A 230686-nucleotide genomic window follows, 5' to 3' on the forward strand; every position below is an offset into this window, starting at 1 on the left:
TTTCCGCAAACGTTTTAATTCGAAGTCCGATTTGGTCACGAACCTGTTGGAAGACAGCCCATTTCTCCTCATCCGTACCTGTTGCTTTGGCAGGATCATCGAACCCCCAGTGCTCCCGTTTAACTTGTGGAGGTGTTATTGGACATTTATCTGCTGCATCACCACACAATGTAACTACCAGATCTGCATTGTTTAGCCGTTCGGAATCAATGATATCGGATGTCTGACTGGAGATATCCATGCCTAATTCCTTCATAGCTTCAACCGCTTTGGGATTCAAACCGTGAGCTTCGATTCCTGCGCTATAAATGTTCCAATCCTCACTCAGGTATTTCTTGGCCCAGCCTTCGGCCATTTGGCTTCGGCAGGAATTGCCTGTACATAGAAAATAAAGTGTTTTTTTGCTCATGCCATCGTCTCCTCGCTATTTTGAATTACAGAATGCTTAACCACAAATACAAGCCTATTAATGTAATTAGCAACGTTGGAACCGTAATAATAATACCTATTCTGAAATAAGTGCCCCAAGAAATCCTGACGCCTTTGGTGCTGAGAACGTGAAGCCAAAGTAATGTTGCCAAGGAACCGATCGGTGTGATTTTGGGACCCAGATCCGAGCCAATGATATTGGCATAAATGAGCGCTTCCCGTATGCTTCCTGTAGCTGTCGTTGCTTCAATGGCAAGCGAATTGATCAAGACGGTAGGCATATTGTTCATCAGTGATGAAATGAACGCAGCAATAAAGCCCATGCCAATGGTTGCAACCAACAACCCTTGATCGGCCAAAGCCTGAATGGCGGCAGCCAGCAGATCCGTCAATCCCGCGTTTCGCAGACCATACACCACCACATACATGCCGATGGAGAAAAATACGATGGCCCAAGGAGCCTCCTTAAGAATCGATTTCGTCGGCACAGCAGAGCTGCGGGAAGCCATAACCAAGAAGAAAATAGCGGCCACACCTGCTACAAGGGAGACAGGAACGCCTATAAATTCACTACAGAAGTAACCGGTGAGCAGGATTCCGAGAACAATCCATGACAACCCAAACATCTTCTTATCCTTAATGGCTGTAGCTGGAGGTTTCAATTGACGGCTATCAAACCGTTTGGGAATGCTCTTTCTGAAAAAGAGATATAGAACTCCTATGCTTGCAGCTAATGAGAACAGATTTGGTATGAACATTCTTCCTGCATACTGCATAAACGTAATACCGAAGAAATCGGCTGACACGATGTTGACCAGGTTGCTTACAACGAGTGGCAATGACGTCGTATCGGCGATAAATCCGCTAGCTATAATGAAGGGAAATACTTTTTTCTCATCAAAGTTTAGTGCACGTACCATAGCCAGTACTATCGGTGTCAGTATTAGGGCGCCTCCGTCATTGGCAAAGAAAGCGGAAACTATTGCTCCTAGGATCGAGACGTAAACAAACATCCGAACCCCTCTGCCATAAGCCGCCTTGGCCATATGTAAGGCAGCCCATTCAAAAAAGCCAATGCGGTCCAAAATAAGTGAAATTAGGATGATAGCCACAAAGGCAAGCGTTGCATTCCATACAATCTGGGTAACATCCCATACATCCTGAAGATGAACAACACCTAAAAGTAAAGCCAGAATGGCTCCCCCGCATGCTGACCATCCAATAGAAAGGTTTTTGGGCTGCCAGATAACGAGGATCAGTGTGATCAAAAAAATGATGCTTGCCAACGCTGCCGTGAACAAACATTTCACCTCCTTTCCGTTAATACTCTGTCTTTAACATAGTTATATAATGATATACTTATATGTAAATCAAAAAAAAGTTAATTACACTTGGACGATACCCTTTCCTTGTTTAACGACTTCAGGATAGCCGCTGTATCCGGCATGCATTCCAATGCAAGTTTAATATACGGCGTATCTTCGACATTCAAAGAATAATACACCCACTGTCCGCGTTTGCTCTCTTTAACCAAACCCTGATCCTTTAATTTTCGCAAATGTTGGCTGATGCCAGGCTGCGACATATCCAGAATATCTACAAATTCACAAACGCACCATTCTCTATCCTTCAGGAGCGAGAGCATGGTCAGGCGTGTTTTGTCACCCAGTAATTTCAACTTATCCGCAGCGTCTTGAATGAAATCCATAACCCTTCCTCCCTCCTGTATGTAACTTATATAAGAACATGCTTATATTATAATGCGATAACAATAAAGTCAATACAAAAGACATCCACCATGACAAGGCGGATGTCCATTGTTTTGAAAAATGAAGTCTACTCGATCTGAGTTCCTGGCAACAGATTGTCATCATCGGAAGGTACATTTGTAACAGGCGCTTCGGCAGCAGATACAAACAACCGTCCTGGCGCTTCCACTTCTACTTTGTTACCAGCCGTATCCTGGGCGCGGATCACAATAACCCCACCCTCAAGCACAAGTGATGCAGGTGTGGTATACGTACCCGTATAATGACCAGGTTCCGTTTCCACCAATGGAATCTCTCCCCCAGCCTGTGGAGTCAGATTGGATGGCAGTTCAATTCGGAAAGAAGCCTGAAGTTTGGGCTTACTGTCGAACGAAACCGTTACGGTTTCTCCTGCCACAATCCGTACATCCTCAGCCGGAGAGATATTGGTCAGTTCAGGCAAAGACGTATCCACATTAACCGTTCGGGTCACGGTTGTTTTATTACCTGCAATATCTGTCGCTATTATTGTAATGGTGTTCTTACCCTCATTCACTAGTACGCGGTGATTAAAGCTTCTGTCCTGCTCCAATTTCACCTTTTGTCCGTTAATCGTCACCTTGTCAAGGAATTGATCCTGCACGTTGCCGGTCACATGAACCACTTCTGTGTTGGTTCGACTTCCTTCCTCAGGTGTGAGAACCGTTAATACCGGTGTGGTCTGATCTAAGATGATCACAACTGGAAGAGAACGGTCTGTCGTTTTTCCATTAACAACCGCCTCGGCAGTAAAGGCATTAACGCCTGATTGAAGCTGTGCATTATAAGTGAATTTACCGTTCTGAACCGTTGTTGAACCCACCAATTTTTTTCCGTTATAAATTTTAAGCTCTGCGCCATTCGCAGGAGAAGTTCCCGCAACGGTGAAGGCTGACTTATTGGTATACGTGTTAGCTGGTGTAGTGAGTACAGGTGCATTCACCGGATACTTAACCACTGCACGAATCATATAGTTTCCCTCTTCTGCTGGTGCAGTACTCCATACTCCGCCTACACGCTGCCAGCTCCGCCCTGCATTCACACCATTTTCATCGGTTGCAAGTCCCGGCGCGCTCGTTCCGACTGCAGTCTGTACATACACGATATAGAAATCGCCTTGTACCACTACAGGCTCAGGAAATTCCACGGTCGTCCACTGATCATTACGCAATGCTGTACCGTCGAATGGCCCCGCCAACAATCGGCCTGGCGCTCCACCTGATCCGGAGGCGTCATAGACGGCATATTTAAATGCTGTTCCGCCGGGTACTGGCCACTCTGTATTCCAGAATCGAAGTGATGCACCTGTGAGCTGTGCTGTCTCCAATTCTGGCGTCATGCGCACAGCCCATGCGTTATCTGCGGCGACAAAAGCTCTTGCATTTTCAGCAGTTCCATCGTCATAAGCGATTTCACCAGGAAATCCGATAAATGGTTTTAAGGCAACTTTCGCTTCGACTGTACCATTTCCTGGTACCGTTACACTTACAGTTTTACTATAATAGTCTGTCGCGATGATCGACAGCGTGTAGGTTCCTTCCAGAACATCCAGAATGAACTTGCCGTCTGTGCCTGTACGAACTGCCCCTACTTGAGCATCTTCCAACACAAGAACGGATGCGCCAGCTAGAGGTTTTCCTGTCCGTTCATCACTTACAGTACCTTCAATCTTTCCTTGGGGAATGGTTTCCAGATTGAAGTTGGCTGTCGCTCCACTGCCGTCCGTGATGGTTACCGTTTTCGTCTGAGGATAATATCCATAAGCCTCAGCCTTCAACGTGTAATCACCCGCCACGTGAGTAAAACTGTATTTGCCTGTTGTCGAGTCTGTCTTGACTGAACGCCCTGTTTCCAGAACGGTGACCGTTGCACTTGCAGGTAAGCTTTGCGGGGTTACAGAGCCTGTTCCAGGTTTCTGCACTTCCGGCTGCTCCTGTTTCGTTTTATTGAATTCAGCCTTGTCTGTACTTGAAACTTTATACCAAGGATTATCATATTCAGGTTTAGGCTTATCACTGCTCAGAACAACCGCGGTATCTTTCGTAACCGTCTCAGCGGCGATACCCAGAATGCGGAAGTCATCGATATACCAGCCTTGCTTGACGACACTGCTGTCCGACGTCAATCTGAACCGGAATTGAACTTCATTTCCCTTCAATGCGGCCAGATCGTAGAATACCGGAGTCCATTGTTTCCCATTCGAAGAATGAGAAAATTTACCGAGCTCCGACCATGTGTTGCCACCGTCCTTTGTAGCTTCGACATAACCATAATCATATCCACTTTCAATCTCATACCAATGATTGAACGTCAGTGTAGCTTGATCCACTTGAGTCAAATCCACGACTGGCGATACCAGAGAATAGTTTGAACCGTTCTCATAGGTGCTGTCCAGATCGGTCGCCCAAACATTCGGCGGAGAAACCGCACTGGCAGGACCAACGACAGGTACTCCACGTTCCCACTCGTCCTTGGTGCCCGAATGAGACCATCCATTGTCGCTATTGCCATCAAAGTGATCAATGAAGATATCTTCAGGGACCTCCACGGTCACGGATACCTCATTCGACTTGTCACTTTCATTGCCACTATAATCAAGCGCAGCTACCGTGTAATAATAAGTTGAATCGGTTACGGTCGCTGTATCCGAAAATGTCGTTGCAGATGTATTTCCAATAACCTCATAACCTGAGCCGGGATTCGTCGAACGATACACGTTGTAGGATTCCAGATCCTCATCGTCCGATCCCGTCCAGGACAGGTTTACGTTCCCCAGAATGTCAGCTGTAGCGGACAATCCGCTTGGCGCTCCCGGAGCAATATCATCTGGAGCTTGTACTGAAAAGTCATCGATATACCAACCAGCCTTTTGAACGGAATTGTCGCTGGTCAGATTAAACTTGATAAATACCTGTTGACCGGCGTAGTCACGCAAGTCAATATATTGCGTTTTCCAGCCTCCACCGGCACCTGTAAAGCTCAATGCCTCTTCAAATGCATAGTCACTATCCTCTGTTGCAATGTACACCTTGCCAAAATCGATGTTGCTCTCCAAATCATACCAGTGCTTGAAGGATAACAATGCTCCTTCAGGGCTCTGGGTAAGATCAATTGGTGGTGCGAGCAAATAGGCATTGCTGTTGGCTGCATAAGTCCCAGTCAGATTGGTTGCAATCAGCTTATCACCGGAATAGGCGCTTCCCGGTCCACTTGTCGGTGCTCCCCATGTCCAGGCGTTGCCAACTCCGCCCGAGCTGAAGCCCAGATTATCTTCCTCAAAATCCTGCAAATACCCAGGCTGCACTCCATTGGATACCGCAACCTTGTAAACTTCACTTTCGAATCCGTTATTACCATAATCATTGACCCGGATATAGTATTCCAAGCCCTGTGACTCGATGAGGAATGCCGGAATCGTCGCTGTGTAGGTTCCATCTTTGGCATCTCCAGCTATTCGATTCATCGGCAGATATACATACTGGCTCGTGCCCGTTGTTTTGGCGAATGCCTCCACTGTTGTTACACCGACATTATCGGTAACACGCGCAGTCAGTGGAATATCAAGCCCCGTAAACGCAGAGTTTACAGGTGTATGTTCCAGAACGGGTGCTTCCAAATCATCACCTGCTGTGACAACCCTCCCGGATACCGTGCCTATGCCTTCAAGCACGGAACCTACTGCATCCAGCGCATTAATGATACCGTGACCGTAGCCGTTATTTGGCGAGGTTGGATACCGGCTGTCTGTTCTCGGTGTCGCTGTATCCATAATAATTTGCTCCAACTGATCAACCGTAAGGGAATGATTGGCTTGAAGCAGGAGTGCAGCCAAGGCAGTGGTATGCGGGCCTGCCATGGACGTACCGTTCCAGCCACCCTCATATACGCCGCCCGGAACGGAGGAACGAATGTTAACACCTGGAGCCGAAACTTCCGGCTTAATTTCCTCATAAGGGGAAGGACCAAGTAGGGAAAAAGAAGCCAGATTCCCGTTGATATCCGTTGCTCCGGTCGCGAAGCTCTCTGGATAGTTGGCAGGGTTCGCAACCGAACCTGGGCCTCCGGGATTCGTCAATGTTACATTGCCGGCTGAGAATTCCGGAAAGATCTGTGCATCACGCCAGGCCTGAACCATCGGACGGAACCACTCGTCCAATCCTGGACCACCACCCCAGGAATTGTTAACCACATCCGGGGCAAGCTCAGGGTGCAGGTTTCCTTCGGCATCCACTGGAGCAATCAGCCATTGCCCGCCATCCAGTATAATGGCATCCGTCGTACTCGGATTGAAAATCCGGACGGAAATCCATTTTGCTCCGGGAGCAACCCCGATCTTATTGGTGCCATTGGCTTCGGAGCCTACCATGGTACCCATCGTATGTGTACCATGACCGTCTCCATCCGCAGGAAGAGAGGCATTACTATGGGGATCATACCAGCTTAGCTCGGGATCGACGATATTTCCCGAAGCATCGAGTCCTCTCCATTTACTGCGGAGCGCCGGATGGGTGTAATCGACCCCGCTGTCCAGGTTGGCAACAACGATTCCTGTACCGTCGATTCCTTTGTCCCAGACTGCAGGCGCGTTAATCGAATCGATGTTCCATTCAACGTTCTCTGTCTGCAGGCTCTTCTCATTAGCTGCTGCGCTTTCCTTCGTATCCGCTTCTTTGGCTGGTGTCTTGGCAGGCTCCGTTGCTGGGGCTGCTGTTGCCTTTTCGCTACCAACCTCAGTTTTTTGCATATAACGCTGCTCGTTAGGCAGTAATTTTTCCACCTCGGGAAGAAGTGCAATCTGTTCCATAACTTCTTTCGTACTTGTTACTGCGAGTGCATTAACGATGAAATAACTTTTATATTCTTTGACCTTGCCAAGGTCAAGTTCCTTCTCAAGAAAACTTTCCAGGGTGTATTGGGAGCGCGAGGCCGTTTCTCGCAGAGAACTGACAACCGTGCTGCGCACAGACAGTTTCGTTGCCGAAGCCGTTTGCTTTTCGATTGTTGCCTTTTGCATAGCTTGTTTGGAGACAGAGGCTGTATCTACCTGTTCTTTCATTTTCACCAGATAAGTTACATAATCATTGCTCTCAAATTCCTTGCTCAGCTTGGCGTTCACTTTGGAGGTGGTGATTTTGTCCGAACTGGATTTCATGTCGATCTTCTGCGATGCGGCGTTATCAGCTGAAACCGGATGAATGATAGATAATGCAAGGAGAAGTGACAGGCCCATGGAGAGCGGCTTGCGTAAACGATTCATCTTTATCAAACTTTTCCACTCCTTTTACCCGGTTTTTGTAATACAGCGATTTACTGTATCCATTCCTTTAAACGAAACGATGAAACGGCCTCAATATGGACAGACGTATTGCGTTCATTTACATCAAGCCTCACCTCCTTTACAGGACAGGTTATTAAATTACATCGGATGTGAAATATTATAGATAGCCATTTTCAGCATATATGGAAGAGGTAGATTTGGATTCCAGCTCAATTCATCTTGTGAGCGGAAATGATTCGCATTCATTAAGGAGGGTAATCACCAGCGTTAGCAAGAACGCATACTTTTCAAGGGAGTATTATGGATATGGGTGGCTCGGGAGATTTCTTTAAATATGTACCAACACTCTTAAAATTACATATAATATAAAATTTAGAATCCAATTGTATTTTTATGGTATATTATAGAGTCAAAAAATGAGATATACAAGCACTTTTCTTGAAAATTATAGAAAATAAGCCTTTTTAATGCTTTTATAAGTCTAATGTCTCTCCTCCCCTCACACATTTTACGCAAATGCGAATACCAGGGCTGCTCGGTTGATTCGAACGGTTCTTTATAACTATGACCTAGTCTTTCTGACATCAAAAAGAACGACGCGAAATCCTCTCGCGCCGTTCTTTTTGATGTCCGGGATATCGATTAAGGGCAGGAATGGATCGTCCCTAATGAATCTACTCATGTACGCTGATTTAGACGATTCAACACCAGATAGACAACGATGGCATCATCCAGATAACCAATCGGAAAGAGATAGTCGGGAATCAGATCGGCAGATGAAATAAAGTATAACAATGCACTGCCGATCAGGGACCGATCATTCTCAGTTGTAATCTCATCACAGTATTGAAGATGCATTTCCTTCAAATGTTCAATGAACGGTCCTGCACCGTTTGTCTGGTTGATTTTCACTTCAAACTCTTTACAGATGATTCGATGCCCTTCATCCGTACGCGCATATTGTTCGTACTTGATCATTTCCTGCTCAATTCGCTCTGTTGTCACTGCAGGGTCAAATAACTGGGTATGTTGCAGGACTGACTTTATCGATTCAAGCGAATCTAGGATACCCTGCTCGGCCTCTTTTTTTCCGTGATGGATTGGATAGCCGGCAGCTTCAAGCAGAATATCCAGAGAAACATCCAGATGTTCGGAAAAGACCTGCAGATGCGTAAGCTTTGGTTGCTGCTTCCCATTCAATATCCGGGAAATGGTAGCGGTGTCCATTCCGCAAAGTGTGCTGAATTTGCGCATCGAGAGCGCACGTCTGGCTAGCAGAGGCTTGATCAAATCTCCGATATGACCATCCTTTATTTGATCATTTGCTCTCACCGGCATCCCTCCAGAGATATGATCGATAGTCTAGTATATGGGACAATGTCTGAAAGTTTACCTTATTCTTTCCTCAACGGAAGCGTTTTGTTACCTTTTTCTCAAGGACGGGCACAGGATTCTCAACACCACATACATTAGGAGCAGACTACAGATCATGAGGTGATTTTATGGCATGGATGCTTATCTTAGCTTTGGCTGTCTCTTCGAGTCTTGACAACCTGGGTGTCGGACTATCGTATGGGATCAGAAAAATCAAAATTAGCCTATTTTCTAATTTTTTGATTGCCGTTGTTTGTTTACTGTTCAGTTATTCTGGCATTTTGTTCGGGAAATGGATTTCTGTCGTGCTTCCTGGCGTCTTCCCCATACTACTGGGCACATTTATCCTGCTTGTCATCGGTTTTCGTATCATCTTGTTATCGGTTCCCCGCAAGAAGCAAGAGCATGAAGAGACCGATTCCCAGGCTCTCGGGATCGGGACCATTTTGCAAAATCCTGAACGGGTAGACCTGGATAAATCAAACCATATCGGAGTGCTGGAAGCATTGATTCTGGGCGTTGCTCTATCGACCAATGCACTGACGAATGGCCTAAGCGCCGGCCTGATGGGCTTGTCCCCTTGTACATTTCCCTGACAGCAGCTATCGGCAGTTTTATTACTGTATGGTTTGGCGTGTGGATGGGAACCAAAGCGGCAAATGTCCGTATTGGTTCGTTCACACTGGGTCAGTTCGGAACGCTGGTCAGCGGAATTCTCTTGCTGTTGATTGCAGCCAACAATTTGTTCTGATGCATTATAGAAAACTCCAAAAAGGAGACATCGGATCCGATGTCTCCTTTTTGAGCATTTTAGAAACTCTAGTTAATAGATCCTTGCCATAATCGTGGACCATTCACCCGTCTATCCTATTTCAGTGCCGTAACCACTTCTTCACTGGACCGAATCCGACCGATTCTGGGAAAATAGTTTTACAAACGTAGTCATGCTCTTCCTTGGTAGCAGCTGTCATAGCATCTTCTGCAAAAATCTGATGATAACCATGCTGATAAGCTTCTCTCGCTGTAGTATCCACTCCAATGGAGGTAGAAACGCCACACAATACGATTGTATCAATGCCCCGACGACGCAACTGGAGGTCAAGATCAGTACCGAAGAAAGCCCCCATTGACGCTTGGTAATCGTATGATAAGGGGTATGGGCTGCAATTTCAGGCACGAATTGATCCCAATCAGCGGTAAATTGAGCCGCTCCACGTTCCATATCCGTCTGGGGCTTCAACATATCTTTTCCATCGACGGTCGAGACTTTTACAAGCACTACAAAAGCTCCCTTTTCGGTAAAAGCCTGCGCTAACTTGGCCGCATTCTGCACTACTGACTCACCTGTATGTGGAGCCTGTTGCCGGCTATTTACAATCCCCTTCTGCAAATCAATAACCACCAACGCTGTTTTTTCTGCTGCGAGCTGTTCAGCTTCGGCTTTTTTCAAGTTTTCCATGCTCTTCTCTCCCGTTCATTTCAAGTTTTTGGTATACCTTAAAATACACCCAGCCAGCGTTGATCCATATCAAAGCACTGGTAATCAGAAACACATATCGTATTCCCATCCAGGCGGCCACCTGTCCGCCTAAAACGGCACCGCCGAATACACCCAGATATCCGGCTGACATGTTAAAACCGAAGACTCTGCCTGTCAGAGAAGCCGGTGTAATTTTTTTAATTAACGTATTTACGGACGGAATTAGTCCGGCTGCCGCCAATCCCAATAAAAAACGCAGACCCATCAGCTGCCATGAACTCGTTACAAAAGCCTGGGCTATGAAAAGAATTCCGGCAGCTATAAGAGCAACCAATATTACTTTCTGTGCGCCTACTTGATCGGATAGCCTGCCCAGTCTTGGTGCGGCAATCAGATTGGCCAGCCCTGATGCGGAGAATACGATTCCGGCAATCAAAGCAACATGGGAAGTGTTACCGGAAAGCTGCGTAATATATACAGTGAGGATCGGCTCCACCGAATATAAGGCCACAGTTAGTACAAAAAAAGTAACAAACAAGTGAATCGTCAGACTTTTCTCAGGAACCTTTCGCCATACTTCCCTGAGGCCAAGCACCGCTTTGTTCTCTCGCGTGAACGACTCCTTCACGAATAAAGCAGTCGTAATAAACGCAATCATCATCAGACCACCTGTGATAAAAAAGGAATTCTGAAGCCCCCAGTGCCCTCCAATGAAACCTCCAATCGTCGGTCCAATCAGAGAACCTGCAATGTTGGCCGTTGAAAGTGTGCCCAACGCATAGCCCGCATGCTTGGAATCGGTCTGGGTAGCAATCAGTGTCGTACAGGCGGTGCTGTATCCGGTGATAACACCTTGTAACAGTCGAAGTCCGATGAGCATGTACACGTTGGATGCGAACCCCATACAACCTATGACTACAGCCATTCCCAAACTGGCTCGAAGGAGCATCGGTTTTCGTCCCCATCGGTCGGCAGCGGCTCCCCAAATCGGCGAAAAAAGGGCGGAAAGTACAAATGTTATGCCAAAGGCAATTCCGGAAAATTGGGCAATCGCCGCCGAATCATTCACACCAAGCTGCTTGATATAAAGCGGCAAAATCGGTGCAATCTGACTCATGCCAACCCCTGTCACAAACATCCCAAACCAGCATACAATTAGATTTCTTTTCCACAGCGGCATGTCAACAGCCTTCCTCCCACTTCACAATCATATCCTCATCTTAGCGGCCAGAAAGGCTATACACCATGCACTATGTTAAACTCCATGGACATTTTTGCTGTAAAATTCCGAAGGACTCATACCTTCCGTTTGTTTAAATAACCTGCTGAAATAGAACTCGTCTGTGTAACCAAGGAACTGAGCCACTTCTTTGACCTTACTGTCGCCTTCCAAAAGAAGCTCTTTCGCTTTGTCCATTTTCAGCTTATTGAAGAATTCAATGATAGAATATCCTGTAATTTCTTTGAATGTTCTCGATAAATAGGGAGGCGACAACTGCACCAATTCCGATAGTTCAGTCAAAGTGACTTTACCATGCAGATGGTGATGCATATAATTGATGATCTTTTCCACTTTCACGGATGTTGCATAATTACGATGCCGCTTTTTAATATTTTGCGCAATTGCAATAATTAATTGCTGTAGTAACGTCTTGGCGATAAACTCATAACCGGGCAGTTTCGTGTTCCAGGTATCCGCCATTTGTTTAAATACCTCGTCCACTTGATAATAGTCCTTTAACTGCTGGACAGCGGGCAAAGGGAACATCTTCACATCCTTGTCATTCTGCTCGATTTGCACATAGCTGAAGTGTACGGACACAAAACTTATGGGATCATCAGAATCAATCACGATGAAGTGTGGAACATCAGGCTGAAGGTAAATGAGTATCCCTTCCTGAACGGTATGTTTTTTATTATTAACGGAAATCTCCGCTTTCCCGCCTGTAATAAGAATAAGCTCATGATGCTGAAGTGTCCGCACCCCTTTATTTGAAAATTTTCGCGGTTCATTCCTTTTCCTTGAATTGCAATACAAAATATGAAAATAAAGTTGCTCAATATTCATGATTCCCTCCACGCACCTATCTTTTTGACCCTCTGCCCATCATCTCTTCGGGTTCCCCGTTTAGGATTTCCAAAGAGTGGCACATTTAGTTGCAGGCAGCTGTGTTTGACGTTTTCTCAAGTGTTTGATTTAATCCTGTTTCTGACGAAGATAGACCTAAAAGAACAAAAAAACAAGCTGTCTCCAAAAAAATCATGGAGCGCAGCTTGTTTCCTGACCTCTTTATAATTAGTACCCATCTCCCTATAAAGTATCGGGCATAGAATTAGTTTAATTTGGTGAACAACCACTTTTGGGCATCTGTTCCGTTATCATTCCATTGCTGGACCGCGGCCCCATCCGCTGTTGAGGAGCTCGCAACATCTACCGCCAACCCATTCACCTTGGAAATAATTTTATAGTAACCGTTACCCGCATCCTGGATGCTCCACCTTTGGGCGTTAGAGCCATTATCATCCCATTGCTGGAGTTGTACGCCAGCTGATGCTGTTGAGTTGGGCACATCCAGAACTTTTCCACTATGAACAGCCGTGAGTTTATAGAAACCATCTCCTGTGCTATCGACTCTGAACGTCTGGTTGCTCGCACTGTAGTTGGTCCATTGTTGTACTTTTGCCCCGCTTGCTGTGGATACATCCACAATATCCAACACTTTACCGCTTGCCTTGGCACCGATTGTATAGAGGCCCCCGCTGACAATATTCGGTGTACTTGCTGCTGCTTGATATACACGCACATAATCCACAAGCATTTGTGATGGGAACGGTGTCGCATTATTAGGGCTGCCAGGCCAATTTCCACCTACAGCCATATTCAACAGGAGGAAAAACGGACGCTGGAACTCTTCCGTGTTTCCTGTTCCATTTTCGATGTAAAACTCATTAAATTGTTTACCGTCCACAAACCATCTAATATATTTGGAGTCCCATTCGATGCTGTACACATGAAATTGGGAAAAATCAAGATTTTCCGATATCTTTCCATAATCGGCATGCCCGTTGGCATCCCAATGCACGGTACCGTTTACAAAAGCATTGTTGTTGACCCGTTCCATAATGTCGATCTCTCCGCTCTTGGGCCAACCGACGGAATTAATGTTGCTTCCCAGCATCCAAAAAGCAGGCCAAAGTCCCTGACCCGACGGCAGCTTGATACGCGCTTCAACTTTACCGTAAGTAAAGTCTTTCAACCCCTGGGTTTTGATTCGTGCCGAAGTATAATTGCTGCCATTGTAATTTTCTTTGCGCGCGGTAATGACGAGATTTCCACCATTAACTTGCAGGTTCTCGGTACGATTCGTATAATACTGCAATTCATTATTTCCCCATCCGCCGCTGCCCGTACCAATCTCTGCAGACCAATTCGACGTATTCAGAGAGCTTCCATTGAATTCATCACTCCACACCAGATTCCAATTGGTCGCTGCATTTGTCGTCGTGCCAGGCAGTAAAGCGATCAGGAAACTGAACAGCACCAGCAGACTTACGATTTTTCTTTTCTTTAACAAACTTTTCCCTCCCCATATTAACGGACTGATACTGAACAGAGATACCCCGTTTTTCTCAATCCGTAACAACGTTTACATTAAATGTATTCTGTCTGCGACTCAATTATTTCTATCCAAGAACAGGATATACACTGGACAAGACAGTATTTTGAAGTATTCTAACAGGTCTGTGCGAATGAACGGTCCATACCTTATGGGCTTTAATATATTGGGGACATGGCAACTGATTCGCTCTCAATGTGAGGAAGGAGATAAGTGGCATGAGCAGGCAAGTGATTATTAATGCGGATGATTTTGGACTGTCGCCCGGCGTTAATCAGGGAATTATTCAAGCATATCAGGCTGGTGGAATTACGAGTACTTCGATGATGGTGAATATGCCGGGCCTCGAGGATGCATTGAGCTTAGCCCGCTCGTTGCCAGAACTCGGAGTCGGTTTACATTTCAACCTGACTTACGGGAGACCCGTGTCCGACCCAGCCATCGTGCCTTCTTTGGTGAAGCCTGACGGTTCTTTTCATCAAAGCCCAATTGGATTGAAGCGAGACATCGCTGATATCGCAAAAGAACTCGATGCTCAATGGAACGTTTTTGTTCAAGCATCTCGTTATCCTACACATCTCGATTCCCATCAGCTGCTGCATCAGAACGATCCGATAATGTTCCAAATCATGGCGGAGAAAGCTGTCCGGGAAAACATCCCCCTTCGGAGATCACAAATCCAGCATTCACCCCCTGCTATGCCAGTCCCCCGGATGACAGATACGATTCTGCTGGATACTTACGGAGATCAGGAGGGTTTGCAGCGACTGCTTTTACATTTATCTAGGCTCCCAGATGGTATCACCGAGATTGTATGTCATCCGGGATATGTAGACGATGCTCTTCGAGAGATTTCCAGCTGGCTGGACATCCGGGAGCATGAACTTGCAGTGTTTGTCGATCAGGCAATCCCCCGAACGCTACAGGCGCTGGGCATTGTACCGATAAACTATAAAGCGCTGAAGGACATACCTGATGAACGCTGCATACTACCACCAATACAAATTGAATCACCTCCCAAATCTTTAGAAAAAAAGGGCCTAGCCCTTTGCGGCAGCGGATATTGAAGCGGAAGCGTATGGCTAAGATACATCGCTTGTCCCAAAAACGAAGAAAGCTCCGTCGCAGTTCTTCAACCCGAAAACGAGTATAATCCATTGCAGAATCGCACAAAAAACAGGGAAATAACCAATACATATACCTATTGGTTATTTCCCTTAAATATTTCCTATTCCAGTTCTAATTTAAATACGACGGGTGAGCCGCTATGCACGTTCCTTGTCGTTATCGTCAAAGACTCTTCCGTCCTGCTCCATTCTGGTTCTTCGTCGAAGCCCAGCACCTGAATATTCCTGATCAGTCCATGAAAATGATGGGAATTCTCCTTTAGCGACCGGATATGAACAGTCCCGTTCTCCGGGTAGACCAGAACCGTCGCATAGAGAAAGCTTTCTTTTACGGTAAAGCGAATATCCTCACTTGTAAAAATCTTGGTCTCACCATCAGTAAACTGTCCTTCTTTCACCTCGGTCGGCCCTTCCCCATACGTCCGCCAGAACGTCGTGTCATAGATCGCCTCACCATTCACTTCCAGCCATTGACCTATGGCAAGCAGAATGTTCTTATCTTCATCGGGAACGGTGCCATCCGCTTTGGGTCCAATGTTTAATAGAAGACTGCCGTTTTTGCTTACAATATCGACGAGATCCCGGATAATCTCGACCGCAGACTTATAATCATTATTTTCTGTATAACACCATGAATTTTTGGCGACTGCTGTATCCGTTTGCCAGAAATACGGCTTGAGGTCAGCGAATTGTCCTCGTTCCACATCCGGTACGGCACAACCGAGCATAAATGCATCATGTTTATAGTTAATCGCCACCGGGATACCCCACTCTTCACCTTTGTTATAGTAGTAGGCGCTGAACTTTTTCAAGTAAGGTTTGAACGCAGCCGTCTGGATCCACCAGTCAAAATAAAAAACGCTTGGTTGGTATTCATCCACGAGTTCACAGCAACGAATCAACCAATCTTCCAGATATTCATCCGTTGGAGGTGAGCCATATAAGTCATGATGATCCGGCTCGGGCATAGCAGGCCAGTAGAAATCACCACGCCGGAGCGGTTCCTTGATATCCGAGTCAAACGCTTTGCCATGAGACATGAAGAACCAGTGCTCCGCCCGATGAGATGACACGCAAAGAACCAACCCCTGCTTCTCATATGCGGCCTTCATCTCCCCCAAAAGATCCCGTTTGGGTCCCATTTCAACTGTGTTATAGTGAGATATGGCGCTTTTGTACATTTGGAATCCGTCATGGTGCTCTGCGACTGGCATAACGTATCTGGCTCCTGCCTTTTTAAAAAGCGCAGCCCATTCGTCTGCATCAAAATTCTCTGCCCGAAACATCGGAATAAAATCTTTATATCCAAAATCCTTCGGAGGCCCGTAAACAGCAAGGTGATGTTCATGAGCTTTGGAGCCTTCCATATACATATTTCGCGAATACCATTCATTATCAAATGCAGGAACGGAATATAGTCCCCAGTGAATAAAAATACCAAATTTCGCGTTACGATACCACTCGGGAACCTGGATTGCACTCAGTGAATTCCAGTTGTCTTTAAATTTGCCTTCGTCAATGGTAGCTTCAATATGTTGCAAATATTCATTTTTGTCCATTATGCAATATCACCCTTCCGTTATCCTATTCACCTGTATTGTAGTGACTTGAGCCATAGATAGACATGAAGAGCATTAACTTTTAGATGGACAATATTAACCTTTGTAAGGAGATGAAGATTGTGAATGACAGGACATTGCTCACGAACCACTTATCGAATCTGCAGGTTGAATTGTTCATGGTCAACTATAATCGGTGCGAAACGGACTGGAAAGATCTCGATTACACACCTGATTACAGTAAGTTCTATTTTATCTGCGAAGGGGAAGGCTGGCTCAAGATTGGAAATCAGGAATATTACCCAACACCTGGCCAACTGTTTTTGATGCCCGAAGGAATAAGACAGTCTTACTCTGCCATCAGTGATCGTCCTTTTCTCAAATACTGGTGTCATTTCAGCGCCAAAGTCGGAGGCCTCAACCTGTTTCAAATTCTACGGCTCCCGCACTTTTGTGCGCCAGCTGATCCGAGACTGGTTCAGGAAACCTTTAATAGCATCCTTACTTATGCCAGATCGGGCGAGGTCTATGCTCACATGATGGCCAAAAGCAAGCTAATGGAGTTACTTTCCTATTATGTAATGAATCTGGATCTCAATCAGATTTCTTATGTAAATGCGCCTGTCATGGAGAAAATGTCTGCGATCCTGGCTTATATCGAATCCAACGTCGAACAGAATATTACGGTTCAGGATCTGGCTCAGATCGCTTATATGCACCCCAATTATTTTATTCGTTTCTTCAAGCAGCAGCTCGGGGTTCCACCCATCCACTATATAACTAGCAGAAAAATTGATAAAGCTAAGGAGCTCCTGACCTCTACATCAAACACGGTGACTGCCATAGCTGAATACCTCGGGTTTAGTGACTTGTATTATTTCTCGAGACAATTCAAAAAGCATACAGGGCTTAACCCGACAGAGTATCGCAGACAAACAACGATTATAACCTCTTGAGGAATTATGTAAGTTTTCACCTGTAAAGGTTCCGTAAAGGGAACTCCATTGTCATAACTCGCTACGTTCCCACCTCCTTGTAGTAGCAATGTTTTATATCAAACCATTTCAGCTGGAATCAGTATGTGCTGTTTATTGATGAGAGCAGCGGAACACCAAATTTAGCGATCCAAAGAGTATAGGCTCACTGGACGCAATATAAAAAGGCGATACAGAGAGATTTTTTCTCCGTATCGCCTTTTCTTTCCATGCCATCCACTATCTAAACAGCCTGTTAGAACTACTTCCCGCCGAGCTGGGGAACACTGCATTACTCTACTCTTGGTTGATCAAAATGGACAAAGCACTCTTGGACTCCAGTTGGAAACTTAACAGATCCTCTTCTTTTAGCTGAACCTGTACATTTCCTGTCTCTTCTCCGTCATTGAAAAGCACAACGGCAATCGAACCATCTGTATTTTTGAAGGCTACAGAACGAATGGATGCCTCATTGTAGGAAGAGTCAATACGTACCGCTTTGGGACGAATCAAGGCACTGAAATGAGCCAGAGCATAATAATCGAGAGTATACGTAAGCTCTTTAGTTTGCTGGTTGACCTTCACAATGCCACGACATGTACTTTTCCCGAAGCCAGGAACGGTAGGGCCGTTGTTCTCATCAAGTGCCATATTCCAGAGTACAAAAGATTTGCTGTAATTGCGAAGAATCTCAATACCTGTTCTGATTACATTGGAGAAGGCCTGTTCGAATGGAGGAATCCACTCCCCACCTGATCCTTCGGTGAAGTGTACCTCTTTACCGGCAAAGGCTTCATACACCTTCGTTTGAGCCGAGGCATCGCCCCCATACCAATGCCAAGCCACTCCATCTACCTCTTCTCCCGCCTCTTCAAGCACGGTTAGCGGGTAATCTGGACGATCCCAGTTGTGATCATAACAGAGGATTTTCGACTGAATATCATTTCTGACCAAAGCAGGCTTCAGATGATTCTTGATAAAGTCTGCTTGTGCTTCTGCTGGCATCAACATGCCGGGATAATGACCCGGTTCATAAAGTGCTTCATTCTGTGGTGTCACGGCATGGATAGGTAATCCATGCGAAGCATAGGCTTGGATATACTTCACAAAATACTCCGCATATGCCGGATACCACTCATTCTTTAATTGACCTGTAATCATGGAGCCGCTTGTTTTCATCCAGCCCGGGGCGCTCCATGGTGAAGCAAACAGCTTCAGGTCCGGATTCAACTCCAACGCCTTTTGGGTCAAAGGAATAACATCCGCTTCATCATGTGCAATGCTGAACCCGGAACATTCCGGGTCCGTTTGGTTTGCTGGCAGATCATTATAGCTGTACACCGTTCTCGCATAGTCTGAAGCTCCCATCGGATTACGAATGACCGACAATCCAATGCCTTCCTCGGGATGGAACAACCGGGTCATGACTTCAGCTCTCTGCTCTTCGCTTAAGATCTGGTTGATCAGATAGGCAGATGAATCGGTAAAAGAAGCCCCGAAACCATCCATCTCCTGATATGTTTGCTGATCATCCAGAAGGATTGTCGTTGTCTCCGAACCGGAGTCATGCGGTTGTAATTGATCTGGGGATACGGATACAAACAATGCATCTTCTCCCGTAGATTTGTACATTTTGAATTTCGTCATATGCTTTCCCTCCACAATCCTCTTATTGGATACCCAATTTCTCTTTATTCAGTTTCATCTTCTCACTACGTACCTTCACGATGTCATCCCAACGGTTATCACCCAAGAATGACTTGTAAGCGGCAAGTGCATTGTCAAACGAGGCATCATCCTTGGCACGTACCATGCTTACCAGTGTGGAGTTCCACTTGGCGTTGATCGCGGACAACGCACGTGCTTCAGGTGTTCCTTGATTCGGACTAATATTCTCGAGAATGAAGTGTGGTTTCAGCTTTCCTTTGCCCCACTCTTGCATTTGTTTAATAGCTTCCGGGAAAGCATCCGCACTCAGCGCTTTGTGACGGTCATGACCAAAGAACATGAATTCACCCATCCGGTATTCCTTCTTGAATTTGTCCGCATTGTGCAGCTGCAGGTCTTTCACAGCTGGCAGCAGCTCAACCGTACCATCTGCATTCTTTTGATACGTCTCGCCTTCAATACCATAGTTCATCAGAAGCTGACCTTCTTCACTAAGGAGATACGTATAAATTTGAATCGCTTTGGCCGGATCTTTGGCATCCTTGGAGATGAAGTTGATCATCCAGCCTGTAATACCGGATTGATTAAGTGTCGGTGCATTGCCCTTGGTGCTTTGTGGTCCATCAATGGCAACATACTCTTTGCCTTCATTGGCACTCAGATAAATTTGCAGATTTCCTCCCTGTTGAGGAGTTCCATCCAGCAGCATCGTTGCATATTTCCCGGATTTTACTTTTTCCTCAAAGGCCGTACCATCATCAGCAAAGCTGTCATCACTAATGTTTCCGTCTCTGTATACCTTATTTAACGTCTTCAGCCATGTAAGATAATCTTCATCCTGATTGCGATCGTAGAATTCTCCATTTGCAGTTTCAAGCGGCACGCCAATGAAATCCTGCAATACATCTCCGAGTGAACCTGTGCCTTCACCGATGGAGTTAAAACCAAATGGAATCAGCGTTGGGAACTTTTCCTTGATCTGTTTCATCACACTTTCGAATTCCTCTGGCGTTCCCATGACAGGACTTCCGATAGCTTCGTATACATCCTTACGGATGATAAATGCTGTTTTGGCCGGAATGTTACCGCTATCATAATCGGCTTGCGTATTGGAATAGTTTGGATAGCCATACGTCTTGCCATCAGCTAACTGGAACCAGTTCAGCGTGTCGGCAGCAGCTACCTTGTTAAAGTATGGATCATATTTCTCCGCAAGATCATTCAGCGGCATAGCCCAGGTTGCAGCTTTTTGCACCACCGGGGAGTTGGAGTCAAACACGGTCAGCAGGTCAGGCATGTCACCACCGGCAAAGAACGTGTTTAATTTCGTATCATCACCTGTAATGAATTTGATGTTGATGTTTAAGTCTTCTTTGATCTTCTTGGTCACAATGTCTTTGCCAAAATCCGTGTTCCACCAGTCCGCATTAACGTACCAGGTCAGGTCTGTAACCTCTTCCTTTTTATCCAGCTGCCAGGCTGGTTTTTCCGGATCGACGGTATAGCGATCTTCAATGGAAACCCAGTTCCCTTCGCTCGAACCCCCTGAACCACTACTACAGCCTGTAATCATAATCACTGCTGTCAGCAATGCCGCGCACAGTTTAACTCCTTTTTTGCCTGCTGCCTTATTCATTTTGAACATATTGTTTCCTCCTTAAAGTTAGGTGAGAAATATGGAATAGAGCGAATTTTTTAATGTACCTTGATGCACCTTGATGCACCTTGATGCACCTTACTCCTTGACCGCTCCCAGCATCATACCCGATATAAAGTACCTTTGAAGGACGGGATAGATCAGTATGATCGGCAGTGTGGTAATAACAATCGTGGCTAGTTGTACCCCTTTAGTCGTTGTTTCAATGACTGCCGAGCCGCCGATATTTTGCATCGATTGCGTCTGGGACTGAACGATAATTTCGTACAGCATCATTTGCAGCGGATACAGAGACTGATCGGTAATGTACAACTTGGTTGTCATAAAGTCATTCCACTGTCCCACCCCATTGAACAGTGCGATGGTCGCCATGGCTGGCATGGACAGCGGGATAAAGATTTTCAGGAAAATATGCCAATCCCCTGCACCATCAATTTTGGCTGACTCCTCCAGAGAGTCCGGGACATTCCGGAAGAAATTCATCAGAATGACGACATCATAAAAGCTGAACAATGCCGGAATAATGTACACCCAGAAGCTGTTGAGCAGGCCGAGTGATTTGATCAATAAATACGTTGGAATCATTCCGCCTGAGAAGAACATGGTGATAACACCCATGGCAACGTACAGTTTACGACCACGTATGTACTTTTTGCTCAGACCGTAGCCGACCATGGCACAGAAGAACACGTGTGTAACAACGCCGATGGTTGTTTTGGAAACCGAGATGAAGAACGCTTGCCAGATGTTCGAATCGTTGAACACGGCTCTGTAATTCTCCAGCGAGAACTCCGGTGACCAGAAGATGAACCCGCCTTCCGCCAAAGCTTTGCCTGAGCTAAAAGAAGAGATGATGACATTCCAGAGCGGGACTATAATAACAACAGTACAAATAACGAGCAAAATAATATTTAAGGTATCAAAGATCCGACTATCAAGATCTTCTTTAGCCGCCTTTCCATTCACACGGGATGCCCCCTTCTACAGCACAGATTGATTATCGTTTAATTTGCTTGTAATTTTGTTCGCGGTGACCAGTAGAATAACGGACACGATCGAGACGCCTAGACCAACCGCGGTAGCATACGAAAAGTCACCCTGTGACATCCCCATACGATATACATACGAATTGATAACTTCGGCCTTGTCACGGTTCTGCGAGTTCATCAGAACCAGCGTCTGGTCCAGATTGGAACCGAGTAAACCGCTTACAGTAAGAATCAGGTTAAGGCTAATAATGGACTTCATGTTGGGCAACGTAATATTCCAGATTTGTCTGAGACGGCTTGCACCATCAATTTTGGCTGCCTCATAATACGTAGGATCAATCTTCGACATAATCGCCAAATACAGAATCGTTCCCCAACCGGCCTCTTTCCAAATATCGGATAAGACTGCAATCCACCAATACTTCCCTGCATCCAGCAAAATGTTTTGCGGCTGCGAGATGACTCCCAAGCTGAGCAGTAGCTGATTAAATAATCCCGTTGTTGAGAACCAGGTGATTAACATACCGCCCAATACGATCCAGGACAGAAAATGAGGCAGATATGAAATCGTTTGCACAAACTTTTTGAAGCGTCCGCTGTTTAATTCATAGATCATGATTGCCAGAATAATCGGAATAACGAATCCAATACCCAATTTCAAAAAGCTAATCCCCAGCGTATTAACTACAGCATCCCAAAAGTATTTGTCTGACATAATAATTCTGAAATTTTCCAACCCGACCCAAGGTGCGCTTGACAGTGTATCAATGACGGTGTAATTTTTGAAGGCAATCGTCAATCCATAGATCGGAATGTAACAAAAAATAATCATAAAAATGATGCCGGGTATAATCATCGATTGAATTTCCCATTGTCTTCGGTAATCGATGACGAACTCTTTCATTCTTTGTCCGATCGGTTTCCTTCCTCCCGGCCTTACAGGCTTTTTACCGGTTGACGTCTCTACGGCTAATTTACTCACGCTCTTTTGCTCCCCTCCAACTTAAGCATTTCTTCATAAAAACGTTTTTATTTTTCGGCAAAAAAACCCCCTGATCTCAATTCTATCATTTAAAAAAGACCGGAAATGATTGAATACGTTAGGTTAAATAATCACTCCGGTCGATCTTCACATGACTTGAACCCCGTATAATAAGTTCACCCGCCAATTTTTGTGAAACTCCATGTTCCTTCTTCTTGATCATGCGAACCAGGTGGTTGATCGCCAGTATACCCTGCCTCGCAATCTGATTTCTTACGGTACTCAATGGCGGGGAAAAATATTGGGCAATATCAATATCATCGAAGCCTACTACACTTACATCCTGAGGAACCTCAAAGCCGTGCGACTTCAATGCATGGATGCAGCCAATTGCACTCACATCATTTCCTGCAAGAAAAGCATCAGGCAGCTTGGCAGGATGCAGATGAAGAAAAGATTTTACAGCACTGTAGGTGCCCTCTTCCTCAAAATACCCTTGTAGGATGTAATCATCATCCAGCGGAAGCTGGTATTCACGCAAAGCGGCCAGATATCCATCTCTACGCTGATTACTATCAAACATAGTGTCCACGCCGGAAATATAGGCGATTTTCTTGTGACCCAGTCCAATTAAATACTTGGTCGCTTCGTAACCCGCCACATAGGAGTCAAAAATGACGCTTCCCATCGTATCGCTCTGATAGACCCGATCCAAAAATACGGCCTTGATCTTGTCTTTCTCCATAGCGATAATATCCTGCTCATCAATTCGCAGCTCTTCGTAGATGATAACACCATCCACACGCCGTCCCAGAATATTACTCATAATGACCTGCTTATCCTTGGTCACAAATACATTCAGCCCGTAACCCAGACGATCGCATTCGCGAGACATGGATTCAACCAGCTTATAAAAATACGGACCCGACACACTTGTGGTGAAAAAGCCCAGCATTTTGGTTTGTCCGGACTTCAGCAGCTTGCCGTTCAGGTTGGGAACGTAGTTTAAACGCTCTGCTACCTTCAGGACATGCGATTTCGTCTCCGGGTTCAAGACATCCACGCCGTTCAAGGCGTTGGAAACCGTAGAAATGGATACACCGGCTTCCCTTGCAACATCTTTAATTGTAATCTTTCCCATAATATTTGTTCCTTTGCTATAAAAACGTTTTTATATATTTTAAATTAGCATAAAACCGTTTTCAATACAACACTTTTATGAATACATCCGATAAATCTGTTGCAACTGCTCTTCCAATCGATCAAAGCGTACAAAACGATCTGCTCGAATATATTCTTTTTGCTCTACAAACATGATCATTGTCGGGACTGTAAAAATTAAAAACCTCGACGCCACCTCTTCCACATGGTTCGCGTCGACGTGTCCCAGGTATACCATAGGGTACGCCTCAAGCAGTTCCCTGATTTTAGGAAGTAAGGCGTGACATACACTGCACTCCGGTCGAGATACGTACAAAAAAACCAATTCATTTTGTTGAAGAAACTCGTCTACCATTTCTATGGATGTTAACTCACTGTGTTTTTTCATAGTGGACTCCCTTCCGCTGTTGGCGGTTTTAGCTAAGCTATAGTTTATCATGCATGTTTATCCGGTACAAAATGTGTACGTATCTAAATTTAAACATTTTCTTTCAAATACAGCCTGCCTGAATTACAATAAAATGGAAGATCACCCCAAATGAAAAGAGGTTATTCAATGAAAAAATCAGTTCTATTTCTGTTCACTGCCCTGATTGTCGTGTCCTCCTTCTCCGCTTATGCACCGTGTCGGATGCCGCTGGCGATATTGGAGTCAGCCTGCAATCCGATCGGCAACAAGGCACGGTAAAATAAACAATACACACTTTTCCAAAAACACTCTTTCAAAAAAAGATGTTGCACAGAAACAGCAGGCGACCAGTTCGGATAACTTCCGGAGTTGGTCGCCTGCTGTTATTGTTCTTTTCATCGATTCTTACGTCCAGTCTCTCTTGCGAAGATAGGATTCGAATACAAATGTTCCAAAAGGCAACAAGCCGGCTACCAATCCCATGAACCAGCGTGAAGCTTTCCATTTCTTCACAACAGCCAAATGCACAAGTGCAATCAGATATAGCGGAAAAAGAATGCCGTGAATCATGCCCATAATGGTTACCGGGGAAGATATATCGGCAAAATATTTTAGCGGCATGGCTATAAAAATCAACAGCAGCAACGATACCCCTTCCCATATGCCTGCAATTCTGAATCGACCTGTCACTGTCTTCACCTGTTCTATCTCACCTTTCCAGCGGTTAGTTTGTGAAATATGTAACTTGTTACAAGATACTTCAAGTTGAAGCTGCATCGTATGTAATGATGCAGCTTCTTGAAACTTCTTGTTCAGTATACCGCATGGTTCCGGTTCAAAAATGCTTCAATTTTGAATAATTGATGACTGAACTACCCGTGAGTGAGATATTGACTTTTAAATTCAAAAATCGCATCAACAGCGCAATGATAACCGCCTGATTTTTGAAAGGACTCCCTGATATTTGCAGCAGCTGTCTTGAAAGCAGAGACGTTTAACACTTGATCTACCGCTTCACGCAGCTGACGGGCAGTCAACGTTTGCATAGATAAACGGATGCCGGCTCCCCTACTGGCCACCTGCTCAGCAATGATCGGCTGATCCGCGCTTTGAGGAAGTATAATTAGGGGAACCCCGAAATATAGTGCTTCATTCGTACTGTTCATCCCGCCGTGTGTAATGAATAATTTTTCAGACTGCAACACATCCATTTGTGGAACATAACGTTTAACGATGAAATTTCCCGGGATTGCTCCCAAATCAGCCATTGGTGTTTTCTCCCTACAGACATGACAATGGTATCATTGGTATTCCCAAAGACTTCAAAACAAAGCTTATAGAAATCAAGGGCTTGGTTAAAAATTGTACCCAGTGAGATGTAAATCGGTCTTTTCCCTTTAATTGCTGCCAGGTCGAATTCTTCATGCGTTAATCGCGAAAAGATGGATGGTCCTACAAATTGATACGTGTGGTCAAATGCTTCTCCATCAGGCTGGAATTCCCTTGTTGTATATACGATGGTAAGCGGTGCGGGATTGCAAAACACTTCGTAGGGAGAAGGAAGCTCCACTTCATATTTTTCCTGTAACCTGATCGTCAAGCTATGGAATTTATCATTTATAGGTTGGACGATTTCCGGAGGAACGTTGAAGTGAAATTGTTGCATCAAATGATTGAATGATTCTTCGGTCTGTGCAAATGAAGTACATGAATTAATTGCAGGAAGCTTCAAAATTTGCGCAAGCAAGCGTCCGCAGCCAAACATGGAATCATGGATAATGTAGTCAAAATGTTCACCCTTGATCTGTTCAAGCACGCTCGGAATGACGATATCTGCCGTAAGCAAAAGACCGTTAACCCGTTCAAGCAAATAATCTCTGCCACCTGAAATAAAGGCTTTAATGAATTTTTGATCGTCAAAGGTTCGGACTATAGCACCCGTCTTCTCCATACGTTCCCGATACGCTTCTATCGTAAAGTACACAACCTCTTCTCCGTATGAAACCAGCTCTTGCACTACCCCGATCGTTGGATTGACATGTCCCTCTGATCCACCATTAATGAATAATACCCGCGCCATTTCGACCACTCCTTCGGTATACTGCTGTTCTCCTGAACATTGTAAAAATTTGCAAACGAGTACGTCCTTTCCCCCGCATTTAGGTAGTTGAACGCTCAATCAGCTGAAATTCCAGCTGCTGAGCCTGTAACTCCTGCTTGCCAAGGACGGCCCATAATCGATGAAAGGCCTGCGTAGCCTGTTCTGCAATCGGATTATGTATAGTTGTTATCCCAAGAACCCGGGACAGCTCAATGTCATCGAAACCAACAATGGCAAGTTGTTCGGGAACCCGTATATTCTTTTTGCGTGCCTCAGACCAAATTCCAATCGCTGCATAATCATTCGAACATAACACGGCTTGAGGAAGTTCTGGCCGACTCGCCATTCTTCGCATCGCTTCTTCTCCATCAGATGAGCTAAACACTGAATATTGATAGGCTTCACGCCATACAGGCAGACCCTTATCTGCCATAAATGATTCATAGGCTAACCGCCGGCTCTGGGTATTCAGGCTTTCTGCTCTGCCAAAGGCATTCGCAATACGTGTATACCCTTTGGAAACCAAATGCTCAAGTGCCAGCCTGTAGCCATGCGCCTGATCCATGGCCACTGACGGAATTTCGTCATTTCCCATCCGCTGCCAGGATACAATCGGACCATATTCGCAATAGGCTTTCAGCTTGTCGGGATGATTGACACAGGTCATAATTACGAGTCCATCCACCCGTTTACTCCGCAGATCCTCGAACGCCTGCAATTCAATTTCCTTATCTCCACGCGAAGTATAAATCAAGGTCTGAAATCCATAATCCATCGCGGTATCAATGAATTGATTCATGAACGTAAGAATAATCTCGTTGGTTGCGGATGTGACAATCCCAATTTGTTTCGTCTGTCCGGTGGATAACGAAACGGCATTTCGATTCGGTATATAGTTGAGCTGTTTCATGATTTCCGTTATTTTCTGCCGGGCCTCGTCACTCACATGCGGTGAATGATTAATCACTCTGGACACCGTAGCCTTCGAGTAGCCAGACTGCTTCATAATTTCATCGAACTTGGACACATGAAGTCTCCTTTCTTGCTGACTTTCTATGATGAATTACAGTTTGCCTCAAAATATATAAAAAGTAAAACTTGACGTGTAACCCGTTCCAACGTTTAAGCTTTTTTATGCAGTGCTGCTGTATGTAACATCCACAATGAATTCATAACGATAGGAGCGATATGTATGAGTCATTCTCTACATCCATCATTCAATTTCCCCAAAAACTTCCTGTGGGGTGGTGCCATTGCGGCCAACCAGGCAGAAGGCGCATATAATCAAGGTGGCAAAGGATTGTCCACCCAGGATGTCGCACCTAAAGGTATCATGGGTCCGATTACTGAAGAACCTACTGAAGATAACATGAAACTGATCGGAATTGACTTATATCATCGTTACAAAGAAGATGTGAAGCTGTTCGCCGAGATGGGTTTCAAGGTATTCCGTACTTCCATCGCCTGGTCCCGCATCTTCCCTAAGGGCGATGAGTTGGAACCTAATGAAGAAGGTCTTCAATTCTATGATGATCTCTTTGACGAATGTCTTCAATACGGAATTGAACCACTGGTCACACTTTCTCATTATGAGACACCCCTGCATCTTTCCAAGGAATATGACGGCTGGGTCAATCGGAAGATGATTGGTTTCTACGAGCGCTATGTGACTACCGTATTCAAACGTTATCAAAATAAAGTAAAATACTGGCTCACATTCAACGAAATCAATTCCATTCTGGAAGCACCATTCATGAGTGGTGGCATCTATACACCGAAAGAGAAGCTCAGCAAGCAGGATCTTTATCAGGCAATACACCATGAGTTTGTAGCCAGTGCTTCTGCTGTGAAGCTCTGTCATGAGATCATTCCAGGTGCGCAGATTGGCTGTATGATGCTCAGTATGCCGACTTATCCGCTCACACCGAATCCGGATGACATGATTAAAGTAATGGAATTCGAACATAGCAATTATTTCTTCGGAGATGTGCATGTAAGAGGCCGTTATCCAGGATACATGAAACGTTATTTCCGGGAAAATGGAATCCAGATTCAAATGGAAGATGGCGACGAAGACATGCTGCTGCATACCGTTGACTTTATTTCCTTCAGCTATTACATGAGTATCTGTCAAACGGCTGATCCGGACAAACAAGTTGCGGGTGAAGGTAATCTGCTTGGCGGTATACCTAACCCTTACTTGCCTGCAAGTGAGTGGGGATGGCAGATCGATCCGCAAGGACTTCGCTATGTTCTGAACATGTTCTATGACCGTTATCAGAAACCACTCTTTATTGTGGAAAATGGTTTGGGAGCTGTGGACGAACTTATTACCGGATCTAATGGTGAGAAGACAGTGGAAGATGACTACCGTATTCAGTATCTGAATGATCATCTTGTTCAGGTCGGGGAAGCCATTGAAGACGGCGTTGAAGTTATGGGATATACATCCTGGGGATGTATTGATGTGGTCAGTGCATCTTCTGCACAATTGAAAAAACGCTATGGTTACATCTATGTTGACCGCCATGACGATGGTTCAGGAACACTCGAACGGTATCGCAAAAAGTCGTTCCACTGGTACAAAGATATCATCAGCAGTAATGGTAAGAGCCTAAAACGTTAAAAAATTACTATCATTGCAAGCAGGTGCATTCCTGCTCGCCCCAGCAGAACATACGGACAAGCATTGGGTACACCATGTTTTGTATTGTTTTCTGCTGGGGGATTTTTATTCATTCATACCATAGATTCAATTGAATTGGACCAGGGTCGGTTCCAGTGATTTCAACGTTAACCACCGCATTCCTGCTTCAAAATCTGCCTGGAAAGAATCGATCAGAATAATGTCAGGATAAGATGGCATTGATAGCTCAGTTTGATACATTTCCCATGCTTGAACAATCGCTTCTTCTTCAACTATCTTCTGGTATATCACAATTTTATCTGGTGCAAGAATCGCATTGACCGTTTGAATCATTTTGCATACCGTTTCAATAAACGTTTCCTTTGCCACTGAGGAATACCAATCCATTCCCATTGGGAGGTACTTTACTTCCCCCGCCATGCCAAGTTTTCCTTTGATCACTTTGCCATCCAGATAAATGCCCATGCCCGGAGGATATTTGGTTGGAAAATAGATCCCAATGACACAGTGATCTTCGTCTAGCTCCTGTTTGGCGCAATATCCGCTGATTGCAGCATTCACATCATTTTCCACCATCACTGGTAATCCGAACTGCGCTTCAAGATCTTCAATCATGCGTATACCTTCTAGCTGTTGGTGACTGCTCACCATAATTTTCCCATTCACGGTTTGCCCCGGAATACCGATACCGATCACTTTAATGGAAGCATGCTGAGCCAGCACGTTTTCAATAATTTCATAGAAGTGTTTCTGATCAAAGGTTGGCATCGTATATTCTTCTCTGAACACCATACGATCCTCTAGGTTAATGACAGTGGCCGTGATCAGATCCTGCCCCTGCTTATCGTTGATGTACATGACCAAAGCCAAGCTGAAATCATAATTATATCGGTAGGTTAGTGCCGGTCTTCCCCATTGGATGGAACTGTCTCATCCTCAAACAGCTCACCCAGATCACATAACTCTTTTACCAGTGAATTGACGGTTACTACACTGAGCTTGGTCAAGGAGGCCAGTTGAGGTTTGGTGGCTGTTTCCACCCGTTTCATGACCTGGCGTACATGGTTTATATTAATTTCTTTCATCAAATACGCATTCGCTATTTTCACAAGCACCCTCCTCCAAAGTTTCTTATTCGATGTAGTAACTATACAATATCTCCATAGGGTTTAAAAACACCCGATGAAAAACATCGGGCATCCTGAAGGTTGATATACACTTGGTGATTAACCTCTGCTGTACTTCATTTTGTCTGCTTCCGTTATTTTGCGAATAACTCTGCACGGATTACCCGCAGCGATTACATCAGAAGGAATGTCTTTCGTGACTACACTGCCTGCCCCAATAATTGTGTTATCTCCAATAGTCACACCCGCAAGAACAGTCACGCCGCCCCCGATCCATACATTGTTGCCCACTGTGATGGGACCTACAATCTCTAGACCTTCGTTACGCTGTTCTACATCATAAGGGTGACCGGCAGTATAGAATCCAGAATTCGGAGCAACAAAAACGTTGTCACCAAAACTGATTTTGGCTCCATCCAGCATAACGATATTATGATTACTGTAGAAATTCTCACCAATTTCAATGTTATAGCCGTAGTCACATACAAACGGCTGCTCGATCAGGAAACGATCCGTCGTTTTACCAAGCAATGTTTTGAGCAACGCTTCTCTCTCGGTGGTCTTGCCTGGGTGAAGCTGATTATACTCGTAACAAAGCCCCTTCGCGTACAAACGCTCATCGATCAATTCTTTGTCGTAATTCGCATTATACAGCAGTCCCAGTTGTGATTTCTCTTTTTCTGTCATGAATTCCTGTGCCTCCAGCTAGCTCTTCTGCCACTCGTTTTCCGTACTCTGCACCTGTTATCCGCTTAAATGAATTCAAGGACAAGAAGTACGATATAATAAATTAAGATACTTTATAAAGCTATAATGATTATATGAAATAACGTAAATAAATCAAGTTCTTTCACAAAATCCACTGGAGAGATTGGCTTTATCCAGCCGCCTGAACCGTTTGCTCCTTACGACTAATTGCATAAACGGCTGACACAAGACCCATCAGGATCAAAACAGATCCTACCCATCCGGTATACATAATGGACGAATGCTCGATAACCACCCCACCAATATAGGTTCCCAGAGCAATGCCAGCATGTGCAATCCCCGAATTGGTGCTAATTAACGTTTCAGCCGTTGCCGGTGATGTTTTGATAATCAGACTATTCTGTACCGGGGTAACCGTCCAGCTTAACGCACTCCAGATACTTAGCAAGATCAAGAAAGCAATCAAAGGCAGTCCGGTACTAAATGGAATAACCGCCATGCTCACGATAAAGGGTATCAGCACGATAACAATGGCTTTGGCCGGGTGCAGACGATCTGATAATATACCGCCGATTCCTCCCCCTGCCACAGCTGCAATACCAACATCATATATATAAAGGTGACCATTGTTGAGCTGGCTCCCAGCGATTCCTGGAGAAATGGTGTGAAATACGCATATAACGTCAAATGCCCTGCGAGCACAAGTAATGTTGTAACATGGATCGCCAGCATTTTTGGATTCCATAGAGCAGCTAGCTGCTTCTTCAATGATACGGCTGGAATCGGCTGCACACGTTCCATGGCAATGCCGATGGCAACCATAACTACTGCAGTCAGAATTGCAATCAACATAAACACTTCACGCCATCCGGCGAGGTTACCCACAAAGATTCCGATAGGTACACCCAAAATCAGTGAAGCACTTCCTCCCATCGTAATTATTCCCACGGCACGCCCTTTATACTGAGGCTCCACAATGCGAGCTGCAAGCGTCAGAGACAGGACAAAAATTAGTGAGCCCGTTGCGGCTCCCAGTGCTCTTCCAGCCATGAGGATATAGAAGTTGGCACTGAATGCAGAGATCAGATTGCTAATCAAAAAAACGAATAAAGTACACATGTATACTTTTTTACGCTCAAATCTGGCCGTCATATTTAGCAAAATAGGCGCAGATATCGCATAGACAAGCGAAAAGATGGAGATTAAATACCCGGCTTTTGCCAGGGTTAGATGAAGATCTGTCGCAATCAAGTCCAGAATCCCGCCTAAAATGAGTTCAACGGTGCCAACCACAAAAGCCGCGATTGCAAGGACATATACTTTTTTGTTCATTTTTGAATCCTCCTCGAAAGTTACAACTACGATAGTAACCCAACGAAGAAAAGATTTCAATACAAAAAAGCCATTCTCCGAAAGAATAGCTTTTCCATACATGGTTCAATAAATTAAACGCGCCAGCAGACGTGCAATTTCTTCGTCCTGAAGCAGCTGGTCACCATATTTTTTGGTAATTTGAGTAAGAGCGACGTCATGATAGAAATAATCCGTCATTGCTTTAACAATTGGTTTGGATGTCGTCTTGATGGCCTTCCATGAGTCATGCTCAATACCAGCAAACAAAAGATAGGCATAATCCACAATGATCAATTGCGAAGGTTCAAGTTTACTGTCCTCAAGCATGGGAATTAACGAATATTTATGCGTTAGAGAGGATTGTAATCCTCCCACAGCCAGAACCTCTACATGTACCCCTTCTACCTCTTTCTGCTCCAAAAGCTCCCGGTATTGGTCCATTTGCTCGTTCCAGGCCAGAAAAAGAATGGATGAGTCGGCTTCTTCAATAAGCTGTTCAATATTTGATGCAATGGATGATGCGTCCTTCAATGTCCAGATATGCTCATCCGTGAATGTACGTTTGATTTTATAAGTCTTCAACTCCTCAATATCCTTCTCAAAGTCGGCCCTTATTTTGAGGATAATGGACTGAAGATCAACCGCCATATACAATTTCTTCTTCCCATGCATCGTTGTTAGGACTGTTCCCTTATCAATAAGCCGATTAAGCACTTCGTATATTTTGGCCTTGGGCACATTGGAGGAATTGACGATGGATGTAGCATCCAGTGGTTGGTCCTGCGCAAATATAGCCTCGTATACCTGACTTTCATATTGTGTAAAACCAAATTTCTGCAACATGGTCCGATCGGCCCGTCCCTTCTTGTTTGTATCTTTCTATACAGTGTAGACGCCTTACCTTTGCATGTCCAGTTTATCCCGCAGACCTCTGTCATGGCTAATTTTGTGAAATGAAGTCGAGATTGAGCTTCCAAAATATAATGATCTCTCCGTGGTTATATTAAGATCCAGGCTGCACATTTTAATTTTAAAGGAGGTATCCTCAAACATGGAAAGCACCCATGATTTTGTGAAGAAGGTAAACGAAAATGCCGAGAAAGCGCGTCATAACAAAAACAATGGCAAGGGAACACCAACAGATAAATTGCCAGCGAAGCAGCACAGCACAAATAAGTAGGGCCTACATGAACTGCTGGGATGAAAGAGTGGATATACTATGCTCCTCTTTGTTCCGGCACAACAAACAGGATCTCTGGGAAGAGATCCTGTTTCAACAATCTGTGATTCAGCGGCGGCCCAAAGTTATCAAACGATCTAGGCCCATGATCCCCCACTTTTAGCGAGTTGCTGTCATCCGATATTTTAACCCCTTCGTTGGAAGACATCTCTGTTCCGTTATTATCCCGAAGAAAGGCATTTAATGTAATATCGCATGGGATTTTCCTTATTGGCAACTTGATCATTGCCCCATTTCTCAAACATAGCGTCTTTTGTCTAGCACCTTCCTCATCTACTTTTCATTTACTATAAAGAAATTTAATAGAAAAGAGATGATGAGGATGGCTGCTGTAAAAGCTGTTCCACAACCGGATTTGGTATTAATCTATTGGTCCAGAAATCCACTCGTTCCCGGTTCACCGCGCAGAATCAAAAGTGTGCGTGTGATCGGAAACACTTCCCCTTGTACCTTCACACTGGTACCTGGTGCATTGCTGATCAATGCCTTAAACTGTTTGCTGGACAATGATATCGGCTTTAAAGTGGTATATCGTAAAAAAACATCAAATATCAGTGGCGTATTATTGTTAAAACGCAGAGCATAAACAAATAAACAGGTGCGTTCCTTCAACTCGGAAGCGCACCTGTTTGTTATTTAAGAAATGAACGGCTGATTCGAGCCTATTTGACGTTCATATAACGCTCGAAGGCATTGTTACGGATGGTCAGTAACTGTTCAAGTCCCATATCATTCAGCTTTTTGATATAAGCATCCCAGCCCTGTTCGATACCGCCCTTCGTTACCCACTGGGCACGCATCGTTGCCACGTAACCATCAATATCCGTTGTTAGCGTTGGCAGCTCTTGGAACTCTTCTGCATTGTACATGACCTTCGGATAAGGTGTCGTTACATCGGCACTGCCCAGCTGATCGATTTGCAGTTTGAGTCCGTCGCCTGCCTGCGGATTAAGTTTAATTTTCTCTTCAAAGGAAGGGCTTACATATTTGGGACCAAAGTCACGCAGGGATTGATCCCAGTACCATGCATCGGCGCTGGTGCCTGCCGGCGGGTCCATGAGCGTGTATGTGCCATCATCGTTTTTCTTGATTACCGTTCCGATCGCACCCCAGAAATTCTGGATGCTGGCTTCATTGGAATAGAACTGGTCAGCCCAGCGTGCAGCTACTTCAGGAACAGTACATGAAGTCGTAATAAGCAGTTCGTTCCGGGCCAGGTTCATGCCGCCGGGGTCACCCGGCTGATAGCGTTTGCCGTCAGGTCCGGCAATGGGAGCAATGGCTTCATATTGGTCACTCCATTTGCCAAATACCGCATCAGGTGTCCACTGATTGCTGAAACCGACGATTGGGATGTCTGCATTTTGCCATTTGGCTGATGTCATGGTGTTGTCCTGTGTAAACAGTTCCTGGTCAATCAGTCCCTCAGAATAGAGCTTATTGGTATAAATAAGGGCTTGTTTATAGGCGTCGGTTGTTGGATAGAACACGGGCTTTCCATCCTGGACAATCATGCTGCTGGCATTAATGTCCGTAATCCCGAACGGATTCAGAAAATCCACATTCAGTCCCGTTTCCGTGTAAGGAATTTCGTCCTTTTTGCCATTACCATTCGGATCCTTTTCCCTAAACGCTTTTAATACCTGATACAGTTCCTCTGTTGTTGTTGGTGCCTTCAGGCCCAGCTTATCGAGCCATGCCTTGTTGATTACAGGCTGGTTCCGGCTTTTTGGACGGGAAGGAAGTCTGGTTGGCATGGAGTAGATTTTGCCATCTGGAAATGTACTGATTTTCTTCATGTCTGGCGTCTCTTCCATAGCTGCCTTCAAGTTGGGCATATACGAGTCAATATATTCATCCAGTGGGCGGAAATAGCTCAGGTTGTTTACAATGTCCGAATCACTAAACACCTGGTCGCCCAGAATAATGTCCGGGAGTGTGCCACTGGCAAGCATAATGGATTTCTGTTCACCCCAGTCATTAGAAGACATCACCTGCCACTCAATCTTCACATTGGAATCTTTCTCCAAATCCTTGAGCCATTGGTTCTGAGTAAAGGTGTCGCCCATATTTCCCCAGCGAACCGTCAGTACCTTGAGTGTGACCGGTTTATTGACAATCGGCAGACCTTCCTGATTGAAGTCACTTGATATTGTAGGCTCTGCAGGTTCACTACCCTTTCCACTACTACAGCCAACAACGCTGACCAACATGACCGACGCGAGAAGCACGCTGCTCATTTTGGTAAATAATTTCTTGCCTATCTTTTTCCCCATTTGGGAACCCCCTTGATTCGTAATGAATTTCAACCTGCCCTATTCCTTCACGGCGCCGATCATCACCCCCTGATTGAAGTACTTCTGGATGAACGGATACACACACATGATCGGAATTGTAGCGATAATAATAACGGAATACCTCATCAAATTGGCAAGGCGCAGGGCAACTTGTGCGGCTTCTCCTGTACCCATGCCGGACTGCATCTGATTCGTGATGAGGATATTGCGCAGAATCAATTGAAGCGGATACAGATTCGGATCTTTCAAATAAATCAGGGCGTTAAAATATGAATTCCAATATCCTACGGCAATCCATAGTCCGAGGACTGCAATGATTGCTTTGGACAGCGGTAATACGATCAGTACAAAATACCGCAGGTTCCCACAGCCATCGATCTGGGCAGCTTCCCATAGATCCCCGGAATGCTGGTCTGGAAAAATGTCCGGGCAACGATCATGTCGAAAACCACCACAGAGAACGGAAGCACCATCACCAGGAACGTGTTGTAGAGATGGAAGTCGCGAATCGTCAGGAAGGTTGGAATCAATCCTCCGCTGAAGAACATCGTAAAGATAAAAAACAGTGAGAAAAACTTTCGTCCGACCAGGTCTTTTCTGGATAAAGCATAAGCCGCCGAAATATTAACCACAAGTCCAAAAAGTGTTCCCACCACCGTATACAGAATGGTATTGCGATATCCAATCCAGATATTCTCGTGTCGCAGCAGCTCCTTATACCCTTCCAGCGTAAAGCCTTTTGGAAACAGCCACACCTGTCCGTTAGCCACGGATGAAGGATCACTGAAGGAAGCGATGACAATAAAATAGATCGGGTAAATGATAGCAATCAGAAAAAGAACAGCAAAGGCATACAGCACGACTTCTGCAACCGAAAAAGGTGTACGACGTTTGGTACGGGGAGTTCTGGTCATTGCTGCCGGTTCCATAACGCTCATCTTGTTTTTCTCCCCTCTACCATAGACTGTTTTCACTGTATTTCTTGGACAACTGGTTGACCAGAATAAGCAAAATGAAATTAATAACCGTGTTAAACAGGTTGATCGCCGAGGAGAAGCTGTATTGGCTGCTCAGCAGACCGATTTTGTAAACATACGTGGACAGAATCTCACTGGAGAGAATGTTCAAGTCGTTCTGCATCAGATAGACTTTCTCAAATCCAACCCCGAGTAATCCGCCCATCCGTAAAATAAGCAGCGTGATGATCGTTGGCAGCAGCATCGGAATATCGATATATCGAACCTTGTGCCATCGACTTGCTCCGTCAACCGTTGCCGCTTCGTAAAGACTTGGGTCTACGGCAGACAATGCAGCAATATAGATAATGCTGTCCCAGCCAACATGCTGCCACACATCAGACCAGACATATACACTGCTGAATAAAGCGGATGAACCCATCAGATCCGGTGCTTCCGCTCCAAAAAGCTGATACATGTTACCTACGAGCCCGGTACTTGGTGAGAACAGGATCAGCATTAACCCCACCATAACTACGGTTGAAATAAAATGGGGCATATACGAAATGGTCTGGAAAAACCTTTTGAATCTCCCCGATCTCATCTGGTTCACGAGTAGTGCAAGCATAACCGGAATCGGAAAGGTAGCCAGACTGTACAAGCTAATCACGAGTGTATTGCGAATCGTATTGGTGAATTGATAGGAATGAAAAAACTTCTCAAAGTATTTGAATCCAGCCCAAGGGCTGTCTCCGATCCCCATGGCCGGACTGTAGTCCTTAAACGCAATTAATACGCCGTACATTGGCTTGTAGGCAAATAATAGAGTCAACAGAACTGCTGGAAAAAGCAGAACGTAAAGGCCCCAGTTTCGCCTGATTCTCTCTAGCCTTTTTCCGATATATAATGGATTGGTCCTCATGGTTCTTCCTTCCCTCCTGTAATCTATACTGATGCTGCTTTCCCCCTGGACCTGTCATCTCTGGAATAGCTTCAGTATAAACCCCATCACATTCGGTTTATCGGACCGCTACGGACGTTATTCGGACTTCTGTGGTTCCATTGTTCAATTTCACGAGTAACCGAAACACTTGGGAGCAAAAATCATATCGTTATCCAGACTTTCGTGTGTGTATTTCGGACTTATGAATCAAAAAACGCAAATCTTTATGCTTTTTTCAAACAAAGGTTTTATACTATTCCTGAGATATTAAAGCGCATTCATAACCAAGGAATCAAGAAAGTGGTGCATTGCTTATGGCAAACCTGAACGTCATTAAACCCTATCCCATTCGGCATTATATCCGCATGATGTTCGTCATTTCATTTGTCGTGTTCATTCTGGATCTGGTCATCAGCATTGCTTCCATCTCCATGGTGAAGCAGCAATCCACCCAATACTTGCAGGATGCGGCCGATCTGTACATCAATCGCATTAATCACGATTTTGCGTACATTAATCATTTCATGGGATGGACACTGGCCAATGACGAGAATCTCGACAACATGAATACATATGGTGTAAACAGTATTCCGTTCCTGAAGGCCAACGAAAAACTACATATGCTCTTCGCCGAACTACAGCGAAACTACGGGCAATCGTACAATTTCTTTTATTATTTGGAGAATAGTGAATATTTCCTCAACTGCGCGCCAATAAGCATCTCCTATTCGGATTATTCAGAAGTGAAAAAACAGATCATTACGCTGACCCACGATAAAGCTGTATATGAGAAGTTCTATTCCCATTGGACACCCATCCACGTGAACGGCACTTCTTATCTTATCAATATTGTGCCGTACTACAACCGTTATCTGATTGCCTTGATATCCGCGGATGATCTGATCTCCCCTCTCCGGCAGATTAATCTGGGTGCCAACGGATACGCCTCTCTCGTTGACGAGAATGGTGTGCAACTTTCCGGGCCTGCCGGCGGGGATCACATACCGGAAGAGAGACATTCATTTCTTGATCTGTTCCAGTCTCACAATGTCGTGAGCAGCGACTTCTCCAATGCGGCATTCAGCGCACATATGGTTATCAAGTTTGGCGCATTCGAGAAAATTATGGTGGCCCAGCTGCTCATTATGCTGCTTTTTCTGATCGTAACGTCCTCGTTAAGCGCAATTATGTTGTTTTTCAGAAAAAATCTGCTGGTTCCCATTCAGCGATTTTCCAAAAATCTGGCGCGTATTAACGAAGGTGACGAAGCTACAGACTTTAAGAGCAGCCGAATTATGGAACTGGAGCAGGTCAATGCACAGTTCAAGGAACTGGTGGGCCAGATTAAACGATTCAAGATTGATCGCTACGAGCAGGAATTGGAGAAACAAAAAATACGTTTGGATTATATGAAGTTACAGATTAAGCCCCACTTCTTCCTGAATTGTCTGACGAGCATGTACAGTATGGCACAGATGCAGATGTACGAAGAAATTGAGAGCATGGCTCTGGCTACATCCCGATATTTCCGCTATATCTTTCAAAGTGGGGAGAATTTCGTTCTTCTGGAGAACGAGATTGAGCATGTGAGAACGTTCCTGGACATCCAGAAATCACGTTATAGAGATGCTTTTTCCTATCGAATTGAACAGCCAGAGGTTATTACGGGCATCGCTGTGCCACCGCTTGTTATTCAGACATTCATTGAAAATGCCGTCAAGTACGGGGTCTCCCGGGACCGGGAATTATGTATTACTTTATCTGTGACGGAAGAACGTCAGGAACATGGCGATCATGTGCTCATCCAAATTTCGGATACAGGTCCAGGCTTCAGCCTGGATGTTCTTGACGCACTCATGCGTGGAGAAGCGCTCGAACAAACTGGCGGCAACCGAATTGGCATTATGAATACTATCCAACGTTTGGAGTTGCTGTATGGAGAGGAAGCGAATATTACATTTGCAAACGACGCAAGTGGCGCTCAGATCACGCTTTCCTTACCCAAAATGATACTGAATTCAGATACTACGGGAGAGGTGACAAACCATGAATGCATTGCTGGTTGATGATGATTACTTTGTCGTCATGGCTTTGGAAAAGAAAATTGACTGGAAAAGCCTTGGCATCGACACCATATTCACAGCCTATAACATTGCGCAGGCCAAGGAGATTTTACAGAGCCATCCTGTTCAGATCCTCATTTGCGATATTGAAATGCCCCAGGGAAGCGGACTTGAACTGCTGGCATGGGTCCGGGAGGAATCACATAGTGTACAAACAATTTTTCTCACTAACTATGCCGATTTCAACTATGCCCAGAAAGCAATCGAACTGCAGAGTTTTGATTATTTCCTGAAGCCTATTGAGTTTGACAAGTTGACTCTTATTATTCAAAAAGCGGTTGCCAAAGCCCGAGATCAGCAGTTCATTGCCAAAGCCATTCATGAGGGTGAACTGTGGCAAAAAAATCGTAGCAAGCTCATTGAGGACAGCTGGCGCAGGCTGATCTCTGGTAAAGCCTTTCCTTCCGGCCCTGCCGACGTCTCTGCCTTTTTGACAGAACAAAATCTTCCATATGAACCAACGGATCTATTTCTTCCTATTCTGGTTAACCTGTTTCCGTATGATGGCACCCTGGGCAAGACCGACAAGAACCTGTTCGATTACGCTTGTTTGAATGTAATGGTTGAACGGTTTCAGGACGCTCTCTTCTCCATTGAAGCCATTATCGAGATCAAGGAGCATAACTGGATGATTATTCTAAAATGGAACAGAGCACCTGATGCACCACTGATCGAATCCATGTGCGGTTCGTTCATCCCGGAGGTTAATAATTACCTGAAGTCGGATGCCTGCTGTAGTATCGGCTTTTCTCTGCCACTGGGTCAGATTCGTCACACGATCAACGAGCTGTTGCTAATGAATGAAGAACGAATCAAACACCGCAACCAGACCTTTTTTCTGAAGAACTACAGCACGCCTGAATTGAATTACACACCGCCTGATCTGGCATTGCTGGAGCAATTGCTGAATGAGAACCGCTTTCAGGCCTTTCTGGATGAAACCGTTCGTTATATGCACCAACTTGTTCGTGAAGGGGTGGTCGGTACTGCCGTGCTCAGCCTGTTGCGTCTCGATCTGGTACAGCTTGTCTATGCCCAATTGAAGAGCAAAGGGATTGAGGTCCACAAACTGTATATGGGCAAAACGAATGATCAATTATTCATGCAATCTCTGTATTCTATTGAAGATATGCAATCCTACATAGCCTATCTGGTTAATACTGCTGCGGAATACCTGAATGTTGCCGAGCAGCCGAAATCGGTTGTACACGAGATTACCCATTATATACGCACTCATTACGGGGAAGATCTAACGAGGAATAACCTGGGGAAATGGTCTATCTGAATCCGGACTATCTCGCACGTCTGTTCAAGAAAGAGATGGGAATCTCACTTGGAAATTATGTCATACATACCCGTCTTGTAGCCGCTCGCCAGCTGTTGGAAACGACTACACAATCGGTCCATGCCATTGCCGGACATGTGGGTTATACCAACTACTCACACTTTACCAAGCTGTTTAAGCAAGAGATGGGCTGCAGTCCCAATGAATATCGCAAGAGGCACCGGGATGGCGCTCATGAAACAGGATGATCTGCAGACCTGAAGCGGAATAACGTAGGGTTATAACTTGGTTTGTGAATCTGATTCTTCTGATCCATATGTTCCTGTCCTCCACCATAAAAATGCCACCCTGCGTATCGTACGCAGAGTGGCATTTGCTGTGCATCAACTTTTCGTTACTTATTCACATGAATGACTTCATTCACTTCCTGAGTGATTTGGTCACCACCAAGTTTTTTCCAATTGGCAACAAAGCTATCGAACTCATCAATAGACAGGTTGCCGTAGATGATTTTCAGAAACGTCTCCGCGCGCAGCTTATCCAGGGTTGCCTGTTTCGTGTTCATGGTTCTCGTTGGTGCGTAGATAAATTCATTCATGACAATCAGGTCGTTATCCCGATAATATTTAATAACGCCCTGCGAGCTCTCCGGTCCAAAAATACGTTCCATATGCCACTTATCCAGATTACCATTGCGGTAATCCATAATATCATCGTAGAACAGCTTCGCTTCAAGCTCTAATCCCGAAGTATCTCCCGTTTTGAGCGCCTGCTCCACTTCATCCTGTGCTTTTACGTTTTTGTTGGCAGGCAGATTGGATACGGTCGCATTATGAAAACCAAGTCCGGTCAACCCGTTCAAATACGCAGCGCGCTCTTCCTTGGCAGATTCACCGAACATTTTTTCTGCCTGGAAGTTCAGCAGCTTGATCAATGCTTCCGGGTGCTCATAGCCTTTACGTACGGCGAATATGCCGCCCAAGCTAAGGTGGTTCTGTGTTTTGGCTGGCTGATCGTCGATTGATTGTACCGGATAAGGCAACCAGTCCACGTTTTTATCCTTCTTGATCATGCTGCTAACCTGAAATGGCGCCCATTGTGGCAGAAAGAACATGCCTGACTTGCCTGCATTCACATCTTCCATCATCTTCGTAAAGTCCTTAACGCCAAACTCGGGATCGAGTACACCCTTCTGATACAGATTTTGCAGCTCACGCAATCCTTCCTTCACTTCAGGTTGAATGGTACCATTCACAACCTTGCCTGAAGCATCCTTGATCCAGGTTTCCAAATAACCATGATAACCAAGCAGGAACGCATTAATGGGCAAATCCTTATTAAGTGCAATGCCGTACGTATCATCTTTACCATTTCCGTCCGGATCTTCAAAGGTGAAAGCTTCTGCAATCTGGATGACGTCCTGCATGGATTTTGGCGCTTCAAGCCCGACCTTTTTCAACCAATCCTGGCGAATCCAGATCATATCCGATGAATCCAGCGAGCCTGGAAAGCTTACCATCGCGTATATCTTGCCGTCCTTGGTTACTGGCTTCAAACCTGCTCCATCCTCAGCGGACATAAACTCCTTGACCAGATCCGATGCATACTTATCATAAACCTCAGTGAGATCTTCCAGCATTCCCGCCTCATGCAGCTGCTCGAATTGCACAGCACTCACTTTGAGTACATCTGGCAAATCGCCGCTAGCCAGGGTGACGTTCATTTTGTCGTTATAATTGGCATCCGGAACAATCCAGTCGTAGGTGACATCGATACCCAGCTCGTCCTTGTATCCCCGGGTCCAAATGTTATTGGCATGTGTATCACCTTCAGCAAGCGATTCTTTTCCGGTTTCATTCATGGTTGATGTTAATTTGATGGGTGGATCATATTTCGTAAGCGGACCTCCGGCATCCTGCTCTGTGTTGTTCGGCTGGGCTTCATTCTCCGCGCTACCCGTACCGGATGAACAGGCTGCAAGCGTAGTTGCCAGAACCATGGTTAACGTTAACAATGAGAATTTCTTTAATGACATGTTCATGCGAATCCCCCTTTTATTCCTCCCGTGAGGTATATAAGATGAACTAATGAATATTAAACGTTGCACTCCGATAGCAGAACAACCTTTTGATCGCTGTTATCCCCAGATTTCCTTTATCCCTTTTAGAAGGGAGAAATCCGGTGATAAAGGCGAACGCTCCGCTTCTACAGGTCTCTTCTGCTCTCTCCGTTATGGTTTAATCTTGCTTCATCTTATATATAATTTATTGTAATAAGTAAGCGCTATCACTTCGAGTGTACCCCGTTGACATCTGGTATCTTTGATTTACCATTTCATACTTGATCTAACTTTTTTGATCCCGATATTCCTGAGGCGTGCAGCCGGTAGATTTTTTGAAGAATCGATAAAAATAATGCTGATCACTAAATCCAACCTTGGCAGATATTTCATGCATTTTGCAGGCCGAGCCGAGAAGTAATTCCTTGCTGCGCTCAATGCGCCGGTCATGGATATAGTCGGATATGCCTTTGCCTGTTATGCGCTTGTACCAACGGGACAGATATGACGGATTGAGAGAAACCTCCTGTGCAATTCGGGTTAACGAAAGGTCATCCTCCAGATGGTGCTTGATATAATGATGAATAGTAATAAGAATCTGCGACTGATCATGAATGCGTGTAACACTCCGTTTGGAGATGATCCATTCATATGCCGATTGATAGAAAACCACCAGATCAGACCAAGCCGTATGGATGTCAAAATGAAGCATTCGAGACAATGCTATTTCCTCCATCGCCGATTCGTACAAGCCCAGTTCATGAAGAAGATCGATCAGCCCGCTGCCTGCTCCTGTATAGATTTTCATTCGAAAGAATGGATCCTGAAGCCCTTCTTTTGAAGCCTCTGTCCATTTGTGAAACGACTCCATCCACTCCCTATCACCTGCTGTAACGCGCTGCTTGATCTGATCCAGATGAAGGGCTGCAACACTCTGTTGATTCAAAATATTGGGGGTGTATGGCAAATCATGCTGCACATTGACACGAAGCAGCTTCTCCATCCCGAGTCCAGGGCCCTCATGAATAGACAGGCGCAATTGCGCGATGGCCTGATTCAGCCCCATCCACTGCACTGCCTGCTCGCTCACCATAATAGAGACGGACAGATTCAGGCAGTCCGCACAGGATTGCTGCACAGACTCCAGCGTTCCATAGACAAAACGCAGTGTCTGTTCCCACTTCTCCTGTCGGCATCCATGGAAGCTGTTCACAGACTCAACCATTGGTTGAACAAAGCAGGCAATGACTTGATAATCCAGATCGATTGCTTTGACCTTGGCCTTGTCCTGAAGCAGTTCCTCCGCAACATTGGCAACGGCATATCGAATTAAACTCCGGTCTGCCTGGGATTGATAGTTGTTCCACTCCTCGACCCGAATGATGACCGGGATTACAGACTCAGCGGATATGAAGGGGAGCTGGACAGCATCCAATTCTTCCTGAAGCGAGGCGATATCATGCCGTTCCGTTCGCTTTAGGAGATCCAGCAGCAACTGTCTTTGTAGCTGAGGCAGCGCTCTGGGCAGCTTGCTGCGAAACCAGGCGTGCTGGTACCGGAAATCATTCTCCTCCGAAATTTGTGTTAACGCCCGCTCTACCGCAGCGCGGATATGACTCATGCCCTCTGTCTTTAACAGGTAATCCACAACACAAGGGTTGCGTATCGCTTGATGCGCATAATCAAATTCGTTATGACCTGTCAGCAAAAGAACTTTGCATCGTGGCCACCGATCCATAATCTTCTCGATCAGCTCCATGCCATCCATGCCAGGCATACAGATGTCGCTAAGCACGATATCAATTTTGACGGAGTTCAACCACTCGATTGCTTCAAAGGCCGAGTACGCCTTGATGATCTCCATATCCTGCAAATCCGCCTTTTGAAAGAAAGCATAGAGTCCATCCAAAATAACCGGTTCATCATCTACAATTAACATTCGCTGCATACGACTACTCCCGTCTCCATGGAATATTTATAATCATGCATAGCCCGCCCAACGCACTGCGCTGCGCGCTAAGACCATAGCCTGTCCCAAACTTGATTCGTAAACGTTGATTCACATTCATCAGCCCTGTAATCTCTTCATTCCCTGATCTCTGATTCGCAGATTCTTGAAAGGACGCTTGCAGATTGCTCAAGATTGCATCCGTTAACTGATCCCCATCATCCTCAATTCGAATGGACAGTTTGTCTTGATCCACTTGATAGGATAATTTCAGAGTCCCCCCTGACTGCGTTTGGCAAGGGCATGCTCGAAGACATTCTCCACAATCGGCTGAATGATGACCCGGGGAATGGAAATACCTCGATAATCCCTGCTTAGTTCCTCCAGTTGCAGCTGGACTCTTGACCCAAACCGGATTTTTTGAATTGAAGCATAGACCAAGGCGTGGTCCATCTCTTCACCGAGCGATACCTCGGAATGAGAATCCCTGGACATATACCTGAAATATTGTCCCAAATAATCGGTAAACTCCTGAATTAATTCAACATTCTCTACCTCGGCCATTTGCTTGATGCTGAACAGGCTGTTATATAAAAAGTGAGGCTGAATCTGAGACTGCAAATGTTTAAGTTCTGCCTCGCTGGTTCGAATCCGGGCAACATAATTTTCATCAATCAGAATGTGTAAGCGCTCTATCATGTGATTGAAACGAGAGTACAAATAACCAAATTCGTCCCGTCTGGATTGAGGAATATGAATGCTTGTCTGCCCCTGCTCCGCCATTCTGAACCCGCGGATGAGCACAGATAACGGCTTGTGAATGGACCTGTAGATCGAAAAGGAGAAGATCATAATAATAACGATTGAAATAAGCGTCAGCATCCACAACCACAGGTTGTATTGTTCCAGAGGAGCTTTGAGCACATCATTAGGAATGCTGGCCGTCAGCGTGAATGAGTGATCGGGATCATAAAGCGAATAGTACAGAAATGGATCGGATTGAAACCTCGTAACCTGCATGGATACCGGAGATTCTGGAGATACCTGCTGCAATTGTGCCGACGATGCAGGTTCATCAGAAGAAGAAATGACCACATTGTGATGCTCTCCGAAGCTCAGCGTAATATCACTGCCCCCTGTTTCCGCGAGCTGCTGCAATCTGTGCTTCAATTCTTCAGCAGACAAACGTATGCCTAATATGAAATTGGGCGGTTCCTCATGATTCATGTTGTACGGGTTGCTTTTGAGAAAATAAAGATTGTTATCCGAATAAGACAGCTCACCATTCAGATTTCCCATGGTTGCCAGCAGATCCTTCCATTCGCCATCCTCCACATTGCGAATTCCGTCCACTGCGCTGACCCGTTTATGCAGAGCCGGTACGTAATACACAACATCACTGATATAGGGACTCGTTACCATGATCTGACCCAGCTTGTTGTGGATATTATTGAGACTGGAAGTCACCTCATACCTGCTCATGATCGCTGCTCGTGTACTTAGCGTGGACATCGTATCATCGAACGAAAATTCGGTCACAAGCCCACTCATTCGCTCCAGTTCGAATTGCAGATGATTGTGGTAAAAATACAGCTTTGATTCATGCGCCTTCTCCACTTCTGTCTGCATTTGCTTGGAGCTGGTATGTGTGATCATAATGCTGATTCCATACAGGGGCAGAATGACAAGCACAAAGGCTATCATCAGCTTGACGACAATGGATGCATTTTTCCAGGTGCCCACCGCAAATCTCATTTCCCTCCACTCCTTTCCTCAACGGCAAAAAGGAGCCGGAAATCGGCTCCTCCCATTGGCTTTCCTCCATCGATCTTATCCCTTTACACTGCCTACAACAAGTCCATGGACGAAATACCTTTGCAGGAATGGATACACGAGCAGAATGGGTATAACGGACAAAAAGATTTGGGATGCCTGAGTCGTTCTGTCCGACACCTGGCTTAACAGCGTTGCGTCCTCCAGGGTCATCATCTCACTTTGAAGCATCGTCACTTGCTGGAGCATCGATTGCAAATACGTTGCTAGCGGATAACCTTCCGGACTCTTCATGTAGATCATGCCATCAAACCAGGCGTTCCAGTGTCCTACCATGGCAAATAGTGTGATGGTTGCAATACTTGGCAATGAAATGGGAAGGTAAATGCTCCATAGTGTGCGAAAATGGCCTGCGCCATCCATCCATGCTGCTTCTTCCAGTTCCTTCGGCAAGCCTCGAAAGAAATTCAGCATAAGCAATACATTAAAGATGGGAACAGCACCCGGCAAAATCAGGGCCCAGATTGAATCCAACAAACCTGCTTCCTTAACGATAAGATAACCGGGGATCAATCCCCCACTGAACAGCATGGTGAAGACAAAAATCCACGCATAGAACGTTCTGGAACGGAACTTCGCTGCCTCTTTGGAGAGCGGATAGGCTACAAGAATCGTGAAGACCAGATTGGTCGCAACCCCGAGTACAACGCGGAGAAGACTTGTGCTGAACGAATTTAGAAACTGCTGATTCTCCAGAATGTATTTATAGGAGGACAGGGTGAAGTCCACCGGCCAGAATGTCACACTCCCCGCCTTGACTGCATCACTTGAACTAAACGAAATCGCCAGAATATTCACAATAGGAAACAGACACAGCAAGGCAAGAAGGGTCAGGATGACGTAATTCAATCCCAGAAACCATCGATAGGCTCTCGAAGCGTGATGCATGTTCTTGCCTCCTTTCTAGAAAATCCGATAATTGGCTAATCGATAGGCCAGGAAATATCCAAGCCCGATAAAGATGAACGAAACGGCTGATTTAATGAGGCCCAATGCGGTGGATACGGAGTACTGGGCATCCTGCAAACCAATCCGATAGATCATTGTATCGAGAATATCTCCCGATTCGTAGACGAGCGGATTATATAGATTGAACACTTGGTCAAAGCCGCCATTCAGTACGTTACCAAGGCTTAGCGTAACCATCAGTATTACGATTGGACGAATGCCGGGGAGCGTAATATGCCATGTCTGCTTCCATCTTCCCGCACCATCCATTACGGATGCTTCATACAAGGATTTATCAATGTTTGTCAATGCGGCCAAGTATATAATGGTGCCAAATCCGAATTCTTTCCATTGGTCCGTAATGACGAGTATGTAAGGAAACCATTCGTTGCTGGCCAGGAACTGAACAGGTTCAACCCCTATCGCCTTAAGCAGCATATTTACGATTCCTGTGCTAGGGGAGAGCACATCCACAATGATCCCGGCCAATATGACCCATGAAAAGAAATGCGGCATATAGATGACCGTCTGTATTGTTCGTTTAAACCCTGTTTTGCGTACCTCGTTCAGCAATAAGGCCACAAGCACCGGAATGACCAAACCGGACACAATTTTCATGGCGGAAATAAATACGGTATTCCATACGACCTGCCCGAATCCAGGCAGATCGAACAAGTACCTGAAATTGTCCAAACCGACCCAATTCATATTTTTGAATCCGGCAATGGGAGAAAAATTCTGAAAGGCAATGGAGAGTCCCGCCATCGGAATGTAACCGAATACAATAATGATGATCAGTCCAGGCAATATCATAAGATGAAGCGGAACGTTTCGTATAAATTGTTTGTAGTTGGAACGCATGAGCTGTCTCCTCCTTCAAATTCATTATAGAATCCGTCAGGAATCAGCCATAGTGTAGGCTATTTACTTTAGGTATCTTTTGTTGACCATTGTCTACAGACCAACAATACAACTAAAAAGGAACGCATCGGTTGCAATTCTATTCTTAAGCAATTAAAATAAACTCTTTTGAGATATGTATAGATATATCGTGTATTTGGTAATTCCACCCTGGTTTGATACTGAACATATGAAACCTTACAATCCTATGTACGTAATATTTACCTATTAAGATTTAGAGGTGACAATTATTTATTTTGATAACAAATGAGGGATAACATGAAAAAACAGTTTATCGTACTTGGTCTTGGACGATTCGGTTCAAGCCTGACACGGACGCTCATTAACAATGGACATGAAGTGCTCGCAGTAGACAAGAATGAAAATCTGGTTCAGGAAATTTCAACAATAGCCACCCATGTTGTACAGGCGGATTGTACGGACAAATCAGTCCTCAAAGAGCTGGGAGCAAGCAACTTCTCTCACGCCATTGTCGCAATCGGCGAAGATCTGCAAGCCAGTATATTGACCACTCTGTTATTGAAGGAACTCAATGTACCCAAAGTAACAGCCAAGGCCAAAAATGATAACCATGGCAGTGTGCTTAGCAAGATTGGTGCCGATCAGATCGTTTACCCGGAACGTGACATGGCCACAAGGCTGGGGAATCAGCTTAGCTCAGACAACATTATTGATTCCATCGAATTGTCTCCAGACTACAATCTGGTCGAGATCAAAGCTCCTGAAAGTATGAATCAGAAAACGCTGCAAGAACTCAACATCCGGGCAGGATATGGATGTACTGTTATCGCCATCAAAACGGGGAGTAACCTGAATATCTCTCCAAGGGCAGAAGACACCGTTCGTACGGGAGACAAGCTCTTGCTAATCGGCAGTAACGAAGACATTCGGATTCTGGAGAGTGATTATGAGCAAAAGAAATAAACGCGTACCGAGAACTTCAGCTCTATCCATCGTTGAATCGATTGTAAACAAACTGAAAAATAATATGAGCCCTCCTCAACTTATCATGATGATCTTCTTCGCTCTCATCTGGATCGGGGCCATATTACTTGTATTGCCGGTATCTTCGAGTACCGGAACATCTATCGGTTTACTTGATGCCTTGTTTACAGCAACCTCTGCCATATGTGTAAATGGGTTAATTGTTTTGGATACAGGGAGTGTCTTTTCTACATTTGGACAAGTCATCATCATGATTCTGATTCAGGTTGGCGGATTAGGGTTCATGACACTAGGTGTAATGGTCGCCATTATTCTGGGGAAACGGATTGGATTGAAACAGAGGCTCCTTATTCAACAAGCCACCAATACATCTTCTGCTCAAGGTCTGGTTAAGCTTTCGATGTATATTGTGCTCATAGCCTTCGCTTTTGAAGCTTTGGCTACATTGATTCTTACTTTGCGATGGCATAGTGAACTCGGATGGGGACAAGCTCTTTATTACGCGATATTCCACTCTGTGTCTGCTTTCAACAATGCGGGTTTCTCCTTATGGCCTAATAGCCTTTCCCCCTTTGTTGGCGATCCGGTAGTCAATCTTACGGTCATTTCGCTCTTTATCATTGGCGGATTAGGTTACATTGTGGTTGTGGATGTTTTTCGCAAACGATCATGGAGAAAGCTATCTCTGCATTCGAAGATTGTATTAATCGGCAGTTTTTCTCTATATTTGTTTGGATTCATCACCATCCTTTTACTTGAAAGTTGGAATCCTTCCACGTTTGCTGATTTATCTTATGGCGAACGCATATGGGCTGCTCTATTTCAGGGTACTGCCCCTCGAAGCTCCGGTTTCAATACAATTGATATTGGTAGCATGCTTGCAACATCCCAATTTTTTATTATTATCCTGATGTTTATTGGAGCCGCTTCCGGCGGGACGGGTGGAGGAATTAAAGTTAACACCTTTGTCGTGCTTGTTCTAGTGACCATTCAAACATTTCGGGGCGGCGGGCAAACACATGCTTTTGAGCGTAAAATAGCAGAAGAAACCGTTATGCGCGCACTCGCTGTTGTCATGAGTTCACTGGCGTTTGTGCTAGGAATCTCCATACTTCTGTCCATCTCCGAAGGAATTCTTGAGAATCATTTTCTGGATGTTCTGTTTGAAGCGACTTCTGCTTTTAGCACTACAGGACTATCGATGGGCCTTACAAGTGAGCTGAGTGCTACTGGAAAAATTCTAGTCATCTTCACCATGTTTGCAGGTCGGTTGGGACCTTTAACACTCGCTTTTGCATTGGCCCAGAAGAAACGTACGTCCAAAATTGGTTATGCCGAGGATCATGTTCTTATTGGCTAACCTATAGGCTCCTGTTAACTCTATTCAAAATGCCCCCTTATCTAAGACGACCTAACGTCTGGATAAAGGGGCATTTTTGTTAATTATTTATACAGACGCTCCATGATCAGGACATTCACCGAATGCGCAGACAGATGAACCACAACCGAATCCTCCTGTAGATGAATCACTTGTTCTTGTGGAACGATCTTCTCATCGTTCTTCTGATTCACGTTGGGAACATGTAGCAATTCTTCATCGCCGCTAAGTGTTATCATTCTAGCAACAGAGGCAACGTTCAGATCCTGAAGGTGAATTTGAGTTGCTTTATCCACCCCATCTGCGTTCACCAGCTTCACATACACATGCTGTGCATCTCTCGTAACGGAATGGAATACGTCCCGGTTGTATGCTTCGAGCTTGTAATCCAGAATTCGGCTGGTAGTGTGACCATCGGTATAAGAGCAGATCAGATTTTTCCCTGTTTCACCACCATAATTCACCGTAATCGTATAATTCGTGTCGTTCTCCAGTGATTCATAGTTGGCTGCCCGGAGATTTCCCGCTGCAGAACTGGAAGAATAATCACCCAGGGTGTAGCCTTCTATACCTTGTTTGTATACTTTGACTCCCGTTGCATTGCCGCCATATCCAATCGCGTATTCAATGACATCCTTTTTCTCAGGGGATATATCCGTCAATCCCACACCGATGGTGAAGCCATCCTCGCCCGCTGTGCGCTGAATCTCAACTTCAACTTTATAACTCGTCCATTCATCGTTCAGAAGATATACCCCATTCAGACCACTTGCCTGCGCTTTTAAAATCAGCCCTTTTCCCGTCTCCAGCGTGTATCCTGCCGATCCCGGAATCCGATTCCACTCCACATTCAGAGCTGTCTGCTCCCTGAAATCTTCTGTAAACAGCACCCTGCCATCCTGGTTCGATGTGACCGTAATACGTTTCACCACAATGTCAGCATGACCTGTCGCAATCTCGATCCCGCCGCGCGGAATGAGCTCTATCGGTTGACCCTTGCTGTATGTTGAAAATGAAGTGCTCAGCACCTGATCGCCCACGTACTTGGCAAAAAGCTGCTGTACATAGTAATTCGGTGTGTACCACACCGTCTCATCATCAAACCAGATGCAGTCCGGCGTCCAGCGGTAGGTGCCGTCTGTTAGTACCTTGTTAAATAGTGGCGCATAGGCAGCCAGGCGAACAACGTCCGCATTATTTTCAAACCCGGTCATGATCGCCGCTTCGGCAACCGCACCTGCCAAGGTATTTTTATCCGTTGACGCATATTCTCCCACAAATACCTTAGATGTCTCTTTCCAATCCATACTGCCATCTTCGTGATACGCCCGCTCGTAATAGTTGTACCGATCCACGTTGTTTAGCAGATAGTCATTGGAACGATAGTAATGTTCATCGGCAATGGTATCCATATAGTTGTCCTGGTTCTCATACCAAGTGACCGTCTCCTCAATCACCTCTTTGCCATCTGCAAAAGCGACTTGAGCTGATCCGGTCAGATTGCCACTCAGGAATTTCCATCCCTGCTGGTACGCATCATCGTCTGCCTGAGCGCCGACTGTCGAAATGATGTGCAGCTCATGATCAGGATAGTTACGCTTCATATAGTCATCAATTGACGTCTTGAATACTTCAAAGTTCGCAAAAAATTCGGTTCCCCAGTTCTCATTACCTACGCCAAGATAACGCAGATCGAACGGCTCAGGATGTCCCATGCTGCTCCGTATGGCCGCCCATTCATTATGTTCAATATCCGTGCTGAGCGCAAAATCGATCAGGTCTGTAAAGTTACGGATATAATACTCCCTCAAAGCGCCACCTGCCGGGTGTGCATAATCCGAACGCGCCTGGCACAGAACGCCACAGGCCATGACCGGAACCGGAACAGCATTCAAATCTTCAGCCAGTTGGAAATACTCCATGTATCCGAGGCCCATCGTCATCATGTAACCCCAGACATTATAGTTCTCCTTGCGAAGTTCAACCGGTCCCACCGAATCCTTCCAGTCATACACATTGTCCCAAATAAATGAACCTTCCGAAATGCATCCCCCGGGAAACGCAGAAACTTTGGATGCAGATCGACGAGCGCTTGAACCAGGTCTTTCCGGAGTCGATAGTTTGGATTACCCGTGTAGTTGGCATGCGCTGACGCGGATATTCCCTGCTCTTTCGGATTGGCTCCCCATACATCTTGCGGAATCAACGATACCATATCGATGGAAATGTCCCCTTCGAAGGTGAGAGCCAATTGCCCCAACGCAGTTTCCGTTCCAGTCAGGGTCACGTTCGAATTCGGGATTCCGTACTTCCTCCATGTGTTACCACCTTCCACTTGCAGCGCAACTGAATCACTGATGGCATCGCCGTTCCCATCCTGCAATTGAATCGTAATCGTTCCTGCGGATACTGCCTTGGCCCAGACAGTAAAATCATACGCCTTACCCTTCTTAATGGACATGGCACAATGTTGGTTGGAATCCGAGAAGCCGCGATTACGAATCGTCGCACCAGCCTGAACCGTTACATAATAAGCATTCACTTCCGGGTCTTCCACGTTAAAATGAGTGTTTAATCCATCGGTCTGCTGCACGATCATTTTGTCGGTATCTCCGGACCAAGCATACAACGGATCACGGTTCCGACCTGTCGAACAACCACATTCCCCTGAGTCATGCGAGTATGTATCGAATGCAAAGGATTCAAACGAGCGGTTCTGAACAAGCTCTGCATAGATTCCCCGTCTGCCGCATTGTTAATGTCCTCGTAGAAGAGGCCGTACATTACTTCGCTAATATCCGCTACACGTTGATCCCCGTGAATCGTAACGGTATAAGGCGGGAGGTGCTCTGGAACAACAGAGACATCAAAACTTTTGTTTGACGTACTTCCACCCTTGGTCAAAAGTGCATTCAAACGAACTCCCTGTGCAGAGCTCAGAGATTGAATTACTCCATTCGCTGACAGAACTTCAGGCTGACTTGAACTCCATTGAACGTTCACCTTTCCCCCTAGCAAATCTATAGGCAGTGACACATCTTTGGTAATAATCCGGGCTGGAGCAGACAAATATTTATCTCCGGCAAGCTGCACAATCTCTTCATCGGTCAGGGACTCGCACATCACCTCAATGACTTCATCCATGGATAGAGCCGCCTGATATATCCGAAAATCAGATAGTGATCCCGCAAAGTCCACATCTGCCGGGTACTGAGAACGTCCAATATAATTACGGCTATAGTTCACAGGGTCCACGAACGAATCAAACCATCTGCGCAGCTTGGCATAATTGCCGCTGGACGTCTGGCTGATGGAGCCATCCGCCACCATCTCCCCATTCACATATACAACCGGACCTGCGCTGCTGCGTGTGCCGCCTTGACTGCCTGCCACCGACAAGGCAATATGCATCCATTCCCCACTGGCAAATCCGCGTCCCGGGTCTACAACCAAATCATCTCCTGCATATAACGTACCTCTCATCTGACGAGTCAGAAATAAATAGGGGCCCTTCTCGCCATTGCCGAAGTCGAAAATTCGCTCCCACACATTCGAACCTTTGCCCAAATGGACCCATGCCGAAACAGTCACACCGGTGTTATCGCTTACATCTTGCAGCAAATTCGAAGGCAGCTCCAAATAGGATGTTCCGTTCGATCCTCCGGTAAAAGTCACCGCCCATCTGCCATTTACTTCGGAAATGCTGGGTAGTTTTTCTCCTGAGGCTGTTCCATTGTGTCCGTTCCCTGAGCTATCCTTGCCGATCTCGGCTGCATCTTCAAACTTGTAGTGTGCGATGAGTTGATTGTGAAATGTAGTCATGTTCATTCCTCCTATGTAACGTAAATTATCGTAGATGTCTTTCTTTAATTCGTATAAATGTAAATTGATTAATAATTATATAAACAACTGATCTAATCGTATAGTATCTTATTCCGAGTCATGATTTCAATCCCAAAATTACAGAAAGTCCAACGTAGTACAGGAATTCATACGAATCAATCCATCTTTTTGCTTATCTCCCTCTCAATCATAAAGACACTCTAACGATAATATTTATGGTTTACAAATATATAAACTGATTGATAATATAACAAATGAAAGCGCTTGATATTTAATATTATCGAAAAGGAGGACTGTCCGGCCATATAACGTTTGCGGCAGTGAATAGGTTGATTTTTCATTTCAGGTATTGGGAAAGGGGAAACGTATGAAACGTTATTGGGTAAGCGTACTTAACATTTCTTTACTGAGCACTGCATTACTTACGGCAACAGCTTTGGCACCCGTGTCCGTATTGGCGGACAGTCCAGGGGCAGACAGTTCCAAATCGCAAGTTTCCACATCCATTGAGAATACGGCTCCATCATTCAGAAATGTTTCCGTTCATGACCCTTCCGTTATTAAGGTCGGTGATACCTTTTATATTTTCGGCTCACATCTCCAGGTAGCCAAATCCAAGGATTTGATGAAATGGGATTCGGTCGCCTCCGGGGTTACGGATGATAATCCTGTTGTGCCCAATGTAACCAAGGAATTCGCAGAAGCCCTAGTATGGGCGCAGACCGATACGTTATGGGCAGCAGACGTCATTCAGCTGGAGGACGGCAAATTTTATATGTATTACAATGCGTGCAAAGGAGACTCTCCCGCTCTGCATTAGGCGTTGCTGTCGCAGACAACATTGAAGGGCCTTATAAGGATCAGGGCATTCTGCTGAAATCCGGCATGTGGGATCAGATCAGTGAGGATGGCACCATATACGATGCAACGATCCATCCGAATGTGGTCGACCCTGATGTGTTTTTCGATAAAAACGGAAAATTATGGATGGTTTACGGTTCCTATTCCGGGGGGATTTTCATTCTGGAAATGGACAAAACGTCGGGAAAACCACTCCCTAATCAGGGGTATGGCAAAAAACTGACCGGAGGCAATCACAGCCGAATTGAAGCTCCTTATATGCTCTATAATCCCGAAACCGACTATTATTATCTGTATCTTTCTTATGGCGGATTGGGTGCTGACGGGGGATATAACATTCGTGTAGCTCGATCCAAAACGCCGGATGGCCCTTTCCTTGATGCCGAAGGAAACGATATGATCAACGTCAAGGCGGACAAGGACAAACCCTTGTTTGATGACCGCTCGATCGAGCCTTTTGGCGTGAAATTACTAGGGAACTTCCTCTTTCAAAGACAGATCGGTGATCCCGGCACTGGTCAGGGTATCGGCTATGTATCACCAGGTCATAACTCCGCCTATTATGACGCAGAAACCGGAAAACAATTTCTGATTTTCCATTCCCGCTTTCCGGGTCGCGGCGAAGAGCATGAAGTCCGCGTACATGAGATGCATATGAATTCGGAAGAATGGCCTGTCGTTTCTCCCTATCGCTATGCAGCTTTAGAAGAGGATACTGACCATCTGACAACCCAGGATATTGCTGGACAGTACCGATGGGTGAATCACGGGAAGGAAATCACGGCTGAGATCAAATCATCGCAATCCGTCCAGTTCACAGCAGATGGGCAGATTAATGGTGCCGTAACGGGAACATGGACTCTTGAAGCAGACAATCAGGTGCAAATCACATCAAATAACGTCGTATATAATGGCGTTTTCACGCATGAATGGGAGCCGGATTCCCAGAAGACGGTTCTGACCTTTAGCGCGCTCTCCTCCTCTGGTGTGGCCATCTGGGGAGTCAGATGACTGCAATGAAGGATCAGGATATTGTTAATGCGGTCAAAAAGGACCTGAACATCGGCGACACGGGGAACATATTCTTTAACCTGTCCCTCCCCACCAAGGGAACACGCGATTCAGAGATTACTTGGAAGTCCTCCAACGCCTCTGCCCTCTCTGCTACAGGGGTAGTGAATCGCCCTCGTATTGGCAAGGGAGATGCCAAGGTGGCATTGACGGCAACGATCCGCAAAGGAAGCGCGGTGAGCTCCAAAACGTTTAATGTTACCATTCCACAACAAGCGGTGAGTCCACTGCTTGGAGAATATACGTTTGATCAAATGAAACTTGCAAAAATCGCACAGGATTCCAGCAAAAATGAATATCACGGCCAACCCTTTAATGTGACGACTTCTGCGGTTAACAGCAAAAATCAGGCTGCCGCCTTCAATGGAACAGACAGCTATATCCAGCTGCCCGGAATCATCACAGATACGACGGATTTCACCTTTAGTGCATGGGTCAACTGGAGTGGTGGCGGAGCCTGGCAGCGAATTTTCGATTTTGGAAATGGCCTGACCAGACATATGTTCCTTACCCCCGCACAGCATACAGGAGCTCTGCAATTCACCATCCATGACCAGAGACGGGATCAGAGCCTCATTGCTGCTGAACCGCTGCCCTCCAATCAATGGGTACATGTCGCTGTCACCCTTCAGGGAGATACAGGTACTCTGTATGTGAACGGAAAAGCTGTGGCAAGCAGCACCGAAATTACGTTTAACCCGAAGGATCTTCAAGTGACGGAAGCTTATTTGGGCAAAAGCCGTTATACAGCCGATCCCTTCTATAAAGGCTCGATGGATAACGTAAAAGTATATGATAAAGCGTTAACCTCCACGGAAATTCAGCGCCAGGCAAAAGAAAAGCCTTAATCAGCAGCAACCTTGCCGCTGGAGTTAAATCTATAACAGAACGCCCAATACAGTAGCCGAGTTTACAGACTGCTTATTGGCGTTCTGTTTCATTTCATTTTGAATAATGGATGACCATGCTTAACTTGTTCGCAGAGGCACCCGAATTCTTATAGGCATGAGGCTTGTCCGCGCGAAAACGGATCGACTCCCCTTGTTTTACCGTATAATCCTCCTCCCCAACCCGAATTGTAACTTCCCCTTCAAAAACCGTAATAAATTCCTCTGCCCCATCGATATGCGGTTCAGCATTCAAAGAAGACTCCGCATCCATCTCCATAACGTACATTTCAAAACGGCGCCCTTCTTCAAAAGTAAAATGCGGATAAATCCGAATCTTGCCCTCATTCTCCATCAATGCTTGAATATCACTGCCCGTTACGACTGTGGTGTCCGACTTCGGCTCGTGGATCAAGGCGGTAAATGATATTTTCAGACCGTTCGCAATCTTCCATACAGTAGCAATTGTAGGGTTCGATTCCCCCGTTCAATTTGACCAAGCATCGTCTTGCTAATTCCAGACAACTCGGCAACCTTGTCCAGACTAAGCTTTCTTTGCTCCCTGAGCTGTTTCAAATTTTGCGCAAGAACAACATTAATGTTTTTCAATATAAAGTCACCTCTGTTTTTAAAAGATTAAATTGTGCTTTATAGAGCACATAATGTACAATTATAAAGATCGTACGTTATAACGTACATTTCAACTAAATATAACATACACCGAGAATCAATTGTGGAGGACTTATGAATATTATACCGTTACTCACGTACGCAATCGTGGCTTCATTCACACCGGGTCCCAACAACATCATTGCCATGACCCACGCAAGAAACGAAGGATTCAGAAAAACCCTTCCGTTTATTGGTGGCGTTGCAGCCGGCTGCCTGCTTATTATGGTTCTGTCCAGTTATTTCAACCTTATTCTGCATCAATACATCCCAAGGATCAAACCAGCCCTGAACGTGTTGGGATGTGTATACATGATCTATTTGGCAATTAAAATTATGCGAAGTAAACCTACGAGTGCCAAAGATCCCAAGGTGAATCGTTTTTCATTTCTCTTTGGCTTTACCCTGCAATTCATCAATCCCAAAGTCATTCTGTATGGTCTTACGGCTATCTCCGTATTTGTCATGCCTCTTGGGCAGTCACATGTCCATATTATCGTTTTTTCGTTGCTTCTCACCATCATAGGTGTTAGTGCGAATATGACGTGGGGGTTATGTGGTGTGTTATTCCAAAGTTTTTTATTGAAATATGAACGTCCTTTTAATATGGTGATGGGCGTTTTGCTCATCTGCAGCGCCCTATCGATTCTATTATAAATACAAAAAAAAAAGCGTCCTCTCATCCGATGAGGGAACGCTTTTTCTACCAACCTCAGTTCGATCTCCACCACGGTTGGCTCGGGTAAGTCTCCGAATGCAGCACAACCTTCTCACCGATTTTGGGTGTTGCAATGTCGACATTCAATGCATGTGCAGCCTTGGTAATCCGTTCAACCGGCTCGTTCCATGCATGATAGGCCAATGTAAAAGCGGCCCAATGAATAGGGATGAGCAGTCCTCCCTTGACATCCAAGTGAGCCTGCACCGTTTCTTCCGGCATCATATGAATGTTGGACCAACGCTCGTCATATTGGCCGCATTCCATCAGAGTCAGGTCAAAGGGTCCATACTTACTACCGATTTCCTTGAAATGAGGACCGTAGCCGCTATCACCGCTAAAGAAAACCTTCGTTTCCTGTCCGGCAATGACCCACGAACACCATAATGTAGAATTGCGATCCAGCAATCCTCTACCCGAGAAATGCCGTGCAGGCGTACAGGCAAATGTCAAACCCTTGAAGGACAGCTTATCCCACCAGTTATGTTCAGTAATCTGTTCCGAAGGCACACCCAGTTGAATTAGTCGTCGACGCACGCCAAGCGGGACAATAAACCGCTCTGTTTTATTCTTTAATCTGCGGATGGAAGAGTAGTCCAGATGATCATAATGGTCATGCGATATAATGATCGCATCCAAGACTGGAAAATCCTCAGGTTGAATCGGCAGGTTAGTGTTGTATCGTTTCGTACCCGCCCAGGATACAGGAGATGGACGGTTGCCGAGCATTGGATCAAAGAGCAATCGGTGTCCTTCAATCTCAAGCAGAAAAGCCGAGTGTCCGAACCATGTCACCTGTGGGTTATCGGATATGTTTAATGATTCCGCTGGTTCATATTTCTCCACGGGAATGCTGCTCGCTGGTCTCCGCTCTATATTTCTCCGCATGGAATCCCTTAACATGCTTACAAGGGAGCTGAAGCTCATACCTGCGGCTGTTGGAATCTGATTTTCGTATTTTGTCATTATTCATACCTTCTGTTCTCTAAAATCAATCATTCAATCCATCATTCAATCTTGAGTATAACAGGAGTAATATTGCTTTATATTAAATCATTGTTCGTTTATAATCAATTTCGCCTTCGGTTATCTGAATTTGAACTTCAATTAACCCTAATCAGGTCGAAGATTTTACAGCCCAGCGACGAACATCTCACAGGACTATAGCACTAACCCATGTTGATTCATCTCCTGGTTAAACATAATTAAGGTGGAATTAAGACTCTGTTTTCTCTCCAATAAGACTGGGCATATATAATAGAGAAAATACAGCAGAGAGTATGTGAGAGATGATGAAAAAATGGCGCAGAAGATTATTTAAAACGTTTATATTCGGAGTTGTTGCGATTCTCCTCCTTTTGGGGACAGGCGTAATCTACCAACAAGTGAGTGCACGGCAGGATGCAAAAACATTCATTCCTCCTGGCAAGCTGTACAGCGTGCATGGTGACAATATGCATTTATATACGGGTGGTCAGGGAGATACAACGGTCGTCCTTGCATCCGGATGGGGTACTGCTGATCCTTATGTAGACTATTATCCGCTTTATGAAAAGCTTGCACCTTACACGAAATTCGCGGTTTACGATCGCTTTGGCTATGGTTATAGCGATAGGACCGATAAGAAACGCGATGTCGATACTGTGGCAGATGAATTGCACGAGTTATTAGAGGTATCTGGGCAAAAGCCACCATACGTCCTGGTAGGTCACTCCCTTGGATCGCTTGAAACACTCCGGTTTGCTCAAAAGTATCCGGATGAAGTACAAGGTATTGTCATGTTGGATGGGGGAAGTCCGGAATATTACGCCAATGACACTGACGATATGGCAAGTGTGATTGGTGGCTTCATGAACCAATTCCGGATTCATACGGGGCTGCTCCGCTTGTCCTTACAATCTGACGCAGTCGTGGAAGCCTCCAATGCCAATCGAAACGGTCTGAAGTTTGTGCCTGATGAACTGAAGAAGATCGATACAACGGCCCTGCTGCTTAACTATGGGAATGCCAACACCGTGGATGAGTTACGTGAAATGACAGCCAATGCCAAGGTTGTTGTCGACAACAAAAAGCCCTTCCCGTTTCCACTTACCATACTGACAGCAGATTACTTCGGAGCCAGTGAGCCTATATGGGATAAAACTCAAGCTGAATTTACGTCCTGGTCGGAACACTCCAAGCATGTAACCGTTAAGGATACCGAGCATTATATCCATCAATATCACCCGGACCTTGTCGCCAATGAAATATTGGAACTGGTTAAGAAGTAGATTCCCTGAATAAACGCTGAACTACCAAACCAACCAATTCATGCCAAATAAAACCCTAACGATTCTGGTAATCGTCAGGGTTTTATTGTGTTAGAGGTCTCACTGTGCTTTTGCCATCCTCGGTGTTTGTGATCTAAAATGCGCCAATGCCTCCTGAACCTCCGTGCTCGTAAGACCGTGTCGATCAAAATAATGCATGAGCTCTTCCAGCTCAGTTCCATCACCGCCGTATATCCGCTCCATTTTTCGAATGATCTCTCAAGATTTATTTGATTTACCTTAGCAGGTCTATTTTCAATCTAATGGATGGAACCCGTTTCATGTCAAGGTACAAAAAACGATGCCCCCCTTTTGAAGGGAGAGCATCGTTCGTTACTTTTATATGCCGTTCAATTAATGCATAGGACCTTGTTGTTCCTGCTGAGAACCCACCTTAACTCGCTTCAGGAACAGTGAGATGATCAGTCCAATTACAGCGAGAATCAGTGCGAAAACAAATGCATTTTGTACACCGGATGTGAAACCTGCCAACTGATTCTCTGGGCTCTCAGGATTCGTCACACCGCTCAAGAAGCGGGTCGTTCCTGCGCTCAGTATACTCACCGCAACAGCTGTACCAATAGCTCCCGATACCTGCTGTAATGTATTCATAATCGCGGTCCCGTGAGGGTAGAAATCAGGTGGCAATTGATTCAAACCGTTGGTTTGTGCAGGCATCATGATCATTGAAATTCCGATCATCATGAACACGTGCATCGTAATAATCTTGCTCAGTGTTGTAGTCGGAGTGATTCCCGTGTACATGAAGAGTACAATCGCAGTGATCGCCAGACCAATAATCACAAGCCACTTCGGACCGAACTTGTCGAACAGACGCCCCATAACCGGGGACAAAAATCCATTCAGCAAGCTGCCCGGCAGCAGAACCAGACCGGCAGTCAATGGCGTAACCGCCATACCTTGTTGCAGATACATCGGCAGAATCAGCATGGATGACAACAGCATCATCATACAAAGGAAGATCAGAATCAAGCCAATCGTAAACATTGGATACTTGAACGTTCGCAGATCCATCATCGGCTGTTTCATTCTCAATTGACGGATGCTGAACAGCAGCAAAGATAACACGCCAATAATCAGTGTGGCTACAACGATAGGACTGGTCCAGCCACCGCCACTTTCCCCATGTCCTCCAGCACTACTGAATCCGTACACGATTCCACCAAAGCCCAGTGTCGAAAGTACAATGGAAAGAACATCAATTTTGGGCTTGGTCAATTTCGATATATTCGGTAAGAACAGCAAGCCACATACCAATGAGATAATGAAGAACGGCAAGGAGATCCAGAAAATCCAATGCCAGCTCAGATTTGCCAGAATCAGACCCGAGATACTCGGACCACTTGCTGGCGCAAACATGATAACCAAACCGATCAAGCCCATGGCAGCGCCACGCTTTTCAATCGGGAAGATAACCAATATGGTGTTGAACATTAGTGGCAGTAACAGAGCTGTACCTACAGCTTGTAATACCCGTGCCACCAACAAAATTTCAAAGCTCGGTGCAATAGCAGCAACAAGCGTTCCTGCAATCGAAAAAATCAGAGAAGTTGTGAACAACTGTCTCGTCGAAAACCATTGCAACAGCATACCGGAAACCGGCACCAAAATACCCAAAACGAGCAGATAACCTGTCGTTAACCATTGGATCGTAGTAGGCCCAACTTCGAGCAAGCCCATAAGCGGTGTCAATGCCACATTCAGAGCTGTTTCACCAAACAGTCCAATAAAGCCGCTGAGCAGCATGGCGAATAAAATCGGAAATACTTTATATTGTTTTGTTTCTTGTTGATCCTGTACAGAACCAGCTTTCATGGAAGCCTCCACAATCCCATCCTCCTCAAACATTCTGACGATTTCTATTTCTCTTTACGAAGCTTATTGCTTCTCTCTTGCATTCTTTGCCACAACAGACAAATAATCAGCAGCCGTCAGCAAAGGCTTTTTGTCCTGGTTGGTCAGGCTGATAATCAATGCTCCCTCCATTAAGGAAATGACCAGAAGTCCCATCTCTTGTGCTTTCTCTTCACCTATGCCATCCAAAATCAGATGTTTCGTAATCATTTGCTGCCAACCTGCAAACACATCCTGACAGGCAATTCGCAATTGCTGACTGATACAGGAGGTCTCCACGGCTGCCCAGAAACTAAATGGAAGAAAGCCCGTAAAACCTGCCGCCTCTGTTTCAACCGCTAAGTCATGGATAAATTGCTGAATGGCATCCCCCGTATTGTCATGGGCTGCAAATGTTTCTTCAAACTTCTGCAGAATGTTTTCATTGGCTTTTTGAATGCACTCATGAGCGAGCTCTTCTTTGCCATGTGGGAAATAATGATATAACGAGCCTTTTGGCGTACTGCTCTCCTTAATAATCTGATTTAGACCGGTCGCATGATATCCTTGTGAAAAAAACAGTCTGGCTGCAGTGCTGACGATGAGTTCTCTAGCACTAGACTTTTCACTCAATAAAGCCACATCCTTCAATGAATTATAACAATCGGTCTATATAATTAAAACCGTTTCGAAAAATACTGTCAACCTAATATTTGAGCCCATTCTGATGAAAGCGCTATAGATTAGCAAAATAAAAAAGCGAGAATTGCTCCCGCTTTTTTTATTCATTATATGGAATATTGTATCCCTTACTCGAAGAAATCATCGAACGACCGCACAGGTTTTACATCCATAGGCTGCTTGGACGCAGCCAGACATGCATACGCCCCCACATATACGATCAAGCATAACAATATTAATGATAGCATGATAAGCACTCCCTTTTTTTATCTATCCATTCAGAATCCTCTTTCTCAAAATACGATTCACTTGCTCTGAGCTGGCCAGCATCAAGATAAGGAATACAAGTACAACCAGCGGGAAAAAGCCGATATTGGTTTTTGCAGCAAGGACGCCAAAAAGCGGAGGAAGCAATGTGGTTCCTGTGTATGCCAGTGCCATCTGGTATCCCATTAATCGGGCAGAATTCGCTTTGCCGAATCGGGCTGGAGTTTCATGTAGAAGTCCGGGATAGATGGGTGCAAGTCCCAAACCAATCAGCATAAATCCAGCCAGTGCAAACGAAATCGATAATGGAAGTAATAAAATGATTCCACCCACAATGGCGGTCACTTGACCCGCCAGAATTAACACCCGATTTTTAATTTTCAACGTGATAAAGCCTGTAATCAGCCTGCCAATCGTAATGCCACCGTAGTATAAGGAGATCCATCCCGCAGCCGTTTCTGCCGTGATGTTTCTTGCGCCTACCAGATAGCTGGCTCCCCATAACCCCACCGTTGTTTCCACGCCACAATAAAACAGAAATGCGATCAGTGAGTTTTTGACTCCCTTAATCTTCAATACATTCCGTTCAGGTTTGTTCTCACTTTGTAGAAATGTGTTTTCCGTTTGCACATGATCTGATTCGTTTATCGGCCTCGCACGTTCACGACTAGCAGCAACACGCTTCCACAAAGGCAACGTCGCAAACAAAATAATGACGAGACAAAACTGGACGATGGCTACAGCTGTATATCCGTTTCTCCAGGAATGTTGATCTGCAATATAATACGACATAATGATAGGCCCCGTCGTCGCGCCCACACCCCAGAAACAATGCAGCCAGTTCATATGGTGTGCTTTGTAGTGCTCTGCGACATAATGATTCAACGCAGCATCAACGGCTCCGGCCCAAGACCCAGAGGAATGGCAAGAATGACGAGCCATACCAATGAAGGGGCAAAGGAAAATCCAAGGAGTGCTCCGGCTGTCAGACAACAGCTAATTAGTGTAACCTTGCCTGTTCCCCATTTTTGAATAACCGTTCCGCTTGCCAAGCTTGAAACGATCGTTCCCCCTGCAACAACCATGGATAGAATTCCTGCCGACCCAAACGAAGCCCCAAGTTCAGGCCACATCACTGGCCAGGCTGAACCTAGCAAGGAGTCAGGAATCCCCAAACTGATAAACGCCAGGTAGATGATGATAAGAAACCAAGTTGCCATAATAAATCCCTTCCCTGCATATAAAATGAAAAACAATTCTGATATTACTGTATAAAATATTTCATTCGTACACTTTATAAAGTATGTTTATTTATATGTTTATATTGCATTAAAGAAAATTCTTTGTCAATAGATCGTATCATCCCAAATTAAAACAGCCACCAATCTGGATTTTCATCCAGATTGGTGGCTGTTTTTTGGATAGGTATCAGTATTGAATGATAAATTGATTAATAGGTGACGTAACCCTCATAGGTAACCGTCCACGTATAGCCTGTCTGACCATCGACTGATTTTAATGTAAGTGTCCCCCGGTACGGATCAACATTATAACTAGCCGTCATAGGAATATCACCAAGCGTTGGAAATTGAGATTTGGGTAAAATGGTTTGCCAGGTTATATACTTTTGTGCGTAAGGAACTACTTGTGTACTGTCTGGTAAACTACTAGTTGAAGTTGAAGGTACACTAGCTGCAAAAGATGTAGAGCCTAGCGTGAAACATGCAACGACAGTTAAAAGACCGACTATAAGTTTCTTTTTCATCTTCATCTTCCTTTCGTTTTGGAGTACAGCTCTATCATATAAGAAAGGCTTCTATTAAAATGTAATATTTGTCATATAGTGAAAATATTTGTTTACGCCAATACCGGTCGGAACCACTCCACTCGACAACAGAGAAGATCTGTTAAACACAAAAAGGGAATTGCCTCTGCAATCCCCTTTTGAATTTGAATTATTTAGTTAAATTCTTATGCAAAGTCATGGAGATGAAACTCTATATCGTTATCCTATGGGTTTAAATGTTTACCACGCTCATCCCAAGCTTCCATATTCAGCTCACTGTTGATCGTTACAGCGGTTAATGCACCTAGGGACGCCGCAGTAATGGCCTGGTACATCTCTGACGCTGCATCTCCGGCGCTGAATACACCTGGTACAGTCGTTTTGCCGTAATCATCCACAACGACCGTACCGGCCTCGTTAACCTCACATCCTAATGTCCGCGGCAGTTCAGATCCAGCAGTCAGTTTCGGTCCAAAGAAAATTCCCGTGCAAGAGATTTCGGTGCCATCCTCCAGTACAACCTGCTGCACCATCCCATCGCTGGATTCGATAGATCGAATTGGAGAGTCCCATACCGGAACACCATGCTGCTTCAATTCCTCCCGCTGCTCATCTGTTAATTCATCTGGTCCATTCGTGCAAATGGTAAACCGACTTGTCCAGCCGGAAATGGTCTTTGCCATGTGAAATGCCTTGGCACCATTAACAATAATAACGAGAGCTTGATCTCTTAATTCCCAACCATCGCAATAAGGACATACAAAAGCACTCTTGCCATATACCTCTGTCAACCCGTTAATATCCAGCGGAAGGTCTTTTTTTCCTACTGCAAACAAAACTTTCTTCGTGCGATAGACTGCTCCCTGTGCCGTCGCAACTTGAAAATCACCATCGGTTCCTGTCACTGAGGTCGCTGTGTCTCCTACAAAATGAACGGACGGATATGCGCTAATCTGTTCTTTCGCAACCTTCCGAAATTCACGTGGACTTGCGCCATCTCTCGTCAGAAAACCGTGTGTTTCACGCGTGACCCAATTACGCGGGCGTTCATCATCTATGACCACAACCTGTTTACGGGCTCTGCCTAGTACAAGTGCTGCATTAAGACCCGCAGGTCCTCCTCCAATAATTAATACATCCGTCTGTTGTTCCATATTTAACACCCTTTCCAGATATTCAATATCCTTTATTGTTTCAAAAAAAGTCTAACCCAGCTGCTTCTTGCCGCTTGCAGTTGGTTCTATTGACAGTAATGTAAGAGGGATCAATTGAATACTATTAAAGACCTCTTATATCTACAATATACAAAACCGATTCAATATGCAAGAAAAATATTCTTTTATTGTTACTGCTGCTTGGTTTCAATGACCTGTATCACATAAAATCATTTTTAACAATTAAAATAAACCTTGTTTTTAAATTGTTCACAATCAAATGACATTATTTTAAATACTAAATCGTTAATTAATTCACATAGTGTATTGAATGCTATAATGAAACCACGAGATATATAAGTATAGATATAGGAAGTGAGTTCTTGAAAACATTGAATAAAGGGTCACGGCCCGAAATCAGTCTGGAGTATACTAGCTCGATTCCGAAAGTTTTCTTTGATACCATCAAAATCGGAATCATCAAGTCCAATCTGATCGCCATGTTTGCCGGTTTAAGTTTGGCTTTGTATGTTTTTGATGCATCCATTTTAGCTAATATTGTACCCATTATTCTCTCTGTCATCGGGTCTTCCCTGATTATCGGAGCGGCCGGGGTGTTTAACAATTTGTATGATCGGGATATTGATGCGATCATGGAACGCACCAAAACACGTCCTACCGTAACAGGTCGTGTAGATACCAAAACAGGTTTGATCCTCGGTATTGCCATTACAATTATCGGGGGCATCATGTTGTATATCGCTTCCCCTTCGGCTGCCGTATTCGGTATATTGGGACTGCTGCTGTACGTGTTCCCGTATACGATGTGGACCAAGCGGACAACGGTTTACAATACGGAAGTAGGAAGCCTTTCGGTGCTGTTCCTCCCCTTATCGGTTGGGCAGCCATTTCACCAGAGCTGGGTCATTATGAAATTTGGGCTTTGGTCGTTACCATGCTGTTGTGGCAGATGCCTCACTTCTATGGCATTGCCATCCGGAGATTTGATGAATACAAAGCCGCTGGTGTTCCTATGCTTCCTGTCGTCAAAGGAATCAGACGGACATACATCCAGACGAATGTTTATCTGGTATTGTTGTTATTCTCCAGCTTCTTGTTCTGGCCAATGAGTCCTTTCATTGCCATTGTTGCGTTTCTGGTAAGTTTGGCCTGGCTTATTCTTAGTGTGGCAACTTTCGATAAGAAAGAAACCAAGAAATGGTCACATAAAATGTTTATTTTCTCCATTAACCACATCACGATCATCTTCCTGGTCATCATTGCGTATTCATTGATTGCACAGCTGATCAAATAAAGATTGACCTATTGTGCCATAATAAAAGCCGTACAGATCTTAACTCTTTCGACAAGAGTTGTCTGTACGGCTTTTTTCATTTGTTACATATACTATATCTTACACTACCCCACTTTAACCGGTGATTGCTCACCTTGCCACAGCAGCTGCATCTCTTCATTTGTAGCAAGCAATTCGGATAGGCTTCCCTCGGCCTCAATTCGTCCATCCTTCATGACGATAATATGATCTGCCTTGGCAAGTGCTGCTCTGCGATGAGACACTGCAATACATGTGACATCTGGCTCCTGGAACAAGCCTTCCCATACCTGTTGTTCGGTTTTCACATCCAGGGCACTGGACAGATCATCGAAGATGAACAGGTCAGCTTCCGTCATCAACATGCGTCCGGTTGCCGCGCGCTGAATCTGACCACCCGACAGCATGACACCTCTCGGACCTACGGACGTTTCGAGTCCTTGATCCAGGTTTTGAATATCCTCATCCATAACAGCCAGGCGAATAGCTTTTGCAAGAGCAATCTCCGTATGACCCTGTTTGCCCTGAACCATATTCTCTTTCAGCGTATCACTGAACAGTCGGGGTACTTGCGGCGTATACGCTGCTCTGGGCGGCATCAGGAAAGTAGCGGGATCAACATCTTCTCCATTCCAGCGAATCGTGCCTTCCTGTTTGGGCAGCAGTCCCAAGAGTGTGCGTACTAGAGTCGATTTGCCAGAACCGATCCGTCCCGTAATGACCAGAAATTGACCCCGCTTTACACGGAAGCTGATATCCTGTATTCCATTAGCAGAATGAGGATATTGGTACGCCAGATTACTGATCTCCAGCTCTCTTAGCTTTTCCTTAGGATCTCTCTTTTCAGTAGGAAGCTCAGGCGGATCTTCATTCAGATATGTCTCTCTGAAATCCATGATCCGGTCTTCCTCACCCGGACGAAATAGAGTTCGCATCCGGTCAAAAGATACTTTGAGCCGTTTATGCTGAAACACCATATATCCAAACAAAGAAATACTAAAGCCAATATTGGCAAGATAACTGGTGAACAAGGCAAAATTACCTACGGTGAAACTGCCTGATTTCATCTCGGCTGCACACATCAGGAGTATGAGACCTGTACAGATACTGAGCACCTGCTGATTAAGGGATCTCATCCACTGTTTGAACAGATTATCCCGGAGCGCAGCTTGACGACGTTCTTCATTCAGTTTGTTAAAACGAGCAGAGACATGCTCTTCTGCCTGCCCAAGTTTCAATGCCTGAACAGCACCAAAGGTCTCCGCAATGAAACTGGTAATTCGTCCAGTCGACTCACGATTGACCTGGGCATATCGACGGGCCCGATTACCAGACAAGTTGTTCAACAACGTTACAACCACCAGCGGCAAAACAGCCACCAGAGTGATTTTCCAGTTGATGTTTGCCATAATGATGATGGATACGATAGCGAACACGAGCCTTCCCCAGAAATCGACCCAGGATTCCACGTACTCAACCACTTCATCCACATCATCCCGAAAGCGACTCATCGCCTCTCCCGGTGAAGCTGGCAGATTGCGTCCTGGCCAGCGCATAATACCGGCGAGCATGTTGGTACGCAAAATGGCCTGAATATGGTAGATATACGTAATCCATGCATAGAACGCGGCAAAAAACGTCCCTACTCTTGCCGCTCTAATCAAAGCAATGAAGATCAGCGGAGCTGCCAGCCACATATAATCACGGGAACCCGCCGTTGCCCGGTCAAAGAACCACTGCATACCAACTCCGATTGCCAGCGGTAAAGAATGAAATATGCACCATGACAATCCGTTGATCAAAAATAGAAAAGGCCTGAATCGAAACAAACGGCCTATAAATCCGGTTACATTCACGCCAATTCCTCCTCTCGCCCCGTAATCAGCAATCTTGCATAATGTGACGCCGGATCGCTGGCGAGTTCTTCTCTGGCTCCGAATTCCAGTACCTTGCCATCACCCAGTACCATAATCTGATCGACCTTCTCCAACGTAGCCAGGCGGTGTGCAATAATAATTCCGGTACATTCCTTCATCAGCTGGTCAATGGCAGACTGAAGCATGCTCTCTGTAGCGGCATCCAGCCGTGAAGAAGGTTCATCGAGAATAACCAGGCTTGGTTCGGTCAGAAATACACGCGTCAGGGCAAATAGTTGAGCTTCCCCTGCGGACAAGGAAGAACCACCCGCCTTCAGATGTGTATCCAACCCTGCGGGCTGTGATTCGATCCAGTGACTTAATCCCAGTCGATCCGTGGTCTCCTTAATGATCTGATCCGAGACGTCCTGGTTGAACAGTGTTAAATTGTCTCGCAGCGTCCCGTCGAACAGCTGTACATCCTGCGTAACCATACCGACCCTGCGGTAGAGTGCAGGCAAAGTGAGTTCTGAAATATCTTTGCCACCGACACGAATCGTTCCGCTATCCAGATTATACAGGCGCAGAAGCACCCGACTGAGACTTGACTTGCCGCTCCCTGTACGACCAATAATGCCAAGCCGTTCGCCGGGTTTAATGGCAAAGTTAATATTCTTCAATACAGGTTTATCCTCGTTATAACTGAAGTTCACCTGTTTGAATTCCAGACCAAGCGGCCCTTCTGGCAGCTGATCCTCTTCTCCGTCCTTGATCTCACTACGCAAAGACAACAGTTCTCTCGAACGGAGCATACCGGATTTTGCCTTCTGAAACTCTTGAACCTGATCGCCCAACATCTCAATAGGATCATTGAGCATCTGTGTGTATTGATAAATCAGAAACAGGGTTCCGATGCTGATCATGCCTTGCATGTAATAATGAACACCAAGCAGAAGTACCGCCGTGACAGCAAGGGCGAACAGAATGACCGTCGTATTCCATGGAATAACCCGAAGCAGCCAGGCTTTCCTGCCCTTTTGAAATACAACTCGCATCGTACGATAAAAGCGATTCATCACATAGGGGACATGCCCATTGGCTTGAACATCTTCTATTCCCGCGATACGCTCTTCAATTAATCCGAACAAAGACGCGCTCGCTTCACGCTCATTTTTGGAAGAGTTTACTCCGAGATTGCGAATGAACACCATAAACAGAATCGATAACAATGTAAACACCGTCATGACGATCGCAATCGGTACGTTTACGCTGAACATAAACCCGAGGATTCCAGCTAGTAATACAAAGCTTCCAACCACCTGTACAATGAACATCGCGAAGAAGTTGGAGATACTCGTTACATCACCATCCACCCGTTCAATCATTTCTCCAGGTGTCTTCACATTATGAAACCGCATATCCAGACGCAGGCAATGCTTCAGGAGATCCCCCCGCAATCGGTTTGTTGCCCGCCAGGCCACATCGTTACCCAGATAACTAACGGCTACTGTAATCAATTGATTTACAACAGCAACAATCAGAAACAATCCGGCGAGCTGGATCAGGTTAGCGAGAACTTCCCCACTTGCTGCCGTATCAATAAAGCGTTTAATAATCTGTGGATTCAGGAGCTGCAGCCCCGTTGACGTTAGCAACATCACCATAAGTAAGGCCAATCGGCCTTTAACGGGTTTTAGATATTGCAGCAGCCAGGACATGGAGCGTTTCTCTGTTTTGGGCATAGCCCCTCACCCCTTCGTAACATTTCTATTTTATTTTGTGATTTAAAGCATTGTGGTCCCTCACTAAGATGAATCATGCATAATAACAATAAATGCAGCATTTCCAACCCGTGGATGAATCTTTTCAAGTGTGTTTACCATTTTACATTCTCCCAATCCCTCTGGCATTCTTCCCGAAATCTTTGTACCCATTGTTCAGAAATCTCGTCTGCAATCGGGTCAAAGAACGGAGGTGATACGGTTACACCGTCAGATTGAACATCCAAAAACTTTAACACATTCATGACGGTTCCCTCGTAATCTTCTATAAAATCCTCATACACAATCGTCAGCGGCACAATGCCTGACTCAGACAGAAAATCTTCAATTGCTGCTTCGCACATGTTGCTCTCTACAAGCAGATGCTTAATGGCATCAAAGTTATATTGATCTGCAATATCCTGCTGCTGAGGGCTGTCTCCGTGCTTGCGATGCCATTCACCCGAGACAATGGCTCTCCACCAGGACACAGCCAATCTGACTTTGTTGCGACGTGTCATATAGATATGCTTGGTGCAATTAGGGAAACCCGTACTCCATACCTCAGCCCGCGATAACGCTGTTGGCAGACTATAGAGACTGCGGAATGCGTCAATCCATCGTTGTTCAAAATTAATTTTGATTCCGAATACTCCGTTCGACGTTGTTCCCTGATCCCAAATCTGTTCCAGATCTTCACGCTTTAATGTGTCCGGGCTTTTATGCTGATAATGCAGCCACTCCCTCGGATATCCTGCGACACCCGTAGAACTTAAGGCTTCCCCTAGCAGAGTACTGCCCGTTCGTTGAGAAAACCAAATGGTATAACTTTGAGTAGGTCGTTTCATACCACTACCTCTCTTTCTCCTCTTAGGGATAGTTTCATGCTAAAAAGCACTGCAAATCTCCCTTCCATGTGCAACAAATTGGGTGGAATGCATGCAAAAAAGCCATAGATGAACTAATGTTCATCTACAGCTTGTAACAATAAGAGAACCATATGAAATAAGAAGCGTTTCCGGATTTCTCCTCTGCACGCAATTATGATGAGCGTCCACGACAGGGGTGCACAAACATGACTGTCTAGACGCCAATATACAATCCATTGGTTAAGTCACTATGCTCATGCGTATTCAGTTATCGATTCAGAATGCGCCCTGTCTGGAACATGTTCATCTTAACCACCCGTCACACATATTTGTTGTTTATTGTATTCGCTGCACCGTAATCCGTCAAGATAATATTAACTCAATTGTTATTTCCTTCATGCCACTGAACATCATATGCTGCAATTTCAACGATCATAACCCCAGATAGGGAATTTCTCTGAGATTAAACATTAACTGATTCACTTTCCATACACCATTACTGTACACAAGTTCAATATTTCGATCATTAACATAATGAGAATCACCCGTTAATGTATTTCCGATTACGAACGATTGGGATAACGTCGCTGTTGTACTGCTTGTATAATGAACGGAAGTCTCTGGAGCATCATACACCATCCAATCACTGACTAGATCCTGCCTCTTGAGAATAAATTGGATTAAATCTTCTGTAAAATAAGGCTTGAAATACGCACTGACCTGCTTAATCTGAGACAAGCTTGAAATTTCATTCAATTTCTCTGACAAAACATTTAACCGCACCTGGGTTATTTTCCCAGTATCAGGTATTTGGATCGTCTCCTCTTTCATACTTACTATCATGTCTTGATTATTCAGGTGGATGGTTGCTTGTTTAGTTTGTGGGTTCCACTCCAGCTTGGCTCCTAACGTTTGGCTGACAAATCGCAAGGGGACATATGCTGTATTCTCAATTAATTCAACAGGAGAATCCATTCCCATGATCTGTTCATTCACTCTCGCATTTTTGAAGTTAGCTACAAGCCAAATTTCTTTTTCATCCTTTTTAATTCGAATGCTCTTCCCGTCCTTATACCACGTTACGTCTGCCCCCAAATTGCTGGACACGACCCTCAAAGGAATTAAAATTCGGTTATTGGATAATACTCCAGTCCCAATCTCTAGCGTGGTACCCTCAGCTAAACACGGCGTTGAAAACACGGCAAACATAATACACGCAAGCAATGTTGAAGTGAACTTTTTAACTATCATTTGGAACCCCCATGAGGAAATGTTTAACTAATTAAACACGGATTACTCAATGAAAGTTACACTCTCAATAAAAGTTAAAACAGCTAACACTTATTTGCATTACAACTCGCACCGCTTAAGCTATGCACTCACTTCTATTGGTGTAGATTCCCTCTCCCTGACGACAAGGCGCCGATGCGCTACGATCAGAAATGGCAGTCCGAATGCAGTGGTCAGTGCCAGCGGTACAAAAACGAACAGGCCATTCCCCATCCCAAATTGAGTTAATAGGAGCCCTCCCAAAATCGGTGCCATGACGCTACCCAAGTTATTGAATCCAATCGTGCCAAAGTAGGTCCCTTTCCATTCGGGTTTGGCAATACGGTCAATCAGCACATCCATCATCGTGAACATGAGCACTTCCCCAATCGTGAACAGAACGACACTGATCATCAGCAGCATAACGCCTTCAGCGATACCAAACAGCAACAGACTTGTGGCAACCAGCAGATTTCCAAGAATGAGGGGCACCACCGGCGGGAATTTGCTGGCCACCCGCACAATCGGGAACTGGACCACAAGCACCGTCAACGCATTAAGTGAAAGCATATAGGAAAACACTTGGCTCCCATGTTCGAAGAGAGGATTCTGGGCAACATACTGAGCCAGGGTAGAGCTAAAATGCCCATACCCGAGTACACAAAACGTAGTCCCGATAAGTACTGGCAAAAATACACGGTCACGTCCGGTGGTAGCGAGTGCATCTCGTAGGCGGGGGCACTGACCTGGACATGTTCTGGCAGAGTTGCACGCTGCAATTGAAATTGCAGGAACAAAACCAGGCCGTAAACGATATATACCAACCCGGAGATCATAAACGGAAACGTGGACTCTGCTGATCCCAGCTGAAGACCGATAATGGGTCCGAACACAACTCCCAGATTGATAGCGGCATATCGGAGATTGAACACAAGCAGTTTATTCTGCGGCGGAGTAATATCCGATAGAAGTGCACGGGACGTGGGCTCAAACACGGCGCGGCATAATCCGTTTAATGTATTGGCGACAAAGAACACCCACAGATGCTCTGCTGCTGAAAAGATAAAGAAAACACAGGCCCAGCCAAATACGGAGACCATCATGACTTTTTTGCGACCGATTCGATCTGAAATATAACCTCCATAAAAGCTGACCATAACCCCCGCCAGAGAACTGACCGCGACGGTTACGCCAGTCTGTGTTGGTGTAGCTCCCAAAACCTGAGTCAGATAAATGGATAGAAACGGAATGCTCATGGACGTAACGAGACGTCCAAACATCGTTCCCACAATAATGGTCCAAGCTAAAGGGTGAATCTGCCGTAAATGTTGCTTCATTGCGTATGGTTCTCCTGTTCTTGTTGCTTTGTCTTAGTGGGCTGTCTTTCCCTGTCTCTTAATGTATAATTGTATCGATCAAAGGGGGAAATAAAAGTGTAAGATTGCGATAACACTTTTCACCTTTTATAAAGGAGCATCCCAACATGGATACCACAACAACCCATTATGTTCGTCTTGCAACAGCAAAAGAACTTTCTCTTACACTTGATGAACCAGTTCCAGTAACCATCGACAGTCTTTCCGATGCCTTATGCTGTACTCCACGCAACGTGAAGTTTATTCTTCGCAAGCTGGAGGAACAAGGTTTTATTCATTGGCAGCCTGGGCGTGGACGGGGACATTATTCGGAGATGACGCTGCTGCGCAGTGTGAATGAAACGCTGGAGAATCACCTGCGGGAACTGATTGGGAGAGGTAAAATTAAAGAAGCAATCGAGCTGATCAGCACTATTGACATCCATAAAACACTTCAGGAACAATTGCTGCGATCACTTAACAAGCATATGGGATTTCACAGTCATGCCGAAACGGCATCCGGTCAGGATGTGCTGCGCATGATGAGATCACGCAGACAAGGCAATCTGGACCCTGCTTTTGTTTATACAGCTTTTGAAACCTACCTGCTCGGTCAGGTCGGCAATACATTAGTCACTTACGATGCCAAATCCAATTCGTTCCAGCCCGATTTGGCGCATATGTGGGAATGCAGCGAAGATCATACCGTATGGATCTTCTATCTCCGTAAAGGGGTGCGTTTCCACCATGGACGTGTCATGACATCCAAGGACGTACAAGCCACATTACAGCGATTGCATGATGTGCACAGCCCGTCCATCTGGTTATATCGGGATATTGAACGTGCCGAAATCACTGGCGATTACTGTATCCGATTTGAACTAAGTCGGCCGAACCGCTTCTTTTTGCATCTGTTTAGCTGTATACGAATGACCATTCTGCCCTACGATATGGGTGTCTCCGAACGGCTGATTGGCACCGGACCTTTTCAGATTACGAAGATGAATGAAGATGTGCTGGAGCTTGGCGCATTCGAAGCTTATTACGGTATTCGTCCCCATCTCGACCAAGTCCATATTTGGTTTGTTCCCGATTTGGGCCCGAATGATCGGTACTATGAACTTCCTGGAACATCTCGGCTGAAGCTCCCATCAACCGATTTCAATACAAACAGCATCAATTATCCTGCGCTCGGGTGCCAGTATATGCTCTTCAATTTTCGTAAGGAAGGCATCCACCATCATCCGAAATTTCGCCAAGCGCTGAGGATGGTATATGACTCTGTGGCACTTGTGAAGGATCTCGGCGGTAATCGAATTACACCCGCAGGCAGCTTCTTGCCATGGAAAAGTGAAATACTAGACTGGACAGAATCCTCGCTTGAACACACATGCGAGTTGCTACACAGCAGTGGATACCAAGGTGAGACCATTGCATTATCGTATACTTTGAACAAAGATTCAAAAGCTGCGGAGTGGCTTCAGCGGCGTGCACAAGTCATTGGCCTGCGCCTTGCCATGTGTCCCTGCGAAGATAATATTCATTTTGGAGAAACAATGAATGCCGAATTGATCATGGCTGAAGAGATTCTGGAGGGAGATTGGCAATATGGCATGATTCACTTTTTCAAAAACCTGTCCAATCATTTTCATATGTGCATGACTCCTGATCTGCAATCTATACTGGATCAAAAACTGGATCAGTTCGCCCAGCTGCCCAGCATAGAACGTGCAGAGCTACTAGATGAAGCTGAGGAAATGCTGCGAGAAAACAACTGGATTTTGCACGGTTGTCACATGAACAAGCGCGCTCAACTCGATCAGAGCATCTTCGGCATGCAAACCGCCGAATTTGGTTATATGGATATCTCTCAATTATGGATCAAAATCAGCAGTGAGGTTTGTTTTGCATCAAAAGAATCCCCCTAAAGAATGATTAGGGGGATTCTCCTTATTTCAATGCATGGTTATAGCCTCGGTTTAAATGCATCCCGATACTCTTCCAGAAATGCATCGAGCGAGCGAGGCTCTCTACCGAGCAAGCGTCGAACGGTATCCGTCGGCTTCTCTGACACAATGGTAGACATCGTCTGGATTTCCACAACGTGGTCTGCGAGCCAAGAAGGCATCTGTCCATGTTCCATCAGATCAGTTCGCAACGCCTCAGGTTTGAGGTTAAAGAATTTGATCGGTCGATTGAGCAGGATGGACAATTTATCTGCAATCTGTGAATAGGTGAACGTTTCGGAACCCGTCAACGTATAAATGCTGTTAACCGACTTGAACTGTGTCATTACTTCCGCGGCAACATCTGCGATATCCCGGCAATCGATGAAGTTGCACGGTGAATCTCCAATACAGCCGAAGAACATATCCTGGGTTGTTATGGTTGGTGCGAGACGCAGCAAATTTTGCATGAACGCATAAGGTCGCAATATTGTATACGTAATTCCTGATGTCACCAGAGCTTGCTCGATATCGGCATGCCATTTTGCTACTGCTACAGGTGAACGTTCCTCATAAGCTGGACTGGATATTTTGACGATATGCTTCACTCCCTCTTGCGCAGCTATCTGAATAATGGATGTCTCTAATTCCACTTGTCTGGGGTTGTTAGATAACGCAAGGAATAGTTGGCTGGCACCAGCCAAAGCTCTGCGCATCGATTCAGGATCATTCGCATCGGCAATACAAAGTTCAACACCGGACAATGCCAAGTCCACGATTTGTTGACGAAGCTTATCCGGCTCTCTGCTTATTGCCCGAACGGGAACGCCGCCCTCCATCAAACGTCTCAGAAGTGCATTTCCAATCATACCTGTTGCTCCAATAATTGTAATCATGTTTTCATATCTCCTTCTCAAGTGAATTCATTTATTTTGTAAAGGAAGCTCTCCAACGCCAGGTCATGATCGTGCAGGCTAATGCACCGGACAGCGGAAAATCGAACCCGATATGATCCAGCCAAGTCCATGAAAGACTCGGGTTTACGATATACAGCACGTTGGAAATCCCCCACGAGGCCATAAGGCCAAGCATTGCCCCTGCAAGTGCAAAGCAACCCACGACGATCACACGAGGCGTTTTCACCACCCAGCGTGTACGGCTCCCGCGCTTACGCAGCCAGAGTCCAATCCATAGAGCGATCAGCAGGGACGCCCCTCCTATCGTTGTTAGGGCTCGTAACTGCAGCACTTTATCAGCGGTAACGATTCCCCGATGCTTGCCATAATGGCAGGCGATAAGTAAGCTGGGATTAATTCTCGCCATAACACAAACGGTTTTTGGCGAGGCTGTGCGGATCGAGCAGCATAACTTTCCTCTGATCGAATGGGGTCTTTTTGGTTAAACATATCACTACTCCTTTTATTTGAAATTAAACCCTAGTGTTTCACTATATAATTAGGAGCCTAACTATATGGCGATGAAAATGGGCTAGCTGATCTAGCCCGTTTCACCTTTCTTGCTATGCTCCTAGGATTTGGGTTCAGAGAAGTCGATTGACTCCTCTGTAAGTGCCGAGATGCCTTGGGTTACACGCCCCAGCAGATCGAGAAACACACTCCGTTCCTCAATGGTAAGCAAGCCGACCATCGCTTCCAATCTGGCAAAATGCTCCGAAGCCATATCCGTCAGCTTTTTGGCGCCCTTGGCTGTCAAGATGACTGACTTCTGACGGCCATCGACGGAACTCGTCCGACGAGCGACCAGTCCATCACGTTCAAGAATCTCAATTAGACCAGTTACGGTTGCACGAGTAACGCCCAGATTTTCCGCGAGTTGCGAGGGCAGCTCTTCGCCATCGTTATCCTCTAGATCTGCTAACAGACGATAACGACCTGTTGATAAACCAAATCTGGAGAAGTGAATTTCCGCAGCATGCCCAAGCTTGGCTCCCGCTACCATCAGCCTGGATGCGACAAGCACGGCTTGTGCATCAACATCTAATTGATAGCGATCAACTTGTCGCTTCGTTTGTACTAACGAGGGGATGAGATACATGTCATTTGTTTCTTTATTATGGTTGGTCATAGATGTAGTATGGTGCCTAACTATATATTTGTCAACTTTTATTCAGCACTTTCTATCACTCCGATTTCTGTCTAACGTTAAACAGCCGTTGACTTATCACAAGGATAAATCAACGGCTCTTTTGCCAAACAATGGGTAATCCGTTCATACACCTAAGGAAATCTTAAACCATGGCCATGTCTGTAATGGTACATACTATATATTCTCCATGGTCATGTTCGTTTGCAAATCATAAACGATTCTTTTGTTTCTTTGTTTTGTAAAACTCCTCCATCACTTGCATAATGGATTCACTTTTAATTGGTTTGCTCACATACGCATCCATTCCAGCCTTCAGACACTTGTCCATATCTCCTCTAACCGCGTTCGCAGTAACTGCTACAATATATGGGCATGTGTCTGGTGTCAGAGCTTCCTTAATCGCTTTGGTCGCTTCAAATCCGTTCAGTCGAGGCATGTGCACATCCATAAAAATAATATCGTACACACTTCGTTTGACCGCCTCCACTGCCTCTATCCCGTTCACCACATAATCCACAAAATGCCCTTTCTTCTCAATCATCCGGCGCAGAACAAGCTGGTTCACCTCATTGTCCTCCGCAATCAGAATTCGCAATTGATCTGTTTTAATCTTTTGCTGTTCTAGATCATATCTGTTGAACTCCTCCATGTTGCTGACTTTAAACGAAGCTGTAAAAATAAATGTAGTTCCCGGATCATCGGACTCTTCAATCCAGATATCTCCCTGCATAAGCTCTACAAGCTTCTTGCTGATCGCCAGTCCAAGTCCAGTACCTTGAGGCTTGCGCGTCATGAAATTCTCCAATTGGTAGAAGGCCTCGAATAAATGCTCTCTTTTCTCGACTGGAATTCCAATCCCTGTATCCTTCACTTTAAACTGAAATTGAACGTTATTATATTCTTGTCCGATAACCTTTACCTCGATTTCAACACTGCCTTCCGGGGTGAACTTCACGGCATTGCCGATGATGTTGGTTAGGACTTGTTTTAGACGGTAAGCATCCCCATACACGGGAAGAGGAATGGCGTCATCGAGGCTTAGATGAAGATGCAACTGCTTCTCCCGAATCATTGGCGTTACGATATTAACTGTCTCCGTCACAATTTCCTTAAGATCGAAGGGTTCATCCACCAGATCGGTTTTACCCGACTCTATTTTGGAGAAGTCGAGAATATCATTGATAATCGCAAGCAGTGAATCCCCACTCTTTTGGATGATTTCGATGTATTCCTTTTGCTCTCCGCTAAGTCCAGGTGTATCCAGAAGCAAATCCGTCATCCCAATCACTCCATTCATGGGGGTACGGATCTCATGGCTCATCATTGCCAAAAATTCACTTTTTGCCTTATTCATTCGTTCGGCAGTCTCTTTGGCTACAAGAAGCTTCTTCTGTTCCGTAATATCCTTCGCAATCAGATAGAAGCCCACGTTTTTTTCATTAATAATGATGGGCGCAAGCGTTGCTAATACTTCTGTCTCAGAACCATCTAAGTGCTGAATGGCATTGATTTCTTTCTCAGCCATCTCATACTGGCTATTGAGAATAAGTCCGAGATGATACATTCCGATAAACCTGCATATGCTTGTTCCGATCATTTCCACAACCGGGCATCCAGTCATCTTCATAGCTACCGGGTTGGCATTTATGATATTGCCGTTCATGTCAAAAGAAATGATGGCATCATGATTATATTTTTTGAGTGATGTATAACGTTCCACCGATTCCTGTAGTTTGAATTCGACAAGCTTACGCTCCGTAATATCCTGCAAAGTACCGTTCAACTGTACTGGTTGTTGATTCTCATCAAAGGTAATTAACCCTCGCAGATGAAGATACTTTTCTTTACCATCTGAACCCAGATGCCGATATTCAAAATCAAGCGGTTTGCCCGTTTTCACCGATTCGATACATGCCTTCAACCGCTGCTCCTCTGTCGGCTCCATGAGTGCAAAGATATCGCTGGCTTTATACCGTTTCTTATGATCTATTTCAAAAATCTCAAATATCTGGTTGGACATGGAAACAAGGTCATTAATCATGTTCCACTCCCAACTGCCGATCATGGCGATCCGTTCTGCTTCTGCGCTAATTTCCTCATGTTTCTTTCTCTCCGATATATCCCGACCAATGGCAAGAATTTGTTGCTCCTGCCCAGGGTCCCCAATTATCTTATATGTGGTTTCAAACCAAACACAATGCCCATCTTTATGGCGAGCCTGCAAATTCAACATATGACCTGTGCTCAAATCGATCTGCGAGGTACCTCCTAGATCCTGAGGATGGAAAACTGCTGTATTGTTATTGCCAATCACTTCTTCTGGCGAATACCCAAGCAAATTATAAATGGAAGGAGAACAATAGCGACAAACACCATCAAAGGTGGCGATATAGATGATTTCCTGTGCATTATCGGAAATAAGTTTGAACATTTCTTCCGTTTGAAGCAGCTTTTGTTCGGTTGTTTTATGATCCGTAATATCTACAACGTGGCAAATAAAATACAGCGGTTCACCGCTAACCTCGTTCCGAGCCAAAGATATATGCAATGATATCCATATAATTTCTCCATTTTTCTGAATATAACGCTTTTCGTATCTGTACTCTTTCAATTCACCTTTACAGAGTTCACGCACGTATATCAGATCCTGTGCAACATCATCGGGATGGGTGATCTCCTGGTAATCAAGTAGGATTAACTCTTGAGCAGTATAACCCAGCATTCTGCATAAAGCAGGATTCACTTTCATCCACTGTCCTGTTGGAGCAACAAGTGCAATCCCAATAGGTGCTTGATTATAAATCTGCTCAAACAATTCGTGATGATCGACCTTTTGAACCTGCATCTTAAGCTCTCCTTTTGTTGTATATACGCAATATTTGCTTAGTACCCGGTTTTTTCATTGTTGAAACATCTCATTTTCTAATTGTTTGTGTCGGGAACGCAAAACAAGACCTGGATTCAATCCGTAAGGAATCCAGGCATCTTTGTTTTAACTTATATAATCCATGCTGAGTGCAGGATGGATCAGGAAAGATCTCACCGCTCCCGGCCAATAATGTAATCCAACAGATGCCTCAGAAAAGAAATCGGTTTTGGCATTTCGTTCAGTGCATCGGTTGCCAGACAGTAGTGCTCCCACATCTCTTTCTTCGCGCCATCTTCACCCAAAATAGATACAAAGGTGGAGCTGTTGTTGCGCACATCCTGACCTGCCGGCTTACCGAGTACCCGGTGATCTCCTTCCAAATCCAACAGGTCATCCTTAATTTGAAAGGCGATACCCGCATGATAGGCAAACTTCTTCAAGGATGCAAGCTCCACTTCCTTTACCTGAGCCAGAATGGCTGGCATCACAAGTGCAGCCTCGAAAGCAATGCCTGTTTTGTAGAAACAGATCATGTTCAATTGTTCCAGTGTCAGCGCTTTTCCTTTGGCGTTCAGATCCATCGCCTGTCCCATACACATATCTTCTGCTTTTTGAGCCGAATATTGAATCAGGGTAAGCACGGTAGCGGCGTCAAACTGTTTGAGGGAGGATTGCTCGCCAATGGCTTTTTGAATGAGAAACAACCCTGTCAATTCGGCTGTTGCGCTGTTGTGCACCTGATGTAAAGTAGAGCGGCCTCGCCGCGTTGAAGCATTATCCTGTGTCGGCAGATCATCAAAGATCAGTGAAGCGGTATGCATGTATTCCAGTGATCTAAGAAGAGGGAGGATAGACGCTTCATGTAGTCCATATTCACGCACTCCCATCACCCAGGTCAGGATCGGCCTTAGCCGCTTCCCATCCCCCTGCAGACTGTAATTTGCTGCATCAATCAGTGTCTCTTTCATCTCTGGAAGTCCGCTCGGCTTGGAAATCTGCAATTCAATATTGATCTGTTCACGAACTGTGCGAATCGTATCCAGAAAATCCTGTTTTTCCTGCTTGTCATTCTGCAATTGCATGATGACCTGATCCCGCAGCAATTTATCCAGGAAATCCACGTCATCGGCTTTTCGCACCATTTGCTGAATTAGGTGATTAAATTCCGGTTGTCCTGAGGCAAAGATCTTCATCACTTCGTTATATTGATCTTGACCCAACCGTTCTTTACAACGCTTAAGACCATTAATCGCACGATCCAGTATGACCTCACGTGTCTTCGCATCCGAATGGTACACCTCATGAATCAGATAAGAGATAACCGCCCAGTAAAGTTCGTATGGATTAATCAGATCGGGTCGCATATCACGGTACTTCAGATAGTAGGTATATGGGGTTACTGCCCCCTCCTCCATATCAGCAAACATATCAGCAAAATCGTCTGCAAGCTGATTATATATGCCATAGTAGAACGTCCGCAAATCAAAACCTTCATCAGCCGATGCACTGAGCACGGAGCGAACAATAAGTCTGGAGGATGAGGATTTAATAATAATCGGGATATAAAGTTCTTCATTGGAATAATTTGCGTTCGACAGTTTTTTGGCCCGGTCTACTTCCTGGGACTGAAAGAATACATAGGATTGCTCGAAGAACGTATGCTGTGTTTCAGCGCGCTGGTAGTTTTTAATATACTCGAACGCCTCCCTCAGCTCGGCATGAACATATTGAATGACTTTGAGGTTGGCTCCCTTCCATTCGCCAATATCCGGCACGATCCCGGTGAGAAGCGCATTTCGAATCAGAGAGAATACTGCTCCTTCTCTTGTTCAGTTAACGCCTGCGAATCTAGCAGGTCATCAATAAACGGATAGGTCAGTCCGTAAGAATAACCAAGCCGAATTGCAGCGTCCAGCCTCTGGGAACGTTCTGCCCGGGGAGTCTCATCATGCATATCATCGTTCACATGCAGAACCACGCCCAGGATAATCTTAAGCAGCTTGCGCTGTGCCTGTTCAGCGTCCAGTTCTTTGGGAATATTGGAAGCGACATGCTTTAATTTGCTGATTACCCAGATGACGGCTGTTTCCACGTTCTCCTTCTGAGCCCAGCGATACAAGGCGGCCAGACTGATATAATCCGGGCTTTCCTTGCGATGAATTGTATTTGAACGCATAAAGTATGCTTTGGTATCCTGAGCCACGCGCTTAATACGCTCTTGGGTATCGGGGGAATCCAGTGCTTTGCCCAGATCTCGCATATAAATGTAAGAAATACTGCGATCCAGGTAATCATCCAGTTTGCCTGTAACATTCAGCCAATGGATATATCTATGAGCATCCTGGGAATCCGGCTTCTTTTGACTCGGTAATAAAAAAGATAACCAGGAAAATGGTTGAACATGCTTTTTTTGCCACACGTAAATATCTTGCGTAAGCGCAGTAGTACAGGTGTTATTCAAAAGTTGTTCATGAAGAGAATTAAAATACTGAGCTGCCTTCTGTTCGGCCAGCCGATATCCTGCATCAGCCTGTTCTGTAAGTACGTTATTCATAGGATGGATACCTCAACTTCTAATAATGTTAAACATGTATCCATGAAAGGAGTTTGAGGGTGCTCCATGGACGAAAACTGATGTGAATTCATGCTGCAACAAATTCGCCAGCTCATGTTCATAACCTTTATACGGCATTCCATCCGTTTGGTTACGAAATCGTCATGGACGCTTAATCCTATGTCGTTTTACAAAATGGAAGACCACACCTTCACTGCTGTAATGGCGATAAGAATCATCAGTCCATACCGAAGCAGTCTCACATCAATCATCGAACTGACTTTGGAACCGAGTGAAGCCCCAAGCAGACTCCCGATTACCGTATAAATGATGGGCTCCAGCGGGATGTCTCCACCCAAAACTTTTCCCAGCACTCCACCGATCGCAGAGATGAACACGATGGCCAACGAAGAAGCTATGGTCGTCCGGGTAGGGATCTTAAGTACAGTAAGCATAATGGGAATTAATATAAAAGCTCCGCCTGCACCGACAATTCCTGAGACGATCCCAACAGCAAGAGCCGATCCTGCCGCAACATACGTGTTAAACACTAATGATCCACCCGAGTCCTCTGTTCCCTTACCAGGAATCAGCATGAGCACAATGGCAATAATGGCCAGAATGCCGTAGATCAGATTAATAACTTCTCCATTCAGATGACCGGATATGAATCCGCCGATCAGACTCCCGACAAGAATACTGGAGCCCATATAAGCCACCAGACCTTTATGAATGAGAGCGTCGCTCTTTTCCCACTCCCTGTTCTCCTGATGTAGGCGATCACACCAGCAAGTGAGGCAAAAAACACCTGAAACATGCTGATTGAGGATACCTCGTGTGCCGAGAACGGCTCCAGCCCCACAAGAGAAGGTACGTACAATAACAACGGGTAATTAATTATGGCTCCACCAATACCCAACAAACCGGAGAAGAAGGAACCGACCAGACCCAGTATAAACATGATGACAAAAAGCAGAGTATCCATCGGTTTTTCTTCCTTTCTTGCGGTGAAAAAATGATGCAAAAAAACAGTATACGCGGATAAAATATTCGGCTATAATAAAAACCAAGTAAATTAATCCGAAATGAGTGATTAAGCATGTTTAACGTGTTGAAGACTCTTTTTGAAAATAAATGCCCGCTATGCAACGAAAAATTACAAGTTCACAGTGATGCGTTATGCGCTACAAAAATATGCTCCCAATGTCACTACAAAGAAGAGAGCTATGGCTCTCTCGGTGTGCGTATTGTCTATGACACCACAAAATGATAAAAGCACACGCCTGCTTATTGTATCATGATCTCTGAACTACCGGGATGACTATATAGAATTATTTTCATAATATACATTCGTCATATATGGGATATAAAAAACGGTGCAGAACGATTTATTCGTTGCTGCACCGTTTTTCTTATATTTTTCGGATACGGACTGCCTTTATACCGCACATCTTATTTTGTTTTGAAACTGAGGAACCCATCATCTACCGCAATCGTTGTACCATTCACTGCACTGGCAGCGTCACTGAACAGGAAGGCAACAACACTTGCAACTTTCTCAGGTTGAATAAGCTCTCCGCGCATATGTTGGGTGGCAAGCGCATCCTTCATCGCTCTGTCATCTCCCAAAATTGGGGTCTCAATGAACCCTGGTGCAACACCGACCACACGAATGCCATGCTCGGCCAGTTCCAGGGCACCGGATTTGGACATCATCACGACAGCTGCCTTGGCTGCATTGTAGTTAAAGCTTCCCACAGCAGCAATGCTGCCATAGATCGATGCTGTATTTACAATGGTCCCTTGTACATTCAGTTCAACCATTTTCTTCGCACCATAATACATGCCGTAATACACACTGTGTTGGTCAACATCAATTACTCTGTGATAGGATTCCGGTCCATCTCCAGAAATGGCTTCACAAGTCCAATGCCTGCATTGTTGAAAATGCCGTTCAATGTTCCGTATTTCTCTACCGTCCAGTCGATCAGGGCCTTGATCTCGTCCCCTTTGGACACGTCCACTTTGTATGCACCGGCTGTGCCACCAGCTGCTTCAATCTCGGCAGCAAGCTTCTTCGCACCCTCTTCATTATAATCCGCCACAACAATCGTCGCGCCTTGTGCCGAAAGTTGAAGAGCTGTTTCTTTACCAATCCCACTCGCTCCGCCCGTAATAATGATTACCTTTCCATCTTGTTCAGACATAACGCAGGTCTCCTTTGATAAGAACATTATTTTGGTGCAGTTAACAGAACTAAAGTAAGTAACTATATTTTATTCATATAAATTCATCATACGCCGATGTCACACCGTTGTCAAACAAGGGAGCGACTTCACATCATTATGTGCAAAAAATTCATATCCATCCTGTAAATGCATTACCTAGTCTTGCTACTTTTCACCTTATTTATAAAAAAAACGAAAAAGGACGATATTCCCGAGAGGTAAAAACACTTCGGTATAACGTCCTTATTTATTAAGATCATGTAATTTATTAGGATAATCCAGCTATCGCTTACAAATGAATATAACTACACCTGTAACTGCTGGTTCAATTCTTCAATTATTTCCAAGCCCGCTTAACGGATCTTTAAAATCATTGATATTGGAGATCAGTTCAGGAATTCCTGTCTTCTCCCAGTTTTCGGCTGTAAAACCGTGCTGTGCAATCGTATTCTCGAATTGACCCACAACTTCGGTTAATTGATTATTATAACTAACCAGATTCTCATGAATGCTTTCACCTATGGCTGGTGCTGTGAGCTGAGAGAATTCACTTGCTTCCGCCTGAATCTGATCGATTTTCTCCTGAACCTGAGTGGTCACTTCCGGATTGTTCACTGCCCCTGAAGCGAGTTGCTGCAATTCTGTACCAGCGCTTGATACTTGCTCTATATAATCAGTAGCCCCACTAACGTAATTCAAACTCTGATTCGCTTGTTCCACAACGGAACAGGCCGAGATCACTAGAATACTTGACGCAATGAGGCCTGTCATGATCCAAGCTTGCTTTCTTTTCCATTTAATCACAATCATCCCCCTACTCAAAATTGGAGTACTCCTCCAAAATCCATCATAACTGTTCGGTGTACTTCATTGCAAATGGGTCTGCATTCAGCTTTATTAACATGTATAATAAAGGAATCACACGGTAAAGGGATGTCATGAATATGCTTCAGGCCTTAAATGTACGCTTGAACCGCATCATGCCACTGATTACCCCAATCAGCATTATTATTGGCGTTCTTTGCGGGAGTCTTCTTCTTCTTATACCTTTTTGTCACCATGGCTTTTTGCTTTCATGACGTTTGCCGGAAGCATCAGCCTCGGGATACGGGATTTTGTGAACGTGCTGAAGAAGCCTTTTCCACTGTTTGTTTGCCTGTTTATTTTGCATTTGGCGATGCCTTTGATTGCTCTGGGCATGGGTCACCTGGTATTCCCAACGGATGCCTACACGATAACGGGCCTTGTTCTCGCCGCAGTTATTCCGACTGGTGTGAGCAGCTTTATCTGGGTCAGTATCTATCGGGGCAATATCGCTCTGACGCTTTCAATTATCCTGATTGACACGATGCTTGCCCCTTTCGTTGTACCTGGGATATTGTCTCTCCTGATCGGAACCAGTGTCACACTCGATATGGCAGCGATGATGAGCAGTCTGTTCTGGATGATCGTTGTCCCCTCCTTGCTCGGTATGCTGCTGAATGAGTGGACCAAGGGTGGAATTGTCCCGGTCTGGGGACCAAGGCTGAATCCGTTCTCCAAATTGTTCATGGCAGCAGTTGTCGCGATCAATGGCTCTGTTGTTGCTCCCTATTTGGCTGACTTTAATTGGCGATTGGCGGGACTCGCAGCCATCATTATTTTTCTCGCGTCGTTTGGCTATGCACTGAGTTACTTCATTGCCCGATTGCTCGGTTGGAATGAAGCCGATCAGGTCGCGCTTGTGTTCAACGGAGGCATGCGCAATATTCGTGCGGGAGCGGTGCTTGCCGTGTCCTATTTCCCTCCGCCGGTTGCCGTCCCGGTTGTACTCGGCATGGTATTTCAGCAGATGCTGGCCTCGCTTGCAGGATACCTGCTTGGCCGCCGCTCGCAGACTCTTCACAATGCTGATAAGACCTCTGCAGCCTAGTACAAAATAAGCAAATCAAAAAACGCCGACATTATTGTCGGCGCTTTTTTTGTGGGTATGACTATACACTATTTGCTAATTCTTCTTTGAACCTAATAATTCAAATCGGAAAACGCTGCTGAAACACCCAGAACAACGAGAAGTATCCATATCACAATCCCGATTGCTGCCCACAGCAATGCTGCTTTGGCATAATTGGCTTTCGATGGATTTGAATCTCCAAATGCCCAAACAAACAACATAATAATGTTTACAAGCGGAATCATCATTAGGAACAACGTGAGCATCCAACTACCGAAACTTACTGGCTGTGGTCCTGGTTTATGTACTCTTTGACTAGCAACTTCTGACATCGTATTTCTTCCTCCTTTCTTCTCCATTTCAATTGCTACCTGCTAAGACAATCTACTTCTAATTTAAGAAGAAACGTTTGCCGTTAATAAAAATACCGGAAATCTCATGAATTTACAATGTAATATTTACCATATTAGTTTTTTGACATATATTTTTTATAGCTTATCTCGAATCTCCAAGATGTTATCCAAATTCCGAAGCAAAGCGGCTTGTATAAGCATAAAGATACCCCTCTGTTCAACAAAAATAAAATTCATCTTCACAGATGTCTCATTACTCTCGTCTACTAAAAGGGGTAGCCTGTCAGTGATATTTTATTACTTCTATTCCTATTTCCACAATTCCAGTTTATTTCGGCTGAATATATCCTTCAGCTTTGAGCAATTCAGCGATCAGAACTGCACCGCCTGCTGCTCCACGCAACGTGTTATGAGACAGTCCTACAAACTTGTAATCATACAGGGAGTCTTCGCGCAGTCTGCCTGTTGATACGCCCATACCGCGCTCGATGTCACGGTCCAGTTTCGTTTGTGGTCTGTTCTCTTCTTCAAAATACGTAATGAACTGTTTCGGAGCGCTTGGCAGACCTAGCTCTTGCGGACGACCTTTGAATTGCAGCCAACGATCCAGAATTTCTTCTTTGGATGGTTTTTTCTCAAAGGATACAAATACGGTCGCCAGGTGACCATCGGTTACCGGAACACGAATACATTGTGTTGTAATTAATGGTGAGGACGCTTTTACAATCTCATTATTTTGAATGCTTCCCCAGATACGCAGCGGCTCCTGTTCACTCTTCTCTTCCTCGCCACCGATGTATGGAATTACGTTATCCAGCATTTCCGGCCAGTCCGTAAAGTTTTTACCTGCGCCAGAGATCGCTTGGTATGTGGAAGCTACCACTTGAGTTGGATTGAACTCACGCAAGGCGTGAAGTGCAGGCACATAGCTTTGAATCGAGCAGTTCGGTTTAACCGCGATGAATCCGGTTTTGGTTCCGAGACGTTTACGTTGAGCTTCAATTACGTCCAGATGTCCCGGGTTAATTTCAGGAATGACCATTGGCACATCAGCCGTCCAGCGGTGAGCCGAGTTGTTGGAAACAACCGGAGTTCCCGTTTTGGCATAAGCCTCTTCGAGCGCTTGAATTTCGTTCTTTTTCATATCTACAGCACAGAATATAAAATCAACCTGGCTCGCAAAAGCTTCCACTTGGGAAGCATCCTGCACAACGATGTTTTTCACTGCTTCCGGAATCGGAACAGCGAGCTTCCATCTGCCTTGTACGGATTCTTCATAGGTTTTGCCTGCCGAGTTGGCACTAGCTGAGATTGCAGTTACTTCAAACCATGGGTGTCCATTAAGCAGATCTACAAAGCGCTGACCTACCATCCCCGTTCCTCCGACGATACCGACTTTCAATTTTGCTGACATAAAATCATCATTTCCTTTCGGTGTTAGTTTCTCCTTAGTAAACACTATTCAGGCATTTCCAAAGCGTGTAGCCAACACCCCGGAAAAACCAAAAAATCCCATCCCCAAGACAAAAGTCTCAGGGACGAGATTGTTACACTCGTGGTACCACCCAGATTCGCCAATATGTCGCCATACCAGCCTCTTCGAGTTAAGGATTACTGCATTCATTCATGCGCATCCGTTTATACTCTTGCTCTGTAACAGGAGCTCCTGTCACACCATCCCTCAATTCTTAAAGTTCCGATGTGCTGCTCTGAGTCTTTATTCAACAAAAAATTCTTTACTCCTTTTCAGCTGCCGGAGCTCTCTGTGAAAGAATGCTTTTTATCTACTCATCTCTTCATCGCATTTGATATTGCGATTATAATATCAAAGTTACCATCGTGAAGTAAACACATTTTTTTTGGATAATGGAATTTATACGTTTTCAGTGGAGCTGAACAATTCAATTATCGCAAGAAAAACTTCAGCTAAACACGGTCTGTCTTCTGTGAAAGTACGTCGATAGACGTTTTTTTATAAATTGCTGCAATTGGGCATTTCTTTACTGCTTTTTGGCGACAATCGCATACGTTCCCAATGGACTTCCAGGCCCCGCAGCATGATGTGACCTAAGTAATTTCAATTCGGAAAGCAGGAGTGTTCTTACCTTATCAGGGATCGGAAGCATTTTCAGCTCTATAGGCGCTTCTGCCAATGTCATTTCGGTTTCCCATTGACCGTCCTGCAGTTCGGGAGAATGGATCGAAACCTCTTCCTTAATCGTCCAGCCTGCCGAAGAGACAAGCTCTCGGATATCCTCCGGTGTAAACAGCGTGCGCACATTGGAGAAGCTGTTCTCCTTGTAGCATTCGACCTGGGACTGAATCAGAACGGATAACCAGTGCGAGAGCTGGCTCACATCTGTAACGCGTGCATCCCATTCTGCGAAACATAACTGATGTCCCCACGACCTTACCTTGCTAAGAATCTGGGCGAGCTCGTCATAAGATTTCAAGTACCACGAACAATGAGAAAGTACAATTACATCAAACTCATTCTCGGCAAATTGAGCCTGTTCACTTAGAATGTCAAAATCATAATCCATTCGAATTCGGTTGCCTAGCGGAGATTTCCGCAGATTGGCTGCCGCTTCACCCACAGTTAGCGGTGCACCATAACTCTCTGGTGCAATGTCTACCCCATGAACGTATCCGTGCTCCCCCACCAGATGCGCTAGCACGGCCGTTGTATCTCCCTGACCACAACCGATTTCCAGAACGCGGCAGCCTTCCTGGATTCCCCAAAAGAGTCCCAGTTGCATCCGGTGCTCAGTCTGAATGTATTGAATAGCAGCGTTGTCCTCCACATCCATATACTTAATCAGATCCCTGATGATCGTCTCACTCATGATTCCACACTCCTTAAAGAGCAGCTTGAACTTCCTGCTCATTGTAGCGTTACAGGAACCATTGTACAATACTGGAAATTGTTAATCTTGCCTTAATCTTTAACAACGGTCACGTCTTATCCCCACTGTGTTGCAAGCTGCTGAAGATATGGAGTCAGCATGGGCTGCAATTCCTTACGCATCAGTCCGATCTCCAAAATGGCCTGAATATATCCGAACTGATCACCAATATCGTAGCGGCGCCCCTCCAGCTCAAGCGCCAGTAGCTCTTCCACCTGGCTCACTTCTTTCAAGGCATCCGTTAGCTGATATTCCCCTCCAGCCCCTCTCTCGATTCGAGCCAGAATGGGAAAGATGGAAGGTTTCAGAATGTAACGCCCCATTACGGCTGTTCGGGAAGGCGCTTCTGCAATGGAAGGTTTTTCTACCAGATTGGTGATCCGGTGAACCCGATCCTCTGCCCCTGTGAATCAATAATCCCATATTTACTCACATCAGCAGCCTGCACTTGCCGCACGCCAACAATCTGACTGCCTGTCTTTTCATATAAATGAATCATCTGTGCGAGCGCCGGTGGATCAGATACCATAATATCATCTCCAAGCAGTACAGCGAACGGATCGTCTCCTACAAACTGACGTGCACATCCAATCGCATGACCCAGTCCAAGCGGCTCTTTTTGACGGATAAAATGAATGCTGGCCATTTCGCTGATCGCTTGAACTTCTTCCAGCAGTGCTTGCTTGCCTTTGGCATACAGGGAGTGTTCCAACTCAACTGATTTGTCAAAATGATCCTCGATCGATTTCTTATTACGTCCGGTTACGATGATAATATTTTCAATGCCCGATTGTACCGCTTCTTCCACAATATATTGAATGGCCGGTTTGTCCACAATGGGCAGCATTTCTTTGGGTTGTGCCTTGGTTGCCGGCAAGAATCGGGTACCAAGCCCCGCTGCCGGAATGACTGCTTTTTTAATTCTCATATCATGAAACACTCCTTTCATTAGCATCAGATGACGAATCAGACCTTTGAGCAGGATCTGCCCGGAACACCCAATACCGACTGGCAATATAGTTTATAATCATGCCCAGAGGGTCGCCAGTATTTTACTCATTACAATGCTCCAGCCTAATGTGCTATTGCAGAAGTACAGAATCAGGGAGGATAGCGCCAGAACCAAGAGATTGGTAATTACAAAACGCATGATTTCGTTTTTTTTGTCCTGTCTTCCTGCATCCTGGAAAGTCCACCTGCCGTTCCACCAGTAACTGTTTACGACCCCGCAGCTGTAGGAGATCACCTGGGCAATCAGAGCAGGTGTGCCTGCGGCAGCAAGCAACGTAAACACCATTGCATCCACTGCTGTATTCAGGACGCCCACGATTCCGAACTTAAACAACGTGACCAGACGATTAGTCATGGTGAGCAACTCTGCCCGTTAACCGTGTCTGACCCGACTGACTTTCCACCTGATACACATCTCTCACAATGTATAGCGGGCGCGCCTTGGTTTCATCGTAGATTCGGCCGACATACTCGCCAAGAATGCCCAGCATGATCAGAATGAAGCCGTTAAAGATCAGCATGATGCTGACCATCGAGGGCCATCCTTTGATCGTTGAATCTGTAAATATCGCCGAAGCGATGACACTTAGCATATAGATGAAGCCGCCGATGGACAGGACAGCACCCACGTATCCCGCAAGCTTGAGCGGCTTGTGTGAGAATGATGTAATGCCGTCCAGACTCAGCTTTAACATGCGTTTCAACGGGTATTTGGTTTCCCCTGCCAAACGTTCATCCCGTTCATACTCAATGGCTGTCTGACGAAATCCCACCCAACTGACCAATCCGCGGACAAATCGATTCTTCTCCGGAAGACGCTTCATCTCATCACATACCTTGCGATCCATCAAGCGGAAATCCCCGGTATCCACTGGAATATCTTGAAGCGGGTCTCCCCGCTTCTGCTGGTCCGACGGGCATAGACAACCTCGTAGCCCTCTTTCCACTTGTCGATCATGTCCAATATCAGCTCGGGAGGGTCCTGAAGATCCGCATCAATTATGACGACTGCGTCGCCTGCTGCATAATCCATACCTGCCGTAATCGCGATCTGGTGACCAAAGTTGCGTGCAAAATCAATCAGCTTCACACTTTCATCCCAGCGGGCGTAGTCACGGATCATCTGTGCACTTTGGTCCACACTGCCGTCATTGACAAACAACAGCTCGTAACTCTCTCCCGTACTGCCCATGACTTTTTTCAGACGCCGATAGGTCTCCTCAATCACCGCTTCTTCGTTATACATTGGAATGATAATGCTGTAACGGTACTTTTGAGCCATGTTCGTTCCCTCCCTTTTCCGTTGTTTTCATTCGAATTGTTCAAGTTCATATCGTGTATCACTTGGATCACACTTATAATTTCACTTCATATAAAGTCGTTTGACCGCCGAAACCGGAATCGCTATCTGTTCCCGTCTTCCACTCTGACGTTGGAATCTCCGTACCATGCTCCTTGATCCAGTCGCCGATATCAGAACTTCCACCTCGGCCACCCATGCCACCTACCATGAAGTATTTCACTTGTCCACTCTTCACGAGTTGTTCCAGTTTTTCCGTGGTATACACCGGATCTGAACCCGAGAACCCACCAAGCGTAATGACTGCTTCATTTTCATCAATGATATAAGGGGCGGCCTGGTTGTAGTCCGTCGTTGCGAAGAGATAGGTTTCACCTGTGTTATGCTCTCTCAGATAATTCAGGGTTGTGGTGTCCACTTCTTCGTTGCGGTTCCCTGCTCCACCTCGCCCACCTGTCGTAGGCATTCCTCCGCCACCATTCATGCTTCCTCCTGAATTCGGAGGTGTTCCCATGCCCGCATTGTTCGGGTCAGCATCATCGGACGATGGGATATCCTGAGCGGTGTCATCTGATGCATTCGGCGGAGTCATATCCATATCGCCACCATCGCGATCACCCTGTCTATCTCCCATAGCCATGCCCATGCCGCCGAACATCCCATTGGAACCTGTAGGTCCAGCAGCCGGAATCATGCTGTTGCCTCCATACGTGATAGGTGTGAATGCCCAATAGATCGGACCGATCAGCATGACCATGAAGCCTGCGATAATCAAACCCTGTTTCCATGGGTGTGAACGATTAAGCATCACAATCAGGATAATCGTGATTAGAATGCCTGCAATTAATTCACCTATGGACCAACCTGCCCCGATAGTCTCGTTATACACCTGCATGATATACCAGCCGAAGATGGTCGTCAGCAGCACGGACAACGGAAGCAGCCAGGCTTGCCAGCCATTGCGTTCACGATATGCCGTCCACATGGCGGCAAACCCTGCTCCGGTTAATGCCGCTACCGGAGGTGCGAGCATAATCAGATAATATTGATGGAAGAAGCCTGCCACACTAAAGAAAGCAGCTACCGGAAGCAGCCAGGCCAGCCAGAACAAAGCTTCCTTATGCTTATCGGTTATATTTCTTCGTCTTAATCCTGCAAAAATGGCGATGCAGCCAAGCAATACAATCGGCAACAGCCAACTGGCCTGACCGGACAGTTCAGTTTGGAATAACCGCAGAGGACCTTTTTCCCCGTACCAAACATGCCGCCCATGCCTCCACCGCCATTACCGCCTCCGAAATTCCTTCCATTAGGCATCTCGCCACCGTTTGGCATCTGGCCGCCCGGGAAAGTCATTCCGTTCATGCCACCCATTTCACCGTTTCCCGGTAGATTTCCTGTTGGAGCCGAGCCGCTGCCCGACTGATCTGTTCCGGAACCCTGGGAATTGGAGCTGCCACGAACATTACCTTCATCAGAGACATTTGGCATACCTGCATTCGCTGATCTGTTCTGTTGTCCCGTGAGACGGGATAAACCGTTATATCCAAAAGCCAGCTCCAGCACCGAATTCGTTTCACTGCTGCCGATATAAGGCCGCTCATCAGTCGGTATAGAATCCACGGTGACTGCCCAGGATAAGGAAACAACGGCCAGCACTGCCGTACTTCCGATCAGCAAGATGATTTTTCTTCTCCACTTGGCGTTGAATGCAAGCAGATAGAACAAGTAGAAAGCCGGAAGAATCATATAGGCTTGCAGCATTTTCATATTAAAAGCAAGTCCAATGAGCGCAAAGGCAACCAGAATGCGCCAAGTACTGCCTTGCTTGCTTCCTTTGAACAAAAACCATGAACCTAGCAGCAGCGTAAACACCAGCATGCTGTCAATATTATTAGTACGGCTGACTGCTGCCACAACAGGCACCGTTGCCATCGCAAGTGCCGAGATTCGCGCCGCGCCAAGTCCAAATGTAGGCTTGACCATGAAATAAATCAGCAGCACCGAACCGATCCCCGCTAATGCTTGCGGTAAAATAACACTCCATCCATGCAATCCAAAAACGTAAGCAAAAGCGGTTTGAATCCAGAAGACAACGGGTGGTTTGTCTACCGTTACCGAACCAGCCGAGTCGAGCGATGCATAGAAAAAGTTATGGAAATTTCTCAGCATGCTCCCAACGGCGGTCGTATAATAGGAATTGGCATATTGATCGTTCCAGATGCCGTACCCGTTCAGAAATGCCGCCAGTAAAACAATCGGCAGAAGGACAAGATCAATCCTTCGTTTGGCGTTATTCAATCTCAATCACTCCTTCAAGTTCTACATGTCTACTATTGTGGCATGCCAAAGTAAAACTGGGATGAGTGCCCGCTGAATGTTGCCTGAGGATAACTTGCAAACTTTTCAGCTAATTTTCAGTTTGGCGAGCGATAATATAGCATATAGACCTGTAAAATTGAGGGTATGTAATAGATGGATTTAACGGGGAGGAACGCCTGCTTATGAAGCTGAGTACTGGCATTAAAATACTTTTGGCAGATGATGAACCACATATTTTGCAATTTCTGGAGCTTGGACTAAGCAATGAAGGCTTTGATGTACGTACAGCCCCCGACGGAGCCGCTGCGCTTGAATTGGCACTTGATTTCCGTCCACATATGGCCATTCTGGATGTCATGATGCCAGAGATGGATGGGTTTGAGGTTGTTGAGCGTCTGCGCAAGAGCGGGGCTCAGATCGGGGTGATCATGCTGACAGCCAAAGATGAAGTCGAGAATCGCGTCAAAGGCCTATGGCTTGGTGCCGACGATTATATGATTAAACCATTTGCATTCGATGAACTGCTTGCACGGATACAGGCAAGGCTTCGTAATCAGTTTCCTTTATTAATCGGGGCGGTGACTCATGGGCCATTCCGTATCGATGATCAACGCAAAGAAATTACCTATCACGATCAGATTCTGGAGTTGTCTCCTACCGAATATGAACTTTTAAAATTCATCGTGCTTAATCATGGCATTGTCCTGAGTAAAGCGACCATTCTGAACCGTGTGTGGGGGTATGATTTTGGTGGAGAAGAAAACATTGTGGAGGTGTACGTTCGCTCCTTGCGTGACAAATTGGGGATAAAGAGCATAAACTCATTCGTACCCTTCGAGGTGTCGGATACAGGGTGGATCTCTAATGGGGTCTTTACCATTGAAGGATAAACTTCCTTGGGCATGGCTGCATCGCTGGGTATCGCCACGTTCGCTTCGCTCTCAATTACTCGCGCGCTCCCTGTTCATTCTGGCTGCGCTGCTACTATTAATTGGTATTCTTCAATTCTGGATTATGGAAAGCTTTCTGTATCGCAATCAGGCGAAAACGATGGAAGAGCAGCTCATGTCCATGCCCCCTGTTTGGCTCGGAACGTCTTCACGAAGTGGTGCGACAAATAATCCTTTTGGCGGGCAATCCGGATCAGATCCAAGAGGATCAGGCAATCGTTTCTTGTACATTCCGGATCGTTCACTGGCTTTATTTGATAATCAAAGTGGCTTCGAGGACATTTTTGGTGAAGACGGTCTGACCGCTCCTCGCTTGACATCCGTTGAATATGAGAACATTACAGATCAGATCAACGATAAGCATCATGTTCCATACCGGATTGTAACGGATAACCAGGGCAATGAGCAGTTAATCGTTTTCTCCTCACCGGGACCACGTAATCGCGGCTTACCCATGGTGCAGATGGGCACGCCTACGAAACCGCTAAAAGATCTGATCGTGAAACAGCTTCTGATCTTCTTGATGTTATCCCTGCTGGCTATGGTCGCTGGACTCATTCTATACACCAAGGCACTTCGCCGGACACTGATTCCCTTATCCAGCATGGTAGACACGGTGCAACGAATCGATGCAGGCAGTCTGGCCGAACGCCTTCCTGCGGTGCAAGGACAACAGGAAGTAGATCAGCTGGCACTTTCATTTAACGGCATGCTCGAAAGGCTGGAAGACTCATTTGAAGCAGAGCGGGAGTCGAAAGAGCAAATGCAGCGTTTTCTGTCCGATGCTTCCCATGAGCTGCGTACCCCTCTTACCTCCATTCACGGATTTATTGAGGTGCTCAAGCGCGGCGCAGCCTCCAATAGCGAGCAATTATATAACGCTTTGAACAGCATGTATGGTGAATCCGTCCGCATCAACAAACTCGTAGAGGATCTGCTGATGCTGACCAAGCTGGACCAGGCGCCCCAGCAGGAGCAGGAGGTCATTCAACTCGACAGTTTGCTGCTCGAAATGCAGCCACAGCTTGTCATGATGGCTCAGCAAAGACAGGTTCACCTTGACCTGACGGCTGAAGTCCATGTCATGGCTGATGCTCATAAATTGAAGCAGGTGGTGCTCAATCTGTTCCACAATGCAGTACAGCACACCGATTCAGATCGGGGGCAATCAGCATCACGTTATATGCCGTTCAGCATAAAGCTGAGTTAACCATAAAAGATAATGGCTCAGGGATTGAACCGGAGCATCTCCCTCACATTTTTGAACGCTTCTACCGCACAAGCTCTTCCCGTTCGAGAAAACAAGGTGGCGCTGGTCTTGGCCTTGCCATCACCCGTTCAATTGTGGAGTCGTATGGCGGGAAAATCACAGTACGCAGCCAGATCGGCGCAGGAACCCAATTTACGATTTTATTGCCATTGGTAGAGGGTGAAGCCTAAGCTGAACGAGGCTTGCAAGATGCAGTTTTCGTTTTCGTTTTATTGCGGCTCCTAAATGACGAATAACCCTTTCATTTCTACGGCGAAATGGGAAGGGTTATTTGTTTAGTATCGGATTGGTGTATTGGTGCATTGTGCATTTGTATCGAGAGTTATCGTTACTGTTTCCGCAATTGGTAATGGTTGTACGGTTCATTCTCGATTTCGAGCAGATTCAGCCATTCAAAATTGCATTTCTGTATCACCTTATTGGATGCCTGATTCGATAATAAAGCGATGGCATTCAACACTTCAATGTTTGTATTTTCAAATAAATACTGTGTTATTCCTTGTACTGCCTGTGTTGTAAAGCCACGGTTCCGGAAGTGTTTCGAAATGCCGTACATAATCTCCCGATTGGGCACTGGCAGTTCATCCTTGATCCCCGAGCAGCACCATCCTATGAACTCATCATTTTCTTTGAGCACGATAGCCAAACGTAAATAGAGGTCCCCAATGTCCCCACCCGCCAAAACAGCTTGTTTAAAATTCTGATTCTCGGGAATTTCGTATTGAGTGAGCCAGAGGGCTCTCTCTTCAACCGTAGCATTCCATCCCGGCAAAAATTCGTAAACCTCGGGTTGCCAGGTGATTTCCTGCAATTTCTCCAAATCCTCAGCTCGATACTCGCGCAAATAAATATCTTTGCAATCAATGATTAATTCATCACTTTTTATGGTTTGTTTCATAATGCCTCCTATAATTCATCTTACACAGCTAACATTGGCAGATCATAAACACCATGCCGCTCTGATTTAAAATGGGACTCACGCAAGTCCTTCCTTATCAATAAACTCGTCTTTCGTTAATCCGAACAGGATCAGATCCTGATATTTTCCATCGGTATAAATCACCTGACGACGCACGCCTTCCTGCACACACCCAAGTTTTCTCATCATAGCTGCGGAAGGTTCATTGCCTTCGAGAACATAATCGTTGAATTTATTAAGCCTACGCTCGAAAAAGGCATATTTTAGCAAGATTCGAATGGCTCTCGTTCCATATCCTTTTCCGCGATGATCCCTGTCAATTTGAATTCCAATGCTAAAGGTACCATTCCTTTCATCGATGCTGTTCAGGTTCAGCGCCCCGACATTCTCACCATCCATATTTTCAATCGTAAACATGATCCGTCCTCTGTCTAGAGAAAAATCCGAAAAGGCTTCCGTAAATTTCTTCGCCTCAGTATTCGTAGGGGCAGCTCCACTGCACATTCCAGTAAACGGCGAGCAGGTGAATCGAAGCGGTTATAATAATGATCTTCCCAATCTTCCTCACGCAGAGCCCGCAATCTGACCTGATCATCCTGCCAAAAATAATCGTTATAGTTAATCTCTCTCATTCTGATATCCCCGTTTGGCAATGAATTGTTTCTCAATTTAATATAAGCTATGCCTATGATAACCCATATTGTGGAATTTGAGGAGATTTGTTTTCTTTTTCGATACAACTAAAAATAGCCCCCGGACAGAACGATCCTGCCGAAGGCTATCATCTATTTTATATATAACGTCATTCCGATTCTTCTTCTTCCGGGTATTGTGGTTTGGTTACACTATCGGGGACCGTTTCATCGAAGACGTCCTGACCGGGATAATCCCGTACTTCCCCTTCGTGCAGCTCATGATTTTCATAATCGAAACGGTGTGCAGTCCTTTGATCCACTCGCCACGGCGAGCTTTTGCCAAGAGATTCAGACATCAGAGATGAGCCGTAAGGACCTTCAGGGAACTCTTCGAGTGTGATATCATTTCGCTGCGACTCCACCGTGGACACATCGGTATATTCTTTCCTATCTTCTTGCAAAAATTTATCCTTCATCGTTCGTCCCTCCATATCTGCTTCGTGGTGATCAAAGCATGTTTAGTTTGAACGGGAATGAAAGCATTTATGCATGTTCATTGGCAAAAGTACATTCTTCAATCTCTGATCCAGATATAAAATACAAAGACAATAAGTCCAATCATACAAATCCACGTATCCCGTTTGGACCATATCAATAAGGAGGAGCGTGCTCCAAGCATGGAATCTCTCTGACTTTTCGCATTTCCATCGCTATCGTCATGTCCTCTGCACGCTGAAACAGCGCCATGAGCAAGGGAATGACCATCGGACCAAGATCACGTACCCGTACCGTATTTGGTCGTAATGCAGCTTTGCCACGTGCCCTGACGATCAGCGAGAAGCGCTGCCATTCACTCCAGATCATCGGGATAAAACGGAAGATTAAAGACACGGCGAGTGCAAACGATGACACGGGCAGCTTAATTTTTTTGCCGACGGCAAGCACCCAATTCAGTCCTTCCACCATGCGCCCATAAGGCGTAGTCAGTGAAAACCAAAGACTTGCCAACGTGACGATAAACAAACGGTACACATTCAGTAACGTCGCTTCCGCCTGCATCAGGGAAAATCCGAACTGTAGACCGCCTCCTTCTGTAGAAAGAGTCGTACCCGATAACGCTGTGGATACGAGAAAAAACAGTACCAGCGGCTTCATTAACTTTATACATCCAGTCAAAGTGTGACGAGGCAGCACAACAAGGGCCAGCAATACCGGAACCAACGTGAGTGACAAACCTAGCCAGTGGTGTTGTAGCATCGTCGCAGTCACGAGCAAAATGTATAAAACCCATTTCAGACGCGGGTCCATGGCTCCATATATTCCTCTGCTTGAACCTGATTCAGCGTGGGCGTAGATAGCCTCCTGTCTGTCTTCTCCTCCCGAAGTGTCGAAGTGTGACAAGCCATGCCTATCTTCATCTCTGAATTGTTCCTCATTATCAACGGCATCATCCTTTGGCTCTAACGGCTCATTAACGAACTGAACAATACTTTCAGCCATTTCCTCCGGGGTCAACGCAGTAAAAGGCAAAGGCATGCCCGCCGCCGCGAATTGCTGTGCCAATTGCATGGAAGGTGGAAGCCCAATTCCGGCAAGCTCCAGTAATTCTGGCCTAGCCTGAAGTTCTTTTGGTGAAACATCACCAACCAGACGTCCCTTTTGCAACAAAAGAACACGATCCGCAAGAGGTAAAAACGTGTCCAGATCATGCGTAGCCACAATGGCTCCCTCACCTGCATTTCGATGCTGATTCAATACGTCCAGCAGCGTGACTACACTTTGCGCTTCCAATCCGGCGCTCGGTTCATCGAGCAATAGCCACGGAGGCTGCGCAGCCGTTCCCAGGGCGAGCCCCAGTCTTCTCCGTTCGCCTCCACTTAGTGCAAAGGGTGATCTGTCCAGATGAAATCGTTCTTCCCCTTCATGTCCCCCGTCGGGGAGTCCCAGCGCTCAAGCGCCTCATTTATCTGCCTTTTCTTTTGTTCTTCGGGTAGACGATATGGACGTAGGGAATACGCAAATTCACGCCCAATGCTTCGGGCGAATAGCTGCTGCTCGGGAAATTGAAAGACCAACCCCATTTGCAGCAGAATGGACTGTGGTACTTTCCCCTTCTGCCAGTAAGGCTCTCCGTCCAGCTTGAGGCTACCCGCATCTGGAGGTTTTAGACCTGCGATTGTTTGCAGCAGTGTGGTTTTACCTGACCCTGTGCAGCCCAGCAACAAAGTGATTTCTCCACGGTTCAGTTGGACAGTGATATCTTGAAGCAGCGCTCTTCTGTCCGATTGTGACGAAGCAATGCCTACATGTTCTAGCTCGATTGCCAAAGGGCTACCTCCTTAACCAACTGCTCAGGTCGCAGAGGTGTCGCATGTTGGAGCAGACCTTTTCGTTTCAGGAGTAGAGCTGTCTGCACCGTAAAAGGTGGAGCAAGCCCAAGCTTTTCGCAGGGCGATGGTTGTTGTGCTTCTTTTCCAGCCTCAGCCGTCGTCTCCTGCCTCTCCCTTCCATAGAAGAAAACCTCAGGCGTTCCATCGTAAACGCAGCTTCCCTGTTCCATGGCAATAATTCGATCGCACAGCGTCGCTTCCTCCAAATGATGCGTAATCCAGATTACTGCTGTCCCTTGCTGGACAATGGCTTGAACTACAGCTTCCATTCGATCTCTGGCTCCAGGGTCAAGCATGGCCGTAGGTTCGTCCAGAATGAGTACATCCGGCTTGGCCGCCAGCGCAACCGCGATATTAAGCAGCTGCTTCTGTCCTCCAGACAGCATAGATATGGCCGCCTCTGGCGGATGCTCAAGCCCTACCGTATGTAAAGCGTGCTCTCTCCGTCGTAAGTGCTCCTCAGGAGATTCAAGCAACGAGGCTAAGGCAAAATGAAATTCCTCCTCAATGGTATCCCCAAGTACCTGCGCATCAGGCTGCTGGAGAACTCCACGAACAACCAGTTCTGGAGAAGCCTTTCTTTCCCCGCCGGATAACGGAATGAATCCAATCAGCAGCCCAGCCAGCGTACTTTTGCCGCTACCATTGGCTCCCACGATACTTATCCATTCTCCGGGAATCAATTTCAGTGAAACTCCATCCACTGCCTTACGAACACGCCCTGACTCGGACGCATAATGAACACGGACATTTTCTAGTGTTATCAAAGGTGTAACGTCTTGCATCTTAAATTGGTCCTTTCCCTTTTGAATCTTTTGTGGTACGATCCAAATCGTTAACCACATTCGTTTGATCGGTTAACAATAAGATTACCAAAATTGAAAGGAATGTTCAAACATGAAATTGTCTTTGCGAGGTATTGTATTTAGCGCACTCATGGCAGCCATACTTGTTATTTTTGGATACATAAGTATTCCCATTGGTTTCTCTCCTGTGCCGATTACATTGCAAACTCTTGCGGTTATGCTGGCAGGCGGACTGCTTGGTCCATTATATGGTTTTCTAAGTATCGCTATGGTCGTCATCCTGACTGCAATTGGTTTCCCGCTTCTGCATGGCGCAGGTGGACTGGCTGTACTCCTCGGGCCTACCGGGGGATATGTCATGATGTGGCCCTTCTCCGCATTGATCATCGGATTGCTGCTCAGTAAAATCAAACTGAACGGATTCGTTGGTTATTTCCTGGCCTTTATTGTATTTGAGGTGTTTGGTTCAATGCTGATCTATGTTTCGGGCGTGCCCTGGTTGGCCTATGCTTACAAAATGTCGTTACCCGAGGCCATGATTCAAGGATTCTATCCCTACATCATCGGTGATCTGATCAAAGCCTTGTTCGCTGCGATTATCATCGCACCTGTTCGCATGGTCTTCCCTCCACAGCGACTGACTGGCAACATGAACTCAACGGTTGTACGAGCAGATTCTTAAGACTTCATTGAGTTGAACGCAGCAGGTATTGGCAGCAGCTTCCGGCAGTACAGAACGGCCAGGTCTACCGCATGATGGAAGACTGCTTTCGGGAAGATCCAATCTCCATGATGGGACAGGTTCAGGATCTGGTGAATTTGAATCTGATTGGTTAACAGCCAAAAAGCCGTGTCCACGTAAACAGAAAACATTCTGTTCTACGTTGGACACGGCTTTTGTTCCTATTCCTACTCTTGTTCCGGTCCCTTACCACCATACAGGGTAAGTAACGGTTCTTGAACCCGAACTTGTCCCGTAATCAAAGGAACCACTTCCTCATAATCCGTAGAATTCGTTACAATGATAGGTGTTACCGTATGATAACCTGCAGCCTTGATCTGAGCGATATCGAATTCCAGCAGCAAGTCTCCCGCTTTCACCCGATCACCTTCCTGGATATGTGATGTAAAGTGCTGACCATCTAGCTTAACCGTATCCACCCCGACATGGACCAAAATCTCAGCCCCCGTATCCGATACAACAGCCAGTGCATGTTTCTTCTTGAAAGCCACGGTAATTGTACCGTCAAAAGGAGCAACGACTCGGCCGACTGCTGGCTCAATGGCAATGCCTTTGCCCATCGCGCCCGATGAAAATGCCGGGTCAGGTACATCGCTAAGATCCACAATGGTTCCCTCGATCGGGCTGAGTACTTCTTGATCCGATGAAGCCGCTGTTCTTTCGGATGGCTTGGTGGTTTCCGTGCTTTTTTCTTTTCTTCTTCTTCAACCGGATCTTTGAATCCCATAATGTAGGTCAGTGCAGCCGCAACAACAAAGGATACGCAGATCCCAAGGATCAGTCCAGGGAAGCCCTCTCCACCCGGTCCATAGAAGATCGGTAAAGTCAGCAGGCCTGGAGCGCCCGAAGCGAATGCCTGAGTACCTGCTTGACCAATGATGGCCCCACCTACCGCACCACCGATAACTCCTGCGATGAATGGACGTTTGAGTGGAAGAGTCACACCATAGATGGCAGGCTCAGTAATCCCGAACAGGGCTGTCAGTGTAGATGAACCTGCCAGCGTTTTCAGCTTTTTATTTTTGGTTTTCAGCATAACACCGAAGGCAGCTCCGGTCTGTGCGAAGATGGAAGCTGTCGCAGCCGGCTTGACGCCATCACGCCCATATACAGCAACGTTATTAATGAATACGGGAATGAGACCCCAATGAATTCCGAAAATAACGAGCAGCTGCCAGCTTGCACCCATAACGGCTCCTGCCAATAACGGACTGAATCCGAAGGCGGCCACGAGTCCTGATGCAATGGCATTACCTACATATACTCCAAATGGACCGAATACGAGCAAGGTAAGAGGTACCATAATGACAAGCAAAAATAATGGAGTGACAAAATTTTTCACACTTTCGTGAAGAACTTTATTGAAGAATTTCTCCAATTTGCTCATGACGATCACTGCCAGAATAATAGGAATAACGGTAGATGAATAGTTCATCAAAATGACAGGAATCCCGAAGAAATCAATTGGCGTACCCTCCGCCTTGAGTGTAACGATGGAAGGATAGATTAATGCGCCTGCGATCGTCATCGCCACAAACATGTTACCCTGGAATTTGCGGGCGGTTGTAACCGCTAACAGCAACGGCAGGAAATAAAACAGACTGTCTGCCGCCGCAAACAAGATCTTATACGTGGTTTCCGTCGTTTCCAGCCAGCCGACATTACTTGCAATGAGCAGCAATCCTTTCAGGATACCGGCCCCCGCCATAACCCCTAGCAGCGGAGCAAAAATACTGGAAATCACATCAATAATGCCGCCTAGGCCTTTTGCGGATTTCTTCGGCTGTTCCTTTTCGGAAGAGTCATCCAAAATGTTGCTGATCTGACCAATGGCGCTGTAAACTTCAGGCACCTTATTGCCAACGACCACCTGGAACTGACCCCGTTTTCCTTGACTGCGATAATTCCCTCTGTCTTTTCCAGCTTGGCTTTGTCTGCCTTGGCATCATCCTTCAATACAAACCGCAAACGTGTTGCGCAATGTACCAGTGATACCACATTCTTTTCGCCGCCGACCAGCTCGACGATCTCTTTTGCGAGTTTTTCCTGACTCATGCTGTGCACCCCCATATTTACTAAAACAGGCATCTTACCGATTTTTTTGCACGCAAAAAACCTAAGCCTTGAGTAAGTTTTGGACACAAATCGGGTCCTGTCTTCTCATGACTTAGGTTTTGCCTGCATAACCAGTAACAATCCCAGTTAAATCGTATTCAATTCCTGTTAATCTCATATTATTATGATTTAACCAAATTTGTCAACATTTTAATTATTAACGATTAACGACACGTTCAATGTGGACGGTCAGATACAATTTCTCTTCGTTGGTAAGCTGATGGTTATATTCCTTGTTAACGAACATTTCGATTTTCTCCGCACATGCCGCTGCTTCCGGGTGCTTCTCTTTGATCATGTCATAGAAGTGGTCATAGTTGTTGTCATAATGCGTTCCGCTTAATACCCTCTGGGAGAAGAACTTCAGATGCGTAATGAAGCGAAAATAACTGAGAGACTCTTCATCGAATTCCATCTTGAAGTGATATTTTGCTATATTAATAATCTGTTGAATAAACTTCGTGATGTTCATCGTTGTAATGACTTCTTCATTCATCTCTGCATTGACAATATGCAGGGCAATATACGCTGCTTCATCCGGTGGAAGCTCAATATCCAGTCTGGTCTTAATCTGCTCCAGCGTTTTCAGACCCAATCCGAACTCAGCCTTGTACAGCTGTTTGATTTCCCACATCAGTGCATTCTTGATTTCAACCCCTTCACGATATCGTTCAATCGCAAAGTTAATGTGATCTGTTAGGGAAACATAGATATTTTCATTCAAATTGCGACCGAGATTCTCTCTGGCGTAGGTAATAATTTCCTCTACTATCTCGATTAGTTCCATCGGCACTTCGCGCAGCAGCATTTTGAAATTGTCGGATGTCTGCTTGTTTTTAAGCGCAAATACTTTCTGGATGCGGGTCTCGTCTACTTTATCCCCGGTTTTTTCTTAAAGGCAATCCCACGCCCCATCACGACAAGCTCTGCTCCATCCGCTTGATAGATGCTAATGACGTTATTGTTGATAACCTTTGCTATTTTCACTTCAATCCCCCCGTCACGATCCACTCTCTTGGCAGTCATATATCACCTTTTGGGCGTACAAAAAAAACCTGAAGCATCACAAAATAAACAAGACATGTACGTCTGTTTTTTTGGTGCTTAGGTTTTGCCTACTTCAAGTAGTAACAATCCCAAAACGATATAATTGCGTCAAGTATAGCGCGAAGAGACATATATGTCAACGCTTTCAATGAGGGAACAATCGGAAGTTCCATGAAGAATGGTCCTTCCGATCATATGAGGGAGAATTATCCCGATAATGCACTTTTTACTCTTCACCTAAATTGCTGCCATCCGATTCAATAACATTTTTGTACCAGTGGAAGCTCTTCTTCTTGATTCGCTTCAGGTCACCCTTACCTTCATTGTCACGATCCACATAGATGTAACCATAGCGTTTTCTCATTTCTCCCGAAGAAGCACTGACAATATCAATAGGCCCCCAGCTGGTATAACCGATTATCTCTACACCGTCCTGCAGAGCTTCACCCATCTCGGCAACATGGCGTTTCAGATAATCAATGCGGTACGCATCATCAACCTCACCTTCAGGTGTAACCACATCATTGGCTCCAAATCCATTTTCCACAACAAACAGCGGTTTTTGATATCGGTCATGCAGTTGATTGGCTGTAATACGGATACCTTTGGGATCAATCGTCCAACCCCACTCCGATTTTGCCAAATATGGATTCGCTACAGAACCAAATACATTGCCGGTCGTCATGTTTTTGACCACTTCAGGGTCCGTGGAGGTTGTACGACTTGAATAATAACTAAATCCGATATAATCAACGGTATGGTTTTTCAGAATTTCGTCATCACCTGGCTGCATGGCAATATTCAATCCATGGTCCTTGAAGAAACGTTTAGCATAACCCGGATACTCTCCTCGCGACTGAACATCAATGAAGAAATAGGACTCCCTGTCTTTCTCCATGCCCTGGAATACATCTTCCGGATTACATGTATACGGATAGAAGCTGCCTGCCGCAAGCATACAGCCAATCATTGCGCCGGGAATTATCTCGTGACAGGCTTTAACAGCCAGCGCACTTGCCACCAATTGATGGTGTGCGGCCTGATACTGGATCTCCTTCACATTTTCACCATCCTTGAAGACAAGACCCGCGCCCAGGAATGGCAGATGCAGCAGCATGTTAATTTCATTGAAGGTCATCCAGTATTTCACCTTGTCCTTGTAACGGCTGAATACGGTTTTGGCATAGGTTTCAAAAAGACCCACCAGTTCACGACTTCTCCAACTGCCATATTTCTCAATTAGATTAACTGGTACATCGAAGTGAGCGAGCGTAACCACAGGCTCAATACCGTGCTTCAACAGTCCATCGAACAAGCGATCATAAAATTGCAATCCCGCTTCATTTGGCTGTGCATCTTCTCCGGTCGGGAAAATCCGTGCCCAGGCAATCGACACTCGCAGCGCTTTGAATCCCATCTCGGCAAACAAAGCAATATCCTCGGGATAACGGTGGTAAAAATCAATCGCTTCATGTGAAGGATAGAACTCAGTTTCCAGCGGGGTCAATGCAGGAACATTGCCCTTCATGATGCTTCTGCGATTCTCTCCTGTCGGCAGCAAGTCAACAATACTTAGTCCCTTGCCATCTTCCAGATAAGCGCCCTCCGCCTGATTGGCAGCAATGGCTCCACCCCACAAAAAGTCTTTGGGAAACTTAAAATTAGTCATCATTCAATCTCCTTCCAAATATGTAATTCTGTTATCCGCTCCAATCGCAAGAAACACTAATATGACAAAATATTTATGTTGAATTACACATTTACATCATAAACGGAGGGGACAGAAAAAATCTGGAGAAGCGGAGTTAAAAGCTTTCTGAAAGAAAGCTGCTTCGGAAGCATACGCTTCGCCTTTACAGAGATCGGAAGATTGTTCTGTCAGCGCAGTGTCCAATGTAAAATCGTTCGTTCAACTTAAATACAAAAAACCCGAACCAGCCTGGATACACGTTGCAGTGTAAACAAGCCAGCTCAGGTTATGCCCATATCGGTAACATTCCCAGATCACAATTATGCGGATGGATAAAACTTTAGCAAGGAATAAGGACACTGTCAATATCATTAATGTTTCTCCGGGGTGAGTCAGCTTCAGTCCTGCAAATAAAAAGCTCTACAGGTACCTCCGAAAATCATATTCTGTTCCGCTTCAGACAAGGTACACACATGGTTCCTAACTAACTCAAGTACTTCGGAGTATGTAGCCGACACCATGCTGACAGGCCAATCCGAGCCAAACATTAATCTATCCGAACCAAAAGCATTGATGGCGACATCTAGATAAGCTGTAAAGTCTTCCTGCTCCCAATTCTCCCCATCCGCTTCAGTAACCATCCCGGAGAGCTTGCAATACGCATTCGGATGTTCAGCCAGAGAATAGAGAGCTTCCATCCAAGGTGATAGCTCCCTTGACTTAATATCCGGTTTCGCCAGATGATCAAGCACAAAACGCTGCTCCGGGAAGCTTCTCACCAGCTCCACTGCGTAAGGCAGCTGCTCTTTGGACACCAGCAGATCATACGCCAGATTATGCTGCTGAAGCAGAGCGATGCCTCGCTGAAAATCCTTACGCACTACAAATTTCAGATCAGGTTCATCCTGTATGACATGACGTACTCCCTTCAACCAGGGATTCGCTGCATATCTCTCAAGCTGACTCTCAGCTTCAGCTGAGCACAAATTGACCCATCCCACAACACCCTTGATAAACGCATACTGCTCTGCCAATTGCAGAAGCCATTCCGTCTCCTTCACGGATTGTCTTGCCTGGACAGCGACACATCCCGAAAATCCTGAATTGATAAGCAACGGCTCTAAGTCCTCTGGAAGAAAGGAACGGCGAATTACGCCCATATCATCCCCAATCCATCCATAATCGGCGGTATTATAGCTCCAGAAATGTTGATGTGAATCCAGCTTCATGGATATCTCCTCCTGTAACTTTATTTAACCGAAAGAAATACATGATTGCAACGCTATTCTTCCTTTCCGCAAAAAATGTCTTTTGTGTAATCACTAATTTCTATATGAATTTTCTTCCAATAATAAGGGTATGTACATCCCTTGAAACATGATATATTTACAATTCAGAAAACGCTTTCAATACTTTATTTGGAGGTGATCCCATTTTATTGTCACTTAACTTGTGACGTGCTGGGCTTGTTCCCAAAACAGACAGGAATGATAAACTATTCTACTATTCCACAATAAAGGAGATTATGTTAATGAACAAAAACCGCAAATCGGTCCTCTCACTCACTATCGTAACAGCAATGATCCTGTCCTTGTTCTCATCCGCCATCGCCTCTGCTGCTACAGATGAGACGGTTCAGACAAGTGCTGCCGCAGCTCCTACTAATATTCAATCCTACGTTACTGCGATGGAGCCGGGCTGGAATCTCGGTAATTCACTGGATGCTGTTGGTGCAGATGAAACGGCCTGGGGTAACCCGCTAATTACTCAGCAGTTGATCCAAAGTATCGCCAATCAAGGCTACAAGAGTATTCGTATTCCAGTGACCTGGCAAGCTCACATGGGGGAGCACCCAACTACACTATTGATACCGCTTACATGAATCGGGTACAACAGGTTGTAAACTGGGCACTTGATGCTAATCTGTATGTCATGATCAACATCCATCACGATTCATGGCAGTGGATCAGCTATATGGAGAATGACCATGCCAATGTTCTTGCACGGTACAACTCTGCCTGGACTCAAATTGCAAACAAATTCAAAAATGCGTCCACCAAGCTGATGTTCGAAAGTGTAAATGAACCACGCTTCACCGAAGGTGGTACAACGAATACTGCTACTGCATACGCGTTGCTGGATGAGTTAAATGTATCTTTTCATAAAATCGTGAGAGCATCGGGGGAAATAATGCAACACGTCCATTGGTCCTCCCAACGTTGCATACCTCTTCCGCTCAACCAGATCTTGATGCATTATCCCAGACGATTGCGAAATTGAATGATCCTAACCTTATCGCTACAGTCCACTACTATGGCTTCTGGCCATTCAGCGTAAATATTGCTGGGTATACGAAATATAATGCTGAAGTGCAAAAGGATATTACGGATACCTTCGACCGTGTGTACAATGCTTTTACTGCCAAAGGCATTCCGGTTATCGTCGGTGAGTATGGCTTGCTCGGCTTTGATCAGCACACAGGCGTCATTGAGCAAGGTGAGAAATTGAAATTCTTTGAATTCATTGGCCAATACCTCCGTTCGAAGCAAATGACCACCATGTTATGGGATAATGGACAGCACTTCGGCCGTACCAGCTTCACCTGGTCTGACCCTGACCTGTATAACACGATGAAAGCAAGCTGGACAGGTCGTTCGTCCACTGCTGAATCCGATCTGGTATATCTGAAAAAAGGGGCTGCAATTCAGGATAAAACCGTAAAACTGAATCTCAATGGCAATACATTTAGTTCTCTTGTCAATGGTAATACAACCCTTGTGAATGGAACGGATTACACCATCAGTGGTGATGTGCTGACATTGAAATCCAGTCTATTGACCAGACTGACCACTTCCGGCAATCTTGGCGTCAATGCCAAGCTGACCATCAAATTCAACAAAGGCGCAAACTGGAACCTGAATATCATCAAGTATGATACGCCTAAACTGAGTAATGTAACGGGCACAACGAGCTCATTTGCGATTCCGACTACCTTTAATGGCAATCAATTGGCCACCATGGAAGCAACGTATACAAATGGAGGGAACGCGGGTCCGCAAAACTGGACTTCATTCAAAGAATTTTCCTACACCTTCAGTCCGAATTACAGTAATAACGTGATTGAACTGAAACAAAACTTTTTCAACGAAACGAATAATGGCGAAGTCATTCTTAAGTTCCACTTCTGGAGCGGAGACATCATTACGTACAAAATTACAAAGAATGGTTCCAGTGTTGTCGGAATCTCTTCCTAATAGGGTTTTACAGCCCAATCTATAGCAGATTGGGTTTCACGAAACGTTTTGTCCAGGGCACAGGGCTCTGGACAGAACGTTTTTCATTTTTACGTGGTTAAATCCCACTGGCGATAGGAGAGCATGATCAGGCGACTTCGCCGCCTCAGTCTTTCGTGTTGCGGTTTACAATAAAAATGAAACATCTCCATTTCGGCTGTGAATGACATATGTTGCTCCCAGGCCTTTATATACAAGCCCAACACGAGCCCTATTGCTGGAAACGACATAGAGTTGTTGCGGACACAAGGTGCGACACAGCTCAATATCCTGGCAGCACTGTGGCAAGTTATTTTCGAAGACAAAGGCGTTTTTCACAACGAATTCGGGCGGAAACTGATTACGGCCTGAAGTGTCCTGAATGGAGCACACAGTGACTGCACCAAGTGCTTGAAGTTGTTTCTTCTCCTCTTCACTGTGGACAAGTACAACAACTGCAAATCCCCTCTTCAGTAATACCTCCACAAAATTCTTACCCGCCTCACCATATCCTGTCGATACAACCATCATTACTTCATCCATTACCGCCAACCTCGCCTTCACATCAGATCCTGCAAATGCCGTCTGGAGTATGTTATGTGCGAATCATAGTCCTCTATCCTTATCTCCGCAATTCAACTGCATTGGAATTCTGCACTGTTCTGATTCATTCCTGGGCATTCGGGTGAGCGTTTCTTATTTAAACTTCTCTTTTCGCTGTCATGCGCCATGTTGCTCGGTCTATCATGAGCGGAAGAAAATATCGAGTTATTCGAGTCCAAAACGCAGATATATCTCTCATTAATCGCTTACATGTGTGCATTCCAAACCAAAAATCGGTAAAACAGGCCTTTTTTCAATGGGGATTTATTTTACTTCAGCTTCAAATCAGTCGTAACATAATCGGCAGTATAGTGATAACAATAAGGTGATTTTGCCTATGGAGGTTGGAACGGTGATTGCAAATCCGCTCCTTTCTGATGCAATATGCCCTGACGTATTATTCTTTTTGACACCTTCCGTTTTGAAGAAATGATACATAAAAATGCAAATAAACCCTGGTGATATACACCGGGTCTCTTTGCATTTTCTGACCTGTTTTTTTCAATTTTTCTCTTATTGCGGTTCAGTAAATTTCACAACGATTAGTGCTTCCCCATTAGCTTGGACAGGGCCTGTGAAATTAGCCATCGCCTGTTCAATCCGATCGTTCCCATGGGGAATGAGCACAGGTGTAATCAATGGAAGTCCTGCAGCCTGAATGGCTTCCATGTCAAATTCAATCAACAGTTGTCCTGCGGTTACGGTGTCGCCGCTATTCACATGTGCGGTAAAACCTTCCCCCTTCAATCCAACCGTGTTAATTCCAATATGCACTAGCATCTGAACACCCGTTTCATGTTCCAGAATTATTGCATGTTTGCTCTTGTTCATCACATGAGCGATAACGCCGTCAAAAGGTGCAAATACTTTACCCTCAGAAGGCTCGATAGCGATCCCTTCTCCCATATGCTTTTCCGAGAATGCAGGATCAGGAACCTGCTCCAAAGCAACGGCTGTGCCTGTCATCGGTGAGGCAATCTCCAGGATACCTACTTTTGTACGATGGTTCACAGCCAGGCTGGCAGATGGGTTTGACTTTTGCGCCGGAACTTCCGACTTGTTCTCTTCTTCTGCATGGCTCGATACTTCCTCCGCAACGGGCTGATCCTTATATCCAAAGAACCAGGTAAGTGCAAAGGCAATTCCCATAGCCACCACATTGGACAAAATGTACAAAGGCAATTGACTGTTCAGATACAGCAGAGTTCCCGGAATAACCGTCACCGCCATACCAGTACCTTGCAAGTGGAACAAGGATGCGAGAAATCCACCAACAGCGCCTCCAACAAGCCCCATGATAAATGGTTTCATATACCGCAAGTTAACCCCGAAGATAGCAGGTTCGGTAATCCCAAGAAATGCAGAAAATGACGAAGGAAGTGCGAGTGCTTTCAGCTTCGTATTTTTGGTTTTCAACCCCACCGCCAGACAAGCCGCTCCTTGTGCAGCCATAGCACAGGTAATAATCGCGTTGAACGGATTAAAGCCCGTTTTCTCCAGCAATTGAATCTCCAGAAAGTTAAAGATGTGATGAACACCGGTAACGACAATAATTTGATGAAAGAAACCAATAATAATACCCGCAATACCAAATGGCAGTCCCAATACGGCAGTCGTTCCATGCAGCACCCACTCCTCCAGGGAATGGAATACCGGGCCGATCGCGAAGAGTCCCAACGTAATCATGACCGTCAGCGTAATAAAAGGGGTAAGAATTAAGTCCAGTGCCTCCGGTACACGTCTTCTCAGAACTTTCTCAAACTTCGCTCCGATCAACCCCACGAAGAACGCAGGCAGCACGGAGCCCTGATACCCGACTACCGGTATGAACCCGAACATATGCAGCGGTTGTGCCGATCCATCGGCCACAGCGTACGCATTTGGCAGCGCCGGATTCACAAGCATCAGACCCAAAACGATACCCAGAACCGGACTCCGCCAAATACGCGGAACGCAGACCAAGCTACTAGTGCAGGAAGAAATGCAAATGCTGTATCCGTCAGGATCTGAGTAAATAGCAGGAAATTGGGCGAAATGTCTTCAGGTGTTGCACCAAATAGCGAAAGAATTTCATTCTGAGTGAGCATCCCCCGCAGCCCCATGAACAGCCCCGTTGCCACGAGCACAGGAATAATCGGTACAAAAACGTCACCAAACGTACGAATGGCCCGTTGAAAAGCATTGCCTTCCTTTTTGCCCTGACTCTTCACGTCTTCCTTGGAAGTTCCCTCGATCCCCAGCTTCTCTACCTCTTCAAATATCCGGTTTACGGTTCCTGTTCCGAAAATGATCTGATACTGGCCCGAGTTGAAAAAAGCACCTTTCACTTTGTCGATGTTCTCGACCTGCTTCTGATCGATCTTGTCCTTGTCATTCACCATGATCCGAAGACGTGTTGCACAATGTGCAACTGACGCGATATTTTCTTTGCCCCCGATGGCACGAATAACGTCCTGGGCAATCTGCTGATTATCCGACATGGTTCTTCATTCCTCTCACGGTATACTCTAATAATCCCACTTTGATGCCTGAAATTCTGCCTTGCCTGCCTGTGCAAAGAAGCGAATCTCCACACTTTCCTTACTAGGGAAGATACGGCTTGTGAATACTTCATCTCCATCATTGACAAAGATCTCAACGGAAGAAGAATCCACAAACATATGAATCTTAAGCACGTCTGCATGCAGTGCGCAGCGCCGCACATTTCCATTCCGCTCCGCGAGCGGGGCGCCTGATTCGGAGCGATCCAGGATTACTTTCTGTGCCAAGCGATCATACTGCAACACAGTCTTCTCTTCTGCGCTTGCCCGGAATTCAATGCCTACGGTCTCGGCGTCAAAATCACGGATCTCACATTCCAACTCATAAGCAATTCCAGCAAAGTCCGCGAAGGATCGGGTCTCATTTTCCAGCGTGAATTCCATATGATTCCCTTCATCATCCCCGCGAAGCTTCACCATTTCAGTGACAGGCTGCTGGATTACCTTGCCCTCCCGAAGTGACAGCTGCCGCGGAATTGTCAGGCAATGAGCCCATCCACTCTGGTCTGTCGGATACTCCAAATCCGGGAGCCCCATCCATCCCACCAGAATTCGTCGTCCATCCGGCGCCTGCATCGTCTGCGGGGCATAAAAGTCAAATCCGCAATCCAGCTCCTGAAACGGACCATGTTCGAAATGCCTTGTCTGAAGATCCAGTGGTTCGCCAATCAGATAGCCCGACTGAAAAATGTTCTGATACTCATCTCCCTGACTTTCTATTCCTTGAGGAGAAAAGATCAGCACACCCTGACCTTGCAGCTCCATATAATCGGGGCACTCCCACATGTAGCCAAACTTCGGTAGCCCAGTATGAATCTCTCCAAGAAACGTCCAGTTTCTGAGATCTGACGAGCGATATAATACTGTGCACCCGGTCTCATCCACGCGCTGGGCTCCAATCACACAATAATACGTGTCCCCTGCTGCCATACTTTTGGATCTCGAAAGTGCTCTGTGTACCCAGAAGGTACATCGGAGATTACAGGTTGATCCACTTTGGCTATTGAACCGCTTTCATCCATAATCGCCAGACACTGATACGGATGCCTGATCCACTCTTGATCTCTTGTATTGCCTGTGTACAGCAGATACAGTTGACCTTCTTTTTCAATAGCACTGCCCGAATACGCCCCATGTGAGTCGTATGTGTCACCCGGCTGAATTCCAATTCCGACTTCTTCCCAGTTCACCAGATCCGTTGAACGGGTATGATACCAATATTTCATTCCATGCTCGGTCCCGAGTGGAAACCACTGATAGAACAAATGATAATACCCCTGATAATAAGAGAATCCGTTAGGATCGTTAAGCAGTCCGGTTATAGGCTGGATATGGTAATTCTGTCTCCACGGACATGCTGAGATCAAAGCTTCCAGCTTGCCTATTTCTCCAGGCTCTGCCTGCTCGATTCGTCTGTAGCGCTGCTCTCTAGTCATTTTCATAAAAAGTGTTCTCCATCCTCGCGAAAAGTAAAACCTAAATTAGAGGAACCGGTTCCAATATACTTAAAAAAATAATTCCATATGGCTTTGTCGCCTGCACCGTGTTCCCATATCCGCATTGGATATTTGGTGTGGAACCGGTTCGATGGAATTATCATATAGGATTCATTTATATCTTGTCAACGCTTTCTCGTGGAATAATCTCTACATCAAGGATCGTGCACTGTTCCACTGGCTCGCCTTTAACCAGACGAATAATGTGCTGGGCCGCCACTTGACCTGCCTCAAAATAATGATATTTCACCGTCGTTAGCGTAGGATGAATCATCTCGGTAATTTCATAACCACCAAATCCGGTAACCGAGAGATCCTGGGGAATTCGTACCTTGTTGGAAAAAGCAATTTTCATCACACCCAGTGCGATATTATCCGTTGCGCCCACAATAATGGTTGGTTTGCTCTCTTTCATAATCGTTTCTGCGGTAACGATAGCTTCGGACATTTTGAAGCTTGTCTCATAATACGTCACATCACATCCGCCACATTCGTCAATTGCACGCTTGAACCCCTGTTTGCGATGAATACCCACCGCCTGATCTTTCTCGGTAACACCCATATAGACGATCTTCCGATGGCCTTTTTCCACAACATGCTTACCCATCTCATACCCCGCCTGATCATCATTATGAACCAGACTGTGCAGCTGTTTATGCTGCTGTCCTACTAAGAGGACCGGAATCCCGATGTCTTCAACGGCTTTCAGATGTGCATCGGTCACTTCGGCGGCTAGCAGAATAATGCCGGACACTTTTTGTCTGGCAAAATCATATATTGCATCAATCTCGCGTTGCATATCCTGGCTCGTATTCGCGATCAGCATCTGATACTGATTATTTCTTAATTCTTCATCGATGCCAATCAATGTCTGGGAGGTTGCAAAGGAATCCAGACGAGGAACAACCGTTCCAATAATACTGGTTTTTTTGGCTTTAAGACTCTGTGCAAACGTATTGGGTACGTAATTATATTGTTTAATAATGCGCTCAATTTTCTGCCGTGTATCTTCACTAACCGAGCCACCATTCAGGAAACGAGAGACTGTACTCTTCGCCACGCCTGCCATTTGGGCGATATCCGAAATCGTTTTATTCATAATTTCTCCTCTTATTCACATTCGCATGCATTCACTTATATTATACTTCGAATGGCAGACCCTTGCGAATACTATTCCCTTGAAGCTATTAGTAAATCACACAGGACACTGGAAGCAGATGTATAATGCGTCACGGTAAAGCGTTATTGATGCATGGCATTAATTCAGCTTCTTGCAGACAAGGAACATGAGATGCTAGTATAACTTCAATTCGTAACGTGCATCATGAAATACAGCACAGAACATCATTATTCATACAGGCTATGACGGAAAGAGTACGCGGAGTTATCGTTCATTACAGGGACGCGGTGCCGAAGACTGAGAGCACCCGAAAGGAACATGCCGCCGAAGTTCACTCCCGAGCCGATTGCTGAAGAGCTGCTCCTCAAGGTCCAGCTTCTAGGACAATCCGTTCCTTGCGTTAAAAGGTCAAAGTGAGAAACAGATCGGCTGTATTCAAACAGCAGGACCGTTTCTAATTAGGGTGGTACCACGGCTTCTTCGTCCCTTACGGATGAAGGGCCTTTTTGTGTTTTTTTGCATAAACCTATATTGAAGGAGTGGATCAGAATGGATCAAAGCAAGAACTTGGAACAATTAAGAGGCCGATTGAGTGAAATTAACCATAACCTCCTGCACTTGTTGTCAGAACGGGCCCAAATTACACAGGAAATTGGTCAAATCAAGGAAAAACAGGGTGTACCCAAGTTTGATCCGGTTCGCGAAAAAGAAATGCTGGAGGAACTGACTGCGGCTAACCCGGGGCCTTTCCAAGACGATGCCATCAAGCTCCTGTTCAAACAAATTTTCCAAGCCTCCCTGAACCTTCAGGTCGACGAACACAAGAAACAGCTGCTCGTTAGCCGCAAAAATCAGCAAGAAGATACGGTCGTATCCATCGGAAACGTCAAGGTAGGTGCAGGCAAACCGATCATGATTGCTGGACCGTGCTCGGTTGAAAGTTACGAGCAGGTACGCGAGGTCGCCGCAGCGCTGAAAGCAGCAGGCATTACCGTGATGCGCGGAGGTGCATTCAAGCCTCGTACTTCTCCATATGACTTCCAGGGACTCGGAATCGAAGGATTGAAAATTCTGAAGGAAGTTGCCGATGAGTTCGGGCTGAAGACCATTAGTGAGATTGTGCATCCAAGTCATATTGAACTGGCTGGCGAGTATATTGATGTGATCCAGATCGGTGCCCGTAACATGCAAAACTTTGAACTGCTCAAGGCTGCGGGAGATGTAAACATCCCTATTCTGCTGAAACGCGGGTTGTCTGCAACCATTGACGAATTCGTGCATGCTGCGGAATATGTTGTCTCTCGGGGTAACAAACAGGTCATGCTGATTGAACGAGGCATTCGCACGTATGAAAAAGCAACCCGAAATACACTCGACATCTCTGCAGTGCCGATTCTGAAACAGGAAACCCACCTTCCTGTACTTGTGGATGTCACCCACTCTACCGGTCGCAAAGACATTCTCGCTCCTTGTGCCAAGGCAGCTCTGGCAGCGGGTGCAGATGGTGTTATGGTCGAGGTTCATCCAAATCCGGCGGTGGCCCTCTCGGATAGCGCACAGCAATTAAACATCGAGCAATTCAACCAGTTCCTCACATCTGTGAGACAATCGGGGTTGCTGAAGGATCAATAAGTTAATTAACAAACAATAAAAGCCTGACTAAAATGTGTGGTCATACAAATGCTGTATGAACACACATTTCTCAGGCTTTTGATCATCTTAATTTCCTAGCAGGAGTCTCTGTTCCAGTACATGACACGCAGCAGCTTTGACAGTATTCTCCCTTTCCTCATACTTCAATAATAATGGGCAGGATCATCGGTCTTCGTTTCGTCTGAGCGTAGATGTAATGACCGATCTCGTCTTTCAGCTTTCTTTTGATCACATTCCATTGATTCGCTCCGCTTTCGGTTAGTTCATTCATCTTGTTTTGAACCAGTTCATGAAGCTCTTTCATGAATTCCTCGGAGTCTTTCACAAATACAAAACCTCTGGAGATAATCTCGGGAGCTGTAACCATATGTTTCTCCGTTTTGCTTAGCGTAGTCACAATCACCAACATTCCATCGGAGGACAGTTGCCGGCGGTCACGCAGAACGATATTCCCGACATCGCCCATGAGCAGACCATCAACCAGACTGTTGCCTGAAGCAATTTTGGGACCCGAAGAAGCAACACCATCTTGATACTGAATCATATCCCCATTATTTACGATAAATACATGATCTCGTTCAATCCCCACAGACTCCGCGAGCTGTCTATGCTGATACAACATACGGAACTCGCCGTGAACAGGAATCAGATAATCAGGCTTCATCAGGGTCAGCATCAGTTTGAGTTCTTCCTGGCTACCATGTCCTGATACGTGCATGCCTGCTGCGCCGCTTGAACCATAAATAACGCGTGCACCGAGCACATACAGATTATCAATGACATGCGCAAGATTGCGCTCGTTTCCCGGGATCGCACCAGCGGCAATGATAACGGTATCTCCAGGTGCAATCTTCACATGAGGATGTTTGGAGGCAGCCAGGCGGGATAATGCAGCCATCGTCTCACCCTGACTTCCCGTACAGAGCACAACGACCTCATCAGGTGGAAACTGGTCCGAATCGATTGCTTCAATGAGCAGCCCCTCAGGTACATTAAGGTACCCCAGTTCACTGGCAACGGACACCACATTGATCATACTTCTGCCCAGCAGTGCCAACTTACGCCCCGTTTCGAATGCTGCATTTACAATCTGCTGTACCCTGCTTACGTTGGACGCAAAGGTTGATATAAATACTTTTTGTTTGGCACGAATGAACGCATCCAATATGTGATCACCAACGACACGCTCGGAAGGCGTGAATCCGGGCCTCTCTGCATTGGTGCTTTCGGACAGCAGTACGTGAACACCTTGTTTGCCAATCTCGGCCATACGATGCAGATCGGGATATGGCCCATTAACAGGTGACAAATCAAACTTGAAATCCCCGGTATGGACGACATTGCCGCCTGGTGTCTGAAAGAAAATGCCGAGACAATCCGGTATGCTGTGACTGGTTGCAAAAAAAGAAACCTCAATGGCACCCAGCATAATACTGGATTTGGAGTCAACCGTATGGATCTCCGCTTTGCGCAGCAGCCCATGCTCTTTCAGTTTAAGCTCAATTAATCCTCGTGTTAGTCTGGACGCATACACAGGGATATTGATTTGTTTTAATAAATAAGGAATGCCTCCAATGTGGTCTTCATGTCCATGAGTAACCACAAGCGCTCTCACCTTGTCCTGATTTTCCAGCAGATACGTTACATCCGGAATGATAAGATCGATCCCCGGCAGGGTTTCATCCGGAAATTTGGAACCACAGTCGATGACAATGATGTCCTGATTATACTGGATGAGGTACATGTTCTTGCCAATTTCATTCAATCCGCCAAGAGCAGCGATATACAATTTGTTGTGGGCGAGATCCAAATCGGATTGATCCTCCTCTGCGTTGCAATAATGACAACAATAATGCGTTGCATTTTTTTATGTATTTTTAGTATGGAAATTTTGACCCCAGTTATGCATCGCGCAGCTTTCTTCCCCATACAAAAAGGCCACAGCGAAGGGTTTCTCCACTGTGGCTTGCATTATCTGATTCATGATTAATATGATGACAAGCTAAACGAAAGACTTATCGCGCTGAAGCAAAACTTCCTGCTCATACGTTTTGATCTCAGCAATCCACTGTTCACGTACAGGCACTTGTTGCTGAGCACAATAATAATCCCAAATCGCGCCGAAAGGATAGGACTTGAACTCTTCCGTCAAAGCAAGGCGAAGCGTATAATCCCCGGCCAGTTCAGCTGATTTCAGGGCATCCACAGGTTCCAACATTGCACGTAGCAGTGCTTTAATCGTATTACGTGTGCCAACCACCCACGCAGCAACCCGGTTGATGCTTCCATCAAAGAAATCGAGGCCGATATGTGTCGTTGGAAGCAGATCATGACGTACCAGTTCGCGGGCGATTTCCAGCAGCTCATCATCCATAATGACAACATGGTCACTGTCCCAACGCATTGGACGGCTGACATGGAGCAGAATACCGCTGGTAAACAGCGCCAGCGAAGACAGTTTGTTGGATATCACTTCCGTTGGATGAAAATGTCCGGCATCAAGACAGATTAACGTATCATTTTGCAGTCCATATCCCATATAGAATTCATGTGAACCCACAACATACGCTTCGGAACCAAGGCCAAAGAGCTTGCTCTCTACCGCATCCAGATGATACTTCGGATCAAGCTTCTCAGCAAATACTTCATCCAGCGAATCCTTGAGCCGTTTCCGCGGTGTCATCCGATCGATCGGATTATCCTTGAACCCGTCCGGTACCCACACATTGGTTACACAGGTCTGACCCAGCTGCTCACCAAAGTAAGCGCCAATGCGGCGTGATGCTTTGCAGTGATCGATCCAGAACTTGCGAATCTCCGGATCAGGGTGACTTAGCGTGAATCCGTCACTTGATTTTTCATGAGAAAAGCAGGTTGGATTGAAATCCAGACCGAGCCCCTGTTCTTTGGCCCATTTTACCCAGTTCTCATAGTGCTTTGGCTCAATCCGATCCAGCTCCACTTGGTCGTCCGTATCCGCGTAAATCGCATGCAAATTAACCTTATGTTTGCCGGGAATCATGGAGAATGCCTGCTCCAGGTCTGCCCGAAGCTCTGCAGGCGTCGATGCAGCCCCCGGATACTGTCCTGTAACGGATATTCCGCCCGTGAGTTCCCCGTCTTTATTCAGAAAGCCTTTTACATCGTCCCCTTGCCAACAGTGGACAGACACTTTGATCTCCGCGAGTTTCTTCAACACTTCATCCGTATCAATTCCATGCTGGGCATATAATGATTTGGCTGCTTCATATGCTTGCTTGACTTGATTTTCCATGTGCGAAAACCCTCCTTATTATCGTGTAAATGCTGCCGGCACACCGCCATCAATGGTCATCATGCAACCGGTTGTTTTTTCCGATCTGGAAGATGCGAAGAAGGCAATGCCTTCCGCAATGTCTCTTGGATAAATATTGACGAGCAAAGTTGTACGTTTACGATAGTACTCTTCCAGTTGGTCCGGTTCGATGCCATAGGCTGCTGCACGTTCATTTCTCCATGAACCGTTCCAGATCGCTGAACCTTGCAGGATGGCATCCGGGAGAATTGTATTCACACGAATGCCGTATTCCCCACCTTCCGCGGCGATGCAGCGAGCCAAATGAGCCTCAAGCGCTTTGGCGGAGCTGTAAGCAGAGGCACTTTTACCCGCATAAACCGAGTTTTTGGACCCGATAAATACCATACTGCCCCCAATCCCCTGCTGTTTCATCAATTTGAAGGCCTCACGCGCCACAAGGAAATACCCCGTACCCAGCACACTCATATTCAGGTTCCATTCCTTCAAGGATGTTTCGTCAAATGGACTGGAGGTGGCCAAGCCCGCATTGTTCACGATGATATCCACTCCGCCATATTGGACAGCAACTTCGGCATATGCTGATTGCACGGCTTCCTCATCGGTTACATCCATCTTCAATGCATATGCGCGATTCGCACCATATTGGTCGTTAATTTCCTGAGCTACCTTCTGCGCTCCTTCAAGGTTTAGATCCGCGAGAACGACATGTGCCCCTTCGGATACCAATCTGCGAGCCGTTTCACTTCCAATTCCACCGGCACCCCCGGTAATGAACGCCACTTTGCGGGAAAATTCGGTCTCTGCCGGAGCAAGCGATAATTTGTACAGCTCAAGCGGCCAGTACTCAACATTGTAGGATTCATTGGCGCTGAGGGATACGAATTGGCCCAAACTTGTCGCACCACGCATCACGGCAATGGCTCTATGATACAATGCCCCGCTTACCTGGGACAGCGCCCAGCTCTTGCCTGTGTTAATCATACCCACACCCGGGATGAGAATGACACGAGGCGCAGCTTCGAACATCACGTCACCTTCGTTTTTATTGCTATCAAAATACGCTTGATATTGTTCTTTGTAGGCGGCTACGCCTTCCACCAGCTTGGACTTCAGCCCTTCGATATCCTCCGCGTCCGGTGTCCAATCAATGAATAGAGGTACCACTTTGGTGTGAACCAAATGATCGGGGCACGCCGCGCCCACCTGTGACAGCTCTGGTGAGTCCACTCCTCCAACAAAGGCGAGCACATCCTCCTGATCGTCAAAGGACAAAATCATTTTTTTGCTATCCGATACCGCTCCCCGAATGGTCGGCATTACTTTGGATACGATCTGACGACGAACTTCTGCCTCAAGCGCGGGATGTTTCTCTCCGCCAAACAGGCTTTCTTCGTCAACACGTGCTTCGATGAAGGCTTCCGCTTCATTAATTATTTTGATCGTCTGCTCGTAACATTCTTCGGAGGTTTCTCCCCAAGTCACAAGTCCGTGCTTCTCCATCAGAACCAGTTCGGCGTTTGGATTTGAGAATACGCTTTCAGCAATCATCTTGGATAGTGTGAATCCGGGACGCACATAAGGAACCCATACAAATCGGTCCCCGTAAATCTCTTTCGCCAGTTCTTTTCCGTTATCTGCACAACACAGACTAATAATTGCATCCGGATGGGTATGGTCCACATGTTTATATGGAAGGAACGCATGCAGCAACGTCTCAATGGACGCACGTGGATGTTTGGAATCGATCATGCAATGTCCCAGATATTCAACCATCTCTTCATCCGACATGGATTCACGTTCGATTAATGGACGAATGTCTTCAAGTCCAAGGCCTGTAAAATGATTCGCCTGCATAGAAGCGAGGTCAGATCCGCTGCCTTTTACATACATCACTTCTATATCACGGCCGCGAAAATCTTTCACCGTCGTTTTGGTAGACGTGTTACCTCCGAAAATGTTACAAACACGACGATCTGCACCAATCAGATTGGATCGATAGACCAGTTGCTCCAGTCCGGTTGTTTTCTCCGAAGCCTGTGATGAATTCCATAAACTCTGTACCATTTGTTCCCCTCCGATAATGTTTGTTTTATTCCTAATCAGAGTTTATCATCTTTGTTTTGTTTTGAAAACAAAAGATTTTAAATATAAACGGAAAAATTCAAAAGGAGGTTGTTCTAATGATTCACTATTAAAGAAACACCCTGACGTATTGGTCAGAGTGTTTGGGTGAGATTTTATCCTCAAAAGAAGCTTGAATCCTTCTCGGTAATTGTTGGAACCTTGTATGGAAAGATAGATCCTAGTAGATCCCTGCTTTTTGGGATGTATTTTTAATTCCATAGGTGTCGTTAACGACCGTGTTGCCAAAGCTTGTCAAACTTCCGTTAGGGCCCGTAGCCAAATCCAAATAGCTCAAATCAGAGTTGTTGCCATACCAGGACCAAGCGAGCCAGCCTACGCCTTTTTCCTGACCATATTTCATGATCGCATATTCATCGACATCCCCGTTCGTGTGGTATCCACCAAACTCACCGATGATCAGGGCCAATCCTTTGTTCAGCACGCTTTCCATGTTGGCTTTGACGGTTGCCGCATCTTTACCGGCATATTCATACATGTGAATGGAAAATACCGTGTTTTTTTGTGAATCTGCTGCAAATACACTTTGTCCATAGTCCACGATGGACTGTGGGTACTGCCCCAGCCGGCTGCATCCACAATCAATGTATTGTTAATACCGGCATTTCTTAACTTCGGAATCGCCTTTTTGTATCCATCAGCCCAGGCACTGCCGTTCCATGTTCCATACCATTCATTCGCGATATTTACGATAACCCTGTCTTCTTTGCCAATGAGTGCTTCCTTGATGCTAATCCAGTAGTTCACCACTGCATCCAACGAATTATAGTCATCCTTACCTGTTGCATCATGTACTTCAAGCACCGCAATCATTTTGTTTGCGCTTACAACATTAATGATGTTTTTAACGGAGTTCAGATCGTCTTTTGTGTACTGTACACCATTGGACAGCACAATTCGTACGGTGTTGGCACCTGTTTTGGCAATCGCAGGGATAGCCGTGTTCAGATCATTCTTAAACCAGGAGTGTCCATGATTGACACCTCTCATAACAAATGCCTTGCCTGTGGAATCGTACAATTTGCCCCCACTTACATAAAATCCTGTAGCAGCAGACGCTTTGGGCGCAGCACTTCCCAGAATTACTAACATAAGTGCAGCAATTACGGTAAAGACTGTACACTTTTGCAACTTGACCATTCGTTAGAACCTCCCACATTTTTTTGTTTATTTCAATTAACCCTGCTCAAGGCAATAAGTTAACTAAAATCAAAAGTAACTCATAATCATAAAAGGTTATAAATACAAATAAATAACTTAATATAATATAAATGTTTTAAATTTATTTACCTTATCGTTAAGGTTATGGAAATATAATAAAATGAAAACGCTTACTGGTCAAGTTATTTTTCCATGATAAGGAATTAATTTAGCCCCACAGCAAAGAGAGTACCTCATTCACCGATAAAAGAAGTGAAAAGGTACTCTCTTTGTTCTATGGAAGGTCAATGAACCTTATCTGCGCCGGGCAAAATCTACAAATCTGAACTTGTCCGGGCGATGCCTCGCCTCTGTGAACTGGAACTGGCTGGCATTCTCCAGGTAAACCTGGCTTCTGACTACAACTACATTATGGAACCCTTCCAGATCAAGCAATTCCCTATCCTCAGCAGTTGGCTCCTCCACCAATATTTCCTTTTTCGCAAAAGAAATGGTTAACCCCAGCTCTTCCTCAATGTACTCAAAGATAGAGTCATTACATATTTCCTTGCTCAAACCAGGAATAAGTCGCTGGCTTATATGATCCTTGTCCAGAATGACATGTTCCCCATCCACTTGGCGCACACGTCTGATCTCCCAGACCTTTTCATTCAGACCAAAATTGATTTTTTTGAACAAGGTCTGATCAACCTTTTTTCTTCAAAAACCTTAACGTACGTTTTGGCCCGATGTCCCATTTTTTTAGCCAGTTCCTTGAAGCTGACAAGACCTGAAATAGGAAAATCGATTTTACGTATATCCAGTACAATGGAGCCCTTGCCTTGAATTTTCTGAATATAACCTTCTTCAGACAGCATTTTCAGCGCCTTGCGAATTGTTTCTCTGGACGTTTGATAACTTTCCGATAGATCCAGTTCCGATGGAAGCAATGTACCTGCTTCAATTTCTCCAGTCCGAATACGAGCTGCAATATCTTCATAGATTCGGATAAATTTATTATTCATCATTCATCACCACTGTCCATTACCCTTTTTTGTCATATTAGCTACCTATTATAACATTAAAAGTCGAACAACCGATAATGTGGCTACTGAAGATGATGAAAGGATGAATTTACATGTTAATCTATCTACGTCATTCACTCCGTTTTTGACGTGTTAGTATCGGCGTCTATACTCGTTCCATTGTTGTCCATAGTTTGGTTCTCTTCAATAATACGAATCAGTTTGTTCAGTCGGAAGATCAGGGCTGCCGCCTCGGATCTGCTCAGATGCTGCAAGGGACGGAAACTGCCGTCTTCGTATCCGGTAAGCATGTACATTCCTGCAAGCTCTTCCACCTCTTCTTTGGCCCAATCGGACACATCCATCTGATCCGTAAACGCACGACGTGAAGTTGCAGGTTCCGGCTTAATTTTGCGAATAACATTCGCAATAATCTTCGATGCCTGTTCCCGGGTTACGAGCGCATGTGGAGCAAATTTACCATTTCCCATGCCATGTACCATTCCACGACTTACGGCGGCTTCTATTTCTGGAGCAAACCAATCCTGATCGTTCACATCCCGAAAAGCATGCTGATAATCGGCAGATGTGTCCACGCCCATTAATCGTACAATTAGTGCTGTGAACTCCGCTCTTGTAATGGGACGCCGCGGTTCAAAGCGGGTATCACTTACACCTTGAATGATGCTTTGCTCGGCCAGCCATATAATCTGATCTTTATTGAATGTTTGGCCAATATCAATGAATTTGACCTCTTTTTTGACTGTTGTTTCCGATTTCTCATTTAGCTCAGGTTGAGACACCCCGGGTTGAGCATCCTCCGGTTTGGAGGAAGGTGATGGTGAAGCAGCTCCACTTCCGCTTGGAGGTGGATAGGGCAGAGTCACAGCCGTGGCCTGCTGGCTTTCGCTTTTTTCCCGGCTGAATTTTCAGTCCACAATAGTACATCATAGCGCTGCCCACCCGATAATCCTGTCCAGATGTAGCTTCGATCTTTTCCACGATAAATCTCCCGTCCACTACTAGAAAACACGATCGTTTCATTCGAAGATTCCAGATTCCAGTTCAATACAATGCTGCTTGTACTCTGTGCGATTGCTGAAACGGTGAATTCATCGGAGGGCAAAGTCTCGAATTCCGGTACACTGACCGTCTCTCCGTCTCCTGCCTCATTGAAAGGTACAATAGACAAGTTAGGATAGCGCTGGGCACTTTTCAATTCAGTTACATGTATCGACGTTTCCGTTGTTGTCGCAATCAGCTCGTCTCCTTGATAGATGCGGTAGCCTGCTGCTCCAGGAATCATATCCCATACAATATCTGCACCATGCTGAGTGCGTTCTTCCGCTTGAGGTGGAGAAGGAATTTTGCCAGGCAGCGTAACTGCTTTTAGATTGAACCCGGCTTCACTAATACCGGACGCATTTACGGTTTTGATGGTATACACATAATTTACTACAGGCTCAAGCCTCTTGTCCTCGTAAAAAGGCTCGTCAACAGACACTCGGCTAATCTCTGCACCGTCACGTTCAATAATGAATTGTTCAGCTCCCTTGACATGGCTCTTTTCGAACTGAAGTTGAATGCTCTCCTGTGTCGAACGATATTTCACTTCCTTTGGAGCTTCTGGTTTGGTCAATAGCGTATATTCAAGCTTATGAGATGTATCTCCCTGCTCGTTCTCGGTATACAGTTCAATGGAATAGTTGGTTCCACCCTGAAGCAGATTCACGATATACTCTTTTTGTTTGCCTCTATACAGCTCCTTACCATCGATTAAGATCACAAATGTTTCGTTGAGGTAAGGGAAAGCCCACTCCAATCTGGCATGATCGGTCTCTGGATATAGCTTCATCTCAACAGAATCAACATGAGGCAGCGTGAAAAATGGAGCAACTACCACGGGACTTCCGTTACCCGCCGTATTGTATGGAACGATCTGTACTTGATCATATTGGGCTGCGCTGGTAAGTCCATTAAGGGTAACCTCAGTTACTTCGCTCTCTGTAATAGTAGTAACTTCGTCATCCGCTATCATTACAATATACCCATCTGCTCCCTGCACCTGTTTCCACTTAATCACTGCCTTCGTCTCTTCAATCACATCTGGATGCAGCGTTTCTGTAATTGTTGCAGGCAGCGTACGCACTTGAACATCAAATCCCGTATCACTATCTCCTGAAGCATTCGAAGTCTTAACCGTATAGGTGTATCTCTCTCCCGGCTTCAAATCCTTGTCTTCATAAGAATTACTTGCCGCCGGAATACGGTCAATTTCAATACCATTCCGCAAAATAATGAATTGATCTGCGCCTCGGGTGGCGCTGCCACTCAGATCCAGCGTTGCCGATTGATCGGTTACGGCGGCGATACTTGCGGTTTGTGGGGATATGGGCCTGGTTAACAAAAGAACCTGAATAGAAGAAGAACGGTGACCATCTTCATTCATAACAGTAAGTTCAAACGCATACGTGGTGCCATCCAGTAAACTGGCGAGATGGACCGATGGTTCGGACACAGTCTGTATTTCCCCCGTTGTCTGATTGCGAATTTCATATGCGGCGGCTCCCTTTACTGCTTCCCACGACATATCAAACGCATGCGTTCCCTTGGTTACAGTAATCCCATCTTCGGACAGAGGCAGGGTCTGAGTCGTTATACCATAAGTTAGAGACGCCCCTGTACCACTTGCATTAACCGCACGGATCTTATACGTATATTTCGTGCCCGGCGACAAATTCTCATCTACAAATCGAGTTTCACTCGCATCCATGCGAGCAATTTCTCGCCCATTGCGTTCAATGATGTATTCATCTGCACCTTTTACCCCTGTTTTGGTGAAATCAAGGCTAAGGCTTTTTTCCGAAACTTCCAATGCCTGAATTTCAACTGGTTTCTCAGGTAATGTCAGTACGGATACATTCGTCGCTTCGGATGCTGTCCCTTGTCGGTTAACTGCAACTAGTGTGTAGTGATGCATCGTTCCATCCTGAAGTCCTGAAATAAAGGCCGTCAGCTCTGTTCCACGGTAAAGTTCTTTGTTCCCCTGTTGAATTACATACTCCGAAGCACCTGCTATCGAGGCCCATGACAAGGTGGCTTTATGTACCCCCGGTTCAACAACGATTCCTGAAGGCGTCGCTGGTTTGGATAATCGAATCAAGCTGGCGGACTGACCGGTTCCGGACGCATTCACGGCCTGTACTTCCACGAGATACTCCATGCCTGGCACCAATTCTCCAGCCGTATAGGCAAGTCCCGAAGTTCGACCCGCTTCCGTCCCATTAATTTTTACGATATAGGACTCGGCTGTATTTACAGGTTCCCATTCCACCCCAATGCTTGTTTCATCCGTACGCGTGACCGCGAGTCCTTCAGGTCTGGTTGGCAAAGTAAGCAGTTCACCGCTTGTGGCTGCACCATAACCGGCAGCATTTCCGGCCTCCACCTGATACGTATAACGGCGGCTGCCTGATAACTGATGCACTTCAAGCCGTGTATCTGATATTTCATAACTCTGTCCATCAAGAACAACCCGGTAGTTCGTGGCTCCAGGTACTGCATCCCATCGGAGTGTTGCTCCTGTTTCAGTCGGTTGTACAAAGTGAAGACCCGAAGGACTCTCGGGAAGTGTCGTTCCATATGTTCGACTCGCTTGACCTTGCCCACTTCCATTACCTGCCTGAACCTCCAACTGATACATCACTCCCGCAGTCAATCCCGTGATTGCCCATTCATGCGTTCCCGCAGGCAATGTCTCCCTTTTCTCTCCATTCACAAAGACTTCGTATTGCTCTGCACCTCTTACCGGATTCCAACTTAGACGCAGGCTCGTAGTAGTAGCATTATCTATACTCAAGCTTTCAACGGACCCGGGCAATGTCACCAGCTTCTGCAAACTAGCTACTGGACCTTCTCCTGTCTCATTTGCAGCCAGCAATTCATAGCTATACTCTGTACCACTATCCAGACCTGTGTCCACAAACTCCGTTTCCAATCCTTCGTACAATTCTGATCCACTGCGCGAAAGGCTGTAATACGTGGCTGAAGTTACCGTCTCCCATGCCAGAGAGATCTCATGCTCCCGAATCTGAACGGCCGCAAATTCACCAGGTGCCGCAGGCAATGTCAGGAATCCGGCCCTGCTGCTTTCTCCCGCACCACTCTCATTCAGCGCGGTGACCGAAATCGTATGAATGCTTCCCGGGATTAGATTGGTAATGTACGGAATGCTGGAAGAATCGGAGAATGTTTGATCATAAACGATTCTCCCATCCGAAGTCGCAGCCATGATGCGGTATGCAGTAGCCCCTTGAACCGAATCGAAATGCACTTCTGCCAGCTCAGGCTGGGAATCCACTTTTCGAACTTGTAAAGATCCCGGTGCGGCTGGAATCGTTAGTGCACGGACAATTACTGCATCACTTAAGCCAGCATGATTTCGAGCCCTTACTTCATACTCATAGACTTGACCACCACTTAGGGAATGATCATTGAGCGTATGTTTGGGATAATCTACTGTCCACGACTGGCCTGTCGTATGGTTAATAATTTCGTACTGATACCCGTCGGTATACCATTCTCCTGTCGGCAAATCCCACGTAAGTTCTGCTGAGGTCTCATTAATCTGTAAAATGCTCACATTTCCAGGTTGCAGTGGTTTGCGCTGGATCTGATAAGGAGCTGATACCGTCTCGTATGTATTTCCTGCCATGTCCATTGTTTTGGCATGGATGTACCAAATGCCTTCCGATTCGATTGAAACAATATGCTCATTTGTATGAGCTTCATTCCAGTTGTCAGGTGATGTAGTACTGTTGGTCACTCTATACCATCGCGAATTCTCATTGATACCCGAATCAGAATCTGCATATTGCACTGTAGCCGTTATATCCGTGTCGCTCCAACCCTGTCCATTCGGTGTAAACGTAATCGTTGGAGCAACCTGATCGACATGAGCCGTACGGCTAATCTCCTGGCTAACGTTTCCGACAGCATCTCGCGCTCTGGCTCGAATTACCGTGGGCCCGTTTGAACTCACTGTACCTGAGTTTCCTACAATATACGGGGCGCCATTCAAACTATATTCATACGATATGGCATGCTCATCTACGCTGCCAGCAATCGTAAATTGTACAGCTTCCTTGCTCCAGCCGGACTGACTCAATGTAATAACCGGCTCTGTTGGAGCGGTCTTATCTATTCGAATGAATGCTTTCGCTACAGTACTTACATTTCCTACCCGATCAAGCGAGCGTGCATATATTGTGGTTTGTCCTTCCTTGGTAACTTTCACTTCTCCGGTGTAATCGATCCAGGGGCCTTGTTCGTTTAGACGATATTGGCTTTTGGCAAGCCCGCTGCCTGTATCTTCACCGCTGGTTATTTCAAAAGACACATCCTGATTCGTCCATTCATCGTCACTGAGCGTAATTTTAGGCTCCTCAGGCCCTGTCTTGTCGATCCGGGCAGTGGCTGAAGTTGACGCACTGACGTTTGAGGCCCGATCTACACTTCGAGCCTGGATCTCGATTACTCCTTCCGTATGGATGGGAAAAGGCTCTCGATAATCAGTCCAAGTCCCTTCACCTCCTAGCCTATATTGTGTAAGCCCCACTCCACTTGCTTCATCCGTACCTGCCGTTAACGTTACCGTCACTGCCGAATTGGTCCATTCCGGAGGATTCAACGAAATGACGGGAGGTGTTGGAGCTGTACGGTCCACCCGTGCTGTGACAGACGCTTCCTGTCCTGTATTGCCAAATGTATCTATACTACGTGCAATAATGAGTGTGTTTCCTTCAGAAGCAACCTTAAAAGGAACTGTGTATTCCTTCCATTCTCCTCCGATCCCCAGCTTGTATTGTGTCTTCTGCACACCGCTTAAGGCGTCCGAGCCTGCTGTAATCGTAACCAGGACATCCTCCTTGGTCCAAGAGGAAGGATTAACCACTATAGAGGGTGCTGTGGGACCAGTCGAATCCTTCGTGATATGACCCGCTGAGGTAAAAGGAGTCTGTATGCCTTCTCCATTCAGTGCTGCTACATATACGTCATACAATCCGTCTGCAAGTCCAGTTAATACGAGTTCAGTACGAGTTGATGAGGTGGTACCGGATTGAAGTACTTGTCCGACCGAGTTACGTATTTCCGTTTTGTAGTTCGTTCCCGCAGGATTGCCATTGTTATTCCAACTCGCCGTAACGGAGTTACCCAACTGGCTCACAGCTGCCTCATTAGGTGTATTTGCCAGTGTAAATTTGCTAGCTGGACTTGAATATCCCGTATAAGAACCAACCGCATTTTTGGCGCGCACGGCAAAGGAATATGGGGTATTCGGTGTAAGTCCGGTCACTTGCCGACTATTTGATGTACCTGTATCAAAGATCTGATTTGTCGTTACATTTTTCAGTTCATACGTCACAGAAGTATCATTCGCCTTTTTGTCCCAGTTCACCGATAGATTATTAGGATTAACCGATGTAAATGTCGGCGTTCCCGGAACAACGAAACTTTTCACCGTGAAGTTCACGGTCCCCGCTGAAGATACCCCACCCTTGTCATCCATAACCCACACCTGCAGCGTATGTGCACCATCAGCGAGTGTATCCGGCAATGTGTAATTCGTGTTAAAGGACTGATTGGAACCTGTAGCTGTCATCTGTGTCAAAATGTTCTCCGACCCACCGTCGATTGACCATTTGACGGTCAGAAGATCTCCCACATCCGTATCCCGGGTTGTACCGGAAATTTGAAGCTGTTCCCCTTTATAATAGGTCTGACCCGAGGAGGGGCTGATAGTGCAAACGAGGGTGGTGCATTTTGGGACCAATTCCTACAATCGTCGAAAATTTGCGTGACGCCTCGTTGGCGGTTGCTTTGCCGTTCCACCAGAATTGCGCAGCGGTATCCGTCGCCGTCACCGTCTGTCCTGGCGTAAAGGAAGATGGTGAAGAACCACCTGTTAGCTGCGCACTGTCCGGGCTGCTATACTGCCCCATGAAAATACGATCTGCGTCCACAACATTATACGTATTGGCATAAAAAGCCGTCACCTGAACACCACCGCTGTAATTGCGCCAGCCGTTCTCAATCACTTCAAACGGAGAAGCATCGTTACCATTCACCATCGTATCCCAGTAGAATGTGCCTCCCAGATTTAGCGTAGAGCCGCTGCGGTTAACAGCTTCCAGCTCCACCTTCATATACCCTCCCTGAGATGTTGCATTAACGATGGACACTCGCAAAATATACTCTACATTGTCTTTTTGCCTGGACATTTCGATTACGTTGTTATTAATTCGATAATAATTAAGGGGCAATGACTTAAAATTAACGGGCGTGCCGTTATGATCAATAATGGTGGATACATTCCCAGTATCACCACCGTAGAATACGTTGGTGTTTGGAAGCAACACAATTCTATATTTGCCATCACTATTCATCTCCACCTTCACCTTGGAGGATTGAACAGCCTTCATGCTGGCCGTATCGGATACAATACTGATGCTCTCCACAGCTTCAGCCATAACGGTCGTTGAACTCCATTCGACCAACAAGGCTTGGGGAGACAGCAAGGCAACTGCCAGTACCACTTTGGTAAGCTGCTCGGCTTGTTTTTTAATAGATTTTCGCGATTTCTTCAACGTCTGCTCTCCTTTTCTGCACACCAAAAAGGAGGCACCCCAACAAAGGAACAAAGTCCTCTGTTGGGTGCCTCCCCTAACAAGTGTCATTTTTTCTTGATTATAACGATTCCAATAACGAAAGTAAATACTTAGGAATGCTGAAAATATTTTCATTCACGAATGATTGATTATAACGTATGGCTCAGAAACCACTTGTACAACTCTGGGTTATCATACGTTTCTGTCCAGGCATCATGGTCACCTTCAGGGTATATCGTGAGCTTCACATCCGCGTTCAGTGCTTCCAGTGCATGAACAATCTTCTCAGATTCAGAGACGTAAACGATGTCATCCTTGGCGCCATGAAATGCCCAGACGGGTATATTACGCAATTCTTCCGCTTTGGATGGATCGGCTCCTCCACATACAGGAGCTAATGCTGCAAATGTATTCGGGTAAAACAGCGGAAGATCCCATGTACCATATCCGCCCATACTCATACCAGTAAGATACACCCGCTGCGGGTCAGCTGCTTCGGTTTCCAACACATGTTCCAGAAGAGCCATAACAGCTTCGCGATGCATACCCCAGAATTCATCTACCGGGCACTGCGGTGAAATTACGATAAAAGGGAAACTTTTGTCCTGCTCGGCAATAAGGGGGACCCCGTGTGCTTTAATCTTTTCCAAATCATTCCCTCGTTCCCCAGCACCATGAAGAAACAAAATGACAGGCCACTTCTCATTATTGGAAAGAGGCTCCTCCCTCTCGGGAATGTGCAGCAGATAGTCCAATGTAACGGTTTTGGTGATTTCTTTTACCAGTCGATGCCCGGTCTGGGACATATGCTCGCCTCATTTCTCATCTCTAATTTTCAACAATGCCTCGTCCAATGCTCCGACAACCTTGTCACACCAAGCATCAAATTCGGGATCTTCTGTTTGCAATTCAGGATGTGCAAGAATATATTCTATCGTGCTCCGGATTCCCTGATCAGCCCTGATCGTTGCCACAAATTCCGGAACCAGTCTCTTCAATTTACTGTTATCAAATACCACCGTGTTCGCCTTATCCCCCAGCAAACCGCCTCGAAGATCCTGATCACTGCACGCCGCCAAAAACTCGGAAGATACATGAACCGCATGAAGCTTGACGCCAAGCACTCCTGCAATAATCTCATAGATCTGATTCCAGGTTACCGACTCGTCCGAGGTAATATGTACCGATTCACCAATGGCGTGGATATTGCCCATAAGGCCAATGAATCCTTTGGCAAAATCACGGTTATGCGTTATGGTCCAGAGAGATGTACCGTCTCCATGAATGAGTACCGGTTTATTTTCACGCATGCGCTTAAGGACCTGCCAGCTGCCTTGGGCTCCGTGCACACCCAGGGGAACAGAACGTTCACTATAAGTATGGCTTGGACGTACAATAGTCACCGGAAAGCCTTCTTCACGATACTGTTTCATCAGATAATCCTCACAAGCTATCTTGTTACGTGAATATTCCCAATACGGATTGGATAATGGCGTACCCTCGGTGATTCGATAATCAGCAAGTGGTGTCTGATAGGCAGATGCCGAACTGATAAATATAAACTGCTTCGTTTTGTCCTTGAACAAACGGTAATTTCTCTCCAGCTGTGAAGGTACAAATGCGATAAAGTCTGCGACAACATCGAACTCAAGGTCGGCAATCAGCTCAGCAACCCGTGCTTCATCGTTAATATCGGCTTGCAGCACTTTGATTTGCGCAGGCAAATTATCGTTTTGATTACCCCGGTTGATCAAATAAAGTTCACAGCCTTGCTTGGCAAACTGATCGGTAATTGCTGTACTGATGGTACCTGTCCCTCCAATAAAAAGCGCTTTCATATTTGCCCACCTCCAGATGAATTTGATCACTAGTCCATGATATCACGCACATCAAAGAGGAGCAAAGATTCAATTAACGAATCTTTGCTCCTCACCATTATATGACCTTGATCGTTCCATAGATCATGTACATACCGCAGTGAATTTCATATTCACCAGGTTGGACATCCTTGTCTACAGTATAGTAGTTGTTTCCTTTTTGCATATAAAGATCCATACCGAGCTTGTCAGCCGCTACTGATTTGACGTGTGTAACTTGCCGGGTAAGAATAAAATTGATTTTGGTGGGGACCCCGGATTTAACTTCAATAACATCTGGTTCAAAACCGTCATTACTTACGTTAACATCAATAACTTCATATCCCTTCAAATCCTCCGGCGTCTCGGCTTTGGCCGTTACGGCACTTCCTGAACCGGGTGACATGTCCTTGCCCATAAAATACACCATAAAAGATCCCAGCAGTACAACTACCGTAATTCCCAGCGTAAGCCAAGGCCAGGTTTTGCTAATCCAGCTTTTCATCTCAACGCTCCTCTTTCTATGTTCCCATTCTATTGCAACTCTTCTTCAGCATACCCCATCCGGTTAAAAATGAAAATGACTCACATGGGCCATATTGACTGGGCGTCACTGAGTTAAATGTAATCATATAAAAAGAGCCTGCGTTATTCAGGCTCTTACTCTTTCAGCTACAGCTATGATCTTTATAACTCTATCTTATTCCCCACTCAGGAATATAGAGGTGTATTTCGACTTCGTCTCATCCGTAACTTATAGATCTCTGGCAGCGCTACACCAATCAGCACCACGATAACCCCGATCCATTGCAATGGGCTCACATGCTCGTGCAGCACGATGGATGAGAGCAGCACCGCGATTGGGAGTTCAACCGCACCAAGAATGCCGGCCATGTCCCCTCCAATATGAGGGACACCTACTGCGAACAGTACTGGCGGGATAAAAGCTCCGAAGAATCCAAGCAACAATCCGAAAACAAGCAGCTGGCTCCAAATTAAGCCGTTAAACAGGAACGTCGGCGGGAACAGGATACACAGCAAGACCAGACCCCCGGTGACCATCCAGGCACTGCGAAAAGCCGGATGTGCCGATGGAACCGCTTTACCACTAAACAGTACAAACAACGAGTAACTTACAGCCGCCATCAACCCAAGCGCTATGCCCAAGCCGTTAAACTCCCCGAGTCCCTGTTCCAGGAAACCTGCTGCCAGCAATGTTCCGCCAAACAGAATAATCAACGTCAAGAAGGTTACTTTGTCAGGACGCTGACGTTTGCTAATGGCCTGAATCAATACGCTAATCCAAGTGAATTGAAACAAAAGAATAATGGCCAGAGATGCAGGAATGTACCGCAAAGACTGATAATAGACAAGGCCGGTAATGACCGTCGGGGTGCCTGCAGCCATTAATATTAAACGCTGCTTCCACGTTAATTTCTGTAACGCTTTTGCCACAGCTGCTGTTGGTTTTCCATCTGCCTGTGATTTCCGTTTCATTCTAAACTTCGAGTATAATGCCAGCATCCAGGACAGAATGAAGCCCGTGATCAGCTGTGTACCCACAACCTCTCCGAGTTTGTACCCTTCGCCGTAAGCCAGAACCACAATAGTGGATAATATGCCATAGCTCATCGCTCCTGCGAGAACGGACAGATAATATTTCATGTTAGATAAACCTCCTGATGATCGAAAAATGCGTCCGCATGTTTGATCCATGCCAAGGTCACAGACTCCAAACAAATGCAAAAAATCCTAACTACGAGCAAGGGATACAATGATTCCCTGGCATCGTAGTTAGGAAGTATAGGCTTCCTGTAGAGACCCTCGCCCTGTGTACACTTTCGGCCTGCGAGGTTATACGAGATGAAATATGCATTTGTTATTTGCGATTCGTATGTGACGACTTTTCATATATTACATGGCAGGTGAGGGGGTGTCAACCCTGATTCACAATTTAAATTTTTCTAATTCAAATTCAAAGTAAATGAATTGCGTAATTACGTCATTTCGCAGATGAAGAATCCCATGTTAACGTTTGCTGCAATCCTTCTTTGAGTCCATTTAAATCCAATCCATCCACTGAAAAAGCCTCTCGGATCAAAGGAGGAGCCACGAATTCATCATATTTACCAAGATACGGTGCTTCGTCTTCTGAAAGCAACGCAGATGCGTCTTCGGCCGTTCGACATTCGCTCATGATCTCGGCCAAAAGTGTGCGACCATCCACCTTGCCTGACACGACAAAATAATAAGGCTCCATCGGTACAACAGAACGCAAGGCAAGCTTGTCAGACAAGTTGTGCTTCATTAAACGCTCCAGTGTGCGGAAAGACTTGCTTCCCACCCATGGCAATACATACAGGGAATCTCCACCGGCTGGGATGACCACCTGTTTCAGTAATCCACTTTCACGTGCAAGTCGCCTAGCACGTTCCAAGCGATTTACCGCTTGAGGGGAAAGATAGGGATATATCACCGTGTCTGACAGTACTTCACGCATTTTCTGGACGACCGTCGTATGAATGTCTCCACCCGCACCAAGCCACAGCGTATCCACCTTGCCTTTGGCCGCCTTCACATACACGGATTTATGCTTGTGGTCCACCTCTTCCACTTTCCACAGTTTGCCTGCAAGCGAGAAGCAATAACCTGGGGGTGGCACGGTTGTTATGGAACCTATCTCTTCGGAACCGTTCAGCACTTTGTGCTCTTCATCATCTTTGAACACCGCGTAAAAGCGATAGTTATTCACGGTTTTCTCACCCGTAAGCCCGATAATTAATGTCCGATCTTCCGTCCACTGCAGATGATCAGTCTCAATCAGATAATTTAGAAAAAGCTGATATTGCTCTGCACGAATGTGCACGAATGGTGCGAGCGAAAGCATGGCTTCAGCCAATTCTTTCGGCTCAGCCTCCCCATGCTTTTCAGCATGCTCATCGTCTGATGATAGAGTACACCCATCGGCATTTTACGGGCTTCAAGCGGTTCAACCCATTTGGTCTTTACATACAATTCAATAACAGCAATGGCCCGCATCAGTGTCCATGGCATACGAGCAGGCAATTGAGCTTCCTCATCCTCTTCTTCCGGACATACAAATAGCATCTCGGAAGCCATATCCCCACGCCTGCCTGATCGTCCAAGACGCTGAACAAAGCTTGATGCACTATAAGGCGCGCCAAGCTGCACAACCCGCTCCAGTTCACCCAAGTCGATACCCAATTCCAGTGTTACAGTAGCCGCAGCTACTGCAGGCCCTGAACCAGTTCGCAAGGCAGCCTCGGTCTCTTCTCTCAGCATGGCGGAGATGCTTCCATGATGAACATGGAATACATCCCGCTCCTGTCTCCGTGCGGCCACACGCCGCATCTCAAGTATGGTAACTTCGGCATCCGTCCGGCTGTTGGTGAAAATTAAAGCTTTTTTACGATGTGTACTTTCATAGATAAAGTCGTAATAGACTTTACGTGCATTATGCAGATGTTCCGCCTGTTCTTCATCCCGCGCATCAGGAAACGAAAAATGCTCTACCCGCAGACGCAGCTTGCGACCACCGGGAGAAGCGACCACATCGACACCCTGCCCTGTTCCGGCAGCAAGCCAGGCTGTAGCTGCATCATAATCACTCAGTGTCGCAGACAGTCCCACTCTTCGCGGTTTACATCCTGCCATGCGCTCAATTCGGGCCAGTTCACTCAATACCTGAATGCCTCGATCCGCCCCCATGAAAGCATGAACCTCGTCAATAATGACATACCGCAGATCATGAAATAGTGCTGGAATGGCATTGGGACGATTCATCAGCAAACCTTCCAGCGATTCAGGGGTAATCTGAAGCACACCAGAGGGACTTCGCATAAGACGCGTTTCTCTGCCTGAGGCACATCCCCATGCCAGTGCCATACCGGAATATTCCCCTCGGACAACAAGTCCTTTAGTCGCTCGAATTGGTCATTAATCAGTGCCTTAAGCGGCCCAATGTACAAGATGCCCACGGATTTGGAGGGCCGTTCATGCAGCTCGGTCAGCGCAGGAAAAAAAGCCGCCTCCGTCTTGCCGGAGGCTGTGCCTGCCGCAATCAGCATGTGATGCGGAGTGTGAAAGCAAATATTACAAGCTTCAATCTGGGCAGGCCGAAGCGATTCCCATCTTTTTTATAAATAAATTCCTGTACAAAAGGAGCCAGTCGATAGAAAGGGTTCTCACTCATAATTCAAACTCCGCCAGAAAATCATCCAGATCATCGCCAGATGCTGAAGAATCTGTTGCTTTTCCCGCTTCCGGTGGTTTGGCTCGCTCTCCAAGCAATTGAGTATAGGTTACTTCGGGATTCTGATGGAGCGTATGCAGCACATCCATAAAGTCCCGTACCACTTCACGTGTGGTCAGTAGCTCATCCGCACCGAGTCGGTTCACAGCTATTTGCATAAAATCAACTAAATCCTCATCCGTCAGACTTGCATCGTATCCAAAATGCAGGGCATGAATCTGACGCAGCTTCTGCAGCAGTATCAAAATCTCTTCATGGGACAACATCGAAAGTTTCAGGATCGGTCCGGTATAATTCGCATATTCCCTTGCTGCATAGCGGCCATCAATGAGTCTGGAGCGAAGTGCTTCGTAACTGAAAAGTCCTCGCCGTTCATCCTCCACAAATTGTGGTGTGCCGCCTACAAAAATGCCAAGGTGTTCTGCTTTGCCCTGCATCGTATCATTGAACATGGTAAGCAGCTTCTCATAGTTGCTTTGCCGGGAAATGCTGTTTGTAATTTTGTACAGATTCACCGCTTCATCAATGAACAGCAGTAGTCCTTTATATCCGATCCGTGCCGTAAATTCGGACCACAATTTGAAGTAGTCATACCAGTTATCATCGTCAATGATGACGCCGACAGCCAGCTCTTTTTTTGCTTCTGTCTTCGTCGAAAATTCCCCTCTTAACCAACGAAGTGCCGCCTGTTTGCGGTCATCATCCGCCAATTTATACCCGTTCCAGTACGAAGCCAGCACCTTGGCAAAATCGAATCCATGTACCAAATTCTGCATTTCGTTCGTCACCGCATAGATCTGCTTCTCCACTTCAGCGGGAAGTGCGGGATCATCCGGGCGTAAGCCCTGGCTCTGCATCGCTTGCTGCTGAAGACCTGCGATCCACTTCTGCAACATTGATTCCAGTGCACCGCCATCCGGGCGTGTACGAGTGGACAGGCGAGTCATCAGCTCACGGTATGTTGCAAGCCCCTGACCTTTGGTTCCCACCAGTCTGCGCTCAGGTGACAAGTCGGCGTCAGCCACAACAAATTCCCGGTCCATCGCATAGTTACGAATCATCTGCAACAGAAAGCTTTTCCCGCTCCCGTACCTTCCAGTAATCAGCTTAAAGGCTGCCCCACCTTCTGCAATATTGTCCATATCCCGCAAGATCGCGTCCACTTCAGACTTCCGGCCAACAGCAATCTGCTCCAGTCCGATTCGTGGCACAACGCCCGCTGTCAACGAATTCACTAGTGCGGTAGTCAGCCGCTTTGGTATTTTAAGTTCTGCCACTGCCCAATCACCTCTTCACATGTTCAAACACATTCATATAATCCGATACCATCCGATCGCCTTCAATCAAAAGGTCACCAATCGTTTCCATGGCTATATCATTAATTTCATCCAACAGAAGTGCAGGCATCGTACCGTATTGCTCTGCCACTTGCATCAGCTCCGTATCCGGATTATCTCCAAGCAGGGCATGAATTGTCCTTACATGACTTGGAGAAAGCTGCTCCGAGAATACTTTCCATTCTTCATCCAGATTAGCTGAAACGGTTTCTTCCCATTGAAGGGTTAATGACTCCGAATCTCCGCTTCCTTGTCTTCGGTCAGAATTAATTGTCTTCTCAACGTCAGCCTCCAGCTGGTTAGATCGCTTAGCATCTTCTCCTTCAGCTTTATCAACTGAGTTCTGAATGACCATAGGGCCTCTACTGCCCGTATTCTGTTCAATCTCTGCCAAGATTTCTAACCCATCAGATCTGTTACTCACTTCGGTCGCATGGTATGCATCCCTATCTTCAGTCACATGCTCTTCCTCAATCATGAGTGCTCTCCGCACATATTCGCTTTCCTGCTGCAGCGAAGCAAGTTTCTCTGTGTCAATTCGGACTATCGGTTGCTCTACTTCTGGCATTTGCTCGATGGCAAAGACCTTGTCCAGGTAACGTTCAATCACGTCCGCAAGCTCAGGTTCAAGGGTCTTTCCGCGGAGCCGCCCTCTGAAACCGAGCAGTTCACGGCATTTATTTTCCGTGCATCGAAAAACCCGGGTTACAAACTGGATAAAATCTGCATGCTCTCCAATTGGAACATATGACATTCGAACCGATTTTCCATAAATCGAGTCGTCATATACGGCTTTTCGAAACAACGTGCGTTCCATAGTCTTTTCACGATTCAGCTGAAACTGATCCAGTATACCTGCCTTGCGTGTACGCAGCAGATAGCTATCCACCAAAGCCATAACTCGGGGAATGTATTGTTCCAGAACTTGCTTGCCGCCATCCCTGTAAAATTTGCTGAGCGTAATGTCATAGTCATAGTATCTCTGTAACAGCTTCAATGAGATATCTGATACATTGCCGTTTAACAGCCGCGTCAATTCCATGTCGAGAATCTCCGGTGGCAAATACCCGCTCGAAAGCTCCACCATCTCGGATATTGACATGTTCAACTCGTGTACCAAGCCATAATCAATGATCCACTCCTGCATGTATACATCCAACTGCGGGAGCCGTTCACGATAGTTCATCCATAGCTGTTTTAATTGGTCGTAACCTTCCTGGGGTTCCTGCCAACCAATTCCGTTAATCAGTTCATAAATATGAACAAACAGATAGGACAGATCCGTATCAGGGAAACGTCCTTGCCGGACTTCCGTCCTCCAATACATATACCACTTTCGCTGAGGTTCGTTCATTACACCATAGGTCGGCCAATAACTCATGAATGGAATCCAGGGAGCCTGCTCGCCTATCACTTCCATGAGTTGCCTTGCTTCCTCGACAAACCTTTTCTCCGAAGACAATATGCCGCCAGGCAATCTTATATCAAAATCAGCACAGACAATCGTTGAACGATCAGGAACCGGGACTGCCGCTGTGATGGGCTCTTCACTCAGATCTATCTCCATAAATTCCAGTTGTCTTGAATCCTCTTTCATTGAATTCCGTTTCACCGTCCTCTACGTGTGAATGCGAACAAGTGTATCCATATTGAACATTATAACACTTGTCCTGTGCCTGCGGTGATGAAAATAATACTTTCCTTTTGAGCAGAAAAAGAAAGAAATTCAAACTGATATCCAGTTTAAATCCCTTCCCTCTTTACCATTTACCTGTATTCTTTACAGCAAGACCTGGTACAACTTCGTGTCAAACCACGATAGCCCGATTTTTCCCGCCACTCTTGGCTTGAGCAAGGGCCTGACTGGCTTTTTCAATTAGATCCGACATCATCAGCGTCTCTTCGGGAACCATTACCGAACCGCCTACGCTAACAGTGACTACTTCACTTGGACTGGACAGATCCCTCTGAATTTGAAGTGCAAGCACATGTTGTCTAATTTCTTCGGCAAGCTCCACTGAACGTTCTGATGTCGCACTCTTCAGTTTCAACATGAAGGTTCCTCCCCCAAGACGTGAAATGACGGCATTATTTTGTTCACTAACAACCGTAAGTACATCTCCTATCCATTGCAGGCACAGATCGCCGCCTTGAAGTCCATAAGATGCATTATATGAACGGAAATCATCGATATCGATAATAAATAGACCCAAACTGCATTTCTCCTGCAAACATTCATCCCAATCATCCTGAAGCCGGGATTTGAATATCGTCTGAAGCGGCATGTCTGTTAACGAATCTGTGTTGAGATAGGTCTGGAGCTGACTGGTTGTCTCCGTATAATGATCCTGATCATGATGGGAGGTTCCACTGTTCAGAAGGACCATCACTGAAGGTTTGCCTGCATGCGTAACAGAAGCCAGCGTAATCTCAAGCAGCAAAGATGTGCCCGTTGCTGTGGTGAAGTACGCCTTGTTGGTAAACAAACGAGTATTATTGAGCTTCAGTTCCTCCAGATTTTGCTGCAAAATCGTTCTTGTCTTGTCAGGCACAAACCCTCTAAATTCCTTGCCGATGAGATTTTTGGAGTTTTCATAGCCAAGCAGTTCAGCTGCCCTGTTATTGCAATAAATAATGAATCCATCCGTCAACGTAAAAAAGGCCACCGGGAAAACTCCATCAACTGCAAGTAACGCTGCTCATTTTGCCGCAAAACACGTGCATTCTGTAAAGATTGCTCCTCCGCCTGAGCCAGCTGGTTCTCCGTTTGACGGCGCACAATGCTTTTGAGCAATGGCAGCACATTCAGTTCCTTCGTTGTCCACGGGTAAGAAGTAGACTGAACGACCTCTCTCCATTTTTCGAAGGATTTCCGGGGAGACAAACGCATCCCATCATCGGTTTTGATCACTGCTTTGGCCGGATCCCCTGCCCAATCTACAAGCTGAACCACTTCAGGACGGAACCAGATGATATAGTGATGCTGCCCAGGGGATATGGCAACATACACAATACCTGATGCTTTTTCCTTGTAAGCTTTAGCAGGATCATACTCCAGACTCAGTTTGGAGGTGTGATAACTGTAATCTTCCGACTTGCCTGCCAACCATGCCGCCAGTTCCCGCACCTGCTCTCTTGCTGGCGTATCGCCATATAACAACAACTTGTCCTGATAGCAGATCGCAGCTCCCGAAGCATCCATCAGGCTCAGTAAGGTCTGCTCTTCACCCTGCAGCTCTTCAATAATTCTCGCTGGACTTGTATTGCCAATAAAGATATTTGCAACTTGGGTAGCTGCTTCACGTGACCTGATCTCAGCCTGATAGTCATCTAACTGCTGACGTTGAAACAATTCACTTGAGAAGAAGGAGCCCAGGAAGTTACACAAGTTCCGAACACGATGAGGTATATATCTGGCTGAATTATGATGACATGTAATCAGGCCCCACAGTTGATTGTCATGAATCAGGGAAATGGTTACGGTTGCGCCTACCCCCATGTTTTGCAAATACTCAATATGCAGCGGGGATACACTGCGCAGAACTGACAAGCTCAGATTGAGCGGTTTACCCGTCAAAGGTTGCAGCAAGGGAACAATCTCCACAGGCTGATAATTCACGTTCACAATGGTGCGCAACCAATTGCGAAGGTACAACTCGCGTGCCTGTTTGGGAATATCAGACGCGGGGTAATGGTGTCCGAGAAACGGTTCGAGCTCTTCCTCGCGTGCTTCTGCGATGACCTTCCCATTCCATTGTTCGTCAAATTCATAGATCATGACCCGGTCATAGCCGAGCATGTCTTTCACCTGCTCTGCTGCAATCTGACTCGCTTCCACCCGATTGTCCGTACTTTTGATGCGGCTGAAGAATCTGGAAATCCACTCAAAATCATTACCTTCCATGTTCCCTTTTTCATAAGAAGGCTCCAGCTCCAGAATCAACAAGCCTTCACTTTCATGAATGACAGAAGTGAAGACCTGAGCCTTTCCAGATACGTTTATCGTGAGATCCATATATTGCAGGTCTGATGTTACAGAGGCACTGAAGTTGCATGCCAGCACCTGTTTGATATTATCCTTGCCAATCAGATGCTCGAGTGGCAGACCAATCACTTCCTGCACAGTAAGACCGAGATGTTCTTCTGTATTTTGGCTGCATTGTACAATCGTCGGGATATTGTTGGTGGTCACAGCCAAGAGCACACCATGAGGTTGAATGAAGCCGGGGATATGAATGGGTTCTTTGTCGCAATTGTTTAAATCAATTGGATCATTGGTGTACGTACCCTGATTGAGCAATGTACGGTTAAGCATATTATTTTCTTTCCTGGATTTCGATTCGGGCATAGCCTGAAAAATCCCCTCTCATGATGTGATAACTCTTATTTCAACTTATAAATGATCTGTATTTGTATTAATCCATTGATCGAGTAATCGGAACGTTTCCGAAGCCGTGTGCACCATAATATCATGATCTTCTTCCGCTGTGATGGATTGACGCAGCAGCTCCGTGAACTCTGCCCATCTCGTTCTGGTTTCCGTACCATAGGCATTAAAATATTCCAGCCCCCGATCTGCTTCAATCGGCAGGAACTGTGACAAGCGCTTCGTCATGATCTGACCTCCGTTCGTAGATCCTTCAATGACGTATAGATAGCCAAACAACCTTGCTGGAGTCGAGATATCCGGAAGATCCTTACATAAAGAAATCTGGCTGATTTCTTCTTCACTGGCGCCCAGATTCCGCAGGTCATTTTCAAGTAAATTCGCTTTTCCTCTAATCTCGAAATCCAGTCCCGTACTTTCCCAGAAAGGCTGCTGTACAGCCTGATCTTCCAATGGTTTCAGGAACCCGTAGAATTTCTCCAGATATGTCTTGTAATCTTCCAAGCTAACGGTTTGATTCATAATAGCCTTGGCATAATCGTTCTGTTCCACTTGTCTGTGATAATGAGCTGTCTCACTCTTCAGACGTTCCATAATCGTACTGGCTGTCATGTAATCATCGCCCTTCTATATCGGATCTCTTCATCAGAATTAAAACGTATACTTAACTAAATGTTCAGTGTAGGTTTGAATGGATACTTCATTTAATCTAGATAAAGACTCTATGTAAGTATACTTTCTCTTGTGAGAGAAAACTATATGAATCAGGTAGATAATGCTGTTCATCCCTCAAAATGATACACTGTTTGCATACCTGTCATTGGAGGAATGATCCATATGAGTATAACCATTCAACATGTTATAAACCATCTCACTGCCAAAGTTAAACTACCGGAAAACACCGTGGATCAACTGATTATGGGCTCGCCCGACCAATTGGTCACAGGTGTTTTCCTTACCTTTATGCCTACACAACATGTGATTGAGCATGCCATACAGCGTGGGGCTAATCTGATTATTGCTCATGAACCTCCCTTCTATAACCATCATAGTCATACCGATTGGCTGGCTGATGATCCAGTTTATGAAACCAAGAGAAAGCTAATCGAGAACGGCGGAATTGCAATCTATCGCTGCCATGATGCAATTCACCGTTTTCAACCGGATGGCATTACGGAAGGATTGGTTCAGGCATTAGGATGGTCCTCTTATGTGGTTCAGCGTAAACCGGAAGTCGACCTTCTATCTTTTCCGGAAGGTATGACAGTTCAGCTTATTGCGGAACATATTAAACGTTCGCTTGGGATCGAATATGTACGCCTAGCTGGTGATCCAAAGATGGCATGCAGACGCGCAGCGGTGCTTGTAGGTTTTCGAGGGAACGGCAATCTGACCATTCCTCTGCTTGGGCAGGAAGATCTTGATCTCATTATTGCAGGTGAAGGATTCGAATGGGAGACACCGGAGTACATACGTGATGCCGTGCAGCAAGGAAAACAAAAGGCTCTTCTTATGATCGGCCATGCCGAGAGTGAGGCTTCGGGAATGAAGCTTCTGTCTGATAGATTGGCTGCGGCTTTCCCAGAATTGGCTGTTCATTTTATAGGTGAGCAACCGGTATATCAAGTACTTTGATTGTCATAATAATGTTCTAAACAGGATTCTGTGTGGATTTTGCGGAGCCTTTGTTGTACTCTAAATGCTATAACTTCTGAGCTGAGGACATTTGTCCTTGGCTTTTCGAGTGGATATATCATTTAATAGAAATCGAAGAAGTAATGACGCGACAAGGAGAGTACAACCATGAGAGGAATTATTTTCGCACTATTAGGCGGTGCATGTATCACCCTGCAAGGGGTCGCGAATACCCGAATCAGTACGGACATAGGCACGTGGCAAGCCGCAACCATTACACAGCTCACCGGGTTCATACTGGCGGCTCTGATCCTGGTATTCGTACGTGACATCAACCTGCAAGGATTGAAGCAAGTGAAGCCCATGTACCTGGCGGGGGGCGCATTTGGGGCAGTGATTATTTTCAGCGAAGTCACGGCAATCCAGCAAATCGGAGTAACCTTTACGATCTCAGCCCTGTTGATTGCACAGCTGTTCCTGACCTTTCTGGTCGACAGTAACGGATGGTTCGGCGTCGTGAAGCAAAAAATGAAACTACCGCAATTTCTGGGTATAGCATTAATGGTAACGGGCGTCATTATTATGAAACTGTAACTGGTGTCGAGTATATAGTCGGGGGTGAAATACATTATGGAAGAATACCAGAATGAGCATCAATTATTGCACTATTTGAAGCAGTATCAACTCGAATCGGTATTTCACGAGCCCCTGCGTACGCATATGACGTTATGCCATTTCGAGAAGTGCGAATTGATCTGCCGTGAAGGCGAAACTTCCGAATATTTATACGTGCTGGTCGAGGGGAAAATCAAAATCTTCACGACCTCACCACAGGATAAAACACTCGTTCTTTGTTTCAAAACACCACTTGAAGTCGTTGGTGATGTCGAGTACATTCGGGAGAGCGACATCGTGAACACCGTACAGGCGGTCTCACCTGTCGTGATGCTGCGTATTCATTATCAATGGTTGGCTGAACTAGCCAGCGATTACGCACCCCTGTTGAAATTTCTGCTCAAAATTATTTCTCACAAGTTTTATATTGATTCGAACTTCTCCAACTTCAACCTGATGTATCCGGTTGAGGTTCGATTAGCCAGTTATTTGCTCTCGATCTCTACAGAAGAAGCGGGGGCTGTTGTCCACGAAGAACTGGACGCTTTCAATTTGACAGATATCGCAAATCTCATCGGCACGAGTTATCGGCATTTGAATCGGGTGATTCAGAAACTATGTGCGGATGGATTAATTATCCGGGATCAGGGATTTATTATGGTCAAAGATCGAGCGGGTCTGGCAGAAGTGGCGGGTCATAACATCTATGAATAAGGAGATCTATATCCTATGATTATTACAGGTATTTTGCTAGCGTTACTGGCAGGCTCTCTTGTCAGTCTGCAGACCATCTTTAATAGTAAAGTAAATGAACGTACCGGCTCGTGGTCCACAACAACGATGGTGCTTTTCACCGGGTTTATTGCATCGTTTCTGATTTCTTTGGTGGTGGAGGGAAAAATACGTTCAGCTTCCAGCACATGCAGCCCTGGTATTGGCTTAGCGGAGCCATCGGTGTTGGGGTGGTCTTCTGTCTCGTACAGGGAATGAAGCTGCTCGGTCCTACCTTTGCCATCTCTATCGTACTCACCTCCCAGTTAAGTTTCGCCCTGCTGTTTGATTCCATGGGTTGGCTTGGACTGGAGCAAATTCCATTCTCGTGGAACCAGCTTCTCGGGGTTCTGGTCATCGTAGGCGGTATCTTGTTGTTCAAGTTTGGCGGCAGCAAGTCTGCAAAATTGAAAAAATCTGCTAGTGCGTTGCAATCCGACTCCTAGAAAAACAATAAAAAGAGTGTCTGTCCAATCCCGTTGATTGGCCAGACACTCTTTTGGCAATTGATACGAGCAAGTATCGTTAATTCACATTAAACAAACTCTACGTTATGGTACACCTGCTGCACATCTTCAAGGTCCTCAAGCGCATCGATCAGCTTCTCGAACTGGGCTTGTGCGTCCTCTGGAAGTTCAATATGGTTTTGCGCCAGCATCGTCAGCTCGGCTACGGTGAACTCGGTAACGCCCGCCGCTTTGAATGCTTCCTGTACAGCGTGGAATTGGTCTGGCTCAGCGTAGACGATAACCGATTCATCTTCGTCCACAATATCACGTACATCCACATCTGCTTCAAGCAAGAGCTCAAGCACTTCTTCTGAAGTTTTGCCTTCAACCCCGATTACCGCGGTAGGATCAAACATATAAGCAACTGAACCACTCACACCCATATTACCCGCGTTTTTGTTAAATGCGGAGCGCACTTCCGGTGCAGTACGATTCACATTATTGGTGAGGGCATCAACGATGACCATGGCACCATTAGGCCCGAATCCTTCATAACGCAATTCTTCATAATTCTCGTCCCCGCTACCTTTTGCCTTTTCCATGGCGCGATCAATAATGGCTTTGGGTACGTTGTACGTCTTGGCACGTTCCAGCACGACTTTCAGTGCGCGGTTCGCTTCCGGGTCCGGTTCGCCCTTCTTGGCAGCTACATAAATCTCAACGCCGAATTTGGCATAGACCCGGCTTGTATTTGCATCTTTTGAAGCTTTTTTTTCTTTAATATTATTCCACTTACGACCCATATCGTTTCCGCTCACTTTCAACATATAATCTGCTTTCTACCTAGTCATTATATCTTGTTGAGCGTACTTCAACAAGTTTAGACTCACGAAATAATGGTAAAGGGCAAGTCAATTTCACCTTGCCCCGTTTAGAAATCCCAAAAGAAAACGACCCAAAAACGCCAAAGAAGCAATTCCATAAGGAATGCTTCTCTTCACGAATTCAACTAATTAAGCATGAAATTGCTGACCATCCAGCACTTCAGGCACATAGCCGGCACGAATGACGAAATCTCCAAAATGCTCACCATCATTGCGCTCTCTGGCATATTGATTCACCATTGGAGTCAATGTTTCCAAAATTTCGGTTTCGCCAATATTTTCTTTGTACAATTTGTTCAAGCGATGCCCTGTAAAACTTCCGCCAAGATACATATTGTATTTCCCCGGAGCTTTGCCGATGAACGAAATCTCAGCCAGCATTGGTCTCGCGCAGCCGTTCGGGCAACCCGTCATACGAATGACAATCTCTTCGTCTCTCAGTCCCGCTTCGTCCAGTACAGGCTCCAGCTTGTCGATCAGGGAAGGCAGATAACGTTCGGATTCTGCCATGGCAAGACCACAAGTCGGAAGCGCCACACAAGCCATAGAACTTCTCCGGAGCGCTGAGTAATGAGCGCCGTCGGTCAGATTGTATTGCTGAATCAGCGCTTCAATCTTTTTCTTCTTCTGGCTGCTAACATTACCAATAATCAGGTTTTGGTTAGCTGTCAGACGGAAATCTCCAGTATGAACCTTGGCAATTTCACGCAGACCCGTCATGAGCGGATAACCGTCCACATCCTTCACTCGTCCATTCTGAATGAACAAGGTGTAATGCCATCTGCCATTGCTGCCTTTCACCCAGCCATAACGATCTCCATTATGATCAAAATGGAACTCGCGCGCCGCATCCAGCTTCCAGCCGAGACGACTGGTCAATTCCTCCACGAACCAGGCCAGGCCGCGGTCATCGATTGTATATTTGAACCGGGCATGTTTACGTACTGCACGATCCCCATAATCCCGCTGAATCATAACCGTCTTCTCCGCGACATCAATCATTTGCTCTGGTGTACAGAAACCAATGACTTTGGACACCTGAGGATAAGTCTTCGGATCACCGTGAGACATGCCCATACCACCGCCGACTGAAACGTTAAAGCCTTGCAGCTTGCCGTTCTCCACAATCGCGATAAAGCCGAGATCCTGTGAAAATACATCGACATCATTGGATGGAGGAACGGCAATTCCGATTTTGAACTTACGCGGCAAATACACTTTGCCATAAATCGGTTCCACTTCTTCATCCGAATCCTGTGAATCAATAATTTTCTCCCCATCCAGCCACAGCTCGTGATAAGCACGGGTACGCGGGTCAAGATGATTGCTCACCTGGCATGCCCATTCATATACTTCAGCATGAATATCCGATTGATTCGGATTCGGGTTGCACATCACGTTCCGATTGACATCGCCACACGCAGCAAGGGTGCTGAGCAACGAATCATTCACTTCACGAATGGTATTTTTGAGGTCCCATTTGAGAACACCATGCAGTTGAAATGACTGGCGTGTCGTCAGACGAATCGTCTCATTCGCGTATTTATGAGCAACACGATCCATCATCAGCCATTGTTCGGGTGTAACAACCCCTCCGGAAGCACGCACACGCAGCATGAATTGGTAAGCAGGCTCCAGTTTGGATTTATTCCGCTCATTACGCAAGTCACGGTCATCTTGCATATAACTTCCGTGATGTTTCATCAGGCGGTTATCGTCCTCGGGAATTGCTCCACTGATTCGATCCGCCAGTGTTTCAGTCAGGCTTCCGCGCAAGTAGTTACTTTTGATCTTTATATCTTCCACATCGCTGTTCGTGCGCTGCGGGTTAAGTAAGTTATTATAAGCCATGCTGCTTTCTCCTCTCGTATCTACGGAATGCCTTATCTGGCATATACTCTGAAATTAATACACATCCCGCTGATAACGTTTTTCCTGTTGCAACCGTGTCAAGTATTCTGCTGCCTGTTCGGGTGTTAAACCACCCTCTTGTTCAAGAATTGTTGCGAGTGCAGCATGAACATCATGTGCCATTCTTTTCTCGTCGCCACAGATATATACACTTGCACCTTCCTGCAGCCACTGATACAGCTCTTTGCTGTGTTCAAGCATCCGATGCTGTACATATACTTTCTCTTCCGCATCACGGGAAAAAGCCACATCCATCTTCGTAAGAACGCCGTCCTTAAGCCAGCGCTGCCATTCGGTCTGGTACAGGAAGTCGGTGGAGAAATGCTGATCCCCGTAGAATAGCCATGTCTTGCCTCCTGCACCCGTCTCTTCACGTTCTCCAAGGAACGATCTGAACGGAGCAACACCTGTACCTGGCCCAATCATAATGATTGGAGCATCCGGGTTCTCCGGCAGTTTGAAGTTAGGATTTTGCTGAATAAAGACAGGCAATGTATCACCGATTTCGGTTCGTTCAGCCAGATGAACAGAGCATACACCGTAGCGCTCTCTGCCACGTGAATCATAACGTACTGTGCGAACGGTCAGATGAACTTCATCCGGGAAAGACTTCGAACTGCTGGCGATCGAATATAGACGTGCCGGGATTTTACGAAGCACCGCTACAAATGATGCAGCCGGAATACCTTTAAGCCCATAGTCATGTACCAGATCGAGCAAGTCACAGCTGTTCATCACCTTGCGAAATTCCGAATCATCTGCGAGCAGAGCGGGCAACCCGCTTCCCGGATTCAGCTTCGCGAGCTGTTCAACAACCGGTTTGGTTACCGCTGTAATTTCAAAATAACGCAGCAATGCTTCACGTACCGATACCTGGTCTCCAGCTTTATTCACCGTAACGCGCTCATCCGCATTCCATTCCATGGCCGCAATCAGCTCATCGACTAAGCGTGGATGATTTTCAGGGAATACACCCAGGCTGTCACCCGGTTCATACTCCAGATTGGAACCTTCCAGGGACAGTTCAATGTGACGGGTCTCCCGGTCCGATCCTCTTCCGTTCAGATTGAGATTTTCAAGCACTTCTGCTTTAAATGGATTCGTGCGATTGAATTCCGATTCCCCGCTGCTTACTGCAGCTACAACCGCTTCACTGGTTATCGTACCTGCAGCATCCGATGAGCTACTGAGTGAAGCAAGTACAGCATTCATCCACTCCGCTGCTGCTTCATCAAAATCAACATCACAGTCCACACGTGGTACAAGCGCTGTTCCGCCTAGCTCCTGCAAACGATGGTCAAAATCTTTTCCTGTCTGGCAGAAGAACTCATACGAAGTATCTCCCAGCGCCAATACGGAGTAACGCAATCCTTCGAGCTTCGGAGCTCGTTTGCTATGCAGGAATTCATGCAATGGTATCGCATTATCCGGCGGTTCGCCTTCTCCATGTGTGCTGACAATAATGAGGAGATTCTCTATTTTTTTCAGTCCGTTCGGTTTAAAATCTCCCATTGCCGACAGGGTCACCTGAAGCCCCTGCTCTTCCAGCTTTTTCACCAGTTTCTTGGAGAGTCCGCTGGAGTTCCCGTTTGTGATCCAAAGAGTACCGTGACTTCTCTGGACACCGCTGGTGTATTTGCAGGAGTAGTTATACCTGCTGAAGTTACGGGCTGTTGCACTTGTGCAACACCAGCAGTTAAAGCTGCAGTTCCCTGAATGGCTGTCAGATATCCGCTTAACCATGTTTTCTGTCCATCGTTCAATGTAGGAATAAGGCGATTGAGCAGCTCAACCTGTTCCTGATTAAAAGGGCTGTTTGTCACTTGAAGTTCCACCATTTGCCACCTCGCGCATTGCTTCAATTTTAATTCCTACTAAAATGATCATATTAATTTCTACTCTCTTGAACCTACCATACCCGGTGGTAAGGGTCAATTTCGATGATTTTATAGCATTTATCAGTTTCGCTGATAAAGGACAATTAAACAACAAATACCCTCCTTTTCAATTCAGGACGGTTGTTGTTTTTAATATTCATTTGGCCGCAAGCTTAGGTAGAAGGGTTATGCGGAATATATTCGCTAAAATGATTCTCCAGCACTTTGCTTTTATCTCCATATACTCTGTCCAGATGATTCTCTCCCCACAGACAGATGCGGTCGATGATATTCTGCAGAGTAAGGCCATACTCTGTCAGCTCATACTCTACCTTGGGCGGAATCTGGGGATGAATGATCCGGTGGATAATTTCATTCTTTTCAAGATCACGCAGCTGCTGGGTAAGGACCTTTTGAGTAATGCCGGGAATGGCTCTGCGAAGTTCGCTTGTTCGTTTTTTACCTGATATCAACTGATACAGAATTAGAATCCTCCACTTTCCACCGACCAGTTCCAGCATCGCCTGCACTCCGCTTTCATATTTTTTCAGTTCATGTTCCATTCGTAATCCCCCTTAAATCACATATATGTATATCCCTTATTACCTTATTATTAGTAACCGAAGAACCTCAAGGTTTCTACAGCACTCGAAGGTGCGTACTTCTCAATAAGATGTCATGAACCTTATAATAACATTGGTCAGAACGTTAAACCAAAAATGAAGAAAAAAAGGATGGTTACTCCTACATGAAAGTCAAACTGGTCGTTACTCACCCAAGACAGGATTCCCTAACATTTGCCGTGATGAATCGTTTTATAGAAGGTATGAAGGAGAATCACCACGAAATTGATATTCTCGATCTGTATCGTGATGGATTTGATCCTTTATACAGTGTAGAAGATGAGCGAGATTGGCAAAATCCCGACAAGCAGCATGCCCCTGTGATTCGCAAAGAGCTGGATCGCGTGCTTGCGGCTGATGCCATTGTATTTGTTTTTCCGATATGGTGGTACAACGTCCCATCCATGCTCAAAGCCTATCTGGACAAGGTATGGAACATGGGACTGCTGAACAGGGTTAACTCCAAAAAGGTACTCTGGATTGCTCTAGCTGGAGGTACGGAGGCTTCATTCCATAAATACGATTATTACAACATGATCACGAATTATTTGAATAACGGGATCGCTGGCTATGCCAAATTACAGGAGTCACAGGTAGAATTCCTCTACGAGACGTTATCGGAATCCAAAGAACATATTGAAGGCTTGCTGGAGCAAGCGTATCAACTCGGCAGACATTACCAATAACCGTTGCAATGCAAAAAGACAGCGTCCATTTAACCATGGCGCTGTCTTATGCTGGTTCATATTTCATCCAGTGATGGCTTTGAAATTAGAACACCTTCGTTGTCCACGACTCACAATTCCATGTCTCCGTAACCACATCGCGATAGAATTCAGGTTCGTGAGAGATCAGCAGAATGCTGCCTTTGTATGCTTTGAGCGCACGTTTCAATTCTTCCTTGGCGTCAACGTCCAGATGGTTCGTCGGCTCATCGAGTACAAGCAGGTTCGTTTCATTATTGATCAGTTTGCAGAGACGCACTTTGGCTTTCTCGCCACCACTCAGAACCGCAACCTTGCTCTCAATATGCTCGGTAGTCAGTCCGCATTTTGCGAGTGCAGCACGCACTTCAAATTGAGTGTAAGAAGGGAACTCCTGCCAGATTTCTTCGATACAGGTATTGTAATTCGCTTCCTTCATCTCTTGTTGGAAATACCCAATCTCGAGGTGTTCACCACGCTGAACGGTTCCTTCCAGTGCTTGAATCTCACCCAGAATGCTGCGCATCAGGGTTGTTTTACCGATACCGTTCGCACCAACGAGGGCGATCTTCTGTCCACGCTCCATACGCAGGTCCAGTGGTCTCGATAACGGCTCATTGTAACCAATGACAAGGCCCTTCGTTTCGAAAATGAGTTTGCCGGACGTTCTGGCATCACGGAAATTGAATTGTGGTTTCGGTTTTTCCTTGGCAATTTCGATGACATCCATCTTGTCCAGCTTCTTCTGTCTGGACATCGCCATGTTGCGCGTAGCCACACTGGCCTTGTTCCGGGCCACAAAGTCCTTGAGATCCGCAATTTCCTGTTGTTGGCGCTTATACGCCGACTCCAGTTGTTGTTTTCTCATCTCGTGAACCTCTTGGAAGTGATCATAATCGCCCACATAACGCGTGAGATCCTGATTTTCCATGTGATAGATCAAGTTAATTACACTGTTCAGGAACGGGATATCATGCGAGATCAGAATAAAGGCATTCTCATATTCCTGCAAATAGCGTTTCAGCCATTCGATATGCAATTCATCCAGATAGTTCGTAGGCTCATCCAGGAGCAAAATATCCGGTTTTTCAAGCAGCAGCTTGGCGAGCAGTACTTTCGTCCGCTGTCCACCACTAAGGTCATTAACGTCCTTGTCCAGACCGATATCGGTCAGACCCAGACCGCGTGCTGTCTCGTCCACTTTGGCATCGATCATGTAAAAATCCTGATTGGTCAGCGTATCCTGAATCGTACCTACGTCCTCAAGCAGCTGCTCCAGTTCCTCAGGAGTTACATCGCCCATTTTGCCATACATATCATTCATTTCCTGCTCCATGTCGAACAAATACTGGAACGCACCACGAAGTACATCACGAATGGATTGTCCTTTGTTCAGCACGGCGTGCTGATCCAAATATCCGACACGCATGCGTTTGGACCACTCCACTTTGCCTTCATCCGGCTGGAGTTTACCTGTAATAATGTTCATGAAGGTCGATTTACCCTCACCATTGGCCCCGATCAGTCCAATGTGTTCGCCTTTCAGCAGGCGGAAAGAAACGTTGTTAAAGATAGCACGGTCACCAAAACCGTGACTTAATTTTTCGACATTTAATATGCTCATTCATGACACCTTTTCTATATAGACTTAATTCTTTGTATATTATAATCGTTATATCATGCACAACTCAACGCCATATTGTAAATTTAGCACCATTTTTCAATGAAATGTCCTGCATTTCGACTCTCGATCCACTCAAACTGAAACCGATGGCATTTGCCTTATATGTATGGATGGGTTAAAATTTTTCCTTAAACGACTTACTACTATAAGAATGGAGCTCTCTTGGAGAGCATCAGGTGAACATGATGATTGAAGTGAAACAATCCAAATTGGGTGATGGGGAATTTAACCGCGGCGTATTTGCGACCGTAGACATTCCAAAAGGCCAGCTGATCCATCAGGCTCCGGTTGTCCCTTATCCCAATGAAGACCACGAGCATGTGGAGAAAACAATTCTCGAAGATTACGTATTTGAATACGGAGCCAACCATACGGCTATCCTGTTGGGTTATGGCAGTCTGATCAACCATTCCTATCAACCCAATGCCACCTATGATATCAACTTCGAAAACCATACCTTTGACTTCTATGCCTATACAGATATCAAAGCCGGTGAAGAAGTACTGATCAATTATAATGGCGAGGAAGATAACATGGACCCATTATGGTTTCTAGATGATTACGAAGAACGTATGCGTGAGTTGAACGAAGCAAGTGATGGTGAAGAGGATGCTGATGACATTGATTCTGCGTCCCAGGACACGGACTCAAGCAAATAAGATCTTGATGATAAACTACAGCAGTAGGGCAACTATGTGAACAAGACTTTAATAATCTGCGCCCTCATCCGTTGTAGCTTTGATACAGCGGCTATGTCGTTGTCTAAGGCAAACTAAACAAGCCAGTCCTCCACCAAGGAAGACTGGCTTGTTTAATTTATTGCGTTTTCACCACATTTCCCAACATCGAACCAATCTTAATCAGCAATGGGAGGGTCGGTGTGCAGATCCTGATCCGGTTCAGTCATTTTCCACTTTGTAAACGCAACTTCGAACCCGGCACGCTTCGGAGAACAGAGAAACGGTCCGGCCTGCTTGTTCGTCGGATAGGCAAACCTCGCTACCCGAATCGTACGCCAAGGATGCTCGTCCGTACGGGCGCGAATGACCACCGCTTCGTCATGATATGAAGCCCGAATGGTAACGATACGCCCACCCCACTCTGGCACAGGTGAGAGCGACCAATCGGAAAATCGATCCGTTACGACAGCTCCTACATGAGCCACGCCATCGTTTACTTCAACCCCCGCCTTGATCCATTGGTCCTGGCCGTGCCAAAGCATCAATCCGGCCTGATCATATAATTCCGTGAATGAACTCAGATCAAATGAGACTTCAACTGCCTTGGTTCCATCCCATGGCGCAAGCATGGCATGTCCATTCTGATGACAGAAACCATAAAAGGTTTTCTCCCAGAAGTCACTGCCCTCCTGTGCCTCCACAATCAGACGGTCACCTTCCGTTCGTGCCTGAGCCGGTTCGGTTGTCCACTCGGCATCATGAATCCGATGAAAATTAGCTGACATGATTCTCCCCTTCCTTCCACTTTCACGTCTTGTATCTTCGTTACCATATAAAATGAACTGAAGTCTATGACACTCTGACACTTCAATTGCAGAACCATCTTCCGATCGCTGTTATCCCCAGATTTTTTTGATCCATTTTTAAATGGAAAAATCCGGGGATAAAGGCGAACGCTCCGCTTCTTCAGATTGGTTCAGCACTTTCCGTTTCCTGTAGTCTTCTTTCTACTTTATATAGACACAAATTACAACACGTGAGTTCATCTAAATTAAAGAGCCCAAGTCCGATGCGGCTGTAGGATATGCAAAATTCATGGTGTTTAACTGATCGGTCGTCAAATCAAACTGAATCGCCATCGCGAACAGGTTAATCAGTTCTTCTGTTTTGCCACCCAATACATGGGCACCCAGGATACGCCCCGTTGCCTTATCAGTAATAACTTTGGCCATGGAAAATTTTTCATTCGTACGTTTATAAGTATACCATTTCGACATGTCATTTACCTTCACCTCGTAGCCCTCTTTCTTGGCCTGCTCGACATCGAGGCCTACAGAACCCAGGGATGGCACGGTAAATACAATCGAGGGCATCACTTTATAATTGGGTTTATGATGATTGCCTTCAAGCAGATTCAAGGATACCGCGCGTGATTCCTGGCCTGCAAGCGGCGTTAGTGGAAGTCCTTCCGTGGCGGACACATCACCAGCTGCAAAGACTCTTGAGTTGCTTTCACTTTGCAAATACTCATTAACGATAATACCTTTTTTCGTATAGCTGACATTGCCCTTCTCCAGTTCAAGCCCCTCTATATTCGGAATGCGTCCGGCTCCATGGACAACAAGTCCACATTGCCATTGATGATCCGCCCCATTACGGGTTCCGCTAACCACATACGTGTTGCCCTGCTGACGAATCGCCTTCACTTCCGCATTCAAGTGCACGTGGATGCCTACTTCTTCGGATTTTTTCAGCAGAAGGTGCACCAGTTCGGAATCAAACTGTTTCAGCGGCTCTTCGCCTCGATGGATAATATGGACTTCCGTGCCAGCTCTGGCCGCAATATGTGCAAATTCAAAAGCAATGTAACCGCCACCCACCAGAACCAATTTATCCGGCAGCTGTTCCAAATCAAGAAAATCATCACTGTATATCAGATGCTCTGCACCATCAATAGGAAGTGGGGCTGGACGCGCACCTGTTGCGATTAAAATATGTTTTCCCTGCAGGACTTCGTCTCCTACACGAATGTGATCTTCGTCGACGAAAGAAGCCTTGCCGTGGAACGTATCCATCCCGGCCTGTTTGAACTTATCCTCACTGGCTCTCGGAACACTCTCGGTAAATGTTCGCTTGAACGCCATCAGCTCCGACCACCGAATAGAGGCGTTACCTTCCACTCCTTTGCCCTTCATTCGTTCATTCCAGTCGATAAGTTCAGCTGCTCCTGCAAGTACTTTTTTGGGATCACAGCCCCGTAATGCACAGGTTCCACCAAACTTTCGTTCATCAATTACGGCAATTTTCCACCCAGCTTCGGCGCAGCGGCTAATCACAGAACTTGCGGCACTCCCGGTTCCAATCGCGATCAAATCATAAGGTTGTTGTGTCATGTTGGCTCCTCCTCTTCATGTGTAACCGTGAAATACAAACGCATGAATATCAAACTATAATAATCCTGCCTTTTGCAGATAATCCGTTGCCACTTGTTGTGGACTTGCTCCATTAACGTTTACTTCGTAATTCATTTGACGCATCTCATCGTCCGTGATACGACCTGCAAGTTGGTTCAGTACCTCCACCAGCTGCGGGTATTGGTCTGCCGTTTCTTTGCGGAGCATCGGTGCTCCCTGATATGGCGGGAACAATTCCTGATCATCCTCCAGCACAACGAGTTTATACTGTCTCAGTTCACTGTCTGTGGAGTAAGCATCCAGCAAATTGATGTCCCCACGCTGAACGGCCGCATATCGCAGTTTCGGCTCCATAGTTGCTACGTTCGGAAATTGGATGCCATACTTCTTCTGAATGCCAACATATCCGTCTTCCCGATCTGAGAATTCCAGTGTAAAGCCTGCCTTAATCTGCTGCTGTACCGACTTGAGGTCCGAGATGGTCTTCAGATTATACTGATCCGCAACCTTTTGAGGCACAGCCAACGTATACGTATTGTTGTAATCCATCGGGTTGAGAAGAACCATATTGAATTGGCTCAGCATCCCGTCCTTTGCCTGTTCATACACTTCTTTGCGATCGGTGCTGACTGCGGTTTCTTTCATAAATTCCGAAATGGCGGTACCCGTGAATTCCGGATAAATATCAATATCACCTGATTTCAGGGCATTGAACAGAAATGTGGTTTTCCCCAATCCGGGTTTCAATTCAACCTTCAGATCGGTATCTTTATCAATCAGCAATTTGTACATATTAATGAGAATCTCCGGTTCTGCACCCAGCTTGCCAGCAATAACGAGATCCTTTTGCCCTCCACGGGAGAGCCAGGGAATCGTGATCACCAAAACGGCCACCAGAGCAAGAGTTCCGAGAGTAATCATCGTTTTCCTGAACGATAGGCGCTGGAACTGACGCAGCAGCACATCAAACAAAATCGCAAGCAATGCGGCCGGGATGGCTCCCAAAATAATCAATGCAGTGTCGTTTCGGTCAATGCCGAGCAAAATCAATTTACCCAGGCCACCCGCACCAATTAGGGCAGCAAGCGTTGCTGTACCTACAATCAGAACCATGGCAGTACGAATGCCTGCCATAATAACAGGCATCGCGAGTGGCAGCTCCACTTTGGTCAGACGTTGACGACTGTTCATGCCCATGGCATTCGCTGCCTCGACCATGGAAGGATCGACTTCGGATATGCCAGTGTATGTATTGCGCAGTACCGGAAGCAATGCATACACCACTAGGGCAATGATCGCAGGAAGTGTACCGATGCCAAATAACGGGATGAGCAATCCGAGAAGCGCCAGGGACGGGATCGTTTGCAGTACTGCCGTAACCCCAATTATCGGCTCAGCCACTCTCGGTTTCCGTGTTAGATAAATGCCGAGCGGAATAGCGATCAGAACGGCAAAGAACAACGCGATAAATGAGATCTGAATATGCTCAAGGAGAGCAGACAGCAATTGTCCTTTGCGCTCGCTAAACACCTCCGTAAATTTACTCATGTCCTTCACCCCGTTCCTGCAGCTGACCGGACCAATACCGGATCAGATCGGCTCGACTGACCTGGCCTATAATCTGGTGGTCTTTCTCGACCAGCAAATGATCATGGGAAGCCATGATCTCCACAAAATCCGGCAGTGTAATCGATACGGGAACAGCCGTTTTGACTGACTTAGGTACATGCCCGGGTGCGAGTGGTGACATGATTGTTTCAAGATCAAATAACGAAGTTAGTCGTTCTTGTTCTCCGGAAGCCTTTTGCAATTCATACATCGTGTCCCCACCAGATACAGGCTGTGAACTCCTATCCGGACCAGGACTGCCAACAAAGTCACGTACAAATTCATTGACCGGCTGCTGGATCAGTTCTTCCGGGGTACCCACCTGCAACACTTGCCCATCCTTCATGATACAGATGCGATCCCCCAGCTTCATCGCTTCCTGAATATCATGAGTAACAAATACAATCGTCTTCTTCATCTGACGTTGAATATCCAGAATATCATCCTGTAATTTCTCGCGGCTTATCGGGTCGAGTGCACTGAACGGTTCATCCATCAATACAATTTCGGGATCGGCAGCGAGTGCGCGCAATACACCGATTCTCTGCTGTTGTCCACCAGATAGCTCAGCAGGCTTGCGATCACTGTATGTGGTTCCTTTCAGTCCAACCATGTCCAGCAAAGTATGTACGCGCTCCTTGATTTGCTCTGATTTCCACTTTCTCAGTTCAGGAACAACCGCAATATTTTCGGCAATCGTCATATGTGGGAACAATGCAATCTGTTGCAGCACATATCCGATATTCCAGCGCAATTCATGAATGTTATATTCATCGATGGGTCGTCCGTTAATCCGCACGGTTCCATCTGTCCGGTCGATTAGGCGATTGATCATTTTGAGCATCGTGGTTTTGCCACAACCGCTCGGACCAATCATGACGAACAGCTCTCCCTTATTAATGTTGAGATTCACCTGACGCAGAGCATGGGTTCCATCAGGGTATTGCTTGGATACATTTTCGAACTGAATCATCCGTTCACTTCTCTCCTTTATGAAACATTCATTCTCATCTATTTCCCCAAAATTATAGACATATAATCACCGTGCTGGACTGAGGCATTGTTGTTTCTATAGAAATCGGTTATGTACGGATACCTCCAAAGGTTGAACAATCAACAAAAAGACGGGCATCCAGGCACCATCTTCTTATTATTATGCAGTATTTCCTTCCAATATTTTTATAATGAATGGGGACATCATAAAAAAGGAAAGTACACTTTCCAGACTGATCAGTCAAGAAAATAAATGCTTTGGTTTTTGACAGAGTGGTATAATGATTATAGAAGTTCGTTTTATCCAATTACCATTACGATCATGCCAACATATAAAGGAGTGTAGCGATATGCATATTCAAATTACAGATTTGGCTGCTGCGCGATTGACTGAAAGCCTGAATGATCAGCCCGGTTATTTCAAAGTGATCTATGACATGGAAGGTTGTGGCTGTAACGGAATTATTGCCATACTCATCGTGGATGAACCCGAAACTCTGGATGTACAGATTGAAACCAATCTGGTGCCGTTCTATGTCGATCCGAAGCAACAGTTGAACCTGGAGCAGCACATGAAGCTGGACACGGAACCCAACTACCCTTCATTCAAATTAAGCAGCGATTCCGGCGTACTCAGCAGCAATGTCCGTGTTCGGGATGCCCGCGCAGTGGCTGCTGGAAGCTCCGGCAATTCTGTTTCGTGCGAGCTGTAATTCACAGTTTCTTTTCTAGTAAGACGAGAACTTGATTCGCATCTATGTGCACACAAAGACTTTGCACCCAAGGTGCAGAGTCTTTTTTCGTGTTTTTTTCTCGACAGAACATTAAAAACTATGAATCTCGCAAACTTTGTTTACAACTCGGAAACAATTGGAGAATCTATGGATATAATCCTCTAGTATACTCGGTATATAGCAAAGCACGAGATTGATATAACCCGAGGAGGAACACACATCATGAAATCTTTCACACGTAAATCTATCGTATCCACGATACTCATAGGATCTGTCGTAGCAGGCTCAGCATTCACAACACTGCCCTTCACGAATGAGATGAACCCGGTCGCATCTGCTGCCAGCTCCAGCTTCACTCAATTCCTGCAAGATAATGCACCTGGACGTACAATCAAAACGAGCGGTGGTCTGGCAACGGTGACGAATCTATCAAGTACAGTTGTGCTTGTGAATAAAAGAGAAATCTGCCTTCGACCTATGCCCCTCAGGATCTGGTTGTTCCTAATATCCCATTCAGTTTCTCTGGCTCCAGTCCGAAAAAGCAAATGCGTAAAGTGGCTGCTACCGCGATTGAGAAATTGTTCGCAGCAGCAAAAAAAGACGGCATTGATATTAAGGCTGTGTCCGGCTATCGCTCTTATGCGACGCAGAAATCCATTTTCGATCGAAATGCGAGTATCAAAGGCGAAGCTGTTGCCAATAAAACCAGTGCTCGTCCTGGACAAAGTGAACATCAGACCGGCCTTGCAATGGATATCTCCAGCGCATCAGCGGGATATGACTTGCAGCAAAGCTTTGGGAACACCAAGGAAGGCAAATGGCTGAAAGCCAATGCACATAAATACGGATTCATCATACGTTATGGCAAAGATCAGGAGAAACTGACAGGCTACTCTTATGAGCCATGGCATGTGCGTTATGTTGGTGTGTATATTGCTGGGGAAATTACGAGCCAGAACCTTACACTCGAACAGTACCTGGAGCGCGCCAAATAAAAGACCAGGAACCTGAACAATTAAGTAACATTCGTTCCGCTCTCATATGACTATAGTATGTAAACGAATAGATGAGCTTACAGGATGGGGCCCGGGATCGGGCCTTTCGTTCCTGCACCACATCTACACCTACATAAATAAGCAGCAAATATCATTCTTCTTTAGATTAAGGACCTACAATTTTCCTGAAAACGACTGGCAGTCTCTTTACGCTTTCCGTTCCGGCCCAAGAACCCACACCAGCAAGAAGTGCATTATGAAACAGATAAAGTGCAACATTGTACGCAAGGGTACCCAGCACCATCTCCACCACTAAAAAACGTTTTAGTGTGGAGGATTCGATGACATAGACCTGAAACTCATTTCTGGACTTCCCCTCCCTATACCTTGTAAGGAGTGTTTTCATGAATCACCTCTACTGTTTTATTTTTATCGTATGGCAGGCAGATCTTGTCTTATTCAAAAATAATACTAAATAATACTTACATAAAGTAACTAAGTGTGTTATAGTCAGTTTAAATCATACATAAGCGAGGGAAACAACCATGAGTGAACTGGAGAACCTAGTTAAAAACCGCAGATCCGCCATTATTTTTGAAGAAGGAATTGAGATTCCAGAATCGGAACTGCAAGAAATGTTTGCCCTGAACAAATTCGCACCTTCCGCCTTTAACCTCCAGCATACGCACTATCTGGTGCTGACGGACCCGACCCAGAAAGAGAAAGTATACGAAGCTTCACAGCAATATAAAGTGAAAACCGCCTCTGCGGTCATCGTTGTCCTCGGCGATATCAACGCACACCATCATATACGCACAATCAATGAGGGCCTGCTGAACCTTGGCGCGCTTACTCCGTTCCAATACGAGCAAGAATCGCAGAGCGTCATCGAATTTTACGAAACGCGGGGAAGGTTCTTCCAGAGGGAAGATGCAATTCGTAATGCCAGCCTGTCAGCGATGCAATTGATGCTGATCGCTCAGGATCGTGGTTGGGACACCTGCCCCATGATTGGCTTCGACGCTGAAGAGTTGCAACGTAGCTTGGATATTCCCGACCATTATGTACCTGCCATGCTAATTACGATCGGTAAAAAATCAGACGCCAAACAACGTCCGCGCGGATACCGCAAACCGATTAACGAATATGTCAGCTTTAACAAAATGCATGCCGAATAACGAAAAGATGCAAACCAAAAAGCCACGATCTCGTGGCTTTTATACGTTTCATATATGAAGCGTTTCAGACATTTCAATTTTATCGTCAAACGATGCATAACGCGATTGACAGTGATGTAACGGTATCGATGTCGCTAGACTGAATATAACCTCGATAATCGCAGAGATGCACCAGCACCCATTGTTTAAAAAGTTCGTCGGTAAGATCTCTGGTAATATCCATTACAATTCTTCTCCCCAGACATAAAGTCCTACGATCTTTCTTTTGTCAAAAATATATATGAATATTTTTTTATACCATGATAGCATTCGAAATGTACCCATAACCGTAATGAGAGGAAGGAAAACCAATGGAATTCCACATTGAAAACCTGCCAACATCCCGAATTGCCTATGTACGACAAGTGGGTCCTTATGGCCCTGCGAACAGCCAGGCTATGGAAACGTTAAAGAACTGGGCTATATCCAAAAACCTGCTTACGGAAACAGCCATCTTGTTCGGCATTCCCCAGGACAACCCGGAAACCACGCCCCCCTCTCAATGCAGGTATGATGCTTGTATTGTCATATCGGAGGATTATTGTCTGGATGAATCGACTCCCCAACTTGAAGAAGCTGAGCTTCCTGGCGGGCAGTATCTGGTTTGCAAAGTCAAACATACCGCAGAAGATGTGAAGCAAGCGTGGACTGAGATTTTCCCGTATTTAGAGAGTAGCGGTTACACAATGGACAACAAACCCATATTGGAAAGATATACGGGTGATCTCCTTCCTCTGGATGTTTGCGAAATATGCGTACCCGTAAAGTTACAATAAGCTAATGCAAAGTTAGTGCAATACGCATACGCAAAAAAAGTGACTTCAATGTTGAAGTCACTTTTTTGTCTTTTACAGATGATTTACCAATTAAAATGCCCAGTTCCCTTTGCGGAATACAGGTTCTACTGTACCATCCTGCAGCTCGCCATCGATGTCGAGCTCTGCGGAGCCGATCATGAAGTCTACATGGGTCAGACTGACGTTGCATTCATGTTTCAGCAATTCCTCGTTAGACATCGTCGTACCATCTTTCATATTGAACGGATATGCACTTCCGACAGCCAGATGGCAGGATGCATTCTCGTCAATACCGGTATTATAGAAGATACGATTCAAGTTAGAGATTGGGGAATCATGCGGCACGAGGGCCACTTCTCCAAGGTAGCGTGCACCTTCATCGGTGGCAAACAGATTTTTCAGATGCTCTTCACCCGAAGCTGCTGTAAAAGCAACGACCTGTCCGTCCTTAAAAGTTATTCTCATCTGGTCTACCAGCTGTCCGTTCAGGTTGAGTGGCATCGTGCTGCTGACGAATCCGTTCACTCCACTGCGCTTCGGCATGGTAAACACTTCTTCTGTCGGCATATTCGCAACGGTATACACACCTTGCTTGTTCTCGCCACCGCCGCCTCCCCAGATATGATTGTTCACGAGCTCAATTTTCAAATCTGTTCCTGGTGCGCGGTAGTGCAGGCTTTTATAGTTTTTCTTGTTCAGCAAATCACTCATGGCATTCAGGGTGTCCAGATGTTTTTTCCAGTTCTGTACTGCGTCTCCGCCATCGACACGGTTCATTTTGAAAATGGTTTCCCACATAACGTTAATCCGATCTTCCTCAGGAATGTCGGCAAACACTTTGTTCGCCCATGCCTTGGTTGGCGCTTTGATCAGACACCAGCTAATCTCGTGGTTACGTGTATATTTCGAATATCCGCGTCGTGCATGAGCCGCCGCCTTGGTTGCACGCGAAACGTTGTCAGAATTGATGCCTTTGTACAATTCAGGGTCAGGTACTTTGATCGTCAGGGTTGCTCCGCCTGCTTCTGCAAACTTCTCCATCATTTCCGCCTTCCAGGCCGGGTAATAGTCAAAGCTGTCATCGGAGCCATGTTGAAAACGACTGCGTGTAATATCGTCGTCTTCAAAATCAACCTGTACATACTTGGCGCCTGCCGCATACGCTTTTTGCACGATCAGGCGGGTGAATTCCAGTGTTTCGATAGGTGCCGTTACGAGCAGATCCTGCCCTTTCTGAATATTCACACCGACTTTGACAACCAGCTCCGCGTATTGTTCCAACGACTTTTCAAAGGTTTGTTCAAAATTACTCATGGTTGTGTTCACTCCTAATTCATATTTTGAATGTTTAGTCGATTCCTTCCCCTTCACTACTTATGCTGACATTTCCAACTCTTTGATTACACACAATGATTTAAGCATTACGTTTTTCCTGCTCACGCAGCTCGATGCGGCGGATTTTACCGGAGTTTGTTTTCGGCAGATCGGCAACAAACTCGATTTTGCGTGGATATTTGTATGGTGCTGTCCATGCCTTCACATGGTTTTGCAGTTCACGCGCCAGTTCTGGTGAAGCGAGAGACTCGTCTCTCAGCACAACAAATGCTTTCACTACGTTACCACGGATCTCATCGGGGCTTGCCACAACCGCACATTCCTTCACGCTGTCGTGTTTCATCAGCGCTTCTTCCACCTCGAACGGTCCAATCGTGTATCCCGAACTGATAATGATATCATCACTGCGTCCTTCAAACCAGAAGTAGCCTTCTTCGTCTTTGCGTGCGCGGTCCCCAGTTACAAAATAATCCCCACGCTGATTCGCTTCCTTCCGTCCCTCATCCTGATAATAGGCACGGAACAAGGCTGGCATGTCCTTATGCACCGCGATATCTCCTACTTCACCAGCAGGTACAGGTTGTCCCTCTTCATTGATGATCTCAATGAGGCCTGGTGTAATCGACTGCCCCATCGAACCGATTCGTACGGGAGCATCCTTCAAGCTGCCGATCAGCAGTGTACTCTCGGTTTGTCCATATCCGTCCCGGATTGTCAGGTCAAAGTGACGTTGGAAAATTTCAATCACTTCCTGATTCAACGGCTCACCCGCAGACACGGCGCTGCGCAACGCGGACAGATCATGCTTACCAAGATCGTCTGCCTTGGCCATTAAGCGATATTCCGTCGGCGTACAGCAGAGGACGTTGATATGATGCTCCTGCATCAGTTCCAGATACCGCTTGGGTTGGAAGGATCCATTGTAGACGAGTCCGGTCGCCCCTCTTCCGAGTACGGACAGAAACGGACTCCAGATCCATTTTTGCCATCCAGGTGCTGCGGTTGCCCAGACCGTATCCGAAGGCTGTATATCCAGCCATAACGATGAAGCGATCCGCAAATGGGCATATCCCCACCCATGACTATGTACTACCCCTTTTGGATTCCCGGTTGTACCCGAGGTATATGCGAGAATGGCCATATCGTCACGATGGGTTTCCACCGCAGCCATCGTATCGGATTGGCCTTGCATTAACTGGTGTACGTTAACCCAGCCTTCTCCAGGTACGCGAACATCACCATTGGGTGAAGCAACGATGCGGTGTGCCAATGCTGGCAAATCTGCATCTATCTTTTCAACTTCAGCGGTCGTCTCGGACCAGACAATGACAGCCCGCGCCTCGGAATGCCGGAGACGATACTCCAGATCTTTCGCACGCAGCATCTCGGAAGAAGGAATAACTGCAATGCCCAGTTTCAGGCAGGCAATGTAAATGACATAGGCAATAATCCGGCGTGGTACCATGACCAGCACCCGGTCGCCCTTCTCCAAACCAAGACCACGCAAACCTCCAGCAAGACGATTTGCCTGCTTTAATAACTCACCATAAGTGATCTCTTCCAATTCTTTATGATCGCTCAGCCATCTAAGTGCAACCCGATCCGACGGGTGATTCTCCATCTCGGATGTCAGGTTATAAGTTTCAGGCGAAATCCACTGTTGAAAATTCAAATGGAGCCTCTCCTTCATATTTCAAATGTATAGCATCTATATATTATACCCTAAATCCTAGGACCTGGTGCTATGATATGAACTAGTTTAGGAAAAAAAATAAACATAGGTCAATTAAATGATGCCCTTTAAGGTACCTCTCCTAAAATAAAGAATGTTTCGTAAGACAAAAAAAGTGTCCTCCTGACTACAGGAAGACACGTTTAGTTATCCCAATATATCTAATAGCATAGTTTTTATATTTTCCCATGGTAGACATGACTCTGAATCTCAAAAGTCATATCTCTCCGTTACAAGTTACCAAGCATAGTTTCCGATGCCATCCAAGATGCTTTCGATTTCATTCAGCTCTTCCGACGTCAGGTCTGGTGCCTGAAGGGCGGCTACATTTTCTTCGATCTGAGACACACGACTGGCACCGATCAGGGCTGAGGTAACCCGGTTGTCACGCAAAATCCAGTTCAGTGCCAACTGGGAGATCGTTTGGCCTCTCCGCTCGGCAACCGTCTGAAGTGCTTCGAACTTGGCGATTCGTTCGTCCGTATAAGCTTCTTTCTCAAATTGCCTGTTGGGTTGGTACGCTCTTCCTTGAGCTTGTCCACATATTTATTCGTCAACTGACCGCGGCCAAGCGGACAGAAGGCAATCGAGCCTACACCGTGCTCATCCAGCACATCCTGCAATCCATCCTCAATCCAGCGATGCAGCATTGAATAGTTTGGCTGGTGAACGAGACAAGGCGTACCGAGACGACGCAAAATAGTAACGGCTTCCTTCGTCTGTTCAGCATCATAGTTGGACAAACCTACATACAGCGCTTTGCCCTGTCTAACGATATGATCCAGCGCAGTCATCGTTTCTTCGAGCGGTGTATCCGGATCTGGACGGTGATGATAGAAAATATCTACATAATCCAATCCCATACGATCCAAACTTTGGTCCAGACTGGCAATCAGGTTTTTGCGGGAACCCCATTCGCCGTAAGGACCGTTCCACATATGATAACCTGCCTTGGTCGAGATGAGCAGTTCGTCACGATAAGGACGCAGATGTTTTTTGAAAATGACACCGAAATTCTCTTCAGCTGATCCTGGAGGTGGACCATAATTATTTGCCAGATCGAAATGGTTAATTCCCAGATCGAATGCGCGCAGAATCATCTCTTCCTGAATATCAAGGGTACGATTTCCACCAAAGTTCTGCCATAGGCCAAGAGCAATTTGCGGTAGCTTGATTCCGCTTTTGCCGGAGCGTGCGTACTTCATTTCACTGTATCGTTGTTCATTCGCAGTATAGGGCATCGTTATTCTCTCTTTTCCTGTAAAAGTAATTGAATACCCTTTCATCTTAGACAGTTCCAAAGCAAAACGATATGGCATTTCACTACAACGATATGGAAAAATGATTGTTATCTTCAGCAAATGATATTCATAAAACGATTCCTTTTCACCTTTTATATGTTAAAATGCAAGGTATAACGACCTCATAACAGGAGTGGATAGCCTTGATTACATATTTGTGCAAAAATAATCACTTTCAGGAGCTGCAGCTCCTTCATTACGGCACAGAAGCTTGCGCACCCGGTCACTACTTTGGTCCGGCCATGCGGGACTACTACAAAATCCATTACATTTTGGACGGAAAAGGCACCTTTGAAGTTGGAGGAAAAAAGGTTGAGCTGCGCAAAGGACAGGGATTTCTCATCGTCCCCCATTCTGTCGTTCATTATGAAGCAGATCAGGCTGACCCATGGGAGTACAGCTGGGTAGCTTTCCAAGGAAGCACCTGTCCTTCGCTATTGCAGCAGGCCTGCCTGTCTGAGCACCATCCGATCTTTGAGCTGGGCAATGACGATGACGAGCTGCGCTCCTGTCTGCACCGCATGATCAGCTCTCGTAATACCCATAAAGGATGGGAGATCAGCATGACGGGATTGCTGTTTCAGTTTTTCTCCATATTGATTGATCGGGCCAGTGAGGACAGACCTATTCCGTTTCAAGATTACACGAAAGAAAACTATGTCACTCAGGTCATGGATTTCATTGAGATTAATTATGCCAACGCCATAACCGTACAGTCCATTGCGTCTCATGTTGGGTTACAGCGCAGTTACTTGTGCTCCCTCTTCAAAGACAAGATGGGCACCAGCATTCAGTCGTATCTGGTCAATTACCGAATGCGCAGAGCGGCTGAACTGACGCTGGACCCGGCTTTGACCATTGGGGATATCTCCCGTTCCGTTGGATACGCCGACCAGCTGCTTTTCTCGAAAATGTTCAAAAAAGTCATGGGCGAAGCCCCCACGTATTATCGCAAACACAAAACAGCACCTTCCCATTTATGCAGCTAATGGAAAGGTGCTGTTTTTATTTTTACACAGGATATGATGACCTGCTTATAGCTGGATTCCATTCATTCTACTCGTTTTGTTTTAAATCTGCTCCTGCATGGTTACGCCTACCACTTGCACTTTAATTTCATTGACCATAATGCCTGTTAATTGCTCCACGGCTTGCTGCACATTATGTTGAAGCTCCTGACAGACTTCATGCATCTTGCTGCCATACTGAACATTAATTCGCAGCTGGATGGATGCCTGATCATCTTTGATCGCCACATCAATCCCTTTTTGCAAGCTTTTCCCGCTGATGCTCTTGGCGATTCCTTCGGTAAGCCCAACCGACATGGAGGATATTCCTACGGTCGTCTGAGCGGCCATGCCGACAATTTTGGATACAACATCGTTGGAAATATGAATGGCGCCCATTTGAACAGATTGCGGCTCAATATACTCAGGTTCAGTGTATGGTTGTGGGATGATTTCAGACATGATTTCCACTCCTTTTATATAAGTTATCCATGTTTAAGCATTCTGCCATTTGTCCTTGAAGAATAGCTGGTAGATTCGAACCAAAATAATTTTAACGATCATGTAGACAGGGATGATAATCAGAATGGCAATAATTCCACCCAGATCCCCTGCACCCAGCACCAATATAATGGTGGTCAGCGGATGAATATCGAGTTTTTTGCCGAATACATACGGTGCAACCAGATTATCCTGTATTTGCTGTGCTACCAGAATAATAATGAGTGACCAGATTGCAACCGAAGGGGATACCACCAGTCCCATAATGACAATAGGAACGGAAGACAGGATCGCCCCGATAAACGGAACAAAGTTCATGATGACCGCAATCACGGTTAACAACAGTGCATACGGGAGACCAATGATCAGAAAACCGATATACATCAGCACGCCCAGAGCCAGATTCACGAGCACTCGTCCCACGATAAAGCCACTTAACGCCTGATCGATCTCAAGTACGACTTCACGGCTGTCTTTTTGGAAGCGTTTGGGTGCAATGTGCACCAGCTTACGACCGAACTTCTCTCCCTGCTTCAGCATGTAGAACAAAATGATCGGGAAGGTGAACAGAACAATCGCAAAGCTGGATATGAGTGAGAAGAATCCACTTACATAGTTCGTTACAAAAGTGAAGCCTTTGTTAATGTAATCCGTAATCTGAGAAAACGGGGTCGATCCTTCCGGGAACAAAGCCGTAATGGCACCGTTCTGTTCGAGCTCTTTGAGCTGTAAACTTAGTGAATTAAGCAGATTTGGTGCGTTTTCTACCAGGTTAACCAGCTGCTCACGTAAAGAAGGCCATAGTCCTATAATAAACAGGGCGAACAGTATACCAAACACCAGATAGATTAGCAAAATGCTAAGTGTGCGATTCAGCTTCTTTTTTCCATGTAATTGACGAGTGGCCGCAGCAGATAATAAAAGAATACGGACAGCATCATCGGCACAGTAATCACCGTAATCATGGTAACAAGCGGTTGGAAAATGAAACTGACACGTGATAACAGGTAGATATTAATCAGTATCAGTGCCAGTGCAATACTGAAACGTACAAACGAATTTACTTTGAACAAAAAGTTTCCCCTCCACTTAACCTTTTCTATATGAGTAATTTGCAAAATGCGATCAGCATGACAGAATGTTTATGTCACCCTTATCCTTTATGTCGGCTCTTTATTTCGGAATCTGTATAGTGAACACTGTCGTCTCCTGTCCGCGCCGGGAAAGTGTTAATCGCCCACCCATCTTCTCGGTGTTCCGCCGCGCAATCGCCAGTCCAAGCCCAGTCCCTCCGGTTCCCGAACGCGCCTCATCCCCTCGGACAAATGGATCAAAGATGGTTGCCCACAATTCCTGAGGGATACCCACACCGGTATCAGCGACCTCAATAACCACGTGGTTGTCCAGTGGAATTAACTCCACACGCAGCTCGGTTCCCCGTGGATTGTAGGACAAAGCGTTCGTGATCAGGTTCTGAATCACTCTGGACAACAGTTCCGGATCATATCTTGCATAGATCTCTTCATCAGGGACGAGCACATGCAGGCCAAAATGGTTCTGCTCAATCTCCCCATACGTATCCGCCATAATTTCACGTACAAATTCGCCGATTTCCCGCTGCTGAATGTGCATACGGAAGTCAGGTGAATCCACTTTGAGCAATTCCAGCATATTCTGAATCATACGCGCGACCTGGACGGACTTGTTGTAGATATATCCCAGATATCGCTGCTGTCTGTCCTTGTCTTCCCCCGCCCTTCCACCAAAGCCTGAGCGTACCCCTGAATACTCGTGATCGGGGTCTTGAGATCATGTGACAGGTCCACAATCAGTCGCTGTTTGCTCTCTTCCGCATATCGTTTCTCCGCAGATGTATTCTCAATAACGTCCGCCATATAATTGAAGGTTTCACCAATCTGGACAAATTCCCTCTCAGCCGAGATAGACATGCGTGTACTATAATTCCCCTGAATCATCTGGGTAAGACCTAGAGAAAGAATACTCAGCGGTTTTTTGATTCTTCGGGCGACCCAATAACTGTATACAAATATCAGCAGCAAGACCAACCCGATTCCAATCAAAATGTAAAACGATAACGGATGCTTCAAATTGGTAATCAGTTGATTATCGTTAATTCGCACACTGACCAACTCACGCGGAATCTTTAGCAAAACGTACTCAGCAGTTCCATCTGTCGATAGCGGACTAATGGAGTAGTAGTAAGGCTGTTCATTTCGGTTTTCGAGTCCTTCATACAGCTCGGCTTCACTGTATTGAGTGAACGTATCCTGCTTGTCCCCGATATAACGAATGACCCTGCGATCCGCATCCAGCACTTCAATCCATCCTCCGCTATCCTTGAGACGCTGAATCTCTGTATTATTGGCCTCATTGGAACTACCGGACAGCTCTTCGTTCTCCAGTTCGGTCACATACACGTGCGCCTCCACATTCAGATCGGGATCAACCACCTGGTCCGAAATACGGAAATCGACCACATCCAGCGTAATGATAATGTACACGATGGCTACCAGTAGTAATAAAAAGAAGTTGAACAGCAAAAAGTCCAGGGTCAGGGACGTTTGCAATAGTCTCTTTCTCTAGCTTTCCATGGGCGCTTCAATTTTGTATCCCAGTCCCCTTATCGTTTTTAAATATTCCGGTTGCCTGGAGTCACGCTCGATCTTCTCCCGAATGTTACTGATATGTACCATGATCGTGCTGTCCTCGTGCGCGTAATAGTCTCCCCAGACGGCTTCGTATATTTTTTTACGCGTGAAAACACGGCCTGGCTGCTCCAGCAGAAGCTCCACGATTTTGTACTCTGTAGAGGTCAACGTCACAGGCTTCCCGGAGCGAAAAAGGATACATTGAGATCGATCAAGCCTGAGCTCACCGAGTACAAGATTTAACTCTTTGGCAGCAGGCACGTCCGGTGCATCAAATTGATTGACTCTTCTGAGCAAAGCTTCCACTCTGGCGACAATCTCCAAGGGATTAAAAGGTTTGGAGATATAGTCATCGGCACCTAATCCGAGTCCAAGGATTTTGTCATGATCCTGGCTTTTGGCCGACAGGAACAGAACAGGCATATGGTGTGTGGACCTGATTTGTTTGATCAATTGCAGTCCATCCATCACGGGCATCATAATATCCAGTATGACCAGATCGATCTGAGTTGAACGGATACACTGCAGCGCATCTACGCCATTAACGGCTGTCACAATGTTGTAGTCCTTCTCCAGGTACAGCTGAAGCAGCTCCACAATTTCGGGCTCGTCATCTGCAATTAATAGTGTGTATCTCATGCGAATCCTCTCATTCCTATTTCAATAAATTCAGTTCTCATTCGAATTCGTATCCGTACTTCAGTTTCCTTTGGTTCACATGTCTATACGTTACTACTATATACTACGTCTCTTAATTCAATCTAAACCATTTCTAAAGATAACCTAAATAAAAAGCCCGGGCATCAGGCCAGAGCTTTAAATCCAAAGAAAAATAAGCAGCGTTTCTTCAGTTTCATTCATCCCTTGCTATGTAACCATGGTTCAACCCGTGCATATAATCGGTCCTTGTCATACTGCATATACTGACTCGCCCGATTGCGTACCGGGTCGCCGGCATAGAAACGTTCATACAGATCATGTCTGGCTCCCAAAGGACTTCCCGTCAGCTCCCAGGCGAGCTGGAATAGTCGAATTTTCTCCGTTGCCTGCATCGTTACACCGCCAAGATACTTGTTCATCATGGGGCTGATACTATTTTGCAGCTCCAGATTCCCGGAAGGGATCTGAATGAGACCACCGGCGGCGATTGTCTTCAAAATCTCAACAGCGCGTGGATAATAACGGTTCCCCAAATTGCGGGCTGTTTCGATATATTTGAATGATGGGAGCCAGTTCCCATGAACATCCGGCGCAGCTTGTGCCTCGGAGGCAATAATGAGTCCTTCAATCGTGTGCATCTGACTAATCATTTCCCCAAGCTGTTCCTGTACGTTCAGGAAGGCATCCACTCCAATCTCCTTGGCAATGGAAGACGTGATAGCTGTGATGAATTCCAGCTTCGAATGCAGCCGAATAATGCTCTGATGATAAGCCAGACTGGAGGATGCTGCGTTGCAGCGAATCTGCCATACCGCTTCCGGATTGTTATGCAGCAGTACGCGCTCCCATGGTACGAATACGTCGTCAAAAAATAATACAGCATCCATCTCATCATACTGCATACTGAGCGGATGAGCGGTATCTAAGTCTGATGCAGCAAAAGATTCTCTACATACCATATGTAAACCTGGACTGCCTGCTGCAACGATAACCATATGCGCCAGTTCTGGGCGATGTCCGGGAATGCGCTGAATTGGATATGCAATGATATCATCCGCATATGGAGCCGCAGTTGCCACCATCTTGGCGCCCCGGAGGACAACCCCCTCTGTATTGGTACTCATGATTCGGAGCATGGCATCTTCATCTTCCCCTACAGGCAGAGCGCGATTAATCTGCGGGTCACGCTGAACAATGGTCAGGAAGGCATCCTTTCGTTTAGCTTCTTCATAATAGGCAGCGATTTTACCTCCAAATGCCGGGTCGTATACAGCCATGGCGTCACGCGTGGCATACCATCCAGTCAGGCGGGATCGAGCGTAATCCGATAGACGGCTCATGACCCCATAGGTGCGATCAGACCACAATCGAAAGGCTGCCGCCCTGTTGTTGATATCCAGCGAAGTTCGAGGTACACGAAAAGCCTGATGTACATATCCCCCGTCTGCTCATCCCAATAAGCCACTGTTTCTCGCGTATCCGCATCGTCCACCAGATTGAACAAACTTTCAATCGTGTGCAAGGTTCCACGGAAGGCAGGATGCTCCGTAACGCGAATACGTTCTCCATCCAGCCATACATTGCGTTCGTCATTCAACCGTTGCAGATAAGCTTGTCCACGAGACATCGTTATGCTCAATGTAATCCTCCTTCTCAGTAGCCGGAACGATACATATTGTATCTATCGAAATAGTACTTTGCTTTGGAGGAAAAAGTCAACAAACACCGAACCTAAGGTCCGGTGCCTTTTGTAGTAGATTTATATCAGATCAATTTGGCATACATGTTACGTAAATAGCGCCAGCGTACTAGCAGGAAGAACAGAATCTGCATGGATGCAAATACCAAGAAAATACGCAAGGTATAACCCATGACTGAGAAATCTACCAACTGCTGCAATGCAACAAAGGCAACGGAGCTGTGGATAATGGCCAAGACGATTGGCAGGAAAAACATTAACAGCAGCTGTCTGGTTACGATGTTACGAAGCTCAGGGCGACTCAGTCCCATCTTGCCAATCATGCGGTACTGCTCTTCATCCCGTTCCAGATCCGCATACAACCGGAAGTAGGTAAAGCTTGCAGCAAAGGTGAAAAAGACGATGCCAATCAAGCCGCTCAGAATAAGGATGATGCCATTGGTTTGTTTGGAATTAAGCCAATCCAGTACGAGAGCGCTGAGCTCGAAGTAGCCCTGACTACCCGAGTCATTTTGAATGGATTCGATCAGATCAGGCGCAAATTTCCGCGTTCCCATCCAATCGGTCACAACAAATTGAGTTTTTCTATCGAAATAAAAATTTTCATCCGCTTGGATTGCATTCTTAAATTCCTTATTCATTTTATCGTACAGCTCATTGGATACCACATATACGTCCCTTGTAAATTCAGCCGGGATCACGATCTCGGTTTCAGGTGTTGTTAACCGAACCTTTTCATGAGCTTCTCCGACCCACAAATCGAAGTTATTCTGAGAGGAACCCTCTCCTGCCTCTGCACGTAATGCTTTACGACTTGTAAGATTACCTGGAGTCATAAACGAGTCATTGGTATTCTCCAACGTTCGCTCTTTATAACCTAAAGCCTTGGCAAGATGATTATACTCACTGAGTTTGATCATATAGTTGCCCTCGTTATCCGTAAGCGGAATATAACTTCCTTTCTGGTACGGAACTTCATGATCAATGAGTGTCTCTTCGATCTTTCTGATGTGGCGTTCTGCACTAAATGTATTCCATGAATTTTGGTAAGTAAACGCATATGGATTCGTCATGGATGACAAGCCCGGATCAGCGATCGCCAGCATTGTGCCAATGCCCGTAAAGGCGGAAGCCGAGATCACACTTACCATAAAAAACATGACCGCATTATCTTTCATTCGATAGGTAAGTTCGGACAGAAATAGCAAATTCGTTTTGCGGAAAAACAAACGCTTATTGCTTTTGAGCGCCCGAATGGCATATACACTAAGTTGGGTGAATAACAGATACGTGCCTGCAATAACCAAAACAACGCTGCCGACCAGCAAAGGGAAGGAGAATGTGATCCATACAAAGGTAAATACACCCGCATATCCACCCCCAATGAGTATGACGGAGAGTAGTGCTAATAGACGTGAAGCCTTAGGCTCAGGTTTCGGTTTTTCCTCTGATTTTACAAGGTCAATCAATGACCCTTTTCGCATCAGCAGGGATGAGGTCAACGCAATCACAAAAAACAGAATTAAAAATGCTCCGACAGTAAGTGCAATAGCCTTTCCTGGAAAATAGAAACGCAGACTTTCTTCCACAGCCAGCATGGAACCGCAGATCAAAAGGATTAGCTTGGCAAAGATCATTCCTAATCCAACGCCTGTCACAATGGCAGCCAAACCAATACACATGTTTTCCATAAATAACAGTCGGTTCATCTGTTTACGAGTCATGCCAATGATTTGAAATATGCCAAATTCCTTTTTACGCGTCTTTAGAAATGAACCTACGGAATAGAGCAGAAACAGAAACGAAAAGATGAAAATAATGATCTCTGCAATCAAAAACCCCTGATTCGCAAGCATGGTCACTGTATTACTTGAACCTTTTAATCCTTCCTTCAGATCCGGGTGAAACAAAAGCAGTGCATACGTAAAAAAGATCATGACCGAAAACGTACTGCTCAGAAAATGGGCCAGGTAAATTCGTTTGTTGCGAACAACATTATTAATGGCGAACTGGCGAAAATTCATGACCCGAGCCTCCCATCAGGGATAATACGTTGATAATTCGCTGATAGAACGTCGATCGGTTATCTCCATAATGAATTTCGTTGTACAGTCGCCCATCCTTAATAAATACAACCCGGCTGCAATAACTTGCAGCAACAGCGTCATGCGTGACCAGCAGCATGGTGGCCCGATCTTCCTGGTTGCGGCGTTCCAGCATTTCCATTACATCCCGCGCTGCCTTCGAGTCGAGATTTCCTGTTGGCTCATCTGCCAGAACCAGCTTGGGAGAATGAATCAGAGCTCGTGCAATCGCTGTCCGCTGGGCCTGACCGCCGGAAATTTCATACGTACGTTTGTTCAGAAGATCTGCAATACCGAGCTTCTCTGCGAGCCGATCAACACGTTCATTCATCTCTTCAACCGATACTCCGTCGAGCGTGAGCGGCAGGACAATGTTTTCTTTTACGGTGAGTGTATTGAGCAGGTTAAACGACTGGAATACAAATCCCAGCTCTCGGCGTCTGAACAAGGCCAGTTCATCATGATTCAGTTCAAACGGATTTTTTCCTGCAATCTGCAATTCTCCTGAAGTTGGGTGGTCAATAGTTGAAATCATGTTCAGCAACGTTGTTTTGCCGCTGCCTGATGGACCCATAATGCCAACGAATTCGCCCTCCTGAATACTGAGATCAATACCTGACAAGGCTTCGTAGGACACGACTCCTTTATAAATTTTGCTAATCTGTTTTACTGAACATATCTCCATAGGTTGATGGCTCCTTTTCGAATTTGAATTTGAATTTGAATTAAAATAAGTTGGGCTGAACATCATTGCCAATCGATGTCGTTCTCTTACTTTCTGACTTCAGTCTATCGAAGTTTCGACTATTCTCCTATGGATTAACCTTTCATCTTCATGACATTATTGTAAGGTTACGTTATCACTCATGATTAAAAAAGCCCTCTTCTATGTAGAACAGAGAAAGACGCCGATACCTGTTGAGGGGTACCAGACGTCTTCCCGTTTTGATTTGCATCCTGCTAATATAGTTTTCATGTTTCAAATGTAATGGTTACGGTTGTCCCTTCTCCCTGAACCGATGCCAGATCAATTCGATGATTCATCCGTGTCAGTACATCCTTTACAATATACAGTCCCATACCCGTGGATTCTTTAAAATGACGTCCATTCTCTCCCGTGAAGAAAGGCTGGAATACACGGTTAAGATCAGACTTTGGAATGCCCACACCCTGATCCTTCACTTCAAGGATGATGGACCGTGCGGATTCGTAAGCCTGAATGGTGACCTTTTGCCCGTGGCTGCCAGAAGAGTACTTGATGGCATTGGATAACAGCTGTACAAGGACAAACCGAATCCACTTGGCATCCGAGTGGACCATTAACGCAGAGTTAATTTCCATCTCGGGATACACATGGTTACGAATGAAGAAGCGTTTCAGTTCATGAATGGCCTCTTCTGCGGCAGCCTTGAGTGATACCGGCTCCACAATGAAGTCCTGTTCAAATGTCTCCAACCGCGCCACGTACAACACGGTTTCCAAGCCCCGCCTCATCTGGTCTGCTTCCTCTCGGATGCTAATGAACCGTGGATCTTCATCCTCCTGATCCTCAACCGTCAGTTCAATGACGGACAACGGTGTCTTCATCTGATGTACCCATTGGTTCATAAATGTCAGGTATTCCTGCTGCCGCTGTTCCAAACGATGCAGATGGACATGGTAATGACCATACTGCGAATCCAGCAGTTCCGCCAAAGCCTGCGGCAAAGGTGCGGGCTCATTCAGTGGAACAAATTCTTTTAAATCATTCATTCGTTGGGACATCCGGGAATAAAACATGCGATGGGACAGATAACGATAAATGAGATAACCTGCGTAAAGGCATAACCCCAGAGATACCGCATACGTGGCCGTTAACCAATGGTCATAGCCGTCGTACCAGAAGACCGCAACGACAGTGAGCAGCACAACGATAACCCAACAGGTCAATACGATATGTTCTTTGATAAACAACTTCATGAGGGCGACGATGCCTTCCAATTACTGTTGAGTCGATAACCCGAACCTCGTACCGTCTCCAGCGCATCTGTTATTCCCAGCTCAGTCAAACGTTTACGCACTCGGGTCACATTCACGCTAAGTGTATTATCATCCACAAAGGAATCATCCCACAGCTTTTCCAAGATGGTTTCACGGCTAACCAATTTGGGACTGCGCCGCAGCAGCGTCTCCAGCAAAATGGTTTCTTTCTTAGTCAGTTGTATCTTGCGGTCACCCAACTGCATCTCCAACCGTTCCAGATAGACCGTCAGTCCATCCAATTCCACCTTGCGTTCTTCATGACTTGCAGCATAGTCGCCGTACACCCTGCGCAGCTGACTACGAATTTTGGCCATGACAATTTCATGCTCGAACGGCTTCGTAATATAATCGTCCGCACCGTTCTCAAGCGCCATGACCTGATCCATCTTGCCACTCCGGGCCGAGATGAAAATGATCGGACATGTGGAAATGGAACGAATTTGGCGGCACCAATAGAACCCATCGTAACTTGGCAAGTTGATATCCAGCAGCACAACATGAGGCTTCAGTTCTTCAAACTGCCGGACAACCTGTTCAAAATCCTCAACCGTTACAGCTCGGTCTCCATATCGCTCGATATGGGATTTGAGAAGACCCGCAATCTTCGGATCATCTTCAATAATCATTATTGTATACATAAAAAAGGTCTCACCTCTAACCTGTCATAATGGAATATGCGATTCTCTTTCCAAAATCATAACACAGGTGGGTACTATCGGGCATCGACCTGCTTGCGCCAATCCAGAATGTCAGCGTTCAGCTGCTTCAAATCTCCAGACGACTGCTTCTTATCAGACAAGTTATACTTCTGTTTCAACGCCAGAATTCGATAGACACTTTCATCAATGCGAGATTCGGAAATCTTCCCTGACTTCACCGCGCTCTTCAACGTATCAAAAATGGTCTTGGCACTCTCATAACTGTGAGCTACCAGCAGAATATCGCTCCCTGCCTGAACCGTAGCCACGGCGGCATCGTCCAGCTTGTAATTTTTCGCGATTGCGCCCATGCTCAGATCATCTGTGATGACCACACCGTCATACTTGAATTTGCCACGTAGATGTTGACCGATGATGACGTCGGACAAGGAGGCCGGATGGTCGGGATCGAGTTTCGGAAACAGAATATGAGCTACCATAACCGCTTCCACTTGTTCCTTCACCGCAGCTTCAAACGGAATCCATTCGAGTTCGGCAAGTTGCTTTTCTGTTTTGTTCACGACAGGCAGATCCAGATGGGAATCCACGGACGTGTCCCCATGACCGGGAAAATGCTTCACCACAGGAATAATTCCTTCGCTGCGCAGCCCCTTCATCTCGGCTATACCCATTCGCGACACCAGACTGGCTGAGCTTCCAAATGAACGATCCCCAATTACCGGGTTATTCGGATTACTGTTTATATCCAGCACTGGAGCAAAGTCAACGTTAAAGCCAACAAGCTGAATTTGTCTTGCCAACAATTTACCCATCGTTTCAGCCAAATCAGCATCCTTCGTCTTACCCACTTTCCCATTAGAAGGAATGGACTCTACCGTTTCCGGCATACGACTCACTTTGCCACCCTCCTGATCCACACTCATGAAGATCGGAACCGGATTGGAACGATTGGCATCCTTAATGGATTGCACAAACGTTGCTGTCCCCTGAAGGGTTGAGACGTTATTGGCATAGAAAATAATGCCCCCACCTTCTGATCCATGATCATCTGTTTCGCTTGGGCATCCAAAGTGGTCCCTTGAACACCTGCGAGAATCATTTGTCCAACCTTCTCATCCAAAGACAATTGATCGAGCTGCTCTTGTACCGGATCTTTCTCCTCCTGCGGCGGCACTGTATTCTGCTGATCACCCTGATCATTTGCGCCTGCGTTTGAATTCGCATCTGTCTTCGTTCCGGTATTATGGTTACTTTGCTCTGACGAGGAAGGCTTCTGCGACTGCCCACATGCAGATAAAAGCAGGAGTATTCCGAATAGAAGGAACAGCGTTTGAAGCGTGTTTATGTGTTTGTTTTTTGAATTGCGACTATGGATATACAAGGATGTCATCCTCCTTAAGCGTTGTTGTCATTCAGACTGAATATGGTTCAGGCATAACCTTATCATAAGGTGCTTCATTTTCAAAATGGAGACAGCTCGCGCACAAATGATGAAGACGTAGTCTGAATAACACAAAAAAATTCCCCTTTTGAGGTTAAAGTGTGGTATTTCATGGTGTTATTACTTTGGGCGTGTGTGATTGAGGGAGATGAGAAAAGGTGTCAGCGGTGCGAAAAACGGTTTTCTATTGTGAATTTTTCATATGATGAAATTATTATGGAAGGAAGTTGAAAAAGCCGCCCTTCGGCGGCTTCACGTTTGTTTTCAGTTTTTGTTGCCATTGGCGTTTGTTCTTACATTTTTTAAAAGTTCTCTTAATAGAGTGTTTGCAACACTTCTGTTGTAAAGGGTACGATTTCGGACTGGCGTCCTTCGCGAACTTTGTTCGGCCATTCCGGATCGCTCAACAGTACACGCCCCAATGCGATCAAATCAAATTCATTTTTCTCCATTTTCTCGTTCAATTGATCCAGGTGAGCATCGCCAGCCCCCTGGTTTTCATTCCCTCGATCAACGAATTCCGCTTCAAGCCCTACCGATCCAACAGAGATCGCCGGTTTGCCACTTATTTTCTGTGTCCAGCCTGCCAAATTCAGCTCTGAGCCTTCGAATTCCGGCAGCCAGAAACGACGTGTTGAGCAATGGAAAATATCTACTCCTGCAGCCGTCAGAGGTGCAAGGAACTGCTCCAGTTGTTCTGGTGATTCCACCAAACGTGCGTCATAGTTCCCCATTTTCCATTGGGAGAAACGAAGCATGATCGGGAAGTCAGGACCTACAGCAGCGCGACATGCTTCAATAACTTCGACAGCAAAACGCGTGCGCTGCACCAGATCGCCTCCGTACTTATCCGTACGACGGTTGGTGTGTTCCCAGAAGAATTGATCAATCAGATAACCATGAGCTCCGTGAAGCTCAATACCATCGAAACCGATGCGCTGTGCATCGGCTGCTGCCTGTGCATACGCCTGGATAAGACCCTTGATTTCGTCCTCTGTCAGCGGTTCTCTCTCCGGTTCACCTGCCATACTTTGTCCCGATGGACCTACTGGCTCAGCTTCTGCGTTAGGCAGATCGCCTGAACGTCGGGCTGTGCCCACATGCCATAATTGTGGCATAATTTTGCCACCTGCCGCATGGACTGCCTTGACTACATTCGCCCAACCCTCCAGCGATTCTTCGCCATGGAACAGCGGAATGCTTGCGCCACTAATGGATGAAGGGTGGTTAATTCCTGTTCCTTCGGTAATGATCAGCCCTACACCTCCGGCTGCTCTGCGACGATAGTATTCCACGACCTCTGGTCCGGGTACGCCTTCGGGTGAAATCCACGAGTCATGGGCGCCATGACGATCCGGTTGGACAGGGTGAGCTTGTCCGAGGTAAATGGTTTAAACAAAGCTGTCGGTACATTCATTGTGTATTGCTCCTTTACGATCAGATTGGAAGAAAACATGTACACGTTCTAGCACATGCTATTGTATAACTACACAGATGTTTTTCAGGAGTCGATTAAGATATCTCCTTTCTATATTATAGTTTCTGATTTTTATTTTCAAATTTTTACAAATAACATTAACGGCCTTTTTGGCCTTTTGAACACAAAAATAGAGCAAGCTTGATGTAGCTTCTTCTAAGAAGTTCTACCATTTCGGCCTGCCCTACTTTTAACCTAAATTGCCCTCGCTGGAACCAAAAATGTGGATGCAGCATAGTATATAATATCCATAATCTTCCTTACGTTTAATTAGAATTAGCAGGGATATCATTGCGATTAACTCTCAGCAATTTGCCTGATGAAGTGGATAGAACATCGGGGTCCGTGCCTAGCCCAAAGTAGAAATCACCTTCGTGTTCTTCAAAAGACCTGGCGTACGTGTCCTGGTTGAAACGGAGAATTTCATTCCATCTATTCAGATCCGTCGATTGATATACGCGGTTTATATAGAGATTCGCACTTTTGCGTGTGTAGGTAAGCACATAGACTTTACCATCTCGCAGCAGCAGATCAGTAGGAAGGGCCTGGGTATCCGGCAAAATGACGCGCTTTGCCTGATTAATATCAGTCATGATATTCAAGGATTTGGGTAACAGCTGCCCATCATTGAATACCCCTCCGGCAATATAGAGCAGCTTATTTTTGAAATTAATATTTTTCCCGATTTTATTATAGGGGACTGTTCCAGTTTGATAGGGTAGCCCTGGAAGCATTTTGCTGCCATAGATGAGCACGTCTTTCTTTTCAAGCTTCTCATTAATCTCTAATATATTCGTTTTGTCGCCCCAAATATTATTGGCAGGATACATCATGCCGGATGCATATAATTTGCCCTTGATTTCAAACAGCGTATACGCCCTGAAGCCAAATGAATTGATGGTAGCGAATTTTTGCCAGCTTTCACCTTGATTATGAGAGATTAATACGGTAGGTTTCTGCTCGGTACCCAGTGCTGCAAACAGTTTGCCCTGATAGGACGCCAAATCGTACACATGTACACCCAGCGGCAGATTGCGATACTTGGTCCATACATCTCCATCCAATCGGTAGAAGTTCCCCATATCCCACTGCTCGCCATCCGAATCATTTCCGGGAATATACAATTTGTCATTTAGCACTTTGTAAATGTCAATCTGTTCCTCATCCACAAACTTTTTGGTCGAAGGAACGATGCTCGGATTTCTATTCGTAACGGATTGGGTTACAAATTTGGGGGTGGCTGTGTCGTAATAAATGACCGGAATTGGGCCCGCATTGGGTGAAACACCTAAATTACTGCTGTTCCCATGCCCCATATATATTTTTCCTCTGTACAATTGCAAATCCCAGACATTGTTGGCATAAGGCGCTTTCTTAAAAGGCCTTCCAAGCAGCTCGATCTTGGACGTCACATCGGCGGATGTGATAGGCGCCTTGGACACCTTGGCAAGCATCCGCTCGACAGTCGGCTGCTCTGTTACAGTATTATTCTTGGGTTTCGAATTGCCCATAAGCAGCCACCCCATACCTGCAACGAGGGTCAAAATCACAGCTGCCCATTTCGTATTCCTCTGCATGTCCGCTTCCTCCTTCATTTTATGAGATAACACCTTTACACCAAAATGATACAAATTGTATCTTTTCATATTATGTAAAACGAAACCTACTTGCAACAAATTCCGCCCGATCTGTGCAAAAAAAATAGACAATCGCATCCGGAGATGCGTTGTCTATTCGTCATAATTCAAGTGCCTGCCTGCTAATTGAGCATCAGCTCCAGTTGAACTCCAACTGGGTTGCCTATCGCCATTTGCTGACTTCCACTCTATTATATTTTGATGTAATTGGCCTGGAATTTACTCTGCTTTCACCAGAATTTTAACCTGGTTTTTCTCTTTAAGCAGTGCTTCAAATCCATGCTCTACCACTTCGTCCAGGTTAATTCGTTTGGTTACCAGCTTGTCTGCCGGGAAGAAACCTTTAGCCATCAGACTAATGACCGCCGGGAATACATCACGGTAACCGATAATGCCATTGACCGTACGCTCCTTCATGACAATGGAGTTTGGCAGAATCGGTGCTTCCTGTTCAAAAATGCTGACGATCATCAATTCACCACCAATACGTGTTGAATCAATCGCTTGCTGCAGTACCCGTGGAACACCGGTCACTTCATAAGCTACGTTCACACCACCTTGGGTCCGTGCATGAATTTCTTCCACAACATTGTATTGTGCAGGATCAATAACGATAGCGCCAAGTTCTTCCGCTTTGGCTTTACGTTCCTCGGATAATTCCACGACATAAATATCCGATGCACCAGAAGCTTTCAGCGCTTCAATAACCAACAAACCGATAGGACCCGCACCAAAAACAGCCGCAGTGTCGCCGACTTTCAGTTTGCTCTGACGCACAGCATGAAGAGCTACTGCGGAAGGCTCCACCAAAGCTCCTTGCTCGTACGAGATGGAATCCGGAATGGCATGTACCATATTTTCCTCAGCCGTTACATACTCCGAGAAACCTCCGCCTCCCCCAGCAAGGCCCAAGAAACCCATCTGATCGCATAAATTATATTTTCCTTGCTTGCAGGCTTCACAATGACCGCATGCATAGATCGGTTCAACCACAACGCGATCACCTGCCTGAAAACGTGTCACGCCTTCGCCTACTTCAACGACTTGTCCTGAAAACTCATGCCCCATCACAACAGGTGCTTGTTCCCCTGTTAGCGGATGCGGTGCTTGAGCCGGAATGAAGATCGGGCCAGCAGTGTACTCGTGCAAGTCACTGCCACAGATTCCACACCACTCCACTTTTATTTTAACCTTTCCCTGTTCAGGGCGGGGTTCATCAATATTTTCGAGACGCAAATCTTTTACTCCGTGCCAACGCAATGCTTTCATTTGTTTCATCTCCCAGATCATAAGTTTTGATATAATAGGAAACGTTTCCGTAAATCAAATATGTCACATTTTAAATAGACTGTCAAACATAATTTGTCACACTTATGTCTATATTATGAATTTTACGCCGATAATTCTGGGTAAAGCCAGCCTTCAATACACCTGCCACTCCGAGAACAGAACAACCTTCCGAGCGCTATTATCCCCAGATTTTTTGGGATACTTTTTTTCAAAAGGAATAATCAACTCTTTTGGAACAATAAACAACTATCACCTTTCAATCCTATTCACAGGATACTTGTTTGCTCAAATGTTATAATCAAGGTATAGTTTGGTCATTCCATTTGTACATATTTTCAAAATTCGGAATCGTTTCCGATTGAAGTGAGGTTAACTAAACGTGAATAAAGATCAGAAGGTTACGATCAAGGACGTTGCAGAACTTGCAGGTGTAGGCATCGCTACCGTCTCCAGAGCCATCAACAACTCGGAAGGTATCAGCAGCAAAACACGTGAGAAAGTCATGCAGGCCATTGAGGAGCTTGGTTTTGTCCCCAATACCTCTGCTCAGAGTTTAAAAATACGCCAGACGCATCAGATTGCACTGGTTGTACCTGACATACGCAACGCCATTATTCCCGAGATTTCCTGGTCTGTTGAACAAACAGCGAAGCAGCATGGCTATCATGTGGTCCAAATCAATACGGCAGGCAATGCAAGAACGGAACTGGAAACTATTCGTAACATCAAAAAACTGCATGTGGACGGGCTTATTTTCATGCCTTTGGCCTATCCCAAAACATTGCCTGGCCTAATTGATAAAGCTCCCCTTCCCATTTCAATGATTAATTACGGTAAAAAGCTGGAGCCTGGCATGAAAGCAGATATCGTTTCTCTTTCACAACCCGAAGGGAAACTGGTCATGGAACATCTGATTAAAATTGGGCGGACCCGCATCGCCTACGCCGGTGCCCCTAAAGACATTATCGAGGAACGTTATCGGGCTTATGAGAAGGCCGTAGGTCATGTAGATATCTCCCTCGTTTATTTCGGAGAAGATTTTTCATTGTATACGGGAGCCAATGCAGCGGATTATTTTCATGGGCTGACTCACATGCCGGATGCCGTATACGCCATTAATGATATGGTTGCCATCGGATTGGTCAATCGGTTTAAAGAACTGGGCGTTCGTGTGCCCGAAGATATTGCTGTTGTGGGCGTTGACAACAACCAATTTACTACCGTTTCGTCTCCGCAGATCAGTTCAGTCTCGATTATGGGCGAAGAAGTGGCCAGACTTGCAACGGAATTGCTGTTAAAGCGAATTCGAGAGATGAGTATCACCGATTACGAGCATATTCAATTCGAGCCAAGGTTAATTGTGCGCGAGTCCAGTGTTGCCATGATCCGCTCATCTTCACAAGGACCACACGCCTAAGCGTTGTCGTAAAGACACAGATCTATTGGACAACATTCGAATAACACAAAAAGAGGTGTTCTCCAGGAATGAATTTCAGTCCTGAGAAACACCTTTTTTCATCTTCACCCACGCACTTTTAGCTCAGCCCCACCTACGAGCACTCAGTTTTTCGGAAGCAGTTGTCTAATCGGTGTCCCCTTCAGGAACATCTCAATATCTTCTACAGTATGGTTAAAATAAATAGCATAGTTGCCTTGAGTCACGTAACCAATGTGCGGCGTTGCCAAGAGATTAGGCAATGTGCGCAGGATATGATTTACAGGAAGAGGCTCCTGTTCATATACGTCGAGACCCGCCCCAGCAATCCACTCATTCTGTAAAGCCTCGACCATCGCCTCTTGATCCACAATGCCTGCACGGGACGTATTGATTAATAAAGCGGTATTTTTCATCTGTTGGAACTCGGCTCGTCTAATCAGATTACGAGTGCGGTCACTGAGCACCAGGTGAATGGAAACTATATCGCTTTGTTCAAGCAGCTGTTCCTTGGTTTCTGCCCATTGAACTCCCTGTTCTTCTGCTCTTGCCTGTGTCAAATTCTCACTCCAAGCGATTACTTTCATGCCAAAGGCTTGTGCAATCTGTGCCATTCGGCTGCCAATCTTGCCTAATCCGAGCAGTCCCAATGTCTTTCCGTACAAGTCCATGCCCACTGTACTCTGCCAGTTTCGATTCGAACGCAGCGCGTTATTTTCGGTCACCAGCTGTCTGGACAGGCCCAGGATAAGCGCCCATGTCAGTTCCGTGGGTGGATTGGAGCTTCCTTCCGTGCCACAGACGATTACACCGTTTGTTTCCGCAGCCTGGAGGTCAATGGAGGCATTGCGCATGCCGCTTGTAATCAGAAGCTTGAGTTTCGGCAATTGAGTGATCACGGATTCAGGGAAAGGTGTACGTTCACGCATCAACACAATCACTTCAAAATCCCGCAGTTCCTGAACAACCTTCTCTTCTGATCCCAGGTAATGATTAAACGTCTGAACCTCAACCCGATCCAGGATCGGAGTCCAATCCGCTGAAGAAAGGGCAACATTCTGGTAATCATCCAATATGGCACAACGCAACTTCGTCTGCATGGTTGAATCTCCCCCTCATATATGTGCATCATCGAAAAATGTTTGAAAATGTTACCCCGCATATGTAACTCATAATATACATTCCTAAATTAATCTATACCCTATCTGTATTGTATCAACTCAGCCCCCATCTGCCCAATGCCCTCAGACACAAAAAAGCAGGAGTAGGCTCCCGCTCTTGCTAACCGTTCAAAAAAGTTTAAAAAGCAGCGCCGTAATGAGAATCGCAATCGCCACTTGAAACAAAGACCGTAATTTCCAGAACATTTTATCCAGTTTCGATTGATCATTCTCTGTCAGGGAACCCACGATAGCAATAAAAGCAAGTATGCCAATCACAATCAAACTGAACTCAATGATCCCCAGCCCGCCGTATGTCGTTAGCAGCACACCGATAATGTATAAAACGACAAGGTATACCCTATGAAAATAACGTTCCATATGAAACCCCTTCTGTAAAAGAAATTCTTCCCTTATGCCTCAAGCAACGATAACGTAACCTTCATACTCTGCTGCACAAACGAGCGATCCGGCTCCGATTTCATCATAACGGTTAATCCAATCATCGATACAACCAGAGACTTGGAGAGCGCAATTGCGTCAAGATCATCAGACAATTCCCGGTTTCCTGTCCCCGTTCAATCGTCTCTTTGAAAATCGCCGCCAGATACATCTGGTGCTCCCGTGTAAGAACAGCCAATTTGGGATCATGCGGAGCCAGTTCAACCATCGTATTGATGCAAAAACAGCCGTGACGAGGATCTGTTACATCCCCTTCCGCTCCAATATGTTCAAACAATGCACGGAAGGCCTCTTTTACAGAGGATGTATGCTGAAGTCTGGATCTGACCTGAGCGGCATGCAAAGTCGTATACCTGCGAAGTGCCGTTTCAAACAATTCCTTTTTGTCACCAAAAGCCGCATATAGACTGGGGCGCTGAATACCCATGGCCGTTGTCAGATCACTTAAGGATGTCGCTTCAAATCCTTTATCCCAAAATGTCTGCATTGCTGCTTCCAATGCCTTATCCGTATCAAATTCCCGTTGTCTAACCATACTTTCACCCTCTTTGTGTATCGTTCAGTATAAAACCATTCTAAGCTATACTGAATTCCCATGTCAAACCCATCTCAATATACTAAAAAGAATATAGTCTTATCCCTTCAACTCTTGACATCATCTCAAAGCATGAAGTATGTTTATTCCGAATCATAATGTACTGATCAGTATATTTAAATCCAACAGTATTCATTCCGCTCCTAACGTACCACATTCGAAATACGGAAAGGTGAATCATTCATGCAAAATCCATCTTATCTAACGCATCCCTCCAACGAAGGACGTCCGAGCATGTCCCGGCTTGTGGCGCTGTTATTTGCCCTTTGCAGTGGACTGGCAGTAGCCAATATTTATTATGCCCAGCCTTTGCTCGACTCCATTGCTGAGGAGTTCAGTCTCGCTCATTCATCCATTGGGATCGTTATCACCGTAACCCAGGTCTGTTACGCCCTCGGCTTATTATTACTCGTTCCCCTTGGTGATCTATTGAATCGGCGCAAGCTGATCATCATCCAGATGCTTTTATCCGTAATCGCCCTGATTGCGGTCGGCACCTCAGCATCCAGCCAAATTTTATTCATTGGAATGGCGGCTATCGGGCTGCTCGCCGTCATTACTCAAACACTCGTTGCCTTTGCCGCCTCCCTCGCTGCACCGTCTGAACGAGGGCGCATTGTCGGTCTGGTCACTAGCGGGATTGTCATCGGCATATTGCTGGCGCGAACCATTGCAGGTACCTTAAATGATTGGATTGGCTGGAGATCGGTCTATCTCTTCTCTGCCAGCCTGACATTACTGGGGATTATCGCCCTGTTTCTCGTACTCCCCAAACACGAACCGGAGCGAGAAAACTAAGCTACACCCAATTGATCGTTTCTGTCCTGCAATTGTACCGTGAACTGCCTGTTCTTCGAGTTCGCGGCATTCTTGCCATGTTGATTTTCGCAGCCTTCAGCACCTTGTGGACTTCTATGGTTTTACCCCTAAGTGATGCACCATTCTCCTTGTCACATACTGCTATAGGAGCCTTTGGTCTCGCGGGAGCTGCTGGCGCACTGGCTGCTGCACGTGCAGGAAGACTGGCTGATCTGGGACTTGGACAAAAGACGACGGGCGTCGCCCTTGTCATATTGCTTCTATCCTGGCTGCCCATAGGCTATGTTAACCACTCTTTATGGCTGCTTGTAGCCGGAGTAATTATGCTGGACCTTGCCGTGCAGGCCGTGCATGTCACCAACCAGAGCTTGATCTATGAAGTTCGACCTGAGGCGCAGAGCCGCTTAACGGGCGCCTACATGATCTTTTATTCGATAGGCAGTGCTACCGGCTCCATCGCTTCCACTCAAGTGTACGCCTGGGCAGGTTGGACTGGTGTTTGCTGGCTGGGCGCAGGCGTAAGTGCCGCTGCGCTTCTGTTCTGGGTTTTTGATCGTTACATCCATCGGGATACGGGTCACTAAATTAATCCAGCTTATTCCACACCACGATAAACAGAGTGGCTAACGGACCAAATAACAGGGAAATCAGAAACCAGTTACGTCCACTTCTGTTTTTCCCTGAGCAAGTCCGGCATTAATAAGGGCAAGCGTGCCCCAACCCACAACGTATTCGTTATCCATCACCTATCATCTCCTCTTAACAGATCGGCTCTACCTGTGGCTCTCAAGCAACGCCTTAAGTTTCAAATTACGGCTCTCCAGGAAAGCCTGCATGTACCTCTGGAGTACAATACGCTCTGCAACCCATCCCAGAGCACCAAGAGGAGCTTCAAATCTCAGTGTGTCTCTCATACAAGTGGTCTGCTCGCCAAGCTTACTGAAGCTGTGTTCATGTCTCATGCTCTTGAAGGCGCCTTTCTCCATCTGATCCACAAAAAGATGCGGCCGATTGTACTCGGCGATCCGGGAAGTCAGCTTCTGCCTTATCCCGAAATGGCTTGCCTCGAAAGTTACCGTATCGCCTTCGCCAATTTTTCCCGTTATAACACCTGCTATAGCCCGCTCACGGGTATGTTTCCAGACCGTACGGGTATGAATATCAATATCCCTTGCATAGTCAAAGCATCGCTCAATGGGGGCATGTATTGTAATCTCGGTTACCACTTCAATCAAGGACTATCTCTCCTTTTCCTAAAAAGGAAAATTAAGGTCTTTGCAAAGTATACTCCTGGTCCCCACGAAGAACAACGTCAGGGGTAGGATAAAAAAGGGTCCCTGTCATCGTACAGGAGGCCCGTTTTGCGTATGAATTCATTTATTTTCAAACTCAGATAATTAACTCATTAATGGCAAGCGTGCGCTCTTTGGACAGATCACGATATTGTTCCGACTCCACCTTGATCAGTGGTTTGAAAATATCGGATGTATTATTCATGACAATCACGCCCCGTTCGCCGTTGCTCAGAAGCACTTGTTTACCAATAAAATTAGGAAGCAGATGCTGCATCAAGGCCTGAACCGGCTTTTCATTCAATTTGCCAAATCCCATCGCATAGATATCACGCAGGTTGTTGATCAGATTCGGATTGCTGGTTCCGTGACTGCCGGATCTCATCCCGATGTATATGTCGGCGACAGATACGATCTGTGTATATGGGTGAATTTCTTCTTTTTTAAGTTGCATCGGATAACCGGTACCATCCTCCAGTTCATGATGCTGAAGAGCAACCAGCGCAGTGGCTTCATCCGTCATGGAGCTTTTGATAATATCATGCCCATAGATCGTATGACGCTGCAATTCAAGCTGTTCATCTGCGGTTAACGGTTCCATCTTGTTGCGAATCCGGTGGGATACTTTGCACTTGCCAATATCATGAAGATAGCCACCACGACTGATCTGGTAACTCTCTTTTGAGAATAACCAAGCCAGTTGGCCAGGTAAAATGACAACAGTCCAACCTGAATGGAATGCGTGTAGTTATTGACATCATCCCGTTCCAGCATCATCAGGAGATGTACGACATCCTTTTGCTCGTCCAGTCCCTCCACCATCGGTTGAAGTGCATCATCCACCATTGTTGCGTTGAACTTGCCTACAGTCAGCGCTTCGAGAAATGCAGATTGATAGTTATGTACGGTTTGTATAAATTGGGATTTCATTTCTTCTTCAGGCGGTTCTTCCTTGGTGCTTGTGCTTGCTCCAGATGCAAATTTTGCCGCAGCAGCAAAGAATTCCGCTTCCGTGATCTCTTCCTCGCGTGGTTCAATATCCACATAGTCCACGCGGTGCTGCATCAGCAAGGTGATATCTTCACTTTTGATCACAGTACCCTGACCCAGAACGTGTAATCCCGCTTCGCTGAAAGTATCCGCAGTCAGACGGTCTCCATCTTGCAGGTTCATAATATGGATTCTCAAATCGGTATTCCCCCTGAACAATCATTTATAGTCAACAGTACCCGTTAGATCAGGTCCTATAAATCCCTATACTACTTTATATCGATATAATCTTTCTTTTTCTCCATAGTCCAAACGACCTTAATCACAAAAGGAAATACGAACGTATAAGACTTTATTCTCACTCCCATTTTCAAAAAAGTCCCGGTTTGAATCCGTATTTAGATAACTGGTATCTTGTTTTACACAAATATAACCAAAAAGCCCAAAAAAATCTTTGGGCCTTTATTGAATTTCACTATATTTTGATCGAACTCAGACTCGCTCCCTGTACAAAAAAGCGTTCAATACTCTTCTCAACAGATGGGTCCGGAATTAACGGTGGCGCCTGATGCGGCTTCACTCTGGCATCGATAATGATCTGGTCGCAGCCCCAATGTTTATAGTTGTAGCCGCTGTTCACACCGTACATATCATGAGACGGGTTACTGCGGGTAAATGTCGCCCACAAGAAATTCCTGAGATTTACACTCAGGAAAGAGCTATCGTCACATAATACGATCATCGGACAGGAAGACAAATCTTCTTTTTCCTTCAGCATGTCTGTTAATGCCTTCATTTCCTGTTCTGTATCCGCATAACTGGTGAACGGCGTACCCTGAATAGCAACAATTCCTGGCATCACGAGCTGTGGATTGTTATAACCTCGAATATCTTTCAATGTCTCCGGTACTTCCCGGCACAGCTCCCGGATCTTGTCCCCGTAGGCTGCAAATACAACCTTACTGCCGCTGTTCAATCCGGTTCCCGAGTAATCCAGCGTATCAATCGTTGTATTGGTATGGAAATGAATGTCCCGCTGCAGATCCATTCGTTCGAGGATATACGTCAGGAATTCCACTTCCCGATGTGTATCCAGCGGTTGCTGATCCTCTGCTGTGATAAACAAATACTTCGCCAGACTGAGTTGGCCTGTACCCAGGATACGACTCGCAATCGTCAGCAGCTCTGTTGGCTGTTTTACCGTCTGATACGGCGTATAACGTTCACTGCCAATTGCGAACAGAAGCGGATGAACCCCTGCTGCATCGACTGCATGGACTTCTTTTACCCCGGAATCTCCTGTTTAATGGCATCACCCGTAATTTCGTGAATCAAATCCCCAAATGCGGTATCCTCTTGCGGAGGCCGACCCACCACGGTAAAGGGCCAGATCGCGTTCGGCTTGGCGTACACTTTATGCACTCTCATTAACGGGAATGGATGCGTCAGACTGTAATATCCCAGATGATCGCCAAACGGTCCTTCAGGCTTCGTCTCGTCCGGGTAAATATCACCCGTGATGACAAAATCGGCGTCATTGCTGATGCAATATCCATCCTTATAGCTGTAACGGAAGCGACGCCCGGCAAGTAGGCCAGCGAAAGTCATCTCACTGAGTCCTTCAGGCAAAGGCATCACTGCAGAGAGCGTATGTGCCGGAGGGCCTCCGATGAAAATGCTCACTTTCAGGGGTTCTCCCTTTTTGACTGCTTTGGCCTGATGAATTCCGATTCCGCGATGGATCTGGTAGTGAAGTCCAATTTCCTTGTTCAGTTCATAATCATTTCCACTTAGCTGTACACGGTACATGCCCAGATTGGAGTTCATGATGCCTGGCTTGTCCGGGTCCTCGGAATAGACCTGAGGCAGCGTAACGAATGCTCCGCCATCCATGGGCCAATGCTTGATTAATGGCAGATCCGAAATCTGAATCTCCTGTGCGGTTACGGGCAGACTGATCGACTTTTGCTTGGGCAGAGCCTGCCAGGCGGCAAGTCCTGTGCTGATATGCTGAAATGGCGTTTTGAGTGCCTTCATTGGATCGTCCCGGACAGCCATGACACGTTGTACGCCTTCAAGCGTTCCACGGAACATGAATTTGCTTCGCTCCAGCGTACCGAACAGGTTCGAAACGGCCTGGAACTTCGAGCCTTTCACATTTTCGAAAAGCAATGCTGGGCCTTTCGCCTCATGTACTTTCATATGTAATGCTGCCATCTCCAAATGAGGGTCCACTTCTTCCTTCACTCGAATCAAATGTCCATGCTGCTCCAGATCGTTAATGCAATCTTCCATATTGCGATATTTCATTGGATGGCTCCATTCTTTGTATAATCAATGATTATGTTCATATATTCACATAGGTGTGAAGTAGCGGGTTGAATATAACGTAGAATCTACCTTGTCTACTTTTCACCTAAAAAAAATGATTGATGCTAGCGTCTCTTCTATATTATCAAATGATCTGCCGCTTAACAAAACAATATATACAATTTGTCACGAAGCACTCACCAAAAAGCAATATTTAGGCAACCCGAGTCCAATATTCATAAGGACCACAATTGCTTCAATATTGCTAATTGACTTGCTTATGGTGTAGTCGAAGGTCTGGGGATCGTAACCGTAAACTGCGTTCCTTCTCCAACCCTGCTCTCCACATCTATTGTACAATCATGCAATTTCAAAATTTTAATTACGATGGAAAGCCCTAATCCATTCCCTCTTAGAGCGCTGCTCCGTGCTTTGTCCACCATATAAAATCGATCGAAAATATATGGAATGGCTTCCTCCGGTATTCCTTGTCCTGAATCTCTAATCGTTACCTTCACGAATGAAGTAGACTTCTCGATTTCAACATGGATGTACCCATCAGGACCCGTATATTTTATAGCATTATTCATTAGATTCTGCCAGACCTGCTCAAACAGATCTTTATCCACCGTGATTTCACAAGGCAATAGATCCAATTCAATCTTGATATTTTTGCGCGCCCACTGAGGTTCCGCTAATACAATCGTTCTTCTTAATTGTTCATCTAATTGGAATGTGGTGAGATTAAACGGATGGTGCTCCGAATCAAGTGAGGCTAACCGGAGTAAATTATCACTAAGCCTGGACAGGCGTAATGTTTCCTCATAGATGATATCCAGATGCTCTTTCTGCTCTTCCAGCGGAATGACACCATCTTGCAGCGCTCTTGTAAATCCTCTTATCGATGTAAGTGGCGACTGCATTTCATGAGAGACGTTACTGACAAAATCATCCCGAACCGAGTCTATTTTCTGCAGCTCACTAGCCATGTGATTAAAGCTCTCCATCAGCTCACCAAACTCATCTTGATTATGATGTTTCAACCGTACAGTTAGATCGCCTGATGCCATTTTCTTGGCCGCAGCCGTTAGTTTTTTGATAGGTCTCACCACGTACCCTGACATAAACATGATTAATAAGCTTCCTATAACCAGGACAGTTAATAGAGATATAATTAGTGTGCGTTTTACATTATGAAAAATCGATGAAAAATTAATGGTGATGAGGAGCGCATCTTTCTCATCATTCAGCCTGGGAACACCAACGAACGCTGTTTCATCTTTATTGGAAAGAATAAACGCTTCCGTGGTATTTTCGTCGAATAATTCATGAACTTTATCATCCGAAAAGGAAGCAAGCACTTCACTTTGTTCATTCACAGCATTTATGTTCAAACCGTATCGCGAAAAAATATTCAAACCGTTTTTCACCTTTTCCGGATCATCGATCAGGTTTATCATCGCAGCGATATCTTCAGCAATGGTAACCAGGGTATGATTCGGTGTCTTTTCCTGAGGTCTCATGTTTAGTATGAAGGAGAGAATCAAACTGATGATCACAATACCAATAAAGGTAGCTACGATTCGTAGGCGCAGGCTTTTACTCACTATTTTCATACAAGCTCCAGACGATATCCCAGTCCTCTGATCGTCGAAATAATCAGTTCCGGTATAGGTTCCAGTCGTTCTCTTAACCTTTTAATATGCACATCAACGGTACGCTCATCACCTTCATAATCGAGTCCCCATATATCTTCTATAAGCTGTGTGCGTGTGAATATTTGCCCTGGCAGACTCGCCAAAGCAAACAACAATTCACATTCCTTCTTTTTCAATTCAACCGTTTGCGCTCCTGCAGCGACAGTCAAATTGCTTAGATCAATCGTTACACCGCCTATATGAATCACATTCGAGGATACCTTGTTGTATCTCTTCATTAAAGATTTCACACGCAAGATTAATTCTACAGGATCAAAAGGTTTTACTAAATAATCGTCTGACCCTGCATTAAATCCTTTGACTTTATCCTTGGATTCTCCTTTGGCCGTCACCATCAGAATGGGAATATCCATATAAGATCGAATATCTTCGGTCAGCTCAATACCATCAACACGTGGCATCATCACATCGACAATCACCAAATCAATTTTCGTATGAGATAAGATGTTCAGTGCTTCTTGACCGTCCGGCGCTTCCACTACGGAAAACTGATTCGTTTCAAGGTATATACGAATTAATTTGCGGATATGGGAATCATCATCAACCACAAGAATCGTGTTCATTCATCTATTATCCTTTCAATAATCTTATTTATTCATATCGTAAGGACTCCATTGGATCCAGCTTGGCAGCTTTGGATGAAGGCATCAAACCCGCAATGATACTGATTAATGTACTTACAGCGATGCCAAACACGATATAATATCCAGATAAATTAATCAATTTTGCCCCAAAAGCATTGTCCAGGAAGATGTTTAGCACATAGCTGATGATCGCTGCAAGGATAACGGCAATAATACCACTGAATATACCTAATAAGGCAGATTCGGAAAAGAATATTCGCTTAATATCCTTTTTCCTTGCTCCAATTGCTCGAAGAATTCCGATTTCCTTCGTCCGTTCCACTACACTAATGTACAGCACCACCAATATCATAATCCCTGATACGATTAATGAAATCCCGGCAATGCCAGCCAGAACAATTGTAGCCATGCTTACATAGGTCGTGATACGCTCCATGATTTTCGCCGTTTGGGAGCCTGAGAAACCTGCATCCACAGCTGCGGCATTAATATCATTCACATATTTCATATCGGTTGCATAAGCATTAACTTGAATCGGGCCAATGGTCATTCCATTATCAGTGTACATCTGTTCCAGCGTCTGTGAAGGAAGATACCCTGGAGTCTGCTGCATCGGTGTTTGTTGACCCGCCGCTTCATAGATACCGGAGATCGTAACTTCTTTTTCTAAAATGATCGGTTTGTGGGTAGCATCCATTTCATTAATATACAGATGGATGGATTTGCCTATCATAGAATCAGGTTGATCATTTCCACTTAATTTATTCGCCGTTTTTAATGGTAACAGGATTTGATTGCCTTCTGGAAAAGTTCCTGCCGTAATCGTTTCTTTATCAAAAGCATCTGTAAGGGTCGTTAACTGAGTGAGTCCCTCCGACTGTTCTTCATACACCAGAGTCGATTTTCCATCCACGGAGGTAATCGTCTCCACATGATCCACATTCGGAAGATTACGAATGGTTTCGATATCAGCATCTGTAAATGCCTGTCCTGTTGCCATCAGAGCTTCCGGGCCGCGCAGGTCGCTTGCTTCTTCACTCGGTTTAGTGATGTCCACGAGTAATGGGTCCATGCTTGCATTAATTTCGTTATTCATATAACTCGTAATTCCATTTCCCAAGGATAACATCAGGAGTACGCTTAAAATACCTATCGATCCACCCAATGCTACCAGTACATTACGCTTGCCGTTGAGTTTCATATTTTGGAGAGCCATTTTGAAAGAAGCGAATAAGCCCAGGTTTCTGGAAGTCCCATTACTACCCTCATAGGTCGTCAAGGAACGATCTTTTAAATGAATATCATCCTTAATCCGTCCCTCCTCTACCTTCACAATACGTGTACCGGAATCAGCTACTTTCTGCGAGTGAGTTACGGCAATTACCAGCATCCCTTTTTGCGCAATACTGTCCAGTAAAGCCAGGATTTGATCTCCATTTTCCTTATCCAGCGCTCCTGTTGGCTCATCGGCCAAAATAATGTCTGGATTGTTTGATAATGCGCGCGCAATGGATACCCTTTGTTTCTGACCACCCGACAGCTGATTAGGGCGTTTATTCAAATGATTTTTCAGTCCAACCTCGGTCAAAATATCTATAGCGCGCTTATACCGTTCCTTCTCACTTGTATCCGTCATTTGCATAGCGATCGTAACATTTTCCAGTACAGACAGATGCGGGATCAGATTGAAATTTTGAAACACAAATCCGATATTATTCTTCCGATAATCATCCATTTCCTTCTCAGTCATGGCACTTAGGTTCTTTCCACGAACGAGAATATCCCCTTCAAAATCGGAGTCCATTCCACCAATAATATTCATAAGGGTCGACTTTCCGCAACCCGATTCACCAAGGATCGAGACGAATTCTCCTGTCTCAAAGCTCAAATTCACATCATGGAGCACGGGAACCTTTTCTTTACCATACAACGTATATGATTTCTTTACATGTTTAACTTCTAATATGCTCATCCTGATCTCTTCCTCTCCAAGTCATACACTCTATCTATTGGTTTGATTTACTTTTCACATTCTAACAAATTTGTGTGAACTGATAATGAACTGGCTACCCTCGTCTGCCTGCAAAAATACACCTTTAGCTGCTTGAAGTGACTTATTTCAAGTAATTGAAGGTGTCAAAATCAATATGTAAGCATAGCAAACTGAGCCCTATTTATATGGACTCAGTTTGTTTGTTTAGCTCAAATTAATTCAGATCCGTCCGGTTCTCACTATATCCCTTCAACAATACGCTTGGCCCGGACCTCTACCTGACGGAAAAGCTCCTCCTCATCAATCGTCACCAGCTGCCTTCCCCTCATCAGTACACGACCATTCACAATGGTGGTATCTACATCGGCACCATTTGCGCTGTATGCAAGCAATGATTCCAACTCGTGAGCAGGCTGCAAATGCGGTTTCATCAGATCAATCAAAATGAGGTCCGCCTTATGTCCAACTTCCAGGACCCCTACATCGTGCTGAATATTTAGGAGCTCTGCACTTCCGCGGGTAGCCATTTGGAGGATTGTTTTTGCCGGCAACCGGGCGGGATCACCATGATCCAGCTTCTGCAGCCAGGTCGCAGCCTTGATCTCTTCGAACATATCGACGGTTGTCGCACTTCCCGCTCCATCGGTTCCAAGACCCACATTAATTCCCTGTGCAATCATCTCGGTAATCGGAGCGATTCCGCAGCCCAGCTTCAGATTGCTGACCGGATTGTGCGCTACGCCGCCACGCATGCCTTTCAGTCTGCCAATATCTCTACGATTCAGGTGTACACCATGGGCGAGCAATACATGTGCACGTTCGAACATGCCCGCCTCTTGCAAATACTCCGTAGGTGTCATGCCATAGTGCTCACGAATTTTTACAACTTCTTCTTTGGTCTCAGCCAGATGAATGTGGATGGGTACGTTTTCTTGCTCCGCCATTTCAATTACTTCCCTTAAAGGCTCTACTGGGCAAGTATAGGGAGAATGCGGTCCATACATCGTAGTAATTCGGCCCTCTGCCTTGCCAGACCAACGTTGAACCAAATCCACCGCTTCTTGTAATCTGCGTCCTCCATCATCCTCCATGAACACCATTCCACGTGTGAGTGATGCCCGAATACCTGTTTCCTTTACCGCTTCTGCGATTTCATTCATATGAATGTACATATCGGCGTAAGCTGTGGTTCCTGAACGGATCATCTCGGCGATGGATAATTGTGCCCCCCAGTATATATCTTCAGGAGTCATCCGCGCTTCAGCGGGCAGCATTTTACGGTCAAGCCAGTCCATGAGCTTCAGATCATCCGAAAATCCTCGTAACAGACTCATTGGAGTATGCTGGTGAGCATTGATCAGGCCGGGCATTGCCAATTTGTGTTTTCCGTCTAGGATATCATCACCCGGTTGAGCCTGAATGTGGGGGGCAATCTCCGCGATGCGGTCGCCTACAATGCGAATATCCCCGTGAAGGGGGAATCGGCGTCTTTCATGGTTAAGATTGTGGCTTGCTGGATTAACATACTCATTCGTTTCACAACTCCTCTAGGTTTGGATGGCCATACTTCCAAATTCGAGGATAAGCCTTCACGTAACGGGAAGGTCAAGGTCAAGATTAAGTTAATTTTTGAGTTGTCATTGTTCTGAATGTTTGGATAAAAGGCTTGGGATCAATATTAACCATGTAAGGATAGACTCCCGTGCTTGTATGGAGATAGAAAAAGCCACCTTCATTGCCGATTCTCCGAAAAGACATGTCGAACACTTCCGTGATATGAAACTCGCGGTATTTCGTTACAATCTTGTCTGAATACAGTATCATGGACCGATCACTCTGCAGTACTTCCTGTGCGAGACCCGTCACTTCTCTCTGTATTTTGTAATAAGGTAATACAGCAATACAGTTCATGATCTCCCTCCGTTCTAGCCATAATTATTTGTTCCATCATAGCAGATCAGAGCGTCTGAGCAAAAAAAATGACCCAACAACATATATGATTTAGCTGATTTTCGTTGTTACTTTCAATGGAAAAGGAAGTGCATCCTGAATGTTCTGCAAAGAAAAGCACTGTTCAATGTGGAAAACACCATGCGGCAGTTCCGTCCGATACATTCGATCTGCTACTGCCGCAGCAACAGCTGCTGTCGCATCTGCTTCACGCTCGCCAACCAGCAGCTGTTCGACATGGATCGGCTTGCCCTTTGTCCAACCTACTGCATCTACCTTGACTGCAAACATCGGCTCCCCTCCGGGAATAACGCCAAATACCTTGACGGTACCATTTCGAAAGGAAGGAATACGCAGCAGTGTGAACAGTCCCATACGTTTCGAGATCGCCATGGATCTGGTTATCCAACGGGAATCAAGACATAACCTGGTGGACACGGTGGGAATACGAAGTGTACGAGCAACAACATGCTGATCCGAAAAGTTAAACCGATATGCTTTCCTGCGACCCAGGTCTGCGCCAAAATCAATCCATTTACCATCGTGAAAACTTTGGACTTCGGCTGGTTTACCCTTTTTCATGACCTGATAGGTAGCATTCATCTGATCCACAGTCCACTCTACAGCGGCTTTCCCGTGTTTCTCACCCAGGCCCAGCATAACGGTAATGTCTGCTTCGTCCACTTGTTCCATATGAGCTCCCGCTTCACGCACAAGCAGATTGGTCACACCAGGCGACAGTCCCACACTGAGCATGGCTGTAGCTTTGAAACGCTGCATTTTGGAATGCAATTGTTCGACCTGACCCAGGAAATCATAATTGGCCGAAATATCGATATAATCTGTCCCTGCTTTCGCACAAGCCTCAACAAATCGGGTATCCGTCTGGTCCACACACATGACCACCAACTTGACGGATTGAAGCAGAACAGGATCAATCGCTTTTCGTACATCCAATTGGAGCGGCTGAACTATACCACCTGTAGATCGGCTGAATTCTTCAGCCCGGTTCATCCGCGTACCTGCCGCCCATACCTTACCTGGAAACGAGTGTGCCAGTTGCGTACATATCATTTGCCCCACTTGACCATATCCACCAACAACCCAAATCTGGTCTTTCACAGACTCCACTTTAGCTTCGTTTCGCATAATATCCCTCCACCCAGAATGCTCCGAAATAACGTGTAATGTAGGAGAATCCGCATTCTGCCAAAAGCTCTATCATCTGTTCAGATGAGATGGGGTCCGACTCTCGGCCAAGGGAAGCTGCAAACCGCTCCCATTCTTCAGGCTGGACACCATTACTTAACATGTGATCCTGCCAGGCTTGCATCATGGTTGAATATACAGGCGAACGAAGATCGGCATTCACTGCTGCAATAATGAGTGGTGCTCCAGGTTTGAGTCTAGCTGCAAGGTTGGACAGGAATCTTCTTTTGGACTCCATCCCCTGAATAAAATGCAGCATTAGCATGCTTGTCGCCCCATCGTATATACCTTCTTCCGGCAGCGTTTCAAGTGTCTTGCATTTAAGCTGCACTCTGCCGATGATAGCGGCTTCTTGGACTCTTCTTTCTGCTAACTGAAGCATCTGCTGGGAAGGATCTACTCCAGTAAACGTCCATCCCGCATGGCGAGTTCCAAGCAGAGCCAACTCCTTGCCTCCCCCTGCTCCAACAATCAGTATTTCAGCTTCGTTGTTACCTGTGATAGAAGCGGCAAGTAGTCGCTCCATCAGATCATGCATATGAGAATAACCCGGAATTTTCAGGACTATCGATTGTTCGTAACGGTTTTCATCCGCCGTATCCCAGCTCATAGGTAGTTGATTGTGGTTCATCGATACTACACTCCTCATCAATTCAAGTTAGACTTGACTCTTCGTTTGTCTAATTTCATTATAGAAGGATACGCAGAGCGAACAATCCCAGAACAATGGGATATCTGCATGGGGAGAGGAGAAAGCTATATGACATCACGTATGGAACGAAACCAGCGACTCATTACTTCTCTCGAAAAAGGAACATGGACCTCGCGCACCTACCGGGAAGCTGTACTGAAACAAATCCAGAACAGCGTTGCCTATGATGCGTATTGCTTCACAACGGTTGATCCACAGACCCTTCTCTCCACGGGTGCCGTGACAGAAGATGGTATTGAGGCCATTCACGATCGGCTGTTCGTTAATGAATACATGGAAGAAGACATACATAAGTATGCTGATTTGATTCGCAGCGGTGAGCATACAGCGACCCTTCATGCATCGCTTAGCAAAAAAACTGTACCAAGCGCTCGCTATGATAACATTCTTCAACCAGCAGGTTTCGGCGATGAACTTCGGGCCGTACTGGTAAGTGGTGGCGCTTGTTGGGGGTATCTGACCCTGTATCGCAAGACTGGACAACTGGTATTCACAGAAGAGGAGCGACTAATCATCCAGGCATGGACTCCCTCTATTGCATTGATGTTACGATCCACAAGTCTGACTCTTATGGACGAGATCAAGAGCGGAAGTCCCGTGGAACCAGGTATTATGATTACATCGGGCGCTTTCGAGCTCTTATCCGTGAACGCTCCCGCTCAATATTGGTTATCACAATTACGTTTGTTGGAGCATGTGGGGCCAGATATATTGCCACGCCCCGTCCGTGCCGTCAGTTCCCACCTCCAGCGTCAGACTCGTACAGATCCCGATTCGATGGTTGCGCAAGTTCCTCTGCATCATTCTCCTTCCAAAGTCTGCATTCAACTCCTGGATGGTCGCTACCTGGTACTTCATGCCAGCCGCATGCAACAGTATTCAGGTCCGGATCAGATTGCGATTAGGCTTGAGCAGGCCATGCCGCAGGATTTGCTGCCTTTGCTTGCCGAGAGTCATGGGTTATCCGTTCGTGAACGGGAGCTGTTGGGTTATGTGCTGCGCAGTTACTCTTCCAAGGAAATTGCTGAAGCGATGCATATTTCCGCTTACACGGTACAGGATCATTTAAAATCCATTTTTGCCAAAACAGATGTATTCTCCCGCCGTGAACTGATCTGGTATTTTGTATCCCGTTTCCAGTTATCCGATGAACCTGCGATTTAAGTGCTGATTATGACGTGAAAAAAGATGCCTTGTCCGATTGGACAAGGCATCTTTGCTCGAAAGGATGGTGAAGGAAATATCAGCTATATCAACACATACGTTAATTCATGTGAACCTACAATACCGTTCTCACCAATGAACAATTAAGACTTGGCCGGTTTGGCAGGCTTCTTGGCAGGTTTAATGTTCTTCACCTGTACAGTAACAGGCTCCTGCGGGTGTTCAACCGGGTACAATTTGCGGAACAATAACGTCTGCAAGACCAGGAATGAACCGCCAATCGTCCAGTACAGCGGCATCGCTGCCGGAGCCGAAAGAGAGAAAAAGGCCATCATTAATGGAGAGATATATCCCATAATTGCGAACTGTTTTCGCTGCTCAGGCGCCATATTGGCTTGCGAAACCTTGGCTTGAATCAGGTAAATTACCGCAACCACAACGGCAAGCACGTAGTCAGGCGCTCCCAATTTGAACCACAGAAATGAGTGGGATGACAGCTCCGGCGTAAGCCGGATAGCTGTGTAGATACCTGACAGAATCGGCAACTGAATCAGCAGTGGCAAGCATCCGATATTCAACGGATTGAACTTGTGCTTCTTGTACAGCTCCATCGTTTCCTGTGAAAGCTTTTGCTTATCGGCCGGGTCATTTTTGCCCTCATACTTTTTCTTGAGCGCATCCATCTCCGGCTTCATAGCATTCATAATCACTCGGGTACCTTGCTGAGATTTGGCTTGCCGCATCATCAATGGCAACAACGCAAGACGGATAACGAGGGTAATCACTATAATAGCTACCCCATAACTTCCATTAAATATCGTTGCAATGTGCTGAATGAGATACGACAACGGAAATACAACATAATGGTTAAAGATTCCCGGTGTTGATGAATTAATCTCTGAGACGTTGTTACTGCATCCAGCCAATAGCATAACTGCAAATAGAATTGCAATCAGCCCATAGATCCGTCCCTTGCCAGATGTAAAAGTGAACCCCTTGCTTGTCTTATGTTCCATATATATCCTCCTCGTTGATTTGTAGAAAATGGATTCAACGAGGATTTGCAATCTGGTTCATCTTCATCCGGTGATTCTCGCCGTCTGACGATTCGACTTAAAGCTTCAGGTCTGTGCTGTCCGTCCAAGGACAAGGCTGGCAAGCCAGGCTCCAGGCCGCCTCCGGCTCCGCCTTCCATCCAGAACTCGGTCACACCACAGTGAAGATGGGCAATATAGGCATAGCTTACTGTGAAAATGAGTCCAATTGTAAATATATAGGGTATCAATTCATGAAGTTCAAACAAGGGATTCACCCCCTTTATAGGTTAGTTTTTATAGTATAACACTTACATATTGATTTTGCATAAATTCATTGTTGGAAACGATAATTGCATGAATTCACTCTGTTCTCAACGGTGTTAATTCTCTTGAGGCCCGATATCTTGCCAGATTAAAGGATGTCCATGAATGGTTTACCTTTTCCGTCTGTACATACGCATAGCGCTCCAGCATAGCATCTTTTAATTCTGGATACTCTTCCTCGGCAAATTCACGCAGTAGCGGAACTGCATCTGAAGATAAATTTGCCAAATAGGATGCGTCAATATGGCCTGTCTGATGATACCGTTCAATATTAAGCGATGCAATTCGATGATCCATGCCCACATAGTTGATAGCTACATAGGCTGTAAGGGACAGTACGATATACCATCGGATCAACGGTATAGACGTATAACGGATTCGAAGGGCTGCAATAAGAAGCAGCAGTGCCAGAAAAATCATGAATGCATGCACGAGAAACCGAATGTAGGTATATCCATAAGCCTCTTCATACAGGTTGAGGCGTATAAACGCCGAATACAGCATGATTGCGGAACAACCGACCAGGACAAAGAGCAATACCTGATGTACAACAGAACCTACTTTGCTGCTTGAACGTGTGAACTGCAGGGCAATAATCAGAATAAAAAAGTTAATACCTGTAACGAGAACCAGCTCCGCAAATCCACTTCTTGCATACTCCGCATAGGATAAGTCTGATGGAAGCCGTCCCTCACCCGCTCCAAAAAGGTAAGAAAATTGTACAAGTACAAACAGTACGTACACACAGTTGATGACCAGCAGCATCGTGCCTACAATGACGGGATCCAATCTCAAAGGTTCTCGATGAGCTTGAGTAGGAATTGCCTCAGGTAAGATCTCATTCGCTACCTGACCCTCCATTATCGGGTTTACGGAAGGGTCTCCTTGCTTTTCGATTACTGAAGCAGCCACAAAAGCTTTTCCATTTTTCAAATGTGCATTCTCTCTCTTCTCTGCTTCATATTGCAACGGCTGTACAAATCCCCATACGTACCCGAACAATAAAACACCCGCGATGAGAATCCAGATCACTCTGGGAAGTCCTGGAGTAAGTGTGAGTTGGTTCAACCACTCCGGAAAACCGGATAAATACTCATTAAAAATTCCATCTGCTGAGGAGAGCAGTGCTACGACCACGATGAGGATGGGAACGGATGCTATAAGGCCAATGAACACTTTGAAAGCAACCGTTTTCTGTGCTTTACCCCACCCACGTCCCCCTGTTTTCGCAGTGATTCTTGCGACGGTTCCCCAGTGACGGATGGATTGTGGCAGCAAATGGTCTATAGCGGTACCGATTAAACCCATGTCCCACCATTGTCTCTGTTTTCTGCCGACAAGATAAGTCATATGTAAGATAATAAGCCCCGGTACGACCAGAAAATTAAGTATGCGCAGCGGTTCATTGTCGTATAACAGAAACGTTAGCGCCAGCATCAACACCACTCCAGCCATAAAAGCATCAATCATTGTTAATGGCCGCACGCGGTCCCTGGTAAACAAGACCATAAAGCCATAAAAGAGGATAACAAAGATGGGATAGGAAACACCAACCTCCTTGCCATAGAACAAATACTGATGAATGATAGCCAACATGAATGAGGAAAGTAGCGTAATTACAGGGCGGTTGGGTGAAGTCATTATTTTATCAATCATGGGAAAAACCTCCATTAAACTTTCTAGGCTTCATTTTAGATGATAAAATAAGAATATAAATAGAAACTAAAGTGGATAAAACTTCTTATTTTAATATATTGCATCAGATATAACCTCCAGGAGGGACCAAAACTTTGAAATTACATCAGCAATATTTGCTGCTCCATAGCCGGTTTGGTCAACTACGAGAACATGAAGTCACGCTCTCTGACCTCGCGGAACTGCTCGATTGTACACACCGTAACACGTTAACGATCGTCAAAAAAATGGTTGCCCATGAATGGATTCGGTGGTTGTCCCAACGTGGACGTGGACGGCGTTCTATGTTGACCCTGCTGGTTCCAGCTGATCTAATTGCGGCAGAATACATGATGCAGGCCATGAATCGCCGCGAGTTACAGCAAGCCGCCGAACAGGTTGGTGCTTTCTCCAGTTCCACGACAATGCAGGATCACCTGAATCAGTGGTTGCTTGGTTATTCTGGACACCATACAGAATCTGGTACTCATAATGAGCGAATTGATACGTTAAGGTTACCGATCCGCCAACAGCTGCACGCGCTTGATCCCCTTTATATCAATTTGCTGGCCGAATCTTTTGTCACCAGTCATGTGTTCGATGGGCTGGTTCAGCGTAATGAACATGGAGAGATTGTTCCTTGTCTGTCTCATACCTGGGATATCAGTCCAGATCGGAAGACATGGTTCTTTTATTTGCGAAAAGGGATTACGTTTCACAATGGACGCCTGCTGACAGCCGCAGATGTGGTGTATACATTTGAACGACTGCAATCCACAGAACGACGGACATTATACCGCGATGTGAGCAAACAAATTCTAACGATTGAAGCAGTAGATCCCTTGACCGTATGTTTCAAGCTCAGAGCCCCACACGAATTGTTTTTGCCGTTTCTTTCTACGAGCCGTGCAGCGATTGTTGCTTCACAAGCCCTATACGGGCAACATAAAGATGGAGAAAATGACCCAGACGTATCGAATACCATGCAGATACCTATAGGAACGGGGCCTTTCAAGGTCACTGCCTGGGATGATCACCTGTGCAGACTAGAAGCTTTTCCGATGTATTTTCAAGGCAGAGCCCATCTGGACCGCGTAGACATTCTACAAATTCCGTGGAGTGCCCCTGCACATGTGGATGAAAAGCAAGAGATCGAATCTCCCTTCTTTCACCTTGTTCATAATCCATCTTCGTCTGCGGGTAGAGACTGGACGCAGATTAGTGCTGGCGTGATGGTGTGCAAATTACTAACTTGTAATACGCAAAAAACCGGACCGCTAAGCGATCCGGATGTAAGAGCACATGTTCAGGCATGTATTGCTGAATTGTATAGTACCGATATGAATGAAAGTGATCCAGGAGATTCTGATCAAAAGTTGATACATGCGGAAGAGACGACTCACTCGTCTCATCCTTCCACTTTAGCCACCCCCATCTCCCTGCACATCGCAACCATTCCGCAATATCGGATGGATGCTAAACGTTTGGCATCTTCATTGGAAATGTGTGGTTTTTCATGTACTGTCCGCATAGGCACGATGGAGGAATTCAAAGGGAACCTGAGACTGGAATCTGATCTGATTCTCTTCTCCCTGATTCGGGACCGGGACGAAGAATTGCGAAGATACGACCTTTATCTCACCTTATCCGAGCATCTGGACGACTCTTCTAAGAAAAGCGTTCAAGAGATGCTGCAAACCGTTGTTGCTTCGCAAATATCCGCAGACCGAACTGGCGAGCTGGATCGGATCGAACAATTTTTGGTGCAGCAGAGTCTATTGTTCCATTTAACTGAAAAACCGGTGGAGACTGCCTACCTGCCTTCCGTTCGCGGCCTCTCCTTTAACAGCCAGGGTTGGGTAAACCTCCGTCACATCTGGTTCCCTTGATTAATCATTTAACGAGATTAACTATATCTTCGTTTCAAGATGCGGTAATGATTTTGGATGCCTATGAACTGATCATTGGATCCGCATCCACCTTCTTCCTCATTTTTCATTTTTTTGTTGAAATGGTATCCTTACGACGGTACACACCAAGAAGTAAACCGAGCATAACATATTCAAAAATCAGGTGATTTCCGTATCCTATAAAAGGAAAAGAAATACTAAGAATCGGAGCTTTGCCTGTGGTCAGCGCCAACGAATAGATGATTTGCATTGCAAACATAGCGGTGATACTGACAATAATCATACGACCAAAATCATCCCGGATACGAGGAAGTATCTTCACCATACTGGCAACAAACCAGATGATACCCACCAATAACAGTATCCCGGCTGACCAGCCAAACACATCTATGAGCAGCACACCTGGGTAATCCTTATAGCCCGTTTTAAACATGTCGAACGTTGTGTCAATCCCGTTGCCCCACCAGCCCGCTGATCGAATAACTTCAATAATGGAATTGTTGGTCAGTCTGAAGATTCAAAACGACAGAGAGCCTCTCTAGACGTCCATATTGATCCGCAAAAAACAATAAAAACACAAAAACACATCCTGTTATTACAGCACCTACGACGGTATAAAGCCATTTTCGCGTGAGCCAGCCAAATAAAATAATGGACATTATGCCAAACAGAAACAAGCGAACCCAGTCCGATATTTGAAACAATAGTACTGCAGGGAACGTTACCATCGTAATGTATGTCAATATGGATAGCATATTACAATTGGAACGAAGCTTGTCCAGCATAATTGTGCCAATGGCAAGTGGCAATACCCACATTGAAACCGTCGTCACATCTAGCACAAAGCCGAATGGTAACACCCAAAATCTATTTATACCATTGTAAGTTGAAGATAGCACTGGATTCATCCAAAGCATGGCATTAAGCAGAATATAGATCCACCAAGCCGCTTCTTTAAATTTTCGATAATCAAAGTAAATAAAGAACAACATGAATATGAAACCCATAACAGTGTATATTACATGATTGCTATACAGTTCCTGATATATTTTCACTGTAACATTGGTCGTAAAAATCCACATTAACAACAGGCTTACTGTAGCCAAACCAAGTAATCCAACTAATAGCCCCCAATGCATACGATAACGATGCAATCTGTGCATACTTTTGCCGACAACTGCGGGATCACCCATCTGCTCAATGGCGTATGCAGCTGCCTCTTCCTGGCTCAGTCCCTCTTGCTGCTTGTCCAACATCATTTCTTCCATGTGATTGCCAAGCTCATCACGCAGATCCGTATGTACTTCACGTGCCTTAACCTGACTACACATTTGATCAAGATAATGTTTAACCTTCTCATGTCGATCCGTCATGTAAGCCCCCCTCCCCAAGCACCCGATCCACGGCACCGCGGAATAAAAGCCACTCGGCTTTTTTATGCTTTAACGCCTCAACACCCTTATCACAAATTGAATAATATTTACGTTTCCTACCTTCAACCTCCATCCAGTAGGACTCCACCCACCCTTCAAGCTCCATCGCGTGCAAAATGGGATATAACGTACCTTCTTTCAAATTAAACACACCTTCGGATTGACGATGGAGTTCCTTAATCAATTCATAACCGTAAAGCGGCTGTTCCTTCAGTAGTGTAAGAATCAATGTTTCCGTGCTGCCTTTAATCATTTGTTTGTTTACCTGCAAAGCTGTCACTCCCTTTTGTTCATGCTCCTACCCAATAACATCAACCACTTTTACCACTTCTTAAAAATAAACGTGAACCTAATAAAATCACTTGGCTACATACATCGGAATTCTATGCATAGTAAAACTAGGTATTATATTACCTGATTCTTCCTTTTCTATCCAGCTATGAATTGGATACGTTTATGATAAAATAAACAAGTCATTTCACATCTGAGATACTATACTGAATCTCTCTATTCTTTGTTTTCATATTACATATTCGTTCTAACCATTATGAGGAGGCCATCCAAACCATGAGCAAATTGATATTCTTTCTCGGCGGGGCCGGGAGCGGCAAAACAACCCTTGCCAAAGCCCTTTCCCGTAAATATAAAGCTGCTTTTTTTGATATGGATATCCTGCTGCGTCCTGCTGCCGAAGCAATAATGACCCTACAGGGACTCGATCCATCCGATCGCGATTCACCGGAATACAAACGGTTATGCCGTGACCTGGGATATCGTATTACGATGGATGCTGCACTGGACAACGTGCAATTGGGTATCGATACGGTTGTTGTTGGACCCTTTACCAAAGAAATCGGAACTCCGGACTGGATCGAGCAGGAACTCGCACGGATCGGACGTTCCCTCGACGATACGGATGTACGTGTAGCCTATATTTATCTGGCAAATGAAGCGTTGTATCGTGAGCGGATTACAGACAGACAATCTCCGCTGGATGAGTGGAAGCTGGAAAACTGGGATGCCTTCACAGCTTCACTTACCCGAAAACAAATCGCCTGGCCGTTGCCTGCTTCAGCCGTGGCTTATATCGATAATTCCGATGAGAGCCCTGATATCGCGTTTGCTGAAGTCGAACAACGAATATACGAATAAACATGGAATGACCCTGAACCCATCCGTTCAGTACACTCTCATGCTTAGCTTATACGCTCATTAATCCGCACTTAAAAGGGGTATATGTCATGATGACCCGCACAGGTCTAACGTGACAAATACCCCTCTACAATGAGCTATGACCAAACGTTACATCCAGTCTCCATCCTCGTTACAAAAAATGCTTCGTAATATAATCCTGCTCCAGAGGTGTAATCACGGTGCGATCCACGGGCGGCCCTTCTGTCAGATACTCTGCCACTTCAGCCACTCGATTGGATTCCAGCTCTGCTGTAAATACGAGATTGGCCATCCCTAGTGTCTCCACCAATGTTCCCCTAGCTTTAGCGTGAAGCATGAATAAGGTATATAAATCCGGTCGTTTCAACTCCGTCATTGCCCGCGCTATCCAAGCCAAATCGGCCTTGTTGTTCTCCTCAGTATGATGCTTTTTAGGATGTCTCTTTAGGCCGAGATCACACCATAAAATGCGGCGCTCCTCTACATCAATAATGGCCGGAATACAAATACGGACATCCGCCGTCAGTTCAATTCGCTCCTGCACCGTTGAAGGTTCAAACATCTCATCCGACTGTGGCGCCTGACGCATCATCCAGCCAGCATAACACTCCGGCAGGTCCTTGAAGGCATCTGCCCTGAATGCGTCAACCATGATCACCATATAACGTGCGCCCAACCTGGAAACCGACGGCAAGTGCACATCCATATACTTTGCCACTCCATCAGGTGCCTTCACCATTTCACCGCTATGTGCAGCCTGATATTCATCCGCTTGCCGATAGGTGCAGGATGTCTGGTCGATATAACGCCAGATCGAATCATAAAGTACACTCGACAGATCGGCATCCACACGACCGGTTGGTTCATCGCCCATCATGCCTTCTTTCCACCACAGGAAAAAGCGCACCGTATCTCCAGTGGGCAACGATAGCCATGACGAACGCGATAGAGTTCGAATGGATTCGCTTGCCCGGCGTTTCCCCGATGGAACCGTAAAGTCTTGAAGTCTCTCATCAATATAGACATTACCAAGTGGGGGAAGCCCGGCAAATCGTTTCAACAGTATATGTTCTACCGCAGAAATTACCGTATGAATATCCTCCAGTGATATGGGCTGCAACGGTTTTGTGGAGACATACAGATTTGCCGTGTTGCCTTTTGGGAAAAAGCTCCTCCTGGGCAGGAACTCATTCCTTGTGCAGAAGTGGGCCAACACCCGAAGCAGCACCCGAGTCGAGACCATTTCTTCCACAACTTCCAATTTGCCGATCACATGCTGTACCGGAACACCGGAACGAATCATTCGGTCCAGCTGACCGACCATCTCTATTGGACGTTCTGTGAGCGTCACCAGAATAAGCTGGTTATCCTTCTGTTCAAATGCCCGTTCCACCCTGCCATGAAAGGTAAGCGGTCGTTTACCGCGTCGCAACTCGTTCAGCGCCGCTACTGCCCTTGGATAACGGTGCTGATACTCACCCGGATGCAATCGCTCGGCCAATCTCAGCCAGCGCCCTTTATATCGAAACAAATCTTCCAACGGGTCCGAAGCGGCCTCCAGTAAAGCGAGTATTACCCGACGTTCAGATCGGTTAAATGAACGGAAGCGGGTAGTCTCCTTCAAAGTGACATCTCCATCGGAACAGGCCACAGCCAAGCACAATATATCTGTTGCTGTCCGCAAATGCCGCTGGAATTGCTCCAACGAAGCACGCCCCGCCTTTAATAAAGCCGCACAATAAACGGCTGCATTTTCCCTCACAGGTATTTGCCCTGGCTCTGGCTCATATGCGGACCAGCCCTCATACTCTGTTGCAAACCAGATCAACTGATCTCTTTCAGCTGGCTTTAACGCAGCCTTCGCTGCAAGCAGGTCTATTCCCACTTGGTAAAAATCCGCTTCACTGCCAAGCTGAATTACACGCAGGCGCAGCTTGTCCAGCCATAATATGCGCTGCTCCTGTTCATTTTCATGTTCAGGAAACTGCTTTTTCCATGAGTGCATCAAAACATTCAGATAAAGCTGACTCTCCTGAATATTCATTTTTTGCTTGGGAAATCTGGGATACATGATGGTTTCCTGTAAATCGATTTCTTTCATCTGTTGAAGCTCACCCATCAGTCGCTCAAACCAGGAAACGAATCCGCTGCGTTCCCATGTGCGCAGCACATCTATCAGTTTCGTCGAAAACGTATATCCCAGCGATTCCAAATTTCTAAGTGCAGTCGCCAATATACGCACAGGCAGCTTGCCCTTGCGCTCTGCGATGATCACTTTCAAATTCCTGCTGAAATAGATTGAGAATAAGTCCATTACTTGTACTCTCCCACATGACGATAATATATTCAGCATTGGTATACTTGGCCTATCTCGTGACGGTTCTTCATATGTATAAAGCGGTCCAAAAACTAAAAAAATCAGGGAAGCGGTACCCCTAGTACTATTAAGAGTTCAGAAGGAAGGGATACCATAGCCTGATTAATGCATATTATACCACGTTCTTATTAACGAAGTGAATTCAATATATCATCGGTTCCACAAGTGTACAGCTTTTTGTCTTTGCTCCTTGGCGTATAAGAATTTACAAAATGTACAACAAAAAAGCCGCAGTGATAAACACCGCAGCTACCTTACTTCTTTATATACACGCTTCATTCATTACGATTTGGACAATTCAATGAATCCTTCACCAAATACGTCACGTACATCATGAATCGTTATGAACGCAATTTCGTCCTCCGCTCGCACAATCTTCTTCAGCATCGGAACTTCTTGTTTGCTAATGACAATATATAAGATTTCTTTCGGGTTCTTCGTATAATAGCCATGACCAGACAGGACGGTGACTCCCCGATCCATCTTCTCAATGACCTGCTGAGCAATGGCATCCTGTTTGGCAGATATAATCGTAACTGCTTTTTTCGGATTGAGCCCTTCAATAATGAACTCCATCGTTTTGGTCCCAACGAACAGCATGACAATCGTACACATCAACCCTTGCGGCCCTATAATGAAGAATGAAGAGAACGCCACGATCAGATCGAAGAATAACAGTCCATAACTGATGTTCCAATCCAGATATTTGTTGGCAAGTCGGGCCAGAATAACCGTCCCCGCCGTTGTGCCACCTACTCTAACAATCAAGCCGATACCCAGACCGGCAAATAATCCACCAAAAATAGTATTGATCCAAAGCTCGTCCGAGGCGATCGTCCAGCTCTCGGTCAAGTGCAGGAACAGCGAGTTGAATACCACCGCAATTATGGTATACACCGTAGTCGTTCTGTCCAGAAACTTGTACCCCACAAGCAACAAAATACCATTCAGAAGCAAGTTCATTAGTCCAGGAGACCATTCAAAGAGATAATACAAAATAATGGTAATCCCGGTAACGCCACCTTCAGCCAAATCATTCGGGATGACGAACAGGTTTACTGCAAGTGCGAACAGAAATGCACCCGCCATAATAAATAGAATATCCGTTATTCTTTTCTTCATCATTCACTCCATCCAATCCATCAGAAAATCAACCTATCAACCAATTTCATAAGTTGTCATAACCACTCAATGATAGATTCTACCATGCCATGAGCAAAATTTGTATACATAATACAAATTGTTGCGCGAATTGTACAAAGGATTCTGAAAATACTGCTTTTTTAGCTCTACAAAGCGGATTCCCATCGTCCACACATGACATTTGTCATGGATCATCATTGATATTCATCATTACAAAGTGCTGACGTTTATGACTTACTGCACTGGACGCATTCTTATACAATGATAAAAACGCCTCACTCGGAGACATTTTCCCAGGAAGCGTTAGGTTATGACTGAGTACAGTTATCGACCATTGAAGGAGGACGTACGTCTATGAGCAGAACCAAAGAGATGGCGCTTAAAAAAGAAGTAACCCCTTATGAGAAAAATAATCTTCGCCTGAGTATCCAACAATTAGTGAATTCCATACTGCCACTATTATTATTATGGGCCGCAGCGTACTATAGCCTGTCCGTGTCCTACTGGCTGACTTTTCCGATTGCCCTCGTAGCCTCGGGATTTGTCCTTAGAACATTTATTATCTTCCATGACTGCTGTCATGGTTCATTTTTCAAAAGCAAACGTGCCAACGACATTCTCGGCACCATTACAGGGGTATTAACCCTGACGCCTTACCTGCAATGGAAAAACGAGCATTCCATTCATCACGCAACGAGCAGCAATCTCGATAAACGTGGTGTAGGTGATATCTGGGTCATGACCGTTGATGAATACAAAGCCGCTTCCCCTTGGGGTCGTCTCTTCTACCGTATTTATCGTAATCCGTTTGTCATGTTTGGTATTGGACCCATTTATGTGTTTTTGTTCGCTTACCGCTTTAACCGTAAAGGTGCAAGACGTAAAGAACGTATGAATACTCACCTGACTACAGTGTTGATTGTAGCCCTTTATGCCTTTATGTGCTGGTTAATCGGCTGGCAGGCTTTTGTACTGGTGCAAGCACCCGTATTTTTCTTCTCCGGCTTCTTCGGTATCTGGCTGTTCTATGTACAGCATCAATTTGAAGATACGTATTTTGAACATGAAGATGAGTGGAGTTATGTAAAAGCTGCGGTAGAAGGTAGTTCATATTATAAACTGCCAAAATTGTTGCAGTGGATTAGCGGCAATATCGGGTTCCACCATGTGCATCACTTGAGCCCACGTGTACCCAACTATTATTTGGAAGAAGCACATAACGCAACACCGCCATTGCAGAATGCTACAACGATTACGCTTCGTTCCAGTCTGGCTGCCCTTCGCTTCCGTCTGTGGGACGAAGAATCCAAGCAATTTATTAGCTTTGGTGAGATCAAAACCTTATCCCGCAAGCCTTACGTTCAACCGCCTATCCGAGTAAACAACCAAGCGGGTCTGACAGAGAAGCCTTAACTCTGTCGGATTCGTTTTCTTGTATTCAGGCTTAAGTCATGCTACAGTCAGGCTAAGTTTGAGTACACTGCAAGTCCGAGGAGGAGAATTTTCATTCAAAAGTGGATGCAGCTCTTTTATAAAAATACAGGTTTAAATCCATATGTATGGCTCGTCTTTTTCATCCTGCCCTTCTATTATATTTCGCAATATTCCAAATTGTGGCCCATGGTGGCGGGAATTTTCATCATTCTGTTCTTCTTCGTCTGTTATCTGCTTGCCTTCATCACGAAGGGCTGGCAGGTGTATATGTGGATTGGACTTCTGATCGCCATATCGATTACGATGACCATCGCCTATGATTATGCCTACTTCTCGTTGTTTCTTGCTTTTTTTATTGGGAATATTAAAAATAAAGCCGGTTTCTTCACCCTCTATTCGGTGAATTTGGCAGCCAGTTTTCTAACCATTAACTATAGTTTCATCAAGCAGAGCACCCTGCTGCTCAGTCAGTTTCCGTTTGTATTCATCAGTCTTATGGCATCCATCCTGCTCCCGATCAGCACGTATAACAAAAACAAACGGGAACAGCTGGAAGGCCAACTGGAGAATGCCAACAAACGGCTGGATGATCTGGTGAAAATGGAAGAACGGCAACGCATCGCACGAGATCTGCACGATACACTTGGACAGAAGCTCTCCCTTATCGGTCTAAAAACCGATTTGGCGAGGCGTCTGCTTCGCACCAATCCCGATCAGGCCGAGATCGAATTGAATGACCTGAGACAAACAGCGAGCACGGCCCTGAAGGAAGTTCGAGAGATGGTAACCACCATGCGTGGTACACAATTAGTAGATGAGCTATTCCGTGCCGAACAGATTTTGAAGGCGGCCTCGATTGAATATGTACTGGAAGGCAATCCGAAATTGCAGGATACGTCCCAGCTGAATGAAAATGTGCTCGGCATGTGTCTGAAAGAAGCTGTCACGAATGTTGTCAAACACAGTCAGGCAGCTGTATGCACCATCCGTATTGAGGAAACACCGTCCGATAATGTGCTGACGGTTCAGGATAACGGCGTCGGAATCGAACGTACCCGCAAACAAGAACGGCGTGGTACTGGAATCTTGGGTATGAAAGAACGACTTGAATTTGTTAACGGATGTCTGGATATTCGCTCCGGAACAGGCTTGGAAGGTACAAGCATTGTCATCCATGTTCCCAAGCTAGTCCGCAAACCAATTAAGGAGGTTGAAGAATGATCAGGATCGTAATCGCCGAAGACCAGCGTATGATGCTGGGGGCCTTGTCTTCCCTGCTCAACCTGGAAGAGGATATGGAGGTGGTTGGGCGTGCAAGCAACGGACAGGAAGCCCTTGCTCTTGTCCGTGAGCATATGCCTGACATCTGTCTGATGGACATTGAAATGCCCGTCAAAAGTGGCTTGGAGGCCGCTGAGGAACTTAAGGGTATGAACTGTAAAGTCATTATTTTGACAACCTTTGCCCGGACTGGCTATTTCGAACGCGCTTTGAAAGGCGGTGTACGCGGTTATCTGTTAAAGGATAGCCCTATCGAAGAACTGGCTGAAGCGATCCGTCAGGTCATGAATGGAAGACGTATTTTCGCCCCGACCTGGTGGATGAGGCTTATGTACAAGAGAATCCGCTGACCGAACGTGAAAATGCCGTTCTCGGCCTGATGGCAGACGGCAAAAATACAAAGGAAATTGCTGGACATCTATTTATTACAACCGGCACGGTGCGGAATTACATCTCTATTATCCTCAATAAGTTAAATGCGAGTAACCGCATTGAAGCCATTACCCGCTCAAAAGAAAAAGGGTGGTTTAAATGAAAGTACCGCTTTAACCCACTGAAACATAAATAAATAAGGTACGACGATGGAACGATGTACCTTGCTAATACAAAAATAGGCTGGTCTGGAGCACTCACTCCAGGCCAGCCTATTTCCTTTTGAAGCTTCATAATAATGCCATACGATTTATTTTACAGAAACCACCATGCCCAAAGCTTCCAGAGGCACCTGCTCGGTCTGGAGCTGATGAATCTGCTTGCCTTCTTGCCAGGAGATCGTTACATTGACGCTTTTACCACCGCTTGGGTACTCCACATTGACGAATCCTTTTTCCTTTGGTACTGGCAGTGTATGGGTCTCCAAATATTCCACCATTCTCTTCGCAATCCCCGGATTGTTCATGTTATCCTGGGAAACAGATCGAATCTGAAGCGTCCATCTCCCTTCTGTCCAAGTGAGATACTGACTGCCCGCCGCGCCTTCAGTCATGCCCTTGATGCCATGTCCCAGATCCACTGTCATATCCTTCGGCACGTCATTCAAGTCTGTATCAGGGAAAATATCCGTACTGTTCGGATCCTTATACGTCTTCACTTCATAGGATGCCAGAACAGGCACCTTGCTGCCAGAGGCCGTCAACGAAGCATCATTCACCGCAACAGGCTGGTCAGTAGAATAAAAGTTAATATGGAACGCATCTGAAGTATTCGATGTAATCGATGCAGTCAGATGTTTTCCTTTTCCAAGGAAAATGAAGTAGGGAACGAAGCGTTTTTCATCTTCAGCTGACTGCGGATGTCCTGAATGATGTCGTTTGAGCTTTGCTGGGCTTGACCGTTACTGCCCGTTTCCGGATTCGATGTTGATGTCCCGCTGCCAGCCGAACCTTCCGTGCCCGTTGTTCCTGTTGTATCAGTTCCGCTATCTTTCGTTCCACCGGAGAAATCCGCTCCTCCACTTCCTGACTGAGTCTGTTCGCCAACCGCAGGGGATGTGTTATCCGCTGTTGATGTTTTGGTATCCTGACCACCACACCCTGCAAGAGCAAGCAGCACTGCTGTTGTCACAGGAATCGTCATCCATAATTTAGGTTTACTCATGTTGTTGTCCTCCTTGAAGCCGTTATTGAGATTAACTTACATTGTTGTCCAGCCAGTATATTAACGTTTGTCATTCCAGAAATTCACGGGCTGTACTTTCTTCGTCAGCACTTCAAAATGGTATCCTTCTGCTTTCAGTGTTTTTAACACTTGCGGAAGTACTTTTAATGTCGCTTCCTGATCGTGCATCAATACCACAGGGGTGGTTCCGCTTTTTTGCACATTATGGATCTGCTTCATCACGCTGTTGTACACTTTCTGATGATCCTTCTTGTATTTCCAATCTTCGGAATCCACATTCCAATCCCACAGATGGAATCCACCCTGACCCAATAGAACATTGCGGTATGCAGGTTTGAGATACGGTTTGCTACCGTACGGAGTGCGAACGAGACTCGTTTTGACGCCTGCCACTTTGTTCAGACTTTCATTTGCCTGCTGCATTTCTTTCAAACCACTATATGCAGATTTATAAAATTTGCTTGGAACATGCGTTACACCGTGCAAGCCCAGTCCATGTCCGTCTGCAACGATACGCTTGGTGGCCTTCTGAAATTTCTCCATCTGAGGTCCGAGCATGAAGAAGGTTGCTTTGGCATTGTACTGATCCAGTATATCCAGCAATTGTCCCGTGTGGGCGGTCGGCCCATCATCGAAAGTTAGATATATGATCTTGGAGCTCGCTTTATTTCCAGCATTCTTGGATGCGGATGATGTCGCTGAAGCCGATTGCGGCAGTAACAATGGAATGATAAATAGAATAGCAAGTGCGGTGATGAACGTTTTACGAATATGTAGCATAAATAAAAGTCTCCCTTATGTCTTGTATTTCCCCGGGTGTCGATGTTTCTCTCAATGCAGCCCTTGGCGATAATCCTAATTCTATCAAAAAGAGTGCGTCCCATTCTCGTTTCAAATGCTACGTTCGAGTTACACTTTTGTCAGATTAACCAAAAAAATAAAACGAATTTGATAGATTTGCTCGAAAAAGAACATTCGACGGGATAGATCAATGTTGACATATATTCTATTAACCCAGATTGTGGCTTCTGATAGATTTAGTACTGGAATTTATATGAAACCAGCGAGGGAATCTTAAAATGATATAACAAAAAAGCCTGCCCGAGAGCAGACCTTTCATATGTAGATCGATTTTCTTTCCGTTCAAATTAATCCAGATTACAATTGCTAACGTCCATGATTACTCTGCCGGAGCAGTAAAGGAACGTTTGCCAAATTCGGCGTCCAGCATGTAGAAAGCATTGCTGTCTTTTTCGATGCGGCGTAACTTCTGAATGATATTGTCAAACAGAGCTTCCTCTTCGACTTGCTCATCAATGAACCATTTCAGGAAATACATTGTGGCATGTTCACGCTCATTCAGGGCAATATCAGCCAGATTGTAGAATTTCTTCGTATTTTGCTGCTCATGTGCATATCCGTGTTCAAACACATCCAGCATTGAGGAATACTCATTTTTTGGTTCAGGCAATGCAGCGAGGGTTGCACGCTGGCCGCGATCATTCAGAAATTTGTATATTTTCATCCCGTGGAACCGCTCTTCCTCCGCCTGCACGATGAAGAAATTCGCAAATCCATCCAGGCTTTTGCTCGAACAGTAGGCAGCCATCGCAAGATACACATGCGCTGAATAAAACTCGAAGTTCATCTGTTCATTTAGAGATTCTGTCAACTCTTTACTCATCAGGAATACACCTCATTCTTTCTCTAGGGATGGTCCTATTCTACCATAACAACAACTGGACTTACATTGATTTTTCTACAAAATTCGCCAATGACTGATTACCTCTCTTCCTATATAATTACATAGTTCTCGCTCTAAAATCATTTCATTCTGGAAGGCAGGCCTTTTTATTTCATGAACACATCTACGCAGCTCAAAAAAACCATAGGCATGCCGCAAGCTGTTGCGCTTTATATAAGTGCGGTTCTTGGTTCAGGTGTCCTCATTGTACCCGGACTTGCTGCCGAACTGGCAGGCCCGGCCTCACTCCTCGCCTGGGGAGGCATGGTTCTGCTGATTCTCCCGCTTGCCCTATCCATGGGGCTACTCTCGGCACGCTACCCCAACGCAGGAGGCGTGTCCCATTTCGTTACTCTCGCTTTCGGACAACGGGCAGGAGCCTTAGTTGGCTGGTTCTTTCTGATGTCCGTTCCCATTGGTGCTCCCGTGGCTGCCCTTACAGGTGCAGGTTATATGACAGCGGCACTTGAACTTGGTGACGGGTATCGAACAGCGATCGCAGCTGCCATGCTCGCGGCTGGACTGATCATTAACATCGTGGGCATGCAGGTCGCCGGAAAGGTACAGATCGGTGTGGTGCTGGCGATTATTATCGTGCTCGTCATGGCGTTTGTGTTCGCTATTCCAAATATGGAATCCATACATTACACACCATTCATGCCGAACGGTTGGGTAAGTGTCGGTCAGGCTGGCGCCATTCTGTTCTGGTGTTTTATTGGTTGGGAGGCTGTATCCCACCTGTCTGAAGAATTCACTGATCCACGCAAGGCAGCTATTAAAGGCGTAACGATTGCAGCTATCATTGTAGGCGTGCTCTATTTTCTGACTGCTCTGGCGACAGTCGGAACGCAAAGCTATCTTCATGGCGGAGCAGATGTCTCCCTTGTATGGATTATTAGTCAGGCTCTGGGTTCCTGGGCGGATTAATTGCCGGGCTGACTGGCATATTTATTTGCACCGCTACGGTCATTGCATACGCTGGTGCCGCTTCACGTGTCGCTTATGCCCTGGCAAGACAAGGGTCTGCCCCGCAATGGATGTCCCGTTTATCCAGTCGGTACCATACTCCAATTGCTGGAATCGGCTTCCTCGCCATCTGCTTCACTCTCGTATTGGGTATCTATGGATCTGGTCTGGTGTCGCTAACCACGCTCATTCAGCTGCCCAATGCAACGTTTATTCTCACCTATCTTGGCGGATGCGCAGCAGGAATCCGATTACTCAAGGGCAGTCGTACTGGGGTAACCATCAGCTGGATTTCCTTTGTGGCCACAGCTATCGTGTTCCCTTTTGCCGGGTGGGCCGTTCTCTACCCTGTGGTGATCGTCGTTCTGTTCGGACTACTCAACCGAAAACGACATTACGGCCTATAAACAAAAAAGCTCTGCCGCTATGGCAGAGCTTCCTTTATTCATCTGGAATAATTATTATACCAAGAACGCTTTGGAGATGATAACCAACAGGATGAACAGAACCAGAATGGCACCTACAGAAGTAAAACCTCCGTATCCGTAGCCTCTTGCTTCTCCACCTAATACTTCGCTCATTGACGTACCTCCTCTGCAACAGGTATGCGTTATCTTATGCAGGGAGAACGGATTTGACAGGGCGGAAGCCCTGTTTCAGATATTGTTTATAATCTCCGCTCAGTACCGTGGAGAATCAATCCGCATAATGTCCAGGAACGGCACTTTGGCCGTCAATTCTTCCTCTGTATACTCTACATGCACAAGCCGGGTTCGTGAATCCAGCTTCACAATGACCCCATGAACCTGATCTTCCTTGCCCCAAACAGTCAGCAACACTTCCGAACGTTCATGAAACGCTTCAACCAGTTGGTTCCCCAGCTCTTCCAGTTCAAACTCATCCCGGGTAGGTCTTTTTGCAACTTTTGCTTTTGCCAATGTAGCGGCCTCCTCTATAGCTAATCCGACGACCCGAATCCACGGGTTATTTGCCGAGGTCATATTTAATTAGTATACCATTCATTCACCTTCGTGTAATGTCAGGACTCCTTAACCACGCAAAAACCCCTTACATTTACAGTCAGAATACAAGTCAGAAGCTGTTGTCTCCCATTATTCGTCACTATCTTCAACAATAATAGTATATACATTCGAAGTGGATTGTCCTGAATGCCTTTGACCGTTCCACTCGTAAGTATACATTGCAGTTAAGGACCCCTGCTGGATTCCCAATTGTTCGGCTGAGGATATCTGTGCAACGTAAGTGACCCTTTTCTCTGCTCCAGGTTCCATCTCACCCAAATGTAAATATTTTGGTGAAGAATACTCTGATATGGTCGCTCGATCCCGTACTTCTGCTTCCCCAATCCACTTGGCTCCTGAAGGAAGGACATCAGCGAGCTGCACCCGCGCAGTCCAGGACCCTGTATTGGTCACATGTACATGAAAGGTTACATTTCCTCCCCTTTCAATCAGATCAGGCTTCACTTCCACATGGACCGAGATGATAGGATACTTCAACTGAATAAATGTCGAATTAGAGGAAATGATTCGTTGCACAGAACGGGAATCGGGCAAGCGAAATGTATAGATCAGGCGAGCCTGATTCATTAGCTCGAAGATTGCAGGTGCATCCTGCTCCTGCTCTGTAAGGATCACTTCAAATTGGATATTAACCGCAGATCGTGCAGTCAGCGTTCCCAGATTGATGCCTTTGACTAGACTTGTTCCAGGCCGTTTTACACCATTCCACCCGAGACTTCCTTCGACATAACGCATGCCTGGCGGAAGAAAATCCGTCACGACAGCATCCACTGCAAATGAACCTTCATTGTGTACTGTTATCTGATACTGAACGGTATCCCCAGGAATAGCAAGGGGAGGTTTTACACTTTTTGCAATCGAAATTCGGGGCTGAACGACTTGTAAAGTTGCTACGTTTGAGTATACAGTCTCCAAATTTTCACCTGAAACATACTCTAACACTGCCTGGATTGTTAAGGCCTCGGCTACGCTGCCTCCTGTTATCTGTACTCGAAATTGAATTGGCACCGTTCTTCCCGGCAATACCTCACCAATCCAAATTCCGGAATCAGGCGTCGTCTCTGGAACAAAAATCTCATTCACTATGACACTTCCCGGTAGAAATTCAATGCCTTTGGGCAATGGGATCATTACACTTGCATCGTTTCCTATGATAAAACCCGGATTGCTCACCAAAAGCTTATAAGTGACGATATCCCCGACAAAGGTCTGAACACGATCTGCATTCAAAACCAACGACAGACTTGACGAGACCAGGTTTACTTCTACCACGTTAGATTTCTCTTCTCCCTTAACTGTTCGCCCTTCCGGCGTCAAAAACTCATAATGTACCTTCGCTTGATTCACCAGCTTCAGGGCCGGCGGGAGACCGACGATGATCACCTGAAAATGAATTCGCAACGTCATTCCGGGTGCGACTTCCTGTGCCGGAACTCCTATCTCAGGTGATACTCCCGGTAGCGGAGTCCCATCCCGAAGCACACTATTGGGAAGAAGTGAAGTTTCCGATGAAAGCGAATCCAGCAAATGGACCATGGCAGGACAATTACCGGAATTCATAATTTCGATCAGGTAGGTTAGCGTCTGCCCCAGAGCAGCCTCAGCAACGTTGCAAAACTTGTGAACTTGCAGCCTGGGGCCGATCCATGGTGTAACTACCGTATTGGAATAAGCCACCTGTTCCAGTTCAGTCGCACCCGAGCTGAATCGAACCAGTGACTGATTCTTTAGCGTGTGGGACAACGGACCGGAAGATTGGCTCATATCACCACAACCTCTACTCGGAATGTAATGGTAATTGAAGCACCGGCAGCAATCGATCCGAGCGTTATTCCTGTATTCGGATTTCCGGTAGGCCTTGCCACGCCATCCACCGTAACACTTCCAGATACAAATACGGTGCCTGTTGGTACAGGGTCTACCATGACCACGTTATTGACCACTTCGATGCCAGTATTGGTTACCACAACCGTATAGGTGATCACATCGCCGACAACAGCATCAACTGCACTTGTGCTTTTGACAACGACAACATTTGGTGCAGAGACAGGAATCACCAGAACGTTGGAGGATACCGTACCGGTCAACTGACGGCCATCCGGCGGACTAAATGTATAATTGGCCACAGCCTGATTGACCAGCTGCTGATTCTGCGGCAAAGAATCCACAGTAACTTCAAGGGTGACTGTCACATTAACGGAACCTCCTGGAGATATCGTGCCAACCACAATTCCTGATTCCGGATTCGCACCTGGCTGTGGAACACCATCAATCAGGACGCTATTGGGAAGGAGTACTGCTCCATCCGGAATGTTGTCCGTCAGTGTCAAATTCGCTGCCAGATTGCCACTGTTCGAGATGGAAAAAGAGTAGACGATGGTGTCACCGATTGTCGCATTGGACGTACTTGCTGTTTTGGTTACGGCAATAATTGGTTGATAAATTGGCGTAACCACCGTATTCGAATAGGCTGCTCCCGAGAAGATACCTGATGTGAAACTTACCGATGACTGACTGCTCACTTGCGGCGGTGCAGGCAGCGCATTGACCCGAACCGCATACGATACCGCTACAGATGCCCCAGGTGCCAAGGAACCCAGCGCTATGCCGAGTGCAGGGTTTGCCGAGAGACGCGGAACACCGTCTACCAGGACACTTCCAGTAACAAAGGTAACAGCCGAACTGATTGGATCAGTTAACACAATGTTATTAACAGGATCAATTCCGTTATTGGTCACAACCATCTCATATACAATCGTATCTCCTACCACAGCATCCACTGCAGCTGTCGTCTTCACTACACGTACATCCGGCGCAGATACCTGAATATTGAGTGTATTGGACGATATACTGCCCCCCAGAGTTCTTCCGTCAGGCAATGCATAAGAATATGTCGCAGATGCCTGATTCGAAATGGACTGGCTCAACGGAAGGGTAACAATAACGACCGAGAACATGACCAAGGTCGTTGTAGAAACGACGCCAAGCAGAATGCCTGAAGCAGGATCGGCACCCGGTGCAGATGCCCCGTTAATAATGACGCTATTCGGCACGAGCTCTGTTCCTGCAGGGATCGTATCGGTTAACGTGACTGATGCCCCATAGTTTCCTGCATTGGAGATCGCGATGCTGTAAACGACGGTATCCCCTACCGTAGCTATAGCCCGGTCGCCCGTTTTGACTGCAGACAGAACCGGCTGATAGACCGGTGTTGTAACCGTATTGGAAAATGTAGTTGCCGAAAACGCACCTGATGTAAAACTTACCGTGGACTGGTTATTCAGAA

Annotated in this window: 162 protein-coding genes, 39 pseudogenes, 1 riboswitch and 1 other annotated feature (2 of these 203 cut by a window edge); of the genes and pseudogenes, 45 read left to right on the plus strand and 156 right to left on the minus strand. The window is 45.8% G+C overall.

The window, feature by feature from the left end:
- From arsC to ACTWJ7_RS20610, 5 genes are all read right to left on the minus strand, one after another.
- Positions 1–409, minus strand: the 5' portion of a protein-coding gene (gene arsC / locus ACTWJ7_RS20590; protein ID WP_301878784.1) for an arsenate reductase (thioredoxin). 11 nt of this gene lie to the left of the window's left edge; the window shows 409 of its 420 coding nt (coding positions 1–409); its start codon is at positions 407–409; its stop codon lies beyond the left edge, outside the window.
- Positions 410–434: 25 nt separating this feature from the next.
- Positions 435–1730: an arsenic transporter gene (locus ACTWJ7_RS20595; protein WP_301878786.1), complete on the minus strand. Its 1296-nt coding sequence runs from the start codon at positions 1728–1730 to the stop codon at positions 435–437.
- An 80-nt stretch (positions 1731–1810) separates the two neighbouring features.
- Positions 1811–2137 (minus strand): ArsR/SmtB family transcription factor, encoded by a 327-nt coding sequence (locus ACTWJ7_RS20600; RefSeq protein ID WP_301878787.1) that lies wholly within the window; start codon positions 2135–2137, stop codon positions 1811–1813.
- Positions 2138–2265: 128 nt separating this feature from the next.
- A complete protein-coding gene (locus ACTWJ7_RS20605; RefSeq protein WP_301878789.1) occupies positions 2266–7482 on the minus strand; it encodes a S8 family serine peptidase in 5217 nt (1738 codons plus the stop codon).
- Positions 7483–8172: 690 nt separating this feature from the next.
- Positions 8173–8832 (minus strand): DUF1232 domain-containing protein, encoded by a 660-nt coding sequence (locus ACTWJ7_RS20610; protein ID WP_443145831.1) that lies wholly within the window; start codon positions 8830–8832, stop codon positions 8173–8175.
- Positions 8833–8996: 164 nt separating this feature from the next.
- On the opposite strand from ACTWJ7_RS20610, the pseudogene ytaF reads away from it, so the two are divergent.
- Positions 8997–9619, plus strand: a pseudogene (gene ytaF, locus ACTWJ7_RS20615) (sporulation membrane protein YtaF).
- A 116-nt stretch (positions 9620–9735) separates the two neighbouring features.
- On the opposite strand, the pseudogene ACTWJ7_RS20620 reads toward ytaF, so the two are convergent.
- The 4 genes and pseudogenes from ACTWJ7_RS20620 to ACTWJ7_RS20635 form a co-directional block, all read right to left on the minus strand.
- Positions 9736–10327: pseudogene (locus ACTWJ7_RS20620) on the minus strand (hydrolase).
- Positions 10299–11528: a multidrug efflux MFS transporter gene (locus ACTWJ7_RS20625; RefSeq protein ID WP_079344365.1), complete on the minus strand. Its 1230-nt coding sequence runs from the start codon at positions 11526–11528 to the stop codon at positions 10299–10301. Before ACTWJ7_RS20625 ends, ACTWJ7_RS20620 begins: the two are co-directional and overlap by 29 nt.
- Positions 11529–11603: 75 nt before the next feature.
- Positions 11604–12416: an AraC family transcriptional regulator gene (locus ACTWJ7_RS20630; protein WP_079344364.1), complete on the minus strand. Its 813-nt coding sequence runs from the start codon at positions 12414–12416 to the stop codon at positions 11604–11606.
- A gap of 265 nt (positions 12417–12681) precedes the next feature.
- Complete coding sequence (locus ACTWJ7_RS20635) at positions 12682–13923, minus strand: RICIN domain-containing protein (RefSeq protein ID WP_301878796.1); 1242 nt, start codon at positions 13921–13923, stop codon at positions 12682–12684.
- A 260-nt stretch (positions 13924–14183) separates the two neighbouring features.
- Here ACTWJ7_RS20635 and ACTWJ7_RS20640 point away from each other — a divergent pair, with 260 nt between their 5' ends.
- Positions 14184–15032 (plus strand): carbohydrate deacetylase, encoded by an 849-nt coding sequence (locus ACTWJ7_RS20640; protein ID WP_443145832.1) that lies wholly within the window; start codon positions 14184–14186, stop codon positions 15030–15032.
- Between the two features lie 161 nt (positions 15033–15193).
- Here the strand turns inward: ACTWJ7_RS20640 and ACTWJ7_RS20645 are convergent, their stop codons facing one another.
- Positions 15194–16651 (minus strand): alpha-L-fucosidase, encoded by a 1458-nt coding sequence (locus ACTWJ7_RS20645; protein WP_079344361.1) that lies wholly within the window; start codon positions 16649–16651, stop codon positions 15194–15196.
- A 113-nt stretch (positions 16652–16764) separates the two neighbouring features.
- Here ACTWJ7_RS20645 and ACTWJ7_RS20650 point away from each other — a divergent pair, with 113 nt between their 5' ends.
- Positions 16765–17607: an AraC family transcriptional regulator gene (locus ACTWJ7_RS20650; protein ID WP_301879537.1), complete on the plus strand. Its 843-nt coding sequence runs from the start codon at positions 16765–16767 to the stop codon at positions 17605–17607.
- 315 nt (positions 17608–17922) lie between these two features.
- Here ACTWJ7_RS20650 and ACTWJ7_RS20655 read toward each other — a convergent pair whose 3' ends face one another.
- From ACTWJ7_RS20655 to ACTWJ7_RS20680, 6 genes are all read right to left on the minus strand, one after another.
- On the minus strand, positions 17923–19272 hold the full coding sequence (locus ACTWJ7_RS20655; RefSeq protein ID WP_079344356.1) for a glycoside hydrolase family 30 protein: 1350 nt from the start codon (positions 19270–19272) through the stop codon (positions 17923–17925).
- A 22-nt stretch (positions 19273–19294) separates the two neighbouring features.
- A complete protein-coding gene (locus tag ACTWJ7_RS20660) occupies positions 19295–20938 on the minus strand; it encodes a sugar ABC transporter substrate-binding protein (protein WP_079344355.1) in 1644 nt (547 codons plus the stop codon).
- Between the two features lie 90 nt (positions 20939–21028).
- On the minus strand, positions 21029–21916 hold the full coding sequence (locus ACTWJ7_RS20665; RefSeq protein WP_079344354.1) for a carbohydrate ABC transporter permease: 888 nt from the start codon (positions 21914–21916) through the stop codon (positions 21029–21031).
- Positions 21917–21931: 15 nt separating this feature from the next.
- Positions 21932–22921, minus strand: coding sequence for an ABC transporter permease subunit (locus tag ACTWJ7_RS20670; RefSeq protein ID WP_024628363.1), 990 nt, complete (start codon positions 22919–22921; stop codon positions 21932–21934).
- 118 nt (positions 22922–23039) lie between these two features.
- Positions 23040–24062: a LacI family DNA-binding transcriptional regulator gene (locus ACTWJ7_RS20675; RefSeq protein WP_079344353.1), complete on the minus strand. Its 1023-nt coding sequence runs from the start codon at positions 24060–24062 to the stop codon at positions 23040–23042.
- Between the two features lie 75 nt (positions 24063–24137).
- Positions 24138–24470 (minus strand): thioredoxin family protein, encoded by a 333-nt coding sequence (locus ACTWJ7_RS20680; protein WP_301878799.1) that lies wholly within the window; start codon positions 24468–24470, stop codon positions 24138–24140.
- A gap of 168 nt (positions 24471–24638) precedes the next feature.
- On the opposite strand from ACTWJ7_RS20680, the gene ACTWJ7_RS20685 reads away from it, so the two are divergent.
- Positions 24639–24770 carry a hypothetical protein gene (locus ACTWJ7_RS20685; RefSeq protein WP_443145833.1) on the plus strand — a complete coding sequence of 44 codons (132 nt, stop codon included), beginning with the start codon at positions 24639–24641 and terminating at the stop codon, positions 24768–24770.
- 126 nt (positions 24771–24896) lie between these two features.
- On the opposite strand, the gene ACTWJ7_RS20690 is transcribed toward ACTWJ7_RS20685, so the two are convergent.
- The 3 genes and pseudogenes from ACTWJ7_RS20690 to ACTWJ7_RS20700 all read right to left on the minus strand — a co-directional run bounded on the left by ACTWJ7_RS20690 (position 24897) and on the right by ACTWJ7_RS20700 (position 27619).
- A complete protein-coding gene (locus ACTWJ7_RS20690) occupies positions 24897–25190 on the minus strand; it encodes a DUF3817 domain-containing protein (RefSeq protein WP_301878800.1) in 294 nt (97 codons plus the stop codon).
- A gap of 173 nt (positions 25191–25363) precedes the next feature.
- Positions 25364–26571, minus strand: a pseudogene (locus tag ACTWJ7_RS20695) (macrolide family glycosyltransferase).
- A gap of 79 nt (positions 26572–26650) precedes the next feature.
- Positions 26651–27619, minus strand: a complete 969-nt coding sequence (locus tag ACTWJ7_RS20700) for a LacI family DNA-binding transcriptional regulator (RefSeq protein WP_079344350.1) — start codon at positions 27617–27619, stop codon at positions 26651–26653.
- Between the two features lie 165 nt (positions 27620–27784).
- Here ACTWJ7_RS20700 and ACTWJ7_RS20705 point away from each other — a divergent pair, with 165 nt between their 5' ends.
- Positions 27785–29218 carry a glycoside hydrolase family 1 protein gene (locus tag ACTWJ7_RS20705; RefSeq protein WP_301878803.1) on the plus strand — a complete coding sequence of 478 codons (1434 nt, stop codon included), beginning with the start codon at positions 27785–27787 and terminating at the stop codon, positions 29216–29218.
- A 126-nt stretch (positions 29219–29344) separates the two neighbouring features.
- Here the strand turns inward: ACTWJ7_RS20705 and ACTWJ7_RS20710 are convergent, their stop codons facing one another.
- The 6 genes from ACTWJ7_RS20710 to ACTWJ7_RS20735 form a co-directional block, all read right to left on the minus strand.
- Positions 29345–30097 (minus strand): ROK family protein, encoded by a 753-nt coding sequence (locus ACTWJ7_RS20710; RefSeq protein ID WP_443145834.1) that lies wholly within the window; start codon positions 30095–30097, stop codon positions 29345–29347.
- A gap of 38 nt (positions 30098–30135) precedes the next feature.
- Positions 30136–30348, minus strand: a complete 213-nt coding sequence (locus tag ACTWJ7_RS20715) for a hypothetical protein (RefSeq protein ID WP_443145835.1) — start codon at positions 30346–30348, stop codon at positions 30136–30138.
- Positions 30349–30465: 117 nt separating this feature from the next.
- Entirely contained in the window at positions 30466–31053 is a 588-nt protein-coding gene (locus ACTWJ7_RS20720) for a sugar O-acetyltransferase (RefSeq protein ID WP_301878805.1), read from the minus strand.
- A 190-nt stretch (positions 31054–31243) separates the two neighbouring features.
- Positions 31244–31663, minus strand: a complete 420-nt coding sequence (locus ACTWJ7_RS20725) for a hypothetical protein (RefSeq protein WP_443146458.1) — start codon at positions 31661–31663, stop codon at positions 31244–31246.
- On the minus strand, positions 31591–32406 hold the full coding sequence (locus ACTWJ7_RS20730; RefSeq protein ID WP_443145836.1) for an MFS transporter: 816 nt from the start codon (positions 32404–32406) through the stop codon (positions 31591–31593). The genes ACTWJ7_RS20725 and ACTWJ7_RS20730 overlap by 73 nt, the downstream gene beginning before the upstream one ends.
- A gap of 105 nt (positions 32407–32511) precedes the next feature.
- Positions 32512–33270, minus strand: a complete 759-nt coding sequence (locus ACTWJ7_RS20735; protein ID WP_079344345.1) for a TrmB family transcriptional regulator — start codon at positions 33268–33270, stop codon at positions 32512–32514.
- A gap of 208 nt (positions 33271–33478) precedes the next feature.
- Between ACTWJ7_RS20735 and ACTWJ7_RS20740 the strand changes: the two genes are divergently transcribed.
- Both ACTWJ7_RS20740 and ACTWJ7_RS20745 read left to right on the plus strand, forming a co-directional pair.
- Positions 33479–33607 (plus strand): DUF4023 family protein, encoded by a 129-nt coding sequence (locus tag ACTWJ7_RS20740; protein ID WP_036664828.1) that lies wholly within the window; start codon positions 33479–33481, stop codon positions 33605–33607.
- 382 nt (positions 33608–33989) lie between these two features.
- Positions 33990–34253 carry a hypothetical protein gene (locus ACTWJ7_RS20745; RefSeq protein WP_079344343.1) on the plus strand — a complete coding sequence of 88 codons (264 nt, stop codon included), beginning with the start codon at positions 33990–33992 and terminating at the stop codon, positions 34251–34253.
- Between the two features lie 76 nt (positions 34254–34329).
- Here ACTWJ7_RS20745 and ACTWJ7_RS20750 read toward each other — a convergent pair whose 3' ends face one another.
- The 3 genes and pseudogenes from ACTWJ7_RS20750 to ACTWJ7_RS20760 form a co-directional block, all read right to left on the minus strand.
- The gene (locus ACTWJ7_RS20750) at positions 34330–35880 is read right to left on the minus strand and encodes an extracellular solute-binding protein (RefSeq protein WP_443146397.1); all 1551 of its coding nucleotides are present in this window, start codon (positions 35878–35880) and stop codon (positions 34330–34332) included.
- A gap of 102 nt (positions 35881–35982) precedes the next feature.
- Positions 35983–36878, minus strand: a pseudogene (locus tag ACTWJ7_RS20755) (carbohydrate ABC transporter permease).
- A gap of 40 nt (positions 36879–36918) precedes the next feature.
- On the minus strand, positions 36919–37842 hold the full coding sequence (locus ACTWJ7_RS20760) for an ABC transporter permease (RefSeq protein ID WP_079344340.1): 924 nt from the start codon (positions 37840–37842) through the stop codon (positions 36919–36921).
- Between the two features lie 335 nt (positions 37843–38177).
- Here ACTWJ7_RS20760 and ACTWJ7_RS20765 point away from each other — a divergent pair, with 335 nt between their 5' ends.
- From ACTWJ7_RS20765 to ACTWJ7_RS20775, 3 genes are read left to right on the plus strand one after another with little or no spacing between them, the layout of a single operon-like run.
- Positions 38178–39929, plus strand: coding sequence for a sensor histidine kinase (locus tag ACTWJ7_RS20765; RefSeq protein WP_301878814.1), 1752 nt, complete (start codon positions 38178–38180; stop codon positions 39927–39929).
- A complete protein-coding gene (locus ACTWJ7_RS20770; RefSeq protein ID WP_443145837.1) occupies positions 39910–41271 on the plus strand; it encodes a response regulator in 1362 nt (453 codons plus the stop codon). The genes ACTWJ7_RS20765 and ACTWJ7_RS20770 overlap by 20 nt, the downstream gene beginning before the upstream one ends.
- Positions 41259–41519, plus strand: a complete 261-nt coding sequence (locus ACTWJ7_RS20775; protein WP_443145838.1) for a helix-turn-helix domain-containing protein — start codon at positions 41259–41261, stop codon at positions 41517–41519. The genes ACTWJ7_RS20770 and ACTWJ7_RS20775 overlap by 13 nt, the downstream gene beginning before the upstream one ends.
- 146 nt (positions 41520–41665) lie before the next feature.
- Here ACTWJ7_RS20775 and ACTWJ7_RS20780 read toward each other — a convergent pair whose 3' ends face one another.
- From ACTWJ7_RS20780 to ACTWJ7_RS20805, 6 genes are all read right to left on the minus strand, one after another.
- Entirely contained in the window at positions 41666–43312 is a 1647-nt protein-coding gene (locus ACTWJ7_RS20780; protein WP_301878817.1) for an extracellular solute-binding protein, read from the minus strand.
- 304 nt (positions 43313–43616) lie between these two features.
- Positions 43617–45278 (minus strand): response regulator transcription factor, encoded by a 1662-nt coding sequence (locus ACTWJ7_RS20785; protein WP_301878818.1) that lies wholly within the window; start codon positions 45276–45278, stop codon positions 43617–43619.
- Between the two features lie 4 nt (positions 45279–45282).
- Positions 45283–45534 carry a sensor histidine kinase gene (locus ACTWJ7_RS20790; RefSeq protein ID WP_443145839.1) on the minus strand — a complete coding sequence of 84 codons (252 nt, stop codon included), beginning with the start codon at positions 45532–45534 and terminating at the stop codon, positions 45283–45285.
- A 14-nt stretch (positions 45535–45548) separates the two neighbouring features.
- Positions 45549–47033: a sensor histidine kinase gene (locus ACTWJ7_RS20795; protein WP_443145840.1), complete on the minus strand. Its 1485-nt coding sequence runs from the start codon at positions 47031–47033 to the stop codon at positions 45549–45551.
- Between the two features lie 75 nt (positions 47034–47108).
- Complete coding sequence (locus tag ACTWJ7_RS20800; protein WP_301878822.1) at positions 47109–47999, minus strand: carbohydrate ABC transporter permease; 891 nt, start codon at positions 47997–47999, stop codon at positions 47109–47111.
- A gap of 15 nt (positions 48000–48014) precedes the next feature.
- On the minus strand, positions 48015–48920 hold the full coding sequence (locus tag ACTWJ7_RS20805) for an ABC transporter permease (protein ID WP_301878823.1): 906 nt from the start codon (positions 48918–48920) through the stop codon (positions 48015–48017).
- 318 nt (positions 48921–49238) lie between these two features.
- Here ACTWJ7_RS20805 and ACTWJ7_RS20810 point away from each other — a divergent pair, with 318 nt between their 5' ends.
- On the plus strand, positions 49239–49904 hold the full coding sequence (locus ACTWJ7_RS20810; RefSeq protein ID WP_301878824.1) for a potassium channel family protein: 666 nt from the start codon (positions 49239–49241) through the stop codon (positions 49902–49904).
- Positions 49888–51285 carry a TrkH family potassium uptake protein gene (locus tag ACTWJ7_RS20815; RefSeq protein ID WP_301878825.1) on the plus strand — a complete coding sequence of 466 codons (1398 nt, stop codon included), beginning with the start codon at positions 49888–49890 and terminating at the stop codon, positions 51283–51285. The genes ACTWJ7_RS20810 and ACTWJ7_RS20815 overlap by 17 nt, the downstream gene beginning before the upstream one ends.
- An 83-nt stretch (positions 51286–51368) precedes the next feature.
- Here ACTWJ7_RS20815 and ACTWJ7_RS20820 read toward each other — a convergent pair.
- A pseudogene (locus ACTWJ7_RS20820) lies at positions 51369–55125 on the minus strand (alpha-L-arabinofuranosidase C-terminal domain-containing protein).
- A gap of 388 nt (positions 55126–55513) precedes the next feature.
- Here ACTWJ7_RS20820 and ACTWJ7_RS20825 point away from each other — a divergent pair.
- The 3 genes and pseudogenes from ACTWJ7_RS20825 to ACTWJ7_RS20835 form a co-directional block, all read left to right on the plus strand.
- Positions 55514–56370 (plus strand): annotated as a pseudogene (locus ACTWJ7_RS20825) (family 43 glycosylhydrolase); the annotation flags it as partial.
- Positions 56371–56661: 291 nt separating this feature from the next.
- The gene (locus tag ACTWJ7_RS20830) at positions 56662–57018 is read left to right on the plus strand and encodes a lipocalin-like domain-containing protein (RefSeq protein ID WP_443146398.1); all 357 of its coding nucleotides are present in this window, start codon (positions 56662–56664) and stop codon (positions 57016–57018) included.
- Positions 57015–57926, plus strand: coding sequence for a LamG-like jellyroll fold domain-containing protein (locus tag ACTWJ7_RS20835; protein WP_443145841.1), 912 nt, complete (start codon positions 57015–57017; stop codon positions 57924–57926). The genes ACTWJ7_RS20830 and ACTWJ7_RS20835 overlap by 4 nt, the downstream gene beginning before the upstream one ends.
- Positions 57927–58020: 94 nt before the next feature.
- Here the strand turns inward: ACTWJ7_RS20835 and ACTWJ7_RS20840 are convergent.
- Positions 58021–58574: pseudogene (locus tag ACTWJ7_RS20840) on the minus strand (helix-turn-helix domain-containing protein).
- A gap of 135 nt (positions 58575–58709) precedes the next feature.
- Between ACTWJ7_RS20840 and ACTWJ7_RS20845 the strand changes: the two are divergent.
- A complete protein-coding gene (locus ACTWJ7_RS20845; RefSeq protein ID WP_301878829.1) occupies positions 58710–59291 on the plus strand; it encodes a LysE family transporter in 582 nt (193 codons plus the stop codon).
- Between the two features lie 55 nt (positions 59292–59346).
- Here ACTWJ7_RS20845 and ACTWJ7_RS20850 read toward each other — a convergent pair whose 3' ends face one another.
- A complete protein-coding gene (locus ACTWJ7_RS20850) occupies positions 59347–60318 on the minus strand; it encodes an MBL fold metallo-hydrolase (protein ID WP_301878830.1) in 972 nt (323 codons plus the stop codon).
- A gap of 323 nt (positions 60319–60641) precedes the next feature.
- Between ACTWJ7_RS20850 and ACTWJ7_RS20855 the strand changes: the two genes are divergently transcribed.
- Positions 60642–61622 carry an alpha/beta fold hydrolase gene (locus tag ACTWJ7_RS20855; protein WP_301878831.1) on the plus strand — a complete coding sequence of 327 codons (981 nt, stop codon included), beginning with the start codon at positions 60642–60644 and terminating at the stop codon, positions 61620–61622.
- A gap of 393 nt (positions 61623–62015) precedes the next feature.
- Here ACTWJ7_RS20855 and ACTWJ7_RS20860 read toward each other — a convergent pair whose 3' ends face one another.
- The 5 genes and pseudogenes from ACTWJ7_RS20860 to ACTWJ7_RS20880 all read right to left on the minus strand — a co-directional run bounded on the left by ACTWJ7_RS20860 (position 62016) and on the right by ACTWJ7_RS20880 (position 67403).
- Complete coding sequence (locus tag ACTWJ7_RS20860; protein WP_301879539.1) at positions 62016–63497, minus strand: DHA2 family efflux MFS transporter permease subunit; 1482 nt, start codon at positions 63495–63497, stop codon at positions 62016–62018.
- Between the two features lie 63 nt (positions 63498–63560).
- Entirely contained in the window at positions 63561–64148 is a 588-nt protein-coding gene (locus tag ACTWJ7_RS20865; RefSeq protein ID WP_079344325.1) for a TetR/AcrR family transcriptional regulator, read from the minus strand.
- 318 nt (positions 64149–64466) lie between these two features.
- Positions 64467–65683: pseudogene (locus tag ACTWJ7_RS20870) on the minus strand (MFS transporter).
- 230 nt (positions 65684–65913) lie between these two features.
- On the minus strand, positions 65914–66228 hold the full coding sequence (locus ACTWJ7_RS20875; protein WP_301878833.1) for a hypothetical protein: 315 nt from the start codon (positions 66226–66228) through the stop codon (positions 65914–65916).
- A gap of 245 nt (positions 66229–66473) precedes the next feature.
- Positions 66474–67403: an NAD(P)/FAD-dependent oxidoreductase gene (locus tag ACTWJ7_RS20880; protein ID WP_301878834.1), complete on the minus strand. Its 930-nt coding sequence runs from the start codon at positions 67401–67403 to the stop codon at positions 66474–66476.
- A gap of 500 nt (positions 67404–67903) precedes the next feature.
- Here ACTWJ7_RS20880 and cyoE point away from each other — a divergent pair.
- Positions 67904–68718: pseudogene (cyoE, locus tag ACTWJ7_RS20885) on the plus strand (heme o synthase).
- A 104-nt stretch (positions 68719–68822) separates the two neighbouring features.
- Here the strand turns inward: cyoE and ACTWJ7_RS20890 are convergent.
- From ACTWJ7_RS20890 to ACTWJ7_RS20910, 5 genes and pseudogenes are all read right to left on the minus strand, one after another.
- A complete protein-coding gene (locus ACTWJ7_RS20890; RefSeq protein ID WP_301878837.1) occupies positions 68823–70592 on the minus strand; it encodes an ABC transporter ATP-binding protein in 1770 nt (589 codons plus the stop codon).
- A complete protein-coding gene (locus ACTWJ7_RS20895; protein WP_443145842.1) occupies positions 70589–72334 on the minus strand; it encodes an ABC transporter ATP-binding protein in 1746 nt (581 codons plus the stop codon). The genes ACTWJ7_RS20890 and ACTWJ7_RS20895 overlap by 4 nt, the downstream gene beginning before the upstream one ends.
- A 134-nt stretch (positions 72335–72468) precedes the next feature.
- On the minus strand, positions 72469–73200 hold the full coding sequence (locus tag ACTWJ7_RS20900) for a Stf0 family sulfotransferase (protein ID WP_301878839.1): 732 nt from the start codon (positions 73198–73200) through the stop codon (positions 72469–72471).
- Between the two features lie 453 nt (positions 73201–73653).
- Entirely contained in the window at positions 73654–74472 is an 819-nt protein-coding gene (locus ACTWJ7_RS20905) for a copper amine oxidase N-terminal domain-containing protein (RefSeq protein ID WP_301878841.1), read from the minus strand.
- Positions 74473–74592: 120 nt separating this feature from the next.
- A pseudogene (locus ACTWJ7_RS20910) lies at positions 74593–75827 on the minus strand (MDR family MFS transporter).
- A 146-nt stretch (positions 75828–75973) separates the two neighbouring features.
- On the opposite strand from ACTWJ7_RS20910, the gene ACTWJ7_RS20915 reads away from it, so the two are divergent.
- Positions 75974–77773 carry an ABC transporter substrate-binding protein gene (locus ACTWJ7_RS20915; RefSeq protein WP_301878844.1) on the plus strand — a complete coding sequence of 600 codons (1800 nt, stop codon included), beginning with the start codon at positions 75974–75976 and terminating at the stop codon, positions 77771–77773.
- Between the two features lie 38 nt (positions 77774–77811).
- Here ACTWJ7_RS20915 and ACTWJ7_RS20920 read toward each other — a convergent pair whose 3' ends face one another.
- The 8 genes and pseudogenes from ACTWJ7_RS20920 to ACTWJ7_RS20955 all read right to left on the minus strand — a co-directional run bounded on the left by ACTWJ7_RS20920 (position 77812) and on the right by ACTWJ7_RS20955 (position 88352).
- Positions 77812–78687 (minus strand): SDR family oxidoreductase, encoded by an 876-nt coding sequence (locus ACTWJ7_RS20920; RefSeq protein ID WP_301878845.1) that lies wholly within the window; start codon positions 78685–78687, stop codon positions 77812–77814.
- A 31-nt stretch (positions 78688–78718) separates the two neighbouring features.
- On the minus strand, positions 78719–79114 hold the full coding sequence (locus ACTWJ7_RS20925; protein ID WP_443145843.1) for a hypothetical protein: 396 nt from the start codon (positions 79112–79114) through the stop codon (positions 78719–78721).
- A 204-nt stretch (positions 79115–79318) separates the two neighbouring features.
- Positions 79319–79876, minus strand: a complete 558-nt coding sequence (locus tag ACTWJ7_RS20930; RefSeq protein ID WP_024628760.1) for a MarR family winged helix-turn-helix transcriptional regulator — start codon at positions 79874–79876, stop codon at positions 79319–79321.
- A 229-nt stretch (positions 79877–80105) separates the two neighbouring features.
- Complete coding sequence (locus ACTWJ7_RS20935; protein ID WP_301878849.1) at positions 80106–82742, minus strand: PAS domain S-box protein; 2637 nt, start codon at positions 82740–82742, stop codon at positions 80106–80108.
- A 194-nt stretch (positions 82743–82936) separates the two neighbouring features.
- Positions 82937–85320, minus strand: a pseudogene (locus ACTWJ7_RS20940) (polyprenyl synthetase family protein).
- A gap of 188 nt (positions 85321–85508) precedes the next feature.
- Positions 85509–86305 (minus strand): annotated as a pseudogene (locus tag ACTWJ7_RS20945) (sulfite exporter TauE/SafE family protein).
- A 467-nt stretch (positions 86306–86772) separates the two neighbouring features.
- Positions 86773–87554 (minus strand): annotated as a pseudogene (locus ACTWJ7_RS20950) (SDR family NAD(P)-dependent oxidoreductase).
- Between the two features lie 327 nt (positions 87555–87881).
- Positions 87882–88352: a DUF6376 family protein gene (locus ACTWJ7_RS20955; RefSeq protein WP_301878856.1), complete on the minus strand. Its 471-nt coding sequence runs from the start codon at positions 88350–88352 to the stop codon at positions 87882–87884.
- Between the two features lie 140 nt (positions 88353–88492).
- On the opposite strand from ACTWJ7_RS20955, the pseudogene ACTWJ7_RS20960 reads away from it, so the two are divergent.
- A pseudogene (locus tag ACTWJ7_RS20960) lies at positions 88493–89460 on the plus strand (bile acid:sodium symporter family protein).
- Positions 89461–89552: 92 nt separating this feature from the next.
- Here ACTWJ7_RS20960 and ACTWJ7_RS20965 read toward each other — a convergent pair.
- The 7 genes and pseudogenes from ACTWJ7_RS20965 to ACTWJ7_RS20995 all read right to left on the minus strand — a co-directional run bounded on the left by ACTWJ7_RS20965 (position 89553) and on the right by ACTWJ7_RS20995 (position 97352).
- Positions 89553–89813: a hypothetical protein gene (locus ACTWJ7_RS20965; protein WP_301878857.1), complete on the minus strand. Its 261-nt coding sequence runs from the start codon at positions 89811–89813 to the stop codon at positions 89553–89555.
- 349 nt (positions 89814–90162) lie between these two features.
- Positions 90163–91248 (minus strand): aspartate-semialdehyde dehydrogenase, encoded by a 1086-nt coding sequence (asd, locus tag ACTWJ7_RS20970; protein WP_024628752.1) that lies wholly within the window; start codon positions 91246–91248, stop codon positions 90163–90165.
- Positions 91249–91365: 117 nt separating this feature from the next.
- Positions 91366–91643: a binding site (T-box leader), on the minus strand.
- Between the two features lie 191 nt (positions 91644–91834).
- Positions 91835–92680 carry a class I SAM-dependent methyltransferase gene (locus tag ACTWJ7_RS20975; RefSeq protein ID WP_301878858.1) on the minus strand — a complete coding sequence of 282 codons (846 nt, stop codon included), beginning with the start codon at positions 92678–92680 and terminating at the stop codon, positions 91835–91837.
- Between the two features lie 116 nt (positions 92681–92796).
- Positions 92797–93668 (minus strand): annotated as a pseudogene (gene galU / locus ACTWJ7_RS20980) (UTP--glucose-1-phosphate uridylyltransferase GalU).
- A 99-nt stretch (positions 93669–93767) separates the two neighbouring features.
- Positions 93768–94106: a GtrA family protein gene (locus tag ACTWJ7_RS20985; RefSeq protein ID WP_443145844.1), complete on the minus strand. Its 339-nt coding sequence runs from the start codon at positions 94104–94106 to the stop codon at positions 93768–93770.
- Positions 94099–95033: pseudogene (locus tag ACTWJ7_RS20990) on the minus strand (glycosyltransferase family 2 protein). Before ACTWJ7_RS20990 ends, ACTWJ7_RS20985 begins: the two are co-directional and overlap by 8 nt.
- 73 nt (positions 95034–95106) lie before the next feature.
- Positions 95107–97352 (minus strand): annotated as a pseudogene (locus ACTWJ7_RS20995) (ArnT family glycosyltransferase).
- A 203-nt stretch (positions 97353–97555) separates the two neighbouring features.
- Between ACTWJ7_RS20995 and ACTWJ7_RS21000 the strand changes: the two are divergent.
- Positions 97556–98238: pseudogene (locus ACTWJ7_RS21000) on the plus strand (response regulator transcription factor).
- Positions 98238–99763 (plus strand): annotated as a pseudogene (locus tag ACTWJ7_RS21005) (sensor histidine kinase). Before ACTWJ7_RS21000 ends, ACTWJ7_RS21005 begins: the two co-directional pseudogenes overlap by 1 nt.
- Before the next feature lie 158 nt (positions 99764–99921).
- Here the strand turns inward: ACTWJ7_RS21005 and ACTWJ7_RS21010 are convergent.
- From ACTWJ7_RS21010 to ACTWJ7_RS21040, 7 genes are all read right to left on the minus strand, one after another.
- Positions 99922–100491, minus strand: coding sequence for a GNAT family N-acetyltransferase (locus ACTWJ7_RS21010; protein ID WP_301878865.1), 570 nt, complete (start codon positions 100489–100491; stop codon positions 99922–99924).
- Between the two features lie 78 nt (positions 100492–100569).
- Positions 100570–101016, minus strand: coding sequence for a GNAT family N-acetyltransferase (locus ACTWJ7_RS21015; RefSeq protein WP_443145845.1), 447 nt, complete (start codon positions 101014–101016; stop codon positions 100570–100572).
- Complete coding sequence (locus ACTWJ7_RS21020; protein WP_443146459.1) at positions 100944–101144, minus strand: hypothetical protein; 201 nt, start codon at positions 101142–101144, stop codon at positions 100944–100946. Before ACTWJ7_RS21020 ends, ACTWJ7_RS21015 begins: the two co-directional genes overlap by 73 nt.
- Before the next feature lie 170 nt (positions 101145–101314).
- A complete protein-coding gene (locus ACTWJ7_RS21025; RefSeq protein ID WP_024628740.1) occupies positions 101315–101623 on the minus strand; it encodes a hypothetical protein in 309 nt (102 codons plus the stop codon).
- A gap of 175 nt (positions 101624–101798) precedes the next feature.
- The gene (locus ACTWJ7_RS21030) at positions 101799–102962 is read right to left on the minus strand and encodes a CbiQ family ECF transporter T component (RefSeq protein WP_443145846.1); all 1164 of its coding nucleotides are present in this window, start codon (positions 102960–102962) and stop codon (positions 101799–101801) included.
- Between the two features lie 62 nt (positions 102963–103024).
- The gene (locus ACTWJ7_RS21035; RefSeq protein WP_443145847.1) at positions 103025–103474 is read right to left on the minus strand and encodes an ATP-binding cassette domain-containing protein; all 450 of its coding nucleotides are present in this window, start codon (positions 103472–103474) and stop codon (positions 103025–103027) included.
- Positions 103459–104304 carry an ATP-binding cassette domain-containing protein gene (locus tag ACTWJ7_RS21040; RefSeq protein ID WP_301878868.1) on the minus strand — a complete coding sequence of 282 codons (846 nt, stop codon included), beginning with the start codon at positions 104302–104304 and terminating at the stop codon, positions 103459–103461. Before ACTWJ7_RS21040 ends, ACTWJ7_RS21035 begins: the two co-directional genes overlap by 16 nt.
- A gap of 130 nt (positions 104305–104434) precedes the next feature.
- Between ACTWJ7_RS21040 and ACTWJ7_RS21045 the strand changes: the two genes are divergently transcribed.
- A complete protein-coding gene (locus tag ACTWJ7_RS21045) occupies positions 104435–105025 on the plus strand; it encodes a biotin transporter BioY (protein WP_301878869.1) in 591 nt (196 codons plus the stop codon).
- On the opposite strand, the gene ACTWJ7_RS21050 is transcribed toward ACTWJ7_RS21045, so the two are convergent.
- The 5 genes and pseudogenes from ACTWJ7_RS21050 to ACTWJ7_RS21070 all read right to left on the minus strand — a co-directional run bounded on the left by ACTWJ7_RS21050 (position 105022) and on the right by ACTWJ7_RS21070 (position 111166).
- Entirely contained in the window at positions 105022–105201 is a 180-nt protein-coding gene (locus ACTWJ7_RS21050; RefSeq protein WP_179132561.1) for a hypothetical protein, read from the minus strand. The genes ACTWJ7_RS21045 and ACTWJ7_RS21050 overlap by 4 nt on opposite strands.
- Positions 105202–105252: 51 nt before the next feature.
- A pseudogene (locus ACTWJ7_RS21055) lies at positions 105253–107140 on the minus strand (beta-glucoside-specific PTS transporter subunit IIABC).
- A 217-nt stretch (positions 107141–107357) separates the two neighbouring features.
- Positions 107358–108187: pseudogene (gene licT / locus ACTWJ7_RS21060) on the minus strand (BglG family transcription antiterminator LicT).
- A gap of 286 nt (positions 108188–108473) precedes the next feature.
- A complete protein-coding gene (locus tag ACTWJ7_RS21065) occupies positions 108474–109916 on the minus strand; it encodes a 6-phospho-beta-glucosidase (RefSeq protein ID WP_079344295.1) in 1443 nt (480 codons plus the stop codon).
- A gap of 419 nt (positions 109917–110335) precedes the next feature.
- Positions 110336–111166: an amidohydrolase family protein gene (locus tag ACTWJ7_RS21070; RefSeq protein WP_301878871.1), complete on the minus strand. Its 831-nt coding sequence runs from the start codon at positions 111164–111166 to the stop codon at positions 110336–110338.
- Positions 111167–111468: 302 nt separating this feature from the next.
- Here ACTWJ7_RS21070 and ACTWJ7_RS21075 point away from each other — a divergent pair.
- Positions 111469–113191, plus strand: a pseudogene (locus tag ACTWJ7_RS21075) (cellulase family glycosylhydrolase).
- 165 nt (positions 113192–113356) lie between these two features.
- On the opposite strand, the gene ACTWJ7_RS21080 reads toward ACTWJ7_RS21075, so the two are convergent.
- The 5 genes and pseudogenes from ACTWJ7_RS21080 to ACTWJ7_RS21100 all read right to left on the minus strand — a co-directional run bounded on the left by ACTWJ7_RS21080 (position 113357) and on the right by ACTWJ7_RS21100 (position 118947).
- Positions 113357–113773 carry a hypothetical protein gene (locus ACTWJ7_RS21080; protein ID WP_443145848.1) on the minus strand — a complete coding sequence of 139 codons (417 nt, stop codon included), beginning with the start codon at positions 113771–113773 and terminating at the stop codon, positions 113357–113359.
- 552 nt (positions 113774–114325) lie between these two features.
- Positions 114326–114778: a PTS sugar transporter subunit IIA gene (locus tag ACTWJ7_RS21085; protein ID WP_443146399.1), complete on the minus strand. Its 453-nt coding sequence runs from the start codon at positions 114776–114778 to the stop codon at positions 114326–114328.
- Positions 114779–114901: 123 nt separating this feature from the next.
- Positions 114902–116292, minus strand: a pseudogene (locus tag ACTWJ7_RS21090) (sucrose-specific PTS transporter subunit IIBC); the annotation flags it as partial.
- A 27-nt stretch (positions 116293–116319) separates the two neighbouring features.
- Positions 116320–117794 (minus strand): annotated as a pseudogene (locus tag ACTWJ7_RS21095) (glycoside hydrolase family 32 protein).
- 169 nt (positions 117795–117963) lie between these two features.
- On the minus strand, positions 117964–118947 hold the full coding sequence (locus tag ACTWJ7_RS21100) for a LacI family DNA-binding transcriptional regulator (protein ID WP_301878874.1): 984 nt from the start codon (positions 118945–118947) through the stop codon (positions 117964–117966).
- Between the two features lie 570 nt (positions 118948–119517).
- Between ACTWJ7_RS21100 and ACTWJ7_RS21105 the strand changes: the two genes are divergently transcribed.
- Positions 119518–120600 carry a bifunctional 3-deoxy-7-phosphoheptulonate synthase/chorismate mutase gene (locus ACTWJ7_RS21105; RefSeq protein ID WP_024633852.1) on the plus strand — a complete coding sequence of 361 codons (1083 nt, stop codon included), beginning with the start codon at positions 119518–119520 and terminating at the stop codon, positions 120598–120600.
- A 157-nt stretch (positions 120601–120757) separates the two neighbouring features.
- On the opposite strand, the gene ACTWJ7_RS21110 is transcribed toward ACTWJ7_RS21105, so the two are convergent.
- The 18 genes and pseudogenes from ACTWJ7_RS21110 to ACTWJ7_RS21195 all read right to left on the minus strand — a co-directional run bounded on the left by ACTWJ7_RS21110 (position 120758) and on the right by ACTWJ7_RS21195 (position 148358).
- Positions 120758–122431: a ribonuclease J gene (locus tag ACTWJ7_RS21110; RefSeq protein WP_079344288.1), complete on the minus strand. Its 1674-nt coding sequence runs from the start codon at positions 122429–122431 to the stop codon at positions 120758–120760.
- A 192-nt stretch (positions 122432–122623) separates the two neighbouring features.
- Positions 122624–123895, minus strand: coding sequence for an L-rhamnose isomerase (gene rhaA / locus ACTWJ7_RS21115; protein WP_079344287.1), 1272 nt, complete (start codon positions 123893–123895; stop codon positions 122624–122626).
- Between the two features lie 18 nt (positions 123896–123913).
- Positions 123914–125983, minus strand: coding sequence for a bifunctional aldolase/short-chain dehydrogenase (locus ACTWJ7_RS21120; protein WP_301878875.1), 2070 nt, complete (start codon positions 125981–125983; stop codon positions 123914–123916).
- Positions 125984–126221: 238 nt separating this feature from the next.
- Positions 126222–127153: pseudogene (locus ACTWJ7_RS21125) on the minus strand (glycoside hydrolase family 5 protein).
- 363 nt (positions 127154–127516) lie between these two features.
- Positions 127517–128229 (minus strand): annotated as a pseudogene (gene treR, locus ACTWJ7_RS21130) (trehalose operon repressor).
- Between the two features lie 131 nt (positions 128230–128360).
- Positions 128361–129113, minus strand: a complete 753-nt coding sequence (locus ACTWJ7_RS21135) for an S-layer homology domain-containing protein (RefSeq protein ID WP_443145849.1) — start codon at positions 129111–129113, stop codon at positions 128361–128363.
- Positions 129110–134950, minus strand: a complete 5841-nt coding sequence (locus ACTWJ7_RS21140) for a fibronectin type III domain-containing protein (RefSeq protein ID WP_443145850.1) — start codon at positions 134948–134950, stop codon at positions 129110–129112. The genes ACTWJ7_RS21135 and ACTWJ7_RS21140 overlap by 4 nt, the downstream gene beginning before the upstream one ends.
- A gap of 43 nt (positions 134951–134993) precedes the next feature.
- Complete coding sequence (locus tag ACTWJ7_RS21145) at positions 134994–135872, minus strand: hypothetical protein (protein WP_443145851.1); 879 nt, start codon at positions 135870–135872, stop codon at positions 134994–134996.
- Positions 135873–136042: 170 nt separating this feature from the next.
- Positions 136043–136699 (minus strand): carboxylesterase family protein, encoded by a 657-nt coding sequence (locus ACTWJ7_RS21150; protein WP_301878878.1) that lies wholly within the window; start codon positions 136697–136699, stop codon positions 136043–136045.
- A gap of 9 nt (positions 136700–136708) precedes the next feature.
- The gene (locus ACTWJ7_RS21155; RefSeq protein WP_301878879.1) at positions 136709–137731 is read right to left on the minus strand and encodes an SDR family oxidoreductase; all 1023 of its coding nucleotides are present in this window, start codon (positions 137729–137731) and stop codon (positions 136709–136711) included.
- A 97-nt stretch (positions 137732–137828) separates the two neighbouring features.
- On the minus strand, positions 137829–138254 hold the full coding sequence (locus ACTWJ7_RS21160; RefSeq protein WP_024633844.1) for a cupredoxin domain-containing protein: 426 nt from the start codon (positions 138252–138254) through the stop codon (positions 137829–137831).
- A 206-nt stretch (positions 138255–138460) separates the two neighbouring features.
- Positions 138461–139414, minus strand: a complete 954-nt coding sequence (locus ACTWJ7_RS21165; protein ID WP_301878880.1) for an EamA family transporter — start codon at positions 139412–139414, stop codon at positions 138461–138463.
- 106 nt (positions 139415–139520) lie between these two features.
- A riboswitch (purine riboswitch) is annotated at positions 139521–139631 on the minus strand.
- 120 nt (positions 139632–139751) lie between these two features.
- Positions 139752–141962: pseudogene (locus ACTWJ7_RS21170) on the minus strand (DEAD/DEAH box helicase).
- Positions 141959–143299: an ATP-binding protein gene (locus ACTWJ7_RS21175; RefSeq protein ID WP_079344278.1), complete on the minus strand. Its 1341-nt coding sequence runs from the start codon at positions 143297–143299 to the stop codon at positions 141959–141961. The pseudogene ACTWJ7_RS21170 and the gene ACTWJ7_RS21175 overlap by 4 nt, the downstream one beginning before the upstream one ends.
- Before the next feature lie 7 nt (positions 143300–143306).
- On the minus strand, positions 143307–144956 hold the full coding sequence (locus ACTWJ7_RS21180; RefSeq protein WP_079344277.1) for a TerB N-terminal domain-containing protein: 1650 nt from the start codon (positions 144954–144956) through the stop codon (positions 143307–143309).
- Between the two features lie 211 nt (positions 144957–145167).
- Complete coding sequence (locus ACTWJ7_RS21185) at positions 145168–146025, minus strand: diguanylate cyclase domain-containing protein (RefSeq protein ID WP_443145852.1); 858 nt, start codon at positions 146023–146025, stop codon at positions 145168–145170.
- On the minus strand, positions 146007–147674 hold the full coding sequence (locus ACTWJ7_RS21190; RefSeq protein WP_443145853.1) for a GAF domain-containing protein: 1668 nt from the start codon (positions 147672–147674) through the stop codon (positions 146007–146009). The genes ACTWJ7_RS21185 and ACTWJ7_RS21190 overlap by 19 nt, the downstream gene beginning before the upstream one ends.
- 78 nt (positions 147675–147752) lie before the next feature.
- Complete coding sequence (locus tag ACTWJ7_RS21195) at positions 147753–148358, minus strand: biliverdin-producing heme oxygenase (protein ID WP_079344276.1); 606 nt, start codon at positions 148356–148358, stop codon at positions 147753–147755.
- A 225-nt stretch (positions 148359–148583) separates the two neighbouring features.
- Here ACTWJ7_RS21195 and ACTWJ7_RS21200 point away from each other — a divergent pair, with 225 nt between their 5' ends.
- The 4 genes and pseudogenes from ACTWJ7_RS21200 to ACTWJ7_RS21215 all read left to right on the plus strand — a co-directional run bounded on the left by ACTWJ7_RS21200 (position 148584) and on the right by ACTWJ7_RS21215 (position 151213).
- The gene (locus tag ACTWJ7_RS21200) at positions 148584–149381 is read left to right on the plus strand and encodes a Nif3-like dinuclear metal center hexameric protein (protein ID WP_079344275.1); all 798 of its coding nucleotides are present in this window, start codon (positions 148584–148586) and stop codon (positions 149379–149381) included.
- A 168-nt stretch (positions 149382–149549) separates the two neighbouring features.
- On the plus strand, positions 149550–149975 hold the full coding sequence (locus ACTWJ7_RS21205; RefSeq protein WP_079344274.1) for a DMT family transporter: 426 nt from the start codon (positions 149550–149552) through the stop codon (positions 149973–149975).
- A gap of 36 nt (positions 149976–150011) precedes the next feature.
- Positions 150012–150710, plus strand: coding sequence for a Crp/Fnr family transcriptional regulator (locus ACTWJ7_RS21210; protein ID WP_301878886.1), 699 nt, complete (start codon positions 150012–150014; stop codon positions 150708–150710).
- Positions 150711–150725: 15 nt separating this feature from the next.
- Positions 150726–151213: pseudogene (locus ACTWJ7_RS21215) on the plus strand (DMT family transporter).
- 89 nt (positions 151214–151302) lie between these two features.
- On the opposite strand, the gene ACTWJ7_RS21220 reads toward ACTWJ7_RS21215, so the two are convergent.
- The 4 genes and pseudogenes from ACTWJ7_RS21220 to ACTWJ7_RS21235 all read right to left on the minus strand — a co-directional run bounded on the left by ACTWJ7_RS21220 (position 151303) and on the right by ACTWJ7_RS21235 (position 156451).
- On the minus strand, positions 151303–152019 hold the full coding sequence (locus ACTWJ7_RS21220; protein WP_024633833.1) for a YebC/PmpR family DNA-binding transcriptional regulator: 717 nt from the start codon (positions 152017–152019) through the stop codon (positions 151303–151305).
- 210 nt (positions 152020–152229) lie between these two features.
- Positions 152230–153951: an assimilatory sulfite reductase (NADPH) hemoprotein subunit gene (cysI, locus tag ACTWJ7_RS21225; protein ID WP_301878887.1), complete on the minus strand. Its 1722-nt coding sequence runs from the start codon at positions 153949–153951 to the stop codon at positions 152230–152232.
- A gap of 54 nt (positions 153952–154005) precedes the next feature.
- Positions 154006–155846: pseudogene (locus ACTWJ7_RS21230) on the minus strand (assimilatory sulfite reductase (NADPH) flavoprotein subunit).
- 215 nt (positions 155847–156061) lie between these two features.
- Positions 156062–156451, minus strand: a complete 390-nt coding sequence (locus ACTWJ7_RS21235; RefSeq protein WP_024633829.1) for a winged helix-turn-helix transcriptional regulator — start codon at positions 156449–156451, stop codon at positions 156062–156064.
- Between the two features lie 185 nt (positions 156452–156636).
- Between ACTWJ7_RS21235 and ACTWJ7_RS21240 the strand changes: the two genes are divergently transcribed.
- On the plus strand, positions 156637–157197 hold the full coding sequence (locus ACTWJ7_RS21240) for an NAD(P)H oxidoreductase (RefSeq protein ID WP_301878889.1): 561 nt from the start codon (positions 156637–156639) through the stop codon (positions 157195–157197).
- An 85-nt stretch (positions 157198–157282) separates the two neighbouring features.
- On the opposite strand, the gene ACTWJ7_RS21245 is transcribed toward ACTWJ7_RS21240, so the two are convergent.
- Positions 157283–158839, minus strand: coding sequence for an ABC-F family ATP-binding cassette domain-containing protein (locus ACTWJ7_RS21245; protein ID WP_301878890.1), 1557 nt, complete (start codon positions 158837–158839; stop codon positions 157283–157285).
- A gap of 245 nt (positions 158840–159084) precedes the next feature.
- Between ACTWJ7_RS21245 and ACTWJ7_RS21250 the strand changes: the two genes are divergently transcribed.
- Positions 159085–159558 (plus strand): SET domain-containing protein, encoded by a 474-nt coding sequence (locus tag ACTWJ7_RS21250; RefSeq protein WP_301879542.1) that lies wholly within the window; start codon positions 159085–159087, stop codon positions 159556–159558.
- Positions 159559–159755: 197 nt separating this feature from the next.
- Here the strand turns inward: ACTWJ7_RS21250 and ACTWJ7_RS21255 are convergent, their stop codons facing one another.
- The 4 genes from ACTWJ7_RS21255 to ACTWJ7_RS21270 form a co-directional block, all read right to left on the minus strand.
- Positions 159756–160364 (minus strand): DUF1349 domain-containing protein, encoded by a 609-nt coding sequence (locus ACTWJ7_RS21255; RefSeq protein WP_053782107.1) that lies wholly within the window; start codon positions 160362–160364, stop codon positions 159756–159758.
- Between the two features lie 261 nt (positions 160365–160625).
- Entirely contained in the window at positions 160626–161972 is a 1347-nt protein-coding gene (locus ACTWJ7_RS21260) for a dihydrolipoyl dehydrogenase family protein (RefSeq protein WP_079344267.1), read from the minus strand.
- Between the two features lie 54 nt (positions 161973–162026).
- Complete coding sequence (opuFB, locus tag ACTWJ7_RS21265; protein WP_079344266.1) at positions 162027–163541, minus strand: osmoprotectant update ABC transporter permease/substrate-binding subunit OpuFB; 1515 nt, start codon at positions 163539–163541, stop codon at positions 162027–162029.
- A complete protein-coding gene (locus ACTWJ7_RS21270) occupies positions 163534–164574 on the minus strand; it encodes an ABC transporter ATP-binding protein (protein ID WP_079344265.1) in 1041 nt (346 codons plus the stop codon). The genes opuFB and ACTWJ7_RS21270 overlap by 8 nt, the downstream gene beginning before the upstream one ends.
- A 370-nt stretch (positions 164575–164944) precedes the next feature.
- Between ACTWJ7_RS21270 and ACTWJ7_RS21275 the strand changes: the two genes are divergently transcribed.
- Positions 164945–165307 carry an iron-sulfur cluster biosynthesis family protein gene (locus tag ACTWJ7_RS21275; RefSeq protein ID WP_079344264.1) on the plus strand — a complete coding sequence of 121 codons (363 nt, stop codon included), beginning with the start codon at positions 164945–164947 and terminating at the stop codon, positions 165305–165307.
- Positions 165308–165882: 575 nt separating this feature from the next.
- The gene (locus ACTWJ7_RS21280; RefSeq protein ID WP_443145854.1) at positions 165883–166323 is read left to right on the plus strand and encodes a M15 family metallopeptidase; all 441 of its coding nucleotides are present in this window, start codon (positions 165883–165885) and stop codon (positions 166321–166323) included.
- A gap of 166 nt (positions 166324–166489) precedes the next feature.
- Here ACTWJ7_RS21280 and ACTWJ7_RS21285 read toward each other — a convergent pair whose 3' ends face one another.
- Positions 166490–166729 carry a hypothetical protein gene (locus tag ACTWJ7_RS21285; protein ID WP_024633819.1) on the minus strand — a complete coding sequence of 80 codons (240 nt, stop codon included), beginning with the start codon at positions 166727–166729 and terminating at the stop codon, positions 166490–166492.
- 139 nt (positions 166730–166868) lie between these two features.
- Between ACTWJ7_RS21285 and ACTWJ7_RS21290 the strand changes: the two genes are divergently transcribed.
- Both ACTWJ7_RS21290 and ACTWJ7_RS21295 read left to right on the plus strand, forming a co-directional pair.
- Complete coding sequence (locus ACTWJ7_RS21290; RefSeq protein WP_079344262.1) at positions 166869–167501, plus strand: nitroreductase family protein; 633 nt, start codon at positions 166869–166871, stop codon at positions 167499–167501.
- A gap of 350 nt (positions 167502–167851) precedes the next feature.
- The gene (locus ACTWJ7_RS21295; RefSeq protein WP_079344261.1) at positions 167852–168316 is read left to right on the plus strand and encodes an AraC family transcriptional regulator; all 465 of its coding nucleotides are present in this window, start codon (positions 167852–167854) and stop codon (positions 168314–168316) included.
- Between the two features lie 90 nt (positions 168317–168406).
- On the opposite strand, the gene ACTWJ7_RS21300 is transcribed toward ACTWJ7_RS21295, so the two are convergent.
- The 3 genes and pseudogenes from ACTWJ7_RS21300 to ACTWJ7_RS21310 all read right to left on the minus strand — a co-directional run bounded on the left by ACTWJ7_RS21300 (position 168407) and on the right by ACTWJ7_RS21310 (position 172645).
- Positions 168407–169651: an aminopeptidase gene (locus ACTWJ7_RS21300; protein WP_079344260.1), complete on the minus strand. Its 1245-nt coding sequence runs from the start codon at positions 169649–169651 to the stop codon at positions 168407–168409.
- A 100-nt stretch (positions 169652–169751) separates the two neighbouring features.
- On the minus strand, positions 169752–171362 hold the full coding sequence (mbcS, locus tag ACTWJ7_RS21305) for an acyl-CoA synthetase MbcS (protein ID WP_079344259.1): 1611 nt from the start codon (positions 171360–171362) through the stop codon (positions 169752–169754).
- Positions 171363–171641: 279 nt separating this feature from the next.
- Positions 171642–172645, minus strand: a pseudogene (locus ACTWJ7_RS21310) (aldo/keto reductase).
- Positions 172646–172848: 203 nt separating this feature from the next.
- On the opposite strand from ACTWJ7_RS21310, the gene ACTWJ7_RS21315 reads away from it, so the two are divergent.
- Positions 172849–173694, plus strand: coding sequence for an AraC family transcriptional regulator (locus ACTWJ7_RS21315; RefSeq protein ID WP_301878896.1), 846 nt, complete (start codon positions 172849–172851; stop codon positions 173692–173694).
- An 81-nt stretch (positions 173695–173775) separates the two neighbouring features.
- Here the strand turns inward: ACTWJ7_RS21315 and ACTWJ7_RS21320 are convergent, their stop codons facing one another.
- The 16 genes and pseudogenes from ACTWJ7_RS21320 to ACTWJ7_RS21395 all read right to left on the minus strand — a co-directional run bounded on the left by ACTWJ7_RS21320 (position 173776) and on the right by ACTWJ7_RS21395 (position 189830).
- Positions 173776–174174, minus strand: a complete 399-nt coding sequence (locus tag ACTWJ7_RS21320) for an Asp23/Gls24 family envelope stress response protein (protein WP_079344256.1) — start codon at positions 174172–174174, stop codon at positions 173776–173778.
- A gap of 33 nt (positions 174175–174207) precedes the next feature.
- Positions 174208–175286 (minus strand): annotated as a pseudogene (locus ACTWJ7_RS21325) (AI-2E family transporter).
- 100 nt (positions 175287–175386) lie between these two features.
- Positions 175387–175896 carry a sensor histidine kinase gene (locus ACTWJ7_RS21330; RefSeq protein WP_443145855.1) on the minus strand — a complete coding sequence of 170 codons (510 nt, stop codon included), beginning with the start codon at positions 175894–175896 and terminating at the stop codon, positions 175387–175389.
- On the minus strand, positions 175893–176801 hold the full coding sequence (locus ACTWJ7_RS21335; protein WP_443145856.1) for a histidine kinase dimerization/phospho-acceptor domain-containing protein: 909 nt from the start codon (positions 176799–176801) through the stop codon (positions 175893–175895). Before ACTWJ7_RS21335 ends, ACTWJ7_RS21330 begins: the two co-directional genes overlap by 4 nt.
- Before the next feature lie 12 nt (positions 176802–176813).
- Positions 176814–177521: a response regulator transcription factor gene (locus tag ACTWJ7_RS21340; protein WP_024633809.1), complete on the minus strand. Its 708-nt coding sequence runs from the start codon at positions 177519–177521 to the stop codon at positions 176814–176816.
- Positions 177522–177739: 218 nt separating this feature from the next.
- A complete protein-coding gene (locus tag ACTWJ7_RS21345) occupies positions 177740–178444 on the minus strand; it encodes a 4-hydroxyphenylacetate 3-hydroxylase C-terminal domain-containing protein (RefSeq protein ID WP_443146400.1) in 705 nt (234 codons plus the stop codon).
- A pseudogene (locus tag ACTWJ7_RS21350) lies at positions 178433–179169 on the minus strand (4-hydroxyphenylacetate 3-hydroxylase N-terminal domain-containing protein); the annotation flags it as partial. The gene ACTWJ7_RS21345 and the pseudogene ACTWJ7_RS21350, both read right to left, overlap by 12 nt.
- Before the next feature lie 137 nt (positions 179170–179306).
- Complete coding sequence (locus tag ACTWJ7_RS21355; RefSeq protein ID WP_301878897.1) at positions 179307–181265, minus strand: FtsX-like permease family protein; 1959 nt, start codon at positions 181263–181265, stop codon at positions 179307–179309.
- Positions 181240–182010, minus strand: a complete 771-nt coding sequence (locus ACTWJ7_RS21360) for an ABC transporter ATP-binding protein (protein ID WP_094936769.1) — start codon at positions 182008–182010, stop codon at positions 181240–181242. The genes ACTWJ7_RS21355 and ACTWJ7_RS21360 overlap by 26 nt, the downstream gene beginning before the upstream one ends.
- Before the next feature lie 287 nt (positions 182011–182297).
- Positions 182298–183284 carry a sensor histidine kinase gene (locus tag ACTWJ7_RS21365; RefSeq protein WP_301878898.1) on the minus strand — a complete coding sequence of 329 codons (987 nt, stop codon included), beginning with the start codon at positions 183282–183284 and terminating at the stop codon, positions 182298–182300.
- Complete coding sequence (locus ACTWJ7_RS21370) at positions 183281–183985, minus strand: response regulator transcription factor (RefSeq protein ID WP_301878900.1); 705 nt, start codon at positions 183983–183985, stop codon at positions 183281–183283. The genes ACTWJ7_RS21365 and ACTWJ7_RS21370 overlap by 4 nt, the downstream gene beginning before the upstream one ends.
- A 74-nt stretch (positions 183986–184059) precedes the next feature.
- Positions 184060–184977: a glycoside hydrolase family 3 protein gene (locus ACTWJ7_RS21375; protein WP_443145857.1), complete on the minus strand. Its 918-nt coding sequence runs from the start codon at positions 184975–184977 to the stop codon at positions 184060–184062.
- Entirely contained in the window at positions 184926–185387 is a 462-nt protein-coding gene (locus ACTWJ7_RS21380) for a hypothetical protein (RefSeq protein ID WP_443145858.1), read from the minus strand. The genes ACTWJ7_RS21375 and ACTWJ7_RS21380 overlap by 52 nt, the downstream gene beginning before the upstream one ends.
- Before the next feature lie 374 nt (positions 185388–185761).
- Positions 185762–186864 (minus strand): annotated as a pseudogene (locus ACTWJ7_RS21385) (NADH:flavin oxidoreductase).
- A 326-nt stretch (positions 186865–187190) separates the two neighbouring features.
- Complete coding sequence (locus ACTWJ7_RS21390) at positions 187191–188501, minus strand: hypothetical protein (RefSeq protein ID WP_301878902.1); 1311 nt, start codon at positions 188499–188501, stop codon at positions 187191–187193.
- Positions 188502–188780: 279 nt separating this feature from the next.
- Positions 188781–189830: a 2,3-butanediol dehydrogenase gene (locus tag ACTWJ7_RS21395; protein ID WP_079344248.1), complete on the minus strand. Its 1050-nt coding sequence runs from the start codon at positions 189828–189830 to the stop codon at positions 188781–188783.
- Between the two features lie 400 nt (positions 189831–190230).
- Between ACTWJ7_RS21395 and ACTWJ7_RS21400 the strand changes: the two genes are divergently transcribed.
- Positions 190231–191268: a LacI family DNA-binding transcriptional regulator gene (locus ACTWJ7_RS21400; RefSeq protein ID WP_301878904.1), complete on the plus strand. Its 1038-nt coding sequence runs from the start codon at positions 190231–190233 to the stop codon at positions 191266–191268.
- Between the two features lie 143 nt (positions 191269–191411).
- On the opposite strand, the gene ACTWJ7_RS21405 is transcribed toward ACTWJ7_RS21400, so the two are convergent.
- The 3 genes and pseudogenes from ACTWJ7_RS21405 to ACTWJ7_RS21415 all read right to left on the minus strand — a co-directional run bounded on the left by ACTWJ7_RS21405 (position 191412) and on the right by ACTWJ7_RS21415 (position 193443).
- Positions 191412–192386 (minus strand): D-2-hydroxyacid dehydrogenase family protein, encoded by a 975-nt coding sequence (locus ACTWJ7_RS21405; protein WP_301878905.1) that lies wholly within the window; start codon positions 192384–192386, stop codon positions 191412–191414.
- 189 nt (positions 192387–192575) lie between these two features.
- A complete protein-coding gene (locus tag ACTWJ7_RS21410; protein ID WP_301878906.1) occupies positions 192576–192827 on the minus strand; it encodes a hypothetical protein in 252 nt (83 codons plus the stop codon).
- Between the two features lie 32 nt (positions 192828–192859).
- A pseudogene (locus tag ACTWJ7_RS21415) lies at positions 192860–193443 on the minus strand (TetR/AcrR family transcriptional regulator).
- A gap of 243 nt (positions 193444–193686) precedes the next feature.
- Between ACTWJ7_RS21415 and ACTWJ7_RS21420 the strand changes: the two are divergent.
- A pseudogene (locus tag ACTWJ7_RS21420) lies at positions 193687–194906 on the plus strand (MFS transporter).
- A 189-nt stretch (positions 194907–195095) separates the two neighbouring features.
- Here ACTWJ7_RS21420 and ACTWJ7_RS21425 read toward each other — a convergent pair.
- From ACTWJ7_RS21425 to ACTWJ7_RS21475, 11 genes and pseudogenes are all read right to left on the minus strand, one after another.
- The gene (locus tag ACTWJ7_RS21425; RefSeq protein ID WP_367620527.1) at positions 195096–195548 is read right to left on the minus strand and encodes an SRPBCC family protein; all 453 of its coding nucleotides are present in this window, start codon (positions 195546–195548) and stop codon (positions 195096–195098) included.
- A 163-nt stretch (positions 195549–195711) separates the two neighbouring features.
- Positions 195712–196314, minus strand: coding sequence for an HD-GYP domain-containing protein (locus tag ACTWJ7_RS21430; protein WP_443146401.1), 603 nt, complete (start codon positions 196312–196314; stop codon positions 195712–195714).
- The gene (locus ACTWJ7_RS21435) at positions 196203–196802 is read right to left on the minus strand and encodes a hypothetical protein (protein ID WP_443145859.1); all 600 of its coding nucleotides are present in this window, start codon (positions 196800–196802) and stop codon (positions 196203–196205) included. Before ACTWJ7_RS21435 ends, ACTWJ7_RS21430 begins: the two co-directional genes overlap by 112 nt.
- Positions 196803–197079: 277 nt before the next feature.
- Positions 197080–198914, minus strand: a pseudogene (locus tag ACTWJ7_RS21440) (UbiD family decarboxylase).
- Between the two features lie 278 nt (positions 198915–199192).
- A complete protein-coding gene (locus ACTWJ7_RS21445; protein ID WP_301878917.1) occupies positions 199193–200530 on the minus strand; it encodes a sensor histidine kinase in 1338 nt (445 codons plus the stop codon).
- Complete coding sequence (locus tag ACTWJ7_RS21450; protein ID WP_301878919.1) at positions 200527–201195, minus strand: response regulator transcription factor; 669 nt, start codon at positions 201193–201195, stop codon at positions 200527–200529. The genes ACTWJ7_RS21445 and ACTWJ7_RS21450 overlap by 4 nt, the downstream gene beginning before the upstream one ends.
- A 28-nt stretch (positions 201196–201223) precedes the next feature.
- Positions 201224–203188, minus strand: a complete 1965-nt coding sequence (locus ACTWJ7_RS21455) for an ABC transporter ATP-binding protein/permease (RefSeq protein ID WP_301878921.1) — start codon at positions 203186–203188, stop codon at positions 201224–201226.
- Between the two features lie 260 nt (positions 203189–203448).
- Positions 203449–204740 (minus strand): annotated as a pseudogene (locus ACTWJ7_RS21460) (amidohydrolase).
- An 86-nt stretch (positions 204741–204826) separates the two neighbouring features.
- On the minus strand, positions 204827–205120 hold the full coding sequence (locus ACTWJ7_RS21465; protein WP_079344235.1) for a hypothetical protein: 294 nt from the start codon (positions 205118–205120) through the stop codon (positions 204827–204829).
- Positions 205121–205210: 90 nt separating this feature from the next.
- On the minus strand, positions 205211–206308 hold the full coding sequence (locus ACTWJ7_RS21470; RefSeq protein ID WP_301878925.1) for a saccharopine dehydrogenase family protein: 1098 nt from the start codon (positions 206306–206308) through the stop codon (positions 205211–205213).
- Positions 206292–206999 carry a class I SAM-dependent methyltransferase gene (locus ACTWJ7_RS21475; RefSeq protein WP_301878926.1) on the minus strand — a complete coding sequence of 236 codons (708 nt, stop codon included), beginning with the start codon at positions 206997–206999 and terminating at the stop codon, positions 206292–206294. Before ACTWJ7_RS21475 ends, ACTWJ7_RS21470 begins: the two co-directional genes overlap by 17 nt.
- A gap of 129 nt (positions 207000–207128) precedes the next feature.
- On the opposite strand from ACTWJ7_RS21475, the gene ACTWJ7_RS21480 reads away from it, so the two are divergent.
- The gene (locus tag ACTWJ7_RS21480) at positions 207129–208244 is read left to right on the plus strand and encodes a helix-turn-helix transcriptional regulator (protein ID WP_301878928.1); all 1116 of its coding nucleotides are present in this window, start codon (positions 207129–207131) and stop codon (positions 208242–208244) included.
- Positions 208245–208387: 143 nt separating this feature from the next.
- Here the strand turns inward: ACTWJ7_RS21480 and yidC are convergent, their stop codons facing one another.
- The 3 genes from yidC to ACTWJ7_RS21495 all read right to left on the minus strand — a co-directional run bounded on the left by yidC (position 208388) and on the right by ACTWJ7_RS21495 (position 211261).
- Entirely contained in the window at positions 208388–209260 is an 873-nt protein-coding gene (gene yidC / locus ACTWJ7_RS21485) for a membrane protein insertase YidC (protein WP_301878931.1), read from the minus strand.
- Entirely contained in the window at positions 209197–209547 is a 351-nt protein-coding gene (locus ACTWJ7_RS21490) for a hypothetical protein (RefSeq protein ID WP_285076751.1), read from the minus strand. The genes yidC and ACTWJ7_RS21490 overlap by 64 nt, the downstream gene beginning before the upstream one ends.
- Before the next feature lie 94 nt (positions 209548–209641).
- Positions 209642–211261, minus strand: coding sequence for a DUF4153 domain-containing protein (locus ACTWJ7_RS21495; RefSeq protein WP_301878934.1), 1620 nt, complete (start codon positions 211259–211261; stop codon positions 209642–209644).
- A gap of 134 nt (positions 211262–211395) precedes the next feature.
- Between ACTWJ7_RS21495 and ACTWJ7_RS21500 the strand changes: the two genes are divergently transcribed.
- On the plus strand, positions 211396–213168 hold the full coding sequence (locus ACTWJ7_RS21500) for an ABC transporter substrate-binding protein (RefSeq protein WP_301878936.1): 1773 nt from the start codon (positions 211396–211398) through the stop codon (positions 213166–213168).
- A gap of 106 nt (positions 213169–213274) precedes the next feature.
- Here the strand turns inward: ACTWJ7_RS21500 and ACTWJ7_RS21505 are convergent, their stop codons facing one another.
- From ACTWJ7_RS21505 to ACTWJ7_RS21515, 3 genes are all read right to left on the minus strand, one after another.
- Positions 213275–213589, minus strand: a complete 315-nt coding sequence (locus ACTWJ7_RS21505) for an FtsW/RodA/SpoVE family cell cycle protein (RefSeq protein ID WP_301878937.1) — start codon at positions 213587–213589, stop codon at positions 213275–213277.
- A gap of 85 nt (positions 213590–213674) precedes the next feature.
- Positions 213675–214562: a permease prefix domain 1-containing protein gene (locus ACTWJ7_RS21510; RefSeq protein WP_301878938.1), complete on the minus strand. Its 888-nt coding sequence runs from the start codon at positions 214560–214562 to the stop codon at positions 213675–213677.
- A complete protein-coding gene (locus ACTWJ7_RS21515) occupies positions 214546–214893 on the minus strand; it encodes a PadR family transcriptional regulator (RefSeq protein WP_443145860.1) in 348 nt (115 codons plus the stop codon). Before ACTWJ7_RS21515 ends, ACTWJ7_RS21510 begins: the two co-directional genes overlap by 17 nt.
- Positions 214894–215189: 296 nt before the next feature.
- Between ACTWJ7_RS21515 and ACTWJ7_RS21520 the strand changes: the two genes are divergently transcribed.
- A complete protein-coding gene (locus ACTWJ7_RS21520) occupies positions 215190–215774 on the plus strand; it encodes an AAA family ATPase (protein WP_367620524.1) in 585 nt (194 codons plus the stop codon).
- Between the two features lie 172 nt (positions 215775–215946).
- Here the strand turns inward: ACTWJ7_RS21520 and ACTWJ7_RS21525 are convergent, their stop codons facing one another.
- Positions 215947–218109, minus strand: coding sequence for a cytoplasmic protein (locus ACTWJ7_RS21525; RefSeq protein ID WP_301878943.1), 2163 nt, complete (start codon positions 218107–218109; stop codon positions 215947–215949).
- 345 nt (positions 218110–218454) lie between these two features.
- Positions 218455–219294 (minus strand): YitT family protein, encoded by an 840-nt coding sequence (locus ACTWJ7_RS21530; RefSeq protein ID WP_024631894.1) that lies wholly within the window; start codon positions 219292–219294, stop codon positions 218455–218457.
- Positions 219295–219669: 375 nt separating this feature from the next.
- On the opposite strand from ACTWJ7_RS21530, the gene ACTWJ7_RS21535 reads away from it, so the two are divergent.
- From ACTWJ7_RS21535 to ACTWJ7_RS21545, 3 genes and pseudogenes are all read left to right on the plus strand, one after another.
- On the plus strand, positions 219670–220728 hold the full coding sequence (locus ACTWJ7_RS21535; RefSeq protein ID WP_024631893.1) for a fatty acid desaturase: 1059 nt from the start codon (positions 219670–219672) through the stop codon (positions 220726–220728).
- A 93-nt stretch (positions 220729–220821) separates the two neighbouring features.
- The gene (locus ACTWJ7_RS21540) at positions 220822–221970 is read left to right on the plus strand and encodes a sensor histidine kinase (RefSeq protein WP_285077415.1); all 1149 of its coding nucleotides are present in this window, start codon (positions 220822–220824) and stop codon (positions 221968–221970) included.
- Positions 221967–222565: pseudogene (locus ACTWJ7_RS21545) on the plus strand (response regulator). The gene ACTWJ7_RS21540 and the pseudogene ACTWJ7_RS21545 overlap by 4 nt, the downstream one beginning before the upstream one ends.
- A gap of 147 nt (positions 222566–222712) precedes the next feature.
- Here the strand turns inward: ACTWJ7_RS21545 and ACTWJ7_RS21550 are convergent.
- The 4 genes from ACTWJ7_RS21550 to ACTWJ7_RS21565 all read right to left on the minus strand — a co-directional run bounded on the left by ACTWJ7_RS21550 (position 222713) and on the right by ACTWJ7_RS21565 (position 225331).
- Positions 222713–223180 (minus strand): hypothetical protein, encoded by a 468-nt coding sequence (locus ACTWJ7_RS21550; RefSeq protein WP_443145861.1) that lies wholly within the window; start codon positions 223178–223180, stop codon positions 222713–222715.
- A 71-nt stretch (positions 223181–223251) separates the two neighbouring features.
- Positions 223252–223626, minus strand: a complete 375-nt coding sequence (locus ACTWJ7_RS21555) for a hypothetical protein (protein ID WP_443145862.1) — start codon at positions 223624–223626, stop codon at positions 223252–223254.
- Positions 223627–223686: 60 nt separating this feature from the next.
- Positions 223687–224427, minus strand: a complete 741-nt coding sequence (locus ACTWJ7_RS21560; RefSeq protein ID WP_301878944.1) for a polysaccharide deacetylase family protein — start codon at positions 224425–224427, stop codon at positions 223687–223689.
- Positions 224428–224827: 400 nt separating this feature from the next.
- Positions 224828–225331: a ferritin gene (locus ACTWJ7_RS21565; RefSeq protein WP_024631888.1), complete on the minus strand. Its 504-nt coding sequence runs from the start codon at positions 225329–225331 to the stop codon at positions 224828–224830.
- A 174-nt stretch (positions 225332–225505) separates the two neighbouring features.
- Between ACTWJ7_RS21565 and ACTWJ7_RS21570 the strand changes: the two are divergent.
- Positions 225506–226764: pseudogene (locus ACTWJ7_RS21570) on the plus strand (amino acid permease).
- Between the two features lie 54 nt (positions 226765–226818).
- Here the strand turns inward: ACTWJ7_RS21570 and ACTWJ7_RS21575 are convergent.
- The 4 genes from ACTWJ7_RS21575 to ACTWJ7_RS21590 form a co-directional block, all read right to left on the minus strand.
- The gene (locus tag ACTWJ7_RS21575) at positions 226819–226938 is read right to left on the minus strand and encodes a hypothetical protein (protein ID WP_024631887.1); all 120 of its coding nucleotides are present in this window, start codon (positions 226936–226938) and stop codon (positions 226819–226821) included.
- 99 nt (positions 226939–227037) lie between these two features.
- Positions 227038–227295 carry a YolD-like family protein gene (locus ACTWJ7_RS21580; protein ID WP_024631886.1) on the minus strand — a complete coding sequence of 86 codons (258 nt, stop codon included), beginning with the start codon at positions 227293–227295 and terminating at the stop codon, positions 227038–227040.
- 174 nt (positions 227296–227469) lie between these two features.
- Positions 227470–229164, minus strand: coding sequence for a DUF11 domain-containing protein (locus ACTWJ7_RS21585; RefSeq protein WP_301878946.1), 1695 nt, complete (start codon positions 229162–229164; stop codon positions 227470–227472).
- Positions 229161–230686 carry the 3' portion of a DUF7507 domain-containing protein gene (locus tag ACTWJ7_RS21590; protein ID WP_443145863.1) on the minus strand. Its footprint extends 517 nt past the window's final position, so 1526 of the gene's 2043 nt are visible here — the last part of the coding sequence; its start codon lies beyond the right edge, outside the window; the stop codon is at positions 229161–229163. Before ACTWJ7_RS21590 ends, ACTWJ7_RS21585 begins: the two co-directional genes overlap by 4 nt.

The organism is Paenibacillus sp. 1A_MP2, from assembly GCF_052244825.1.
GTDB lineage: Bacteria > Bacillota > Bacilli > Paenibacillales > Paenibacillaceae > Paenibacillus > Paenibacillus vandeheii.

Bases quoted from the DNA above. Each gene is read 5' to 3' on its own strand.
- ACTWJ7_RS20600 (WP_301878787.1), bottom strand. From the start codon at position 2,137: ATGGATTTCATTCAAGACGCTGCGGATAAGTTGAAATTACTGGGTGAC.
- ACTWJ7_RS20610 (WP_443145831.1), bottom strand. From the start codon at position 8,832: ATGCCGGTGAGAGCAAATGATCAAATAAAGGATGGTCATATCGGAGAT.
- ACTWJ7_RS20625 (WP_079344365.1), bottom strand. From the start codon at position 11,528: ATGCCGCTGTGGAAAAGAAATCTAATTGTATGCTGGTTTGGGATGTTT.
- ACTWJ7_RS20630 (WP_079344364.1), bottom strand. From the start codon at position 12,416: ATGAATATTGAGCAACTTTATTTTCATATTTTGTATTGCAATTCAAGG.
- ACTWJ7_RS20640 (WP_443145832.1), top strand. From the start codon at position 14,184: ATGAGCAGGCAAGTGATTATTAATGCGGATGATTTTGGACTGTCGCCC.
- ACTWJ7_RS20645 (WP_079344361.1), bottom strand. From the start codon at position 16,651: ATGGACAAAAATGAATATTTGCAACATATTGAAGCTACCATTGACGAA.
- ACTWJ7_RS20650 (WP_301879537.1), top strand. From the start codon at position 16,765: ATGAAGATTGTGAATGACAGGACATTGCTCACGAACCACTTATCGAAT.
- ACTWJ7_RS20655 (WP_079344356.1), bottom strand. From the start codon at position 19,272: ATGACGAAATTCAAAATGTACAAATCTACGGGAGAAGATGCATTGTTT.
- ACTWJ7_RS20660 (WP_079344355.1), bottom strand. From the start codon at position 20,938: ATGTTCAAAATGAATAAGGCAGCAGGCAAAAAAGGAGTTAAACTGTGC.
- ACTWJ7_RS20675 (WP_079344353.1), bottom strand. From the start codon at position 24,062: ATGGGAAAGATTACAATTAAAGATGTTGCAAGGGAAGCCGGTGTATCC.
- ACTWJ7_RS20680 (WP_301878799.1), bottom strand. From the start codon at position 24,470: ATGAAAAAACACAGTGAGTTAACATCCATAGAAATGGTAGACGAGTTT.
- ACTWJ7_RS20685 (WP_443145833.1), top strand. From the start codon at position 24,639: ATGAAAAAATCAGTTCTATTTCTGTTCACTGCCCTGATTGTCGTGTCC.
- ACTWJ7_RS20705 (WP_301878803.1), top strand. From the start codon at position 27,785: ATGAGTCATTCTCTACATCCATCATTCAATTTCCCCAAAAACTTCCTG.
- ACTWJ7_RS20710 (WP_443145834.1), bottom strand. From the start codon at position 30,097: ATGTACATCAACGATAAGCAGGGGCAGGATCTGATCACGGCCACTGTC.
- ACTWJ7_RS20720 (WP_301878805.1), bottom strand. From the start codon at position 31,053: ATGACAGAAAAAGAGAAATCACAACTGGGACTGCTGTATAATGCGAAT.
- ACTWJ7_RS20730 (WP_443145836.1), bottom strand. From the start codon at position 32,406: ATGAACAAAAAAGTATATGTCCTTGCAATCGCGGCTTTTGTGGTTGGC.
- ACTWJ7_RS20735 (WP_079344345.1), bottom strand. From the start codon at position 33,270: ATGTTGCAGAAATTTGGTTTTACACAATATGAAAGTCAGGTATACGAG.
- ACTWJ7_RS20740 (WP_036664828.1), top strand. From the start codon at position 33,479: ATGGAAAGCACCCATGATTTTGTGAAGAAGGTAAACGAAAATGCCGAG.
- ACTWJ7_RS20745 (WP_079344343.1), top strand. From the start codon at position 33,990: ATGGCTGCTGTAAAAGCTGTTCCACAACCGGATTTGGTATTAATCTAT.
- ACTWJ7_RS20750 (WP_443146397.1), bottom strand. From the start codon at position 35,880: ATGTTGGTCAGCGTTGTTGGCTGTAGTAGTGGAAAGGGTAGTGAACCT.
- ACTWJ7_RS20760 (WP_079344340.1), bottom strand. From the start codon at position 37,842: ATGAGGACCAATCCATTATATATCGGAAAAAGGCTAGAGAGAATCAGG.
- ACTWJ7_RS20765 (WP_301878814.1), top strand. From the start codon at position 38,178: ATGGCAAACCTGAACGTCATTAAACCCTATCCCATTCGGCATTATATC.
- ACTWJ7_RS20770 (WP_443145837.1), top strand. From the start codon at position 39,910: ATGAATGCATTGCTGGTTGATGATGATTACTTTGTCGTCATGGCTTTG.
- ACTWJ7_RS20775 (WP_443145838.1), top strand. From the start codon at position 41,259: ATGGTCTATCTGAATCCGGACTATCTCGCACGTCTGTTCAAGAAAGAG.
- ACTWJ7_RS20780 (WP_301878817.1), bottom strand. From the start codon at position 43,312: ATGAACATGTCATTAAAGAAATTCTCATTGTTAACGTTAACCATGGTT.
- ACTWJ7_RS20785 (WP_301878818.1), bottom strand. From the start codon at position 45,278: ATGCAGCGAATGTTAATTGTAGATGATGAACCGGTTATTTTGGATGGA.
- ACTWJ7_RS20795 (WP_443145840.1), bottom strand. From the start codon at position 47,033: ATGAGATTTGCGGTGGGCACCTGGAAAAATGCATCCATTGTCGTCAAG.
- ACTWJ7_RS20800 (WP_301878822.1), bottom strand. From the start codon at position 47,999: ATGCATCACGCTTCGAGAGCCTATCGATGGTTTCTGGGATTGAATTAC.
- ACTWJ7_RS20805 (WP_301878823.1), bottom strand. From the start codon at position 48,920: ATGCGTTCCAACTACAAACAATTTATACGAAACGTTCCGCTTCATCTT.
- ACTWJ7_RS20810 (WP_301878824.1), top strand. From the start codon at position 49,239: ATGAAAAAACAGTTTATCGTACTTGGTCTTGGACGATTCGGTTCAAGC.
- ACTWJ7_RS20815 (WP_301878825.1), top strand. From the start codon at position 49,888: ATGAGCAAAAGAAATAAACGCGTACCGAGAACTTCAGCTCTATCCATC.
- ACTWJ7_RS20830 (WP_443146398.1), top strand. From the start codon at position 56,662: ATGAATTCGGAAGAATGGCCTGTCGTTTCTCCCTATCGCTATGCAGCT.
- ACTWJ7_RS20835 (WP_443145841.1), top strand. From the start codon at position 57,015: ATGACTGCAATGAAGGATCAGGATATTGTTAATGCGGTCAAAAAGGAC.
- ACTWJ7_RS20845 (WP_301878829.1), top strand. From the start codon at position 58,710: ATGAATATTATACCGTTACTCACGTACGCAATCGTGGCTTCATTCACA.
- ACTWJ7_RS20850 (WP_301878830.1), bottom strand. From the start codon at position 60,318: ATGACAAAATACGAAAATCAGATTCCAACAGCCGCAGGTATGAGCTTC.
- ACTWJ7_RS20855 (WP_301878831.1), top strand. From the start codon at position 60,642: ATGATGAAAAAATGGCGCAGAAGATTATTTAAAACGTTTATATTCGGA.
- ACTWJ7_RS20860 (WP_301879539.1), bottom strand. From the start codon at position 63,497: ATGAAAGCTGGTTCTGTACAGGATCAACAAGAAACAAAACAATATAAA.
- ACTWJ7_RS20875 (WP_301878833.1), bottom strand. From the start codon at position 66,228: ATGAAAAAGAAACTTATAGTCGGTCTTTTAACTGTCGTTGCATGTTTC.
- ACTWJ7_RS20880 (WP_301878834.1), bottom strand. From the start codon at position 67,403: ATGGAACAACAGACGGATGTATTAATTATTGGAGGAGGACCTGCGGGT.
- ACTWJ7_RS20895 (WP_443145842.1), bottom strand. From the start codon at position 72,334: ATGCCCAAAACAGAGAAACGCTCCATGTCCTGGCTGCTGCAATATCTA.
- ACTWJ7_RS20900 (WP_301878839.1), bottom strand. From the start codon at position 73,200: ATGAAACGACCTACTCAAAGTTATACCATTTGGTTTTCTCAACGAACG.
- ACTWJ7_RS20905 (WP_301878841.1), bottom strand. From the start codon at position 74,472: ATGATAGTTAAAAAGTTCACTTCAACATTGCTTGCGTGTATTATGTTT.
- ACTWJ7_RS20915 (WP_301878844.1), top strand. From the start codon at position 75,974: ATGGATACCACAACAACCCATTATGTTCGTCTTGCAACAGCAAAAGAA.
- ACTWJ7_RS20920 (WP_301878845.1), bottom strand. From the start codon at position 78,687: ATGATTACAATTATTGGAGCAACAGGTATGATTGGAAATGCACTTCTG.
- ACTWJ7_RS20925 (WP_443145843.1), bottom strand. From the start codon at position 79,114: ATGGCGAGAATTAATCCCAGCTTACTTATCGCCTGCCATTATGGCAAG.
- ACTWJ7_RS20930 (WP_024628760.1), bottom strand. From the start codon at position 79,876: ATGACCAACCATAATAAAGAAACAAATGACATGTATCTCATCCCCTCG.
- ACTWJ7_RS20935 (WP_301878849.1), bottom strand. From the start codon at position 82,742: ATGCAGGTTCAAAAGGTCGATCATCACGAATTGTTTGAGCAGATTTAT.
- ACTWJ7_RS20965 (WP_301878857.1), bottom strand. From the start codon at position 89,813: ATGTCAGAAGTTGCTAGTCAAAGAGTACATAAACCAGGACCACAGCCA.
- asd (WP_024628752.1), bottom strand. From the start codon at position 91,248: ATGTCAGCAAAATTGAAAGTCGGTATCGTCGGAGGAACGGGGATGGTA.
- ACTWJ7_RS20975 (WP_301878858.1), bottom strand. From the start codon at position 92,680: ATGAGTGAGACGATCATCAGGGATCTGATTAAGTATATGGATGTGGAG.
- ACTWJ7_RS20985 (WP_443145844.1), bottom strand. From the start codon at position 94,106: ATGACTAATCGTCTGGTCACGTTGTTTAAGTTCGGAATCGTGGGCGTC.
- ACTWJ7_RS21010 (WP_301878865.1), bottom strand. From the start codon at position 100,491: ATGAAACAAACCATAAAAAGTGATGAATTAATCATTGATTGCAAAGAT.
- ACTWJ7_RS21015 (WP_443145845.1), bottom strand. From the start codon at position 101,016: ATGTGCAGTGGAGCTGCCCCTACGAATACTGAGGCGAAGAAATTTACG.
- ACTWJ7_RS21020 (WP_443146459.1), bottom strand. From the start codon at position 101,144: ATGAGAGAGATTAACTATAACGATTATTTTTGGCAGGATGATCAGGTC.
- ACTWJ7_RS21025 (WP_024628740.1), bottom strand. From the start codon at position 101,623: ATGAAGGATAAATTTTTGCAAGAAGATAGGAAAGAATATACCGATGTG.
- ACTWJ7_RS21045 (WP_301878869.1), top strand. From the start codon at position 104,435: ATGAAATTGTCTTTGCGAGGTATTGTATTTAGCGCACTCATGGCAGCC.
- ACTWJ7_RS21065 (WP_079344295.1), bottom strand. From the start codon at position 109,916: ATGACTAATTTTAAGTTTCCCAAAGACTTTTTGTGGGGTGGAGCCATT.
- ACTWJ7_RS21070 (WP_301878871.1), bottom strand. From the start codon at position 111,166: ATGAAGCTGGATTCACATCAACATTTCTGGAGCTATAATACCGCCGAT.
- ACTWJ7_RS21085 (WP_443146399.1), bottom strand. From the start codon at position 114,778: ATGACAGGCACAGCCGTTGCTTTGGAGCAGGTTCCTGATCCTGCATTC.
- ACTWJ7_RS21100 (WP_301878874.1), bottom strand. From the start codon at position 118,947: ATGAATAAAACGATTTCGGATATCGCCCAAATGGCAGGCGTGGCGAAG.
- ACTWJ7_RS21105 (WP_024633852.1), top strand. From the start codon at position 119,518: ATGGATCAAAGCAAGAACTTGGAACAATTAAGAGGCCGATTGAGTGAA.
- rhaA (WP_079344287.1), bottom strand. From the start codon at position 123,895: ATGGAAAATCAAGTCAAGCAAGCATATGAAGCAGCCAAATCATTATAT.
- ACTWJ7_RS21120 (WP_301878875.1), bottom strand. From the start codon at position 125,983: ATGGTACAGAGTTTATGGAATTCATCACAGGCTTCGGAGAAAACAACC.
- ACTWJ7_RS21150 (WP_301878878.1), bottom strand. From the start codon at position 136,699: ATGTCCCAGACCGGGCATCGACTGGTAAAAGAAATCACCAAAACCGTT.
- ACTWJ7_RS21155 (WP_301878879.1), bottom strand. From the start codon at position 137,731: ATGAAAGCGCTTTTTATTGGAGGGACAGGTACCATCAGTACAGCAATT.
- ACTWJ7_RS21160 (WP_024633844.1), bottom strand. From the start codon at position 138,254: ATGAAAAGCTGGATTAGCAAAACCTGGCCTTGGCTTACGCTGGGAATT.
- ACTWJ7_RS21165 (WP_301878880.1), bottom strand. From the start codon at position 139,414: ATGAAATATTATCTGTCCGTTCTCGCAGGAGCGATGAGCTATGGCATA.
- ACTWJ7_RS21180 (WP_079344277.1), bottom strand. From the start codon at position 144,956: ATGAAAGAGGATTCAAGACAACTGGAATTTATGGAGATAGATCTGAGT.
- ACTWJ7_RS21190 (WP_443145853.1), bottom strand. From the start codon at position 147,674: ATGCTTAACCGTACATTGCTCAATCAGGGTACGTACACCAATGATCCA.
- ACTWJ7_RS21195 (WP_079344276.1), bottom strand. From the start codon at position 148,358: ATGACAGCCAGTACGATTATGGAACGTCTGAAGAGTGAGACAGCTCAT.
- ACTWJ7_RS21200 (WP_079344275.1), top strand. From the start codon at position 148,584: ATGAGTATAACCATTCAACATGTTATAAACCATCTCACTGCCAAAGTT.
- ACTWJ7_RS21205 (WP_079344274.1), top strand. From the start codon at position 149,550: ATGAGAGGAATTATTTTCGCACTATTAGGCGGTGCATGTATCACCCTG.
- ACTWJ7_RS21210 (WP_301878886.1), top strand. From the start codon at position 150,012: ATGGAAGAATACCAGAATGAGCATCAATTATTGCACTATTTGAAGCAG.
- ACTWJ7_RS21220 (WP_024633833.1), bottom strand. From the start codon at position 152,019: ATGGGTCGTAAGTGGAATAATATTAAAGAAAAAAAAGCTTCAAAAGAT.
- cysI (WP_301878887.1), bottom strand. From the start codon at position 153,951: ATGGCTTATAATAACTTACTTAACCCGCAGCGCACGAACAGCGATGTG.
- ACTWJ7_RS21235 (WP_024633829.1), bottom strand. From the start codon at position 156,451: ATGGAACATGAACTGAAAAAATATGAAAGCGGAGTGCAGGCGATGCTG.
- ACTWJ7_RS21240 (WP_301878889.1), top strand. From the start codon at position 156,637: ATGAAAGTCAAACTGGTCGTTACTCACCCAAGACAGGATTCCCTAACA.
- ACTWJ7_RS21245 (WP_301878890.1), bottom strand. From the start codon at position 158,839: ATGAGCATATTAAATGTCGAAAAATTAAGTCACGGTTTTGGTGACCGT.
- ACTWJ7_RS21250 (WP_301879542.1), top strand. From the start codon at position 159,085: ATGATTGAAGTGAAACAATCCAAATTGGGTGATGGGGAATTTAACCGC.
- ACTWJ7_RS21255 (WP_053782107.1), bottom strand. From the start codon at position 160,364: ATGTCAGCTAATTTTCATCGGATTCATGATGCCGAGTGGACAACCGAA.
- ACTWJ7_RS21260 (WP_079344267.1), bottom strand. From the start codon at position 161,972: ATGACACAACAACCTTATGATTTGATCGCGATTGGAACCGGGAGTGCC.
- opuFB (WP_079344266.1), bottom strand. From the start codon at position 163,541: ATGAGTAAATTTACGGAGGTGTTTAGCGAGCGCAAAGGACAATTGCTG.
- ACTWJ7_RS21270 (WP_079344265.1), bottom strand. From the start codon at position 164,574: ATGATTCAGTTCGAAAATGTATCCAAGCAATACCCTGATGGAACCCAT.
- ACTWJ7_RS21275 (WP_079344264.1), top strand. From the start codon at position 164,945: ATGCATATTCAAATTACAGATTTGGCTGCTGCGCGATTGACTGAAAGC.
- ACTWJ7_RS21285 (WP_024633819.1), bottom strand. From the start codon at position 166,729: ATGAAAACACTCCTTACAAGGTATAGGGAGGGGAAGTCCAGAAATGAG.
- ACTWJ7_RS21290 (WP_079344262.1), top strand. From the start codon at position 166,869: ATGAGTGAACTGGAGAACCTAGTTAAAAACCGCAGATCCGCCATTATT.
- ACTWJ7_RS21295 (WP_079344261.1), top strand. From the start codon at position 167,852: ATGGAATTCCACATTGAAAACCTGCCAACATCCCGAATTGCCTATGTA.
- ACTWJ7_RS21300 (WP_079344260.1), bottom strand. From the start codon at position 169,651: ATGAGTAATTTTGAACAAACCTTTGAAAAGTCGTTGGAACAATACGCG.
- mbcS (WP_079344259.1), bottom strand. From the start codon at position 171,362: ATGAAGGAGAGGCTCCATTTGAATTTTCAACAGTGGATTTCGCCTGAA.
- ACTWJ7_RS21320 (WP_079344256.1), bottom strand. From the start codon at position 174,174: ATGTCTGAAATCATCCCACAACCATACACTGAACCTGAGTATATTGAG.
- ACTWJ7_RS21330 (WP_443145855.1), bottom strand. From the start codon at position 175,896: ATGATTCAGAATATGCTGGAATTGCTCAAAGTGGATTCACCTGACTTC.
- ACTWJ7_RS21340 (WP_024633809.1), bottom strand. From the start codon at position 177,521: ATGAGATACACACTATTAATTGCAGATGACGAGCCCGAAATTGTGGAG.
- ACTWJ7_RS21345 (WP_443146400.1), bottom strand. From the start codon at position 178,444: ATGCAGTATGATGAGATGGATGCTGTATTATTTTTTGACGACGTATTC.
- ACTWJ7_RS21355 (WP_301878897.1), bottom strand. From the start codon at position 181,265: ATGAATTTTCGCCAGTTCGCCATTAATAATGTTGTTCGCAACAAACGA.
- ACTWJ7_RS21360 (WP_094936769.1), bottom strand. From the start codon at position 182,010: ATGGAGATATGTTCAGTAAAACAGATTAGCAAAATTTATAAAGGAGTC.
- ACTWJ7_RS21365 (WP_301878898.1), bottom strand. From the start codon at position 183,284: ATGAAGTTGTTTATCAAAGAACATATCGTATTGACCTGTTGGGTTATC.
- ACTWJ7_RS21370 (WP_301878900.1), bottom strand. From the start codon at position 183,985: ATGTATACAATAATGATTATTGAAGATGATCCGAAGATTGCGGGTCTT.
- ACTWJ7_RS21390 (WP_301878902.1), bottom strand. From the start codon at position 188,501: ATGCAGAGGAATACGAAATGGGCAGCTGTGATTTTGACCCTCGTTGCA.
- ACTWJ7_RS21395 (WP_079344248.1), bottom strand. From the start codon at position 189,830: ATGAAAGCATTGCGTTGGCACGGAGTAAAAGATTTGCGTCTCGAAAAT.
- ACTWJ7_RS21405 (WP_301878905.1), bottom strand. From the start codon at position 192,386: ATGCAGACGAAGTTGCGTTGTGCCATATTGGATGATTACCAGAATGTT.
- ACTWJ7_RS21410 (WP_301878906.1), bottom strand. From the start codon at position 192,827: ATGGAACGTTATTTTCATAGGGTATACCTTGTCGTTTTATACATTATC.
- ACTWJ7_RS21445 (WP_301878917.1), bottom strand. From the start codon at position 200,530: ATGAAAATAGTGAGTAAAAGCCTGCGCCTACGAATCGTAGCTACCTTT.
- ACTWJ7_RS21450 (WP_301878919.1), bottom strand. From the start codon at position 201,195: ATGAACACGATTCTTGTGGTTGATGATGATTCCCATATCCGCAAATTA.
- ACTWJ7_RS21455 (WP_301878921.1), bottom strand. From the start codon at position 203,188: ATGAGCATATTAGAAGTTAAACATGTAAAGAAATCATATACGTTGTAT.
- ACTWJ7_RS21465 (WP_079344235.1), bottom strand. From the start codon at position 205,120: ATGAACTGTATTGCTGTATTACCTTATTACAAAATACAGAGAGAAGTG.
- ACTWJ7_RS21470 (WP_301878925.1), bottom strand. From the start codon at position 206,308: ATGCGAAACGAAGCTAAAGTGGAGTCTGTGAAAGACCAGATTTGGGTT.
- ACTWJ7_RS21475 (WP_301878926.1), bottom strand. From the start codon at position 206,999: ATGAACCACAATCAACTACCTATGAGCTGGGATACGGCGGATGAAAAC.
- ACTWJ7_RS21480 (WP_301878928.1), top strand. From the start codon at position 207,129: ATGACATCACGTATGGAACGAAACCAGCGACTCATTACTTCTCTCGAA.
- yidC (WP_301878931.1), bottom strand. From the start codon at position 209,260: ATGGAACATAAGACAAGCAAGGGGTTCACTTTTACATCTGGCAAGGGA.
- ACTWJ7_RS21495 (WP_301878934.1), bottom strand. From the start codon at position 211,261: ATGATTGATAAAATAATGACTTCACCCAACCGCCCTGTAATTACGCTA.
- ACTWJ7_RS21510 (WP_301878938.1), bottom strand. From the start codon at position 214,562: ATGACGGATCGACATGAGAAGGTTAAACATTATCTTGATCAAATGTGT.
- ACTWJ7_RS21520 (WP_367620524.1), top strand. From the start codon at position 215,190: ATGAGCAAATTGATATTCTTTCTCGGCGGGGCCGGGAGCGGCAAAACA.
- ACTWJ7_RS21525 (WP_301878943.1), bottom strand. From the start codon at position 218,109: ATGGACTTATTCTCAATCTATTTCAGCAGGAATTTGAAAGTGATCATC.
- ACTWJ7_RS21530 (WP_024631894.1), bottom strand. From the start codon at position 219,294: ATGAAGAAAAGAATAACGGATATTCTATTTATTATGGCGGGTGCATTT.
- ACTWJ7_RS21535 (WP_024631893.1), top strand. From the start codon at position 219,670: ATGAGCAGAACCAAAGAGATGGCGCTTAAAAAAGAAGTAACCCCTTAT.
- ACTWJ7_RS21555 (WP_443145862.1), bottom strand. From the start codon at position 223,626: ATGAGTAAACCTAAATTATGGATGACGATTCCTGTGACAACAGCAGTG.
- ACTWJ7_RS21560 (WP_301878944.1), bottom strand. From the start codon at position 224,427: ATGCTACATATTCGTAAAACGTTCATCACCGCACTTGCTATTCTATTT.
- ACTWJ7_RS21565 (WP_024631888.1), bottom strand. From the start codon at position 225,331: ATGAGTAAAGAGTTGACAGAATCTCTAAATGAACAGATGAACTTCGAG.
- ACTWJ7_RS21575 (WP_024631887.1), bottom strand. From the start codon at position 226,938: ATGAGCGAAGTATTAGGTGGAGAAGCAAGAGGCTACGGATACGGAGGT.
- ACTWJ7_RS21585 (WP_301878946.1), bottom strand. From the start codon at position 229,164: ATGAGCCAATCTTCCGGTCCGTTGTCCCACACGCTAAAGAATCAGTCA.